The following is a 218,511-nucleotide window of genomic DNA, read 5'->3' on the forward strand; positions in this document are numbered from 1 at the left end:
ACGGTGTGATAACGGGATGACCGACGCGAACGGGCTTTCCGTTCCGCATCACGACGACATCGACGAGCCGGCACTGACGGCGCTGCATTAGATCCTGTGGGCCGTGACGCAACAGGGCAGCGGTCGCCTTGGCGTCGGCTTCCCGCTTCTACGCCGATGCGTGGTCCCAAATCCAAGGCATGCTGTGGAGCTAACAATAGCCGGCTGATTTTCATATGCTGGCGGTTTGCGAGCCGGCGTCTGCTTCGATACGTGAAAGCAATTCATGGCGTTGTGCGATGGCTCGCTTATCGACAAGGAGCCGCGCATGTCCGACACGATTCAGATCCGCCCCGTCACACACCAGGATTTCGATGCCTGGTTGCCGCTATGGGATGCGTACAACGCGTTCTATGGCCGCTCGGGCGACACGGCACTGCCGCGTGAAATCACGCATCTCACGTGGGGCCGGTTTTTCGATTGCTACGAACCGATGCATGCAATGGTCGCTGAACGTCATGGCGAGCTGGTCGGCATCGTGCATTTTCTTTATCACCGTCATACGACGCTGGCGGGACCAATCTGCTATTTGCAAGACCTGTACACGTTGGAGTCCGAGCGCGGCAAGGGCGTGGGCCGCGCGCTGATCGAAGCGGTGTATGCGCGGGCGAAGGCCGATGGTTCGCAACGCGTGTACTGGCAAACGCATGAGACGAATCACACCGCGATGCGGTTGTATGACACAGTGGCCGATAAGTCGGGGTTTGTGGTGTATCGGAAACAGATGTGATGCGTGCAGCGTGGTGACGGAAATGCCGAGTGCACCTGAAAAAACAAAAGGCGCACCACCCAGTGCGCCCTTCGTCCCCTGCAATTGCGGCACTACATCACCGCCCACCGAAAACCCTCTTCAAGCTTCCAACTGCTCAAGCACCTTACCCTTGGTCTCAATGCCGAGAAAATGCACCGCCACCGCCGCAAGAAACGGCACTGCGGCGAGAATATAAAACGCTACCTGCAAATTGCCGCCGATCATCGTCTTCGACACAATGGCCGGTGCAAAAATGGCCGCGACCTTGAGCCACGCGCCGCCGACACCGCAGCCCATTGCACGAATGCTGGTCGGGTACAACTCCGGCGTGTACACGTAAGCGGTGATAAAGCCGCAAGCGAGGAAGCCCAGCGAGAATGCGCAGAACGTCGCCACCACATACACCGACGACTCGTGGAACACGCCTGCCAGCAGCAACGACACGGCGCACGCCACGAACGACAGGTTGATGATCGGCTTGCGGCCCACCTTGTCCACCAGCAACGCGCACGTCAACGACCCGACTACGCCAAGCACCGAAGCGGCCACCGCCAGATTCAGCGCCAATTGCAGCGGCGCGTGATAAATCGTGCGATAGATGGTCGGCAGCCAGGTCGAGAGACCGTACTGAATGAAGCCGCACGTGATCCACAACATCGCAACGGCCAACGTGCGCTTCAGGTACGCGGGACCGAACAGATCGCCCATGCGGCGCTTCGGATGACGATTCGCCATCGCTTCGAACTCGGCCGAGTGCGCGACCGGCGGCAGCGGACCCTTGGCGGCACGCTCGAATGCATGCACCGCTGCATCGGCATCGGCCATACGTTCACGTTCGGCAAGCCAACGCGGCGATTCGGGAACGAGCTTGCGCAGCACGAAGAACAGAATCAACGGCATGCCGCCGATGAAATACATCGCTTGCCAGCCGAAACGCGGCACGATCCACGCGCCCAACGCGTTCGAAGCCAGTAGCCCCACCGGAAAAACGATCTCATACAACAGCACGAAGCGCCCGCGCCCATGCGCCCGGCTGATTTCGTTGATGTAGGTCGCCGCGACTGGCAATTCGCCACCGAGTCCGAGCCCTTGAATCACACGCAGTACGACAAACGCGGCGAACGTCGGCGCAAATCCGCACGCGATACTTGTAATGCCGATAATCCCCGAGCTCAACGCAATTGCACGCACGCGCCCATGACGCTCGGCGTACCACGGAAACACGAACGCACCGATCAATTGGCCGACCGAACCCGAGCCGATCAGAAAGCCGATTTCCCACGGCGTGAGATGCCACTTCGCGATCAGAACCGGCAACGTGGCCGCGATCGCGATCACGTCGAAGCCGTCGAAGAATGTCGCCAGACCGATCAGAATCCGCGCACGGACCTGCATTGCATTCTTCGGCAGCCGCTCGAGTCGCGCGATGATCGAGCCTCTCGTCACGGGCCCGGAGACGCCAGCACCGCTGCGCTCCGCAATTGTGTTGTCGATGGTTCTCATGCCGTTGTGCCGTCCGTAGATGTGGTTAGGCAAGCGCCGTTGAGGCGTCGGTCAATGTCGCAAGGTCGATCGTCCGGCCTTGATTCATCCACTTGCGCGAAAGCTTGAGCTCGCGTGGAGTGTTGATGGCGATCACGCCGCGAATGGCGCCGTCTTCCAGATGGAAAAGCGTCGCGCGCTTCGCCAGCAGATCGCCGCGTACCGCAAGCTGTGCATCGGCGGGAATGTCGCCGAGAATCTGCAGATTGACGTCATACTGATCAGACCAGAACCACGGAATGTCCGCGTACGGTTCGAAGGTGCCGAGTAGCGCTTTCGCCGTGGCAATCGCCTGGTTCTGAGCATTGGCCCACGATTCGAGCCGCACACGGCGCTTGAGCCACGCGCTCGGATGGTTCGCCACATCGCCGCACGCGAAAATGCGCGGGTCGTCAGTCGCGCCAAAATGGTCGACCACGATGCCGTCCTGCACCTTGACGCCCGCCGCTTCGGCCAACGCCGTATGCGGAGTCAGACCGATGCCGGCCACCGCGAAATCGGCGTCTAACGTCGAGCCGTCGGCGAACGTCGCGCGAATGCGCTTGGCGTCGTTCGGATGATCTTCGAGCTTAGTGAGCGCAGCGCTCAAGCGCACATCAACCCCATTCGCGCGATGCAGTTGCAGGAGAAAATCGGACACCATCGGCGGCAACGAGCGCGCGCAAAGACGCGGCGCGCCTTCCACCACGGTTGCATCCACGCCGAGCTTGCGCGCTGTCGCCGCGACTTCCAGGCCGATCCAGCCGCCGCCCACCACTAGCACGCGCTTGCTTGCACGCAGCCGCTCGCCGAGCGCAACGGCTTCGTCGAGTGTGCGCAGATAGGCGATGTGCGATGTACTTACCAGCGAATCGGGCAAGCGCCGCGCCGCGCCGCCTGTCGCGATCACGAGGCGGTCGTATTGCACTTCGCGTCCTGATTGCGTGCGTACAATGCGCTGCTCGCGATCGATCGACGTCGCGCAATCCGGCTGCCATGCTTCGATATTCAGCGCGTCGAAATCGTCGGGCTTCACGAGACGTACTGTGTCGATATCCGCTTCGCCCGAAAGCACGGCCTTTGAAAGCGGCGGGCGTTCGTAGGGCAAATGCACTTCGTCGGCGATCATCACGAGGCGGCCGTCAAAGCCTTCCTTGCGCAACGTCTTCACGACCCAACCAGCCGCCTGGCCGCCGCCGATCACGACAATCGTGCGCGGCGCTTCGAGTTCGGCATGCGCGGCCTGCGCTTTTGCGGTAGCAGCATCAGTCATTTTTGCGCTCCGTCATGAACTTGCCTTCCGGCGCCTTCGCGTTTTTCTGGCGACGCGTATTGCCGTCGATGCCGCCGTCGATCGCCCATTCGGCGAACACGGTCGGGCCGGGTTCGAAGTCGCGCGGCTGCCATTCGGGCGTGAGTTGATCTTCGTCCGCGTAGTACTCGATCAGGCCGCCCGCCGGATTCTGGAAGTACCAGAAGTACGCCGACGAAACCGGATGGCGTCCCGGCCCAAGCTGCGTGTCCCAACCGCAGCGGCTGATATGCATGCCGCCGCCGAAAACTTCATGGATGTCGCGGACGGTGAACGCGACGTGATTCAAACCGCGCTTACCGTTGGGCAGCGCGAGCAGGAAAATGTCGTGATGACCGCCGTGCGGCGCACAGCGCATGAACGCGCCGCGGCCCGGATAACGGTCCGACATTTCGAAGCCGAGCAGTTCCTGATAAAACTTTTCCTGTTCGGCAAGCTTGTTTGTGAAGAACACGACGTGGCCCACTTCAACCGGTTCGGCGCGTTCATAAATTGGCGATGGCTGATCGACGCGCAACGTTTGGCCCCACACGTTCGACGGCGAGCCGTGAATGTCGAGCGCACGTTTGCGGGTCACTTCCACGCGAATCGCCATGCCGTTCGGGTCGATGCAGCCGACCGCGTCGTCGGTTTCAAAATGGCCTGGCTGACCGGCAAAGCGTCCACGCAATTCGTCGAGCTCTTCTTTGCTCGCCACGCCCCACGTCACTTCGCGCAGCGTGGGACCTTCTTCGAATGCAGGAGGCAGCGACGGGTCCTTTGCGTCAACGGCGAGAACCGTGCAGCCGTTGAGCGTCTCGAAGCGCGCATGCGTTTCGTCGTGCGCGACTTCCTTCAAGCCCCAGTCCGCGAAAAAGCGGCGACAGGTAGCGAGATCCGTCACGCCGTAGATAATCTGTTCAATGCCGAGAATCGTCATAACGTGCCTCTTGCCTAGTTTGCCCACGCCAGCGGCGCGTCGTTCAAGCCCCAGTAGAGGCTCTTCTGTTGCATGTATTCGCGGATGCCGAGCCGGCCTTTCTCGCGTCCCATGCCGCTCTCTTTCCAGCCGCTGAACGGCGTCGAGATCGAGAACAGCTTGTAGGTATTGATCCAGATGGTGCCGGCTTCCAGCGCGCGGGCGGTCCGGTAGGCGCGCTTGTAATCGCGCGTCCAGATGCCGGCAGCGAGGCCGAACACGCTGTTGTTCGCTTCCTTCAGCAGGGATGCCTCGTCGTCGAACGGCATTGCCACCAGCACGGGCCCGAAGATTTCTTCCTGGCAGATGCGAGCGTTGTTGGAGAGGCCTTCGAGAATCGTCGGCTGAAAATAGGTGCCTTGTTCACGGCCATCGCCAACCGGGCGTTCGCCGCCGCACAGCAGACGTCCGCCTTCTTCGAGACCGAGCGCCACGTAACGCTCGACGGTTTCGCGGTGGGCTTGCGTAATCAACGGACCCATCTGCGTTTCCGCTCGCGACGGATCGCCCACGCGCAACTTGCGCGCGCCTTCAACGAGACGCTTCATGAACGCGTCGTAGACCGAGCGCTGCACGAAGAGACGCGAGCCCGCAATACAAGCCTCGCCGGACGAACTGAAGATGCCGTACAGCACACCGTTGACCGCATGGTCGAGATCGGCGTCGTCGAAAACGATGGTCGGCGATTTGCCGCCGAGTTCGAGCGAGACCGGCATCAACTTGTCCGCAGCGATCCGCGCAATGCCGCGGCCGACCTCCGTGCCGCCGGTGAACGAGACCTTCTTCACGAGCGGATGACGCACGAGCACGTCGCCGATCACCGAGCCTTTGCCCGGCAACACGCTGATTACGCCTTTCGGCACGCCCGCTTCCTCGCAGATGCGGGCCAACGCCAGTGACACCAGCGGCGTCACCTCAGCGGGCTTCAGCACCACGGCGTTGCCGCCCGCTAATGCCGGCGCAAGTTTCTGCGCGTCAGATGCAATCGGCGAATTCCAGGGCGTGATCGCAGCGATCACGCCGATCGGTTCGTAGACGCTCATGGTCAGATAATCGCCGCGCGAGGGCGTGACTTCTTCGTCGAGCGTTTCGAGGCATGCCGCGAAATAGCGAAACGTGTTCGCGGCGCTAGCCACCAGCACGCGCGTTTCGCCAATTGGCTTGCCGTTATCGCGGCGCTGCAACTGCGCGAGCGCTTCGTGACGCGCCATGATCAGATCAGCGATGCGATACAGAATCAGCGCGCGTTGATGCGGCTTCAACCCCGACCAATCTGCTTTACGCCATGCGATGTCAGCCGCTTCCACGGCTTCGCGGGCGTCGTCTGCGGTGGCTGTTGAAATCTCCATGTTGACCGACTGGTCCGCCGGATACAGGCTTTTATACGGGTTGCCACGCCCCTGCCGCCATTCGCCGCCGATAAAAATATCGCCGGTCGGCACAAGGCTGGTATCGAAGTGAGTCATGTCGGTCATTCCGGTTTGCTCAAGCTGCTGGCTTGAATCGTCTAAATCACTAGATCACGCAGCGGGCCGCGCGATTGCGTAGCGCACGAATCGCGCTGTACGCGGTCAATGCCGACGTCTTGGGGTTGTCGGGCAGCGGCTTGCCGCACATTTCCAGCGACATCTCGCCGAATGCGCCGCGCGCAAGAATGCGGTGCACATTTCGGGTCACGTTCGGATCGGCAATCAGTCGAACTGTCGTGTGGTCGAGGCCGAGCCCGGCCAGAGCGATGGTCGCCGCAACGTTGGCGTTCTTTGGATAGAGCCGCGCCGCTTCTCGTGCGCTGCCTTCGAAGATCACCTTCTCTTCCTTCAACGTGTTCAGATCGCAGACCTGTTCCGCGGGCGTACCGAGCCAGCCCGTGGGTGGCTTGCGGCCCGTGTACAGCACTTCGTCGAGGCCACCGAGCTTCGCCGCGGCCAATGCATCGACTCCGCCGATTGCGCCGGACAACAGCGTCAACGTCGCGTCGCCCTCATCGGCAGCGGCTGACAATGCGTCCAGCAACATCACATCGGACAACGCACCGATCGACGCCACCGCGCAATCCGTGCCGGCTTTCAGCAGCGGCACCACGTGATCGACCAGTGCGCTGTGACCGGCGCATTCCAGAGCGAAATGCGGGCGGCTGCTCAATGCGGACACTGAAGCCACCACGTCCACCGTCGAGCCGACCACTTCGCGCACCGAATTCATATGACGCTCCGGCACGATCACGTGCGACACGCGCACCGTCGGATCGGCGGCGACCGAGCGATACACCGCCTGGCCGATCGCGCCGAAGCCGATCATCGCGACATCGACGGGAGCGTGGTGCCCCGCGTAGCCCGCGTCACGCATGTTCCGGCTCCTCTTCCTTGACCGGCGGCCCCGCGAAAGCGGTCGCGAACGAGCCGACCGACAGCATGTCCACTTCAACCAGCACCGGTCCGGTCTTCGCCATGCCTTCGCGAATGATCGCGTCGGCCTGATCGAGCGACTTGATGCGGTAGTGCGTGAGCTTCAGACTGTCGCAGAACTGCGCGAAGTCCGGCTGATGCAGATCGACGTAGCAGCGACGGCCACCGTATTGCGCATCCTGAATGTTGCGGATCACGCCATAGCATTGGTCGTTCATCAGCACGATCATGACGTTGGCGTTTTCCTGCACAGCCGTTGCGAGTTCGCCGACGTTCACCATCAAGCCGCCATCGCCGACGAGGCACACAGTTTTCGCCGCGCTGTTCGCGAGCGCCGCGCCGATACCCATCTGCATGCCCTGGCCGATGCCACCGCCCAACGCATGCACGCCCGCGCGCGGCGAGAAGATCTTCAGCATGCGGTTGCCCCACGTGCTGTTCGAGATCGTGACGTCGCGCACCCAGTTGTAGTCGCGGCCCACTGCTTCCTGCAACGCGTCGACGAGGCGCTTATACGGACCCAGGCCCTTGCCCACATCGGCGACGGCGCTTTCGCGTGCCGAGGCCAGGTCTTGCGCGAATGCTGGATCGACCTTCACGCGGCCTTCCAGCAACGTGGCGAGTTCTTCGAGCACCGCCGACGCATCGCCGTGAACGAACATCTCGTTGCGATAGCCGCGGTTGTCGGCGAGCGCGTCGGCGTCGATGCGATAGAGCGGCTGCGGCAGTGCGAGCTTGTACTTCAGCGTTTCATTGCCACGCAGACGCGAGCCGACGACGACCAACGCGTCGCACGTCTTGTAGAAACTTTCGACCGCCGGATGCACGTTGAACGCGCCGAGCGTGGCCGGATGATCTTCGGGCAATATGCCGCGGCCCTGCACACTCGTCACCACACCGAAGCCCAGCGCGACGAGGCGTTCCACCGCTTTTGCCGCATGCCGCGCACCGCCGCCCAGCCACAACAGCGGACGCTTTGCGTTCGCCAGTTGATCCGCGAGTCGCGCGACGCGCTGGCTGCAATGCGTGAGCGTGGTGATATGCGGCGCGGCCAGATCGGCGGGCCATTCAATTTCAGCGGCTTGAATATCGATGGGAATCTCGACGCTCACCGGACCGCTCGGCGCGGTTTGCGCGACGCGCACGGCTTCGCGGATCGTCGGCAGCGCGGTCTCGACGGAACGCACGCGGTACGCAGCCTTCGAAATCGACTGGAGCATCGACAACTGGTCAGGCGCTTCGTGAATGTAGGCGAGATCCTTGTCGAGATATTCGGTCTCGATCTGACCGGTCACGTGCAGCAGCGCGGTGCCCGCAGTCAGCGCTTCGACCATTGCGCCCGCTGCGTTGCCCGCTGCGGTGCCCGTGCTGGTGAAGGCCACGCCGAGGCCGCCTGAAACGCGCGCAAGACCGTCGGCCATGTTCACGGCACCGGCTTCACCGCGCGCGCCGACGTAGCGAATCTTGCCGCGGTTGTGGATCGCGTCGAGGATCGGCATGTTGTGAATCGAGATCACGCCGAATGCGGTTTTCACGCCGCATTGCTCGAGAAAAGCGGCGATCAGTTCGCCAACGGTGGTTTTGTTAGACATGTCGTGCAACGCCTCCAGAAACATCGATGTGACTGCCTGTCGTGTATGACGACAGCGTCGTAGCCAGATAAAAGAGCGCTTGAGCGGCTTCTTCGGGCTTGCCGAAGCGGCCTAGCGGAATGTTTTTCTTGCGCGCGAGTTCCGCGGTCCAGTCTTCCCAGCTCTGGTCCGGCTGCGCTTCTTTCGCATAACGGCGGCGCCATTGCCCCGATTCGACGATGCCGATGAGAATCGAATTGACGCGGATGCGCTGCGGCGCGAGTTCCACCGCGAGGGACTTGATGAGGTTTTGCACGCCCGCACGCGCCGACGACGTGGCCACCATGTGCGGCTCCGGTTGCAGCGCGAGCAGCGAATTCACGCAGACCACGGCCGCGTTGGCCGCTCCGCCGTTGGCCGCGTCGCGAAGCATCGGCAGAAACGCGCGGGTTGGGCGGATCACGCTGAAGTACTTGAGGTCGAGTTCTTCGCGCCACGCTTCGTCGCTCGTGTCGGCGAAGGTCGACACGCGGCCTTGGCCCGCGTTGTTGATCAGCATGTCAGCGCGGCCAAAGCGCGCTTGCACCGCTTGCGCAAAAGCGCTGACGTCTTCGGCGTCGAGCACGTCGCAGCGGCGCGCGAGCAGTTGTGCGCCAGGAAACTGCGCGTTCAACGCCGCCTCGGCTTGCGCAAGACGCTCGGTATTGCGGCCACAAATCGCAACCGAAGCGCCGGCTCGCAGGAACAGCTCGGCTGTCGCGAGGCCGATGCCGGACGAGCCGCCCGTCACCACCGCCACCTGCCCGCTCAGATCGATTCGAATCATTTGAGCCCCAATGCCTTCATGTATTTGCTGCCCGCGTTCGATGCATTGCCCGGCCGGTAGTTGAGCCGTTGCGACAGTTCGTCGGCCGCGCGCCGTACCTTGTCGACGAGACCGCTGTCGAGCAGCGATGCGTCTATCTCCTGGCGCGGAATCGTCGTCGTGATCACGGCGACGATGCGCCCGGTGTTATTGCGCACCGGCGCGCTGACCACCGAAATGCCGCGCTCGAACGACGACTCGCTGATTGCGAAACCGCGCCGCGCGTCGTCGCGGACCCGTTCATAGAGGTCCTCCACGGTCGCAGGCGTCTGCCTCGTGAAGCGTTCGAGTTCCGGCTCGGGATAGAGCTTCTTCAACTCGTCGAGCGTCATGTCGCCCATCAGCACCTGGCCGTGCGTCGTTGCATACGCGGGCAAGCGAGTGCCGACGTTCACTTTCACGGAACTGAAAATCGGCGCGTGGCTTTGCGCCTTTGCGACGAATACGACATCGCGTCCGTCGCGAATCACAATGTGCGTCGTGAGGCCCGTTTCGTCGCGCAACGCTTCGATGATCGGCAAGCCGAGGTCGGTCAATTCGAGCGAGCTCAAGTATTCGAAGCCGAGGCGCAGCACCGCGACGCCGAGTCGGTAGTTGCGGTCCTTGTCGGCGCGTTCGAGAAAGCCAAGCGATTCGAGCGTTTGCAGCAGACGGAAGACCGTCGTGCGCGGAATCTTCAAGCGGCGCGACAATTCCGGAGCGCCGAGCACCGGCTCGCGAGGCGAGAACTCCGTGAGGATCTTCAGGCCGCGCTCCAGACCCGGCACCCGGTAGCCCGTGTCGCTGCTGCTGTCGTTGCGGTCGTCTTCCGCGTCACGCTCGTTGATAGTGTCGGGCGTCATTCATTGGCTCCGTTGTCCGGCGCTTGCGCGGCAGAACGTGTCGATGATCGCGGTGTACGCGGCAGATGCTTCGATATAGCCGGCGTGCCCCGCGCGTGGCACGACTTGCAATTGGGTCCCCACGACGAGCGCGAGCCGCTCGCAGGCTGCGGGAGTCGTAATGGTGTCGTCGGCACCGACCGCGACATTGATGCGGCCTTTGAAGCGCACGAGGTCGGCGGCGAGGTCGGCGTTGGCAAGCAGATGCGTAGCCTGCGCGTAACCGCGAACAATCACGCGCGACATGTTCCAGCGCACCCATGCGCGGGCTTCGTCGCTTGCATGCGGGGACAACATGTTGGCGCTGCGCTTGTCGGCGAGGCCATGCGGGCCGAGTTCGTTCAACATGGCGAGGCGCTGATCGCGCTTCGTCTCGCGGACGTCTGCGCAGGCCGCGCCGTAACCGCCTGCCGGCGATAACAGCAAGAGGCCGGACACGCGCTGCGGATGGATCGCAGCAAACGCACCGGCGATGATCGCGCCAAGCGAATGGCCGACCAGCACGCAACGTTCAATGTGAAGTGCGTCGAGCCATTCCGTCAGCACACTTGCGTAGTCGCTGGCGACAGGCGACTCCGGTGCTACCGGCGTGGACATCCCGTAACCAGGCGCGTCCCATGCAAGCACGCGGCGGTTTGCGCCCAGTGCTTCGAGTTGCTGCACCCACGAAGCCGCGCCCGAACCGATGCCGTGCAGCAAGACGAGCGGCAACGCGTCGTTCGCGGCACCGTCCGCTTCGAGATAGCTCAGCACACGTTGATTCGCCAGTTCGATCTGCCGCGCCGGAAAGCGCGCAAGGCGCGCTTCGAGCGTGGCGTTTGCATCGACGGCGGCGGACGGGACTGCGGACATGATTTCCTTCGTGGTATCTGTACAGGGACGACTTAGCGCTTGAGCTTCGCGAGCGGCGAATCCGGCGGATAGGTGGGCGTGATCGGCTTCGGCGAACCGAGCATCACGCACATCAATGCGTCTTCCTCGCCGATGTTGATTTCCGTGCGATACACGCCTGGCGGCACCGAGATCAGATCGCGCTCGCCGAGCACGGCTTCCCACGTTTCGCCATCCTTTTCGCAGACCACTTTCATCTTGCCGCGCAGCACGAAGAAAATTTCTTCGACATCCATATGAATATGACTGGGTCCGATATTGCCGGCCGGAATCACCATCGTCGAAAACGTGAAGCCGCCTGCGGGCACCGTATTCATGTCCTTCGCTACGCCGGTGCCGCCGGTGCCGACATAGCGCATTTGCGCGCGGCGATACTTCGGGTCGTAGTCGGCCTGAAACTTCAGCGCGTCCCAGTCGTAGCGGCGCGTTTCCAGGCGCGCGACGCGGCTGTCCAGCCACTGGGCAAAGCTCGCGTCCGCAGGTTGTTCCCACGACTTGCGTTCGATATCGGCGTCAGCCATCTCTTTCTCCTTTGAATTCGACAAGATCAATTCATCACAAAGCCGCCGTTGACCGGCAGCAACTGGCCGGTCACGAAGCGCGCGGCATCGGACAACAGGAACAGCACGGGCCCGGTGACGTCGTCGGGCACCTGCGCACGCGTCAGCGCGCGGCCTTGCAGGTAATACTCATGACGTTCGGCCGGCACATACGCGGTTGCCTCCACTTCGGTGAGGCCAGGCGCGATTGCGTTGACTGTCACTTGATGCGCGCCGAATTCGCGAGCGAGCGAGCGCGTCATCGAGATCACTGCGCCCTTGCTCGCCACATATGCGAGCAGCTTCGGCGCACCCCACATTGCCGTGTCAGAAGCGATGTTCACAATGCTGCCGCGACCCGAGTCGCGCAGATGCGGCAGCACAGCCGTACTCATCAACCAGGTGCCGCGCACGTTCACATTCATTACGGCGTCCCAGGTATCGACGGATAATTCATCGGCAAACTTGCCGCCCGAATTCGTGATGGCGGCATTGTTGATCAGCGCGTCGATTCCGCCGAGTCGCGCGGCGCCTTGTTCCGCGAATTGCTTGATGCTTTCAGGATCGGCGAGGTCGAGCGGAAGATAGATCGCCGCGTGACCCTGCCCCGCGAGCGACGCAGCGAGCGCGCGCCCTTCTTCGTGCAGCAGGTCGCCGAATACGACCTGAGCGCCGGCTTGCACCAGCGCGCGCACAAACGCCGCGCCGAGGCCGCGCGCGCCGCCTGTCACGAGGACGCGCCGGCCGTTGAGCGTCGCGGACGCGTCGTTATGCATGGCTGTGGCCTGCTGCTTGGGTTTGCGCGGCTTCGGCGCCATGCGCTTCGAGCGCGGCTAAGTCCTGTTGCGCACGCTGGCGCAACATGCGGCGCACTCGCGTCATGCCGACGTCGTGCTGATAGAGGAATTCGTGCTCGCGCGCATTCGGTGCCATGCTTTCGAGCACATAGCGGTCTTGCTCGAGCACGGCCCAGTGCAGGCCTTCCAGGCGATTGCGATACATAAAGCGCCATGCGTCGCGCTGCCAGCCCTGCACCCTGCGGGTACGCCAGAAATAGACCTGGCAGTTGTTTTCGTCGACCGGAACGGCGAAGCCGATGATCCCGAAGTTGCCGCCGGGGCCGAACTTCTTCTTGTACGGAATCGCGAGTCGCATCCACAGGCAACCGGTTTCGCCGAGTTCGACCCAGTCGAAGTTCACGTCGCGCTGGCCGACCTTTTCGAACATCAAGCCCGTTTCGGTTTTGCGCACCCGCATGTCGGCCTGCTTGTCGCCTTCGGCCATCGAATGCGACGTTGCATGCAGATAGGCGCCGTGCATCGGGTCCATGACGTTGTCGATTGCGTACTGGTAATTGCACTTCCAGTTCGACATACAAAGAAAGCTCGCGTACTCCTCGCCGACCAGTTCCTCCGGCAGCCTGAGCGGTGCGGGTTCCTTGTGTGCGTCGTCGCCGAACCACAGGAAGATGGCGCCCGCATGTTCTTCCACCGGATACGACTTCACGCACTTCTGACCTTCTAGCGGACATGCCGACACGGCCGGCACCTTGGTAACCGTGCCGCCACCGTTGATTTCAATTCCGTGATACCAGCACGCGACGCTGCCGCCGAGGTTCCAGCCGAGCGACAGACGCGCACCTCGATGCGGACAGCGGTCTTCGAGCGCGTGGACTTTGCCTTCCTTGTCGCGCCACAGCACGATCTGATCGCCGAGGCGGGTAATGCCGACCGGCGCGTCGCCGACTTGCCAGCTCGGCGCAACGGGATACCAGTAATTGCGCAGACCGCGGTCCAGATACGACTGGACCGGATCGGCCGCGTGTTGACTTGTAGCGGGGGACGTCATGAAGAGACTCCGGATGCGGATGCGAGGAAACGTGTTCGGAAAAGCGCGCTTATTCGGCGAGCAGGCGGAATTCGGCGGCGAGGCGATCGGCGCTCCACGCATTGCCTTCCGGCGTGCGGAAACCAATGCCGTTCAAACCGTCGACGACTTCCTGCAACTCCACCGCGCCCGCTTCAAAGACTTTTTCGAGCGCGTCGCCGAAGTCGTTTTCGTATTGCGTCGGCTCGGCCTTGCGCGTTTGCCAGATGAAGTTTTCTGTCTCGCCCGGCTTTTCGATGACGCCCTTGCCAGCGACGTTGTTCGGCTGCGGCGCAAGCCACGGCTTCAGGAAGGGATTGAAGTTCACGGCTACCTCTCGCATGTCATTCCACCTTGATCTGGATTTCTTCGCCGGCAAGGCGGACCGAATACATCTTCAGGTCGCGGCCGCCGGGCTCCTTCAAGCACTTGCCCGTCGGAATATGGAATACGGCTTCGTGCAGCGGGCATTCGACGGTGTCGCCGTCGACAAACCCCTGCGTCAGCAGCGCGTACGCGTGGGGGCAGACGTTTTCGAGCGCATACAGCGCATCGCCCACCTTGTAGATGCCGATCTCCGTGCCGTCGAGCTTGAACTCGAGCGGCGCATCTTCGGACAGGTCGCCGGCATGGCCGGCGCAGCGCCATTGTTCAGTCATTTCTCGCCTTCTCCTGAAGCACTGTGTTCCACATAAGGAACGTCAGTTCGTGTATGGATAATTATAGGAGCGTCGTTGACGGGAAAAAATAAAAATCTGGAGGGTTAGGGGAAAACACTATGTGTGGCATCCGCAACACATCATTGCGAGCACTGCGAGGACGGAGAGTCCTGCCTGCTGCGGCTTATGGCACGGCACTTTGAGCGCTTTGTGGACGGAGGACGCCAGGCGCAAATCCGGGTTTCTACGGACACCGAAAATTTATTTTGATCGCTTTTGGAGTCACTATACTTTTCCATAGGCGATACAAACGCCCATAGGTGGAACATAAACCGTAGCAGTTTTGGCGCATAAACCCGAGCTGCATCAACCCACAGCAAAGGATCAGGGACGTCGGATTCGTGCGAGCGATTCGGTCGTGTGATCAGGAGAACCAACGGTGAAGCACATCATTGCAGCCGGCTTGACGGCAGTCTGCGCAACCACAGGCGCATTGGCGCAGAGCAGTGTGACGCTATACGGCAGCCTGGATGCCGGGATCGCGTATATCAGCAATGTCGGCGGCCACTCGAAGTGGATCGAGGAGCAGGGCAACATGCAGCCGGACCGCTGGGGCCTGAAGGGCGTGGAGGATCTCGGCGGCGGTCTGAAGACGATCTTTCAGTTGGAGAACGGCTTTTATACGAACACCGGAGCCTTCGCCAAGGCGGGTACGCTATTCAATCGCCAGGCGTTTGTCGGTCTGAGCTCGGACAAGATCGGCACGGTGACACTCGGCCATCAGACGCCGTTCAGCTTCGATGTGCTGGGTCCGCTGAGCACCGCTTATCTCGCCGCCAGCTGGTACGCGTTCCACCCTGGCAATATCGACGAACTCGCGGACACGGGTGTCGTGCCGTTCGACAACTCGGTGAAGTTCCGATCTGCGAGTTTCAACGGCTTTTCAGTCGGCGCGATGATGGGCCTCGGCAACACGACCAACTTCTCGACCGGCAAGACGTTGAGTTTTGCGCTTAGCTATGCGAACGGTCCGTTCAAGGCCGGCGCAACGTATGCGAACGAGCACAATCGAACGCCGTCGATCGTGACGACCGGCATTACGAATTTCCAGGGCGTGGCGGCGGCGAACTACAGCGCCGACAAGGTGCAGAACATGGGCGCGGGCGCGTCATACCAGTTCGGCAAGCTGCTCGTGCATGGCTTGTACACACGCGTCAAGCTGGAGTCGGCCGGACATTCGGACACGTATCAGAGCTACGACGTCGGTGCGAATTATCAGTTCACGCCGTTCAACAGCGTAGCCGGGGGCGCCGCGACCACGACGCTGTCCGGCCACCGCTGGACGCAGTTCGAAATCGGCGACATTTATGCGTTGTCGAAATCGACGCAGTTGTACGTGAATGCTTTGTACGAGCGAGCGGGGTCCAATACCGACGCCGCATTCTTTACGGCGGGTGTGTCGAGTGGCCGGAACCAGACGATCATCCTTACCGGTATCCACCACTCGTTCTGATCCGAACTCGGAACTAGCTCGCCGCGACGGGTTTGCGGCGAGCTTGCATCACCGTCGGTTCGTCGGCGCGTGGACGGTGGCCGAGCCGCTCGGACAACTCGAGCGCGGCCTGGCAAACGGCGGTAACGAGCCGCTCGCGTTCTTCGGTCTCGCCGAGATCGGAACGTGGGATCGTGACGGTCAACGCGGCCGCGATCTTGCCGCTCTGATCGCGCACCGGCGCGCTCACCACGGAGATGCCCCGCTCGAACGACGCCTCGCTCAGCGCATAACCGAGCGCCGCGCTTTCGCGCACTCTTCCATATAACTCTTCGACGGTGGCCGGCGTGCGCTCGGTGTAACGCTCCAGTTGCGGTTCGGGATACAACTGGCGCAGCTCGTCGAAAGTAAGGTCGCCCATCAGCACCTGGCCGTGCACAGTGGCATGCGCCGGCAAACGCGTGCCGACGTGCACTTTCACCGAACTGAACATCGGCTCATGGGTTTGCGCTTTGCCGACGAACACCACGTCTCGTTGATCGCGGATCAGCAGATGCGAACTCAGGCCGGTGGCGTCGCGCAGACGTTCGAGAATCGGCGTGCCGACGTCGGTCAATTCCAAAGAATTCAGATATTCGAAGCCGAGCCGTAGCACAGCGACGCTCAGGCGGAAGTAACGGTCGCCATTGACGCGCTCCAGAAAACCGAGCGCTTCGAGCGTCTGCAATAAGCGGAAGGTAGTGGTGCGCGGAATGCCGATGCGCTTCGACAATTCCGGCGCGCCCAGTACCGGCTCACGTGCACTGAATTCCGAGAGAATGCGCAGCCCGCGCTCCAGGCCCGGCACCAGATAGGTCGAGCCGCCGGCGCTGTCTTCGTCGGCATTTGCGGCGCTGGCGGTGTTGGCGTTAGAACGGATCGAATCAGTCGAATCGGCGCCGCCTTTTTGCGCCGACGACATCTCGTCGTGATGCGAAGCCGGCGCTGCCATAGCGCGTGGCTTTGCCTGCTTGCGTCCCGCTCCTGTCTGCTCTTCTTTTGCCATCTTGGCTGCCGTTTTCTGCTGTTCATCGAGGTCAGATCAGCATCATAGCGTCTTTGCGGTGCTATGCTTTGATGCGGTCCGCTGCGCGAGGCCCCGCTGCCGCGCCTTCGTTCCGCACAAGCGTCCGGAGGCCACGCTCATGTCTGATTCCGTGCAGATTCAGGTTGCCGATTCGCATCTCTATCCTGGGTGTGCGGTGCACATTGCGCACTTACCAGAGTCAGAGCGAGCGGCCGCCGCGGTGGTCGCGGTCGTCGAGTTCGCAGACGGCTCCGGCGCTAATGCCACCTGTCATTTGCGAGCGCACGACGAACTCGAACTGACGGTAGACGGTTATGCGACGCAGAAGCGCCACCCTGTCAACGCGAGACATTGGCTGCTGCTCGCCGTCGATGCAACGCACAACAGTTGGCGCGTCAAACGCCGATTGCCTTAGCTGGAAAAACCGCCGCATCTATTGACGCAGTAGTTCGACTGCACGTCCAGCCGTATCCGCAACGAATCGCAGCTTCCGCCGGCGTTTTGCGCGCCGCCCCGAGCCGCACCTGAGCGCTCGCCACGCACACTTCGGAACCGACCGATGACAGACCACGACTCCTCCCTGCCGCCGAACGCCGGTAGCTCAGACAACGCGTCCAGCACCGCAGACGACCCGCACAATCCTGAACGCCGGCGTGTTCTTACCGGCCTCGCGGCCGTCGGCATCGGGCTTGCACTGACCGGCTGCAAGACCGGCCAGGCTGCGAGCGAAGTAGCACCGCGTACCGCCGCGGACTTACGGCTCGACGCCGCGTTGCGCGACCAGGTCAAGCAGATCGTGGTGATCTACGCGGAGAACCGCAGCTTCGCGAACCTGTATGGCAATTTCCCAGGCATCCAGCATCCGCTCGATGCAGTCACCGCTGAGCGATATCTGCAACTCGACCGCGACGGCAAGACGCCGATGCCGCGCCTGCCTGCCATCTGGGGCGGCCTTGTGCCGCAGGCGCAGGAAGTGGCCGGCAAGCGCTACATGATCGGCCAGAAGGACATCGGCAATCTGCGCAATGGACCCTTCCACCTGACCGACGCGCAAGGCGCGCCGTTGCCCACTGGCGTGATCACGCGCGATCTCGTGCATCGCTTTTATCAGAACCAGATGCAGATCAACGCCGGGCGCAACAACCAGTTCGCCGCGTGGGGCGATTCGGGCGGGCTCGTCATGGGGCATTACCGAAATTCCGCCGATACGCTCAAGCTCTGGAGCCTCGCGCAGCAGTACACGCTGTGCGACAACTTTTTCATGGCTGCGTTTGGCGGCTCGTGGCTGAACCACATCTTTTTGATCTCGGCGCAGGCGCCGTTCTATCCGGACGTGCACAACAGCCCAGCGAAAAAAATGGTCTCCGTGGTCGAGGGCAACGACCTTACCGGGGCCCGGCTGAAGCTCGCGCCGGACTCGCCGGCATCGGCACTCGACGGCCCGCCGAAATTCGTGAACGACGGCGCATTTACCGCCGACGGCTATGCCGTGAATACAATGGCCCCGCCGTACCAGCCGAGCAACGTGCGCCCGGCGGAAGGCGGCAACCCGGCTTTTGCGGATGCGTCGAATCCGCGGGTGCTCCCGCCGCAGAATTACGCGACGATTGGCGACCGTCTTACCGAAAAGGGCGTGGATTGGGCGTGGTACAGCGGGGCCTGGCAATATGCGTTGGAACATCAGGACACAGGCGCCGTGCCCGACTTCCAGTATCACCACCAGCCGTTCAACTATTTCGCCAACTACGCGCCTGGCACGACTGCGCGGCGTAGATATCTGCGCGATGCGGGCCTCGGCAGCGACGCATCGACCAACCGCCTGATTGCCGACATCGACGCGGGACATCTGCCCGCGGTCACCTTCTACAAGCCGCAGGGCGATCTGAACATGCATGCCGGCTACGCGGACGTCGAATCCGGCGACCGGCACATCTCAACCGTGATCGAGCATATTCAGAAGGGTCCGCAATGGGCCAATACGGTCGTGATCGTCACCGTCGACGAAAACGGCGGCTGGTGGGATCCGGTCGCGCCGCCGAATGGCGACCGCTGGGGTCCAGGCTCGCGGATTCCGGCGCTCGTCATTTCACCGCTCGCCAAAAAACGCTATGTCGATCACACCGTGTACGACACGAACTCGATCCTTCGCCTGATCAGCCGCGTGCATGGACTGGCGCCGCTCGACGGCGTCGTGGCGCGCGATCGTGCGTTCGCAAAGAACGGTTTGGCGCCGCTTGGCGATTTGACCGCGCCCCTGGATCTTGCCTGACGATCACGGCGCGGCCGCGTGAAGCCTGGCGATGACGGCATCGGAAATCTGCTGAGCCGTTTTCTTGATCGTCTTCTTCTCGTCGCCGCTTGCCATGACGAACTTCGCTGCGATCACGTACGGATTGAGCTTGATGGCAGCGCCCGGAGCGTGCTTGCTGTCGGCCTCTTCCACGGCTTCATAGAGAGGCGGCAAATTCGCCGATGCAAGACTGTCGCATGACACGGCGACCTGAATGTCAGTCTGACCGGCGCCCAGACCGACCATGGCACGCCGCAGACGGTTGCCGTCGTCGACGCTCAGGAACACACCGCGCACTTGCCAGCCCGCGGCCGGCGAAGTTTGACCTGGCGCGATGCGCCGTGCGTCGACGCCGCCTTCGCGCAGATCGGCCGTGAGCGCCTCCGCCATTTCGTTGACGATGTTCTTTGCGTGCTCCTGCGGATTCGCGTTGTGGTCCAACGGTCCCGGCCCGCTTGGCAATAATCCGCGCAGACGGCGCACGCGTTGGCCGGGGCCACTGTCCGGTGCAACGTTCGCAACGTCCAGTTCGAAATCCGACACGTAGACAATCGGCGCGGGCTCGGCGAACGACGCTTTATCCGCTGCAAAACCAGGCGCCGGCGCCGCGCTTATGCACGCGGCCAGCGCCACAAAACGCAGAAATTGATGCTGCATGACACGTCTCCAGGATCGGTGCAGCGGCAACGAAGAAGCAAGATAGCGCGGTAAAAAACGGAGGCCGGATCGCGACGCGAACATCGTACAGCCGTGTGCATGCAGCGTCTGTATTTTCGTGCACAAGTCTTACCATTTGCCTTGAATAACCGGCGTTGCGACATAGACTGTTAAGGCAATTCTGAGTACTTTGTACGGAACTGATATGCGCCTGACTATTCTCATTAACGGTTCCGATCCCACCGTCAGTCACGACTACGCTGTGCTATGGCTCGACACCGACCAACGCCGGTGGTCGAGAGAAGCGCATCAAGGGATCGATCTGCCCCCGTGGGGCGAATTGCGCGACGAAGGCGGCGTGACGACACTGTGCGCGCCGAGCACGGACGCGCCGTTGTGTACGCTGCGTGGATTGCACGTCGACCGTAAGCAGCGCGTGAGCGCCGCCCAAGGCGACGCAGCGTGGACGGCCGTGCGCAACCGCGCACCGACAAGCGGCTTCTGGCGCTTGCAAGCGGTCGATCGTCAAAACGTGCGCGCCGAAAACAGCGTGTTCGGCAATTAATTCCAACACCGTTTCTACTCGGTCGATGTTCCCGCACGCGCGCCGCAAGGCGCGCGTGCGGAATCCGTTGGCTTACACTCTGCACTGTTTCCTTTCGCCGATTGATGGACCGTTTTCCGCAACGCATGCATTTAAGCCTGCCTTAAGTTTGCGTGCGTAGTGTCGGAAGTCCACGCATTCGGGTCGCCGCAAGGCGGCCCATTTTTTTGCCTGTGCGACGTCGCGTCACGCGCCGGTTCCGGCGGGCGAGCGTCACATTGCCGTTCTTCGCTACGCTCTCCTCCTCGCTTTTACATCGCTCGATCATCGCGCTCAACGCTATACTTTGCGCCCCTCTCTTTTCACCGATTAACCCATGAAGAAGTGGTTCGCCTGTCTGCTCGTTGCAGTCGCCGCTCATGCAACTGCGGCGCCTTCCTGCACCCAGTTCACACCCAATGCGCAATGGCCCGTTCTGACCAATCAGAAGATGGCGCCCAAAACGCGCATGCTTTGCTATAGCGATTTCGCCGTCATGCATTCGGGCATCACACACGGTCCATTGTGGTCCGCCGAACACCTGACGCCCGACCATATTGAAGCCGCGAAAGACATGGTGCGCACCAACAAGTTCTTCGAAGACGCGCGCTTGCCCGACGGCGAAGGCGCAACGCTCGCCGATTACAAACGCAGCGGCTTCGATCGCGGACATATGAGCCCTGCGGGAAATCGCTGGAATGAGCAAGCGATGGCACAATCGTTTTCGCTCGCGAACATCGTGCCGCAAAATCGCGAAAACAATCAACGGCTGTGGGCGCGCATCGAAACGTCGGTGCGCAAAATCGCGATGGCCTATGACGACACGTATGTCGTCACCGGTCCGATGTTCAGCGGTCAGCAACTGCAGACGATCGGTCCCACACGCGTGTTCGTTCCGACGCAGTTGTTCAAGGTCGTCTACGTACCTTCGCGGCAACTCGCGTTCGCGGTAGTGGTCGACAATGTGTCGACGAATCGCTACGAAATCAGAACGATTCACGAACTTGAAGCAGCATCGGGCATTCGCTTTCCGGGCATTCCGGAGAACCTCAAAGATCAGCGACCGGGAGGACTCAAAGGTGTTTAAACCCTATTCGAACGACGACGACGTACTCAACCTTCAGGGCGACGCAATGACCGTGAGCAACGGTACGAAGCGCGTCGTGCTGAACGGCACGCTCGAACTGACACAAGACCAGCGAGGGCTGAAGGCTGCGCTCGCATTGAAGGAAGCGGTAGATGCGATCGTCGCGGCTTTGCAGGCGCATCCGGGGCTGCCCGCTAAAGTGAAAGACGAACCGGATGCGAAACCGGGTGTCGTGGACAATCCATTCAACTAACGTTTGAAGTCTTAAATCGTCGAGAGCAGGAAGACCGGAAGAGTAGTCAGCAACCCGATATGTTTCTGCCGTTACGTTTTGTCACCAGAACATCGTCAACTGCTGTCTTCCGGGCTGCGTTAAACCGGCAGCGCTGAATAAATCCAGCCGCGAAACAGAAACTCGCAGGAATCCACAGGAATCCACCGGTTTAACAAGGAGTCACACCATGAAGACGCTTTTCGCTGCTCTCGCTTCCGCTCTGCTCGTGTCAACCGCTTTCGCTCAGACTGCCGCGCCGGCACCGTCTGAAGCAACGCAGCCCGCGGGCCAGGCGAATCTCAAGGCAAGCACCGCCGTGCAAACCGGCGCGTCGAATGACACCACCACTCACGCAAAAGCACCTTCAGGCACGACCGCGAAGTCGCATGTGAAGACGTCTTCCAAACACACTGTGAAGAAGCACAACGCCGTGAAGAAGACTCCGGCCGACTCCAGCGCAGCGAACAAGAAAACGGACGGCGCGCAAGAGGCCAGCAATGCGCCGGTGAGCGCTGACGGCGCAAAGACCGGCACGACCAAAACGCAATAACACGTGCACGGTTCCGGCACGCACCGGCCAACCAGGCATTAGAAGAATCAAGCTATTAATCGAAGCCGGGCAATGCCGTTCAGGGAGGGCGAGTCGTATGACTCGCCTTTTTTTATGCAAGCTTCCGTGTTGCCGTAGCAGTGGAAACGTGCGGCAATCGCGCGGCGAAACCGCTTTCAAGTCTCAATGTGCACTTGAGCCCAACTGCGCAAGCTCGTGAAGGCGGCCCTTGTCGACTATCTGGATTTCCGCATAACCAAGCTTTACCGCGCCCCGCGTTTCAAACTGCTTGAGCACCTGGTTGATGGTCTGCCGCGACAGTGCGAGCATCATCGCGAGATCTTCCTGTGGCACGTTGATGACGCGCCGCATGGTTTCCCCCTCGCCATATCCACCCGCCATCAGCAACAGCCGTCGCGCTACGCGTTGCGCGGCGGGCAGCAACGCGGATTCCTCTATCGCATCGAAGGCAAGACGCAGTTTTTGCGTGAGCAGCAAGCCGAAGGTGTGCCAATGGGCCGGCGTGCGTTCAAGCAGCGCGACGAGTGCCGCGCGCGTCACATGAAACAGTTCGGTATCGCGTTCGGCATACGCGTCGTGCGTTCGCGGACGATTGTCAAACAGCGCGATCTCGCCGAACCAGTTCACCGGTTCGATCACAGCAAGCAATGCTTCCTTTCCGCTCTCACTCGCTGCGCCGATTCGCACCACGCCACCCAGCACGCAATAGATGCCGTCATCTGCATCGCCGCGCGTGAACAGACGCTGGCCAGCGGCGAGGCGCTCGGTCCGGCCCGCGTCGATCAATTGTGCCTGCAGAGCGGCCGGGGCCGAGCGGAACCATGCACTGCTCGAAAGCAGCGTGGCAAGCTGAGTACGAGGAATATTTGCGGTCATTGAATCGCACTTATACCGATTGTCGGCTACCCGATGGTTTCAGATTCCAGTCGTCGCGATTATGCTGGCTTTGATGAAGGAGCGGCATCCATGAGAACGCTGACGCAACAGCTTACGCAGTATGCGGCTTACCATCGCGACCGGCGCAATATCGCCACGCATTTCGTCGGCATCCCGATGATCGTGCTTGCATTGGCAGTGTTGTTGAGCCGTCCGGCTTTCGCGCTAACCGCGCCGCCGTTGGTCCTATCGCCCGCATGGCTGTTGTTCTCGGCGGCCACGCTCTATTACCTGGTGCTCGACGTGCCTTTGGGTTTGCTGATGACAGCGGTGTCCGCGCTTTGCATCGTGTTCGGCCAATGGATCGCGACGCAGTCCACGCTGGTCTGGCTGGCAACTGGCGTCGGCCTCTTCGCGGTCGGCTGGGTGTTTCAGTTCATCGGCCACATTGCCTACGAGCACCGTAAGCCGGCTTTTGTCGATGACGTGATCGGTCTTCTGATCGGACCGCTGTTCGTGCTGGCCGAAGCATTGTTCTACACCGGCTGGCGGCCTGCGCTTCGTGAAGCGATAGAAAGCCAGTTGAGGCCGTCGCCGACGAAAGACCATCGCGCGGCGGCGCACAAGTGAACGCACAAGTGAGCGCAAAACAGCACGGTCGTCGCAGGCGCTTGAGTCTCACGCAAAGCGCACGATCCGCATGCTGTGCAACGCTGTCAGCACGACCGCGATCCAGATTGGGATGTACGTGGCCAACTGCGCAGCACTCAAGGTTTCGCCGAGCAACGTGATCGACACCAGCACGAGCAAGACCGGCTCGACATAGCCGAGAATGCCGAACAACGCGACGGGCAATAAGCGACTCGCCGTCAGATACGAAGCCAGCGCAAGCGTGCTCAACGCGCCCAGCCCCGGCAGCAGCAGAAGCCACATGTCGAGGCGTCCGGAGATCAGCGTGAGCGACCCGCCGGTCACGATCATCGCCACTGCGACAGGCAGCAGCAAGATCATCTCGACGGTGAACAGCGCGAGCGAATCGTGTTTGATTTTGCGCCGCAACACGAAGTACGGCGGATAGCCGAGCGCAACGAGCAACGTCGGCCACGAGAAAGCGCCCGTCACCCACAGTTCATGACCCACGCCCACAGCCGCGCATATCACGGCTGCCCACTGCAAACCGTCGAGACGCTCGTGATAGTAGAAGCGCCCGACCAGTACCATGACGAGCGGCAACAGGAAATAGCCGAGCGATACTTCAAGCATGCGGCCATGCAACGGCGCCCACAGAAACACCCACAATTGCGCGCCGAGCAACGCCGCGGCGGCGAGCATGGCGGCGCCGAGCGCGGGCTGCGTCATCATCCGGTAAAGAAGTTGCCGCAGAATCGGCATGCGCTTGCGCGACGCGACCAGGAGCAGTGCGCCCGGCACGGTCCAGACGATACGCCACGCGAAGATATCCAGCCCGGTGAGCGGTGCGAGCAGCGTCGCGTAGGCCGACAGCAGCGCGAACATTGCGCAGGCGCTAACCGATAAGGCAATGCCGCGTTTCGGCGAGTATTGATTCATCGTGCGCCCCGCTGTGCGAGAGCTTCGCCTTGCGGCGCGAGCGCATGCGCACGTGGCGCAACATGGCGGCGCACCGCGATTCTCGTTGTCATTGAAAGTGAAGGTCCTGAGCCGCAGCGCGTGTCGCGCGCCGCTTCTTGTAGTTTTATCCGGCGATGCAAGCCGGGCATTCTAGCCGGATTATCGACGCGGCACGGGCACACTACGCGTCGCTTTCATTCTTGCGGCAGCAATTAATCCGTGCAGAACGCGCGTCGATGAACTAGAACATAACTTCACGCGCGCGGGAGTCAGCCGCGCGCGTTCGACAAGCAACTCCGTCGATCAAGCGCGAATCTTGCTTCCAGCTTCTGCTGCAGCGTTTGCAACCAGCGTTTGCGACATCAACGAGCCCGGCCGCACGGCGGCCCGCTTCCTCTGCGGCACGCACCAATCGGCTTCGGTCACGCGTGCCGCCTCCGGCCAACCATCCCGCTCATCGCATGTGACTACTGGAGCCAGCATGACCCAGCCAGCCCTCTCGCACGACGCATCACCCGATCAACGTTCCGCTTTCGCCGCCGACGTCCGCAGCGGCCTCACGCATGCGCCGCAGAAAGAGTTGCCCTCGAAGTATCTGTACGACGAAGTCGGTTCCGCGTTGTTCGAAGTGATCACCGTGCTTCCCGAATACGGCGTGACACGCGCGGAGGAGCGGCTGCTGGCGAAGCACGCGGTGGACATCGTCGAGCATCTTCCGCACGACGTAACCGTCGCCGAACTCGGCAGCGGCAGCGGCCGCAAAACGCGCCGCATTCTCGAAGCGCTGTGTAAAAAGCGCCCTACTTCATACTGCCCGATTGAAATTTCGCGCACCGCGTTGCAGTTGTGCAGGCGCGAACTAGGCGACATCGAAAGGATTTCAATTGTCGGCTATGAGCGCGATTATCTGGCGGGTCTCGCGGAAGTCAGCAAAAAGCGCGCAGCCGACGAACGGCTACTCGTACTTTTTCTCGGCAGTACGATCGGCAATTTCGGCCGACTGGCCGCGACGCGCTTTCTGCGCGACATTCGCAACATGCTGGCGCCCGGCGACGCGTTGCTGCTCGGCACCGACCTCATCAAGCCCACGCCCACGCTGATCGCCGCTTACGACGACGCAATCGGCGTCACCGCGTCGTTCAACCTGAATCTGCTCGCGCGGATCAATCGCGAACTGGGCGGCGATTTTCCGCTCGACGCATTCGAGCACGTCGCGCGTTTCAATCCGGACGCACGCAGTGTCGAGATGCACTTGCGTGCAACGCGTGACGTCACCGCGCATATTGCCGCCTCGAAACTGACGGTGTCGCTCAAGGCAGGCGAAACGATCTGGACCGAGAGCAGCCACAAGTATCGCGCCGACGAAATGCCCGCGATCGCCGACGATGCGGGCTTCGTGTGCAGCCATCAGTGGCTGGAAAACGAGTGGGGATTTGCCGAAAGCCTGTTGGTGGCGCGATAGCGCCGAACGACTAAAGGGCGGCGGGCTCTCGACCCGCCGATGTGGTTACGCGCCGTTCAATGCTGTTCGAAACGCTCGTAGCGTTTTTCGGTCACGCGCTCTTCGCCGGCTACCTCGGTCACGCGCGCGGCCGGCGGCCCGTGCCGCAGCCACGACAGCATCCGGTCGACCTGATTCGCCGTGCCCTGCAACATCGCTTCGACCGAACCGTCGTCGAGATTCGCAACCCATCCCTTGATGCCCAGCGCGTGTGCCTGCCGCACGGTCGCGTGACGAAAGCCGACGCCCTGCACGGTGCCGCGCACGCGCACGTAATACGTTTCGATCCGCTCATCCAGATCTGGGGACATGCCGTTCTCTCCTCGCAATCTTTCAAGCGGGCATTCTAGTCGCGTCGCGACGAGCCTGCTTGCGTAGCGGGGGTCGGGATAGCCGCGTCGACGTCGTGACCGGTCCGTGCTCAAGGCGTCGGCGACGCGGCCCCCGCTCGCCACGTACAATCCCCCGACTGTCACGCAGGGAACGGAAACAGAATGACCGAACAGAATGGCGATCTCGTGCTCGTGACCGGCGCATCCGGCTTTGTCGGCTCGTCGGTGGCGCGCATCGCGCAACAGAAGGGCTTCAAGGTGCGTGTACTGGTGCGCGCCACCAGCCCGCGTCAGAACCTCGAGTCGCTCGACGCGGAAATCGTCGTGGGCGATATGCGCGACGAAGCGTCCATGCGCAACGCGCTGCGCGGCGTGCGCTATCTGCTGCACGTTGCCGCCGATTACCGGCTGTGGGCGCCGGACCCGAGCGAAATCGAACGCTCGAATCTGGAAGGCACCGAGGCGACCATGCGCGCGGCGCTGAAAGAAGGCGTCGAGCGCATCGTGTACACAAGCAGCGTGGCCACGCTCAAGGTGACGAGCGCCGGCAATTCAGCCGACGAAACATCGCCGCTCAAAGCCGATCAGGCCATTGGCGTCTACAAGCGCAGCAAGGTGCTGGCCGAGCGCGCGGTGGAACGCATGATCGCCGAAGACGGCCTGCCGGCGGTGATCGTCAACCCGTCCACGCCCATTGGCCCGCGCGACGTCAAGCCGACGCCGACCGGGCGCATCATCGTGGAAGCGGCCCTCGGCAAGATTCCCGCTTTCGTCGACACGGGGCTGAACCTCGTGCACGTGGACGACGTCGCAGCCGGGCACTTTCTGGCGCTGGAGCGCGGCAAGATCGGCGAACGCTATATTCTCGGCGGCGAAAATTTGCCGCTTCAACAGATGCTTGCGGACATCGCGGCACTCACCGGTCGCAAGGCGCCCACCATCAGCTTGCCGCGCTGGCCGCTTTACCCGCTCGCGATGGGTGCAGAAGCGGTCGCGAAGTTCACGAAGCGCGAACCGTTCGTCACCGTTGACGGATTGAAGATGTCGAAGAACAAGATGTACTTCAGTTCGGCCAAGGCGGAACGCGAACTGGGCTACCGGGCGCGTCCGTATCGCGAGGGCCTGAGCGATGCGCTCGACTGGTTCCGGCATGCGGGCTATCTCAAGCCGTAGCGCGAGCATTTTGTTACAACGTCGCTGTATTTGCGGAAGGTAAAGCCTACGCGCAGCAGTTAAAATCGCGGGTCTTACCAGAGAAATCTCGCATGAACCTTCACGAACAGCTCGGCGCGCTCGAAGTGGGCGTCGATCAGCTCATTCAGGCTGTCGTGGCCCCGCAGGCCCAAAGCATCCCCGAGACACGCAACCAGGCTGACGCGCAGCACGCGCCGGCTGAACAGGCCGTGCCGGACGTCGAATCGGAAACGGTCGAGGTTCAAGCCCAAGCCCAAGCCGACGCCGCGGTCAGCGAAGCCGCTGCGCCCCCGGCTCTGCCCACGCTGGAAATCAACCGCCCGGCGCAGAATGAAATCACCATGACCATCGGCGGCCAGACCGTCGCATTGCGCGCCGAGCAGATCGGCCAGCTCATCGAGGAACTGTCGAACGCGCGCGCCTCGATGACACCCGAACCTCCTCCGGGCATCCCGCCGGGCTGGCGTTTCGTGTCGACGAAAAATCCGGTCATGGCCGTGCAAAAGCAGTCGAACGGCGACCGTTTGCTGGTATTGCGCCATACCGGTCACGGCTGGGTGCCGTTTACGTTTTCACCGGACATGGTGATTCAGCTCTATATGCTGCTTACAAAGGGCTAAAAGAAAAGCGGCGCAATGCGCCGCTTTTTCGTTACTGCTTTGCGTCAACGTTCCTGCATGGGCGCCTGAACCCGCGCCTTCCACTGCCCGCCCTTGCCACGCCAGTAGCGCACCGCCGACGCAAACGTCGCCCCCACGTAAAACAGCGCGATAAGCGGCAGAAACGGCGCCCATAGCGGCGAGCGACGGTAATAGCTCAACATTGGCGCATACGCGCAGCACATGGCCGCCCACGCGAGCCAGGCGGGCCAGCCCGTTGGTCCGAGCACGATAGCGGCGACCGGCGGCATCAGATAGATGATCGTCATGCCGGCAAGCGTGCCCGCCAGCAGCAGCGGCGAATAGCGCAACTGCGTGAACGCGGTGCGCGCAATCATGTTCCAGATGTCGCGCCAGCTATCGTAAGGACGCAACGACACGCTTCGCGCCGCCACGTCGAGCCGGATTGGGTGACGCCCGGTGCCGCGATGCTTGATGCGCGCCGCGAGGCTGCAATCGTCGATTAGCGCGGCCCGGATCGATTCAATGCCGCCGGCTTCCTCCAGCGCGCTGCGACGCACGAGCATGCAGCCGCCTGCCGCAGCCGCGGTGCGATTGCGGGGATTGTTGACCCATGCGAACGGATAAAGCTTCGCGAAGAAGAACACGAAGGCCGGAATAAGCGCTTTCTCCCAGAATGAGTCGCAGCGCAGCCGCACCATCAGGGAGACGAGATCGCGCTTCTCAGCGTCGGCACGGACGACGAGCTGCGTGACGGCCTCCGCGGGATGACCGATATCGGCGTCCGTCAGCAACAAAAAGTCGGCCGGCAAGCCGAGCGTGCGTACCGCCTCGATGCCTTGCGACTGCGCCCACACCTTGCCGGACCACCCCGGCGGCAGCGGCTTCGCGCTCAGCACGGTCAAACGGTCCGGGCATTGCAGCTGCAGCGCGGCTGCGCGGGCAGCGTCGGCGGTGCCGTCGGTGCTGTGGTCGTCGACCACGATCACGTGAAATTCGCCGGGGTAATCCTGCTGAAGCAGCGTCGTAACGGCCTGTGCAATAACATCGACCTCATTGCGGGCAGGCACTACGGCGGCCACGCCGGGCCATGTGCTACGCGCTTCGGGCGTGAGCGGCGCGGCGGGACGCGCGCGCCAGAAGCCGCCGCGGGCGAACAGCAGCACGATCCAGATCAGCAAGGACAAACAGGAAAGGAAAAACAGAATCACCGCCATCAACCCCATTAAGCGTTACCCTCGATTCGCAGCAAGCGTCGGCCATTTTTGTATTGCGAGGCGCGAGCGCTTCACAGGACGACGTAGTTTAAGGGTTCCGCCAGAGCGGTGCAGCGTGCAATTTTTGCCACCTGAGTTGTGCGGGGTGAAGGGCATGTGCCGCGTGCGCCCAACACTGTAGCGGCCCCGGCAAAGCAAAGCTGGCGTGATAGCGTTAGAATGCGCGTTTGGTTTTGCTGTACCGGCACGTCGCCGGGGCTCAAGACGTCAACTAATTAGATGGTCGCGGCGATAAAGTCAGAATTTCCGACTTGCTCGAAACCCGCGTCAGTCGGAGTCCGCCAACTTATGCGAGTCATCCTTGCCCAACCCCGCGGCTTTTGTGCGGGCGTTGTTCGTGCGATCGAGATTGTCGATCGGGCGCTGCAGCAGCACGGCGCGCCTGTGTATGTACGCCACGAAATTGTCCACAATCGTCACGTGGTCGATAATCTGCGCCAGAAAGGCGCGCGTTTCGTCGAAGAACTCGATGAAGTGCCGCAAGGCGCCGTGGCAATCTTCAGCGCTCACGGCGTTGCTCAAACGGTTGAGCGCGACGCGGAAGCCCGCGGTCTCGACGTGCTCGACGCAACGTGCCCGCTCGTCACCAAGGTGCACGTGCAAGGGCGTCAATATGTGAGCGCCGGGCGCACGCTGATTCTGATCGGCCATGCCGGGCATCCGGAAGTGGAAGGCACGATCGGCCAGATCCCGGGCAAGGTGCTGCTGGTGCAGAGCGAAGCCGAAGTCGAGCATCTGCAACTGCCGGTCGATACGCCGCTCGCGTACGTCACGCAGACCACGCTGTCGGTGGACGACACACGTGGCATTATCGACGCCTTGCAGCGCCGCTTCACCGACATCGTCGGCCCCGACACGCGGGACATCTGCTATGCGACGCAAAACCGCCAGGCCGCGGTGCGCGAGTTGAGCAAGCAGGTGGACGTGCTTCTGGTGGTGGGCGCAACAAACAGTTCGAACTCGAACCGGCTGCGGGAAATCGGCAGCGAAAGCGGCGTGGCGAGCTATCTCGTCGCCGACGGTTCAGAAGTGAAGCCGGAATGGTTTGCGAATGCGCAGACCATCGGCATCACGGCCGGCGCTTCGGCGCCGGAAGAAATGGTCAGAAACGTAATCGATGCGCTAAGCGCAATGGGGCCCGTCGATGTCACGACGATGGCGGGCCGTGAAGAGAAGGTTGAATTCAAGTTGCCATCGAAGCTGATGCAACCACTCGCCGCACGCGAAGTTTAAGGAGGACGTCTTGTCTATTCCGCTGCTACAGAAAGTCCGGGTCGGCGCATACATCATGCGTCAGCACCTCTCCGGCAACAAACGCTACCCGCTCGCCCTGATGCTGGAGCCGCTGTTCCGCTGCAATCTCGCCTGCAATGGCTGCGGCAAGATCGACTATCCGGACCCCATCCTGAATCAGCGTCTGTCGCTGGAAGAATGCCTTGGCGCCGTCGACGAATGCGGCGCCCCGGTGGTGTCGATTGCAGGCGGCGAACCGCTCCTGCACAAGGAAATGCCGCAGATCGTGAAGGGCATCATCGCGCGTAAGAAGTTCGTGTACCTGTGTACGAACGCGCTGCTGATGGAAAAGAAGATGGACGACTACGAGCCGAATCCGTACTTCGTGTGGTCGGTTCACCTGGACGGCGATCAGCAGATGCACGACCATTCGGTGTCGCAAGACGGCGTGTACGACAAGGCGGTCGCGGCCATCAAGGAAGCGAAGCGCCGCGGTTTCCGCGTGAACATCAACTGCACGCTGTTTAACGACGCGGTGCCGGAGCGCGTTGCCGCTTTCTTCGACACGGTCGGGCCGATGGGCGTTGACGGCATCACGGTCTCGCCGGGTTATGCCTATGAGCGTGCGCCGGACCAGCAGCACTTCCTGAATCGCGACAAGACCAAACATCTGTTCCGCGAGATCTTCAAGCGCGGCAACAATGGCAAGAACTGGTCGTTCAGCCAGTCGGCCATGTTCCTCGACTTCCTCGCCGGCAATCAGACCTACGAATGCACGCCTTGGGGCAACCCGGCGCGTACAGTGTTCGGCTGGCAAAAGCCGTGCTATCTGGTCGGCGAAGGTTACGTGAAGACCTTCAAGGAATTGATGGAGACCACGGACTGGGATAAGTACGGCACGGGAAACTACGAAAAGTGCGCCGACTGCATGGTCCACTGCGGCTTTGAAGCCACGGCCGTGATGGATACGGTTGCGCATCCGCTGAAGGCATTGAAGGTCAGCCTGCGCGGCCCGAAGACTTCGGGCGCTTTCACCAAAGACATCCCGCTGGACAAGCAGCGCCCGGCTGAATACGTGTTCTCGCGCCATGTCGAGATCAAGCTCGAAGAGATCAAGGTGGCCGGCAAGGGCAACAAGGTGCAGACGGCTACGGCCGCGCACTGAGCGTCGAATCGGGCGGCCCTGCGCCGCTCCTGAATCGCGCCGCATAACCACGCATAAAAAAGCGCGGTGGCTTTTAAGGCCACCGCGCTTTTTCTTTTGCTGGTCTGCTCCTACCTCGCAGGCAATCGGCTTGCCGCTCCGGCTACCCGCCGCTGCGTGCGTTATGCGCGGTGAGGAACTTGATCAGGCCGTCGACTCCACCCTTGGAAAGCTGATCGGCGAACTGTGTCTGGTACACCTGAATCAGCCATGCGCCCATCATATTGATGTCGTAGATCTTCCAGCCGGACGGGCCCTTGGTAAGCCGGTAGTCGATCGCGTCATCGCCGCCATTGCTAATCACGTGCGACTGCACTACGACGTCTTTCGCAGCGCCCGGTGCATTGGCCGGCGCGAACTTGAATTTGACGTCCTGGTCGCGCAACTGCGAAAGCGACGCAGCATAGGTGTGCACGAGAAGCAGCGTGAACTGCTCATAGAGCTGCTTTTGCTGCTCGGGCGTGGCGGTGCTCCATGCCTTGCCGACCGCGATGCGCGTAGTGCGCTGGAAGTCGGTTGCCGGCACGAAGCGCGTCTCGACCAGTTGCGTGATCTTGGCCATATCGCCGCCGCGAGCTTGCGGATCGGCCTTCATCGCGGAGACCGTGCCTTCGACTGCACTTTTTACCACCGCGTCGGGCGCGCTTTGCGCATGGGCAGCCGTTGAGACTACGGCTGCGGCCAGAAAAGCAGACAGATAACGTTTCATACGCTGGACAAGACCCGTAAAGAGTGTGCGCCGCCGACCGGCAAGGTCGGGGCGAAAGCTGGATAGACCAGTATACCGACATTGCGTTCCCGCCCTTTCATGTTGCGCCGGGAGCCGCTTTTGCTACGCGCATTGCTGCCGAATACGATCCGGATTGCTCTGGCTCTGTATACTTGTGCACTTTCGTCAAAATGCCACCCGTGATAAGGCCAAGTTCGCCTACATGCTGAAGTCATCTATTGTTCGCCTCGTCGCCTATTCGGTGCGCCATCCGTTGCGGATCGTCGTGCTGTCGATCGTGCTCGCCGTGTTGAGCGGGATCTATGTCGCGCATCACTTCAAGATCAACACCGACATCAGCCGCCTCATCGAAACCGACAAGGAATGGTCCACGCTCGAGCACGCGATGGACCAGGCCTTCCCTGATCGCGGCCAAACGGTGCTGGTCGTCGTGGAGGCGCGCGCGCCCGAGTTTGCCGACGCCGCAGCGAATGCGCTGACGGCGGCGCTCAAAGCCGAGCCGAAAGAATTCGTCGCGGTCTCGCAACCCGCCGGCGGGCCGTTCTTCGAACATAACGGTCTGCTTTTCCCGTCGACCGAAGAGGTCATGTCGACCACGTCGCAACTCGTGCAGTCGCGTCCGCTCGTGAACACGCTCGCGCACGACCCCAGCCTTACGGGACTTGCAGGCACGCTCACCACGAGCCTGCTGCTGCCGCTGCAGATCGGTCAGGTGAAGCTCTCCGACATGAGCCGCCTGTTGTCGCAAAGCGCCAACACGCTGGACCTCGTACTGGCCGGCAAGCCCGCCGCTTTCTCGTGGCGCGCATTCGTCGACAAAAGCGCGGCGACCAATCCGGCGCGTGCGTTCGTGGTCGTGCAGCCGGTCGTGAACTACGATGCGCTCGAGCCGGGCGCAACCGCGTCGCAGGCGATTCGCGATACGGCGGCCTCGCTGCATCTGGACTCGCGTTATGGCGCCACCGTCCGTCTGACCGGCGAACAACCGCTCGCAGACGAAGAGTTTGCGTCAGTCAAAGACGGCGCGGTGCTCAACGGCATCGGCACGTTCGTCGTCGTGCTGGTCATTCTGTGGCTCGCGTTGCGCTCAGGACGCATGATCGCCGCAGTCTTCATCACGCTGTTCGTTGGACTCGCAATCACCGCCGCGCTCGGCCTCATGATGGTCGGCGCGCTGAACATGATCTCGGTTGCGTTCATGGTGCTGTTCGTCGGGCTGGGCGTCGATTTCGGCGTGCAGTTCGGCGTCAAGTATCGCGAGGAGCGCAATCGCGACGACCGTCTCTCGGCCGCGCTTGCTCATACCGCGCACAGTATCGGCGTGCCGCTTACGCTCGCCGCGGTTGCGGTCGCGTTGAGCTTCTTCTCGTTCCTGCCAACCGCGTACCGCGGCGTGTCGGAGTTGGGTGAGATCGCCGGCGTCGGCATGTTCGTCGCGTATCTGACAAACATGACACTGCTGCCCGCGTTGCTGAAGATCTTCAACCCGCCGGGCGAAGCCGCGTCGCCGGGTTTCAAGCAACTGGCACCCGTCGACGACTTTCTTGCCCATCATCGCAAGCCCGTGTTGATCGGCACGCTGATCGTCGTGATCGGCGCAACGCCGTTGCTCACGCGTTTGCACTTCGACTTCAATCCGCTGCATCTGAAAGACCCGCATACCGAGTCGATGGCCACGCTACTGTCGCTGAAGGATTCGCCCGAGGCCGCGGTGAACAACGTGCATGTGCTCGCGCCCTCGCTTGCCGACGCCGATCGCATGGCCGAGCGGTTGCGCGCGTTGCCCGAAGTGGGCCGCGTCACTACTCTGGACACCTTCGTTCCCGCGCAGCAGCAACAAAAGATGATGCTGATCGCAAGCGCCGCGCAGCAATTGCTGCCCGCGCTGCAACAGCAACCCGCGCCACAGGCCACGGACGCCGTGCGCGTCGCCGCGCTCAAGCGCGCGTCGAATCAACTTTCTCTCGCCGCCGAAGATCATCCGGGTCCAGGCGCCGCCGAAGCGCAACATCTGTCGGTCACGCTGCAAAAGCTCGCCGCGGCCGACGCCGCCACGCGCGACCGCGCGGAACACGCGATGTCGGAGCCTTTGCGCATTGCGCTCAAGCAGTTGGAGAACCTCCTGCAGCCGACCGAGATCACGCGGGACAATCTGCCGAAGGAAATCTCGAAGGGCTGGGTGTCGAAGGACGGCCGCGCCCTCGTCGACATTGCGCCGAAGGTGAAGCCGGGCGCCGATCCGAACGACGACGCCACGCTCGCCCGCTTCGCCCATGCTGTGAAAAAGGCCGAGCCCGGCGCGATTGGCGGCCCGATCTCGATCCTTCATTCCGCGGATACGATCATCAAGGCGTTCTTGCAGGCGGCGGGCTGGGCGCTGCTGTCCATCGCGATCCTGCTGTGGATCGCGCTGCGGCGCGTTGGCGACATGCTGCGAACGCTCGTTCCGCTGCTTGTGTCGGCGCTCGTCACGCTCGAGTTGTGCGTGGTGTTCGGCATGCCGCTGAACTTCGCAAATATCATTGCGTTGCCGCTGATGCTCGGCGTCGGCGTGGCGTTCAAGATTTACTTCGTGATGGCGTGGCGCAACGGGCAGACCGGCCTGTTGCAGTCGAGCCTGACGCACGCGGTGTTGTTCAGCGCGGCGACTACGGCGACGGCGTTCGGCAGCCTCTGGCTATCGCATCATCCGGGCACGTCCAGCATGGGCCGCTTGCTGGCGCTGTCGCTGTTTTGCACGCTCATCGGTGCAGTGGTTTTCCAACCCGTGCTGATGGGCAAGCCGCGCCCACGTCGCGCGAAGCACAAAGGAATATAAGCATGAAACTGCGTACCACTGTGCTGGCGCTAGCTGCCACCGGCCTCATAACCGGCTGCGCAACCGGTCCTGACCGCAAGCCCGGCGACCCGTTCGAGCCGATGAACCGGGCCGTGTTCAATTTCAACGACGGCCTCGACCGCTACGTCGCGGTGCCGGTCGCGAAGGGCTATCAGAAGGTGACGCCGCAGCCGTTGCGCACGGCCGTCAGCAACTTCTTTTCGAACCTGGGCGACTTGACCAACGCCGCGAATGCGCTGCTGCAGTTGAAGATCACCGACGCGACCGAGGATCTCGTCCGTTTCGCGTTCAACTCCACGTTTGGTCTGGGCGGACTGCTCGATTGGGCGACGCCGGCCGGACTGCCCAAGCATCATCAGGATTTCGGCCTGACGCTTGGACACTGGGGCATCCCATCGGGACCGTATCTCGTCTTGCCCCTTTTCGGACCGAGCACCGTGCGAGACAGCATGGGGCTGGTGGTGGACGTGAAGTTCAATCCTTTGAACTACATGGAGCCGGCAGTGCGCAATCCGCTGTACGTGCTGCAGTTCGTGAGCGTTCGCTCCGACCTGCTCGGCGCGACGGATCTTCTGCAGCAAGCGGCGCTGGATAAATACTCGTTCGTGCGGGACGCCTACACGCAGCAACGGCGGGCGCGTCTGCGCGGCACCGGCGACAATGCCGCGCCGCTGCCGGAATACGAGGATCAGGACGACTCGGGCGCTGCGACGACTCCAGCGAAGGGCGCCGCGGCCGGCGCGCCGGCGACGCTTCCGAACTACGCAGACCCGGGCGATACGGCCGACACGCCGGACGCGGCCTCTGGTGCCGCTACGGGCACGCCGGCGGGCGTGCCGGATTACACGGATCCGGGTGAGTCGCCCGCGCCGGCAAGCGGCGCGGCGGGCTCGGTGCCAGCGAGTGAAACGACGGGGGCTAAGTCAGGGACCACCGCGGCGCCGGCAACAGCGCCAGCTGCGGCTTCAGCGCCCAGTACGGGCACGGCTGTCCCGACCACGTCTGCGCCTGCTGGTAATCAGCAACCGGCTTCAGCGCCGGCTGCGCAATGAGATCGGCGTACGCACGCCCAAGGTGTGCGTCGATGCTGCTGAAGCGCTAGGCTAGCTTCAGCAAGGCCTCAGCCGCACCCAGCGCTTGCCGGGCCTGCACCAGTGAAACGCGCGCCGCGCGCGCATCCATCGCCACCTGGATGAGCGCGCCAATCTGTGACGGTTGCCGCATCAGCTCGCGCAGGATCGGCGCAAGCGCGGTGCTGCCGTCATCGCGCAACCCCGCGGTCGCCGCCGACGGCAACGTACGCCACGCAGGATCCACAATTGCACGGCACACGGCGAACGGCAGCCCACGGGCGGCGGCCATCGCGCCAGCCAGATGCGATTCCATATCCACAGCCAATGCACCCGTCGAGCGATGCAGCGCACGCTTGTCGTCGGCGGACATGAGCGGCGCCGCTACCGCGGCCATTGAACCCCGCCGCAAGCGTGACGCGAGCGGTCCGGTCGCCAGCGCGGCGGCAAGCCTGTTCGTCCAGGCCGGATCGGTGGGGATGCGGCCAAACGGACCTTCGACGGCGTCGGCGACAATGAGCGCGCCCGGCTGCAAATCCGGCGCCAGGCCGCCCGCCGTACCGAAGCTGACGATCCCAGAGCAACCGCGCGCGACCGCAGCATTCAGCGCGCGTTCCAGCAGATCGGCGCGCGCCGCATAGACCACTTCGACGCCTTCGCCCCGCGCGATCCGCGCTTCGAACGCCATGCCCGTTACGACGATGACCGGCAAGCTGTTGCCGTCGGCATCGGCGGACGGCGCTGTTGGGCGAAGCATCCGTTACATCCCGACGGCAACGCGCGTGAGCCCGTTGCGCTTCAGGTGACGGAAACGCGCCAGCGCCCAGAGCGGGAAGAACTTGCGATAGCCGTGATAACGCAAATAAAACACGCGCGGGAAACCGGTGGCGGTGAAACGCGTTTCGTCCCACAAGCCGTGCTCGCGTTGTTCACGCTGCAAATAGTCGATGCCGCGCGCAACCGCCTCGTGATTCACTTCGCCCGCCGCCATCAGGCCCATCAACGCCCATGCCGTTTGCGACGCCGTGCTCGGCGCGCGTTCGTAACCGTGGTAGTCGAGCTTGTAGCTCTCGCCGGCTTCCCCCCAACCGCCGTCTTCGTTCTGGATCGACAGCAGCCACTGTGCGGCGCGTTTGATGCGCGGGTCGTCGTGCGAAATGCCGGCCGCGTTCAATGAACACAGCGCGGTCCACGTACCGTAGATGTAGTTCAAACCCCAACGGCCGTACCAGCTGCCGTCGGGCTCCTGTTCCTTCAGCATGTAGTCGAGCGCACGCTGCGCCGGTTCGCTGTTTTGCGGCAACTCGCCGAGTTGCGCGAGCATCGACAGGCAGCGACCCGACACATCCGCGGTCGGCGGATCGAGCAGCGCGCCATGATCGGAGAACGGAATGTTGTTCAGGTAATACTGCGTGTTCTCAGGCTCGAACGCGCCCCAGCCGCCGTCGCTACTCTGCATGCCGACGACCCATTCTCTGGCGCGCGCAATCCCCTCGCGATCGACGCTCGACTGCGTGAGCGCGGCCGAGCGATGCATAGCCATCGCGACCACCGCTGTATCGTCGACGTCCGGGTAATACGCATTGTTGTACTGGAAGGCCCAGCCGCCCGGCCGCACGTTCGGCCGGCGCGAAATCCAGTCGCCGCGCACGTCGAGGATCTGCAGCGGACGCAGCCATGCGAGGCCGCGTTCTGCCGCCTGCTCGGCACGCGCTTCGCCCGTTTCGAGCAACGCGTGCGCGGCAAGCGACGTGTCCCACACCGGCGACAAACAGGGTTGACAATATGCTTCGTCATCCTTGACAACAAGCAGCTTTTCGATCGACTGACGCGCAATTGCGCGGTTCGGATGATCGGCCGGATAACCGAGCACGTCGTACATCATCACCGAATTGGCCATGGCTGGGAAAATCGCGCCCAGGCCGTCTTCGCCGTTCAGCCGCTGATCGGCGAAGGCCACTGCCTCGCGGACCGCTCGCTCGCGCGTGGCTTTCGGAAACAGACCGTCGACCGCGCGCAGCACCGTATCCACAACCCGGAAAAAGCGGAACCAGCCGACATGTTGATGCGGCGCCCGCTGCGGCATGCCGGTGTTCACGGGCGCGCCGCGGAACAATTCGTCGATGCGCACGCGGCGCGGGTTGCGCGCGAGCGGCCGCTTCGCGTTGAGCACGAGCAGCGGCACGATCACGGTCCGCGCCCAGTACGACACCTTCGACAGATGGAACGGAAACCACATGGGCAGCAGCGTGATTTCCACGGGCATCATCGGCACCGCGCGCCACGACACCACGCCGAACAAGGCCAGCAGGATCCGCGTGAAGACGTTTACCGCCTCCGCGCCGCCGTGGGCCAGAATCGCCTCGCGCGCGCGAACCATGTGCTCGGCGTCGACGGGGTCGCCGATCATCTTCAGCGCGAAGTACGCCTTCACGCTCGCGCTGACGTCGAGCGCGCCGTCGGTAAAGAGCGGCCAGCCGCCGTCGGGCAGCTGGATGCGGCGCAAATAGCGCGCGATTTTCTGCTCCAACTCCACGTTCGGCGTTTCGCCAAGGTAATGGACCAGCAGCACATATTCGGCGGGAATCGTCGCATCCGCTTCCAGTTCGTAGACCCAGTGGCCGTCGGGCTTTTGCGCGGCGAGGATCGCGTCGGTTGCGCGCGTGATCGAGGTGTCGAGCGAAGAGGCAAAACCGGCAAATTCTGCAGACGCGGTAGACGCGTGGGGCGCATCGCTCGCAGCAGCTGGCGCGCCTCGCGCTTCGTCGGCGAATTCGGGCATGACGGCACCCAGCATGTGGGCTTGAGATAAATCGTTCATCGGCGTTCCATCGGTTGATTCAGCAACGTATCCGCGGCCTTCTGGCCTGAGCGGATCGCGCCTTCAATCGTCGCGGGCAGGCCGGTAGCCGTCCAGTCCCCCGCGAGCATCAGATTATTCCAGCGAGTGCGCGTGCCGGGACGCAGCGTTTCCTGGTCCGGCGACGCGGCAAAAGTCGCACGTTCGTCGACGACGATCTGCCAGGCCGGCATCGGCGCGGCGGGCAGATTGGCCGCCTGAGCCACCTCGGCCCATAAGCGCGCTGCAAGTTCTTCGCGCGGCGTGTCGACAACATTCCCGACGCCATAAACCGTTGCGGACAGACGTCCGTCGGACGCGAACAGCCATTGCGCGGTGCCGTTCAGGAGACCGGTGACAGGCGGCAAGCCGAACGGCGGTTCGACGGCGAAATACGCGCTGAGCGTCGCGGCAAAGCGGGCTGGCGCCCGCAGGCCAGGGACAAGCGTCTGCGCGATGTCCGGCGGCACCGCCAGAATCACAGCCTGGTTGACGTCCAGCGCGACACTCTGTTCAGCGAAGTCGAGCGCCTCTACGCGGCTCGCGTTCGCCGCAAACCGCATCTTTTCGAGCCGCGAGCCGATCTCGATCGTCGCGCCGCCATGCTGCAATAGTCGCAGCGCCGGATCGACGAAAGCGCTGCTCAAACCGTTCCGCGCGATGAGCGGCCTGCACGCGAGGCCGCCCGCCATCAACGTCTCGCGCACCATTGCCCCAGTCAGCACTGCCGACGCGTCGCGCGGCTCGGCGTTGAGCATTGCGCGAAACAACGGCGCGAGCAGGCGGTCCCACAGCGGGCCATTGCTGCGCATGGTTTGCGCGACGGTGCGACCGGGCTTGGCGAAAAGCAGCGGCACGAGACTCAGATAGTCGCTCGGGCCGGTGTTGGGTACACGCGCGTCCTGATCGAAGATCCACCAGGGCAGCCGTCCCGACGACAGGCGCACGGTCCAGCGCGCGTGAGTGGCCAGGTCCACGAACGGGAATTCGGGCAGAGCCAGTCCCGTCAGTTCGTCCACGGCGCCGATAGCACGCGCGTAATTCAGCGTCGCGGCGTTGCCTGACATCATCAGGTGATTGCCGCTGTCAATCGTTGCGCCTAGCTTGGCGTCGTAGTACGAACGGCACCGGCCGCCCGCCTGTTGCGCCGCTTCGTGAAGCACGACTCGTGCGCCGCGCCGCTGCAACTGCACTGCGGCGGCCAGGCCGGCGAGGCCCGCGCCGACCACATGTACGAGTCTCGGCATCGGCTCAGAAGAGCGCGTAACGCGCGACGATCCACAGCATGCGCAGCTTCGGCTTGCTGACCTTCGTGCGCGGAATGTCGAAGCCGCGTTCGAGTGTGCGTTCCAGCAGCAAGCGGTACACGCCCGACATGATGCGCGGCGCGCGCACCTGGTTGCGCGGCTCGCGGTCCATGATCGCGTCGGACGCGGCGAAGTGCTCTTTCGCGCGTTCAGCGAGCGTTGCGCAGACGCGCGGCAGCGACGGATCGTCGGCGATCTGCGAGGGACTCTTTACCGCGATGCCTTCACGCGCCAGCAACTCATGCGGCAGATAGCAACGGTTGATGCCCGCGTCTTCGTCGATGTCGCGAAGAATGTTCGTCAGCTGAAGCGCACGGCCGAGATGGTGCGCCAGCAAACGGCCCGACTCCTCCTGCATCCCGAATATCCTCACCGATAGACGGCCCGCCGCACTCGCGACCCGGTCGCAGTACAGGTCGAGCGTGGCCTCGTCGGGGGCGCAGATGTCGGCGACCGCATCCATCGCCATGCCGTCGATCATTGCGTGAAAATCCTCGCGCTGCAGATGGAACGTGTGGATGTGCCGCGTCAGCGCGCGCAACGAGGCGCGCGGCGAGCCGGTATAGCACGCGTCGATGTCGGCGCGCCAGCGCTCGAGCGCCGCGGCGCGGTCGGCGCGCGGCATGGCGCTGTCGGCGATGTCGTCGACAGCGCGGCAGAAAGCGTAGACCTGATACATCGCGTCGCGCTGCGCGGCCGGCAGGATGCGCATTGCGAGATAAAACGAACTGCCGGACGTGGCGGCAGCGGCGTCGATTTCAGTATCGTCCACGACAAGATTGGATACAGCCAAGACGATCTCCGCAGGAGGGCGCCCGCTGAAAGGCGTACAGGAATTTTTATGCCTCGCCGCAGGGCGGGCGGCCCGCGCGCGCGGACACGCGCGAAACACACGGCTGGGATGCCGGAAACGGCGAAAAGTATAACAACGTTTGTCCGACGACGCAGTTTCCACAGAGCATTGACCGACACAACCCGCTGCGATCGGCAAACCCGGTGCGACATGCGGCGCACGATGCCGCGGGCAAACCGGCTTTCTAACGCAACCGGGCGCTATGAGCGAACCTCAATCGCCGCCATTCACGTCAACGCGACGCAGCGATTGCGGCCTTGCCGTTTAGCGCTATAGAGCGCCGCATCAGCCTCGTTGATCAGCACGTCATACGCGGGCGAGCCGGCACGCGCGGCCGCGCCGCCCACGCTCGCCGTAACGGGCACGCTCGTGCCCTGCACCTCGACCGGCGTGTCGGCGATCGTGCGGCGGATTTTTTCGGCGACGCGCATGGCGTCCTCCAGCGGCGTGCATGGCAGCAGCAACGCGAACTCTTCGCCGCCGAAACGCCCGAACGTGTCCTGCGCCCGCACGACCCCGGCAACGCGCTGCGCCATCACGCGCAAAACGGTATCGCCGACGCCGTGTCCAAACTGATCGTTGATCTTCTTGAAGTGGTCGAGATCGAACAACAGCACCGACATGTCGCCGCCATAACGCTGCCAGCGCGTGTATTCGTCGAGCAGCCGCGCCTCGAAGAAGCGGCGGTTGGCAATGCCGGTCAGTCCGTCACGGTCGGCGTACTCCTGCAGCTTGGCGACCGCCTCCTCGCGCTCTCTCTGCACGATGCTCACATGGGTCACGTCGGAGATGGTCACGCAAACGGCCACCACCTCCCGATCGCGCGTGAGCGGCATGAACGTGACGTCCTGCTGCATGTAATCGACCCCGCCCGTGATCGGCCGGTCGTGGTCGAACTTGAACAGATACGGGCGCTGTTCCCACGAACTGAACGCGAAGCTACCCAGCTGAAAGACACTTTCGATCTTGCGCGACAGCCACACTCGCGGCAGTTCCGGAAACTGCGTGAACAGCGACTTGCCGACCACCTGCTCCGCCGACAGACCGCTGTGGTCCTGCATGAACCGGTTCCACATCAACACGTTCATATCGCGGTCGAGTACGAAGATGCCGAAGCCCACCCGCTCGACGACCAGATCGCTCAACGACTCCGTAGGCGCGCTCATAGGCTGGACAACAACGCATCGAGCGCGTCGCTCATGTGACGGATGGACTCTTCCGCCATCAGCATCACGAGATGCGCGCGGAAGCTCTGGTCCTCCAGCGCGAAATTGACTTCGACGAGCAACGCGACTTCCCATTGCAGCACGCCGGGCTGAAACACTTCGTCGAGCGTCAAGGCGTCGCCCAGCAGGCCGGGCGCGGAGAATACCGGCGTGCGGCCGAGCTGGTCGAGAATGCACGAGACGCACGCGCCGGTGAGCACGTTCGCCACGTCGAACATCAGTTCTTTTTGGCTCACAGCTTCGTAAGCGGAGCGCGAATACGGGTCGCTGACCAGCGCGCACAAGTCTTCCACGCTGTCGCTGCGGCAAATCACCAGCGCCTCGCCCTTGATGTCGGAGCGAAAGCCCTGGCGTACCGCGCTGACCCGGTCTTCGATACCGGTCATGTCCCGGAGCGCTTGCGCGGCCTCGCTGACGGCCACCACCCTCACGCGCGGCACCGATAATTCGATAAACGAATCGAGCAGCCGCGCGAGACGTGTCGCGGCTTGACCCATCGCCAGATTGGCGACCTCTTGCAGCGCGTCGCGCTGATCTTCGGTGAGGACTGGCTCAGACATACAACCCGTACTCCTTGAGGATGGGCAGTACCGCCTCCGGCGTCACGGGTTTGGCGATGAACGCCGCGGCGCCGAGCGTGCGTACGCGTGCCTGGGCCATCGGCTGGATATCGGCCGAGACGACGATGACGAAGGTGTTCAGATCCTCATGCTGCAGTGCCTCGAGTACCTGATAGCCGTTCATTTCCGGCATGGTCAGGTCGAGGAACATCACCGAGGCTTTCCCTTGACGATACAGAGCGAGGGCTTCGCGCCCGTTCGACGCGTACGACACGTCGACGTCCCAGTCCGGCGGCAATGCCTTGGTGAGCACCTTGCGGGCAAGCAATGAATCATCGGCGATCACGATTGGCAAAGGCATGGCGGGTCGAAAGACGGAATAATCTCGTACGGGTTAACGGCGGATAGTGGAATTCCTTTAGGGCGGAGTCTGGCAAGCCGCGAACTGTGCGTTGCCTCGGTGGAAGGCTGCTTGCGGCCCCGCGGGGAGGTGGCGCGGCGACGCGCGTCTCGCGAAACCATGGCGCGCGCAAGGCTGCGTGCGCTGGACGACGGTTATGACCGGCATGTGAGCCTACCCCGTAGATGAGGCGCGGCTGGTTGGATCGGCTGGTCCCGTGCCGCGCGCGTGTTTTCCGCGAACGCCGGCACTCACGCGTAAACGCGTGATCCGATGCCCTCGCGGCGTATGCGTTCGAACATAGCGGACGCACTTTTTGTCATTGCGTCGATTCTCAAAGCAAACCAGTCGAAATGCAATACGCGGTATTTTCGTCCTGATAACAATATCTTCCTTACACGCACGTTATTTGAAAAAATACGCCCCGCATAATAATAGTTTCAATCCCGTTTATACTTTTGTGTACGTTTGCGCTTCTTGATTCTTCACTGTTTTAAAAGGGCAATGAATAGGTGTCGAAATGTCTGGCGCCCTCAATTACGGTAACTTCTACCGCCATTCTGCGACTATGCTTCTCGTATCCGCCGTGCCTCCCAGCCCCGAAGACCTGAGCGCTTAACAAATGACCCATAACCGGTTCGACCCGCATCGAGCGAGCCGCCTTTCCGCTGATGGGCAGGACGAGGCTGTGTTTCCCGCGGTGCCGGAGCAGAACTTCCAGATCCGGCGAATGACTTTGATCGCGCTGCTGGTCGCCGCGATCGTGCTGCCATGCCTCTACGTCGCAATCATGGCGTTCAGCGACCTGCGAACCCGCGAAGCCGATGCCACCAACATGACGCTGCGCACCGTGCGCGTCGCCGAGGAGCATGCGCTGAAGGTCTTCGACATGAACGAGACGCTCGACACGCGCATCGTCGACCTGACGGAAGGCCTGGACGACGACGGCATTCGCGCGCGCGAGGCAGCCATTCATCGGAAAGTCCGGACAATGGGCGGCGGCTATCCGCAAGTGGCCGCCGTGTCGATTTTCGGCCGCAACGGTGCGCTTCTAGTGAGCAGCCGGGTTTATCCGGCACCGCCGGTTTCCGTTGGCGAGCGCGACGATTTTGTGGGCCTTCGCGATGGCCACGACCTCGAACACGTGTCCAAGGTGATGACGGGGCATGTCGCCGGCGAACAGGTCTTCAACACCGGCGTCGAACGGCGCGCGCCCGACGGCACTTTTGCCGGCGTGGTGTCGGTCGCGCTGCGCCCCAGCTATTTCGACGCGTTCTATCGCGAACTGCTCGGCGGCAACGACGGCGCGCCGATGACCATGATCCTCGTTCGCTCCGACGGCGCGGTCCTCGCACACTATCCGCGTCGCCCGCGCGAACCGGCGGTCGTCGCGGCAGATTCGCCGTTCGCCGACGCCATGAATCAGGGACGGCGCGCCGGGGTCGCGCGCATGCGCTCGAATATCGACGGCGACAACATGATCGTCGCGTTCCGGCACGTCGGCTCTTACCCGGTCTACGTCATGTGCGGGTATCGCGCATCGGCGATGTGGGCCGCCTGGTATCGACACCTGGCCGTGTTGATCCTGTCGATATTCACGCCGTCCGTCGCGCTATGGTGCGTGATCTGGCTGTCACTGCGGAGGCTCAGCGCCGAAGAAGAGGCGTGGGAACGCTGGCAGGCGGAAGCGTCGATGCGCCGTTCGATCGAATCCGCGTACCGGCAGTCGCGCAAGATGGAAGCGCTCGGCACGCTGGTGGGCAGCGTCGCACACGACTTCAACAATCTGCTCATGATTCTTGCCGCCAACGTACAGATCGCACGGCGGCGCGGCGCGCCCGGGCTGGACCGCGAATTGTCGGCCATGGAGCGGGCGCTGAAGAGCGGCCAGTCGCTCACGCGGCAGTTGCTCGGCGTCGCGCGCAAGCAGCCGCTGCGCAATGAAACCGTCGCGCTCGAGCGTTGGCTGCCCGCATGCCGCGACCTGCTGCGCGCGTCGCTCGGAGCCAAGGTTTCGCTGGTGATGGATATCGGCGCCGGCGTCTGGCCGATGCGCGTGGACGTTGCCGAGCTCGAGCTCGCGCTCATCAACATCGCCGTGAACGCACGCGACGCCATGCCCAACGGCGGGCGCTTCACCGTGCGTGCGACCAACATCACGTTCCGTCACGAAGACGGCTTTCCGCTGACAGGCGACTTCGTCCAGGTGTCGCTGGAGGACACCGGTGCGGGGATGGCGCCCGAGGTGCTCGCGCGCGCCTTCGAGCCGCTCTTTACGACCAAGGCAAAGGGCATGGGAACGGGACTCGGCCTGCCGCAGGTGTTTGCCTTCTGCGAGCGCTCGGGCGGGCTTGCGGCAATCGACAGCGCGGTGGGTGCCGGCACTTCGGTGCGGCTGTATCTGCCGCGCGCGCCCGAACAATCAGAGGTCGACGCGCCGGTTGAAACGGACGCAGAGCACCAGGGCGCGCTGCACGGGCTGCGCATCCTGCTCGTCGAGGACAACGAAGAAGTGGCGGCAGGTACCGAAGCGTTGCTGCAGATGATGGGCCACCAGGTCACATGCGTGTTCAATGCGGACATGGCGCTGCGTCTGCTGCGCGACGCTTACGCGCAGCGGGTGCGCACCGGCGACCCGGTGCCGTTCGAACTCGTGCTGTCCGACATTCATATGCCGGGCGCCCTTAACGGCATCGATCTGGCCGAGGCGATCAGAACGCTCGATGTCACGCTGCCCGTCATTCTCGTCACCGGCTATGCGGAAGAACTCGATCGGGCACGGCATGTGAACGTGCGCGTGCTCTCCAAACCCTTCGACATCGCCCTGCTTGAAAGTCTCCTGCAGGGAATCCAGCGCGAACTCGCCCAGACCGGGCTCGATCCGGCCACGCATCACGCGCAATAGGACCGAACACGGTCAGCCGCTTTCAGCCGCTCCCATCCCCGTTTTGCGCAATTTGCGCTGGATTGTAAAAAGCGCGGCGGGCCGGCCGGCGCGTCGTTCACCTCAAGCGCTTCGCGCAGGCCAGCAGGGCCGGGCGTGCGGCGCTTGAACCAGGACTCCGGCATGAACGTTGCGGCAACTCTTGGATAGTCAGGATGGCGCGCGCCGCGCTATCCGTCCTACCCAAAAACGGGAGACAGCCATGCGACATACCGTGATTGGTTTGTTTAACACCTATCCTGAGGCCGAAACCGCTCGGGAGACGCTAGTACAGACCGGTTTCGCACGCGAGACAATCGAGTTGCAGGCCAACGCCGAACCGTCAGTCGGCTCCGCAACCGCCGAAGTCGCGGGTTCGGGAGTGCTCGCGAACATAGAGCGCTTTCTGTCGAGCCTCTTTGCCAGCGGTCCACGGGCGCCGGAGACCGCGCGTTACACCGAAGCCGTGCGGCGGGGGGCCGTGCTCGTCGTAATCGACGCTGCCAGCGAATCGCACGCGGAACTCGCTCGCAACACGCTGACGCGGCTAGGCGCGACCGATATCGGCGAGCGTTCGCCGGACTGGAGCACGCAGTCAACAACAGAGAATGCCCGCGAGCATTCGTTACTCGACGAACTGGGAATCGGCGCGGTCACGCCGGGAACCCCGCGTGGCCCCGAGCCCGGAATGACGACTTCGACGGTCCGGGAAACGCCGGCATCCGTCAGAACCGAGACAGCGACGCCGGGCGGCGTCGGAACACCTGCCTCGCCTGGTTTCAGTGCGAGCAGCGGGCCTGATGCTACGGCGGCTGATCCGCTGTACACGACCTCGCCTCGCAGCACCGACGCGGAGCCGTTCGTCCCGCCGCCGCTCACCGGAAGCCGCGCGACCGATCCGCTGAACGTTCCTCTGTCGGACCCGCTGGCGCCCGACGCGGGACGCAGCGCAATTGCAGCCGGGTCCGCGCCGGGCTCAGGCGCTGTGATGCAGCCGTCCGAAGTGGTTTCCGGGTCGGCTCAACCGACGGCCGGTCTGAGCGGCCAGATTCCGAACGAATATCTCGAGTACGAAGAAGATTTCCGCACGCATTACGACGAGCAGTACGCCGCCGACGACGCGCGCTACGAAGACTACGTTCCGGCCTACCGCTATGGTGCGGAAATCGGCAAGGACGTGCGTTATCGGGACAGGGCGTGGGACGACGTCGAACCGGAAGCTCGGCGCCATTGGGAGACGACGTCTCCTGACAGCACCTGGGAGCGCTTCAAGCTTGCCGTGCGTCACGGCTGGGAGCGCGTGACCGGGCATCACCACGTATAAGAGCAAAAACGCGAATAGCGGAAGCGGCGGCGCGCAAGGAGGCGTGGCGGCGCCACCGCGTTCAGGGCAGTCGGAGCTAGACAGTGTCAGGCAGCGGTATGCCGCTTGACCCACGTAACGTAGCGGTCGACGAAAGTCTGTAGGAACTTGCGCGTCCCATCGTTCAGAATCTCGCCCTTCTCATTGATGACCGCGGGATCGTGCTTGATGAACACCTCAGGCTGACCGAGCACCGGCACGTCGAGATAAGCCAGCACATTGCGCAGATGTTGCTGCGCGAGGGCCGAGCCGGTCGCGCCCACCGAGGTGCCGATCACCGCACCCGGTTTGTTACCCCACGAATTAGTGCCCCACGGACGCGAGCCCCAGTCGAGCGCGTTCTTCAATACGCCCGGAATGGAGCGGTTGTACTCCGGCGTGACGAACAGCAGGCCATCGGCGGCCTCGATCCGCTGCTTGAGTTGCTTGCCCGCTTCGGGATAATCCGCGTCGTAGTCCTGGCTGTAGAGCGGCAGTGAGCCGATGTCGATGAACTCGAACGTGAAGTCGGACGGCGCCAACGAGATGACAGCTTGCGCCAACTGACGGTTGAACGACTCGCGACGCAAACTGCCGACGACAACTGCAATGTGTAAGGCCATGATCGCTTCCTCGAATAAGGCGCTCGACGCGCAAAGGGTACGGACTGTCATCATAGGCAAAAAGCCGGAAGAAGGCCTCCGCCCGCACCGCGATGGACAAAGTGGCGGAAAAGTACGGCGGTTTTACGCTGACGCGGTGGATAACGCCGCAGCCGCAAAAGTTATCCACAGTTTTACTGAATAACCTTGTGGATAAGTGCTACTTTTGCCTTGTCAATCAAGCCTGCCTCCGGCCTACGCTATTTGGAGGCAGCGACAGTTTTTCGGTGATCAGCCGTGAGGGGTGATGGTATGCGGCTTATCGCACGTTCAAGCAGTCGTGGCGTGGAATCGGGCCGCGAACACGCAGGTCAAAACGCGTGGTCGGAGCGCAGGAATGTGCAGGTGGCGTAGGCAGCGGCGCGGATTGGGTAACGGGGCATCTGACCCGTGAGTGGTTTTGTTCTGACGTTGCTACGAAAAAAGGGCGCCCATCTGGGCGCCCTTTTTCGCTTCGGACAGGTCGTCTCAGCGTCTTCCGCAGTCAATGCTGGTGCCTGCATCGATGCAGGCGGCCGGTAGCCGGAGCTTAATTGCCGAAAAACACGTTGCAGTAAGATGCGGGGCCATTGCATTGCGCCGGGGCAGCAGCCTCGGCTGCGCCGGAAGCGGCGGTGAACAAAGCGACGGAAGCGATCAGGGCGGACAGGATGCGTTTCATGGTGCTACTCCTCGTGGTGTTGGCTGGCGATCTGGTGCGATCGATGGCCGAAGAATAGCGATTCAGTGCCTACCTAAAAATGGGCTAGACGGGAAGACTTCTTTTCACTAACTGAAATAATGCAGTCGCAACGAATACCTCGCTTGCCCATCCCTTGACTGGCGTGCCTTTGGTGGGAGAGAAACGCCAGGTGCACGACGCCCGAACCTTATTTTCGTTTTTCGCAATAGTCGATTTCTGTTTGTCACAAGATGCCCGCCCAGCGCGACCAACGCCTACAAATCCCCCGTGTTGGAGACCGCGTATGTCCAATATCCATTCGCTTGCGCCGCAAGCTGCGGCAGAATGGCGCTCGTGCCAGAACCCCGTGCGAGACAACCTCTCCGTTTATGAGCAACAACCATTCAGACGACCGCGCGCACGCTTCGCGGAGCGTGCAGCGGAGCCTACCGTGACGCAGGCGAGCGCCGGGACACTCAGCGACCCTGTTTATCTGGCTCAACTGCGTCGCGACCTCGTGCGCTTCGCCCGTTTGCAATTGCGCGATGCCGCGGCTGCCGAAGATGCTGTCCAGGAAGCGCTCGCCGCAGCCTGGACGCAAGCCGACCGGTTTGTCGGGCAGTCGGAACATAAGACGTGGGTATTCGGCATCCTGCGGCACAAGCTCGTGGATACGCTGCGCGCCCGGCAACGCACGGTGAACCTCTCAGCCCTCGAGTCAGAACTCGACGGCGAAGCGCTACTCGATCGCGAATTGTTCAAGGACAACGGACACTGGTCGCAACAGACCAAGCCGCGCCCGTGGCCGACGCCCGAAACGGCGCTGCGTCAGCAACAATTCTGGGCGCTCTTCGAGGCGTGCCTTGAGCACCTGCCCGAGCATATTGGGCGCGTTTTCATGATGCGCGAATTTCTCGACCTCGACACCGATGCGATCTGCGCGGAACTGCAGCTGACCGCCAACCATTGCAGCGTGCTGATTTATCGCGCGCGCCTGCGCTTGCGCACCTGTCTGAGCGAGAAAGGCCTATCAAGCGAGGATGCAAATGGGGAAATGTAAGCACATCACCCGGCTGCTGTCCGACGCGTTGGACCGTCCGTTGACGACTGGCGAATGGGTTGCCATCCGACTGCATCTGCCGACTTGCAGCGGCTGCCGCAACTATCGCAAGCAGATTCGCTTGCTGCGTGACGCCGCTCGTACCATGAGCGGCATCTCGACGCCGGACGGGATGAACGGCGACGATTGATGCTGAGGTGCCGGTGGACTTGCGGCGCTTGCCGTAATGCTGCTGTCGGCGACGCGTATATACCGAAGCGTCAACGTTCGCCGGGTGGCGTAGTGCGATAGCGCCCGAGAAATTCGGAGTGCGAGGCGTCGTTGATCGCAACGGCGGTTCGCTCGCTACGGGCCGGGTGCTTTGCTAACTGAGCACGCGTGCGTATCGGTCGATGTGCAAAATTTCCGCCGCAGTTAGGGCATACGTTGCGCAGAGTCGTCAGCGCGCACACTTCGCAGAAAGTACATTCGTAGGTGCAGATCATCGCATCGGACGCATTCGGCGGCAGCGACTTTCCGCATCCTTCACAAGATGGGCGTAGTTCAAGCATTCGGACTCCGTTTTGTGTTTGTGAGCCGCACACGCGGGGGTGTGACGCGTCTGTTCCTGTTGCGCTAGCGTAGCTCGTGTCGTGTATCGGGAAGGGACAGGTCTGCGTTAATTACTGCCAGTGCGATGAATTTTTCGGGGCGCGTCGCTGTCTGCGGACGGTTGCGCGACGCACGGCGCGTTGCCCCTGCGTCGGTCGGATCAAGTCGACGCTAGCGCCTGCGACGCGTTGTTGTCACCCAGGGCGTTGGCTTCGTTTCCACCGACGTCGACTCACGGCCTCGATGAGATGTCATTGCATTTGGTTGAGCCGGTGCAACGCATGCGAATGTTCGTCGGTGCAAGCATATCGCCTGAACGAAGCGGATCGCTGACTGGTTGAGATGAGGTGCAAATCATGCCAACACAGTTGCGCAAGAATATGGCGCTGGACGAGGGCGTCTCACCTCCACAGCACATTGCGTAGGGGCCACGCAGTGCACTTCATTGCTGGGCGCTGGTGCGCGGTCCTGGACGAACAAGCTCGCCACCTTCTCGGGTGGACGGCCGATCACAGCACGCCCGTTTCGCACGACGATCGGCCGTTGCAGAAGTGTTGGGTGCGCAGCCAATGCTTCGTATAACTGAGCGTCAGTTAACGTGGACTCAGATAGGCCTAATGACTCGTATTCGGGCTCGGTGTCGCGGATCATTGCGCGCACCGGACAAGCCAGCTGCATGTTCAACTGCTGCAATTGGGCGACGGTGAGCGGATGATCCAAATATTCGATGACCTCAACAATCTCCTCGCCGTCGCTATAAGTGCCGGTAATCAGATCGTAGGTCGCGCGGGATTTGGAGCAACGAGGGTTGTGGTAGATGGTGATCATGACGCGATTGGTGGTTAAGAGGAGAGGCGGGTACGTCGGGGACGTTGTTGTCGGATTTTATCCGCTATCTGCGGATGCTTTGTTGCCCGGTCTGCCTGGTCTCGGTGCCGCCCGCCGCTGCCTCGGTGCATGACTGACGGCGGGGCGCGGTCGCGATGTTGTTTGTGAGGAACGCGTTGTTCTGGGCTTCTGCAAAGCGGCCGGTTGGGGAATGCAAAGGTCTTCGATGCCGACAGCCGCTCGCACGGATCAGAGCTGGTTTGAATGCCAGCTTTATGGGGTAGTCCCGATGCGGCGGCGGCACCGCTCTGCGTGGTCCGCGAACCGATTTGATCTCCGTCGGCCCTATCTACTCGGGGCGCGGGAGATAGCAACTTTATGCGCATAAAGCCGCCGACGTTTGCCCGGCTCATCCTCCCGTGCCTGCGGCGCCGGAATGGGTGGACAGCGGGTTTTGTGCCCGTTCTCAAACCGCCCGTTCTCTTAGCGACCCGCGATGGCCCAGGTCTGTAGTTGCCGCCATGTGGCAGGAGTCTTGATCCACTTGCCACTGTGAAGCAGCGAACGAAAATGAGCTTTCCGGCAACGGCACTTTATGCGCATAAACCCATTACTTGAGGTCCCATAGAGTTGCCGGGTAGCCGCCGCGACGCGATTGGCACTTACGCCAAGCGGACCCGCTCACAAGCGCCGATCACTTACCCAGCTGCGCATGTGGCCACCTATGTCTCCTCTGCGCCTCACTTCGCATCGCATCGCGCCTCGTCATTGCGCCGCGCTACGCCGCAGCCAGGTTTATGCGCATAAACCTGGCTGAACGGCTAATTCCATCGCGATTCAAAAGAAACGATTGAAATACGAATTCTTCCAGGTAGAATCCATCTGCGCTTAAAAAAGAGAGGTGAACATTGGCAGCCGAAATCATCGCGGTAACTCAGCAAAAAGGTGGAGTCGGGAAGAGCACAATCGCGATGCATCTCGGGGCCGCTTTCCACGAGAAAGGAAAGCGAGTCCTGGTCGTGGATGCCGACGGTCAGAACACATTGATCCACTGGGCCAGTGCATCCTCGGACGGTGACACTGGCATCCCGTTCCCCGTCGTCAATCTCTCTGAAGCCGGCAGCCAGATTCACCGTGAGATCAAGAAGTTCGTTGGCGACTACGACATCATCGTCGTCGACTGTCCACCTTCCATTACGGAAAAAGTCTCGGGCGTCGTACTGCTCGCGGCGAGCGTTGCGGTTATCCCGACGTCGTCGTCGCCCGCTGACTATTGGTCGAGCATTGGCTTAGTCAAACTCGTCCAGCAAGCTCAAGTTATGAACGAAGACCTGCGCGCAGTTTTCCTGCTCAACAAGACGGAAGAAAAGCGCATGCTGACGCGCGAGCTCAAGCGCGCGTTAGAAGAGCTCGGATTTCCCCTCCTCAAGACCCAGATTCCTACCCGTGAAGCCTACAAGCAGGCAATGGCATTGGGTCAAACAGTGCTACAGATGAGCGATCGCGGCGCCAAGCTCGCCGCCATCGAAGTACGGGCGTGCGCGAATGAGATCGCCGCCTTGCTCCCGTGAATTTATGCGCATAAAGGACCCTGAATGAAACCCTCCCAATTTGCCAAAGGCTTTCAAGCACGTCCTGATACGACCAGCAGCGAGAAGCGAACGGCGCTAGACCGACTGAACGCCATCGACGGGCTGGTCAAAAACAATGCCTCGAAAGCCCCCGACGGTACCGTGCGACCACTTCCGGGCGTAGTTCCGCAAGCCGATTCGGGCCTCGACACCGTCGATCCCGAAAACGAGTCCGCCGCCTATCGTGCATGGAGAGTTGGACACGGATATCGCCCGGGCCAGGTCATCGAGCTTGCACTGAAGACGATCAAGCCGAGCCCCTTCAATCCGCGGCACTTCTACGTGAAGTCATCGATTGCCGAACTCGCCGTCAATCTGGCGAAGCAAGGACAACAGCAGGCGATCCACGTCATTCCTGACTATGACAATCCCGGCACCTACTTCGTCAGCGACGGCGGTAGACGTGTGCGGGCGTTGAAGGAAGCAAACAAGGAATCAGTGAAGGCGATCGTTATCGATCTGCCAATTGGAATTCAGAGCTACAAGCTCGGCTACGATCTCAACGTCCAGCGAGACTCGCAGACAGTGTTCGACAATGCGGTGGTCTGGAAACGCTTTCTTGACGACCGCCATTTCCAAAGCCAGAAGGAACTGGCTGAGCATCTTGGTTTGGACGAGTCGACGGTGGCTGTGGCGTTGTCGATTGCCAAGTTGCCCGAAGCAGTCATGCATGAGATGGTCGCGCGGCCTGACCGTTTCGGCTCCAACATGGCATATCAGGTCGGCCGATATCACGCGGCTCGCGGTGCCGACGCGACGCTGCGTCTGATCAACAAGATCCTCTCTGACGACCTCAGCACGCGGCAGGTTGCCGACATCGTCAAGGGCAGAGCGACTGCGCAGGAAAGCACCAAGCCGGCAGGTCGCCAGCGCTATGCGCAGCGGCTGGAAGTAAAGCTCGACGGAGTGTCGGTCGGCGACCTGAAGACCTACGGAGAGGACCGCATCGAATTGCGCCTCAAGGGCCTCACACGTGAAAAGCGGGACGACATTCTTCGACAGATCGAAAAGATGTTGAAGTAATAGTCGCTCAATAAGCGGTCTGGCGGCGGCCGCCGTCAGATGCGCCGCCGCGAACCATTATTGTCGGCAGCGTGCCGGCTAATCAGGCAGCGCGCGACTGACTCAGTGTGAAAGCGAGCAGATCGCCGTCGGTCGGCTCGCCCCACGTCTTGCGAGCCAGCCAATCGAAGAACGCCGTCTCGACGATCTTCGAGTCGAGTCCCCGGCGACGCCAGTCGTCGCGCATATGGGCGCCGAGCCCCGGCAACTCTTCTTCCTCGAACGACTGCCGCGCGATGTCCCGTTCGGACTCACCCTGTTCGTCGTAGAGCTCGCGTGCTTCCCTGCGGCGATACGCGGAATACTCGCCCAACAGGCGCGCCTTCAGATCGTCCGCGGGGGCCGCGACGGCAGCCTTAGCGCTACCAGCAGATGCCACGGTCTCGACAGGCGGTGCGTACCCTTTCTTCAGCGCGTCCTTGAACAGCGCCGGCGCACTGCGGACCGGCGGCAACGACGTGCTACGCATGCGTTGCTCGGTCATCTGCAAAGCCGCGCGGATGCGGTTCTCCTCGCTGTCCGCGTAGAGCGTTTGCGCCTCTTTCAGCGGAATGCCGATCTTGACCATCCGATCCACGAGCGTGCTGTCGAACACGTTCGGATGCTCGTCAAGAGCCAGCATAGGCTGCTTGCGCTCGGTTACGCGGAACTGAATTTCGGCGACACGACGGCCCTCGCGGTGCTCGATCAGCTCAACGAAGATATTTGTGACTGCGTTCACCTCGGCGATTGCCGGCCGTAAATAATCGCGCTTGAAGTATTTGTATTCGCGCTTTGCTTCGTCGCCCGCTTCCGTGTCCGGCGTGCCGGAGAGGATAGGGCGCCACCACTCCCACGACTCGCGCATCGTCAGATGGCTGGGATTGGTCAGATAGCGCACGCAGATTTCATACAGCGCTAGGCCCGCGCTGCTGCGCAACTGGCTCTGGAACTGCAGGCTAAGGCGAGCATACTGAACCGGATCGAGCAGTTTCTTCTTGATCTTCGGAGCGAACGAAAATTCAACCCAGACCCGGCGGGTGGTCGGATCCTCAAGAATCTCCGCGTCTGCGATCAGCGTGGAGATGCCCCACTTCCGGCCGGGCTTCTGACTGGACGTGCCAGTGCTCCATTCGACCTGAACCGAAACCATCCGGCGCAGGTGCTCCTTGACGAGAGCGGTGTCGTTGGAATCGAACGCAGAGTTGGCAACGATATCCGACAGTAACGCGCGATAGGTATCACCCGATTCGTCGGCTTGCTGCGCGACCGCGAGCAGCACATTGAACAGCTTGCGAGTCAGCAGCGTGATCTTGCCGCTCTTCGGCTGAATCGCGATCGCCTCGACGGCCTTGCGCAATTCCGCCGAGCTGGGGCTGACTACATCGGTTTTCTTGGCGCGCTTCGTGGCCATGCGTATGGTCAAGGAGGGATTTGGCGAGAGCATACCGACTGTGGTGATACCCGTCTATAGCGTCATTCTCACCATTGCGGGTGAAGCGAGTTTACTCGACGCGACTCACCTCGACAGACTCCCGAAAACCCTCACCTTCCCCTTTCGGCGCCAGGTTCGTCAATCCTTTGAGCGTCGCGGGCTGCGGAAAAATCGCGAGGTTTGCTGCGTCGGCTCGAAGGAGCGCGCGATATCCCGAACCTCCTCACCTCAAAAATTTTTCGCCTTTTTACGTTGGCGTGCATGCCGGTCACAAGGGCTGTGATCCCCTCGCCATATAGAGAGACCAGGGTGTGCGTGGCCATGTGCGTTGCGGCATCTTCGACAAAAGGGCCACGCAGAGGGGCCGAAATAGCGGCGCCAATCGCAACCCGTTGCGCGAGTCCCCCGAAAAAGCTCACCTTAGGATCGGTTCAATGCTCCAAACGGCGCGGGTTCCCTCGTGGCGAAGCGATAAAAGTGCTTCGAAATCGTCCCGAAAAGCCTCACCTTGGAACGCGGCGCCATGTTCGCAAGTCTTCCAGATGCACCTCCTGAAAAGCCTCACCTTTGCGGGAATAGCGATATTTATGCTTTATTTTCAATAGGTTATATCAAACAAAAATGGGTCCAACGTTGACTTTGCCAGCGTCGCGGCTCCCGTAAAATCTCACCTTAAGGCCGAATTGCACTTTCCCTCTATGCGCCATGCTGGCTTGGACGCTCCTGAAAACTCTCACCGTCGGCATTCAAGCGCCACCGCTACACGAACGGACAAGGGCCGTAGGTAGGACCTTTCCAGCCGATGAGCAGCCTGTGGCCCCCGAATTCCCTCACCTTTTCGGTTAAGACCGCCCGACACGCTCCCCGAAAACCCTCACCTTTCACGTCATCTCCGTTGACTTTGGAAAGGATTGGGTGCCTTGGCGACCAACTCCCGAATTTGCTCACCTTTGCAGCGCCGATGCCTGGCAATTTCACTGTGATGCGGGAAAACGTGCGCCGGAAGCGTGAACAGGTCCCGCAAAAGCTCACCTTGGACTCCAAATGCCTAAAATAAAGGCAAAACGGCCAGCTAAGCCCCGTAAAGCCTCACCTTTCATCGGCGTTTTCTCCCGTCTTCACTCACCACGAGGTTTTTCACGGCTCAAACAGGGTCAAAAAGAGGGCGTCGCGACCCTCCCGAAAGTGCTCACCTTGATCCTGACGGCTTTACGAGTCGCTGGCGAGGCCTGCCGGGCGCTCCAGACCGAACCGGTCCCGCAAAAACTCACCTTTCCCTGATGTCTCCTGCAGCGGGGTCCCCTGAACCCGCTCACGATACATCCCGGACCTGCTCACCACGCTTCCCGAACCCCATCACTCCGGATTCCCGCAGAACCTCACCAACTCTCCCGGAAAGCTTCACCTTGCTGCTCGGAAAGCCCCGCCAGGCATGGCTTTGCTTTGGCGTTAACGTTTTTAACTTGGGTTCAAAGGTGTTTACTTTTATTACTCTCTAGCCACAAACCAAGAGAGCTCTCGTATAGAAACAATCGCCAATCGCTTGTAGGATGCGTATCGTGAAACAGTGCGCTATCAAACCGATGCGCACATATCATGTTTGTTTACAATAGGTTATCCGCGGTTCTTAGTTTTGTTTCACGAAGAATCGTCGCATGGGTGACTCTGTATCTGCAAAATACGCCGTCCCCCACTAAGAACAGCCCCTGCACAGATCGAGCTCACAAAAACGTATCGTTTGCTACGTAAATTGTTATTATTCGTCCAGTTAGCACAATAGTGAGCCCAATATGAACGTGGACGACGAACGGCAAGCCATCCGCGAAGAGCTTGACGCGATGCGAACTCGCGGCAGCCGCCGCCAGGAATTGTCGCTGCATGCATGCAAGCGATTATTTTTCGATCTGGGCATACGACCGTCCATGGCTACCGTACGCGATCTCACTCAGACCGGCAGCGCAAGCGACATACCGAAGGACATCGACCACTTCTGGGAACGCATTCGTAATGTGTCGCGCGTCAAAGTCGGCGCGGGTGCCATCCCGAAAGCTCTGGAAGAGCGCGCCGGCGAATTGCTGGGCGCGCTTTTCGAAGAAGCCGTCGCCCATGCGCGCACTACACTGGACGCCGAGCGGGAAGAGTCGCGCTCGCAAATTGCCGCGGCGGAACAACGCGCACGCGAGGCGGAAATCCGTCGCGACGCTTCGGAAGATGCCATCAAGCGCAGTGAACAACGGGCGGAAGCTGCATGGGAACGTGTTCGCGCGCTGGAGGCGGAGTTGTCCACCGTCACTACGCACGGCACCGCCCACCATGAAGGCCTGCAAGCAACGGTGCGCAGGCTCGAACAGGAAAACGAAACACTCCGCCAACGCCTGGACATGGAACAGGCCGCGAACGCGACGTTGCGCGATCGCATCGACGCGCTTCATGTGGAATTGCGCCAAAGCACCGAACACTACGCGCAGCAGATCAAAGATGCCGTCGCCGAGGCCGAGCGCCGGGTGAAGCCGATGCTTGTCGAACTGGATTCGCTGCGCAGCATGGCCGCGACCTATCAGTCCGGCGTGCGCGATGCGAGTCGAAAGGAATTCGAGTTCATTCAGCAACTTGCGGCAGCCAAGGCACGGGGCGACCGGCTCGATGGCCAACTGCGCGAGCAGTCGAACGAGGTCGACGCGCTGACAAAAGAACTTGCGGCTCTGCGCGGCCAGCAGGGCATCGACCCGGGCATCGGCAGTTTGCTGTGCTCGCTGGTTGAAGGCGGCCGGCTCACGAGCGACGAATTACGAACGATTGGAACCGCAGCGGACGGCCACGTGCGCTTGCCGCTGCGCTGCCCCAAGTGCGAGGAAGGTGAGCCCGAACTCTCGCAGGTCGATCACCGGTTCGAACTGCAGTGTCCGGAATGTGAGCACTCTTCCGGGCTCGGCGATTCACGGCTGGAAGCGGTAAGCCGATTTCTATCTAGCAACTCGCTTTCAGCACAGGCGTGAAACGAAGGAGCCGCCTACGTCAAAGGTGAGGAAATTCGGGATGCCAAAAGTGAGAGGTTTCAGGACTCCGCCGCATCCGGCGTCCTCGTGAAACGCCCGTCCATGCGAGGTTCGGGCAACATCGGCGCGGCAGGATCCGGTTCGTGTATGGCGCCTGGATCCTGCTGTTTCGTCCATGTTTGCCAAGCTCGATAGAGACGATTCGCAGACACGGCCTGCACAAATCCGAGCCATTGTCCGACGAGTTCCGCCTCCACTCCGCTTTCGAACAGTTCGGCAGCAAACGTATTGCGCAAGGTTTGCGGACTGGCGCGCGATGTACGCGACGCCGCAATGCCTGCCGCTTCGACGAGTGCATCGACGGCACGAAGCATAGTGGCCTTGTGCATCGGCCTACCCGAAGGCGACGCAGGAAAAATCAGATCGCCGGCAAGGTCCGCCATGCGCCGCTCGGCGAGCCATGCGTCGAGTAACGCCGACGCGAAAGGCGCCAGCCGCGTGCGCCGCATGAGCGTCGGGTTTGTCGAGTCGATTGTTAACCACGGCGAGCCTGGTGCCGCGCAACTAACCGCTAAGGCGGCGGCCTCGCCGGTTTTCAGTCCACCGCCGAGAAACACTGCGATCAATGCGCGGTCGCGCCGTTCTTTCCAGCGCTGCACTTTGGACACGCCCTGTAACGGCGAAAACAGATGCGCTATCAATGCGGCCCGTTCGGCATGATGGAGAAAACCGGTCGGCTCGTTCTCGCTTGCGTTGCGCCACGCGGCTTCCCCATCCTGGGCGATGAAACGAGCCGGATTAGTCGACGATGCTTCGACTTCGCGCACATGATCCAGCACGCGCTCAATCAAACGCAGGTAACGCACACGCTGCGGCTTGCGAATATCCAGGCCAGCGACAAAGTCGGCGATGCTCTGCGTGTCGACAGCGACCAGCGTCTTTTGACGCGTGGCCAACCACTCGAGAAAAAGTCCCCACTGGGCCTGATAAACCTGCGCTGACGAACGCCTGAAATGCTGCTTCGCAAGCCACGCGTCGAACGCGATTTGTGGATCGCGGCGCCAGTCTTCGCGTTGCTGATCGAAAAGATCGGTGGATGGATCCGGGCGCGGAACCGGATCGGATAAATGAGGAGGCGACATGCGCAATCGTTCAGTTAGTTGCGCCCATTGTAGACTCGACTGTCCAGGCTGACGGTCAGTCGCCCCAAGCTCTTGCCCGTTTATGTGCGGCAGGTTGAGATGCGCGTTTCGCAGCGCTGCGAGCCGCCTGCTCATAAGCGGAGACCGCAAATGCGAACACCGCGGGCAGCGCGGTGGACGTGCCGAAGTCCACGCCTTCGTCGGTCTCCGGATAAGGAAGGTCCGACGGACGCTGAAACAGACCGAGCATGAGCGCGTCGTGGCGGCTGGCAAATCCAAGGTCAGCCAGCGCCTCCGCCTCGATCGCGTGCAGCAGGCGCCAGGTAAGCGGCACCTGCTGCGCGATATAGCGCGCGGCGATATTGCGGACGATATATTCGAGATCGCGCGCCGCGGTTTGATAGCGCAGCGCGGCCAGAGCGCGGTCAGTTGTCTCAGTCGTCAGGTCGTTCATTATCGGCTCCAATCGATACCCTGCACTGTACAAATATACAGTGTTCGACGCAACCTTTCACACGCCGCGACTCCGTCGGCGACTGCGAGGACCGTTGAAAAGATTGCTACGGTGAGTCAGCCGCTCAGCCGTGGATCACCACCAGCAGCGCTTTTGCCTCGCCCTTGCCAGCATTGCGGATCGCGTGCGGCTCGTCTGCCACATAGCGCGCAGTGTCCGCAGCTTTCAGGCGCCTGGTGGTGCCGGCTGCCTCAATCTCAATCGATCCTTGCAGCACCGTCAGATGTTCACGTGTGCCGGGCTCGTGCGCATTGGACACCAGCGCCCCGCCCGGTTGAAGCGTCAACTCGTACCACTCGAATTTGCCGGCCAACTCGATCGGCCCCCACACCCGCAGTTGATACTTCGCATCGTGCCCGCTCAGCGTGGGGATTTCATGTGGACCCGCAACGGCGATCGCTTCGGGCGTCTTTTGCGGCGCAAACAGCGAATCGAGGCTCACTCCCAGCGCGTTGGTCAACCGCCACGCCACCGCGATCGTCGGATTTGCCTTGTCGCGTTCAATCTCCGAAAGCATCGACTTCGATACGCCGGCCGCGCGCGACAGATCGTCGAGCGTCATGCGCCGTTCTGCGCGCAAGCGCTGAATTTGTTCCCCGACGCGCGGTGGCGCCGCGATTGCGGGAGCCGCGACTGCATGAGGAGCGGACGCCGCGCCCGCCGCCGCACGACGATTACCCGAGCTTGCCATTTCCAGATCCATCGTTTAGAGTTGTTCGACATACCGGATTCTAGTTCGGAAAAACGAAAAAATCCGATAAAACTGACAGCCGACTATAGCAGGTCGCTTCGTGGCCGCCCATGTCGCGCGTGCCCAAAGCGGTGGAAGTCCCGCACTCGCCTATCACCCATTCAGGAGCCCGGTTCATGCGTGAACAATATCTGGCCCATCTGCGCGGCACTTTGGAGCAGATCCGCGCCGACGGTTTTTACAAGAGCGAGCGCGTGATCGCCAGCCCGCAATCGGCCGACATTCGTCTTGCCAACGGCACAGGCGTGCTGAATTTCTGCGCGAACAATTATCTGGGACTCGCCGACGACGCACGGCTCATCGAGGCGGCGAAGCAAGGCCTGGACAACGACGGTTTCGGCATGGCGTCGGTGCGTTTCATTTGCGGCACCCAGACCGTGCATAAGCAACTCGAAAGCGCGCTCGCCGAATTTTTGCAAACCGACGATTGCATTCTCTATTCGAGCTGTTTCGATGCCAACGGCGGTCTCTTCGAAACGCTGCTCGACGAGAACGACGCCATCATCAGCGACGAGTTGAATCACGCGAGCATCATCGACGGCGTGCGGCTTTCGAAGGCGAAGCGCTTCCGCTACAAGAACAACGATCTCGCCGATCTCGAAGCGAAACTACAAGAGGCAGACGCCGCCGGCGCACGCTACAAGCTGATCGCCACCGACGGCGTGTTTTCAATGGACGGCATCATCGCCGACCTCGCCGGCATATGCGATCTCGCGGATCGTTACGGTGCGCTCGTGATGGTCGACGATTCGCACGCCGTTGGATTTGTCGGCGAACACGGACGCGGCACGCCGGAGCATTGCGGAGTGCTGTCGCGCGTCGACATCATTACCGGCACGCTCGGCAAGGCACTCGGCGGCGCCTCGGGCGGTTATGTCGCCGCGCGCAAGGAAATCGTGGACTTGCTGCGGCAGCGTTCACGCCCCTATCTGTTTTCTAACACGCTGACGCCGAGCATTGCGGCGGCATCGCTGAAAGTGCTCGAACTACTCGCAAGCGACGAAGGTTCGCAGTTACGCGAGCGCGTGCGCGAGAACGGCGCACACTTTCGCGACAAGATGAGCGCGCTCGCATTCACGCTCGTGCCCGGGGAACACCCAATCATTCCAGTGATGCTCGGCGACGCGCAACTCGCTTCGAAAATGGCCGATGCGTTGCTGAACGAAGGCGTCTACGTGATCGGCTTTTCGTTCCCGGTCGTACCGAAGGGCCGCGCGCGCATCCGCACGCAAATGAGCGCCGCGCATACAACAGAACAGATTGACCGCGCGGTGGATGCATTCGCGCGCGTCGGTCGCGAACTTGGTGTCATCTGAAACGGGACGCATATGAAAGCATTGGCAAAACTCGAGCGCGCGCCCGGTCTCACGCTCACTGACGTCAAAGTGCCCGAAGTCGGCCATAACGACGTGATGATCCGTATCAAGCGCACCGCGATTTGCGGCACCGACATTCATATCTGGAAGTGGGACGACTGGGCGCAGAAAACCATTCCTGTGCCGATGCATGTCGGTCATGAGTACGTCGGCGAGATCGTCGAAATGGGCGCGGAAGTGCGCGGCTTTTCGATTGGTGACCGCGTGTCCGGCGAGGGCCACATTACCTGCGGGTTCTGCCGCAACTGTCGCGCCGGGCGTCGGCATCTGTGTCGTAACACGGTGGGCGTCGGCGTAAATCGCGAGGGCGCATTCGCCGAGTATCTGGTGATTCCGGCGTTCAACGCGTTCAAGATTCCGCCCGAGATCTCCGACGACCTCGCGGCGATCTTCGACCCGTTCGGCAATGCCACGCACACCGCGCTATCGTTCAATCTGGTAGGCGAAGACGTGCTGATCACGGGTGCCGGGCCGATCGGCATCATGGCCGTGGCGATTGCGAAGCACGTGGGAGCGCGCAACGTCGTGATTACCGATATCAATGATTATCGGCTCGGCCTCGCCCGCAAGATGGGCGCGACGCGCGCCGTGAACGTCTCTCGTGAATCGTTGCGCGACGTGATGGCCGATTTGCACATGGCCGAAGGTTTCGACGTTGGCCTGGAAATGTCCGGCGTTCCGGGCGCGTTCACCGGCATGCTCGAAGCAATGAACCACGGCGGCAAGATCGCGCTGCTCGGTATTCCGCCCGCTCAAACAGCGATCGACTGGAACCAGGTGATTTTCAAAGGCCTTGAAATCAAGGGCATTTACGGACGCGAGATGTTCGAGACCTGGTACAAGATGGTCGCGATGCTGCAAAGCGGTCTCGACCTGTCGCCGATCCTCACGCACCATTTCAAGGTCGACGACTATCAGCAAGCGTTCGCGACCATGCTCTCCGGCGAAAGCGGCAAGGTCATTCTCGACTGGACTTCGGCATAGCACACATGTGGCGCCATGCGCGCCGCGTCAGACACGCCCGCAGCGTGCTCAAGCGCCTGCGGGCGTTCTGTCGAACTCGGCCTGAATGCGCACGTGAATGTCGTCGCCGACCGCTGGATACCATGTCGCGAGCCCAAACTTCGCGCGGCTGATATGCCCTTCTGCGGAAAAACCCAGCGTGTCTTTTTTCGTTAGCGGGTCGGGTGCAAAACCGTTGAAGGTGACGTCGAGCGTGACGGGTTGCGTTACGCCATGAATGGTCAGATCGCCCGTCAAGGTGCCGCGAGCTTCGCCGGTGCGCTCAAATTTCGTACTCACGAAACGGATTTCCGGATAGCGCTCCACGTCTAGCAGGCTCGGGCTTTTCACCATTTTGTCGAGCAGCGGCACATTCGTGTCAATGCTCGCGGCGTCGATCGTAACGGACACGCTACTCCGCTCCAGCCCGCCTTCTTTCCAGTCCAACTGCCCCGTCTTGCGGTCAAAGCGCATCGTAAAGCGCGAATACTTGAAGTGTTCGACGTCGAATGTGATGCTGCAATGGTCATGGTCGAGATCGTAGCGCCCCACCGGCACGCGCGCCTCATTCTGGCTGACCGAATGCGTGAGCACTTGCAATGGCGTGCAGGCCGTTGCAAAGAGGAAGGTTGTAGCGAACAAAGCGCGCACGACAATGGCGCGAGCGATAGAGGTCTTCATCAATAGCTTCCGGTTGACTCGTCTCGATCAAGATAACAGTTAGCGGTAGCCGCACGCAAAATGCGGGAAAACTTGACGAGGGAGAATGATCGTTCTACCCTTCGCACATGGCTACTCATTCTCGCATTGAAGAAGCGGCGGCGCCCAGCCCACGCGAGCGACTGCTTGACGCCGCGGAAGCGTTGATCTACGCCGGAGGCATACACTCAACCGGCGTGGATGCCATCGTCAAGCAGTCGGGAACCGCGCGTAAAAGCTTCTACACACATTTCGAATCGAAAGACGCACTCGTCGCGGCCGCACTGGAACGGCGCGACGAACGCTGGATGAACTGGTTTATCGCAGGCACGCAGCAGCGCGGCGGCACGACCGCACGCAAACGCCTGCTTGGGATGTTCGATGTATTGCGCGAATGGTTCGCCTCGGAGAACTTTCACGGTTGTGCGTTTCTGAACGCGGCCGGCGAAATCGCTTCGGCAGAAGACCCGATTCGGGTCGTCGCGCGAGAACACAAGGAACGTCTGCTTGCATTTGTGCGAGCGCAATGCGACCAGTTCGTCGCGCAAGCGAACGTGGATGCAAGGCGCGCCGCGCGCTTGTCGCGGCAATGGCTGTTGTTGCTCGATGGTGCGATCGCTGTCGCACTTGTAAGCGGCGAACCTGACGCCGCGCTCGACGCGCGAGCGGTCGCTCAAACTTTGCTCGACGCTGAATCAGGCGGAAAGCCCAAGAAGTCTGCAGACAGCAAGGCCTTACCTCGATCTGCAAGTAAGTCGCCGCCTTCCAGGCGGACCGCAACCTCACCGCAACCTGACCATTAGCGAGGAATTTCATGGCCGATCAAATCGAAAGCCGCCCGCCGCTGCCGCCGTTCACGCGCGAAACCGCGATCCAGAAAGTACGCGCGGCCGAAGACGGCTGGAACACCCGCGATCCCGAACGCGTGTCGCTCGCGTACACGCCGGACAGCGTGTGGCGCAACCGCGCCGAGTTCACGCATGGCCGCGCGGAAATCGTCGGGCTGTTGCGCCGCAAGTGGACGAAGGAGCTCGACTATCGTTTGATCAAGGAATTGTGGGCATTCACCGACAACCGCATTGCCGTGCGCTTTGCCTACGAATGGCATGACGACTCGAACAACTGGTTCCGCTCGTATGGCAACGAGAATTGGGAGTTCGACGAACACGGATTGATGGCGCGCCGTCACGCGAGCATCAATGATCTTCCGATTCGTGAAGCGGACCGGCTGTATCACTGGCCGCTCGGCCGCCGTCCCGACGATCATCCCGGTCTCTCCGATCTCGGGCTCTAGACCTTTCCACCCAACGTGAAGGCGGGCGCGTCGCCTTCACCGCTTTGCCATCAGTCCTCCGTTATGGTTGTGCTGCCGCTTTCCGGCACGTCTTGTGCCCGCAGGCCCGAGTGCGTCTTCAACATCGCATGAGTGGCTTGCGGTACAGTGCGCGACGGGCGGCACGCACAAAAACCAAACAGCATCGCGCCGGCGCTCGACCGGTGATGGAGAGGACATGCATCTTGGGCAGATCAGTAAGGGCATCCGCAAGCACATCAGCCACACATTGTTCGCGCTTGTCGCGGGCCTCGCTGGGACATCGGCAGCGCACGCGGGCAGCTGGTGCGACGGCGGCGTTTGGGTCGACGCCATGCTCGGCTCGTATCACATCAATCCCGACCCGGACACGCATTTCGAGCAGTTCAATCCGGGGCTTGGCGTCGAATGCTGGCTCAACAATCAATGGGCGCTGACGGCGGGCGGCTTCCGCAATTCGCTGCGCCGGCCGTCGTATTACGGCGGCGGCGTCTGGTCACCCGATTTCCTGCATTGGGGAATTGTGCGAATCGCGGCGATGGGCGGCATTATCTCCGGCTACAACTACGGCAACTGGGGACTCGGCCGCGACCATACGATCGGACCAGTGCTCGCCCCGCTCGTCATGGTCGAGTACAAGCGCGTCGGAGCGAACTTCATTGTCATTCCGCCGATTCCTTCCGACGACCTTCCGTTCACTATCGGCTTCCAGGTGAAGGTGAAGTTCTAGCCGCGTCTCGTGCAATGTGAGGCTAGTGGCCGCCTCTCGATGCCGTATCGAAGAACTCGACAAAACGCGTCAGCAAGCCATTCTTGAGAGTCATGACGTGAATCCACTCGCTTTCAACGACTTCACCCGTCGACCGGATCGTACCCTTCACGAAGCCTAGTGTGACGATATCGTCCCCCGCGTCGATATATTCGCGCGGTTCGAATACTGCGATGTCGTCGCTTTCCGCGAGCGACTTGAAGAATGCGGACACCTCGTTCTTGTTGCGGCATTCCCTTGGAAACGGCAGCGAAGCGGGTCCAACGACACGCCATTCAACGTCGTCCGCGATGACCTCGAGTATCGCGGGAATGTCGCCCCGCTGAAACGCCTCGTATGCACCTTTGACGACTGAGAGATTCGTGCTCATTGCTGTCTCCTTCAAAAAATCATATGAGCGGACGCGGCTGTTGTTCAGGGCGATCTGCGCCTGCGCTCAACCGCCGGCGTCGGCGAAGGTTGTGCACTAGCGGTCTCGCATCAGGCGTGCGGAGCTTACGGAAAGTCTGTTTGGAGAGTGCGGCAACTGGTTGCGGATTCGCTGGTGGCTCTATGAAAAATAGGCAAGGTTGTCAGCGAAGTGAAGCGTTATTTGCAAGGTCTTGGTAAGCCTTGTCTTGATTAAATGCACCACACACGCACACCTCCGCGAAGCTGTACCGACGAGCGCTCCTCAGCGTTACCTGAGCGTCACACAGGTAGTACGGGAGATAATTCTTCAGTCGAAATTTTCGCCGTTTCCCAGTGATCACGTCGCCGCCTTTGCCGGCAAACGACAACTGCCGTGATGAGCGCAAGGCCGTGCGCATAGCGGGCAGTTCCTCTGTGTGACAAACGGCGAACATCGAACGACAAGCGGCCCCGGCGGTCTGCTTGCCCACCCTGACGAAAAGCCGCCACGGCTCTCCAGTATGATTGCAACCTTCTCGCCACCCTCACCGCCCTGGAGCTCTTGTGACCGCGCGTCTGTTTCGCTCCGCGAAAGCCGATCGTAACCGTTTCATCGTGCTGTACGTCAGCATGGCCATTGGCTTGCTGGTTGCCGCCGGCCTCTTCGTGTATGAAGCGAGGATCATCGTTGCCGACGGTTGGCGCGACGAAGAAGCGTTTGCGGTGCTCGGCGCAGCCAACCGCGTGCTGCACGATCTGGAGAACGCGGAGACCGGGCAGCGCGGCTATCTGCTGACGGGCGACGAAAGTTACCTCGTACCCTACCGCAAGGGCATTCGCGATCTTGACGACACCGTGCTGCGCCTGCAGCAGGTGGCGGGCAGCGACGAGAGATCTCTCGAACTCGTGCGCCGTGTCGAGCACGCGAAGACAGACAAGGTGACGGAACTTGCGCGCACCATCGAACTGGCTCGCAGCGGCAATCGCACCGCTGCCGTCGCACTCGTGCAGACGAACGAAGGCAAGCTCTACATGGACGGTCTGCGCCAGGACCTCAGTCTCTTGCTGAACGACTGGCGCGAAAGACGAAGGGTGGCGACAGAAGACGCTCACCAGCGCCTCATATTCGGAAGCGCTGCGCTGGTTGCTATCGCTGTACTGGTGTGCTGCCTGATGGGTTATACGGTATATATACAGCGCCGTGCGTTCGCGAGGGTGCATGCGTATTCCAATGCACTCAATCAGCAAGCGGCGCAGGACACTTTGACGGGACTGCCGAACCGGCGCCGGCTGCTTTCCACCATCGACGCACTTTCGAACGATGCGGCCGCCGCGAAGCGCGTCGCGCTGTTGTACCTCGACATAGACGGCTTCAAGAATGTCAATGACGCAATGGGCCACAGCGCCGGCGACGTACTGCTGCGTCGGCTCGCCGAATCGTTGCGCACGGCGACGCGACAAAACGACATGCTCGCTCGCGTTGGCGGCGACGAGTTCGTTCTACTGGCAACGGATTGCGGTGAGGACGCTAAGTTAAGGGAACTCGCCGACCGCCTGCTTTCAAGCGTTCGCGCTGTCGGCGACAGCGAGTATGGCGGTCGTTTTGCGATTGGCGTGAGCATCGGCATCGCCACTTTTCCGGACCGGGTTCAGACCATCGCGGGACTGCTCGACGTCGCGGACGCCGCCATGTATGTGGCCAAGCGCAGTGGCCGTTCCACCTACAGCTTCGGTTCCTCGCCGGGACCGGGGCTTTCCAATGTCGTCAAGCTGACGAGATGACGCGTCGTACGGCGGCATACGGTTTAAGCATACCGACGTCAAAGGTGAGCAATTCCAGGATGGTGAGGAATTCCAGGAGACGGCATCACCTTTGACCTTCTGCACCCAAAGGTGAGACGTTCCAGGAGACGGTGCAACGCGCGCAATGGTGAGTCGTCCCAGGATTTACGCCGCACCGTTGAGCGCTCCACGCGGCGTTGTCATCCGGCGCCACGCGCAAAGGTGAGGAGTTCCAGGAGGTTGGCGCAAAGGTGAGCGATTCCAGGAGGTACCTGACTATCAGACTCGTCTATATCCGAGAGGTGAGATAGGCGAACCGCTGTTCGCACCTTTAGCGATGTGGTGAGGATATTCGGGAGCGCCCCGGACTCGATCCCGCGTCCCGCCTTCCGCCTTCGGGTTTGATAAATGTCGACACGCGATTGCAACGGACGCCACCCAACGGCATAGCCGCCAAAAACTTGAGAAATAAAAATTGCGGCTCCGAATGCGAAGATAAGTCTGTAGTCATCGCTTAGTAACACGGGTCGGCAATACTCGGCAGCGCTGCAAGCAAGATCTCATGTCGCATAAAAACGCGCTGCTCCAAACGAGGGCAGACGCGAAGGCCAGAACCCGGGGTTCACATGACTATCCGTCATCGCATCACGCTATTGGTTGTTTTAATGTTCGTCGCGTTGTCGGCGATCGGCGGTTACGCCGTCTATCAAACGCGCGGCAGCGCAGCCGAAGTGCGCAAGGTTACCGAAGGCGTAGTGCCAAGCGCGCTTGCTTCCGCCGACCTCGTATCGCAGGTCAAGGACGTCCAGCTCGCTACCATGACCCTCGTCTATGCGCCCGACGGCGCCGTTGTCGCGCAGGCGCAGGATGAACTGAAGAGGAAAAGAATCGCGCTCCAACAGGCGCTCGCCTTGCAAGCGAAAGACGCCGCGAGCCACGCGCAAAAGGGTCTCGTTACGCAGGCCAGCGACAGTCTCGACAACTACTTCTCCGCGATTGCCGAGACGGCGAAAATGAAAGCCGATGGCAAGAATGAACTCGCGCAGGCCTATCTGTTTGCGAACGTCGCACAGTATCGGGACGAACTCGAGGGTATTGTCGAAACGCTGCGCGTTGAGAAGAACCGCGAGAAAGACGAAGCGATCACGACGTTGAATGCGACACTGTCGACCACGACGACGGCGATTGCTGTCGTGACCGGCATCGCTATTATCCTGCTGACTTCGATCGGCGCTTTGCTCTATCGTCAGATCACGTGGCCGCTCAGCCGCATGCAGGCCATGATGAGCGAGATCGCTTCCAGCCAGGACTTCACGCGTCGCGTGCCGGTGGGACGGCTTGACGAGATCGGCCATTCGATTGTCGCCTTCAACGGCATGATCGAGAAGATCCAGGAAAGCTCGGCACAGCTCAAACAGAAAACCGCCGACATCCAGGCGATGTTGCAGAACATGCAACAGGGCATTCTGACGGTGATCGACGGCGCCGTGATCCACGCGGAGTACTCGGCGTATCTGGAAGACATCTTCGAGACGAAGGACATTGCCGGGCGCGGACTCATGGACCTCGTATTCGCGGATACCGATCTGGGCGCCGACGCGTTGTCACAAGTCGACGCCGCCGCGCATGCGTGCCTTGGCGAAGACTGCATCAACTTCGCGTTCAATCAGCATTTGCTGGTCGGCGAAATTTCGAAGCGCATGCCCGATGGCCGCGTGAAAATACTCGACCTGAGCTGGTCCGCAATTACCGACGAAGACGACACCATTGTTCGCCTGATGCTTTGTGTGCGCGACGTGACCGAATTGCGCAAGCTCGCTGCGGAAGCCAGCGAACAGCGCCGGCGTCTCGACATGATCGGCGAAATTCTGGCGGTCAGCGAAGAGAAGTTCCATCACTTCATCGAGAGTTCGGCCGGTTTCATTAGCGAGAACGAGCGCATCATCCGCAAGCATTCGGAGGCCGACCACGCCGCGATTGCAGAGCTGTTCCGCAATATGCACACCATCAAGGGCAATGCGCGCACGTATAACCTGCAGCATCTGACCGACGTCGTTCACGAAACGGAGCAGAGCTATCACGAGTTGCGCCAGCCCGACGCGGATCGTCCGTGGGATCAGGAGCATCTGATGCGGGAGCTGACGCGTGTGCGCGAGGCTATCGAAAGTTACGCGACGATCAACGAGCAGAGCCTTGGCCGCAAGGGCAAGGCGCAGCGAAACGACGCGGGCAACGCGGGCCGCTATGTGATGGTCGACAAGGAAGAGATGCAGCGCATCGTGAATCTGCTCGACGGGACCAATGCAAGCGAACTGCACGAGCTTCAGGCGATGCAAAAGACACTGCGCGGCCATTTGCGCGCGCTCGGTAGCGAAAGCGTCCGCGATGCGTTGTCGGGCGTGCTGGGCTCGCTGCCGTCGCTCGCAAGCGAATTGGGCAAGCCTGCGCCGTCCGTGCATATCGCCGACAACGGCTACCGGCTTCGCGGCAAGCCGGCCGGCACGCTGAACAACGTCTTCATGCATTTGCTGCGCAACTCGATGGATCACGGCATTGAATCCGCCGAAGCCCGCGCCGCGAAAGGCAAGACGCCGGCTGGCGCGATCTCGATCGAGGTCGGCGTGGATGGTGGCGCATTGCAGATCACGCTCAGCGACGACGGTCGCGGCCTCGCGCTGGAACGCATTCGCGGCATTGCGATGGAGCGCGGCTGGATCGGTCCCGACGAAACGCCGGGCGACGAAGCGATCGCCGAGCTGATTTTCCGTCCGGGCTTTTCGACCGCGGACACCGTCACCGCAGTGTCGGGCCGCGGCGTCGGCATGGATGCCGTGCGCGATTTCCTGAAGCGCGAAAACGGCAGCATCGAACTGCGCTTCACCGACGATCACAAAGGCGCGGCGTTTCGCCAATTCCAGACGATCGTGTGTCTGCCGGACAGCGCCGCCGTCGACACGCTCGGCACCGGGTCGCGCAACGAAGACGGCGAAGTTCGCATCGACGCAGTGACGCGCTGAGCACTTTTGCGCCGCACGCCGCGGCGTCATTCAAGGAATGGTTGTGATTCAACAGTATCTATTGGCGGCACTGGCGGGCAGCGCCGCGACCGCGTTGCTCGGGGTGGCCGCGCATCGGCTGTACGTTACGCGGCTGACCGCAAAGTTGCGCGCGGACGCACAAGGCCAGATCAATTCGCTCAGAGCCGGGCACGTCGCGCTTGACGCAGCAGCACACGAGCGCGAGCGGGCAGAGCATGAGCTGCAAACGCAGACCGCCCAATTGCGCGCCGAATTAATGGAACGATCGGCAAGCGTCGACGAATTGCGCGCGACGCTCAAGAGCATGACCGAAGACAGGGAACAGTTAGCGCAGCAGGCGCGGCAACTTGCGAGCGAAGCCACGCGCCTTAAAAGCCTGGGGGCTGCGTTCGAGCGTTGGCACGAGCAAATGATCTCGCTGATGACGCAGAACCACGACATGCACGCGAAGAATCATGAGCTCTCGTCCATCGTGCGGCATGTGGTGATCGTGTCGCTGAACGCGTCGATCGAAGCGGCACGCGCGGGCCCGGCCGGTCGCGGCTTTGCGGTGGTGGCGAGCGAAGTGCGCTCGCTCGCCGCGCGTTCCGAGGAATTGTCGAAGAGCTATCGCGACAGCCTGCATCGCAACGACTTGACCACGACTTCCACGTTTCAGGACATTCAGGCCGGCGGCAAGATGATTGCGGCGTCGCTTGCCAGTGTGGAGTCGATGGCCGGTCAGTTTCATTCGAAGCTGGACGAGGTGTCCGCGTGATTACAACCCACGCCAAGGACACCTTCGAGCGCATATTTCGCAAGGCCGCGCAGGCGCGCCTGCCGCTGAGTCCGGAGGACCAGTGCGAGATCGTGCCGATCGCGCAAGCCGACGCGGGCGCGGCACATGGCACACAGGTGGTCGTACTGACCATTTCGTCGATCGTGTTCAGACTGCTGCTGATTCTTCATTTCGACGAAAACGACAGCACGCGTGCGTACTACCTGAAAGAAGCCGACGAGCGGCCGTTTCAGGACGCGTTTCTGGAAATCTGCAATCTGTGTTGCGGGGCGATCAATCAGGAACTGCTGCGCTACTTCCCGGACCTCGGCATGTCGACGCCGTACGTGCTGAGCGCGCATTGCCTGCCGCACCTACATGAGTTGAAGCCGGCGCTGCTGTCTTCGTATTCGGTGATGCTCGGCGGCACCGCGCGGCTTGGAGCGACCCTATGCGTTTGCGCGTATGCGCCTCTCGACTTTATTGCGGACACAAGCGCCATTGAAGAAACCAGCGGCGAGCTGGAGCTGTTTTGATCTCTGACGGATTAATGAAGGGAAAGATATGTCGAAAATTCTGGTAGTGGACGACTCAGGCACGGTGCGCGACGAAGTGGCCGGCTTTCTGAAGAAGAATGGTCTCGATGTGGACACCGCGGTGGACGGCAAAGACGGCCTCGCGAAACTGAAGGCTAGTCCAGGCATCAAGCTCGTGATCAGCGACGTCAACATGCCGAACATGGACGGTCTCACTATGGTCGAGAAGATTCGCGGCGAACTCGCGAACAAGACGGTCAACGTCATCATGCTGACAACGGAAAGCAGCCCGGCGATGAAAGAGCGCGGCAAGGCGGCGGGTGTCAAAGGCTGGATCGTGAAGCCGTTTAAAGGCGACGCGGTTCTCGAGACGTTTCGCAAGCTCGCGAGTTGATGCACGAGCCCGACGGCAAAGGTGAGGCTTTTCGGGAGCGAGTCGGCGGCGGGTCGAAACGCTCGGCTAGCTCCGCTTCTTGCTGAAAAAATGGCAAAAAATCGCTAGAAGTCCAGTCGACGCGGTAATGCAAGCAGGCTCTTCACCACGTGTAGCCCACGCAAAGGTGAGGGAATTCGGGAGTAGTTAGGACGTTGCATCGACCGTGAGCGGCCAGATTCAAACCGCCTCACCGTTGCTGTAGTCGCACGATTCGCTGCCGACGAGTCCTTCTCTATCGAATCGCGTACCCCGGCGTCTTACCTGGGTATCCAGATCGTTCGTGCATCCGAAAGGTGAGAGTTTTCGGGAATCATCTGTTCGCGACAACCGGTGCCCCGCCCAGTATGGCTTTGCAGCCTGTCCCTTACCGCGAAAGGTGAGCGTTTTCGGGAGTTCTGAAAACGCTGGCAGCTGCGAAGCATTGATCGCTTCTTGCTGAAGGTGAGCTTTTCCGGGAGCGCGGGCTTCGCCTCCAAATCGTCGGCAAGCAGCGAAGCAACGGGCAAAAATCCCCGAATAAAGAGCGTGGTTCGCGCGATGATCCCGCCGCGAAGCCACGGTAATCATCGCCACGTGCACGCAAAGGTGAGGTTTTTCGGGAGCTACGATGCTGCTACACCTCAGGCCGACTTCGCGATTTCGCGAATGTCGGCCACCGGCGTTTCACCGAATGCATCGCTTAGTGCGTAGTCGAGCAACTGAGCCGCGCATTGCTCGGGCGTGGAAAGTCGACCGCTGCGCTTGAGGTCCTCGAACTTCTCACGCATGGGGAACTGTTCGACGCCGGTTCCGCGAATCTCTGCCTGCATGTTCGTATCGATCACACCTGGTGCAAGACTGCAGATGCGCAACGCGCGGTTCGCGTCGAGCGAGACAGCGCGCGCATGGTGATCAAGCGCCGCCTTCGTCGCGCAGTAAATGCTCCAGCCGGCGTAAGCGTTGCGCGCCGCGCCGCTCGAAATATGCACGATACGCCGGTCGCTCGCGTGCGGGCTTGCGGCGGCGATTGCGCTCGCGAGCATCAACGGCGTTGCCACGTTGAGGCTGACGGCCGTCGCGATGTCCACCACGTCTTGCCCTTCGATCGGACCGATTGGCTGCACCATGCCCGCGTTGTTGATCAGCAGGACAGTGTCTGCGCCGCTGACGAATGCGCGCAAAGCATCAGTCGCCAGCCATTCAGCAACGCGTGCCGTATCGGCGAGTGCGAGTTCGGCTTCTTCTAGCAGCGTGGGAAAGCGCTGTTTGAGCGATGCATGACGCGAGCGCGATAGACCGAGCACCGCGATATCGCGTGCAAGCAGTTGTTCAGCGAGCGCCGCGCCAAGGCCGCGCGTGTGTCCGGTGACGATCGCGCGAATCGGAGAAGAGGGGGTCATGTCGTTCCTTGAGCGTTGGCTTGAGCAGAGCGTTATCTTCTCACGCATGTTTTGCGCGCGCAGCGGCGCCGCTCATGGACGATATTCAGGTTGCTCGAAAGCGCTCACGATATTGCATCGGCGTTGCGCCGATTCTTTTCATGAAGACGATCCGCATGCGGTCGGCCGTGCCGAAACCGCAATCGTAGGCGATCGTCTTGAGCGCAGCGCCGCTGCTTTCCAGCAGCTTGCGCGCTGCATCCACACGCGCGCGCTCGACGAACTCATGCGGCGTCACGCCCGTTTCCTGCACGAACACGCGCGCGAAATTGCGGGCGCTCATTCCCGCGACGTCGGCGAGTTCTTTGACCGTAAAGCTTTCGTGGATGCGCTCCATGACATGCGCCTGGACTTTTGCGACCGGCGATGTTTCGTCGGCGGGTGCCGTGAGGTACGGGCTGAATTGCGACTGACCGCCTTGCCGCTGCGCGAATACGACAAGCCGCTTCGCCACTGCGAGCGCAATGTGCGAACCATGGTCTTCGGCGACGAGTGCGAGCGACAGATCGATGCCCGCAGTCACGCCCGCCGATGTCACCAGCTGGCCATCGCGCAAATAAATGCGGTCGTAATCGACGCGCGCTTTGGGAAACTGCGCAGCGAGTTGGGCCGCGTGTTGCCAATGTGTCGTGACATTGCGTGCATCGAGCAGGCCCGCATGTCCAAGCGCGAAAGCGCCGGTGCAAATGGAACCATAACGCGCGCATCGAGGCGCGACGTCGGTCAACCAGTCGAGCAACGGTGCAGCGGGCGGCTCGCCGTCGGGCAGTGCAGGGCCGCCCGCGACCAACGCGAGATCGAACGGCTCGCGAGCGTGATCGAACGTGGCGTCGGCGATTAGCGTCATGCCGTTCGACGCGCGCAGCGGAGCTTGGTTCGCGCTGAGCAGTGTGACCTCGTAGCGCTCCTGTGGCGTGACGAAGCGGTTCGCTTCTGAGAACACATCGACAGGCCCGGCGACGTCGAGCGCCTGCACGCCGGGGAAAATCGCTATCGCGACGGTGGGCATCGAATGATTCCTTTGACGATGGGCGAACTGCGAGAGCCTTGGCAGCCGACGCCGTGCGGTTGGCAGCGTTCGACCGGTCGTGGCGCTTATCGCGACAAGCGCTTTGGTGAATAATGAGGCCGATGGAACGACCATGGCGCCCCGCGAAGTGCCCGGCGATCCAGCATACCAAACGCGCTTTAGCACTGCACGGCAAGCGGCTCTGTTGATTCGCACAATCACAGACTCGACTCATGGCCATGAGTGCCCGCTTTGCCGCTGGGCGATCTCAACACGACAACCCAGAGCTCGGGCTGCGCGGCTGCATATGGGATGATTAGCACTGACCGAACTGCCGGCGCCGCGCCATGGTGATCAAGAACCTTCTTCGCAAGCTCGACCTCACGACCCTTCAACTGTTCCTTGCCGTCTACGAGGAAGGCACGCTGACGCGCGCCGCGGAGCGTGAGGCTATTGCCGTTTCGGCGGCGAGCAAGCGCCTGCTCGAATTGGAGCAGGCGGTCGGCGCCACGCTGTTCCAGCGCAACGCGCGCGGCATGACGCTCACGCCGGCCGGCGAAACGCTGTTGCATCACGCACGGCGCGTGATGCGCGACATCGAAAACATCGGCATTGAGCTCGCGGGCCACGCGAGCGGCGTGCGTGGTTACGTGCGAATGATGGCGAATCTGTCGGCGATCGTCGAATTCTTGCCGGAAGATTTACGCGCGTTCCAGCTGGAGCACGAGCGTGTGAAGCTCGATCTGGAAGAGCGGCCGAGCGGTGGTGTGGTCGAAGCAGTGGACGACAGCCTGGCCGATCTCGGCATCTGTTCAGGCGACGCCGACACGCGCGACTTGCACGTCGAGCACTATCGGCACGATTCGCTCGTGCTAGTGATGCGCGACGATCATCCGTTGGCTACGCGCAAAAGCGTCGCGTTCGCCGAAACGCTCGACGGAGATCACGTCGGCCTGCACGCCGCGAGTTCCATCAACGCGCGCACGCATATGGCCGCGCGCCAGGCCGGCAAGCCATTGCGGCTGCGAATCCATGTGCCGGGTTTCGACGCGGTTTGCCGGATGGTACAGGCAGGTATGGGCGTCGGCGTATTGCCGCAAAAGGTTTATCAACTCATGGGCCGCCCGCTTGGACTGGTCGGCGCGCCACTCGAAGACGAGTGGTCGGAACGCAGCCTCGTGCTGGTCGTGCGCGACGTCGACGCGTTGTCCCCGGTGAGCCGTCTGCTGTTCGATCATCTGCGTTCGGTCGAAGCGTCGGACGTTCGGCAAGCTCCGGCGGCATGAATCCGCGCCGCAGGTGAGCGTTCGCCGTTCGCGAACGGTCGTTGGCGAATTGCGGTTGGACGCCGCCGCGGCATGCCTGCAAGCTGTCTCCCAACAGAAAACTGCTTTGGAGACAGCACATGAGTGGACCCCTTCAGGGTATCCGCGTCGTCGAGATCGGAACTCTCATTGCCGCGCCGTTCGCCGCGCGCCTCATGGCCGAGTTCGGCGCCGACGTGGTCAAGATCGAAGCGCCTGAAACGGGCGATCCGCTTCGCAAATGGCGCAAGCTGCACGAGGGCACCTCGCTCTGGTGGTATCTGCAGTCGCGCAACAAAAAATCGGTTTGCGTGAATCTCAAATCGGCAGATGGTGTCGAGATCGTGAAGCGGCTTGCGGCCGAGGCCGATGTCGTCATCGAAAACCTGCGTCCGGGCGCGCTCGAAAAGCTCGGCATCGGCTGGGACGTGCTGCACGCGATCAACCCGAAGCTGACGATGGTCCGTATCTCCGGTTATGGACAGTCGGGTCCGTATCGCGACAGGCCGGGCTTTGGCGCAATCGGCGAAGCGATGGGCGGCATCCGCTACACCACGGGCGAAGTGGACGGCGCGCCGGCGCGCGTCGGCGTGAGTCTCGGCGATTCGCTCGCGTCGCTGCACGGCGTGATCGGCGCGTTGATGTCACTGCTGCGCGTGAAGACAGGGCAGGGCGACGGGCAAGTGGTCGACGTGTCGCTCGTCGAAAGCGTTTTCAATCTGATGGAAAGTCTGGTCCCGGAATACGATCTGCTCGGCCACGTTCGCGAGCGGAGCGGCGGCGCCTTGCCCGGCATTGCGCCGTCCAACACGTATCCCACCGAAGACAACGGTTACGTAGTGATTGCAGGCAACAGCGATCCGATTTTCCGGCGACTCATGCAGGCGATCGGCCGCGCCGATCTCGCCGACGATCCGGCATTGGCTCACAACGACGGCCGCGCCAGGCATTGCGCGATGCTGGACGAGGCCATCGCCGCATGGACCTCGCACCATTCCACCAACGACGTGCTGGCCGCGCTGGAGCGCGCCGAAGTGCCTGCGGGACGCATCTATTCAGTCGCGGACATCGTGTCCGATCCACACTACCAGGCGCGCGACATGTTGTTGCAGGCGCAACTGCCTGGCGGTGCATCGGTGAAGATGCCGGGCATCGTGCCAAAGCTGTCGGATACGCCAGGCGAAGTGCGCTGGCAAGGTCCCACGCTTGGCGAACATACCGGCAGCGTGCTAAGCGAACTCGGATTTGCAACCGAAGAAATCGAGCGGCTACGCCGCGAAGGAGCCGTGCAATGAGCCGCGCATCGAACAGTGTGTTGGACACCGAACCTGCCGACAAGCTGATCGTGCAGGAAGTCGCACCGCGCGACGGCTTGCAGATCGAACCCACATGGGTCGATACCGCCGACAAGATCGCGTTGATCAACGCGCTCTCGACGGCGGGCTTCACGCGGATCGAGGCCGGTTCGTTCGTATCGCCGAAAGCGATCCCGGCGTTGCGTGATGGCGAGGCGGTGTTCCAGCAGATCGAGCGCCATGCGGGCGTGATCTATGTGGCGCTGGTGCCCAACCTCAAGGGCGCCGAGCGCGCGCTGGCTGCGAAGGCGGATGAACTGAACCTCGTGATGTCGGCAAGTCAGACGCACAACCGCGCGAATATGCGCATGAGCTGCGAATCGTCGCTGACGGCGTTTGGCGACATCGTGCGTCACGTGAAGGGCGCGGGCGTGCTGTTGAACGCATCGGTCGCGACCGCGTTCGGCTGTCCGTTCGAAGACACGATCGACGAGGACCGTGTGGTCGGCATTGTCGATACGTATCGCGAGATGGGCATTGAGGGGATCACGCTCGCGGATACGACCGGCATGGCGAATCCGCGCCAGGTGGCGCGGCTCGTGACGCGGGTGCTTGAACGCGTGACACCTTCCGCGCTCACGCTTCACTTCCACAATACGCGCGGACTTGGGCTCGCCAACGTGCTGGCTGCGTATGAAGCCGGCGCACGCCGTTTCGACGCCGCGTTGGGCGGCCTTGGCGGTTGTCCGTTCGCGCCGGGTGCATCCGGCAACATCTGTACGGAAGACCTCGTCAATCTGTGCGATGAGATGGGCATTCCGACCGGCATCGATCTGGAGAAGCTGCTCGCGTTGTCGCGGGCGCTGCCGGATCTGCTCGGGCATGACGTTCCCGGGCAGGTGGCGAAGGCCGGACGCAACAGCGACCTGCATCCCGTGCCGGACTATGTGCTGCAAATCTAACTTTCCTTGATCCACTAAACGACCGGACGGCAGCGCCGAATCCGGCATTGGAGACGAACATGAGTGACCTCGGCGCAATCGCAACAGGCGGCCGCGAGCAAAGCGCGGACGGCGCGGCGGCCATCATCCGCAAAGTGGCATGGCGGCTGATGCCGCTCATCATGATCTGCTATCTGTTTGCGTTTTTCGACCGCATCAACATCAGCTTCGCGAAGTTTCAGTTGCAAAGCGATCTCGGGTTATCCGACACCGCGTATGGTCTTGGCGCGAGCCTGTTCGTGATCGGCTACGTATTGTTCGAAGTGCCAAGCAATCTGTTTCTGTACAAAGTTGGTGCGCGGCGCTGGATTGCACGGATCATGATTTCGTGGGGCCTCGCCACAGCGGCGATGGTTTTCGTCAATACCGAATGGCAGTTTTACGGACTGCGTTTTCTGATCGGGGCAATGGAAGCGGGCTTCGCTCCCGGCGTGCTGTATTACCTCACGCTGTGGTTTCCGCCGAGCTATCGCGGACGCATCACGTCGATGCTGTTTCTCGCGTCGGCGTTTTCGGGACTGGTCGGGGCGCCGCTGGCGGGCCTGGTTATCGGGCATATGAACGGCGTGCTCGGTATGCCCGGATGGCACTGGCTGTTCCTGCTCGGTGGCCTACCGTGCGTGCTGCTCGGTTATCTCGTGCTAAAGCTGTTGAAGGACCGCATTGAGGACGCGAGCTGGCTGTCTCCCGCCGAGAAGTCGTATCTGTCTGAGCAGATCGCGCAGCAAAGCCGTCATCCCGACACCGGGCATTCGCTGCTCGGCGCGATCAGGACGCCAGGCTTTCTCACGCTGGGTCTCGTGTACTTTCTGATTCAGGTTGCGTCGTATGGATTGAATTTCTGGACGCCGCATCTGATCCGCGTGGCCGGCACGCACAATCCGACGCTGATCGGTTTGCTCACGGCGGTGCCCTATGTATGCGGCGCGATCTGCATGGTGGTGGTGGGGCGCCTATCCGATGCAAGCGGCGAGCGGCGCAAGTTCGTTTTCGGGCTGCTCGTGATGTCGGCAATCGGCTTCTTTGCCGCGGGTTTCTTCGATAAACAGACCGGCTTCCTGATCGTCGCGTTGGCCGTAATGGGCGCAGGCGTGGTGGCATCCATCCCGGCATTCTGGGCATTGCCGCCTAAACTGGTGACTGGGGCGGGCGCGGCTGGCGGCATCGCGTTGATCAATACGCTGGGTCAGCTCGGGGGGATCGTGAGTCCGATCATGGTTGGACGCGTGCGGGATCTGACCGGCAGCACGACGCCTGCGTTGTATGTGATCGGCACGATGAGTGTGATTTGCGCGTTGATCGTGCTGCGCGGGTTGCCGGAGTCGCTGCGGCGCAAGGATGGAGTACGGTGAGGGGCTGTTTCCCAGCGATGCCGTCTCCGGCTGACTGTTGCGGAGACGGCGCGGGATTGCAGTGTGCCATCAAGTACTTGGTGTGGGTTTGCTGAGGTTGTCCACAGGGTTTTGAACAAAAACTGGGGATAAGTTTTCGCTTTGGCTGGCACAGCGCGATTGAGCGTAAAACGTCTCCGTCGTAGTTCCACGTGCAGACCCAACGCCGTTGATTGAAGTTGCGACACGCTCTGATCGGTTGAACTGGTGGTAGGTCGCACCCGCAGTTCGCTGAAGCTTGCCGTCCCACTTAGCGTCGAACCTGCGCACCCGTTGGATCGTTGGTCGGTTGCGTCCCATGGTGCGACCCACTGGCAGCAGCGGCGCGATGATGGGCGCTATGTGACGTTCCCGGCTTTTTCCAGATAGTTACTAATGCCCGCCTCGTGCGGGCGTTTTTTCGTGCCTTTCCCTATCTTGCGGACGATCTGGTTCTGTCCAGCGTCAGTCAATCCATTAGGTGGCTATGCGTTAAACCTATCCCGATTTTGTTTTACAAAACTGCGACAGTTTCCATCTGTACGCCGGTCGGGATCGATTTGATAATGCAGAGGCCCGAGCCCTCAATGGAAAAGGGGTGCCTCGTGGAGACATTTAGTAGGATTCCAAAATGTCCGGACAGCCAGCGGCATATGAAACATAACTTTTAGAGGGGGCTAACAATGTCGTGGCTTTTCCAGCCGCGTACGTCGGACACGACCGGCGATGCGCAGACGCAATCGGCGGGCAAGCCGCTTCCCACGGTTCCCCGACCCGCTGAAGCGAGGCAAGCATGACCCGGTGGACGACGCAAACGCGCACCCTCACGTTCAGCGGTGCCGCGCTTCCCGAAATCGTCGGCGTCGATTACCGCAGCCGGCAACGCATCGAAACCCGTGAGCCGATGCTGACGGTCCGCAGTCTCCGAGGACGCGAGGCGGTGGGCGAGCTGTTCGAATACATCGTAGAAACCGAGGTCGAAAACCCGGACTTCCTGCAGGACCCGGCGAGTGCCGCGCAGCTCGACCTGGCGAAGATCGTCGGCACATCGGGCACCGTCGCGATCCAGGTTGCGGGCATCGGCACTTTCCGCGCCGGCGCGACAGGCGATACCGGGCGCGTGAACGTCGGTGCCGATACCCGCCATATCAATGGCGAAATCGTTTCAGCGCGCATCCGGTGCGTTCAGGACCGCGCGGCAGTTTTCGAATTCGTGCTGCGCCCGTTCGTGTGGCGCGCGACGCTGAACTGCGATTCGCGCATCTTCCACGGTACCGTCATCGAGGTGCTTGAACAGGTGCTGCAGCCCTATGAGGGCACCGTCGAGTGGCGCATTGGCGGAATGTGGCCCGGCAGGGGCAAGGCTTATCCGGCGCGCGACATGATCCGGCAGGCGTGGGAATCGGACTGGCAATTTGTCTCCCGTTTAATGGAGGAGTTCGGACTTTTCTACTGGTGGGAACACCGGAACAACTTTCATTCGCTCGTCATCTCCGACCTGCTGGGTGGTTTCCGTCCACATGGACTGGCCTATGAAACGCTTCGCTATCACACCGAAGCCGCATAGACGAGGAACACATCAGTGAACTGTCGATCGCCTACACGCTGACACCAGGTAAGGCGACGGTCAACGACCATAACTACGCACAGCCGCGGCTGGCAAAAAGCCTTGTGCCTAACCGCGAGTCCTACGAGGACGCGCGCGGTACGGCGAGCCAGCGCATCGAGCTGTACGAGCCCGCTGACTTTGCTCAGCCCGAGGCGCGGCGCACGTCTGCCCATCCGAACGACGAGCAGATCGAAGGCCAGTACCTTGCGCGGGTCAAGCTCGAAGCGCGGCGATGCCAGGGTTTGCGCGCAACCGGCACGGGGCACCTCCTGGCCCTTCAGCCGGGCCGCACGTTCACGCTTGCGGGCTATCCGCAGGAGCGCGCGAACTGCGAATACATCGTTCTGCGCTGTGATCTGGACATCACTGAGGTCGGCACGTCATCGGGCGCATGGCGTCAATACACCGTCAACACGGAGTTCGAACTGCAACCGGCGAGCGAGTATTTCCGGTTGCCGCAGCTCACGCCCCGGCCGCGCATCGACGGTTATGAATATGCGGTGGTGGTCGCGCCGCAGGACAAGGAAATGTTCATCGACCACCGGAACCGCCTGCGCATCCAGTTCGACTGGGACCGGCGGGCGAATCTCGATGGCGCAAGCTCGATCTGGGTGCGCGTCATGACGCAATGGCAGGGCGGCGAGCTGGGCGTCGTCGCCCCCGGCCGCGCCGGTCAGATGGTGCTGGTCGCGCATGTGCATGGCGACCCCGACCGGCCTGTAGTCGCGGGATTCGTAGTGGACAGATTCAACATGCCGCCGTGGGAGCTGCCGGCCAATGCGGCACTGAGCGGCATCCGCAGTAAAAGCCTCGAGTATGGTCTGCGCTCCAACCACCTCGCGCTGGACGATACGCCCGGCAGGATGCAGGCGCAGCTTGCGAGCGACCAGGCGAATTCGCGGTTTGTGGCGGGGTTCAACACGCGCATCGACGGCACAAAGGGGCGCACCGAGGCGCGCGGTGAGGGAATCGAGATCGCCACCGATGCGCATGCGGTGATGCGCGCTAACAGAGGCATGTTGCTGACGACGGAAGCGCGCGCGGGTGCGAGCGCGCCGGTGAAGGACATGGGCGAGACGGTGGCGCGGCTCACGCAGGCGCGACAGCTGCACGAGGACCTGTCACGGGTCGCGACCCAGCACAATGCGCAGACCCTGGAGGCGGGTCAAGGCGATGCCACCAGCACGATCAGGACGCAGAACGATGCGATCCGGGGCGGGCAGAAGACGGCGGACAACCCGTCGCCCGAAATGACGCGGCCCGACGTCGTGATTGCGAGTGCGGCGAGTATTGCGACGACCGCGGCCGACAGCACGCACATGGCGAGTGCGAACGATCACGCGATCACAGTGGGACGCGATTACAGCCTGTCCGCGGGGCGCTCGTATCACGTGTCGGTACGCGGGTCGGTGTCGCTGTTCGCCTACCAGGACGGCATGAAGTTCTACGCCGCCAAAGGTGCGGTGCAGTTGCAGGCGCAGAGCGGCGGGATGGCGTTGGCAGCGCTCAGGGACATCACGATCAGCAGCACCGACGGCAGGATCGTCATTAATGCCGCAAAGGAAGTCTGGATTGGCGCGGGCGGCTCGTACATCCAGATCAACGGCAGCGGGATCGTCAACGGGTCGCCGGGGGCGATTCTGGAGAGGGGCGCGTCGTGGGACGTACCGGGGCCGGACGCCCAGCTGAGGAATTTTCCGCCTTTCGGTTCGGGCACGCCTACCGATGACTACCTCCATTCGCTGTGATCTTCCCCTCCTGACAGACTCATGATTACCAGCCCTCCCTTTCTTTCAGCCGCCCATCCGCAGCAGAACGATGCAATGCCCACAGCGGATGCGGGCAACACGGTCGTGCCCGATGGTGACGTATGCACGGCCAGCATGCTGGAATGCGCACCAGGCAATGGCGCCTATCCGATCAGCTTCAACCTCGGCTGGCATGGTGGCGCACACCTGAGAGCACCAACAGAAGGCGGCGATGCACTTCCTGTGCGAGCCATCGCGGACGGCAAGATCGTGTATGTGCGCAAGACCGACACGACCCACAAGCCGACGCTCCAGTACCGCAACGTGCGCACAGACGACGGCTGCGTGGTGATCCGCCACGACACCGAGATCGGTGAAGGCCAGAAGGCGAAAATCACCTATTACTCCGTGTACCTGCACCTGCAGCAGGTAATGCCGACGCTCGCTGTCGGCAACCGGATCTACCGCAAGGACGTAGTCGGCACACCCGGCCAGATATTCGGACAGTACCCGCAGATTCACTTCGAGATCATCTGCAGCGAGGCGAACCTGAAAAACATGATCGGCCGTGCGCCGGCGCCGCTGGGCAACACTCCGGCGCGCAGTGATGCGGTGTACGGCGACATGTGGTTCTTCGTTCCTCGCGGCGCGAAACTCTTTGCCAGTGAGCCGCACCCGTTCCGTGATGATGACAGCGCGCCACCTGTCGCGACATTGCAGCCGCAATCGGCTCTTGTAGCGGCCGGGACCAGTTGCGACCTTGTCATCCGCATGCACTATGAGAAGGACTGCACGCTGACAACCTACCGGCAGAATGCGGACCTGAGCTGGTCTGTCTACGGTGCAATGCCTGCGGAAAGGGACGCCGAATATAATTTGTACAAACGGGCCACAGCCCTGAACGGCCGCTATACCGACAGCAGTCTCGCGAGCTTGGCAGCGGGTATGCCAGTGCCATCGCCGAGTGCCATCTTCGAGATGATCCGTTTCGGGCGCTGCATCAACGACCAACTCCCCGCCGGCGCGCGCTTCAATCATTGGCGGAAAGTGAAGACACCGGACGGTGACGGCTGGATCAACCTGTCGAACGCGGGCGTGCGGGTCTATAGCGATGCTGATTTCCCTGAGTGGGCGGGGTGGACTTTCATTAACGATGACCCCACGCCCGACAGCCTGTGCGATTCGCCTACGGTCAAACGCTGGCTGGACGTCAATCATGCGGGGCACGTGAGCCATGCCGATGCCGTGACTGCGCTGGGCACGGATGCGATCCGGCAGCGCATGGCGCGTGCGATTTGCAAGTTTCCATCGGAGTGGAGTCGCGACGGACTGGGGGCGCGATACAACTGGCTCACGAGTCCACATGAGGCATTGACCAATCCGTTAGCGGACGAGGCTTTTACGAAGCTGATCGATCATGCGCGCGATCTCGCGTTCTGGGAGGATGTCAGTGATCCGGATTTCCCGCCTGCCAATGAGGTCTGGCATTTGCCGCCTACGGCGTTTATCCGGCATTTCAGAGCTTGCGGTTGGCTGAGCGCAGCCGAATTCCGCCGACTTTATCCAGCCGCCAACGCTTCCGCAATTGACAGATATCTCGTCGGAATCAACAGGACCCTTAACAAGTATCGTATTAACGGCGCACTTCGCCAGGCACATTTTCTTGGGCAATCATCGGTCGAGTCTGCCCAGCTCCACTATATGAACGAGTTATATAACGGCGATCCGTTCGCCTATTTCAGACGGTATGAACGCGCAAAGAATTACGCTGGCTGGCTGGGCAACGTCGAATGGAACGACGGCGGGAAATTTAGAGGTCGAGGATTTAAACAGCTTACAGGGAGAGCCAATTATGGAGCATATTTCCAATATCGGGGATGGCTCGGTGGGCAAAGCGTCGCGCAAACGTGGTGGCATGATGCCCGATGGTGGGGATTTACCCCGCCATACTCCTCCGGCCTACACGCAAACTTGCTACCGGTTCAAAACGCGAATTTGGTTGCTCAGCTTACTGCGTCCCTGAAACCGCCGGTTATCGCGAATCCAGAGCTTGTAGCCGACGATCCGATTACTTCGATCGACACGGCCGGTTTTTTCTGGGCAAAGAACAGACTTTTACCTATTGCTGATAGCGACAATGTGATCGAGATGACGAATAAAGTGCGTGGGGACCATGCAAGTTCGCCCGCCGAGTTTCCAGCAGAAGCTCACTTCGATCAGCGTCGCTCAGAAACATCAAGAATCAAGGGGATACTGACTTGAAAAAAATATGGATTGGAATTTTACTCGTCTGTGCGCCTTTGCTGCAGGCTTTTGCGCAGGACATTCCTGGAAGCTCCACAACAGTTGCAATTCAGAGCGCGAAGTTCATTTTTTCCTGTAGCGGGAGCCTTGGCACCCAATTCATTACAGTATCTTTTGCTGATGGGCATCTAGGCGATCTGCGTCAAGTCGCCTCACAGCGACTAGACGAGACAGATGATTGCGCACAAGTAACGTGGACGGTTCAACCGGAAAAATCAGATGCTCAACTGATCATGGCTAACCCTGGAAGGCTAGGACTCGATGCACAAATGCTGGTTTTTTACGCGGACCGAGACGGCGTCGAATTTTCTGGGAATTTACCCGTAGCGGCCGATCCCTTTGGTACAGGTCAGTTTCGGGCGATAGGCGCCGATGCCTATGGGAACTGGGAGCGACTCTATGCTTTCAAGGATCGCAAGCTATATGTTGAGCAAGAATTAATCTTGATGCGATCGGGAAGTGTGTGTTTAGAGCGTAGCGGAACCGTAAAACTGAATCTTCCATGTGCCGGACAGACGACCAACGCCACGTCCCTAAAAAATGTCTGTGTCAGGGCGCGTAATGGCAAAGTAGAAATAATGCCGTTGCGTGCTTGCACGTCGCTAAAAATGCGGCAGTGACGCCAGAGCCATTCGTCAATGGTTACTGAGTACCGCGTTAGGGTGATCCGTGTACCGCCGTTGCCGGTGATGAGAGCGTTTTATGGTCGCGGTCTGATGCGGCCCACCTGGCCGTCACTGTACGACGATTATGGAAAAATTAAGAGTTTTTCCAATAATAATTCACGACACTATTCGGACTCGCGAATTTCGGCAACAACAGCGCGGGCTTTTCTGTGTTTGGGAACACTTTATGAGAAAAGCTAACTTGCTGCGAATTGCGGATGAAGGGATCACTACTGAGACAATCAATGATCGGCCTTATCCGCCTCAATGACGCCACGGACCACCGCGGCGAAGTCGTCACTGTTTCCGACACGATGCACTATGGCGGACGCCGTGTCGCCCGCGATGGCGATCTTTGTAGAATGTCCGCTGCATCCGGTGAAGCCCGCAGTCGCGAACACAGCAGTGTCCTCGCATCCAATTCACGACGTCGACACCCCGCGCACCATCATCACAACAGCCTCCCGAGCAGATCCCGCCAACACCCCTCCCGCCTCAGGGCCTCCCAGCCTGATAGCACGACTGCGCGCCGCTCGTCTGATAGATAAGCCGATAGCCGCTCGTGGCCGTCGCACCCGCTTGCCTGGAGGCCAGCGTCAGCCAGCCTTTCCTGGTCTGCGGCAATGGCTCGATCACATAGGCGGCGAGGTGCGGATCGGTTGTGGCCGCATCGGCCCGACAATGCGCCGCACATGCGACAGGCGCTCCGCATACCAGCCGAGAAACGGACGATATGCGGGACCGGCGTAGTGACTGTCGATGATCATCCACGGATCGTGTCCGGGCTGTCCCAGGTTCGCGGCGGTGTCGGTCGGGCCCAGCAGCGCCAGGAAGTCGCCGCCAAGCCGCGAATCCGGCTGGCCCATCCGGCTCAGGTCGTACTTCGCGCGGTCGGCACCGGCCTGCAGATCGCTGAAGCGCGTACCCGTCCACGTGATGACGTGCGCGAGCTTGTAGTCGGCGGCGAACGTGCCGCTGCCTACCGTGTCTTTTTGCGCCACATCGAGCAGATCGCCGGGCAGCAGGCATTGCTCCATCGACAACTGATCGGTCGCGAGTCCCGCGAAGTTGTAGACCCACGACGTGAAGTTGGAGCAGTCCGCGCCGTTCCACATCAGCGCCGAACCGATGGCGGGCGGCATTTGCGCCGTGGAGGTCTGGACACTCTGCGAACCGTCCGCGCCGCGCCGCGCCGCGCCGCGCGGTGCAGGTCATTTTCGGGGAATGCGGATCGGCCGCGCCGCCGCTGGTGCTGCCCGCCGACGAATCGCGATGTTCGATGCTTGCGGTGTTTTCCCGCGGCGTCCAGCACGGAACGTGATGGTAGAAGTAGTTGAGGTTCTGATCGACCCAATAGTTTTCCCTTGCCATCACGAGTTCGCGCCTGAACGTGTCGATGTCCGTGCAGGCAGGCGGCGCCGAGATCGCGCCATAAATGGCCGCGTGCGGTCCCCACGTGCTCGTGGTCGGATAGGTCGACCAGTTCGTGCTCGTCATGCCCGGCACGAGCGACGCCTGCACACTGTTCTTGCGTCCCTGAAAAGCCACAGGTTTTCATTGAGCAACGCCACGCGGTCGCCGCACGCGCTCGCCGACCCGCTTGCGGTCTGGTGGTCTGAAGCCCGCGTGGCCCCGAGCATCGCGAGCGCGGTTACGCCCGAGTGGTTCAGCGGGTTCGTCGCAAAGTTTTCGGCGCCGGTCGTGACGTAGCAGGCGTCGTCCGCGGGCGCGATGAGCGAGCCGTCCGCTGCGACATTCGACGCAGTGAGCCCGCCCGCCGTCTGCGCATCGACGACCACCGCGCTCGAATACGGCGTGATGACCATCGTCGACGGCTCGGCGAGAAACACCGCGGACAACACGGATTGTCCGACCGGTGCGCGCACGCCGGTCGCTTCCTCGGTGTAGCTGCCGCCGGTCGATTGCGCGAGCAGCGGCCAGCGCGAGGCGCGCGGCAACACGAAGTGGCCGTCGGCGTCGGTGACGACAATCGGGAGCGGTGTCGCTGCCGCATGCCCGTTTGCGTCGACGGCGTAGGCGGGAAACTGTCGCCCCGCAAACTGTCCCGAGACAGACGCTGCCGCTGATCGAAGGCTGCGGGCAGGCAGTACTGCCGCAGCCGGCAAGGGCGACTGGCAGCAGCGGGAGCAGGGTGAGGAGGGTGAGGAGGGCGGTAAAAGCGCCCGAAGCGCGCGGGAAATACATTGTTGTCTCTCAGCTTCTCGTGAATCTGTGTTGGAACGTCATCAAGAGCAACGCAGCTTACAAAGCAACTTGACGCAGAGTGACGAGCGCGGCACACGTTATGCGAACCATCGGAGGAAGCTTTCTCAACCGGCAAGGAGATGAAAATGGCTCAGCATCTGGCTCGTTCGCAGAACCACCGCCATCCGGACCAACCGCGAATGGAAGAGATCACGCGCGCGCTCGAAGGAGCCGCGTTTCCCTCTACGCGTGACAAACTGGTCGATTATGCAGAGCGCAAGGGCGCCGACGGCGAGGTCCTGGCCGTGCTTAGGAGAATGGGCGACCGCCATTTCGACAGCGTCTCGGCTGTCGTTCGCGAGGCATCGAACGTCGAGTAGCGCTGCTGGCATGTCTTTAGAGATCGCGGCGGCTCGTGCAGGCCTTGCGCGCAATGACATGAACAGCCTGACAGCGCTTTGCGATGTCGAAGCCAGCGGCCATCAAGACCCGCGTAAATCGCCAGAATTGAGCACCAGCGCAAGCGTGCCGACCACGATGAAACTAAACGCCCACACGGCGTCAAGGTTGAACCAGCTGCGCGACACGAACTTGAGCCCTAGATAGCGATACACGAGCCACGCGATCAGTCCGCCGGCGAGCACCATGGCCGCGGCATGCACGCCGGATACCAGCAGCGCCATGCCGAGCCGCGCTTCTATCAATGTCTGCGCCGCCTGGTGCGCCCGGTCGGCATCGTCGGCGCGGCAAAGGCCCAGGTAGATCGGCACGAGCATCAACCCGGCACCGTGCGCAATCGCTATGGCGAACGACCACAGCGCAAGCCGCGATGGCGCGATCCGGGCGAGCACACGCGGGTGCCGTCGCCAGAGCAGCAGGACAACGCCGAAGCCGATCACGAGCACGCTCGCGCCAGTCTGGATCTCGCGCTGCCACGCAAACACGACGGCGAGCATGGCAAACGGCATCACCATCAGAAAGATGGCCAGCACATGTCCGGCCGCCAGATAGAAAAGAGCGGTAAAAAGCGCACGCGAGCGCCGTTGCATCAGAGCGTTCGACACCGCAAGCGGCCATCCCATCGCCGGGTTGGCGCCGTGATAGCAACCGCTTGCGACGACCGCGAGCCAGAGGCCGGTCTGCGACCAGCCGCCGCTCAAATGCCCACCGACGGGTAGCAGAACGAATCCGTCGAGCAGTCCCCCCCTTCCAGGCGAATCTGGTGCGCGCGGTAGCCATCGGGAAACTTCACCCAGAAGTCGTCGGCGAGTGTCAGGCCGCCGCCAGGATCGGCATGCGCCATGACTTGCGCCGCGGGCACGCCGTTCGGATAGAACTGGTTGTCCCACGTCGAGTACAGCGAGTTGGTCCAGTACACGCGCTTGCCGTCGCGGCTGATCTCGACCATCTGCGGGCCGCCTGCAAACGCCTCGCCGTTCGGGTGCGGCGTGCGCCGCACGATCCCGCCGAGATGAACCGAACCGGCGAGCTTCGGCTTGCGCGGCTCGGTCACGTCGTACTGCCGCATTTCGCCGGTGCCCCAGCAGGCAACGTAGAGAAATTTGTCGTCGATGGAAAGATCGATGTCGGTGACGAGCGGCGGCACCGCGCCGAAACCCTGCAGCAACGGCGGCAGCGACGCCGCGTCGGCCGGCTCGGGCGGAATGGTCGCCGTCTTCTCGATGTGGAACTGGCCGCCTTCGCGCCACCATGTCCAGATCGAGCCTTCGAGGTTGGTCGTGTCGACCACCACGCCGATAAAGCCATACTCCCGGCTCGGATCGTGGGCGGGACGCACTTCCAGTGCCATTTGATGATTCGCGCCGAGGTCTATCGTCTGGACATTGCGCCGGGCGCGCAGATCCCAGAAGTGGACTGCGTGGCCGTATTTGTTCGACAGAAGATCCTCGGGCACGATGCCGTTCTCGAACTGCGGCGGCAACGCCCATTCGCTCGACACCATGTAGTCGCGCGGCAGATTCCACCAGAAATCGTAATGTTTCTCCTGCGGTCCGCGATCGATTTCCCAGCGGCCGAGCACGTCGAACGTTTCACAGTCCATGATGAAGATGCCCGGCGGCCCGTCTGTGCCATCCGGCCCCGCGCCACCGAGCGTACTGATGTAAATGCCCTCGGGGCCGCAATGAACCGTGTGCGGACGCGAGTAGCCCGTCTTGCGAAAAATTTCCTCGGGCTCGATGATCTTGTGAATCCGCGCCTGCGTCGGATGCGGCTTCGTATCGACGATGTAAATACGCGACGAGCGCATACCCGGAATAATCAGAAAGCGCCGCTCGAGGAACGCGTGGCCGGTCAGCGGCGACAGCGCCGACGAACACGCATTCCAGCCGAAATGATGGAATTCGTCGCCCTTGTTCGGCACCGGCACTGTGTGGACCACCTGGCTGTAGGTCGGCGAGCCGGGCTTGACGTCGATAACGGCGAGCGCGTCGGGCTGCGAAAAATCGGGGCTGAGCAGGAGCGTGTACGCGTATTCTTCCGCGGGCGCATCCATTGCAAGTTTTGGCGACGCGTGGAACGTGGGATCCGGGCGCATACCCATGACGGCTCTCCTCTGTCTGATCGCGCGCGGGCTTGCCGCCGAGCGCGCTCCGGCTTTAGATGTAGTTCACGGCGGCGCCGAGAGCAACCGGAACTTTCATGGAGCTTGCTGGCGCCGATCTTGCCAGCGCCGTGCGTCGCAGCGCCTTAAGCGCTCCGTCGGTCGCCATCGGGCGTCCGCGCTGTCGTCCTTACGCGAGGTTCGGCGGGCCGGCCCTCAGCACGTCGACGTGTTTGGGGATCAATCCAAGGTCAAGAAACGCATCCGCGATTTGCTGCTGCTCGGCGAGAATGGCGCGAGTGATCCGCTCCGTGCCGAACTGCTGACGTGCCACGACGACATCCACGACCGGTTTCGGCAAGCCCCATAGCTGCGCCAGTTCGCTCGACATCTGATCCTTGTTGAGGCTGCCCCATTGATCGACTTTCTCGATCTCTTCGATCACGATCCGTATCACGTCGGGGTTCTTCGCTGCATAACTCTGCGACGAGAAGTAGTAGCCGCGATTGCCCACGACGCCGCTGGCATCCGCCAGTACCCGCGCACCGAGCGACTTTTGCGCGGCGGCAAAGAAGGGGTCCCAGATCACCCATGCGTCGATGGACGCGCGCTCGAACGCAGCGCGTGCGTCGGCGGGAGCGAGAAAGGCGACGTTCACGTCGGCATACTGCAAGCCATGCTGACGCAGCAGCTTGACGAGAAAATAGTGGACGTTGCTGCCGCGATTAAGCGCAATCTTTTTGCCCTTCAAATCAGCTATCGAACGGATTGGCGAACCCGGTGGCACCAGCACGGCTTCGGATTGCGGTCGCGGAACCGTCGCTGCCACATAGGCGAGCGGCGCGCCGGCCGCCTGCGCAAAGATCGGCGGTGCTTCGCCGACATCGCCGAAGTCAATCGAGCCTACGTTTAGCGCTTCCAGTTGCACGGGGCCCGCAGCGAACTCGGTCCAGCTCACCGATACGTTCAGCGGCGCCAGCCTTTTTTCGAGGGTGCCGCGGCCCTTCAGCAGATTCAGATAACCCTTCTGGTTGCCGATTCGCAAAGCGCGTGGCCCGCGCGCTGGTGCCCCTGGCGCCGGCGCTTGCGCAAGAGCGAGCGGTGCGGCCACTGCGGCTGCCGCGGCTACTGCAGCGCCGGTGGAAAGCTGGAGAAATGCGCGGCGATTGGGGCGTGTCTTTGTCGTGGACATGGCGGTCGGGAAGGTTAGGGATGCATCTGGCGAGCCATCCTACCTGCGGGCGCGAAGTTGACGAACAGATCTTTTGCCGTAAGCAAATGACGACAGCTGGAATAGAGGGGAGCGTTGGATTCCGAAGGGAGCAGTTCCCGGTTGCGGTGAGTCAGACGGCCATTGAACCGCCATATGGCCTACCGCACATAACGCGGCAATCGGCCCATGACAAACTGCAAGGAAGAACCTGGCTATTCCCAGGACGAAACCACCATCCACTCTGCGACCACACTGCATGAGGAGCTATGGAAAGTGCCTCGAATCAGGATTTGGACTCCGTATTGAAGCAGGTGACCGACGAAAGGCTCGACGCATTGAGCGAGGAGATGGACACAGTCGGCATAAGCGCACTTCGGGACGTCCTTTCTCCGGCTGAAATTGCAATGGCGGGCAACTACGTTCAGCGCGAACTGGACAAGCATGAACGCCAGCACTTTATTTACGCCGGACGCCCGTGGCTCGATGCCTCACCGCTCGCGACGTTTGGGCAATCGCCGCATCTGCGGCGCATACTCGCGGGGTTGTACCGGCGAGGCACCGGGCGAGCCGCACCCGATATAGACATCGTTGCCGCGCTTCGCGTGCTGTCGGGCGACCTGGGACTCAAGGCATCCAACCTGTTTCACTACGACACCTATGTCGTCACCGCGCTGTTGCCGCTGATCATTCCGAACGCCCCGAACGAGCCGCGCGGCGATCTCGTGATGTATCCGAACCTGCGCCGGGTGCGGTCTTCATCGGTAATTAACCTGGCCGAAAAAGCACTGGTGCAAAATTCACTGACGCGCTCGGTACTCGCGCGAGAAACGGTGCAGCGTGCGCTCGGCGCACGCATCTTGCGGCTGGAGCCGGGCAATCTGTATTTTTTCTGGGGAATGAGATCGCTCCACGCGAACCAGGCGTGCCTGCCGCACAGCGTGAGATCCACGGTCCTGTTTCATTTTGCCAACCCGCACTCGGGAGGCGCGGTGGACAGACTGCGCGAGTGGGCTCATCACAGGAATTCCGCGCCGTCCGAGCGTGCGAAGCTTCCGCTCACCCAAGCTCCCAATAGTTTCGACGATCAGACTCCCCGATAGTCGCAATGAACCTCGGTCGGTCGTGCGACCGTTTTTCTCAGAGTGAGAAAGCGTTACGTTAGAAGCCGGCCCCACTCGAAATCGACGCGATCGGGCCTCATGGGCACCACGCCAGCGCCTGGCGTGAACGTGAGTTCGCCGAAGTACACTGCATTGCCCGGCGCATACAAGTCGACGCGAACATAGTTGAAGTCTTCGGCCAGTACAGCGGCCATGTCCAGTATCGAATTCAGATTCTCCGGAGGCGGTGGCGGCATCGTGCTACGGGCGTACGGGCCAATGCCCACGTCGAGATGATTCCAGTGAACATCGAATACGTCGCCACGCGTGTTACTGCCGAACCGGTCCGAGATGACGACGATATACATCATCGGTCGTCCCGACTTTCCGCCGAAGCAGTGAACCTTGTAGTCAGCGGGAATCTGGCGATGCTCGTCGAGAAGAAGTTCTTCGAAGAAAATCCGTGGCCGAATCTGCCGGTAGTGACGCTCCCTTGCAATCTGGTAGAAGTCCGTAGACATCCAGCGGTTGGCCAAAGTGCGCAACCCGTCGAAAGTGACTTTCGACTTGTCCTGCACGATCTCCACAAAGCTACTGCCATGATTCGCTTTCATCACAAAGGCGTCGGGCAGTGCATCGAAGACCGACTGCGTGAAATCGTCGGGCGACGAAATCAGTGGGACCAGATGTTGTTCGCCAACTTTCGCCTTGACATAGTCTCTCACGGTCAACTTATCGGTCAACGCGGCATATCGCGGGTCTGGCCGTAAGCTGCGCTGCAGGATTTTCTCGTTGAATGTCGTGGGACGAAACAATCTCGGAAAGCGCCCGATGTGCTTGCGATGCAGAAGGCTGAGGAACAGCGCATCGGGAAGCAACTGTTTTGCGTTGTCCTTCATCAACTGAAGGATCGCACTGGACGGCTGCCACATGGTCTATCTCCGAATATAGGGCACGCAGTTATGAACCATCGCGATAGGTCGGTCAGTGGACGCGACCGGTCGCACGCGCGCACCGACTGTTTCGTTGGGGCCGGCCGCGCGCGATATGTCCATTGCTTTGCCAGGTTTCTGACGGTCGGCAATGGATTAGGTGTCCTGGCATCTAATTGTCATACTCAGACGCCCGCCCGCTCGTGCGGTAGCCAAAGCAGCGGGGTGGTTCAGCATAGCCCGGAGAAGGCCGCTCGAAAGCTAGTGGCGCAAATCGTAGAGATATCGGCTATTTTGGTTGTATGGTTCGCGGAAGGCGGCCGGCGGTCTGGCTTCATTGTTCTCCAGCCGAGTGGCGAGAGAGGCGAGGTTAGCCTGCGCAGAGGTCGAAATGCCGCCGTCGTCAACAATCTGTCATATCCGCTTACGGATACCGAGTTTCAGCCGCTATGGCAGGTGGACTGTGCTCAATATATCCGCCGCGCGGCCTGAAGTCCGTCGCCATGGCACCCTCAGACGTTCCTTGGTCTGAACATTGTTGTCTGGCGCACAACACGGTGATCGCCGCGGGGGCTCTACTGACAACCAAAGCTCGAACCTACAATTCGTCTCGACTAAGGCGCTCCGTGCAATGAGTTAATGGTTGGACTGAGCAGCCCGATATACATGGCTCCATAACGACGAATCGCATCTACGCTCGCGGTTTCTATTCATTAGTAGTCCAGTGGAGTACGTCCGTCGCTCGCCTGGTCAGGCTGAGAGATAAATGTACAACAGCGATCCGCTCGCAACCATCGGCTGATCGAAAGCGCTGACCAAACCCTTTACTTGCCTTCTTGATAACGGAGTTGATCATGAAATTGCGTGCCGCTTTGCGAACCACCGTCTGTTTCGCAACCTTGTTGGCGATCGTGCCGGCCTCCGCGTTTGCCGAGCCGTTTTCAGTGAAGGTCGATGATCTGAATCGAGGGCAATTCGCGAACGAACAGGTGTATGGCGGATTCGGCTGCCGCGGTGAGAACGTCTCCCCACACATCTCGTGGTCACATGTTCCGGCGGGGACGAAAAGCATCGTCGTCACTATTCACGACCCAGATGCGCCCACCGGCGGCCTCGGCTGGACGCATTGGGAAGTAGCCAACATTGCGCCGTCGCAGACGTCGATCGAAAAGGGCGCGTCCGGCAATGCAAACCTGCTGCCGGCGGGTTCTGTGGAAACCCTGACTGACTTCGGCGACTCGAAATACGGTGGACCGTGCCCGCCGCAAGGCGAGTCGCATCGATATGTCGTCACGGTTTCCGCGCTCTCAGTGCCGGGCATCGATGTAAAAGCCGCGTCGAGTCCGGCGCTCGTCGCATACCAGATGCATGGAAAGGTCATTGGGCAGGCGCGCTTCGTCGCGCGATATCGCCGTTCGGTGGAGTGACTGTGTCCTTCAGCTGAAGGTCGTAATACGGTCTTCCGCCATGCTTGTGTCAGTGTCACACGGCGCAAGATCAAACGTCTTGTGAGAGTGCGGTCATTCGACCAGACCTTATTTAATCGAACGTCTCACACACGACATGCACCTTGGTAAATCGTATCGCCTCGCCGAATTCCTTCTCTGGACCCGAAGGCAAATCTACGCACTCGTCATTTGTGGCTCGGTGCCCGTCATTCTCTACAAGTACGCGTCGATGACGTGGCTGTCGGTGCCGTTCACTATCGTCGTACTGCTGGGTACGGCGACGTCGTTTATCGTGGGCTTCAAAAACGTGCAGACGTATAACCGTGCAATGGAGGCACAGGACGTCTGGACGGAAATTGTCGGCGCGAGCCGCAAGTGGGGACAACTGTCGTGCGCGTTTCCCTCTGAACGGAATACCAGCCGCGAGCTGATCTGCCGGCATCTTGCGTGGCTAACCGCATTGCGATACGAACTGCGTAGCCCCCGAATCTGGGAAAGCATGACCCGGCGCTTCAATCTCGAGTACCGGCGTCACTATCATGTTCCCGAATGGGAAACAGCGATCGAAGACGTTCTGAAGAACTATCTTTCCAGCACGGAGAGTACGCGCGCGCTCGCCTCACCGTCGGCGACAACGGCCATATTGAGCATGCAAAGCGATTGCCTTAAGTCACTGCACCTCGCTGGGCATCTGAACCTGTCGTTCTATCTCGAACTTCAGCGGGCGACTGGCGATTTCATCGCGCTTCAGGCGAAAGCCGAGCGCTTGAAAAACTTCCCTTACCCTCGCCAATACGCGACGATCAGCGCGTTGTTCGTGCGGTTTTTCTGCTTTCTGTTCCCGTTCGGCCTGCTGCAGGAATTCGACAAACTCAATAGTGGCGCAAGCGGACTCATGCACGGCAACATGATCTGGCTCGTCGTGCCATGCAGCGTCATGGTTTCGTGGATGTACACGTCGCTCGCGCAGGTGGGCGAAAGCACGGAGAACCCCTTCGAAGGAAGCGCGAACGACGTCCCCATTTCCACGCTGTGCGCCGCGATTGAGCGCGATCTGCGCTGGATGCTCGGGGAGCCGGTCGAACATTCGGCACCGCAGGTCATCGCGCTATAGATTGGTGTCTCACGGGCAACACAGTGAGGCGCTTCGCATGGCTTCCGGCCGTCTGCCGCCAGAACTACGATGGTTGAGTACGGCATATCGCCGGCGCCGGTGCGTGGCTCGTGTGCACCGGTTTCATCCTCGCTGGAGCAACCATGACTCAACGCATCAACTACATGCAGCAATCGCCGGAACTGTTCAAGAAGTTCGTGGCGTTCGGCCTCGCGGTGAAAGAGACTGGCATTGAAACGTCGATCTGCGAACTGGTGTCGCTGCGTGCATCGCAAATGAACGGCTGCGGCTTTTGCGTCGACATGCACGTGAAGGAGGCAAAGATTCACGGCGAGCGCGAACTGCGTTTGCATCATGTCGCCATCTGGCGCGAGTCGGCGCTGTTTTCTCCGCGTGAACGCGCGGCGCTCGCATGGACGGAGATCCTGACGAAGTTGCCGGAAGGCGGCGTACCCGATGACATTTTCGAACGCGTTCTCACTCAGTTCACGGACCAGGAACTGTCGAACCTGACATTTCACGTGATGGCGATCAATGGCTGGAACCGCGTCAATGTGGCTTTCAGAACTGTGCCAGGATCGGCAGACGCGGCGTTCGGACTCGGCAAGGCGAACCTCTCCTGAGCGACGAGTCCAGTCGCGCATCTTCAGCAACACGGAGGACATCATGCCTGAATTCAGAAAGTTTGCGATGATCGCCGCGGCGTGTCTCGCGCAAGCGGCTCACGCCGCGCCCGACGCTGTCGTCACGCCCTTGATGGAGAAGCCGCTAGCGGATTATCCGGGCAAGGAAGCGCTGATGATCACCGTTGTGTATCCGCCGGGCGCCGCCGATCCGGTGCACGTGCATCGCGCGCACGGTTTTATTTACGTGCTCGAAGGCACCATCGTGATGGGTGTGAAGGGCGGCAAGGAAGTCACGCTGACGCCCGGCCAGACTTTCTATGAGGGCCCGAACGACGTGCATACGGTGGGCCGCAACGCCAGCGCCACACAACCAGCGAAGTTTCTCGTGCTGCTGTTGAAGGACCAGAACGCGCCGGTGCTCGTGCCCGTGAAGTGACTCATCGATAGTACTCGCGGCGCGCTCAGCAAAGAGCCGCCGCGGGCCGCAATGACATGGCCTTGCAATTCAACGCGCATCAGTAGATGCGTATCCATGCTTTCCACATGACGCTTGCCGACGTCGCGGGCAATCAGACCGACAGCTAAACGAAGGGTCCGGGCATGGCTAATGCAGCGGCACCCACACCGGTTCTGATACAGAAATGGAAAGCCATGTCCACCACGCCCTCCGTTACCAGACGTCCATCGACGATCGCTCCCGCCATCTTCGAACTGTTCAATCCCATACCCTATGGACTGTTCGTCGGCACCTTGATCTTCGACATCATCTACATGGCGACGCGTAATGTGTTCTGGGGCAAGGGCGCCGGCTGGCTCGTGACGGTGGGCCTCATCATCGCGATCGTTCCGCGCCTTCTCAATCTGGGTCACGTATGGGTGCAGCGACGTCGCCGGGTATCGCGCATCGAAAGATTGGACTTCTGGCTCAATCTGCTTGCGATCGTCGCAGCGGTCATCAATGCATTCGTGCATAGCCGCGACGCCTACGCGATGGTTCCGGAAAACGTGATTCTGTCGGTTATCACGGTCGTGCTGCTGAGCATCGCTCACGTTGCAATGGCAATAGACAGACTCCATCGCGCGGAGGCGACTCATGAATAAGCTCGTCACGACCGGCGCGCTGATCGTCGCCATATCGGCGCTGATGAGTGGATGCAACGAACACGCGCAGTACGATGCGTCGCATCAGGCTGGCGCCAATCCGCCGATGCCGGAGGCGCGCAACTTCTTCGCGCCGCCGATGCAGGTCCCCAGGTACGTGGGTTGGCAGAACGGCGCCACGCCCAAGGTCGCTGACGGCCTGAAGATCGAGAAGATCGCGTCGGGACTCGAGCACCCTCGTCAGGTTTATACGCTTCCGAATGGCGACATTCTCGTGGCGGAATCCAATAGCCCGAACGAAGAGGCCGTTACCACGCCGAAGCAGGTCATCGCGGGACTTATCGAAAGCAAGTCGGGGAAGAAGGCGAAAGGTGCGAATCGCATCACGCTGCTGAGAAAGCCTGCCAATAGCAGCGGCGAATGGGAGCGGCACGTGTTTATCGACAATCTGCACTCGCCATTCGGTATGCAGCTGGTTGGCGACACGCTCTACGTTGCCGATACTGATGCAATCCTGAAGTTTCCGTATAAGGCGGGCGCAACCGGCATTAGTGAGCGCGGCGTCGAGCTTGCCGATCTTCCCAATACGGTCAACCACCACTGGACGAAATCGTTGCTGGCCAGTCGCGATGGCAAGAAGCTGTACGTAGGCGTCGGCTCTAACAGTAACGTCGGAGAGAACGGTCTGGAAGTCGAGTACCGGCGCGCAGACGTACTGGAGGTCGATACGGCTACGGGTGCAAGCCGCATTTACGCAGCGGGCATTCGCAATCCCACGGGGCTGCAATGGGAACCGAAGACGGGACAACTATGGGCCATCGCGAACGAGCGTGACGAGATCGGCGCAGACCTGGTGCCGGATTATCTGACGTCGGTGAAAGAGAACGCCTTTTACGGCTGGCCGTACAGCTATTACGGCCAGCACGTCGATCCTCGCGCTCAACCGCAGCGCCCCGACCTCGTCGCCAAGGCGATTGCGCCGGACTTCGCAATCGGCTCCCATGTCGCGCCGCTGGGACTGACGTTCTATACCGGCAACAACTTGCCGGCGCGGTATCGCGGCGGCGCGTTCATCGGCGAGCACGGCAGTTGGGACCGCTCGCCGTTGAGCGGTTACGTGGTGTCGTACGTGGCGTTCGAGAACGGCAAGCCGGTGAGTGCGCCCAAGGATGTCGTGACAGGTTTTACATCCGCCGACCAGAAGCAGTTGTATGGCGCCCCCGTGGGCGTCGCTCAGGATCGGGACGGTGGCCTCCTGATCGCCGACGACGTCGGCAACGCCATCTGGCGTGTAACCGGTGCAGGCGGCTGATGCACATGTAACGTGGCGCGCCTTCATACGGCCGGGGCGCTTGTCATGCTCGAACAAGCCGAAGTGTGCTGCGACGACAGGCATCGGCATATCGTCTCAAGGCGCGAGATCCATCATTCGTACCGGAGCTTCAATGCCCACTCGCAACCGCACTTCGCATTCTGACCAGCCGACGTCCGACGTACCCACGGAGGCGACTGCGCCTTCAGAAACCGCGCGACGCCTCTTTCTCAGGCGAGGAGGCGCGAGCCTCGCAGCCGCACTCACGGTTGGCTCGACCAGTAGCGTGTTGGCCGCAGGTCCAAACGGTGCCGATACGAATCACGTGAAACTGCCGCTCATTCAGGACCAGGACACCGAGCAAAAGGAAGAAACGCCAGACGCGAACTTGCCGCCTGATGAGCGTGTGGGATATGCCATTGTCGGACTCGGCCGGCTGTCGCTGGACCAGATCCTGCCTGCGCTTGCGCAGTGCAAGTACTCGAAGGTCGCCGCGCTGGTTTCCGGCGACAGGACCAAGGCACTTCGCGTCGCACGCCAGTACGGCGTGCGGGAAGCGGACATTTACGACTATCAGAACTTCGAGCGCCTTGCCGACAACCCGCGCGTACAGGTCGTGTATATCGTGCTGCCGAACGGCATGCATAAAGAGTTCACGCTGCGCTCCGCGAATATCGGCAAGCATGTGTTGTGCGAAAAGCCGATGGCAAACAGCGCGGCGGACTGCGAGGCGATGGTCCGGGCGATGAAACGCGCCAACCGCAAACTCATGATCGCGTATCGCAGCCAGTACGAGCCGATGGATCGCATGATCGTGAAAATGGTGAAGGAAAAGCAGTTGGGGCCATTGCGTGAGTTCGTCGCCGGAAATTCGCAAAACGTCGGCGACCCGGGGCAATGGCGGTTGAAGAAATCACTCGCGGGCGGCGGCGCCATGCCCGACATCGGACTGTACTGCCTCAACGCGGCGCGCTTTCTGTCCAGCGAGGAACCGCTCGAGGTGTTTGCGTCGGTGCACCGGCCGGAAAACGATCCACGCTTCGTCGAAGTGGAGGAATCGGTGCACTTCATTCTGCGCTTTCCGAGCGGATTCACAGCAACGTGCATGTCGAGCTACGCGAGTCACGAGTCGCGTTTGTTCAGGCTACAAGGCTCGAAAGGCTGGGTCGAAATGGATCCGGCATTTGGCTACAACGGCCTGCGGCTGCGCCACGGCATGCTGGTGGAGGGCAAGTCCGCGACAACGGAGTTGCAGATCGATCCGCAGAACCAGTTCGCGCGGGAGATCGATCACATGTCGGTGTGCGTCAAGGACGACATCCAGCCGCATACGCCAGGCGAGGAGGGCTTGCAAGATCAGCGCATCATCGACGCAATCTACGAATCCGCCCGCACCGGGCGCGCGGTCAAGCTTGCGCAACCGTCCGCGCCGACGCGTGGCCCCGAGCCGCAGCAGGAGACGTTCTGACGCGCGCGCGAGTAGAACGGGCTTGCCGCACGCACACCGATATTCGACTCCCGCACGACCTAGAAGCGGTAGTTGAGAGACGCCAGCGTATTCAGTTCGCTGCGGCGCTCAGTGATCGGGCTTGCTGCCGCATAGTGCTGCAGCCGCCCAACGGTGACCGCGACGGAGCCTACCCAGTGCTTCGAGAAGTCGTAGCTGAAGTAGCCGTTCAGATGAATATCCCGAACGCCAGAACCGGTTTTATAGACCGGCAGTCCCGATGCCGCGCTCTGCTGGCTGGATACGCCGAAGAACGTCCGCGTGTAGAGCGCATCGGCCCACGTAAAGCCCGGGCCAATAGAAAAAAGGCCGCTTCCAACAGGCACCGACGCAAGCAGGTCCACCGGAACGGTTTTGCCCTGGCCGTGCCCTGCAATGTCCTGATACAGGGCGACAGAGCCCGTGAACATCCATAGCGTGTAGTCGGCGAACAGCTTGAGTTTCGGGCCGCCATGCACGTTGCCCAGACCGTGCAGGTGCGGATCGTCCTTCTCGTTGCGTGACTGAAAATCGAAACTCAGCGCCGCGCCGACGTGATAGTTCGTACTGCGCAGCGCATTGACGCCCAGCACGTCCGGCCCCTGCGAGAAGACCCGGTCATCGTAGGAAATATCGAGCGAAGGGAATGGGAACACCGTGGTATGCCGCGAGCCGGGCGACTCCGGCGTCACGACGACACCCGGCCCGATCGCCACTTTCCATTTGCTGTCAACCGGGGCCGCTGTTGCGTCGGCCGCGCGTGCGGTCGAAGCGGGCAGGATACCCGCCAGAGTCATTGCGAACGCCGCCGCACCCACGTTTCGATGCGTGAACGTCCGCGCTTTCATGCGTCGTCCTTGCCGATGGCAGCAAGCTGGCGCAAGCGGCGCGCGAGCGCTTTGGATACAACGGGGCTACGCGGTTCGCCAGATCCCGAAGCCGCTTCGCTCTCGCGCAGAAACGATGCCGTTTCGCGCGCAACGATCTCGCGTTCGTTGTCCGATGTGATCATGTGGTACGAATCGTCGAGATAGATGGTGCGCAGAAAACTCGAACCAAGCGCCAACGCCGCGGATTGGGCGGTACGCGGACTCGACGTTTCGTCGTCGATCGCGTGGATGACGAGGCAGTCGTTGCGGATACCACGAATCTGCGAGCGGACGAAGGATGCAAGGCGGCTCGCTTCGTGCAATGCGGGCAGTGCAATCGTCGACGGACCGACTTCGCTGAAATTCGAGCGCTGCATCGAGCGCGCGATCTTTGCACGCAGCGCTTCGTTGCGCAGGCCGTACGGTTCCGACTCGCGATACTGCCAGCGCGAACGCAAGGGCGTGTAGTAAGCCCAGCCGAGGAGAAAGCGGTACCAGGGAATAGCCCAGCCGTTGTAGGCGAGTGTGAGCGACAGCAGCACGACCGCCTGGGCCTGCGGGCGTCGATGGGCGAGTGCGAGCGCGAGCGCCGCGCCCATCGACAGGCCACAGATAGACACCCGGTCGAATCGAGCGGCGAGCGCATCGAATTCGCTTGTTGCGGCGTCGAGCCAGTGTTCCATTGCCTCGCCGCCCATGCCGGCGCTATAGCCGTTGAGCACCGGGGCACACACCGTGAAACCCTCGTCGCGAAGGAACCGCCCGAGGTAGCGCATTTCGAGCGGCGAGCTCGACAGGCCGTGCAGCAATAGCACCGCGTGTCCGCCGCCTTCGAGAAAGATGGACTGCGTTAATGATTTCATGTGTCGGTCGCCACGCGCAGCACGAGGAAATCGCCCGCGTGAGTCGTAAATTGTTCGCAGATGCAGTCGACGACGCGCGCAGTGCCTCCGGCAAGGTTCGAACCGGCGGCGAATCGCACGCGATGTGAACCGGCCGAGAGCCCATTCGAGAGCCGTCGGATATCGTCCGGATCGACTTCGGAGAGGCGGGGCCCCGGCGCGAGATCCGCAGGCAATCCGGCGAAAGTGTGCGATGCGACGGCCAGCGCGGACGCTGTGCCGGCGCCGTTGCGCCGCAGCGGCTCACGTTCGAGTGCCTGAATCAGAATGAATGTCTTGTGATGGTGCGATAGATGCCTGAGGAGCCGGTGCGTTTCGTCAATGGCACGGCGGGCGATCGCGCGCTCGTTGTCATGGCGAAGCAGCATTTCATAGCGCGATTGCGCCACTGCAGCGATCAGTTCGGCGCGAAACTGCACACGCCGCAGTTTTTCGAGCAACGTGATCAGCACGAGCGTGACGACTGGATACGACACGAGCAATAGCAGATCCGCCCGGTCGAAGACTGCGATGGTCACGTAGGGCGGCACGAACAGATAGTCGGCGAGGCCCAATCCCGCCAACATTACGGTCAGCGCCGGAGCAAGGCCGAAGCGGTATTGAACGAGCACCGCCGCAATGCAGAACGCGGTGCCAGGCATGACAGGCCCGAGCAACGGATGAAGCAACATGCGTACTGCGCTCGCGATGGCGAGCGCGGCAGCAGCGGCGAGCCACCGCCGCTTCCCTTGGGGTGCCCAGCAACGGGCGTTACGGACTTTCATATGCTATTAGGGGCCGCGTCGGCTGCGCTGTTGATGTAACGGTGTTTCTGTGCAGCGGGCTGTGTCTCGCCAAAGCCTGCACCATTAGCAGTGCAGGGGATTCGCGTTTCCCGCTGGATTGGTTCGAGGTGTTTCAGACGCTGCTCCCGGTTTCGATCCGTTGGAGCGCATTAGCTAACGGCATCAAGCTTGTCATGCAGAAAATCGAGTTTGTTTCCTGGGCGAAGTCCAAACTGGCGCTTTTGAGTGCGCTTACTCATGTACGGTCCGGAATTCCGGTAAAGCTGCATCTTTGTCAGCCGCTGCGTCTATTCCTGCACCCCAATGGGTTTACGGCTTCGGGCGCAAAAAGTTGAGCTGTGGATAATGCCCGGATGATGTGCAGAAGCTCGCTCTGGCTATTGAGAGGGTTAACCCAAGCGACCATATGGGCAACCCGGCTTGTTCGAACTACTTCAAAAGCAAACGCCCGAGAATCAGGAATTCTTCGAATTGAGTGACCAGCTCAAAACATAAAGCAAATAGGAGCGTATAAGCTGGCCTGGGAGATTTTTGTAGCCATCGCAGTATTGGAACTGCAAAACGGGTTCTAACTGCGTCCCGCGTCATTGTCCAGGTGGTGGCCGCTCCAAAGGCTGCGCCCGCCAGTATGTCCGTTGGATAGTGCCAGCCGAGATAGACGCGCGGCAGGCATATGACGATCGCCGTGTGCAGTAGCGCAAGTACACCGACGGGGCGCCAGACGAGAAAGATGCCGGTGGCGACCGACATCCACAGCATGGCGTGATCACTCGGAAACGAACTCCAGGTCGGTAAAACGGCAGCACCCAGATCATCCGATGGAAATTGCAGGTGCAGCTCCGGGTTATAAACCGGCCGCACCCGGAACGGTAAGAAGTGAGCGACGATTCTGAACGTTGCGAGCGCAAGCAGCGCGCTCAGGATCGTCGCGACGACCATTTCTCGTTCCCATTCTGCCCGCTGACCGGGCTTGAACCAGATCCACCATAACACCGCCACGAGCGCCAAACCTTTGAACGTGTATAGAGCCGCAAGGACTCTGATCGGGTGGTTCAGTATGGGCAGATCTGCAGCAACGCCGGTCAGGAAAGTCTGGATTGCGGTATCGAAGACATTCATCGGCAATCCTCGTAGCCTGTTTGTTATAACCAAAGTTAATTTTGCGCCGGTGGCCGTGCCGTCATGGCCGAAGGGAAGACGTAGCCCCCGCAGTTACGTCCACGATTTATAGGCCTTGTTCTCAATCCGGTATGTGGGAAGAACCACCTACGTTTTCGCACTTGACCTCGCGAGGCACGTTTGTATTGGGCGTGGCGGGCCGCATTACGTGGCAAATGCCCAATGTTCACCGGGAATTTCGGAGCATTGGCTGGGAATTTGCCAGTCCCGTTCAGAAACGAAAACGATGTAACCGTGAAGCCAGCGCGGCCAGGCCCGCCTCGGGCGTTGGCCGCCGCCGGCAGACGTGGACGACCTGCGCACGTTCAGAAACAGACGCACCGGCAGGTCGCGAAAACCGTATTTGCATGCCAGATCCCAATAAGCGCGTGGGAGTCTTAATCATCGCCTTGTTAAAAGCATGCATGCGGAGTCAAGCAGCGGACGCATCGAGCGCCCCGTCATCCGGCGCTCGCGTGGCGAACCTGGATGCCGCATCAATGCGTCGTTGCTTTCCAGGCCTTCGTTTCCTAATCTGGTCGGGAGGCTCCGGTCGGACAGGTCGGTGAGCCGTCACGCGTTTTCCTGGAGGTCCGAAGTGTCCTTTGATCGTACGGAGACAGCCGTAGTATTCATCGACCCGCAAGTCGATGTCCTGAGCAAGTCGGGCAAGAATTGGGGCGCGGTGGGAGCAAGCGTGACGGAGAACAGGACGGTCGAAAACATGCTGCGAATCTTCAAGGCGGCAAAGACCGCGAGATTCCCCGTCTTTATATCGCCACATTACTTTTTCCCGACCGATCGCCTGTGGAAATTCAACGGGCCGTTGGAGTCCGACGAATTCGCTACCGGCACGTTTGCGCGTAGCGGTCAGTTGAATCTCGAAGGTTTCGAGGGATCAGGCGCTGACTGGCTCGACGAATTCAAGCCTTACATCAACGACGGCGAGACGGTTGTTGTGAGCCCGCATAAGGTCTTCGGACCGCAAACCAACGATCTCGTCCTTCAACTGCGCAAGCGTGGCGTGAGCAAGGTGGTACTGGGAGGCATGCTCGCGAATATGTGCGTGGAATCGCATCTGCGCGACCTGCTCGAACAGGGATTCGAGGTTCACGTCGTGAGCGATGCGACTGCGGGACCACGTCACCCCGTTTGGGGCGATGGATATAAAGCGGCAATGGTCAACTACGCGTTTCTCGCGCACGGCGTGGTGACGACCGACGAAGTTGTCGCTTCAATGCAATGACGCACACGTAACCAGCATTTTCCGAACGAACTGCCGTTCGCCTGCTGCCTCATCAATGCGCCGCTTCCGACTCGGCGATATGCCGCGCGATCGTCGCATTGACCTGGTCGGCGTGCGTGAGTGGCCCCATGTGTCCCGCGCCCTCCACGATTGCAAGGCGTGCGGCAGGCAGCAGCATGGGCAGCCGCTCGGCGATCGCCCGTGTCGGAACGGGCGCATGTTCGCCGCGCATGATGAGCGCCGGCACACGCAGGCTCGTGTAAGCGCTGGCGGGCGTGCGTTCGTCGAGAAGTGCGCGAAAGTCGAGCGGCGCCTTCGGCGCCCAGCGCGTGAGCGCGGCCTGCACCGAGGGCCGCAGCGCTTCCCATGCGCCGCGGCCACTCCAGTAGTCGACGAACGAAGCCGCCGCACCGCGATAGTCGCCGCAGCTGACTCCGTCGGTGGTGCGCTTCGAGATCGCGACGATTTCCGACAGCGCTTCGACTCCGTAGGTGCCCATCGCCTTCAGCAGGTGAAAAGCCGACGGTTCGTACAGCGTCAGGCTCGCAATGCGCTCGGGCCGCTCGACGGCCGCGCGCAACGCCACGCCACCGCCATACGAGTGGCCAACGAGATGCACCTTGCCACAGGCGGCGTCGATGATGCCTATCGTCCTCGCCGCCTCGTCGGCAAGCGTGAACGCGCGCTCGCCGCTCCACGGGCCGGTGCTGTCGCAGCCGTAGTGCTCCGGCGCGACGAACGCATGGTGCGAGCCGAGCGCCTCGCCGAGCTTGCGCCATTGCGTCGCTCCGGAGCCGGAGCAATGCAGAGCGATGACGGTCGTTGGAGATGAGCAGACTTGCGATGCGATGGCGTTATTCATGTCGTTCCTGGGAGTCGGGTAGCCGAGGAGTCGGGAGCACGGACGCCGTGCCGGGGAGTCTCTACTATCGGTGCGCCGCCGCCGCCTGGCTATGCTCGAGACGCCGGAAGATTTGCTCTGCCATCCGAACTGATTGCCAGGCAGCGCGCCCGTTGAGCAACTTCAACCGTCGATGTCGAGCGACTGCATGCGACGTTCAAGCTCGCACATGTCCACGGCAGAAGCGAGGTACGCGTCTCGACGGCTGTGTTCAGCGCGGTCAAGCAGTTCTTGCAGCAAGAGAAACAGATAGATGAACATGATGTCCTCCGGTCGACGACCTGGTCGATTAAGTACCAGCGCGAACGGGGCGCGACGCAACGGCATCCGGTTGGATGTACGGTGGCTTGCGCTACGGCTGGACGCTGTGTATTGCAGAGTCCATGCCATCTCGCTGCAAGCCTTGTATAGCGGCGATTCGGACAATGCCGGGCGCGGCGAATTCGATAAACTGTCGTAGCGTCGCCAACACGGTTCACGCGGAAGTCGGCATGACACGAACACCCGTTTGTTATGGCCGGAAATGTGAGGAGCGCAGCTTGAGAACACCGGGCGTGCGAATTGCTCGTGGTTTCTGTCGCCTCCGTGAGGCGGCGTTATCGCACAACAACGCAGCCGGCGAAGCTATTAAAACTTCAAGCTCCGGCAGAATAACGGAATCATCACTCGAAAGATGAACAACCCAAGTAGACGCGCCAGCCGCGTCGGCATGGCGTCGCCGCTGACACGCTTGCACCGAAGGACACGCACCATGAGCAGACTGCTGACAAACTGGTCGACGCTTTTCGCCGTGGCGATGCTGGTCGCCGGTTGCGTGGCGCCCGTCATGCCCTACACCGGGCCGCACCTCACCCCGACGGAGTGCCGCGACCTCGCGGCACTGAGAACAAACGCGCCGCCGACCATGGCGCAACACCAGAGCGAACTCGGTGCCCTGAGAAAAGCGGGCTACGACCCGTCTCCATGGTATGACCCGTACTATCCGGACGACCTCCAGGCGGCGCAGCGCCTGGTCGACTACTGGTTCCAGACCGAGTGCCAGCGGCCTCAGTCCGGCTGATCGTCATTCAACAGCGGTCGATGCGAGCACGGCAACGCCGTCAGCCGCTCGAACGCCCAGGCCGGCTGGCAGCACGAAAAGCGGATTGATCTCTGCTTCGACAATACGCTCGCCAAGCCGTAACGCCATTCGGGCAAAAGCGACCATCGCGCTCACGAGCGCATCGACATCGGCGCGCGGCCGCCCACGATACCCGTTGAGCAGCGGCCACGTTTTCAATTCATGAATCATCTCCAGTGCGTCATCGCGCGAGAACGGGGCGTCGGCGCAGAGGAGTCGCATTGTCGTGTCCTTGAACAATTCCGCCGTGACTCCGCCCATGCCGAGCAGCAACGCTGTACCCAACGGGTCTCGATGAAGGCCGAGAATAAGTTCCGTTCCGCCGCTCACCATTTCCTGAACGAGAAACGCATTCGCAGGTACACCGGTCGCGGTTTCAACATCGTCGCGCATACGGTTCAGACGCGCCCCGATGCTGTCAGCGGTGAGCCCAACGGCTACGCCGCCAACATCGCTCTTGTGCGTGATGGCGTTCGACAGCAGCTTGAGCACGACTTTCCCGCCCAGCTCGCGAGCGGCGCTCGCGGCTTCATCCGTGTCTGTGACGACACGCTCGCGTACCACGGGCACTCCGAAGCGGGCAAAGAGCGCTTTCGCCTGCGCTTCGTTTAAAGACCCAGCAGGCAGATCGCTTAGGTCGATCTCCGCTTCGGCGTGGCGGTCGCCCACATTCACCGTGGGTTGCCTGAATTTGCCGTGCTGCCACATTGCAGCGAGTGCGCTCGTCACGCTTTCGGGCGACGGGAACGCCGGCACTCCCTGCTCGTTGAGCAACCGCGTGATCTCCGGCGCGTGCGGACTCACGAAAGCCATGACGGGCTTGTCGCTTCCGGGCAGCGAATCGCGGATCGCGCCGGCCATCAGGTCAGGCATAGCAAGACCGGACGATCCAACGATCACCGCGACCGCGTCGTAAGTCGGACTGTCGAGCAGCGTGCCGATCGCACCACGCAGCAGCGCCGGCTGCAGGCCCGCAAGCGTCACGTCGATCGGGTTGCGGTCGAGCACCGCGTGATCGCCGGTCTGCAGCGCGCGCAGCTTCGCAGCGGTCGCTCCGTCGGGAGGCGGGGTCTCGAAGCTGGCCATGCCAAGACTATCGGTAACGAGCGTGCCCGCACCGCCGGTCGAGGTCAGAATCGCGATTCTCCGCCCGGCGAGCTTGCGACGCGTGGCGAGCGCATGTGGAACGTCGAGCAGATCGGAAAACGTCTGGGCGCGAATCACGCCGATCTGGCTGAAGAGCGCGTCATACATCCGGTCCGAGCCGGCTAGCGCTCCCGTGTGCGAGACCGCCGACCGTGCGCCCGATTCGGAGCGCCCGATCTTGAACACCACGACCGGCTTGCCTGCTGCCGCAGCCCGTAAGGCCGCGCGCCTGAACCGCTCCGGATGACGAAGCCCTTCCATGTAGAGTGCGATCACCGAAGTCGAATCATCGTCGACGAGATAGTCGACAAAGTCGGCCATGTCGAGATCGGCCTCGTTGCTCGTGGACACGAGCTTCGACAAACCAATACCGCGTGCCGCCGCTCGCGACAGCAGCGAGCCAAGAATCCCTCCGCTTTGCGACACCACGCCGATTCCGCCGACGGTGAACGCGTCGGTCTCGAGCGCTCCGCTTGCTGAGAGCGTGATGCGGTCGGTGAGGTTGACGAGCCCGATCGTATTCGGACCGAGCACGCGCATGGAGCCTGCCGCCTCGATCAATTGCGCCTGACGCTTTGCGCCTTCCTCGCCGATTTCCGCATAGCCACTGGCCAGCACGATCGCGGCGGCCGTCCCGCGGCTTGAAAGATCGCGGATCGCAAGGTGGGCGCGCTCGGCGCCGAGCAGCACGATGCCGACATCGGGCGCCTGCGGCAGCGACGCTACGTCGGGATAGCAGGCCAGGCCGTCGATCGACTCATAACGCGGATTGACAGGGTAGATGTCGCCGTCGAAGCCGTGCTTCCTGAGGTAAGCCACCGGGCGGCCCGAGGTCTTGGCGGTGTCCGCCGATGCGCCGATCACGGCGACGCTCGCCGGGCGCATCAATTTTGAAATTGGGTTCATGTCGATTTCCTTCGCGCTCACCTGGCTTTGTTCAGGAACGCGAGCACCGAGTCGCGATGTTCACTGCTTGTATAGCAAACCGCCTGTGCCTGGCTGCCTTGTGCAAACACCTGATGCGCGGACAATTCGTAGCTCTGGTTGAGGATGGTCTTGCCGAGCGCGAGCGCCGTGGCCGAACCCCGGCTCAATTCGACGGCCCACGCATGAGCGTCGGCGATGAGCGAATCCGGCGCGCTCAGGCGATCCGCGATGCCGATGTCCAGCGCTTCCTTTGCATCCACCTTGCGCCCGCTGAAGATCAGGTCCTTTGCCCGCGCGAGGCCGACCCGTCGCGGCAGGAAGTACATGCCGCCGCCGTCGGGAATCAGCCCTCGCTTGATATAGCTCCACGTGAAGCTCGCTTCGTGCGACGCGAGGATAAAGTCACACGAGAGCGCCATATCGGCGCCCAGACCCGCCGCTGCGCCGTTCACTGCCGCAATGGTCGGTTTGGGCATCGAATAAAGCAGATTGACCGTGTGATGAACGATTTGCTGACGCGACCAGCCATTGAACGCAACCTCGCCGGCAGGTGCTTCCATGCGTTGCGCCATGCCGCCGACGTCGCCGCCCGCGCAGAATCCGTTGCCGTTGCCGGTCAACACCACAGCGCGCACGTTACGGTCGCGCGACACGGACTCCAGCACCGCGATCAGTTCGGCACGCATTTCGTTGGTGATGGCGTTACGCTTTTCGGGGCGATTGAGCGCGATCGTGGCGACCTGCGACTCGATAGTGACTTGAATAGTGGATGTGCTCATGCGTGTCTCGACGATTGAATTGGAGCCGACCGATCAGGTCAGTCTGCCAATGCAGCTTAGCCTCACCCGCCGCGTGAGGCACCCCATCAATTCCACTCTGTGGAACGGCATGTGCTTTTCGGTGGAGCACGCCAATTCCACTGCATGGAATTGGCAGATTGTCATCGCGCGCTCGGCGTCGATAATGAATTCCAACGCAGGACACTTGCCATGACGATCCTGCGGCCCATACAAGCCTGGAGACATGATGCACGCAGCCCGTTCCAATCCCATCGACGTAAGCGCCGTCGCCCCGCCGCAGACAGAGGCTGTCTACCGCAAGGTCACCTCGCGGCTGCTGCCGTTCCTGTTTGTTTGCTACGTCTTTGCGTACCTGGATCGCGCAAACATCGGCTTTGCGCATTTGCAGTTCTCGCGCGACATTGGTCTTTCCGACGCCGCATTCGGTCTGGGCGTGGGGCTCTTCTACGTGGGCTACATGCTCTTCGAGGTGCCGAGCAACCTGTGGCTTGCGCGCGTCGGCGTGAGAAAAACGCTCATGCGGATCATGGCGCTGTGGGGCATCGTCTCGGCGGGCACCGCGTTCGTACAGACGCCCACGCAGTTCTACATCGCGCGCGTGTTGTTGGGCGCAGCCGAAGCAGGGTTCTTTCCGGGCGTCATTCTGTACTTCACCTACTGGTTTCCGGCTGCTCGCCGCGCGCGCGTCACGTCGATCTTCATGACGGCAATCTGCGTATCCGGCATTGTCAGTGGGCCCGTGTCGGGATGGATTCTCAACAGCATGTCAGGCTTACTCGGCTACAACGGCTGGCAATGGCTGTTCCTTCTCGAAGGACTTCCGTCCGTGATCGCCGGTGTCTTTGCGTATGTTTATCTGACGGACCGCCCCGAGCAGGCGACCTGGCTCACCGACGACGAAAAGGCTCTGCTGCTGGCAGAACTCAGTCGCGACGCGCAAACGAAGGCCGCACGCGCTCATGGTTCGATCTGGATCGCGCTGAAGGAACCAAAATTCTATTTCTTGACCTTCGCCTATTTCAGCGTGCCGTGGGCAAGCATCGTCGTGCACATCTGGGCACCGAGCGTGATCCAGAAAAGCGGCGTAGCGAACTACTGGCACATTGGACTTCTTTCCGCGATTCCGTATGTGGTCGGCGCAATCGCGATGTATCTGCTCGGCCGGAACTCGGATCGTATGCTGGAGCGGCGCTGGCATTTCATGGCAAGTGCATTGATGGCCGCACTGGGTGTCGCGCTCCTGCCGGCGGCGGCGAATCACGCAGGCATTCTGGTGGCACTGCTTTGCGTCGCGACCGCGGGTTATCTCGGCATGCTGTCGCTCTTCTGGACCATCCCGCCCGCGTACCTGTCGAGCACCGCCGCCGCGAGCGGTATCGGACTCATTAGCAGCCTCGGCCAGTTCGGCGGGATTTCGGCGCCCTCGGTGATCGGCTATGCATCGACGCACTTCGGCAGCAGCACTATGGGTCTCTATGCGGTCGCGGTCGTCTCGATTCTCGGCGGCCTTGCAGTGGTGCTGGGTATTCCAGCGCGCGCGATCAGTGAGCGCCGCGAATGAAATCGATGCTTGCGGTTTTCAATCTTCGAGGCGCGCGCATGCGGTTGTTATCTCGTCGCGCAGACGCAGTAGGGGCGTAGCTAATTCGCTCACCACGCTGTCGCTCGACGCGGCCGTGCGGACGCTGAAGTTGAGGACCAGCAACCGGTGTCCGGGAATGGCGAGCGGGGTTGCGAGGGCGATCACTTCTGGCTGCCAGCTTGCGACGCAACAGCCGTTGGTGTGCACATCGTGCACGGCCTGTGCGATCTCTTTTGCGAGGCGCTCCCAGCCGCTCCGCCCGCGTCGTTTGAATGCATCCATCAGACGGGCGAATTCGGCCTGCGGCTGCATCGCGAGATAGGCGCGGCCGAGCGACGTCAGCTCCATCGGCACCCGTTGTCCCGAGACGATGGTACGTAATGACGCTCGCTGGTTATAGCGAATGGACTCGAGGTAGACCATCTCTTCACGGTCGGCGCCCGCGATTCCGACATTGATATGCCTGGTCTGGGCAGTGTCGCGGATGAGCGGCCCAGCGGCATTGAGAACCGTAGATCCGCTGCGCAGCGCCTGCGCGAGACTGAGCACCGGCAGCCCCAGTCTGTATGCCCTGCGCGCGGAGTCGTGTTCGAGATAACCGGCTTCCACGAGCGTTCGCGTGAGGCGGCTCACTGTCGCCTTCGGCAAGCCCGTGCGTTCCGCAAGATCGCCGTTGCCCAGAAGCGTCGCACCCGGACCGAACGCGCGCAGCAACTCGAGCCCGCGTTCGAGCGATCGATTCGATGGAGACGCGCCCCGTTCCGGTTGTTGATTCTTGTTCGCCATAGACAGAGAGGTGTCGTGCTGAATGTTAAGAGGCTGAATATCGATGCACGCATCAGCGTGTATCAAAGCACATGAAGTACATCGTAGCGCCGCGGCCCGGTCTGCGGATCATTGTGGGCGCCTGGCGTCTGGAACGGAAGCAGGGCGGCGAGACTGACTAAAAGAGGGTAGTCCGATGATCATCAACAATGCAAACCTCCTGCGTGCAGCACTGTCTGCGGCACTCTTCAGCGGTGCACTGATATCAACCGCAGTTCATGCCGCTGACGTTCATGTCCTTGCAACCGGAGCGCTATCCGCAGCGTTCAGGGAACTCGGACCGGGCTATGAACGGCAGACGGGCAATCACCTCATCATATCGTGGGGGCCTTCATACGGTACGTCCGCTGACGCTTTGCCCACGCGCATCCGAAATGGCGAAGCAATGGACGTCTGCCTGATGATTCGCCCTGCGCTAGACGAACAGATCAGCGAGGGAAAGTTTTTTCCGGACACTCGCACGGACCTCGTTGCTTCGCGAATCGGTGTCGCGGTGCAGGCCGGCATGCCGAAGCCGGATGTGAGCACCGTTGACAAACTGCGTAATGCACTGCTCGCAGCAAAGTCAGTGGCTTTCTCCGAGGGAGCGAGCGGCACCTATATCACCGGGACGTTGTTTCCCAGGCTCGGCATCGCGTATCAAATGAAAGCCAGGAGTGTGCAGATCAAAGGGAAGGAGCTGGTCGGAACGGCCATCAAGCGAGGAGACGCCGAACTCGGATTGCAACAGATCAGCGAGCTTCGCGCCATTCAGGGGATTCAGTACGTCGGGCCGCTGCCCGAGGAAGTCCAGAAGGCGAGCGTCGTATCCGCCGCGGTGTCGACAAGCGCGCAGGAGCGGGAAGGGGCCGCGGCGCTCATTTCTTATCTGAAAACGCCGGCAGCGTCGGCGGTGTTCGAAAAGACCGGTCTCGATCCAATCGGTCCGGGACAGTGAGTTGCATTGTGTCCGGGCGCGGGCAGATCGAGCAAGTAACGCGCGAGCCCGTCAGATTCAACGGACTCGCGCAGTCCGCGCCCAGGCGCTGGTCGCCCGTTAAGCCTCCCTTGCCGGAACCTTCGATAGAAGCGGGCCCAAACCTTCGGCGAACGTCAGATGCGAGATGACAGCATCGCGCAGTTTCGGGTACGGAAGCTCTGCGATCATTGCCGTCTGCACCGAAGCCATGACCTCGCCCGCCTCCGGTCCGATCATCGAGAATCCCAGGATACGATCGTCTTTGGCGCCGACGAGAACCTTCATGAATCCCTGAGTTTCGTCGGTCGCTTCAGTTCGCAGCACATTGCTCATTGGGAGTGTCGCGACGCGAACCGCAATGCCGGCCCGAAGCGCATCGCGTTCGTTCAAACCCGCACGTGCGAGCGGTGGATCAGTGAATAACGTGTACGGAACCAGGCGGCCGGTTGTCGTTCGATCTCCGCCCGCGAGGTTGTCGCGCACTATCCTGAAGTCGTCTACCGAAACATGCGTGAACTGCGGACTGCCCGCGACTTCGCCGATTGCCCACACGCCGGGTGCCGATGCCTGCAACCTGTCGTTGACGCGAATGTATCCGCGTTCGTCGAGTTCGACGCCTGCCTGCTCCAGCCCGATATCGGCCGTATTGGGAACCCGTCCGGCCGCAACGAGGATGTCACTGCCTTCAATCACCCGTTCCCCCGAAGCGGTCCTCAGCACGACGCGAATCTGCGTACCGGAGCGGCCTTCGACACGGACCGTTTCAGCACTCGTCACGATATCGATTCCTTCGTTGCTCAGAATTCCACGCATCTCTTCGCTGATGTCCACGTCTTCGCGAGCCATCAGGCGGGCGCCGCGCTCGACGATTGTCACGCGACTTCCGAAGCGGCGATAAGCCTGTGCCATCTCGATGCCGATATAACCGCCGCCCAACACGACCAGATGCGCTGGAGCGTAGTCGAGATCGAGCGCGCCGATATGCGTCAGCGGACCGGCGGCCAGCAATCCGGGCACATCGGGAATTGCAGCGTGCGTGCCGACATTCACGACCACCTGATCGCCGACGAGCGTGCGCGTGCCGCCGTCGTTCAGTTGCACCGCGATCGTCTTCGGTCCGATGAAACGGCCGGAGCCCATGATCAACTCGGCGCCGCTCGACGCGTATGCCTGCACGTGAAACGCCGCCTCTCTTTCGATCATGCCGCGCTTGCGTTCGCGCACCTTCGCCATGTCGACGGCGATTGGACCGGTCGTCGTGCCAAAGTCGCCGGCATGCCGCGCCAGATGCGCGACACGCGCGCTCCATATTTCATTCTTGCTCGGCAGGCAAGCCACGGCGGGGCATGACCCACCGACCCACTGTCGCTCGACTACGGCGACCCGTTGTCCCGATCGCCCCAGATGCCACGCCAGAAGCTTGCCGCCCTGGCCGCTGCCGAGAATCAACGTATCGAAATGTTCAACTTGAGACATGAAATCCTCCAGTACACCTGCGAGTGAGTTGGCCAGTGCGGCAGCGATCCGGCTTTCCGCCAGAGCGCAACGATGCGGCGAGCGGCACGTCACTGGGTGACGAGTCCGCCCGACTACGCACGTGTTACTTGACCGGCGGGAAATCGACGTCAGTGTCGTTAATGCGATTGAATGTATTGGTGAAGATCGTCATCGCGATCGCCAGCGAAATCTCAGCCAGTTGCGTGTCGCTGTAACCGGCGGCGCGAATGGCTGTGAACTCGCTTTCATCAATCGTGCCGCGCGTGCTCTGCAGGGTCAGCACGAAGTGGACGAGCGCGTCGCGCTTCGCGTCGCCCGCCGCCTTGCCCGCGCGAATCTGACGGAGCACCTCGGGCGAGAGGCCTGTCATCTTTCCCAACATCACGTGAGCGGCCACGCAGTAATCACAACCCGTCTGCTCGCTGACAAGTAGCTTGATGGTTTCCAGATCCTGTTTGCTGAGACTGCTGGACGCGAGCGCGCCTTCCGCATCCAGCACGGCGTTCAATGTCGCGGGTGCGACGTGACCAACCGCCGCGAACAGGTTCGGCACGCTGCCGCCTGCGATTTTCCGTACCCGTGCATAGACTTCGGCGGTGGCGCCCGTGGCGTTCGAAACTGCGGGGATTGCAATGCGACTCATGATCGACCTCATGCGTTGGTGGTTAGGAGCCTCCACTTTAGGGTCGCGAAATGATCTTGTTGAGCCTCCGGATTGCCAATATCATGCTCAAAAGTATCAAACGAGGTAGGTATGTCACTCACGCTCGATTGGCTGAGCCGTCTGCTCGGCATGATGACGGTGCGCGGGCAGCTCGAACTCCGATGCTCGTACGGCGCTCCCTGGCAAGTGATCTACGACGATTCCGCTGCCGGGGAAATGCCGTATCACATCGTGCTTGGCGGGGCCGCCATTCTGGAGACGCCCGGCGAGGGCAAACCGCAAGATCTGGGCGCCGGCGACATCGTGATGTTGACGCACGGTTCGGCCCATATTCTTCACGACGGCAGCGGTGCGCGCCCGAAGCCTGCGCGCCAGCGCCAGACGTTGAATCTGACCGTTAGCGAAAATAAAGGCAGTGGTCAGCGCCTTGAAATGCTCTGCGGTCGAATCGTGCTGGCGCCGCCGCACGACCGCTTGATCAGGGCATATCTGCCTCCTCGGCTCGTTGTCCGGACATCGGCCGCAAGGGCTTCGTCCAGCGCCGAGACGCTCGCGCAATTAAAAGGTCTGATGGCGCTCATGCAGGCGGAATCGAGTGCAGACAGGCTGGGCGGCTATGCAATGCTGAACGCGCTGTCTACGGCGCTGTTCGCGCTCGCGCTGCGTATGTCCGGCGAGTCTGACGAGGCGCCGACCGGGTTGCTGGCTCTCGCTGGACATCCGCGCCTCGCCCCGGCGCTTGCAGCGATATTCAACGAGCCGGCCTATCCGTGGACCCTGTCTGAACTGTCCGAACTTTGCAGCATGTCGCGCGCGACTTTGCTTCGCCACTTTCAGGACAAGGTGGGACGCTCGCCTAATGAACTCCTGACAGACGTCCGGATGGCATTGGCCGCCAATGAGTTGAAAAAACCAGGCGTTTCCACCGAGGTCGTAGCCGAGACGGTCGGCTATCAATCCGTCGCGGCGTTCCGCCGTGCCTTCACCCAACATCTGGGCATGACGCCCGCCGACTGGCGTCGTTCCGAGGACAAGCAGCACGGACTGTCGTGACTTGCACCCGTTCCGGCCCGTCGCAGCGGAGATTGTCGCTGCGAGGCTCATAAATATTCAAAGCGTTCGACGGATTTTTCCCGCTGCCGCGTTTAAGAAGAAACGGAGCCGTGCCGCGCTTCGACACTGAATGAATGGGAGAAACCGACATGACATCGAAAGCGCCATTTCACTTTGGACGCAACGTGCTCGCCGTCGCGGCGACCTGCGCCGCCGTGCTGAGCGCGGCACCTGCCATCGCCCAGGCAGTGATCATCGCGCCTGTCGCGCCACCGCCGCCCCGCGTCGAAGTCATGCCCGCGCCCCGAGCGGGCTATGTGTGGGACCAGGGCCGCTGGCGTTGGCACCACGGTCGTTACGAGTGGGCGCCGGGCCATTGGCAGCCGATCCGCGCCGGTTATCGCTGGGTGCCGGGACATTGGGTGCAGCGCGGACCGAACTGGCGCTGGGTCGAAGGTCATTGGGCGTGAAGGGCTCACATGGCTCGAGGAGGCAAGCTGCCATGAAAACACTGATGATATTGCTGCTAGTCGTATCGCTCGGCGGTTGTGTGGTCTACCCGGCGCGGTCGGTCTACTATCGTCCGGCAGTCGTCGTGTATTGAACAACGGCGTGAATGACCGCTTGAAAAATCGCTTGAAAAACCGCGCCCGGATAATGCACGCGCGAGGAACCTACGAGGATAGAGACGACGTGAAGCGCATCGCACGTGTGTCGAAGGGCGCGGCCTCTTGAGCGAACGCGATCCCGACGCGGAATTGCTGGAGCAGGTCGGCCGGCACGATCCGGCCGCCGTGCGCACGCTGGTCGCGCGCAAGCTGCCGCGTCTGCTCGCGGTCGCCACGCGCATGCTGGGCGACCGCATGGAAGCGGAAGACGTCGCGCAGGAAGTGTTCGTGCGGATCTGGAAACAGGCCACGCGCTGGCGAGAAGGCGAGGCGAAATTCGACACGTGGATTCATCGGGTCGCACTGAACCTTTGCTATGACCGCCTGCGCGGCCGGCGCGAAGATCCTCGCGACGACCTGCCCGACGAGGTCGATCCCGCCGGGCCGCCGGATGCACGGCTGGAAGCGCGCGCCCGCGACGCGCGTGTTCGCGAAGCACTCGCCGCCTTGCCCGCGCGACAACGCGAGGCACTGGTGCTCACTTATTACCAGGAGATGTCGAACACCGACGCCGCAGCACTGATGGGCGTCACCGTCGATGCGCTGGAAAGTCTGCTGGCCCGCGCGCGCCGCAATCTGCGCGCTCAACTGGCCGACAGCGGCCTTAGCAAGGACAAGTCATGACGCCGGAAAGATTCCACCAGATCGTCGAAGCCTATGGCGCCGATCCGCGCCGCTGGCCGCAACAGGAGCGGGCAGCGGCGCAGGCCTGGGCGAACGCGCATCGCGCGCAAGCGGATGCGTACCTGGCTGTTGCCGCCGAACTCGACACGTGGCTCGCTGCCGACCATGTTGCGCCGCCGGACGCGGCGCTGCAGCAGCGCATTATCGGCAGCGCACCGCGGCGGCGGCCTGCCGCGCAGCGACGCGCATGGTGGTGGTCAGGCGCGGCGGTCGCGGGCGTCGGCTTGCTCGGCGGCGCGGCCGGCGCTTTGGCCGTGTCGTTTTTCGTATTGACCGAAACGGTTCCGCCGATGCACGAGTCGTCATATCTAACGTCGAGTTTCGGTGGTTCATCCGCCGACTGGAGCGGCGAATGAACAGCCGGTCATGGAAAATCGTTCTGGTGGCCTCGCTGGTGCTCAATGTGTTCCTGCTGGGCGCGATTGCCGGTGGTGCGTATCAGTGGTTTGCGGCGCGCGGCGCCGCGACACCGCTCGTCGCGCAACAGCGCGCGTTGCGCTTTGCCGCGCAGACGCTTTCAACCGAGCGGCAAAAAGAGTTTGCCGACAGCCTGAAGAACGGGCGCCGCGAGGCGCGACAGTTCGCGCGCGAGGCACGCGAAGGGCGGCGCGAGGTGTTGCGTCTGCTGGCCGCTCCGCAGCTCGATCGCCCGGCACTCGATGCCGCCCTCGCTCGCACGCGTGCTGCCGACAGCAATCTGCGCGCGCAAGTGGAAAGCAGTGTGGCGGACTTCGCGGCGGGTTTGTCGTCTGAAGAGCGGGTCAAGTTTGCCGACAGCCTCCGCTTGCGCGGACAGTGGCGCGAGCCGCAGTCCGGCGCCAGTGTCGCGAGGCCGACTAGTCCGGCATCTTCGGGCGATTAAAAATCAGACCGGCGCGACGGATATCTATCGCACCGCACGTTTAAGCTTTATCTACCGCCGAAGAGGATCGCATGGCTGCGCAACCGAACCTCACCGCCGCTGCAATTGCGCTGAACCGCTTCGGCCTGGGCGCCCGCGCCGACGATACGCCGCCCGCCGATCCGAAGGCCTGGCTACTCGCACAGTTCGATCAGTACCAGCCGAAGCCGGCTGCGTGGGCGAGCCAGCCGGATTCGCTGGCAATATCGGGCGAACTCGAACAGCAGCGCATGCAGTTGCGTATGAAGACTCAGCGCAATCCGGGCGGCGCGAGCATGCCCGCACAAACGAATGCCCAGACAGGTGAGCAAGCGGCATCGCAAAGCGACACGCGCAAAGATAAGGAAGCCGAACGAAAGGCGATTCGTGCGGAAATACGCGACAACTATCGATCGTCCGTGAATGCGCGGGTGGTGAGCGCACTGACCACACAGACGCCCTTTGTCGAGCGGCTGGTTCATTTCTGGGCCAACCACTTTGCGGTGTCGACGGAAAAACCCGCTGTGGCGGCGCTCGCCGGCTCATTCGAAGCCGAAGCGATCCGCCCACATGTGCTGGGCCGCTTCGAGGACATGCTGGTTGCGGTGGAACGTCATCCGGCCATGCAACTGTTTCTCGATCAGACGCGCTCGGTAGGGCCGGACAGCGTCGCGGCGATGCGGGCGGCGCAGCGCAATCCCGAGCGCAAGCGCGGCCTTAACGAAAATCTCGCGCGCGAAATCATGGAGCTGCATACGCTAGGTGTGCGCAGTGGCTATAACCAGGACGACGTGACCGAATTCGCCCGCGCGCTGACCGGTTGGAGTCTCGCTGCGGGACCGCGTAATCCCGGGAATATCGCCAACGCTGGCAGTTCAGCCAGTGTAGGCATGCAGGCAAGCCGTCCGATGCAAGAGGCCTCGGCGCCGGGCAGCTTCGTGTTTCGCGACGCGTTGCATGAGCCGGGCTCACGAACCATCATGGGCCGCCGCTACGATCAGCCCGGCGAACAGCAGGCGCTTGCAATCTTGCATGATCTCGCAAGCGCGCCCGCGACAGCGCAGCACATCGGCTCGAAACTGGCCCGTCATTTCATTGCCGACAATCCGCCGGCAGGCGTCAGCGAGCGGCTTGCGGGCGTGTTCGAGCGCAGCGGCGGCGATCTGCCGTCCGTCTACCGTGCATTGGTCGACATGCCACAAGCGTGGTCGCCCGTCGCTGTCAAGTTCAAGACGCCGTGGGAATGGGCGATCTCGTCGATGCGCGGGCTCGGCTGGCAAGACCTCGGCAATCAGCAGGCTGCGCCCATCCTGGCGCAGCTCGGTCAACCCGTGTGGCGGCCAGGCTCGCCTGCCGGTTACGACGATATTGCTGCAAGCTGGGCCGCGCCCGATGCGCTGGCGCGCCGCGTCGAAGTGGCGCAGCGGCTGGCCGCGCGCGTCGGCGACCGGCTCGACGCGCGTTCGCTGGGGCAAGTCCTGCTTGCGGGATCGCTCAGCGCGCCGAGTGCAGCGGCCGTCGCACGTGCCGAAAGCGCATCCACCGCCATCGCACTTTTGCTGGTCTCGCCCGATTTTCAACGGAGATAGCCCATGTCTTCACGCCGTCAATTTCTGCAAATTGCTGCTGCCGGAGCGGGCGCAATTCTCGTATCGCCGCGCATTGCTTTCGCGAGCGTCGCCACGGATCGGCGTTTCGTGTTCGTGATTCAGCGGGGCGCCGCCGATGGCCTGAACATCGTCGTGCCCTACGCGGAGCCTGCCTATGCAACGTTGCGCGGCGCGCTTGCGATCGATGCGTCGAGTGCGCGCCGTCTGGACGGCACCTTTGCGCTGCATCCCGCACTTGTGCAGATCGGCGCCATGTACGCGGACCGTCAGGCGCTGTTCGCGCACGCGGTGGCATCGCCATATCGTGACCGCTCGCATTTCGACGGACAAAACGTGCTCGAGACGGGCAGCGCGTCGCCATATCGGGTGAAGGACGGCTGGCTAAACCGGCTCGTCGCGCAATTGCCGAGCGCACGCGAAAACGCGATTGCGTTCGCGCCGACTGTCCCCATGGCGCTGCGCGGCGATGCGGAGGTGACTTCTTACGCACCTTCGGCATTGCCGCAAGCGCCGGACGATCTGCTCATGCGCGTCTCCCAGCTATACGACCAGGACGCGCAGTTGCGCCCGCTGTGGGAATCGGCAATGACGGCTCGCGGCCTTGCGGGCGACGCCGGCGCGCGCCAGGACCCCGCGAGCCTCGGCAAACTGGCCGCCAGTTTTCTGTCACGCGATGAAGGCCCGCGTATCGCAATGATCGAAACCGGCGGGTGGGACACGCACAGTGCGCAGAGCACGCGCCTTGCCAACCAGTTGAAAGCGCTCGACACGATGCTCGCGGCGCTGCGCGACAACATGGGCCCGGCCTGGAGCAAAACCACCGTACTTGTCGCGACTGAGTTTGGCAGAACCGCGGCCGCGAACGGCACTGGCGGCACCGATCACGGTACGGGTTCGGTGGCGATGGTATTGGGCGGAGCGGTCGCGGGCGGGCGAGTCATCGCGGATTGGCCCGGTCTCGCGTCTCGCGACCTTTACGAAGCACGCGACCTCAAGCCGACCACATCGCTCGACTCGCTGATTGCCGGCGTCGCGAGCGAAGGCCTCGGCCTCGACCCTCAGCGCACGGCTCGCGCGCTATTCAGTCCGACCGTCGCGACGAAGCCGCTCACAGGTATCGTGCGTGCATAGCGCGGCGCGCGCTAACCTCGGCTGACTCCCACGTCCACATGCTCCGGCGACTCGATCGCTTCCATCAGCAATCCAATGAACGCGGTCACTGCCTGTGGAAGCGTGCGGCCCGCCATCGTCTGAATCTGCAGTGTGCGCTGGTGCAGTTCGGGGTTGGAAATCGGCACCATTGCAAGTGAGTCGGACACGAGGCGGCTGTGTACCGTCAGATAGCCAGTCAACGTTATCGCGTCGGTGTAGCGCACGAAGTTTTGCAACGCCACGTGATAGTTGCTGGCGACTACCGGCTCGAAGATCAGCCCTTCCAGACTGCATGCGATATCGAACAGTTGCCGTATCGTCAGGGTCTGGCTCGGCATGGCGAGCGGCCACGGCAGCATGTCCGCCAGCGAGACGCTGGCGCGCGCAGCGAGCGGATGGCTCTGCCGCATCAGCGCGTACACCGGTGCGCGCTGTGCGTAATGCACTTGCACGTCCCGCTCCGGCACCATGTTGAAACATACCGCCACGTCGTGCGTGCCTTCGCGCACGCGCTGCGTCGCTATCGACGGCGCGGACACGTCGAGCTGGAAATGCGCTCCGGGATGCATCTTCAGGAACTGTGCAAACACGAGCGGCAGGAAGTCCGGTGCAACGCCTTCCGAACTCGCAATGCGGATCGTCGCGCGTTCACCGGCCGAAAGGCCGCGGATCTCCCCGGTAACACGCTCGTCCTCCAGCTGACTGCGGCGGGCGTGGTTGGCGAGGAGCCGCCCGGCATCGGTGAGTACCATGCCGCGCGGACGGCGCTCGAAGAGCGGGGTTCCCAGTTGCTCCTCGAGCCTCGCGATTTGCCGGCTCAAAGCCGAAACGGCCACGAAAAGCCGCTCGGACGCCTTGCTGAGCGATCCACTGCGCGCGACTTCGAGGAAATAGCGCAAGGCTGTCTGGTCCATTGGATGCGTTAATCCCGGTGACGACCTTTGCCGTTCCGGCAAAGGTGGGTGAGAAATATTGTAATTGTGCAGAAATATCGGCCACCACAGCATGGGTGTTGACCCGCTGCCGCACGCGCCGCGCACTCTGACGCAGCGGCGCGACGCAGTTTCCAGCGCACCCGACGGAGACCGAGTTGACCCGACATACCGCCATTGAGCTAGCCGCCGGAGGCTACCGATCCGGCCAGTTTCTCGCCGACCTGCAACGCCGCGTCGCGCTGCGTACTGAAAGCCAGGAGCCGGAGCGCAACTCGCTTCTGCGCGCCTATCTCACCGACGAACTGACGCCGCGCCTTGAAGCATGGGGCTTCGTGTGCCGCATCGCGGAGAATCCGCACGAAGGCGCGGGCCCGTTTCTGATCGCGCATCGTCATGAAGGCGACGATCTGCCAACCGTGCTCAGCTACGGTCACGGCGACGTGGTGCGCGGCTACGACGCGCAATGGGCCGAGGGCCGCTCGCCGTGGCAGGTGAGCGTTGACGGCGAGCGCTGGTATGGCCGCGGCACCGCCGACAACAAAGGCCAGCACAGCATCAACCTGGCCGCGCTGAAAGCCGTGATGGATGCGCGCGGCGGCAAGCTCGGCTTCAACCTGAAGCTGTTGTTCGAAACTGGCGAAGAGGTCGGGTCGCCCGGTTTGCACGCACTCTGCACCAGCTTGCGCGACGAGCTTGCCGCCGATGTATTGATCGCCTCCGACGGGCCGCGTCTCGCCGCCAGCCGCCCGACGCTCTTTCTCGGCTCGCGCGGCGTAATCAATTTCCGGCTCGATGTGAACCTGCGCGACGGCGCGCATCACTCGGGTAACTGGGGCGGCTTGCTGCGCAATCCAGGCATCGTGCTCGCCAACGCCATTGCTTCGATGGTCGATGCCAACGGCCGGATCGCGATCGAAGGGCTTCGTCCGCCGCCGGTGCCGGACGCGGTGCGCCGCGCGCTGGCCGACATCACCGTGGGCGGCAACCCCGGCGAGCCGGCAGTCGATACCGAGTACGGCGAGCCGGGCCTGACGCCCGCCGAGCGCGTGTTCGGCTGGAACAATCTGGAAGTGCTCGCGTTTCGCACCGGCAACCCCGAAAAGCCCGTGAATGCCATTCCGCCGTTCGCGTTTGCGCACATGCAGCTGCGCTTCGTGGTGGGCACCGACTGGTCCGATATCGCCGGCATTGTGCGCCGCCATCTCGACGCGCATGGTTTCCAGATGGTCGAAGTGAGCGTCGAGCGCGGCGCGCCCGCGACGCGCGTCGATCCGGAGAACCCCTGGGTACGGTGGGCGTTGCGCTCGCTTACGCAAACCACCGGCGCGCAGCCGGTGCTGCTGCCGAACCTCGGCGGAACGCTGCCGAACGATGTGTTCGCCGACGTGCTCGGCATGCCCACGCTGTGGGTGCCGCATTCGTACCCCGGCTGTTCGCAGCACGCGCCGGACGAGCATCTGCTCGCGCCGGTAGTCGAAGAAGGTCTGCGCATCATGGCAGGCCTCTTCTGGGATCTCGGTACGCGCGAGGGCGACGCCCCCGACGCGAATCCGGCCGCCAATCTGCCCCGTCAACCGTATCGAGGACAGCGCAATGAGTACTGACACCGCCGCCATGCAAGAATCGCTCGACGCCGCGCAGTCGCACAACATTACGCGCCTGATCGTGGCGACATCGATAGGGAACGCGCTCGAGTTCTACGATCTCGTCGTGTACGGCTACTTCGCCTCCACGCTGTCGCGGCTGTTTTTTCCGACGCACGACCGGACCGTTTCGCTGTTACTTACGCTCGGCACGTTCGCGCTGTCGTATCTCGCGCGTCCGGTCGGCGCGCTGGTTCTCGGTTCATATAGCGACAGACACGGCAGAAAAGCCTCGCTCACACTCTCGATTGGGTTGATGACGCTCGGCACAGGACTCGTCGCCGTCATGCCTCCGTATGCGACGATCGGCATCGCCGCGCCGATCCTGATCTTCCTGTCGCGCCTGTTGCAGGGCTTTTCCGCTGGCGGCGAATTCGGCAGTTCGACGGCGTTTCTCGTTGAACATGCGCCGGCGCGCAGCGGCTTCATGTCGAGCTGGCAGTTCTCGAGCCAAGGCGCGAGCACCTTGCTCGCCTCGTTGTTCGGCGCCTTGCTGACCGGTCTGCTGACGCCGCCGCAACTGGAAGGGTGGGGCTGGCGTATCCCATTCCTGTTCGGCATGCTGATCGGCCCCATCGGCCTTTACATTCGCCGGCGCATGGACGAAACACCGGAATTCGCTCGCGCCGAAAAGCTCGCGTCGCCGGTGCGCACGGTGCTTGCGACACAGAAGGAACTGGTGCTCGTTTCGATCGGTTCGCTCGTGCTCACCACGACCGCGAACTACATGCTGCTGTATATGCCGACTTACGCGACGCATCAGCTCAAGCTCTCGCCGTCGTCGGGATTCATTGCGACGCTCGTGGCGGGTTTCATCGTGATGGCGCTGGTGCCGCTGGTGGGACATCTGTCGGACAAGTTCGGGCGCATACGCATCATGCTGCCGGTCGGTGTGCTGTTTCTGTTGACGGTGTATCCGGCCTTCATGCTGATGAACGCCTATCCGTCGTTGCCCATGCTGCTTGCCTGTGTGATCTGGGTCGCGCTGCTGAAAGCAACGTACTTCGCGCCGATTCCCGCGTTGATGGCCGATCTTTTCCCTGTTGAAACGCGCACAACCGGCATGGCGTTCGCCTACAACATCGGCACGACGATTTTCGGCGGCTTCACGCCGGTGGTGGTCGCGGCGCTGATCGCTTTCACACATAACAATCTGGCGCCCGGTTTGTACCTGATGATCGCCGCCGTAATCAGCCTCTTCACGCTGATGTGGGCGCGCCGCCGTCTGCATGTGCGGTGAGGAGGCAGGGTTCATCGCGGCTCATCACCTTTGCACGCACAACGACTTTCCAGAAAAGCTCACAGGAAATACGCATGAACGAAGCATTGCAGCAGGCCATCCAGTTTTCCATCGAGCATGAATCGACGTGGGATCGCCAGGTCGATGCCAACTGGGGCGTGCATGTGAAAGACCCGGCGCCGTGGAACCGGCTGCTTGGGCCAGTGCACGACCGGGGGCCGGTCTCGGGCGCAATCGCGCTCGACGGAAGCAAGCTCGCGACTTGGGGCGAGCCGGACCGCGCGGACCTTACGTTCAGCATTGCAAAGACGTATCTCGCGCTGCTCGCGGGCTTGGCCCACGACCGCGGCCTGCTGTCCAGTCTCGATGAGCCCGTGCGCGTGAGCGTGCCGGGGATCGGCTTCGACGACGATCACAACGCAAGCATCACGTGGGCGCAATTGCTGCAACAGACGAGCGAATGGCAGGGCACCTGCTTCGGTTTGCCCGATCAGGCGGATCACTATCGCGCGGTCACGTTCGGTGAGCCGCCGAACGGCAAGAAGGGCGATCTGCGTCCGCTACAGCAGCCGGGCACGTATTGGGAGTACAACGACGTGCGCATCAACCAGCTTTCGCTTGCGCTGCTGCATCTGTTCGGCGAGCCGCTGCCGGACGTGTTCCGCGAGGCGATTGCGCGGCCTTCGGGAGCAAGCGACGCATGGGATTGGGTCGGCTACGACCACGCGTGGGTGGAGGTGGGTGGGCGCCGCATGCAGTCGGTGCCGGGCGGCACGCACTGGGGCGGCGGCATGTCGATCAGCGCGAACGATCAGTTGAAGATCGCGCAGATGCTCCTCGACGAAGGCGTCGCATCCGGGCGCCGTGTGCTGTCGAAGGAGTGGATCGAGCGTATGCAAACGCCTTGCGCGATCGCGCCGTTCTACGGCTATCTCGTCTGGCTCAACACCGGGCAGAAGATGTTCCCGAGCGTGCCGGCATCGAGCTACTTCGGCGTGGGTGCGGGTAGTTCGTTCATGTGGATCGAGCCGACCCGGAGGCTCGCCGTCATAGTGCGCTGGCTCGATCCCGAGCATGCGGACCAGTTCTTTGGTCTCGTGTTCGATGCAGTCGCGCAGTTGCGGTGACGGCCACTCGGGTAAGCACGGCAAACGCTTTTCGACAAGTTCACCGAAAGCATGATCAAACCAATGCACAGCCAATGCTGTTTCATCCCGAGGAATCCGCCGCGCCGCTTATCTTGCTGGACGCGCGCGACTGCACGCTCGACAGATGTTCGCGCATGCATCGCGCCGCCGTTTCACCGTCACGGGCTTTCATCGCGTTGACGATTGCCTGATGCTGCTGGGCAAAATAGTGCCGCGTCTCCTGGCTGACGGTTTTCTTTCGAACCTCCGGCTTGACGCGCATGCCGTTGATCACTTCCATGAGGGCAATGAGCGCCGGATTGCGGGTGGCCTGGCTGATCAATAAGTGAAAGCGGTGATCCCATTGCTGCCACTCCTCGTCGCTGTTCGCGGCGGCGTTTTTACGCGCGCACTTCTCCAGTTCCAGCAGATCGTCCCAACTGGCCTTCGTCGCGGCGAGTTCCGCCAGCGCGGGCTCGAAAAGTAGCCTCATCTCTGCGATATCCGCTGGACTCGTGCCCGCGCGCAAGCCGCGCAGCGTGGGACCGAACTTGAGCGGCCGCGCTCCCAGATAGGTACCGCGCCCAACCCCGCGCCATACTCGTCCCGACGCCTCCAGCGAGGCGAGCACCGAGCGCAATTCCCTTCGACTGACGCCAAGCTCCTCAGCCAGCTTCCTTTCGGGCGGTAACGCGTCGCCGTCTTTGAGCTGGTGACTGGCGATGTAGCCGAGCAGGCCGTTCAATGCGGTCTCTTCCATTCCATTTTCCGAACCAATGAATATTGGTATCAAAGATAACAGATCGGCGGCGCACCGGCGCTGTGAAGTTCATACAATGCTTTTTTTGGCTGACACTCCCCAAATTTATATTCCAGGTTAGCATCGAGGAATCGATGACATCATTCAATACTGACTGATCGAATCCGCACCTTTAATTATTGGTTCAGCGGCCCGTCGCAGCTATCACAAGAGGAGTAGGGCATGTCGTTCACAACTCGTCCCGAACTGATTGGCACGTTCGGAATGGTGGCGTCGACGCATTGGCTCGCCAGCGCGTCCGCCATGGCCGCGCTGGAAAAAGGCGGCAATGCCTTCGACGCCGCTGCAGCCGCGGGGTTTGTACTCCAGATCGTCGAGCCGCACCTGAACGGTCCCGGCGGTGAACTGCCGGTGGTGTTCTACAGCGCCCGCGAAGACCGGGTTCGAGTGCTTTGCGGCCAGGGCGTGACGCCCGCAAGCATGACTATCGAGCGTATGCGCGAGTTGGGGCTGGAAGTGGTGCCGGGCACCGGACTTTTGCCGGCAGTGGTACCTGGGGCATTCGGCGCGTGGATGGCCATGCTGCGCGACTATGGCCAGTTGCCGCTCGAAGACGTGTTGAGCTATGCGATCGGCTATGCGGAGAACGGCTACCCGGTGCTGCCGCGCATGGCTTCGTCGATTCTCGCGATCAAGGATTTTTTCCTCACCGAATGGCCTACTTCGGCCGAACAATGGCTGCGAAATGGCGACGCGCCGACGCCGAATCACCTCTTCGCCAATCCGGCGATCGCCACCACCTACAAGCGCATTCTGCGAGAAGCGACTAGCCGCAGCGACCGCGCCGAGCAGTGCGAACGGGCTCGAGAAGTGTTCTATCGCGGGTTCGTGGCAGACGCCATCGACCAGTACTTTCGGTCCACAGCCGTTCTCGATACGTCCGGCCAGCGCAATCGCGGCTTGCTCTCGGCCGACGATCTCGCTCGCTGGGAGCCGTCCTATGAAGACTCAGTGTCCTACGACTACGGCGACCTTCGGCTCCACAAGACGGGTCCGTGGGGGCAGGGGCCGATGTTCCTGCAGCAACTTGCGCTGCTCAAGGGTTTCGATCTCGCGGCGATGGATCCGCTGGGACCGGATTTCGTCCACACGGTTATCGAGTGCTCGAAGCTCGCGTTCGCCGACCGCGAGGTCTTCTACGGCGACCCGGCATTTGCCCATGTGCCGCTAGATGTGCTGCTCAGCGACGCCTATAACGACGAACGTCGCAGGCTCATCGACCCGCAGCGTGCGTCGCTCGAATTTTGTCCGGGAACGCTGGGCGACAGCGGGCGCCGCGCCGCGCGCATCATGGCGCTCGCCGGAAAGGAACAGTTTGGTGGCTTCGGGCAGGGAGAGCCGACCTTCGCGCCGTTGCCTGAACTGCGGGGCGACACCGTGCACCTCGATATCGTCGACCGGTGGGGCAACATGGTGTCTGCTACGCCGTCGGGCGGCTGGTTGCAGGCGTCGCCAGCGGTGCCCGGACTCGGTTTCAACGTCACCACGCGCGCGCAGATGTTCTGGATGGAAGAGGGCCTGCCATCATCACTGGGTCCTGGGCGACGTCCTCGCACAACGCTGTCGCCCACGCTCGTTACCCGCGCGGGCAAGCCCTACGCGGCCTTCGGCACGCCCGGCGGCGACCAGCAGGATCAGTGGTCGCTCCAGCTATTCCTGAAACATGTGCACGCCGGCATGAACTTCCAGGCCGCCGCCGATTCGCCGTCGTTCCAGACCGCTCACTTCCCCGGCTCGTTTTACCCGCGCGCGATGCAGTTGGGCAAGATGTCTGCCGAAGCCCGTTTTCCGGAAAGTACGCTCGCCGAATTGCGCGCGCGTGGACACGATCTGACCGTGGCGGAGCCTTGGGCATTGGGGCGGGTCTGCGCGGTCGGCATCAGAAATGGCCTGATGCGCGGCGCGGCGACGCCTCGCCAGATGCAGGCATATGCGATCGGGCGATGAACTTCGAGCCTGCGATCAACGCGCTCATTCCTTCATGGAGAAACTTGCCATGTCTGCTGTAGCTGCTCGTCTTGAACGGCTCCCGTTATCGGGATTTCATCGCAAACTTCTGCTGATCGGCGGGCTGGGGTACCTGTTCGACGGGCTCGATTCGTCGTCGCTTGCGTTCCTGTTACCGGTCGTCAGCAAGCTGTGGCATTTGACGAGCGCCGAGACTGGCCTCGTTGCCAGCAGTACCTATATCGGGTATTTTTTCGGCGCTTTCCTGTCGGGGGTATTCGCCGATCTCATCGGCCGCCGCCGCATCATGATGTCGGCGCTGGCGATCTACTGTGTCGCGTCGCTCGCGAGTGCGGCGGCGACCGACTGGCACACGTTCTTCGCATTACGCATCGTCGCGGGTTTTGGCTCCGGCGCGGAGACAGTGGTGATCGCGCCATTCCTCGCCGAATTCGTGCCGCGGCGCTACAGGGGAATGTTTTGCGGCGCACTGGTCGGCTTCATGTCGTTCGGCTATCTGAGCTCGTCGATTCTCGGCTTCGTCGTGGTCAGAAACTTTGCCGATGGCTGGCGGTATCTCGCCGTGGTCACGTCGTTGCCGGTCGTCATGCTCCTCTGGTGGCGAAGGACGCTGCCGGAGTCGCCGCGATGGCTCGAAAGCCAGGGCCGGACGGAAGAAGCGAATCGCATCGTTAGCACGATCGAATCATGGTTTACCGGCCGAGGTATTCATCTTGCGCCGGTCGCTTCCGTCCGCATGACGCCGGCGTCGGCACCGGCCAAGGGTCGCGCATTGCAGAACGTGTTGACGTTGTGGTCGCCGCGGCTCGCGCGCACCACGGCGGTGAGCTGGCTCATGTGGTTCTCGGTCGCGTTCGCGTACTACTCGTTCTTCTCGTGGATTCCGAGTCTGCTCCTCAAGGAGGGGCTCACCATGACCAAGAGCTTCGGTTATTCCATCGCGATCTATGGGGCGCAGATCCCCGGTTATTTCTCGGCCGCATGGCTCAATGAACGCATCGGACGCAAAGCGGTAGTCGCGTCGTACATGCTGTTGGGCGGCGTCGCGGCGATCGCGCTTGCGTTCTCTCACACGGGAATCGGCATCATGCTTGCGGGCATCTGCCTGTCGTTCTTCATGAACGGCGCGTTCGCGGGCGTCTATGCGTACACCCCGGAAGTGTTTCCCACTGCAGTTCGCACGACGGGTACGGGATCGTCGTCATCGTTTGGCCGCATCGGCTCGGTGAGCGCGCCGATTCTGGTCGGCCTCGTCTATCCCGCGTTCGGATTTCTGGGCGTATTCGCGATGACCACGACAGTTCTGCTCGTCGGGGCATGCGTGGTTTTCTGCCTGGGTATCGAGACCCGCAACCGCTCGCTCGAAGATATCGAGGCCGAGGAGCTCGGGCGTGCACAGGACCTTCGAGGTCCGCTCAGTTCCACGGAATTAGGCGGCTGAACGCCGCGATGTGCCAACTCTTCGTTTATAGACCATGCAAGCCAACAGGATCGTGACTACGCCGCCCGTGCCGCAAATGCTGGACACTTCCCATCTGGAACATCTCGCGAGGGCCATGCGGCTCAACGGTCAGCCGGCGGCGCTTTTCCGTGCGGTTCATGAGGTGGCGGCAAGCGTAATCGGCTTCCGCCTGCTCACGATCATGTCTTATAACGCCGGGCGCGAGGATGTCGAGCGCGTTTATACGAACATGCCAGACGTGTATCCAGTGGGCGGGCGCAAGAAAAAACGCGGGACCGCGTGGGCCAGACAGGTTCTGCACGACCTTGAGCCATTTCGCGCGGAAACGCCGCAAGGCATTCTCGAAGCGTTCGACGACCACACGGTGATGACCGGCATGGGCCTCGGGTCGATACTGAACATTCCGATCGCGTACAACGGCGTGTGCATCGGCACAATGAATCTGACACACCGGGAAGGGTGGTACACCGAGCGGCACGAAGCGCTCGGCTTGCTTATCGGTTCGTTCCTCGCACCCGCTCTGATCGCGGGCAATACGGTATCCGCCGGCAGTTCGGGTTCTCTCTGACATGACTACAACTCCCCGTGCTACGACAGCGTCGCCGGCGACTGCGACGGCGACGCAAAGTGCCGAATCGCAAGGCCGCTGGCTGCTGGTCTTCGTCCTTTCCTATCTTGCGCTAATGGCCGATGGCGCCGACGTGATGATGTACGGCTTGACCCTCACGCGAATCAAGGACGATTTCGGGCTGAGCAATGTGCAGGCAGGAGCGTTGGGAAGCTTGACGTTGTTAGGCATGGCCGCGGGCGGGATACTGGGCGGCTGGCTAAGCGATCGTGTGGGCCGGGTGAGGGTGGTCGTGTGGGCGCTGACGCTATTCTCGCTAGGCGCGGGACTGCTCGGGCTCACGCACAGCTTTTTGCAGTTCGCGATTGTTCGCTTCATCGGTTCGTTGGGAATCGGCTGCATGGTGCTGGTCACCACGCTGGTTGCCGAATACGTGCCAACCGAACGACGTTCGTTGATCCTCGGCGCGTTGCAAACCGCTATTTCGGCCGGCTATATCGTGGTGATCGCGCTAAGCAGCTGGATCTTGCCGCACTATGGCTGGCGCACGCTGTATTACGTGTCGGCCGTTCCCGTGGTCTTTGCGCTCGCGATCAGGTTTGCCGTACCCGAGCCGGCCAGCTGGCGGGCAAGCCGTGCAGCCGACCGCAAAAGCGAGAACGAAAGCGGCACTCAAGGCCACAGTGGAGCGCGATTGCGCGATGGCCGCTACGCCCTGATTTTCCGCACCCGGCAGACGCGCACGCTGTTCATCCTGTGGACTCTCGCCTCTGTTTTTATTCTTTCCGGCTTTTATGGCTTGAACAACTGGCTACCCACGTACCTCGAAAGAGAACTGCATATCAAGTTCAGCTCGCTCACTGGCTACATGATCGGCACCTACGTGGTCGCCTTCATCGGCAAGATCTTCGCCGGCTGGCTGGGCGACCGGTGGAGCCGGCGTGGCGTATACGTGCTGGGTTGCGCGGGCGCCGCGCTCTTTTTGCCGGTGATCATCTTCTGGCATACGCGGGAGAACATTGCTGCGCTGATGCTTTTCTTCGGCTTTCTGTATGGTGTTCCGCTTGGCACGATCGGCACTTTCATGTCCGAGAGCTTCGCCACTTCTATTCGCGGCACTGCTGTTGGCGGTTCTTATAACGTTGGCCGTTTCTGCGCGGGCGCAGCGCCTATTGTTATCGGCTATCTCGCCACGCAGTTCTCCATTGGTTTTGGCTTTCTTGTCGTAGGTGCGGTTTTCTTTCTGAGCGGCGTCACGGCGCTGTTTATCCCGGACCGCCTGTACGACACCGAGCGGCCATCCACGCCATGACGCTTGGGGTTTCGCCGCAAAGCATTCACGCTGCGGTGGATCGTCGTCTTCCGCGCAGAGGCAAGAGGATCGTCCTATCAGCGAAGCGATGGAAGATAGGAGAATCGTAGCCACTTTCTGCGGATGGTGAACCGGTGATGCGCGCTCTTGTACGCATTCCCGAACTTCGCCACTGCAGTTTCATCAGGAAGCGGCAACCGGCGGCTGTGAAATGTTAAGGATCGACGAAGTCACGAGTAGCGAAAATTTCCCCGAGCGATGCGATGTCGCGGTGATAGGCGGCGGCATTGTTGGCGTCAGCACCGCGTATGAACTGGCGCGGCGCGGTGTCCAGGTGGTGTTGCTCGAAAAGGGCGTTATCGGCTGCGAGCAGTCGGGGCGCAATTGGGGTTGGGTGCGTCAGCAAAACCGCGACCTCTATGAGTTGCCGCTCGCCATGCAAAGCCTCAGACGCTGGGAGGAATTGAGCGGAGAACTCGGCGAGGACATTGGCTTTCGCAAGGCGGGCATCCTGTATGGCACGGAGCTTCAATCGGACGTCGCGCAATGGGAGTCGTGGATTGCGCGCGCACGGGAAATCGGTTTCAACAGTGAGATCCTCAGTGCGCGCGAACTGGCAGCGCGCATTCCGTCCGGACGTGCAAGGTGGGCTGGCGGTCTATGGTCGGTCACGGACGGCCGCGCCGAGCCGTCGAAAGCCGCGCCTGCAATTGCACGCGGGGCGCAACGGCTTGGCGCCACGGTCTACCAGAACTGCGCGGTACGCAGTCTGGACATGAGTGCGGGACGCGTCGCCGGCATCTGGACGGAGCGCGGCCGGCTCGCAGCCGACACCGTCGTGCTTGCCGGAGGCGCCTGGAGCGCGTTGTTCTGCCAGCATCATGGCGTCGATCTGCCCGCCATCAACGTAATAGGTACGGCGTTGCGTACCGCTGAGGCACCGGCGGTCGTCGAAGGCTGTTTCTCCGGGCCTGACTTCGCGTTGAGGCGGAGGTTGGACGGCGGCTACACCATCGCGGTCCCCGGCTATGGACGGGTCGAACTCGCGCCGCAAAACCTGCGGCATTCGGTGAAGTTCCGCACCATGTTCCGCAGCAAGCTCAAGAAGAAACTGAAGGTTCGCGTCGGTGCCAGCTTCTTCCACGGACCAGAGGCGAGCGCGACGTGGCGCGACGATGACATCTCGCCATTTGAACAGACACGGGTACTTGACCCGCGTGTCGATAGCGAATGGCTCGAACGCGGACTGCGCAATGTGGCCCGCGTGTTTCCCGAGTTGTCGGGCTTGCGGATCGCTCACGCATGGGCGGGCGCAATCGACACGACGCCGGATCTTGTCCCGATCATCTCGAAGGTCGATGCGAAACCGGGTCTTGTGATCGCCTCCGGCTTTAGCGGTCACGGCTTCGGGCTAGGGCCAGGCGCGGGCTTACTGGTGAGCCGGCTGATAATGGACGAGGCGCCGCAGTTCGACATGGGTCCCTACAGACTGACGCGCTTTTCCGACGGAACGAAACTGAGCAGCCCCGAAATGATGTGAGTTGAATTACGGGGACTAGCTCTCACGCAACAGCGATGCGCGCTGAACGGGGTGCGCCTGTGCAATTAAACGCGACGTGCTACGATTGCCATCGTCAAGTTCCTGGCTGTCGCATGTCCATGCACAAACTGGCTTACCTGCTTGTTCCTTTGACGCTCGCCACACCGTTATCAGCCTTCGCGCTTGGCAGTGAGAATGTGGAATACGATCAATGCATCTTGAACTCTTTAGCGAATAGCCAGAGCAGCTACGCGGCACGTGTCATCAGAAATTCGTGCCAGGCACTGTACGTAAACAGTGCACTGCTTTTGCCGCGCGAGAAGTCTTATCACGTGTGTATCTTGCAGAATGTCCAGAACGTGAGAGGGGCATTTTCAGTCAACGAAATATTGCACGCCTGCCGCCGCCAGAATCCGATGTGAGTTGAGCGCGTCACGATTCGATATCGGCAAGCGCGAGCCGGTACGTTGAATGCCGCTACCCGGTTGGCGGTTCACCGACCGCGCGGATAGAAAATGCCGACGTGACGTAGCTCGCTCAAACAGGCAGGGTGTGCCTGCCTGTTTTCTTTTGTTTAGCCGACGTGCGCGAAGGCGCGGGTCGTGCGAGCCTTGGGCGGCCGGTCCCGCAGCAGCAGTGGCATCAAACGCCGGTTGGCTGTCCGCGCCGCCCACTCGCAATATTCGGCGCTGCCGAGCACCCAGCCATTTAGCGTGGACTGCATCAGCTTTTGGACCTCGAGTTGATCGGGGGACTGTGCGCCCAGATCCCGATAAGCCTCGTGACGTTCGAACGGCGTATTGCCGAGCGCGCGATAAAGTGGGTGGTCTTTGATAAACCTATCGACACGCAGCCCGATGTGGTGCGAGTAGCTCGACCACCGATATTTTCCCGGCTCGTCTACAAGGTTGCTGCGCACCGGCGCATGATCGATGATCTGGCTCGCCAGCAGAAAATATCGGTCGGGCTCGATCACTGTTGCCCGATACCCGCCACGCCACATCGTACCGCGCCGTCCATGGCGTCGATTGAATGTCTCGACATAGCGGCGGCCCACCGCCTGCATCGCCATGGCCACGCTCGACTCATATGACGGCGTGACGAGAAATTGCACCGCACCTGGCATCAGAACCCAGGCATGGACTGCCAGGTCGGCGACGCGCGCTGCGTCTGCCAGGCAGGCGAGGAAGTACAGGTAATCTCCTTCATCCAGGAATGCGGGCCCCGTGAGCCCCTGCAAAATAACGTGCTGCGGTTGTTCTGGAACGTAATGACGTGCGAGCCGTGTCATGCTGAATTAACCGGAGATCCGATGTGAGAAAGCGTTCCGACAGGTAACGAATGTGTGACGGTGCGTGAAGCAGGTATGAGACGGATTCTAGTGGTGATGTGCGCGAGTTTTCATCGCGAATAGGCCTTTGTTCTAGCCTCATTTCGCTGAATTGGCGTGCGCTGCCATCGCCGGTTTTATGCCAACGCTGAATTCCAGCGGCGTGCTAACGCAAGTGGTCGGTCTGATGGTGTCGATGCGGAAGAGGTGGATCGTTCGTGCTCTGCGCACGGGATGATGCGGATGAACTGGGGATCGGTGGGATGGCGGATGCGAGGCAGCGATCAAGCGCAATCACGTGCCTCTGGGAGACCTCGGCGGTCGGTCAGGTTTTCGGCTTCTTTGCCAAGTATGCCTGATGTCGTCATCAGGCACACTTGGCGCCTCGTGAGACTGTGAGTCGCCTACGACTGTCCGGACACCTGCTCGCGCCACCGGTAAGCCTGCTTCCACCCAAGCAAACGCTTGAGCTTTTCATTACTCAGCAAGGTCTCGAATTCACCGAGCGGTTTTTTTACCGGCACATTCGGGTAGTAAGTCTTCAGCAATTCCGCGACCGGCCGGTCGGAGGAGACGTCGTCAGCGGCTACGTTCATCACCGTGAAGCCCAGACCATCCTTTTCGATGCCCAGACGGCAGGCCGTTGCCAGGTCGCGGCCGTCGATATAACTCCATGCAATGCGCTTTCTCAAGGCGGGGTCCTTGAGCCAGGTCGGGAATTTCTGGTAGTCCACGGGGTCGAGTACATTGCCGATGCGCAAGCAGTAAATATCGGCGCCCGTGCGCGCATGAAACGCCTTTGCTGTCACTTCATTAATGACTTTCGAGGTGGCGTAGCTGTCCATCGGGTCGACGGGATACTCTTCATCGAGCGGAAAGTAGGCCGGGTCGCGATGCCGGTGCGCGAACACCACGCCGTAGGTCGTCTCGCTCGAAGCGACGATGACCTTCCTGATGCCGAGCTTTGCAGCCGCGTCCAGCACGTTGTAGGTGCCCATCACATTGATGCGGAACACCTCGTTATCCGTGGTGACGAGAATGCGTGGAATGGCGGCGAAATGCACAACGGCGTCGATCGGCTTGGGCTCGATGTCGTCGTCGAATTCTCTCGCCGTGGTCGTGGACGAAAGTGCATTGAACACCTGTCCCGCATCGGTGATGTCGGTGATCAGAGTCCGCGCAGTGCCTTTGGCCATTGGCACGCGGTCCAGATTGAGTACTTCGTAGCCGTGCGCCACCAGATCTTCTACTACCCATTTGCCGGCAAGTCCGCTGCCGCCCGTCACAATCACTCGTTTGGTCATGCCTTGTCTCCTTTGCAGTTCATAAAGCCACCCGACGGCAATGCGCCGCTGACGACACCAGACGCATCGTAACGCCGCGCCCTGCGCGATGCTGTGACGCCCGTCATAGGCATGTGGGCATTCATCGCGCTATCCGCAGACAATCTACGGGTCAATCCCGATACGGATCTATGACGCGCGTCACAGATTTCCGCATGTCCGGGCTCCTATGATCTGTTCCGAGCCTGCAAAGGAGGAGCGATCGGTGACTGCAATATCGTCGAAGAAGGAACCCCAGTCCGGGCGTGCCGCTGACTGGATCAAGGCGTGCCTGCGCATACGCGAGCTGAACGTGCTCTCGGTGCTGCTGCTCGTCGGACTGCTGATCAGCGTTTTCTCACCGTACTTCCTCACGACCAACAACCTGATGGGCGTGTTCCGCTCGTTTTCGTTGATCGCGCTCATGTCGATCGGCATGATGCTCGTGATCATTACGGGCGGCATCGACCTCTCGGTTGGATCGGTCATGGGCCTGTCGTCGCTCGTTACCGCGCTCGTCTTCCAGCATGGTTACAACGCGCCCGCGGCCATTGGCGCGGGGCTCGCCGTGGGAATCGCGGTCGGCGCATTCAATGGCTTCATGATCACGTGGATACAGTTGCCGCCTTTCATTGCGACGCTTGGCACGCTGTCGATCGGGCGCGGCCTCATGTACATCATTACCAAAGGCGTGCCCGTCACACCGGACGTACCCGACAGCTTCACATTCATCGGCCAGGGCTACATTGGATTCGTGCCCTTTCCGGTCGTCATTCTTCTGGCTATGACGGCCGTCTTCTCCGTCGTCATGCGACAGACGCGCTTTGGCCGTTACGTGTATGCGACTGGCGGCAATGAAGTGGCCGCGCGCTTATCCGGCGTGCGCACCGCGCGCGTGAAATTCACGGTCTATGTGCTATCCGGCCTGATCGCATCGATGGCAGGCGTCATTGCGTTCTCGCGCTTCGTGTCGGCCGAGCCGGCTTCTGGCTTCGGCGCGGAACTCGATGTCATCGCGGCGGCGGCCATCGGCGGCGCGAGTCTGTCGGGCGGGGCGGGCAGCGTGGAGGGCGCGATCATCGGCGCGGCCCTCGCGGGAATCATTACGAATGGCGTCGTGCTGCTCAACATCGATACCTATGCGCAGCAGGCCATCACCGGCTGCGTGATTCTCATTGCCGTCAGTATCGACATCTGGCGCGTGCGTCGCAAGGAACGCTAGGAACACTGAACGCTGCAACCATAACATCAGGAGACATGCATGAAACTCACGCAACGATTCACCGCGAGCGCCCTGGTCGCACTAGCCGCATCAGTTGGCGCACCGGCTCACGCCAAAGACGCAAAAGATATTTCCGTCGCCGTTATTCCCAAGGTCGCGGTGCCGTTCTTCGACGACTGCAATAAAGGGGCAAAGACGGCGGCCGACAAAGCCGGCGTGAAATACCAATGGGTAGTGCCGCAAAACACCCAGGGTTCCACGCAGGTACAGATTATCGAGGACCTGATCTCGAGGCATGTGGATGGCATTGCGATATCGGTCAACGAGCCGAAGTCGGTGGAAAGCGTGATGAAGCGCGCAGAGCAAAGCGGCATCAAGGTGCTGACGTACGACTCGGATTCGCCCAGAAGCGGACGCTCCATGTATATCGGCACCAACAACGAACAGGCGGGCGCGACCATGGCGGAGACGATGGGCAAGGCGCTCAATGGTCAGGGCGAAGTGGCGATCATTACGGGCCAACTGGGCGCGGTCAATCTGAACGAACGTATTGCCGGCATCAAGAAAGGGCTGGCGAAATATCCGGGCATCAAGATTGTCGAAACGCAAGGCACCGACGACGATCTGGCGCGCGGCGTCTCCGTGGTCGAAACCACGCTGCGTGCGCATCCGCAACTCAAAGGTATCTTCGGCGTGAGCCAGGTGGGCGGCCCGGCGGTCGCGAAGGTGCTCAATACGAAGGAATTCGGCACGATGAAAGGCAAGCTCGAAGTGCTTGCCTTCGACGATCTTCCCGACACGGTGAAGGGGCTGAAGGATGGCTATATCCAGGGCATCATGGTTCAGCGTCCGGTGACAATGGGCTCGCTCGCTGTCGAGCACCTTGTCGCGCAGATCCAGGGCCAGGAAGCGCAGCCAAAAGACATCGACACCGGCGTGACCGTTGTCACGAAAGACAACATGACCAGCTACACGAAGTGATGAGCCACGTGACAGGCGTGCCTTTTCTGGAGATGCGTAACATCTCCAGAACTTTCCCTGGCGTCAAGGCGCTCGACCGCGTGAATCTGGAAATACGCGCGGGCGAAGTGCTCGCGCTTGCCGGAGAGAACGGAGCGGGCAAAAGTACGCTGATGAAGATACTCACCGGCATTTATGCGCCCGATCCCGGCGGCACTATTCTTGTCGAAGGGAAGGAAGTTGCACTCGCCGACAGCCATCATGCTCGCGCGCTTGGCGTGAACATCATTTATCAGGAGCTTGCGGTTGTCGGCAATCTCACTGTCGGCGAGAACATTTTTCTGGCGAGGGAACCGCGCACACGGCTCGGACTGATCGACCGTCCGCGCATGTATCGCGAAGCGCGCGAGGTGCTGGCTACCATCGACATGGATATCGATCCCGCTACGCGCGTGAGCGAATTGAGTGTCGGCCAGCAGCAGATGATCGAGATTGCCAAGGCCCTCTGCGCGCGGTCCAAGGCCATCATCATGGACGAGCCAACAGCATCGCTCAGTCATCACGAAACGAGCGTTTTGCTAGGCATCGTCAAGCGCTTACGCGAAAGAAATATTGCGGTGGTCTATATCTCGCATCGGCTCGAAGAGATTTTCGAACTGGCAGATCGCGTGACGGTACTGCGCGACGGGCGCACGGTCGGCACCGCGCCCATTGCTGACATGACGCGCGAGACGCTCGTGCGCCTGATGGTGGCGCGCGAGTTGAGCGAACTCTATGGCGAGCCCGAGTCTCATGCGAGCCGCGATCCCGTGCTCGAAGTGCACGGGCTATCGCTCAAGCCGGTCAGGAAGGCGGAGCCTCGTATCCGCGATATAAGCTTTACGCTGCATCGTGGCGAAGTGCTCGGGATCGCCGGGCTTGTCGGTTCGGGCCGCACCGAAATAATGGAGATGATCTTCGGAATGCGCGCGTGCACGGGTTCGGTCAAGGTAGAAGGCAAGCCGGTGGCGATCCGCAATCCGCACGATGCAATCAGGTCGGGCATAGGTTTCGTTACGGAAGACCGCAAGGCGCAAGGGCTCATACTCGGCATGAGCGTGCGCGAGAATTTCAGCCTTACTCATCTGGAGCGCTATTCGCCGTTCCAGTTCGTGCAGCATGCGCGAGAACGCGAGAGCTGTCGACGGTTTGTCCGAATGCTGGGCATCAAAACGCCGGGCGTCGAGCAGAAGGTCGTCAACCTGAGCGGCGGCAATCAGCAAAAGATCGTGATCGCCAAGTGGGTCGCGCGCAGCCCGAAAGTGCTTATCGTCGATGAACCGACACGCGGCATCGACGTAGGCGCGAAAGCGGAGGTGCATGCGCTCATTGCGCGGCTCGCGGCAGAGGGCATTGGCGTGATCGTTATCTCTTCCGATCTTCTCGAAGTGCTCGCCGTCAGCGATCGCATCTTGACTGTGCGGGAAGGACGCATCAGCGGGGAATTGAGCAGGGCTCAAGCTTCGCAGGAGAAAGTGATGGCGCTCGCCACCGCTTGATAACCATCAAACGAAGTAATGGATACGAATATGACCACCATCGTCGTTATACATACCGGCCCAGTCACGGTCGACCCCCTCAAGGCGCAATTCGCCGAGCAGTTCGCCGATGCGCGTGTCGTGAATATCGTCGACGACAGTCTGCTCACCGATGTGCGTTCGGCGGGCCGCCTGACGCCCGAAGTCACGCGCCGACTATATAGCTATATGGCAAACGCCGAAGCTCTCGGCGCGGACATCATTCTCAATGCGTGCTCGTCGGTGGGCGAGGCAACCGACCTCTTGCGCAGCATGATCCGCACGCCAATCGTCAAGGTTGACGAAGCGATGGCAGAAGAGGCCTGCGCGCTTGGACCGCGGATCGGCGTTGTCGCGACTGTGTCCACGACGCTCGAGCCGACGGTGCGCCTCATCCGCAGAAAAGCCGCCGAGCGCCGCACTGAGATTCAGGTGACGGAATGCATCGCGCCAGGCGCATTCGAAGCGCTGCTTGCGGGCGACGCCGCAAAGCACGACGAGATCCTCAAGCGCACGATTACCGAGCTCGCCGATCAGGTGGATGTGATCGTGCTCGCGCAAGTCTCGATGGCGCGCCTCGTGCCGTCGCTCGGCTCGCTCTCAGTGCCGGTGCTGTCGAGTCCTCAAAGCGGCGTAGCGTCGGTCAAGCGCGCATTAGCGGCGCTCTGAACTCGCGTGGAGCCGGGGTCGCGGGCAGCGCCGCAAAGGCCGGCGCTTTAGTGATGTGCCGCGTGACGAAGGCCGGTGTCAGCACGATTTTGCGCTCGTGCATGTCGACGAAGCCTTCGGACTTGAGGTCGCTAAAGTGCCGGTTGACGGATTCGCGCGACGTGCCGATGAATTCCGCGAGCTTGTCCTGTGCGATCGGCAAGTCGATGAGAACAGTATCGCCGTGCTCCGGATGATCGAAGGGCGTGCCCACTTGCCCCGAGAACATGACGAGTATGTTGACGAGCCGCTTTCTCACGTCGTGTAACGAGAGATTCTCAATTAATTGCTGTGCTTCCTGCCAGCGCAGATAGTGGTTGCGCAGCACGAACTGATTGATGACGTCGTAGCGTGCAAGCAGTTCCTTGAAATCCGCTTTACGGATATAGCAGACCATGCTCGGCGTGAGCGCCTGTGCGTGATGGGAGTAGTTGTCCTCATTGAGAACATCGCCATCGCCGAAAATCATGCCCGCCTTGACGAAGGCAAGTGTGATTTCCTGACCGTCTTCGGTGAGGCGATAAAGCCTTACGCTGCCGCTCTTGAGCAGGTACACATGCTCGCTCGATTCATCCGGTCGATAGATAACGGTGTTCTTGCGTAAGGTGCGATGGTCGCTGAAGGCGGGCATGACCTCGTCGAGGCAATGACACTGGATCAAAGAGAGCAATTCGCTCTTGCCGACAAACCACATTGCCGTCTCCTTAAAGTTGCCTTGCGAACTTTGGCGCCTTCTCAGGCGTTTGTAATAACGCTGCTTTGGTCCGATTCATTCTACACACGGAGCCTCGGAACGCGCTGAGGACAACGCGCCAGCAATGTTCGCGAGAGCTGGCTCCGGCACATCGCTTTGGCGCAACGCAGCGTGTCGCAAAGCCAGCGTCGACAAGGCTGAGGGCACTGGCATGTTGCGCGAGCGACGCGCGACGCTACCCGCGAACCGCGCTCGGCGCGAAACGAAACCAAGGGAAATTCCCTAGAAAAACATCAGATGTCTGATGTATATTCGGTGCAGTGACGAGCGAGAGAGCAACATGCGCCTAAGCGTAGAGCGATCGATGAGCGACAAGATCCAGGAGTCGCTCTTGACCATGATTCGTGAGCGCAAGCTCAAGCCTGGTGATCAGATTCCCACGGAATTGGAGCTCTGCGAGCTGCTTGGCGTTGGCCGTTCGAGCTTGCGCGAGGCCGTGGCGCAGATGATCTCGCACGGGCTCCTCTCACGCGTGCAGGGACGCGGCACCTTCATCAGACAAATTTCGCTTAAGCTGCAAGGCGGTCTGGATGATCTGATGTCTGTGACCGACATGATAAGGAGCGTTGGCGCGGTGCCTTCCACGAGCCGTATTCAGATGGACAGCATTGCGGCGTCGGAGAGTCTTGCGGAAAAGCTTGGGATCGCGCCCGGCGAAACTTGCATCCGCATCGAACGGGTGAGGCGTGCCGACGATGCAATTGCCGCTTACTGCATCGACACGATCCCGAAAACGCTTTTCGATGAAGCTCAAGGTGAATTGGGCGAATCGCTCTTTGGCATGTTCGCGCGCACAGGGCGGCGCTTGTCGCATACGCACACGTCGATACAGCCGACCATCCTCACGCCGCGCGATCTGCCGGAACTGGGCGACGGATTCGGCATGTTTCTCCTGCTGGACGAAGTAGATTTCGATCAGAGCGGCGAGCCGCTTTGCTATAGCAACGACTACTACAACACGAGCATCTTCAAGTTCGATCTGGTGCGCAAGCGTCGCTAAAGACGTCTTCAGGTCGATGGGCGCCGGAAGCAACATCGGAGGAGGCACCGATGGAGTTTGAAGCCTTTACCGCAGGTGAGCTGGCAGCGTATCTCGGCGCCATTCCCAAGGTGCGCGCGCTGCTTGGCGAGCCTGACGATCTGCACGTCGCCGAAGTGGGCGACGGCAATCTGAATTACGTGTACTTCGTAACGAATGCGAAGGCGCCGCAGCGCAGCGTCGTGGTCAAACAGGCGCCGCCTTTTTTGCGGCTCGTCGGCAAGACGTGGCCTCTGTCGTGCCAGCGCATGGAGCACGAAGTCGCAGCCCTGCGCCGCTTCGGCGCGCTCTGCCCACAGCACGTGCCGAAGGTGTATCACGCCGACAGCAAGCGTTTCCTGATGGTCATGCAAAGGCTTGCCTCGCATTGCATCCTGCGGCAAGGCCTCATTAACGGCATGACCTATCCGAAGCTCGCTGCGCATCTGTCCACTTATCTTGCGCATACGCTTTTTTACGGCTCCGATCTCTTTCTGGCGCCGGACATCAAGAAGCAGGCTGTGAGCGCGGCCATTAATGTCGAGTTGTGCCGGATTACCGAAGATCTCGTATTCACTTTTCCATTCGAAGACCATCCGTCCAATGTGTATAGCCCGGCACTGCCGCTATCCGTGCTCGAGCGCCTGAGAACGAACGAAGCATTGCGTATTGCCGCAGGCGACATGAAATGGGCATTCATGAATCGCGCGGAGACTTTGCTGCATGGCGATCTGCATACCGGCTCCATCATGGTGAACGAGGAAGAAACGTTTGTCATCGATCCGGAGTTCGCGTTCTACGGGCCGATGAGCTTCGACATCGGCGCCTTGCTGGCCAATCTGCTGCTGGCCTATTTTTCCCGCGACTGGCATGGCCGTACCGATGGGCGAGACCCGGCGCCTTACGAGGAATGGCTGCTCGCGCAGGCGATCGGTATATGGAATGGCTTTAGCGAGCAGTTCATCGCACTCTGGCGCGATCACGAAAGCCGCAGTGAGCGCCGCTTCATTGGCGGACAGACCGACTCGCGCGCAGTCGAAGGCTATCGCGCGCATTTCATGCGCCGCCTGCTTGCCGACACTCTCGGCTTTGCGGGCTGCAAGATGATTCGACGCATCGTGGGCATGGCGAAAGTCGCGGAAATCACACGCATACCGGATGCGCAGGCACGGGCGCGGATCGAAGCGCGGTGTCTCCGTTGTGCCGAGGCGTTGCTCGTGGAACGCGACGCGCTGACCGACATCGAGCAGGTCGCCACGCTTGCGCGCGAGATTCGGCGCGAGGCGCACACACACGTTTAACGCACACGGAGCTTTCATGGTTGCGCAGTCCCTGTTCCCCGCGCTGGCCCCTACGATCGAATGGCGCGACGACGCTCTTCTGCTGCTCGATCAGACCCGCCTGCCGCATGAGGTCGTGGTGGAGCATGTCGTCGATGCAGCCGCCGTATGGCGGGCCATTCACGAATTGCGCGTGCGTGGCGCGCCCGCCATCGGGGTAGCAGCGGCGTATGGCTTATGTGTTGCCGTTCAGGATGCGCGTGCGTTGCCGCTCGCCCAATTCCGGGCGGAACTCGAACGGCTGGCCCGTTGGCTCAATACGGCACGTCCCACTGCTGTGAATCTGAGCTGGAGCCTCGGACGCATGCTGCAACGTGCGCACACTTGTGGCGCGAGCGATTCGACTGCGCTTTACGAGGCGCTCGTCGAAGAGGCCCGGCAAATTCATGCGGAAGACCAGACGCTGTGCGAGGGCATCGGTCGCCATGGCATGCCGCTCATCAGGCAGGGCGGCGGCGTGCTCACACATTGCAACGCCGGCGCGCTTGCGACCACTGGCCTTGGCACCGCCACAGCACCGATTTACGCAGCGCATCGCGAGGGCATAGCGTTCAAGGTATTTGCGGACGAAACGCGGCCGCTGCTGCAAGGCGCGCGGCTGACTGCATTCGAATTGCAGCATGCAGGCGTCGACGTGACGCTGATCATGGACAGCGCAGCCGCTTCGATCATGTCCCAGGGACTCGTCGATGTAGTGATCGTCGGCACCGATCGCGTGGCGGCCAACGGGGACTTCGCCAACAAGATCGGCACGCTCGGGGTTGCCATTGCAGCGAAGCATTACGGCATACCGTTCTACGTGGCCTGCCCGTCGTCGACACTCGATTTTCGCACGCCGACCGGCGCGCAGATCGAGATCGAGGAGCGGTGCGACGAAGAGGTCACGCATTTCGCGGGGCAGCGCACGGCGCCGCACGGCATCAAGGCTCGCAATCCCGCATTCGATGTAACGCCGCACGAACTCGTCACCGGTTTCATCACCGAACGCGGCATCGCGAACGCGCCGTTCGAACGATCGCTCGGCCAGTTCTTTCCGGCGGCGGGGAACGCGGCATGAAGGCGGCGCAGGAACGCGCGCTGCGCCGGGGCATCGTCGAGACCGCGCTCGAGATGGAGCGGCTCGGCATCAATCAGGGCACCTCCGGGAACGTGAGCGCGCGCTTGGGCGATGGTTTTCTGATCACGCCGAGCGGCGTGCCGGCGCGCGAGCTGCGCGAAGAAGGCATCGTGTGGTTACCGCTCGACGTGGACGGCGACGCCCAGGTGCTGCGCGTCAAGCGCCCGTCGTCTGAATGGCGCATTCATCGCGACATTCTTCGTGCGCGGCAGGAGATGCATGCGGTCGTGCATACGCATTCGACCGCGGCCACTGCTATGGCAATTCATGGACGCGATATTCCGGCGCTGCATTACATGGTGGCGGCAGCGGGCGGCGATTCGATTCGCTGCGCGCCCTATGCGCTCTTTGGCACGCAGTTGCTCTCCGATCATGCGCTCAAGGCGTTGCAGGACCGGCGTGCGTGCCTGCTTGCGCATCATGGCGTAGTCGCGCTGGGTGACGATCTCGCGCGCGCCGTGTGGCTCGCGCATGAAGTGGAAGTGCTGGCAAGGCAATACCTGCTCGCCTGTCAACTGGGTCCGCCGCCGCTTCTGTCGGACGTGCAAATGGAAGAGGTTCTGGAAAGGTTCAAGACGTATGGCAGACCGAGGCATGCCGAGCGTTAGTGCGCTTGCTTCAAGGGAAATTATCGTTAGCACCGCAGTGAATAATCTACAACGGAGACGACTATGGCCTGGAGTTCAGCAAGATTCGACGGATGGGACGTATTGGGTAAGCCGACCTGTGCGGTGCTGCTGTGTGCGGCAGCCGCGCTCGCCGGTTGTTCCAGAAGCGACAACAGCTCGACCAGCACCACGTCGGGCCAGGCCGCGAGCGCGCCGGCCAGCGCGCCCGTAGCCAACGCGTCGGGTGGCAAGACAAAAGTTGGATTCTCGGTTTCGACGCTCAATAACGCATTCTTTGTCGGCCTCAAGGCGGGCGTGGAAAAGGGCGCTAAAGAGCAGGGCTTCGACCTCGTGCAAACCAATGCGAATGGCGACGCGCAGCAGCAGGTGAACGACGCGATCAATCTTCTGAGCCAGGGCGTGACAGCGCTCGTGCTCAATCCAATCGATTCCAAGGCCATCATTCCCGCCGTCGAAAAAGCCAATTCGATGAACATTCCGGTGTTCATGCTGGATCGCGGTTCGGACGGCGGCAAGGTCACGTCTTTCGTTGCATCGGATAACGTCGCGCTGGGGCAGACGGCGGCCAAATGGATTGCCGACCAGTTGACGAAGCGCTACGGCTCCGCCAAAGGCAACGTGGTCGATCTGATTGGGCTGGTCGGCACGACGGCCGCCACCGATCGCGAGAAAGGCTTTAGCGACGAGATCGCCAAATATCCCGACATCAAGGTGGTCGCTCGTCAGGAAGGCGCGTTCGATCAGGAGAAGTCCCTCAACGCGATGACCAATATCCTGCAGAAGTATCCTCAGATCGACGCGGTCTTCGGCGCCAACGACGACAACACAGTCGGCGCGGAAAAAGCTATCGACAACGCGGGCCGCTATAAGCCGCTCGGCGACAAGCAGCACATTCTTGTCATCGGTGCGGACGGTACCGCGCAGGCGTTGTCGGCAATTCGTGCCGGCAAGCAGGACGCGACCATCTCGCAGAACCCGATTCAGATGGCGGCCAAGTCGCTGCAATTCGTCGCCGACTACAGCGCGAAGAAAGAGGTGCCGGCGAACTATGCGTGGCCGACCCTGCTGATCGACAAGTCGAATATCGATTCGGATGCGACGAAGAAGTACGGGCTGTGGTCTGAGGAAGTCAAACAGTAAGACGGGCCGCGGGCTGCGTTGCATCGGACAGCGCGCAGCCCGCAAACGGAAAGAGGCGACATGACAGTGCAAGCCGAAGAACGGGAGCGCGCGCCCATGAATACATCCGTGCCGCTGCTGCGCATGCAGGGCATCGTCAAGAGTTTTCCGGGCGTGAAGGCCTTGCGCGGCGTGAGCCTCGAATTGCGGGCGGGGCACGTCATGGCGATCGTCGGCGAGAACGGCGCTGGCAAGTCGTCGCTCGTCAAGACGCTGTCCGGCGCCTACGAGCCAGACGAAGGCACGATCGAAATCGACGGCGTGCCGCTTGCGCGCGGCACCAACGCGGCCATCGATGCCGGCGTCGCCGTCATCTATCAGGAACTTTCGCTGATTAACGACATGACGGTGGCGGAGAACCTGTTTCTCGGCCGCATGCCTGCGCGCAAGGGTTTTATCATGCAGCGCGAGGCGAACCAGCTCGCACGGGAAGCGCTTGCGCGTGTGGGCCTCGACTCCGTGCCGCCGTGGATGCGCCTCGGCGATCTGCCGCTCAACAAGCGCCAACTGGTCGAAGTGGCGAAAGCGATTGCGCGCGATGCGCGCATCCTCGTCATGGATGAACCGACCGCGGCGCTGCAAAGTCAGGACATCGTCAATCTGTATGCCGTGGTGCGCAGGCTGCGAGCGGCGGGCATGGGCATCATCTTCATTTCACATCATCTTGAAGAAGTGTTCGAACTGGCCGATTCGGCGGTCGTGATGCGCGACGGCGCCACTGTCGGTGCGCGTCCCATGTCGGAATGGACCGAAGCCGCACTCGTGCAGGCGATGGTCGCTCGCAATCTGGAATCGTTCTACCCGTGGGAGCCGCGCGAATACGGCGATGTCGTGCTCGAAGTCCGTAATCTCGTCAGCGCGCCGCTGCTGCGCAATGCGAGCTTCAAAGTGCGGGCGGGAGAGATTGTCGGTATCGCGGGAATTGCGGGTGCAGGGCGCACCGAACTGCTCAAGACGATCTTCGGCGCGCTGCCGGCGACGGGTGGCGAAATACTCATCAAAGGCAAAAAGATCGCGAATCATTCGCCGACTGAAGGCGTGCGTCACGGGCTCGTGTACACGTCAGAGGATCGCAAGCTCGAGGGGCTCGTGCTCGATGCCAACATCGAAGAAAACATTGCACTGTCCAGTCTTAAAGCGCTGGCGAACGTCGGATTTGTTAGCGGTGCCAGAAAGCGCAAGCTTGCGCGAGATGCCAGCACGCGCTTCGGCGTGCGGGCGTCTTCGGTCCTGCAGGTCACGCGCACACTCTCGGGCGGCAACCAGCAAAAAGTGATTCTCGGGCGCGCCACCGCAACCCGACCCGTCGTCATCATGCTCGACGAGCCGACGCGCGGCATTGACGTAGGGGCGAAGACGGAAATCTACGCCCATATGGTGGCCATGGCGCGGGCAGGCGGTGCGGTCGTCATGGTGAGCTCCGAATTGCCGGAGTTGCTCGGCATGTCGGATCGCGTGCTCGTGATGTATCGCGGAAGCATCGTGACGGAGATTCCGCGCGAAAAAGCGCATTCGGAAGCTGTCATTCAATGGGCTACAACAGGAGCAGGCGCATGACCTCCACGGCAGCCAACCGCGCGGATACGGAGGCGCTGTCGCGCCGCGTGATCCGCCAATTGAGGAGCGGGATCGGGCCACTGTTCGCCGCGCTCGTCATAATCTGTATTGCTTTGTCGATTGCATCGCCCGAGTTTCTGACGACCAGTACGCTGACCAACATCATGGTGCAGGTGTCGGTGGTCGGCATTGCGGCGGTGGGCGGGACCTTCGTCATCATTACGTCGGGAATCGATCTCTCGGTCGGTTCGCTCGTCGCGTTGACGGGCATGGTCGCTGCGACTGTCATGGCTGGGTCCAGTCCGGGGGCGATCGGCCTCGGCATTGCGGGGCTTTGCGCGGCGCTCGCGGTTGGCGCGGCGGCAGGCGCATTGAACGGTCTCGCGGTTGCGTGGCTGCGGCTCGTGCCCTTCATCGTCACACTGGCGATGATGGCCATGGCGCGCGGCTTGACCCTCGCCATTTCGGATGGCCGCACCAAGTTCGATTTCCCGAATGCCTTCACGGCGTTCGGCGCGAAAACGGTCGCCGGCTTGCCGATGCCGATGATAGTCATGCTCGTGATCTTCGTCATAGGTCATGTGTTGTTGCGCAAGACCACGTTCGGTCATCAGGTGTTCGCGGTGGGCGGCAATCAGGAAGCCGCGCGTCTCGCGGGTATCCCGGTGCATCGCGTCGTGTTCCTCACTTATATGCTGGCCGGTGTCACGGCCGCAATTGCCGGGATCGTTCTAGCGGGGCGGCTCAATTCCGCGTTGCCTTCGGCAGCGAACGGGCTGGAGTTGCAGGTGATCGCCGCTGTCGTGATTGGCGGGACGTCGCTTGCGGGAGGACGCGGGTCGATTGTGGGAACGTTCATCGGCGTCGTGCTCATCGGCGTGATCAATGTGGGATTGTCGCTGCTCGGCGTCAATCCCTTCTGGACGCAGTTCATACAGGGCGGGGTGATATTCGCGGCTGTCCTGCTGGATGCGCTCAGTCAGCGACGCAAGCAGTGAGCGTCTTTTTGCATTCTGTGAAAGCACCCCGAACCGGAGGAGCACGACATGAAAAAAATCATCAACGAACCCGATGCCTTTGTCGATGAGATCATCGAAGGCCTATTGATCGCCCATCCGGCATGGATCAAAAGCGCAACTGCGGACAAGCGGGCGCTGGTACGCAAGGATGCGCCGAAAGCGGGGCGTGTCGGCATCGTGACGGGCGGCGGCTCGGGTCATCTGCCCGGCTTTCTCGGCTACGTGGGCGAGGGTTTGTGCAGCGGCGTCGCGGTGGGCAACGTTTTTTCATCGCCGTCCTCCGAGCAGATACTGGAAGCGACGAAGGCTGTGAATGGCGGCGCCGGTGTGCTCTACGTGTATGGGAACTACGGCGGCGACGTGCTCAACTTCGATCTCGCGGCCGACCTCGCCGAGCCGGACGGCATCCAGATCCAGACGGTCGTGCTGACCGACGACGTGGCCTCCGCTCCCAAGGAACGCGCCGCGGACCGTCGCGGCGTGGCGGGCATGCTGTTCGCCTTCAAATGCGCAGGCGCCGCAGCGGAGCGCGGCGACTCACTGGAGGAAGTGGCGCGTGTCTGCGGCAAGGCCAATGCCAATTGCCGCACCATGGGCGTCGGCCTGTCGCCGACGATCCTGCCCGCTGCCGGCAAACCGACCTTCACCTTGCCCGAAGGCGAGATGGAAATCGGCATTGGTATTCATGGCGAGCCAGGCACGCACCGCGGCAACCTCGAATCCGCGGATGCAATTGCTGAACGCATCACGCGTGAGATTCTCGACGATCTGGATGCGCAGCAAGGCTCACGCGTCGCGTTACTGGTCAACGGACTCGGCGCGACGCCGTTGGAAGAGCTCTATCTGCTTTATCGACGTTCGGCGCGACTTATCGCGGATCGCGGATTGAAGGTGGCGCGCTCGTATGTGGGCGAATATGTGACGAGTCTCGAGATGGCGGGCGCATCCATCACTGTGATGCTGCTCGACGACGAACTTCAGGCGCTGCTCGAAGCACCGGCTAGTTCGCCGTTCTTCCGCGACGGCACGGCATCCTGACGAGGCATGCGATGAGTGTATCCAACAACGAACTGCGCGAGCTTCTGACGCGCGCATTGAATGCGCTTCCCGCTCACGCCGACGAACTGCGCGACCTCGATGCCGCCTTGGGCGATGGCGATCTCGGCATTACGGTTCGGGCGGGATCGGCAGCGGTCGTGAATGCGCTTGCCGCATTGCCCGACGACGCATCGCTCAGCGATGTGCTGCTGGCCGCGGGCAAGGCTTTCTCGGCCGCCAACCCGTCGACGTTCGCGGCGCTCGTGGGCGGCGGTCTGCTTGCTGCTGCCAAGGCGGTGCCCGGAGTACAAGGGGTGGGGCGCGCCGAAGCCCTGGCGATTGGGCGCGCGGTGGCGGGCCGCATCGTCGAACGCGGCAAGAGTCAGCTCGGCGACAAGACGGTGCTCGATGCGCTGCTGCCGAGCCTCGATACGCTGGAGGCATCGCAAGGAAGCGCCGTCGTGCTGCTCGACGCGATGATCGCGACGGCGCAGGAAGGCGTCGCCGCCACGGCCTCCATTCAATCGAGAAAAGGCCGTGCCGCGTGGGTGCAGGAACGAAGCATCGGCCATGCGGACCCCGGAGCAACGGCATACGTGCGCTTCTTACAGGCGTTGCGCGAGGCGTTTGCTGGATAGCGCGATTCAAGGTGCGGCCGCTTTGCTTGCTCGTGTAAGAAAACCACGCTGATGGGGCGCCGGCCTTTCTACATCCAAAGCTCTGTATCGCGCGCAATCCCGCAATCGGACTGTTGAGCGTCATGCTGCTCCCGGTGGCACTGTGTCCGGTGCCAGTCGGGACCGCTTGCGCCGTATGGACCTGTCGCTTCTTCATTAGTGCAGGCTGCGTTCGAACTCGAAGCCAGACAACTGCGTCTGGTCGAGAAGACTTCCTGTCTACGCGAAATGTCTCTGAAGGACACTGGCTGTCCGGAAAAGACCTTACGTGGTGAACTGCATCCACACTACTATCAATCGCACAAGAGTCGTCGGATTGCGATCTGCAATCGTTCATAGGCATGACGCGGCGCACCAATGTCGCGCGCAGGGCCGTGCGTTCGGCATAAGCGCACGAGATTATATTTAGATATGCGAAGTAAATATTCGACGCCGTCACATTGTCGAATCTGGCGTGAGTGGAGCCCCGGCGGCGGCAACGCGATCTGAACCTGACTGCGGTGAAAGCGTTGTCATGCGTGTGGCGAGGCGAGCGCCCAGGCGGCGAGTATGGCGTTCTCATAACGGAGACAGCATGATTTCACTTGATACTCGTATCCTGAAGATAGCGGCCGTGGGTGCGTTCTGGCTGACATCGGCGGCCTCGGCAGCCACCAGCGCGGCGAAGCCGCCAGCGGGCCCCGTAGCCGCCTGCGAACGTCTCCAGGGCTATGTCGTCCCTCCGTCCGAAATCGGCTTGTCCACCTCCGGCGCGACCGTGGTTTCCGTCAAGCCGGTTGCTGCGAGCGGGACTGGCGCGAAAGCTTTACCGGATTACTGCGAGGTCACAGGCAAGATATCTCCGCTCGACCGATCCGCGCCCGACATCCAGTTCAAGGTCGGACTGCCTGCGCAATGGAACGGCAAGATCGTCATGTTCGGCGGTGGTGGTTTCGACGGCACGATTCCCGACGTAACGGGAAATGTACCGAATGGCCCGGTCGATGAACTGGTGCCGCTTGGCCGCGGCTACGCGACCTTTGCGAGCGACTCCGGCCATCAGGCCAACGCGCTCGGCTCACAGGACGGACGCTTCGGCTTGAACGACGAGGCGGTGAGAAATTTTGGCGGTGACGCGTTGAAGAAAACGCATGACGCAGCGCTCGCCATCATCAAGGCGCGGTATGGGCATTGGCCGCATAAGGCTTATTTCGCTGGCGGATCGACGGGCGGCCGCGAAGCCGTGACAGCGATTCAGCGCTGGCCGTCCGATTGGGACGGTGCGATTGCATGGTATCCCGCATGGGACGATGCTGCAGCGCTGCTCGGCGGTCAACGCATGAACCGCGCGCTCGCTAAACCCGGTGCCTACCTTTCCGTTGGCAAGCGCAAAGCGTTGTACGACGCGGCGATGCAGACATGCGACTCGCTCGACGGCGTTGCCGACGGGCTTATCAGCGACCAGCAGCAGTGCAACGCCCGGTTCGATCCGGTCACCGCTACGTTGAACGGCGCTGCGCTGCGTTGCCGGAACGGCGCGGACACCGGCGACAATTGCCTTTCGGACCCACAAATCGAGGCTTTGAAAACGATAAACTCCGCAACGCATTTTCGCTTCCGGCTCGTGAGCGGTGAAACTCAATACCCCGGATACAACGTCTGGGGAGCCGATCTGGGCATCACCACACGTAGTTCGCCGGTCGAGCCCGTGGTCACGTTTCTCGCTTTCGGAACGTCCCAGCCGGCAAACCCGATGCCTGCAACGGCGCCATACATTAGCGTTCTAACGGACCAGTGGTTCAAGTATGCCGTGACGCGCGACCCTGACTTCAATTCACTCTCGATCGACCCCGAGCAGCCCGGCGTGTGGGCGAACCGCATTAGCGAACTGAGTTCGCAGCTCGATGCAAGCACGGACATCTCGGCTTTCAGGAGGCACGGCGGGAAGTTGCTGCTGGTGCATGGACTGGCCGACATTCTGGTCAGTACGCGCGCGACCGAGGAATACTATCGACGGCTACAAGAGCAGTTCGGCATCCGTCAGGTCGATTCCTTCGTACGCTTCTATGAGATTCCAGGAATGGGCCATGCGGTGAGCAGTACCTTCAACGCCACCTGGGATTCACTGTCCGCGCTCGAGCAGTGGGCCGAGAGAGGCAAGGCCCCTGTCGCGCAGGTAACGACCGATACCGCTGGCGTACCGGGCCGCACGCGGCCGCTGTGCGATTACCCGGACTGGCCGCGGTACGTAGGTGGCGACGTCAATCGGGCCGAATCGTTCCAATGTTCGCGATGAGCGATAGTACCGAAGGGCGGCGCTGGTGAGAGTTGACGTACTTCCACTTGTGGCGGACATGATCGAGGCAAACTTCGGGTTCCGGGTCTGCGCTTCACGGCTCGCTACAACAAGGCTATACCTTGGTGAGTGCGAGTGGACCAACAGGGTGGGGTGTCCGGCTTTCGACCCGCGACGCCCCTTGCTGCTTTCACGCGTGTAGACAAGCCCCTCAAGGGCCCAGGTAGAAATCAAACGGAATTAGCTCGACGGCCCATCCGCCTTCTTCGCCCAGTGTGGCGGCCGGGTGCATGGACGCGATGCGCAAGGCCTCGTCACGGCTATCCGCCTCGATGATGAACAGACCGCCCACGACTTCCTTCGACTCCGTGTAGGGCCCGTCCGTGACGTGCGTCTTGCCACTGCGCGGGCGAAGCGTGCTCCATTTGTCCAGATCGCCCAGCGACGCGGAGATCAGAACCTTGCCGGTAGCCCGCATCTTCTCGTCTAATGCGGGGCATTGGCTCACCAGAGCCTTGACGGCTTCTGGTGTCATGGCGGCGAATTTTTCGGGGGTGAAGTAGGCCAAGCCGAGGTATTTCATGGGAGTTCCTTTGGGTGGGACATACACCTACGACGAAGCAGATGATCGAAAATCGACAAACTCCGAAGAGAATTTGTAGCGGGTCTTGCCAGTCTGTCCGCCTTGGTTGACTGCCGGAGTCCGTGCCGCAAAAGTGCGCCCGGACACCACGGGCTTCGATCACCGGCCAGTTCTGGAGCGCCAGACGTGGCTTTCGTCGATTTGCGTCGCTCAGTCTGCCAGCAACCCGTCTTCCCGCAGCACGCGCTGGACGGCCGGTCTATCCCTGATTCGCTGATACCACGCCTGCAGCTGGCGATACGGACCGAGGTCGATATTCGCGTGGTACACCGATTTCATCGACGAGAAACCGCTGACCGTTTAATTGACGGTCGATCCAGCCGAAACTGCTTTCGAGCTTCGGCCTTGCGGTATCTACCCACTTTCCTGCAGCAACCGCATAAAGCAGCGGAATGAAGCCCCTATGGATTTCGGTGCTCAGGAAGTTGAGCCATTCGAGCAGCCTGTAGCGTCCAATCGAACCATGAGCGGGCGCGAGTTTCGATTCAGGTGACTGGCTCACCAATGACGAACCCCGACGCCGCATTGAGTTTAGACGACGACGCGAGCACGACTGTTTCTGCCGCGCGCGCGGCAAGCGCGCTTGATCGCAGCTTCCTCGAAATCGCCGGTGCTCAGGCCCGCCTGTGGATGAACGCCGGTCACTCCCATGAAGTCCCCAATCTGCATGGATGCGCGAGATGCCCTCAATCGCGGCGGCGCCAACGGCAACGATCGAGTGCTTGTACAGCCGCCCGCCGATCAGGATGACCTCGACGCAAGGATGCTCAGCGAGCACCGTCGCGACGCTCGGACTGTGCGTGACAATCGTCGCGTGCAAATCAGCGGGCAAGTGACTTGACCAGCAGCCATGAGCACAACCAGAGACCGGGTTCGCATCGTCGAGTCAATCACACTCTCCTACGATTGGTACACGCTGAAAAAGGTAACCTTCGATTTTCTCCGCCGCGACGGTACGTGGCACCATTCGCGAACAATATATTTTTCAGCATAATGTAGGTGTGTGAATCAGAGGATGATGAGATGAGGAGGAAGTCCGCCCCAATCGACTTTTCCGCAATGCAGGCCTCGGCAGAGAAAGCCTGCGCGCTGCTGAAGGTGCTGGCTAATCCGGACAGGTTGCTGTTGATGTGCCAGTTGTCCCAAGGCGAGCTGTGCGTAAGCGACCTCGAAGAGCAACTGGGTATACGCCAACCTACGCTTTCCCAACAACTCGGCGTACTTCGCGACAACGAACTCGTCGAAACACGTCGGGAGGGGAAAAGCATCTTCTATTCCATCGCGAGCAAGGAGGCGATTGCGGTCATGAACGTGCTCTACGACCAGTTTTGCGCCCCGTGAAGATGAGGACTGACCATGTCGATTGATACTGCGAGTTTTACGCCCGGCCTGTCCCTGACGGGAGGCCTGATGATTGGCGTCGCAGCGGCGATGCTGGTTCTCTTCAACGGGCGCATTGCCGGCATCAGCGGCATTCTCGGCGGCCTGCTTAGTGGGTCACACAAGATGCTGGGATGGCGCATCGCTTTTCTTGCAGGGTTGATCGGCGCGCCTGCGCTGGCGAACCTGCTCGGGGACCCGATAGCGCCTGATATCGAGGCGGGATGGGCCCACATACTTCTCGCGGGTTTTATGGTTGGCATCGGCACGCGCTACGCCAGCGGTTGCACGAGCGGCCACGGTGTCTGCGGCATCTCACGGGGCTCTGTCCGTTCGCTTGTCGCGACGGCAATATTCATGGCAACCGGTTTTCTGACCGTATTCGTGTCCAGACATCTGCTGGGAGGCTGAGATGAGTTTGCTCGTGGCCATGTTTTCCGGCCTGCTGTTTGGAGTGGGTCTGATGGTGTCTGGCATGGCCAATCCTGCGAAGGTGCTGGGATTTCTCGACCTCGCGGGACGATGGGACCCTTCACTTGCATTGGTGATGGCAGGAGCGATAGCTGTCGGCGCTATAGCGTTCCTGTATGCAAAGCGTCGCAAGAAGTCTCTGCTGGGTCTGCCCATGCAGATTCCCGCCAACGCGAACGTGACGTTGAGACTTGTACTGGGAAGCGCGGTGTTCGGCGTTGGCTGGGGGCTTGCAGGGTTTTGTCCCGGACCGGCACTGGTCGCCCTGGGTGCTGGCCTCCCAAAGGCGTGGGGGTTCGTGGCCGCGATGCTCGCCGGCATGGCCGTGTTCGAGTTGGTCGAGCGAGCGAGCCAACGTCGGCAGGATGGTGCGCTCTGATTGGTGGTACAAGCGCGCGACGAAAGGGCATCGCGCGGATGCCCCGGTTCAGATTGCAGGCCGTGCCTGATCGTTCTTCGCTTTGGCCGAACGGTTAGCTGGACCGTTTCAACAACACCTCTTTGAATACGGGCATCGCTGAAAAAACGTTCGGCCAACCTGCGTAGAACGCGAGCTGTGTCAGCACTTCAGACGCTTCAGCGCTGGTCAGGCCGTTGTCCAAAGCGCGATTCAGATGATACGGAATCTGCGCCACCTGACCATTGGCAACGAGAGCGCTTACGGTCACGAGGCTTCGGTCGCGAGGGGCGAGTCCTGGACGCAGCCAAAGATCGCGAAACAGCGCATCCGTCGTGTACTGAACGACGCCGGGAGCAACCGCGCCGAAGTTCTCCTGGACCATCTCCGCACGCTGTTTCTCGGCCGCTTCGTTCAACGGCAGAGGTTCAACATCGGCCGGGGAGAGTTGGCCGAGACTAATGCCACGTTCATCAAAGACGCGTTTGACAATCGCGGAAGCAGCTGTTGCATTGGCCCACCCGGAATAGAAAGCCAGATGCGCGATCATTTCTGATATCTCTGCGGGCGTCACGCCGTTATCGAGCGCTAGACCGAAGTGAAAAGGCATCTCAATGGTCTGGTTGCGGGCGATGAGCACGGACAGGGTCACAATGCTCCGGTCGCGTGCGCAAAGCTGCGGCCGTTTCCACAATCCATCGAGCAATGTTTGCTTCGTGTATCGCTCGAACGCCGGAGAAGCAGACTTCAAATCAACGGTTGTCAGCGAATCTTGCATGTTTCTCGTCCTTTCCATATTCGTACAGGCGGCCAGCAGAACGGCCACGCTAGCTACCGCGACCAGGCGCAATATGAGGCGTGCTTGCGGATTACGGTTTGCGATATTGCTCATCGGTGACTTTCTCTAGCCATTCGACGTTCTTGCCGTCGAGTGCTTCCTGAATCGCGATGTGAGTCATCGCCGTGGTCGAAGTCGCGCCATGCCAGTGTTTGTGGCCCGGCGGGCACCAGATCACGTCGCCTGCGCGGATCTCGACGCGCTCTTCGCCTTCGCATTGAGTCCAGCCGCATCCGGCGGTGACGAGGAGCGTTTGACCGAGCGGATGCGTGTGCCACGCCGTGCGCGCGCCAGGCTCAAACGTCACGGCGGCGCAAGACACTCGCGCGGGCGGCGGCGGGGCGTTGAGCGGGTCGATCCGGACGGTCCCGGTGAACCATTGTTCGGGACCTTTCATTGATGGCTGTGAGCCAGCGCGTTTCAGTTCCATGATTTTCTCGCCGATGTCCGATTAACGTAATGCACGTGTCCACAATGTAAGCCTTGTCCGGGTAATGGACTAGATGGCAAAATCGGGATGCCCTTATGCGCTGGAGCATTAATGAACGAAGACTTCAACGATCTCGCCGGTTTCATCACCGTTGCCCGGGAGCGCAATTTCACTCGCGCGGCGGCGCAACTGGGTGTTTCGCAGTCGGCGCTGAGCCGGACCGTGGCGGGACTCGAGCGACGCATTGGTCTGCAACTCCTGACGCGAACGACCCGCAGCGTTTCGCTAACTGAGGCAGGAGAGCGGCTACTGTGTGCGATCAGGCCACGCTTCGAGGAAATCGAGGCTGAAGTTGCTTCGTTACGAGGGATGACAAATCGGCCGAGCGGCACCGTCCGGATTACCACCACGGATTACGCCGCAAACACCTTTGTCTGGCCGCGGTTGCAGCCTTTGCTTCGTCGATATCCCGACCTCAAGGTCGAGCTGGTGAATGACTACGGGCTAGCCGACATCGTTGCCGATCGCTTCGACATTGGCGTGAGGTTGGGCGATCAGATAGAGAAAGACATGGTCGCAGTGCGTATCGCGCCTGACATGACGATGTGCATCGTGGGTTCGCCGAAATACCTGCAGTCGAGGCCGCACGCAAAAAGGCCGCAAGATCTCACTCTTCATAGCTGCATTAATCTGCGGCTACCGACGCGGGACTCTTTACTGCCTTGGGAGTTGTCTAAAGGCCGGCGCGAGTTGCAGGTGCGAGTCGAAGGACAACTTACGTTTAACAACGTGTATCAGATGGTCGATGCAGCCTTAGCCGGATTTGGCCTTGCATACGTGCCAAAGGATCTGGTCGAGCAATACGTCCGCGCTGGGAAGCTTGCATGGGTGCTTGAAGATTGGTATCCGACTTTCGTCGGACATCACGCCTACTATTCGACCGGAAGAAAGTCTTCGCGGGCGGTCCAGCTTGTAGTCGATGCGCTGAAGGCGGGCTGTCAAGGCGTGCGGTAAATACTGACTCGAAAGATAGTCAGTACATCGCCATGTGTGAAGAGTCCAACGGCAGAGCGCAAGCCCGGGCCGAAAGGACTGACGGTCCAAGTACTAGCACTGTGTCGATTTGCTGGCTGTAAGCCGCCGGCTTTGGCCCGGTTACCTGCCGAGGGAACGGCGGCTGCACACAGCTCAGCCGTGCGGCGGAACAGCGTTGGGATCCATCCACATCACTTCCCAGATATGACCGTCCGGATCCTCGAAGCTGCGGCCATACATGAAGCCGAAGTCCTGCACAGGCGTGGGGTCGGCCCTGCCGCCGGCACCGCTCGCCTTATCGACCAGGCTGGAAACTTCCTCCCGACTATCGGCCGAAAGACACAACAGCACCTGTGCGTCCGCGTGTGCGTCGACGATTCGCTTGCTGGTGAACTGGCGCCACTTGTCGTGCGTGAGGAGCATCGCGGAAATCGTATCGGAGAACACCATGCACGCTGCGGTGTCGTCACTGAATGCGGGATTGTTGACGGCGCCAACTGCCGTGTAGAACGCCTTCGATCGCTTCAGGTCTGTCACTGGCAGGTTAACGAAGATCAGCTTGCTCATTATCTGTCCTTTGGATGTAACCGCGGCAGGATTACCGCGGCACCCATATCGACGAACGGGGAGGGCAAGAATCGACAAAAGCTGTCATGTTTTTTCAGTGAGCAACTTGCGTTGAAGCTCGAATGTAAGCTTCGCGATCTCATCGGTTATGCCGGCGTTGGTTTGATAACCATCACGCCTTGAACCCAGACTCCGGGTGGCGCGCGAGAAAGACCGGCAGGTCGGTGGTTGGAGGTTTCGCGGGTACGTCGAAGAACATTTCGCACACCCAGCCCCGGTGATACGAAGCGTGGTTCACGAGATGCATGAACATGGCGCTGCGCGACATGACCGAACGCTCGCCCGAGATGAACGCGAACGAAAGCTCTTCGTCTAGCGAGGTGTCGGTCTGAGCATCGGCCCAGCGTTCGAACCATGCGTTGAGTTGCTGTTGCGCGACGCGCAAGCTCTCCAAGTCGGCGTGCACGATCACGTTGCGCGAGGTGAAGCCGTGTTCCTTGCGTTCGAGATGCGCCTTCCAGATCAGATCGACCACGTAGTTGTGGTTAAGCGTGCCGATCATTGTCTTGAACAGCGTCTGCCGGATCTTGACGACTTCATCTGACGGCAATGCGGCGGTGGCGTCGAACAGTACGGTGTCGGCCCACGTTTTATAACGGGAAAGAATGCGAGCGGTTTGGGTATTGAGCATGCCGGGTTCCTCGATGATTCGTTTGCCTCGTTCAACACATCCAGTGCCGCGCGACACGCGCCGCATCGACATCTCTCCGTCGTCCGAATACGCTGTATACATATTATACACCGCGATGCTGCAAGCCGCATTTAGTGACCACAACAGTCCCGCTCACCGTACCGCATGCGAAAAACGGATCAAGTCAACCGGAAGACCGCCACTGCGTCGCGCAACAGCCTGGCCTGATCGTCGAGCGAGGTGGCCGCGGCCGCTGCCTCTTCAACCAGAGCGGCGTTCTGCTGCGAGACCTCGTCGACCTGCGATACGGCCAGGCTCACCTGTTCGATGCCATCCCGCTGCTCGTCGGACGCGCTCGCGATCTCCCGCATGATTGTGGTGACGCGCGTGATCGAGTCGCTGATCTCGTGCATCGTCTCGCCGGCGACGCTGACGAGCTGCGAGCCCGACGCCACACGTTCGACCGATTCGTCGATCAAGGTCTTGATTTCCTTGGCGGCTGCGCCGGCGCGTTGCGCGAGCGAACGCACCTCCGACGCGACCACGGTGAAGCCCCGTCCCTGGTCGCCGGCGCGGGCGGCTTCCACCGCGGCGTTGAGCGCGAGGATATTGGTCTGAAATGCGATGCCTTCGATCACGCCAGTGATGTCGGCGATCTTTTGCGAGCTGCGGTGGATTTCCGTCATAGTCGCCACGACATTGCCGACGACGTGTGAACCGCGCGTCGTGACGCTATGCGCCGACTCAGTCAGGATTTGTGCGGTACGCGCGTTGTCCGCATTCTGCCGCACTGCCGCGGTTAGTTGCTCCATGCTAGCCGCGGTCTCCTGCAGCGAGGCCGCCTGTTCCTCAGTGCGCTGCGAGAGGTCGTTGTTGCCGGCGGCAATCTGCCGCGTAGTGCTGGCAATGGATTCGGAGCTGCGCGTCACTTGCCGTACCACTTTATCCAGACCGCCCTGCATCTGTTGGAGTCCGTCGACGAGCTGTCCCATTTCATCGCTCGTGCGTGCGCGAAGCGACCCAGTCAGATCGCCCTGCGCAATGCGCTGTAGTGCCGCAAGCAGGCTGGAGAGGGGCATTACGATCGCCCGGCGCAACCCGTACGCGCAGACCGCGCAAATGGCGAGCCCTAGTGCGATCAGCACCGCGCCCACGATGCGCAGCCTTGCGTTGAAACGCTCGGCCGAGGCAAACGCCTGTTTGCCATACGCGCTCTTCCAGCGATCGAGCGCCTCGCTGCTATTCGAGAGCACGGTCGAGAGCGGCGAGATCGCCTTCGATGCAATGCGGTCCGCCGTGTCGTGATCGCCTTTTTTGAGTGCATCGGCGAGCGGTACGATGCCACGCTGAACGAGTGCAGTGCGCGCCTCATCCACGCGATCCGCGAGCGCCTGCTCCTCTGGCGGAAGCCCGAGTGAACGGTAGGCGTGCCACGCGCGGTCGGAGTCCGACAGGTGGCCGAGCGCTTTCGTGACGGCCTCCGGCACGTTGGCACCCTCGGGATGCATCAGCGCGAGATTCAGCACCGCGCGCGCGATCTCCAGCTTCAGATTGGCTCGCCCCACGGCAATCGATGCGGCCAGCTGGTTGGAGTAAGCGTAGTCGAGCGCGTCGTTCGAACGTTGTATCGCGAGCTGCCCGAGCATACCCACCGTGACGATGACCACGCCCAGCACGGCCATCACTGCTGAGAGCCGGACGGAGATTGAAAGACGACGAAACATTTTTGTCCCCGATTAATATTTGATCTGAATCAGTTTGAGTCTCTGCCCGAACCGCTTCGCTGTTCCCATTCGCGAGGCGGTGCGTGATCTGCATCGCGCCGCAATGGCCGCGCATATGCTGCTGTTGTCCGAATCAGTGACGCGCGGTAGTAGCGCAGTTCGTCTGCTCATTCACCGCAACGTCCAGCCTCGTTTTTGTATCCTCAATCCGGAACTCGCCCGGTAAGGCGACACCGTTCCTGACCGCTGTGACCTCGGCCAGAATCGATACCGCGATTTGCGGTGGCGTACGGCTGCCTATGTAGATGCCAATGGGCCTGCGCAGGCGGCTAAGTTGATCTTCGGTGAGATTGAAATGCGTTTCGAGCCGTTCGCGCCGCGCGGCATTGTTGCGGCGCGAACCCAGCGCGCCGACATAGAACGCCGGCGTTCTGACCGCTTCCATCAACGCGAGATCGTCGAGCTTCGGGTCGTGCGTGAGCGCGATCACGGCGCAACGCTCGTCGAGTTTCATGTCGAGAACGGTGTCGTCAGGCATCTTGCGCACGAGCGTCGTGCACGGCAGATGCCACACGTCGGTATATTCCTCGCGCGGATCGCACGCGGTCGATCAGATCGTCCTCGATGCAGCCGCCCGAAACCGAACCCGCCACCGAGCCGTCCATCCAGAATGGCGAGCATCGCGCCTTCAGGCCGCGGCGACGAACCCCACGTCCTCACAACGGTCACGAGCAGCACGCGCCGGCCGCTTTCGATCCAGCGTGCGCTCGCCTTCAGTACTTCGAGATTGACGCTATCCATAAACACATCGTGTGGTTGCCCGGCCTGAGCCGGGGTTCGGCGAAGTCGCGTTAAACCCGCGTTAATGCCGCGATAGCGCCGAGCGCAACGACATCTCGCGCGCAGCCTCCGGCGTGATGGTCCGGTTGAGCATGAAGCAGGCGACACCCGCCGCGAGCAACGGCAATGCGCCGAGCAGAAAGATCGTGCCGATCGGCGTGCCGGCGGCGATCAGCAAACCCGCCAGCAGCGGGCCGATGATCGCGCCGATACGCGCCACGGCGAACGAGGCGCCGGTGGCGGTCGATCGGATGAAGGTCGGATAGATCATGCTGGAAATCGCATTGAGGCCGATATTGCCGCCCAGCACCAGCAGACCGGAGATCAACGCCATCGCCATGGTGAGACTCGCGCCTGTGCCGACCGCTACGCCGAGTGCCGCTACCGGGATGGCGCCGAGGATCATCGTCAGCGTCATGACCGATACGCCCTTACGGTCGATCATCCAGCCGAAGAACCAGCTGAAGCCGGCTCCGAGCTGGAACAGCGCCTGGCTGCGCGCTGCGTTGGCGTAGCCGATTTCGTCGGTCAGGAGCGTCGTCATCCATTGCGACAGGAAGAAGTGCGTGACGAACGAAAGACCGAGCCCGAGCCACAGGAAGGCGGTCATCGCCGACCGGCCCTCGGTAAAGAGGTGCCTCACCGGCACACCCGTGCGGATCTGCTCCGGAATCGTGAAGCGCGTGTCGTCGGCGAAATGCGCGCTCGGCTTGAGCTTGCGCGCGTAGTGGAGAATGCGTTCGCTGCCAGGCTTGCGCAGCGTCAGGTAGCGGATCGATTCAGGCAGCCCGATGAGCAGGATGATGCCCGCCACTACCGCGCCTGCGCCGCCCACGTAGAAGACCGAGCGCCAGCCATACGCCGGGATGATCTCCGCTGCGAGCAGACCGCCGCCGGAGGAGCCGGCGGTATAGCCGAGATAGAGCAGGGTGATGATGAGCCCGCGCTTGCCTGAGCGCGCGTAGTCGGTGATCAGCGAGACCGCCATAGGCATGCCGCCGCCGATGCCGAGCGCGGCGCAAAAGCGCAGCACCGACAGTTCGACCAGGTTGTGCGCGAACGGCACGGCGAACGTGAAGACGCCGAACAGCGAGGTCGCGAGCAGGATCGCGCGGCGCCGGCCGATCCGGTCGGCCAGCATGGCGAACACCACGGAACCCGCCATCCACCCGACGATGCTGATGTTGAACACGGGCGTCATCAGCGCCCGGTTGATGCTCCATTCCTTGATGATGCCGGGGGCGGCGTAATTCAAAGCCTGATTGTCGAAGCCGTCCGCCAGCATGACGAGCGCGCACAGAATGAAAAGGCTCACAGTGAACCAGCTTCGCTCCTGCGTCTCGATGACGTGGGCTATATCGACGGTATTGTTTTGAGTCATGGCTGTCTCCGGATGCCTCTGCTCCACGGGTTGTTCGGTGCGGCGTGCAAGCGTGCGCTTATTCGCCGTGGCCACCCGAGGCCTCCCGCACCGGAGTTTCTGGCTTCACACCGCCTCGCCGGTTGGCCCACGTACGCTCACCCGTTTCGCGCCAGCCGCCGGAGGTCGCCGCTTCTGCGTACTCGTCCCAGCGCTTGTCCCAGTCGCCGAGGTGATAGCCATGCCATGGCGGCTGCGGCGTCAGGCTCGGCAGATTCAACTCTTCCCAGATCTTGCGTGCCGCGCTCATGTATTGCTCCTTCGGCAACGCGAGCGGCGGCATCGCATGCTTGAGCGTCGCGTCGATCAGCAACGTGCTTTCCAGCGGCGCGCGGCCGGACTTGGGGCCGTGACCGCTCGCGCGGTAAGGCGTCACGTGCAGGTCGTGGGTGAAGTCGGAGCGATAGGCGAGTGACCAGAAAATCGCATCGGCGTTTTCCGGGTCGATGTCTTCGGAAACGGCAATCACAAGCTTGCCGCACTGCGCCTGCAGCGTCGCGGCGCCTTGCAGACCGCGCCAGACTTCCGCCTGCTGCGTGCCGCGCGCGAACTGAAGGAAGATCACCTTGCGCAGGTTCGTGAGCGGCTCGTGCATCACCACGCGCTTGATGCCGCGCACGCCCATCACCTTGCTTAAGTGTTCGAGGTACAAAGGCTCGTAGGCGACTTTCTTCAGCACGGAGCTTTCGCTCGGTGTCACCTGGCTGATGATGGAGACGAAGACAGGCTTCTTCTTCATCGTGATCGCGGTGACGTGCATCGACATGTTGTAGTCTTCGAGCGCGATGTGGCCGTGGCTTTCGCCGAACGGGCCTTCGGGCTCCAGCGCGTCGGTGTCGATCAGACCTTCGATCACGATTTCGGCGTCGGCGGGAACGACCAGATCGATGGTCTTGCAGCGCACCACCTCGACGGGGGCGCGCATCAGGCCGCCGGCGACGGCCATCTCATCCTGATCGATCTGCAGTTTCTGCGGACCGGTGAACAGCACGGCGGGCGCGCAGCCCAGCACGATCGCGCACGGCATCTTCTCGCCTTTCTCGCGATATTTTTCCCAGTGCAGATAACCGCCCGCACCCGACAGACGGCTTGCCATGCGTACGCCCAGCCGGTCTTCCGATTTCAGCGCGGCGCGGTAAGTGCCCATGTTCTGCACGCCGCTCTCCGGATCTCTGGTGACGCAAAGCGTAGCGGTGAGATAGGGCGCGGCGTCAAAGCCGGGCGTAGAGACGGGCACCGGCAGACGCGACAGGCCTTTTTCCTTCAGCGCATCTCCGCTGATCACCACTTCCTGACAGGGCGCCTCATACACCATGACCGGCGGTACCGGCTCGGCAATCGCTTCCGTCCATGCCTTGCCGATCTGCTCGACCGGAAGACCGAGGCCGGTGGCGTAAATCTCCGGCGAGGCGGCGAGTCCGCCGACTAGAACCGGGATGTCATAAGTGTGTCCGTCGCCGTCCACTACGTTGGTAAAGAGGAAAGCGCGACGCTGATCTTCGTGCAGGCCGCCCTGGAACTGCCAGCGCGCGAGCGGGTGCAACTCGGTGTCCTTGTTGATCGGCCGGTCGATGCGCGTCAGGAGGCCCTTGGCCTCGAGCCGGGCGATATGGTCCTGCAAGTCGCGCGGCGCGCCGCCGGTTGCCGTTTGCGAGTGGTCTTGGGGCAATGGTGACATTCCGTTCCCTAAATAGCTAAAACAGTAAGATTGTATGATTGCATGTCAATAACATGGCTGTCAACGCGACGCTGCGCCCACAGCCCGCTCGCGGGCTCGCGGGCTCGCGGCGCGGCGTCGGTCAGAGACCGCCCATGCACAGATATTTGATCTCGAGGTAGTCCTCGATGCCGTACTTCGAGCCTTCGCGGCCGAGTCCGGACTGCTTGACGCCGCCGAACGGCGCGACCTCGTTGGAGATCAGGCCGGTATTGATGCCGACCATGCCGTACTCGAGCGCCTCGGCCACGCGCCAGATCCGGCCGATGTCGCGGCTGTAGAAGTAGGCGGCGAGTCCGAACTCGGTGGCATTCGCCGCCGCGATGGCCTCTCTTTCATTCGTGAAGCGGAAGAGCGGGGCGACGGGGCCGAACGTCTCCTCCGTCGCAAAACGCATCCGGGCGGTCACGTCGCCCACCACGGTCGGTTCGAAGAACAGTTTGCCCGCCGCATGGCGTTTGCCGCCTGTCAGCACGCGCGCGCCGTGCGCGACAGCGTCGGCGATATGCGCCTCGACCTTTTCCACCGCCGCTTCGTTGATGAGCGGCCCTTGCGTCACACCGCTCTCGAATCCGTTGCCGACCATGATGCGGCCGACCGCCGCCGCGAATTTTTCCGCGAACGCGTCGTACACGCCGTCCTGGACGTAGAGGCGGTTCGTGCAAACGCAGGTTTGGCCCGCGTTGCGGTACTTCGAAGCGAGCGCGCCTTCCACGGCGGCGTCGAGATCCGCGTCGTCGAATACGATGAAGGGCGCGTTGCCGCCGAGTTCGAGCGAGAGCTTCTTCACGGTCGGCGCGCACTGACTCATCAGCATGCGGCCCACTGGCGTGGAACCGGTGAACGAGAGCTTGCGCACGATCGGATTGCCCGTCATCTCGGCGCCGATCGAACGCGGGTCGCCGACCACCACGCTGAACACGCCGGCCGGCACGCCCGCGCGATGCGCGAGTTCGGCGAGCGCGAGCGCCGACAGCGGCGTGGCTTCCGCGGGCTTCAGGATCATCGCGCAGCCGGCGGCAAGTGCGGGCGCGACTTTGCGCGTGATCATCGCGGCGGGGAAATTCCACGGCGTGATCGCGGCGCATACGCCGATCGGTTCCTTCGTCACCAGCAGGCGTTTGTCGGCGGCGGGCGAGGCGAGTACGTCGCCGTCCACGCGCTTTGCCTGCTCCGCGAACCATTCGATGAACGACGCTGCATAAGCGATCTCGCCTTTCGCTTCCGCAAGCGGCTTGCCCTGTTCGGCCGACATGATGATCGCGAGGTCGTCCGTGTTCGCGATCATCAGCGCGTGCCAGCGCTTGAGGATCGTCGATCGCTGCGCTGCGGTGAGCTTGCGCCAGCCGCGCTGCGCGTAGTCGCCGGCTTCGATCGCGCGACGCGTTTCGGCGCCGGTCATGAGCGGCACGTCGGCGATCTTCTCGCCGGTTGCGGGATCGTCGACGGCGAACGTGCGTGCATCGTCGGCGCCGCACCATTGGCCGTCGATGTAAGCGAGCGTGCGCAACAGGCTCGGGTCTGCGAGCCGGGAAAGCGGGTTGGATTCAGTCATGGTGATCGCGAAGAAAGCCCGCCGGCACGCGTCGCGCGACGGGTCTGGAAGTAGGGGAAAGGCGCGGGCGGTGCGCCCGTCACGACTCGTGTTGCTGCTCTTTCCAGCGTTTGATCACGCCCGTCTCGATGTCGAACAGATCGAGCATGCGGCCGACCGTGTGATCAACGATATCGGCGATCGTCTGCGGCCTGGAATAGAACGCCGGGACGACCGGCGCGATGATCGCGCCCATGTCCGAGAGTTGCACGAGCGTGCGCAAATGGCCTCCGTGCAGCGGCGTTTCGCGCACGCCGAGCACGAGGCGCCGGCGCTCCTTCAGCACGACGTCGGCCGCGCGGCTGATCAGAGAACTCGTGATGCCGGTGGCGATCTCGCTCATCGAGCGCACCGAGCACGGCGCGACCAGCATGCCTCTGGTTTTGAACGAACCCGACGAAATAGCGGCGCCGATGTCGCCCGGCGAGTACCAGTGCGACGCTCGCGCGCGAAGGTCGGCGGCGCGGATGTCGGTCTCATAGGTCATCGTCAGTTCGGCGGCCTTGCTGATCACGAGATGCGTCTCGATGCCCGCCTCGGCGAGCAGTTCGAGCGCGCGGATGCCGTAGACCACGCCGGACGCGCCGGTGATGCCGACGATAATGCGCTCCGGAGTCCTGTTATTCGCGCCCACGATTGCCCTCGACGCTGCGCACGGGCGAATTCGGCTCGACGCCGCTCTGGCGGCGCGCGTGATACGACGCGTCGCGCTGCATCCACTCGCCGCGAGTTGCCTGCTCTGCGTTGCGGTCCCACTCCGCCGTCCAGTCGCCGAGCGAGTAGCCGTACCACGGCGACTCCGGCTTGAGCTTCGGCAGACCGAGGCGCTCCCACAGCGCCTTCGCCTTTTCCATGTATTCCTTCTTCGGCAGCGCGAGCGGCGGCATCGGCGTCTTCATCGTCGCGTCGATCAGCATCGCCGAATCGAGCCCCGTATCGTGGTCGGAGCGCGGACCATGGCCGTGCTCGCGGTACGAAATCAGCTTCACGTCCTCAACCGGATTGCAGCGATAGCCCATCGCCCAGAACACGGCGTCGGCGTTGTTCGGGTCAATGTCGTCGTCGATCGCGATGACGAACTTGCCGATGGCGGCCTGCAACGACATCGTGCCGTACAGCGCGCGCCAGATTTCGGTCTTCTTCGAACCGCGCTCGAACTGCAGGAACACGAAGCGGCGCAGATTCGTGAGCGGCTCGTGCAGCGACACTTTCTTGATGCCGCGAATGCCCAGGTGATCGCGCAGATGGCGCAGGAACATCGGCTCATACGCGAGACGTTTGATGACGCTCGATTCGGACGGCGTGACCTGCGAGATGATCGAGGTCAGCACCGCGTCCTTGCGGCGAGTGATCGCCGTGACTTCGATGGAGAGGTTGTAGTCTTCGAGGGCGACATAACCGTGGCTCTCGCCGAACGGGCCTTCCGGTTCCAGATATTGCGGATCGACATAACCTTCGACGACCACTTCCGCTTCGGCCGGCACCAGCAGATCGACCGTGCGGCCTTTGACGACGCGGATCGGCGCGCCGGCGAGACCGCCCGCAACGCTCAGTTCGTCGGTGTTCGGGCGCAGCTTCTGCGGACCCTGGAACGCCACGACGGGCGGCGCGCCGAGCACGATGGCGACCGGCATCTTCTCGCCTTTCGCGGCGTACTTGCGCCAATGATCGAGACCGCCCGCACGCAGGTTCACGAGCATCATCATGCCAAGGCGCGTGGCGGATTTCAGATGGCCGCGATACGTGCCCATGTTCTGCACGCCGGTGTCCGGGTCGCGCGAGATCACGCCCGTCATCGTCATGTACGGGGCGGCGTCGAAGCCCGGCGTCGAGATCGGCAGCGGCAGCGATTCGAGGCCGTTGCCCGGACCTTCGAGATCCTTTCCTTCGATCACGATGTCGTGCACCGGGCCGCTTTCCACCACGACTGGCGGCACCGGATTGTCGATCGCGCGATTCCACGCGTCGCCGATGTCGTCGAGCGACGGCACGTTCATGCCGATCCGGTAGATCTCCGGATTCGCCGCGATGCCGCCGACGATTACCGGAATGTCGTACTTGCGGCCCTTGCTGTCGACGATATTCGTGAAGAGGAACGCACGGCGGTCCGCTTCGGGAATCCCGCCGCGGAACTGCCAGCGCACGAGCGGATGCATTTCAGTGTCTTTGTTGACCGGCTCGTCAATGCGGTACAGCAAACCTGCCGCTTCGAGACGCGCGATGTGGTCGTGCAAGTCCGCGTAACCGGCGTTCGCGGAAGTGTTGGGAGTAGTGTCTTGATCTGCCATGGCTGGGGGTCCCGTAAAGCGCCGCGTTGCGCGGCGCCTTTATTGCCTGAAGTGTTGCCCGGTGCGCGAGGCGCGTCGGTAGTATTGCGGCGAGTAATGAAGGCGTATTAGCGGCGCATCGATGTCATCGCGTTGGCGAGCGACGCACCCGCCATTTCGCTCGCGAGCGAGAAGTCGGGAATCGTGATCTCGCGGAAATACGTCTTCAGCGTGGCAATCGCGATCCGGTCGCGCGTGCAGATCGAGGCGACCATTGCGTCCGCACGCTCGGCGAGCTTCGCGGCCGCGACGACTTCTGCGACGATGCCCCACTCGCGTGCGTTCGCGGCGTCGATCGTCTCGGTCAGATAGACCATGTGCGCAGACGCTTTCGGCGGCACCTTGTGGCGCAGCACGGACAGCACAAGCGTCGGCGGCAGATTCTTCTGCAGCTCCGGCAGGCTGAAGCGCGCGCTATCGGCAGCGACGGCCAGGTCGCACGCGGTGACGAGTGCGCAGCCGAAACCCTCGGCGTCGCCTTGTACCTCGGCCAGAACCGGCACTTCGCTTTCATGCATCGCGCGGTAGACGTCGAGAATCGGATCAGCCACGTTACGGCGGAACTGCGCGGCCGTCGGCGGCGTGGCCGGCGGAGCGCCGACCGCGCGGCCGCGGCAGAACGCAGGACCGGACGCGCGAATGCGGATGATCTTGACGTTGTTGTCGCGGCCCGCCTTGCGGATTTCCGCGGCGAGCGCGCGCATGGCTTCGAGCGTGAGCATGTTGCCGAGCTCGGGCTGGCCGAGAGTGATCCGGTATTCGGATTGGTGGAGCGCTGCGGTGAATTCGGTCGTCATGGAGTAAAAGTCCAAACAATGAAAACAGGGAAGGGAGCCCGCGCTTCGCGCATGGGAGCGGGGCCTGCGCAGGTCAGCGCGCGTAGGCGCCGGCCTCCTTGAGCTTCTGGAACACGCGCTGCGGAACGAGCGGTGCTTCAGTGAATTCGACGCCGTATTCCGACAGCGCGTCCTCGATCGCAGCGACGATTGCTGCCGCCGCCGGGATCGTGCCGCCTTCGCCCGCACCCTTCACGCCGAGCGGATTCAGCGGCGACGGCGTTTCGAGGTGCACGATGTCGATATTCGGGACGTCGGTTGCCATCGGCAGCAGGTATTCGCCGAAGTTCGTCGTGGTGGGCTGTGCGTTCTCGTCGTATTGCATCCATTCGAGCGTCGCGTTGCCGATGCCGTGCGCAACCGAGCCGATCACCTGGCCGTCGACGATCATCGGGTTGATGAGCTTGCCGGAATCGTGCGCCATCACGTAGTTGAGGATCGTGATGTGGCCCGTCTCGCGGTCCACTTCGAGTTCGACGACAGCGGTGCCATTGCAATACGTCGACTGCGCGGGCGAAAAGTATTTGGTCTCTTCGAGACCGGCGGTGAGGCCCTCGGGCATCGTGAAGCCGGGCATGCCCTGCGAGATTTTCGCGAGTTGCCCGTAGCTCATGCGCTGCTCAATGCCGGCGCGGCGCGCAACGTGACCTTCGATCAGCAATAGTTCTTCGGGCTTGCACTTCCACAGGTGCGCGGCGAGCGTGAGCATCTTTTCGCCCACGGCCTGCGCGGCGATATAGACGGAGTTGCCGGCATTCACCGTCACGCGACTCGCGAACGTGCCGACGCCCATCGAGATGCCGCCCGTGTCGCCCGTGATGACGTCGATCGTTTCGAGCGGCACGTTCAGCTGTTCCGCGCAGATCTGCGCGAAGGTCGTCTTGTGGCCCTGGCCTTGCGGCGATGCGCCCGTGATCACGGCGATGCGGCCGTTCGCCTGCACGCGTACCGTCGCGCCTTCGAACGGACCCATGCCAGTGCCTTCGACGAAGCTCGCCATGCCGATGCCGATGAAGCGTCCTTCACGGCGCGCCTCGGCCTTGCGTTGCGCGAAGCTCGAATACTTCGCGCGCTCTAGCGCAGCTTTCTGGCAGGCCGGATAGTCGCCGCTGTCGTAACGCAGCGGGCTGCCGTCGCGATAAATGAAGCCCGCATCGTACGGCATCTGCTCGGGCTGGATCAGGTTGCGCCAGCGCAACTCTGCGCGGTCCATGCCGAGTGCGCGCGCGGCCTTGTCAAGTATCCGCTCCATCGCGAACACCGCCTGTGGGCGGCCCGCGCCGCGCACAGGCGAGGTCGCGCATTTGTTCGTGTAGACGACGTCGAGCTTCGCGCCCATCGCCGGAATCACGTAAGGGCCGGGCGTTGTCGTGATCGAGATGTACGGCGTGATGATGCCCCACGGCAGGAACGCGCCGTTGTCGTGCACCATCTCCAGTTTCACGCCTCGAATCTTGCCGTCGTTTTCGAGCGCGATTTTCACGGTCCACCACTGGTCGCGTTCCTGCGTGACCGCGAGGAAGTGTTCGCGCCGGTCTTCGATCCATTTGACGGGGCGCTTGAGCGCAACCGCCGCAATCGCGACGAGCGCTTCTTCCGGATAGAACGGCAGCTTCGGGCCGAAGCCGCCGCCGACGTCGTTCATCAGCACGCGCAGTTTTTCCGTGTCCCATTCGAGCAGTTCGACGAGGTTCTTCTTCTCGTGGTGCGGCGCCTGGCCCGACGACCAGACGGTCAGTTCGCCGTTGGCGGCGTGAAATTCGGCGAGATAACCGCGGGTTTCCATCGGATGCGCGGAGCCGCGGTTCTGCCAGTAGGTTTCCTCGACGACGTGCGGCGCGCTGTTGAAGGCCGCGTCGATGTCGCCAAAACCCATTTCGATATGCGCGACGACATTGTCTTTCGCGTCGGTGTGGCAAAGCGGCGACTCGGGGCGCAGGCCGTCGCGGCAATCGGCCACGGCGGGCAGTGTGTCGTACTCGACTTCGATCAGGCCGCACGCGTCTTCGGCGATATAGCGGTTGTCCGCGACCACGAAGGCCACCGCTTCGCCCGCGAACGTCACTTCCGTCGAGGCGAGCAATTCCTGCGTGCGCTCGAAACGGATTGCCGGATTTGGCAGCATCGAAGGCGCGCGGCCCCGTGCGCGGCCGCTCAGGTCCGCGTGTGTGTAGACGGCGTGCACGCCCTTCAGTTCGCGCGCAGCGGTGCAGTCGATCGAGACGATTTTCGCGTGCGCATGCGGGCTGCGCAGCACGGCGGCTTGCAGCATGTTCGGCAGATGCACGTCGTCCACGTAGGAACCCTGACCTTGCAGCAGCTTCTTGTCTTCCGTGCGCATCACGCGCTTGCCGATGTAGCGCTGGTCGGTGGGCGCACCCTTCAGATCGGAAATTTCCATCGTGTTACTCCGTAGCATGTGCCGCAGGCGTCGCCGACGCTGCGGCACGCTGATCGCGGATGCGTTGTGCGGCAAGCAGCGCAGCGGCCACGATCGGCTGATAGCCCGTACAGCGGCACAGATTGCCTGTGATCGCTTCGCGAATTTCGGATTCGCTCGGCGAATCCGTTTCGTTCAGCAATTCGGTGAGCGTCATCAGCATGCCGGGCGTGCAGAAGCCGCATTGCAGCGCGTGCGTTTCGGTGAAGGCTTTCTGCAGCTCGTTGAGCGTGCCGTCTGCGTGAGCCAGGCCTTCTACGGTGGTCAGCGAACGGCCGTTGACCTGGGCAGCAAGCGTCAGACAGGCGCGCGCGGTGCGGCCTTCGATCAGCACGGTGCAGGCGCCGCATACGCCGTGCTCGCAACCGTAGTGCGTCCCGGTGAGTTCGAGGTCGTGACGCAGGAAGTCACCGAGCATGCGCCGCGATTCGACTTCGCGCTCATAAGCGGTGCCGTTGACGACGACTCTGACAGTACGAGTCTCCATGTCCATCTCCTTAGTCACTCTACGATTGTCTTGCGACACGCGAGAACGCCCGTTTCAGCGCTCTTTCGGTCAGGACGCCGGCAAGATGCTGGCGGTAGTCGGTACTGACGTGGGCGTCGGTCATGACGTCGAGCCCGCTGGCCGCGTCGCTCGCCATGCGCACCGCGGTGTCGTCCATCGGGCGACCGCGCAGTGCGGTCTCCACGTCGTGCATGCGAACGGGACCGGGCGCGACGCCGCAGATCGTGAGCGACACGCGGTCGAGATTGCCGTGCGCGTCGGCGGTGCAGAGCGCCGCGACGCCGACGATGGCGTAGTCGCCATGACGTCGCGCGAATTCTTCGAATGCATAGCCATGGCCCGCGGGCCAGATGTCGAGCGAAATGCCTGCGAGCAGTTCGCCTTCTTCGAGCGCGGGCGTCATGTACATCACGGCCCAGTCGGACATCGGCAATTCGCGGTGCGTGAGCGCGCCGTCTTCATAGCGTGCAATGGTCAATACGCCGTCGAGCGCGGCGGTGAAGCACGGCTGTTCCGACGAAGGATCGAGCTGGCACAGACTGCCGCCGAGCGTGCCGCGGTTGCGGATCTGCTTGTGGCTCACGAGCTGATACGCCTCCCGGATCAGCGGCGCGCGTTGAATGACGAGCGGCGACAATTCGATGTCGCGCTGCCGCGCCATCGCGCCAATGTGGAGGCGATCGCCGCGCTGCTCGATCCGGGTCAGTGCTTCGACGCCGTTCAGGTCGATCAGATGACTCGTCATCAGATACCGGAAGTTCATCATCGGCATCAGCGACTGACCGCCCGCGAGCACTCTCGCGTCCTCGAGCGTGCCGAGCAGTTGCACGGCTTCGTCGAGAGTGGTCGGCGCGTGGTACAGAAATTCACTGGGTTTCATGCGTGCTCCGATAGTGCAGCGGTGGCTTCTTCAATGTTGCTGTTTAGCGCCGAAGAGCCGCGCGAAGAAATTCCGGACCGACTGCCACATGGCTTTGCGCATTAGCGCGCCCGCGTCGAGCGGAACAACCGGCGCCGGTGCGGGCGGCGGGCGGCGCGTTTCGGCCGCCGGACGGGAGGCATCCGTCGTGGCGGTCTGCGTCGCCTCGTTGATCCGATTAGTTTGATCGCCGGGAGCCGATGCGGCGCCGGCGCCGGCAGGCGTCGCGTGCGAAGCTTGCGCCGACGTGGCGGTTTCAGCGGCATACACGGCGTCGGACTCGATCAGCGCGGTCAGATTCTTCGCGAACTGGTTCAGCAACTGCTGCGAGAGCGCTTCGATCATTCCGGCGCCGCGCCCATACTGCGCGACGGTGCCCGACAGATTCACGTCCGAGACGACGTCGACTTTGGTCTTGCCGCTGCCGGCGTCGGTCACGGCCGCGTTGATCTGCGCATCTGCGCCGCCGCGTCCCTTCGTGTCGGTGCCGCTTGCGGACACCACGACCTTGCGGTCCACGTCGTTCTGTTCAGCGATCTTGAATTTGCCCGCAAATTTCAGCGTAAGCGGGCCGAGCTTCACGGTGAAGCCACCTTTGTAGCTGCCGTCGGGCTGCTGTTCCTTCAGTTCCGCGCCCGGGAAACACGGCGCGGACCGTTCGATGTCGATCATGGTCTTCCAGACGTCGGACGGCGGTGCATCGACGGTGAAAGACGAGCGGATTGTGATTGCCATACTGCCTCCTCGGGACGATTGGCCGTGGCGGCCGCCGCTCCATTTATTCGGTCACTGCTGGGCCGCGCGGCGTGCGAAGAGGTGTTCGCGTGCGCACGGCCAGCGTTTCATTTCATTGAGCAAGGCTCGACAGAAAATCGTCGAACACTGTTGCGAAGACTTCACGCATGTCGAATGCGCCGAAATGCGCGGCGCCCGGCACCACGACAAAACGGCTGTGCGGCAGCGCGTCTGCGATCTTCTGCGATACCGCCGGCGCGATGCTCGCGTCGGCCTCGCCCGCGACGACGAGTGCCGGCGCTTTCACGCGGGGCAGCTCGCCGAGGTTATCCAGCTGCGAGATGGCCTGCCAGTTCGCGCTCCAGCTATACCAGTCGTCGGCGGCAAGACGTGCGCGGCATTTTTCGACGAGATCCGGGCGCGGGGTGTCGGCGGTGAACCAGCGTGCGATCGTGTCGTCCGTGACTTCGGACATCGAGCCTTGGCGGCTCATGTCGCCGCGCGCAAGGATGCGCGGACGAACTTCGGCGGGGAAGCCGCCCGCCGTGCCGCACAGAATCAGCGCGCCGGCGAGTTCGGGGAACTGGATCGCAACGCGCTGCGCAATCATGCCGCCCATCGAGACGCCAATCAGCGTGGCGCCGCTCAGGTGCTCCTTGCGCAGCACGGCGGCGACGTCGGCCGCATGATCGGCGAGCGTGACGGGCGACGTGATGACGCTCGACTCGCCGTGGCCGCGAAGGTCGGTTGCGACGACGTCATAGGACGCCGCCCAATGCTCGACATATTCGTCCCACCAGCTCCGGTCGACGCCGATCGGATGAAGCAGGACCAGCGGCCGGCCCGCGCCGCGACGGGAGTAGGCAATGCGGCCGGCGGGGATTTCGCAGAAAGTTGACTGAGACATGACTTGTACAGGTAACGCGTCGGTGACAGGTGTTTCGCGCCCGGCCGCCGGATGGGCAGCTCGCGGCGCGCAACGCCTTGAACTCCCGGAACCGCCACGCGGACGTGCCCGAGATGAATTGCGACGACGGATCGCAATGTGCCGCGGTCTTGACGGATCGCCGCTGGATTCAGGCCGTTGCCGCGGCTTTTGCCTTCAGATCGAGCACGACCGCTTTTGCCCGGCGCAACCCTTCGGCGGCGACGGGAATGCCCGCGTAGACGCCTGCCTGCAGAACAACTTCGGCAATTTCCTCTTCCGTCACACCGTTGTTGACCGCGCCGCGCGTATGAACTTCGAATTCGTGCCAGCGGCCGAGCGACGCCAGCATCGCGAGGTTCAGCATGCTGCGCGTGGCTCGCGTGAGGCCGTCCCGGTTCCACACGTTGCCCCAGCATACGTCTTCCGTGTACTCAAGGAACACGGTGTCGAAAAGATGAGGGTTCGCGTTGTTCTGCGTGTGGCTCGCGCCCAGTACTTCCTTGCGGATCTTTGCGCCGATGGCACGACGTTCGGATAGCGTGATGTCTTCCATGAGTATCCTTCGAGTTTGTCCAGCGGTTGTAGGATTGTATAATGAGAGCGAGTATCGGAGCTTCGCCGTCGAATGTCAATATGATTGTATTACGAAGTATGGCGGCTCCTATTTTTCTACGGCAAAGGGAAGGGATGAATACCAATAGACTGGTTGTGCGGCCGGTGGCCACGCTGCGGCAGCAGGTGATAGATGGTCTGCGTGCGTGTATTAGCGATCTGACGTTCAAACCGGGCGACCGGCTGATCGAGCGCGAGCTGTGCGAAATGCTCGGCGTCAGCCGCACGCTTGTTCGTGAGGCGCTGAGCCAGCTGGTGGCGGAAGGGCTCGTACAGATCATTCCGCACAAAGGTCCGATCGTCGCCGTCATGACGGGCGACGAGGCGCGCGGTCTGTACGAAGTGCGCGCCGTGCTGGAGGCGCTCGCGGGCCGCCAGTTCACCGAGCGGGCAACCGAAGAACAGCGTACTGCGCTGAAGAATGCGTTGAGCGAACTCGCGTCGATGCGCGACATGCAAGGTCAGGAGGGCACCATGCGCTTCCTGAAGCAGAAGGCGCAGTTCTACGACGTGATCCTCGAGGGCGCGGGAAATCCGGTGCTCACGGAGATGCTGCGCCTCGTCCATACGCGCGTGATGATGCTGCGTGCCACTACGCTCTCCCAGGAAGGGCGCCTGGTGCAGAGCTACGACGAGATCGCCGCGATTGTCGACGCGGTGATGCGCAACGACGCCGACGCTGCTGCGGCGGCGTGCAAACACCATGTCGAGCAGGCGGAAAGGCTGGCGGTCCAGGTTCTGGCCGTCGCAGCCGACTAGTAACGGGCATCGCAACGGCGGCCTATGCCCGCCGCTTGCTTGACCTGATTCATCCCGCATAAGGTTGGGCTCGCGAAGAGCGAGCGCGCCGTCCGTCTCGGTGTCTTGCCGTAATACAATAATCTGTATTGCAATCTAATTGCATTACGATATACTGCGCCCATTGACGAAAGCGGGCCTATGACCCGTACCAATCACACCGCTCGCCCTCACGGCGGAAGATCAGGAGACGGCAACCATGGGCACATCGCAGGGCGCCAAGACGGCGCCGGTGGCTTCGGTCGACGCGCAGGGATACAGACTGTCGCGTTACCAGTGGCTGGCGCTGATTTCAGCGTTCCTCGGCTGGATGTTCGATTCGATGGACCTGAATCTCTTCACGCTCGTGCTCGTGCCCAGCGTGAGCCAGCTGCTGCATAGCACCGACGCAACGGAAATCAGCAAGATCGGCAGCTACATCATTGCGGGCAAGCTGCTCACGTGGGGGATCGGCGGCGTGCTGTTCGGCGTAGCGGCGGACCGGTTCGGCCGCTCGCGTGTCATGGGCCTCACCATCCTGATCTATGCGGCTTTCACGCTCTTGAGCGCGTTCGCAAAAACGTGGCCGCAGCTTGCCGTCGCGCAGGCAATGGCCGGTTTTGGTATTGGCGGCGAATGGGCGGCAGGCGCCGCGCTCGTCGCCGAGTCATGGCCGGGGCGGCAACGCAATCGCGCCATGCAGATCATGCAAATGGCGTTCGCGTTCGGCTTTCTTGCCGCGGCGCTCGACAATCTGCTGCTCGGCCGATTCGGCTGGCGCGTCGTGCTCGGTGTGGGCGCGGCGCCGGCACTCGTCACCATTCTCGTGCGCCGCTTCGTGCCCGAGCCGCAGCGCTGGGTGCAAGTGCGCGAGAGCGTCGTCGCAGAATCGGCGATGCAAACCTTCACCGCCATTTTCGCGCGAGGACTTCGGCGCAAGACGATCATCGGCGTGATCGTTTCGTCGGCGGCCATGCTCGGCTGCTGGGGCGGTCTCACGTTCCTGCCGAGCTGGATTCATCAGCTTTCGGCTGCCGCTGCCGATCAGCGCAACATCGGCACCACGGTCAGCTACGCCTTCATTCTGATGATGTTCGGCGCGACGCTCGGTTATCTGACACTGATCTGGATGCTCGACGCCTTCGGCCGACGCATGTCGTATTTCATATTTTCATCAGGATCGCTGATCGTGTCGCTCGTGCTGTTCATGACGGTGCACGACGTCGGCGGTGTGCTCTGGCTCATGCCTGTGTACGGCTATTTCGTGATCGGCGCGTTCGGCACGTTCGCCGCCTATCTGCCCGAACTTTTCCCGACCCGTGTGCGGGCAACCGGCCAAGGCTTCTGCTGGAACATGGCGCGTGCGTTGACTAGCATCGGTCCGATTGCAGGTAACGCGGTGGTGAGCAAGTTCGGCTCGTTTCCGGCGGCGTCGGCTGCAGTGTCGCTGCTCTTTATCGTCGGCATGGTGTCGATCTGGTTCGGTCCGGAGACGAAGGGCGTTCCGCTCGACAACTGAAGTTCGCCGCAGTTGACGCGCGTCGCCAGACAGGCTTTCCTTTTGGTTCAATGGAACAAACCTTGAATACACACATGCCGAAACCCGGCGCATCGACCCGAGACGCCACCGCGGACATTGCGCCGGCGGGCGTGTTCGACATCGGGATCAACGGGCGTTTGCCGCTGCCGCAACTGGCCGTGCTCGCGCTGCAGAACGTATTCGGCATGACCGGTATGTTCGTCTTTCCGGGAATTCTCGGGCGCGCCTTTCATCTGGCCGATGAGCAGATCGCCTACCTGTACGGAATGACGTTCGTCGCGTGCGGGATCATCACGATCCTGCAATCGGTGCTGCTGTTGCGTCTGCCGATCGTGCAGGGCCCTTATGCAGGCAGTTTCGGTGCGCTCCTGACGGTGGGTCACTTGCAGTCGGGCGGGCTCGGCACGGCATTCGGATCGTTCTTCGCCGCTTCGCTGATCTGGTGCGTGCTCACGGTGCCGATCCGCGGACGCAGCGTTGCAGGCGTATTCGCGAAGCATCTGCGCCTGCCGATCATCTCCGGAATGATGGTGATGCTGATCGTCGTGCAGATCGCAAGCGTTGCTTTGCCGACGTGGATCGGCAGCACTAAAAGCCCCGGTTTTCCAGTCGTGAATCTGCTTTCGGGCACGGTGGCGGTGGCGGGCATTGTGTTCGCGATGCTGTGGGGCGGACAGCGTATGCGTCGCGTGGCGATCCTGGTGGGCCTCGCGCTCGGCACGTTGGCCTATACGCTGTTTCAGCCTGTGTCGTTCACCGCGGTTGCTGCCGCGCCGTTCCTCGTCGAGCCGCGCATCTTTCCGTTCGGCTTCGGCGTGCGGCCGGATCTCGTCGCCGTGTTTCTGCTCGTGTTGATTCCGGCCGGCATGGGATCGATGGCGCTCTATCAGGCTGTTGCCGAATGGGGCGATGAGACTCTGAGCCCCGGCCGGATGTCAGAGGGCCTGTTCGGCGTCGCACTCGGCTCGGTGGTCGCGGCAGTCTGGGGCGGCTTCAGCACCATTGCGTATCCGGACAACATCGGCATTCTGCGCGCCACGCGCGTGGGCTCCCGTTTCGTTACGCTCGCCGCCGGCTTCCTGCTGATCGTGCTAGGCGGCTGCGTGAAGTTCGACATGTTGCTGGTCGTCGTGCCGGTTCCGGTGATCTCGGCTGCTGCGACGCTGCTGTTCGGCATCGTCTTCATGCACGGCGTGCATATTCTCGCGCAAGTGGAATGGGACGATCGGCAGCTGATCGTATCGGGGCTCGCGTTTCTCACTGGCCTTGGTGGTCTCTTCATCTCGCCCGAAGTGATTCATGCAATGCCCCTGATGCTCCAACTCGTCGTTCAGCAGCCTGTGATTTCGGGCGGTCTCACTCTCGTTATATTGCACTCGCTACTTTGCTCGAAACAGAAGGCGCCGAACATGCCTTCGGCTGCGCCGTCGCGCACACAGAATCGGACATAAGCAGAGTCGCAGAACGGGTCCGGGCGGACATCCCTGCGCATCGTTTTCAGGTGACGCGCGGACGTATAAAAAGTAGAGATTACAGAATATATATTTTGCAGTACGTAACAATTCCGACCACATAAACGTGACCGAACATATTCTGGCATGTCCGTCGCGTGCCGGCTCGCATGCGCACGTCCAGGATGGAGAAGCAGGGGACTCAGATGCAAATAAGACTGAAAGTAATGGCGCTCATTATTGGCGCTGCGTTTTCTGCCGAAGCCGCTCACGCGCAATCGAGCGTGCAGCTTTATGGACTTCTCGATGCGTTTGTCGGCTACAAGAAGCCGATGAACGGTCGGGCGAGCGTCATCGCCGGTAACGGCGGCATGACCGCGCCGTACTTCGGCTTGCGCGGCACGGAAGATCTCGGGGGCGGCACCAAGGTCGTCTTCGATCTCGAAGGCTACTTCAACATTCAGACCGGCGCGATGGGCCGCACCGGCTTTCCGCAGGACGGACTGTTCTCGCGCAACGCGTATGTCGGCTTGACCGGCCGTTACGGCACGGTAACGGCTGGCCTGATTCCGCCGTTGCTCTGGTTCTCGACGATCACTTTCAACCCGTTCTTCAACTCGTTCGTGTTTTCGCCGATCGTGCTGCAGAACTACGTCGGCGTGAATGGACAGGGTGTATTCGGCAATGCGGGCGAATGGTGGAACTCGGTGTACTACGCGTCACCTTCGTACAACGGGCTCGTAGGACGCGCGATGTATTCATTCGGCAACGAAGCGGGCCATCCCGGCCAGAACAAGTGGAGCGGCCAGGTCTCGTACAACAACGGCGGTTTCGCGACCTCAGTCGTGTATCAGCAGATCAAGTACAGCCTTAACGCCGGCGATCTCGGCACGCTGATTCCGGGGCTGACCACGCAGTCAGTAGTGAACCTCGGCGCTTCGTACACCATGAACTTCGTGAAGCTCTACGGACAGTATCAGCACGTATGGGATTCGATCTCGAACGGCGATGTCGGCATCGACACCGCCCAGATTGGTTTCGCCATTCCCGTGGGCGTAGGCCGGATTCTTGGTTCGGATGCCTATTCGAAGAGTTCCGGTCACGCGTCCGTCTATCGCAACACGTGGGCGCTTTCGTACGACTACCCGCTGTCCAAACGCACCGATGTCTATGCCGCGGTGCTGTCCGACCGCGCGAGCAGGATGGCGACCGGCACCACAGTCGGCGGCGGTCTGCGCACGCAATTCTGATTGATGGCCACTGCGCCGAGTGCGCGGATTTCTCGGGCAATCCACGAAAGATGGCGAAGGGATGGGCAGCGCATGGCATGCCCTCTCGCCTCACAGATTAACGATTTCAATGGAGGAGATATGTTTGAAACTGGAGTAAGAGCGCGCGGCACGCGCAGGATCGGCATGCGGCGCTCGCTGGCGGCAATGACACTGGTGGGATTGTCGAGTGGTGCAGTGCACGCACAAAGCAGCGTTACGTTGTATGGCTCGCTGGACGGCGGGCTGCGTAATCTCGTGAACGGCACCAAGGCAGGCGGTGCAGCGCTGTCCATGGCCTCGAACGGCGTCTACAAATCGAATCGCTGGGGCTTTCTGGGGATCGAGGACCTTGGCGGCGGTTACTATGTACGCTTCAATCTCGAAGCGGGCTATATTCTGTCGACTGGCGCGAACAGCGCCTCGAACAACACGCTGTTTTCGCGCACGTCGACGGTTGGGATCGGTGGCCCGTTCGGTCAGGTAGACATGGGTCATCAGTTCACACTGCAGCACCGCCTGATCAAAGACTTCGAGCCATTCGATCTGCGGTATCTGGGCATTACTGAGGCGGCGGCGATTTCGGGCGGCACGAGCGGCCGCGACGACAACGCGATCCACTACCACGGAGACTTCGGTCCGTGGACGCCTCGTGCGGTCTATGCACCGGGCGGCATCGCGGGCAGCTTGTCTAGCGGCTCCATGATCGCGGGCGGCCTGAATTACCACACCAGGATGTTCAAGTTCGGCGCCGGCTATACGCACCGTTCGAATCCGCTTTCGACTACAGCGACCACCACTCCGTATTTCGCCAACAATCAATACACCGCTGGCGGTGCCGTGACGATCGGTCCGGTCGATTTGATGGCGGGCTATTCGCTCACTACACAGTCCGTTCCTTCGACGGTGCACGGCGAGACTCGCAACCAATACCTGTGGGGCGGTTTCCGCTATAAGGTGTCGTCGTTCTTCAACGTGACGGGCGCGTATTACGACAACAAAAACTCGACGGCCGGCGTGGACGGCAGGAAGGACGTTTCTATTCTCGGCGTCACCTATTCGCTGTCGAAAAGCACACAGTTCTATGCTGACGTCGACTACACGCATTTCACTGGCGGCTATGTCACCAACGCAACGCTGAACCCATCCGGGCATGCGAAGCAAACCGGCGTCTCATTCGGTATGAACCATAATTTCTAGTACAGCGAGATAGATGCCTTCGACGCAAGAGTCAGCGCTTCGCGTAACCTGGCGCATTGAGAACTGCCAGCGGCTCCGAACCTGAATAGATACGCGGCCTACAGGCTCTGACTTACTTCGGTAGCGACTTCAGCGAACGCGCGCGCAGCGGCAGTTCGATACGCACCTTTGCGCCGCAACAGCGCGGCGGTTCGCTGCGGTAACGAAGGCTCGAGCTTGAGAAGCACCAGATCACCGTTTTGCCGCGCGATGGCCGCGGGCAGTATGGTCGCGAGCTGACTGCAGCCGACAATCCCGATGACAGCACTAATTGAGCTGGCCTCAACTGCTATGCGCGGTGCCACACCGTGCTCGCGGCAGTAATGATCGATGTAATGGCGCGTGGCGAACGTTTCGTTTAGCAATACCCAAGCTTCCCGTTCGAAGTCGCGGGGCGTTAGCGCGCCGCGCTTCCTCGCTCGGGGATGCGAGTTTGCTACCACAACAGCAAGCGCCTCGACCAGCAGCGCCTCAGTTTCGATATCGGGTGAACGCGTGTCTGAGAACGCGATACCCATGTCCAGCTCGTCTTCGTTCAAAAGTACTTCCATCCGTTCCTGCGACATCTCCTCGAGATTCAGGATGATGCCGGGATAACGCTGGTTGAACCTGTCGACAAGTGGTCCGACGAGATAGGCGGTAAAAGTCGGTGTCATGCCGAGACGCAATGAACCGCGGCTCAGGTCCTGCACGTCGTGAATAGCCCGTCTGCCGGCGTCCAGATCCTGAAGCGCTCGTTGAGCATAGAGCAGCCACGCCGCGCCGGCGTCGGTCAACTGGATTGTCCGGCCACTTCGATCGAGCAATTGCACGCATAACGTGTCCTCGAGCTGCCTGATCTGCTGCGACAGGGTGGGCTGCGAGACATGCAGTGCTTCTGCCGCTCGCGTGAAATTGCGATGCTCGGCCACGGCGAGGAAGTAGCGGATATGTCGGAGCAGCATGGTCCCTCACTATAGGCATTTCTTATAGAAACCATAATAAACCGGTCTTGGACGCTATGGTTGAACGGATTCATGCTTCGACCATCGGTTCGCAACTTGCCGGAGGGGCAACGAGATGAAAGACATCATTGACGGTTTCCTGAAGTTCCAGCGCGACGCCTTTCCCCGACGCTCCGAGTTGTTCAAGCGGCTGGCCACGAGCCAGAATCCGCGCACTTTATTTATCTCGTGTTCGGACAGCCGGCTTGTCCCCGAACTCGTTACGCAGCGTGAGCCGGGTGATCTGTTCGTGATACGCAACGCCGGCAACATCGTGCCGTCGTACGGTCCCGAACCCGGTGGCGTCTCGGCAACGGTCGAATACGCTGTTTCGGCGCTCGGTGTCACCGACGTCGTGATCTGCGGCCACTCGGACTGCGGCGCGATGACCGCGATCGCTGCCTGCAAATGTTTGGACCACATGCCCGCCGTGCGCAACTGGTTGCGCTATGCGGATTCCGCGAGAGTCGTCAACGAGGCGCGCGTGCACGGCAGCGAGCGTGAACGCGTCGACTCGATGGTCCGCGAAAACGTGATCGCTCAGCTGGCGAACATCAAGACGCACCCATCCGTGAGACTCGCGCTCGAACAGGGGCATCTCGCGCTGCACGGCTGGGTCTACAACATCGAAACCGGTTCTATTGATGCGCTCGACGGCGCGACGGACCGCTTTGTTTCTCTCTCCGAGCATCCGCATGTCTGTGCAACACCTGCACGACTTTCCCGCGCTGCCTGAATCCTGTTCATCAACTGAAGGAACCATCATGACCCAGTCGCAATTCAGCCAAACCACTCGCCAGAATCTCGCGGATGTGATCATCGACGCGAAGATCCGCAAGAACCTCACCTTTGAGCAGATCAACGAAGGTACCGGTCTCAGCCTCGCATTCGTCACGGCTGCGCTGCTCGGCCAGCATCCGCTGCCTGCCGACGCTGCCAAGGTCGTCGCCGACAAGCTCGATCTCGATGAAGGCGCTATACGCCTGTTGCAGAGCATTCCGGTGCGCGGCAGTATCCCGGGAGGCGTGCCGACCGATCCGACGATCTATCGGTTCTATGAAATGGTGCAGATCTACGGCTCGACCCTCAAGGCGCTCGTGCACGAGAAGTTTGGCGACGGCATTATCAGCGCGATCAATTTCAAGCTGGACATCAAGAAAGTGGACGATCCAGAGGGTGGCTCGCGAGCCGTGATCACGCTCGACGGAAAGTATCTGCCGACCAAGCCGTTCTGAGTCGGTAGTGAACCATGCGGGGCGATGTGACTTATGCCTGCTAACACGAATCACGTTGGAGTTCCGCGAACAACGCGGTTCGCTCCATGAAAAGGGAGCTATGAAAGTGAAAGTACCTGTCATACCCGGAACGATTGCGAAAGAAGCCGTATTAGCCAGGCTCGTGTTCGTACTGGTTTCCATCGCTGCGAGTTCTTTGCTAGTTTCCACGCCAGCTTTGGCCGATCCCGTGAGCCCGTCCTCGACGAGCACGAGTGCGACGCCGGACGACTATTTTCATACCGGTGCAGGTGCACGATATCTGCGCCGTGCCGATGAGGACATCGTCGTCAATCCTCAACGCGGAAATATCACGGTGCTGATGGGGTCCGGTGGCAACATCACGGTTCTGTCAGGCAGCGAGGGTAAATTCCTGGTCGACGCGGGCATCAGCAAGTCGCAGAAAAAAGTCCGGTCGGCGCTGGACAGCATGGGTCCCTCGCCGCTGAAATACGTGGTCAATACTCATTGGCACTGGGACCATACCGACGGCAACGCGTGGATGCATGAGGCGGGTGCGACTATCGTCGCCCAAAGGAATACCGCAAAGCATTTGACTGAAACGACGCATGTCAATGCGTGGAACTGGACCTTCGATCCGGTGCCGGCACATGCGCGCCCGACACTCCTGATCGATCACAAAAAGACTTTTAATTTTTCTGGCACCAGCGTCGAAGTGGAAAATTTCGGCGGTGGCCATACCGATGGCGATCTGTGGGTGTACTTCAAGAAAGCCGATGTACTTGCTCTCGGCGACACGTTCTGGAACGGCATTTATCCATACATCGACAACGAGGACGGCGGCAGTATCGACGGTGCAATCAATTGGGCCAACAAAGCTGTTGCGCGCACCACTGACCACACGATCGTTGTCCCCGGTCATGGCCCCGTTGGTACACGAACTCAATTGATCGAGTTCCGGGACATGCTTGTCACAGTACGCAATAACGTGATGACGCTGAAGCAGCAAGGTAAGTCACTTGACGAAATCATTGCCGCAAAGCCGACCGCCGCCTTCGATGCGAAATGGGGAAACTTCGTGTTCAACGGCGATCAATTCACGAAGATGGTCTACGCCGGTCTGCAGTCGAGAAATTGAATATCGCCGCGTGCGATCGTAGCAGTCAGCTGATTTGCCCCAGGCTGAGCCGTGGGGCAGCGAGTGCACGCAATCTTATTGCGTGCCAGATGGCGAACAGCGGGCCCTGACGGTGGCTTCATCGCCGCCGATGGTCAACGAAATTGCTTCTACTTACCCGATGCCGGCGACTTCACACTTGGCGTCGCCAAGGTGTTGTTGCCGCCCACCGGTGCGGTGGCGCCGGAAGTCGAATCGCTGTTGACGCTGCTCGGCAGACCCGAATTGGGACGGCCGGACATGCCGCTGTCCGAATTGGTGGTGCCCGGTGTGCCGTAGCCGCCCGTTGCACTATTCACCTCGTTTGCCGGGCTAGCCGTGCTGCCTGCCGACCCGTTCCCGCTGGAGCCACCGGCGGCCTGTGCATAGGCGCCGCCCGACAGCGTGAGTGCGGCGACAGCCGCGAGTAACGCGCTCGTTGCCTTGCTCATGATTTCTGCCTCCTCGATCAGAGAGAATAGGGACGCAGCCGTTTGCCGCATCCGTACTACCTGTCCAGCAATCAATGTGCCGGACCTCGAGCGGAGGCAAAAAAGATGCATATCGAATGTCGAGCAGGAGAGCGAGCCATTCCTCGGGTCGATTGTCGACATGCACGTGCGGCCAAAGTTGAATCAACCATCGGCCGCTATTGCTGCGTGAGCATCAGATTCAGGTTCTGAACCGCAGCGCCGGATGCGCCTTTGCCAAGGTTATCGAAAACTGCGGAGAGCAGGACGTGCCCGTGATCCGCAGCAGGAAATACGCTTAAGCGCATGTCGTTGGTACCGTTCAGCACTTGCGGGTCCAGGTGCTTTGCAGCGCACGATTCATGTAGCGGCACGACACGTACGTGGGCCGCCTCGGCATAGTGGCGTGCGAGGCATGCGTGTAGCGTCTCGCCATCCACGCCGGGTGCCAGCAGCCGCAATTGCAAGGGTACCGTCAGCACGATGCCTTGGCGGAACGCCCCATACGCAGGCACGAAGATCGGACGCTGCGCGAGCCGGGCGTGCTGCTGGATCTCCGGCGTGTGCTTGTGCGCGAGTTCCAGACCATATATCTGGAATGAAGGCGCGTTGATGGCATCGCGACCTTCATGCTCCTCCACTCCGGCACGCCCGCGGCCAGAGTAACCGGACACCGCATGAATGTTGATAGGGTAGTTGTCTGGTATCAGCCCGGCCTGCAACAGGGGACGCAGCAAGCCAATCGCACCCGTCGGATAGCAACCGGGATTGGTGACCCGACGTGCGCTCGCAATACGCTCGGCCTGTCCTGGCGTCATTTCCGGAAAGCCGTATGTCCAGCCCGGCTGCGTGCGATGGGCCGAACTTGCGTCGATGACCCTGACGGCAGGATTAACGATGGCGTCCACCGCCTCGCGCGCGGCGGCATCGGGCAAACAGAGAATGGCGATGTCGCAGGCGTTGATGGCTTCTGCGCGAAGGCGGGCATCTTTGCGTTCCGCGGCGGCAAGCGTGAACACCGTGATGTCTGTCCGATTGTGCAGCCGTTCATGGATCTGCAGTCCGGTAGTGCCTTGGTCGCCATCGATGAAAACAACGGGAGCGCTCATACGCGGAAACTCCAAGTGGTGGTAATGGGCAGAACGAGTTCCCATGTTCACCGAACCGCTAGAATAGGAAAAGTTGAATTTTATAACCTTGCAGTTCAGTTTTTCTGAAGTGGGATGTCGACATGCGAGAGATCAGTCTGGACCGCCTGCGTACTCTGATTGCGATTACCGAGCGTGGCTCATTTGCCGATGCAGCGCGCGCGTTGAATCTGGCGCCTCCGACGGTCAGCCTGCATATCGCGGAACTCGAAAGTCGCATTGGGGCGCCGCTCCTGTCGCGAAAGCGCGGTCAGGTAAGGCCGTCGGCAATAGGAGAGGTGCTGGTAGAACGCGCGCGTCGACTCCTGGCCGATGCGGAGCAGGCGTTGGACGATATTCAACGCCAGGTGCAGGGGATAGAAGGGCGCGTGCGGCTCGGTGCGTCGACCGGCGTGATCGCGTACCTGTTGCCGCAAGCGCTCGAGGTGCTGCGCCAGCACAACCCTGCAATCGATATTCAGCTTGCGGTGCTCACGTCGCATGAAACGCTGTCGCGATTGGCGGATGGGACGCTGGATATCGGGCTCGTCGCGCTGCCGCAGCCCCGCGTAGCTGGGCTCCTGATAAAGCCCTGGCGCCGGGACCCTGTGATGGCCTTCGTCCCTGCGCATTGGCGGTGCCCCGCCCGGGTAACGCCTGAATGGCTCGCCGATCAACCTCTCATTCTCAATGACGCGACTACACGTCTCTCCCGCCTGACGGCCGAGTGGTTTGCTACCGCGGGGCATCATCCTGCGCCGCGCATCCAGCTCAACTACAACGACGCGATCAAGAGTCTGGTAGCGGCAGGGTACGGCGCAGCGCTGCTACCCCATGAGGCCACCACGCCAGTACCGGATCGGCGGATTGTCATGCGTCCGCTGCGCCCGGCGTTGTGGCGTCGGCTCGGCATTGCACATCGGGCAGGGTACGTTGAGCGTTCCACTCAACATGTACTCGATGTGTTGTGGGACCTACGATTAGCGTAGGCGTTGTCTGGTCATCAAATCCGACACCGGGTTTCATTGACAGCGTGTCACCGTGCCCTCGTGTTAAGCGTTTTCTGCCACCTGCCGACTCGCGTGTTTCCTCGCTTTTTTGTACCTTATTCAATAGATTTAATCCGGTGTGCGAATTACGGAATCACGTACTCTCTCTGGAGCGTGCCGCGCAAAGTGCGGAGGCCGTCACCGTTGCCGCGCCTGGGCATTCAACCATCCGTCCTCAGACTGATGCCCGCGAGCAACGTCGCCAGGTGTTCGATGACGATCGGTTTCACCAGATGGTGATGGAAACCGGCGTGCGCACTGCGGTGACGGTCCTGGTCCTGCCCGTAGCCGGTGACTGCGATCAGCGTCGCGTCAGCCATCTCAGGGGACGCACGCAGATGCCGCGCCAGTTCGTTGCCGTCCATACCCGGCAGGCCGATGTCCAGCAGGCACGCATCAGGGCGCTCCCGCAGCGCGCGCTCGAGCGCGCGCTGCGATTCATGTTCGATGATCACCTCATGCCCGCACGATGCGAGCAGCATGCCGAGCGCTTCCGCGGCGTCGACATTGTCGTCGACGACCAGCAGCCTGAGACGCCGGCTCGGCGCCGAATCGGCGTTCTCCGCTTGCCGTTCTGAAGCCGCGGGCTGCGCCTGCATCAATGGCAACCTGACCACGAAGGTGCTGCCGGTGCCGGGTCCCGCGCTGAAGCAGTGCACTGAGCCGCCGTGCAATTCGACCAGATGCCTCACCAGAGCAAGACCGAGCCCAAGGCCGCCCAGCGAGCGATCAGCCGAGCGCTCTGCCTGTACGAAGAGGTCGAACGCGCGCGCGGCCAGTTCGCGTTCCATGCCGATGCCCTCGTCACGCACGGTGATCACCAGTTCGTCGCCCTCGGCGTCGGCGCATATCTCGATGCGGCGCCCATCGGGCGTGTACTTGGTCGCATTGTGAAGCAGGTTGGCGGCAACCTGGATCAGCCGCGCCTTGTCGCCCAGCACGATCGCCTCCTGCGATGGCATGTGCACCGACAGTTGCTGGCCGCGCACCTGCGTCAGTGGGCGGACCTGCTCGATCGCTTCCGCGATGACGGTTTGCGTATCGACCGGCGCCCTCGCCAGCGTTACAAGCCCGCTCGTGACCCGCGACACATCGAGCAGGTCGTTCACGAGTCTGGTCATGTGGGCGACCTGACGCGAGATGATTGCGCTGCTGTGGCGCACCTGCGCTTCGTCGAGCCTGCTGATCTTCAGCAGTTCAGCGGCGGCGGAAATGGGCGCCAGTGGGTTGCGCAACTCGTGCGCAAGCATCGCGAGGAATTCGTCCTTGCGCTGGTCGGCCGCCTTGAGCTTCTGTTCCGCGACCTTGCGGTCGGTGATGTCGCGCAAAAACGACGCAATTCCGCCTTCGCCGGTCGGGTAGGCGCGCACTTCAACCCAGATCGCATCGTCACCGGGACAGCTGTGACAGTACTCCGACACGCCGGCATCGCCGCCTTCCATCACCTGTCGATACATGTGCGCGCAATCGGAGTCGATCGCTTCAGGCCACAGTTTCCAGTAGCTGCGCCCGATCACCTGTTCCTTCGTGCGGCGCGTGATGCGCAGGCCCTCCGCGTTCATGTAAGTGACGTTCCAGTCGCGGTCCATCAGCATGAAGCCTTCGCCGATCGTGTCGAAGATATATCGACTGCTGTCGCGTTCGGCGCGCAATTCCGCCTGCGCACGTGCTGCCTCCACCGCCGACCAGGTGCGCTCGGCCATCTCGCGCGCGAGCCGGATATCGCTCGCGGTCCAGTGGTACGGTTCGGCGCGGTGCAGGCCGAGGAAGGCGACCAGACGCCCGGCCTTGATCAGCGGCACCGCAAGGAAGGCGCGGATACCGGTCAGGGTGTATGAGCTTGCGAAGTCTGCGGTGCGTGGATCGGTCGCGCTGTCGTTTGCGGTCACAATCTGGCCGGCGCGCAACGGTTTGATGATGGCCGGGCCGAAGTCGTCCAGTGCGAATCTCTTGCCGGCGAGACTCGGCAACGGTGGCGCAGCCCAGTCGCGCGGCACGAAAAAAGTGTCGCTGGTTTCCCCGCATTCGCCGTAGATCACGCGTGCGAGTTGCAATTGCTCGCCGAGCAGCGCGCTCGCTCGGGTCACGACGTCCTCGGCAGAGGTCAGCGGGCGCAGTGCCTCTGACACCTTCAGATCGAAGGCCGCGCGCCGTTCTGCCAGCACGCGTTCGGTCGTCTCTATGACCGTGCAGTACATGCCGCCGATGCGTCCGGAGTTTTCGTGCAGCGGCGAATACGAGAAGGTGAAGAAGCTTTGCTCGGGGTAGCCGCGGCGGATCACCGTGAGCGGCAGGTCCTCGAAGTAAGTCGACCGGTTCGACATCGCGCCGTCGATAATGGGCGCGATGTCAGGCCAGATTTCCGCCCAGATTTGCTCGAAACGGCCACCGAACGCGGTCGGATGCTTGTCGCCCAGGATTGCCGCGTATGCGTCGTTGTAGAGAAAGCCCAGCTCGGGCCCCCACGCGACGAACATCGGAAAGGCCGAACTGAGCACCATGCCGACTGCAGTGGTCAACGGCGCCGGCCATTCCGAGGGATGCCCGAGCGGCGATGTGCTCCAGTCGAGTTCGCTTAGCAACGCGCGAACTTCGCCGCCGCCTTCGAATGCCGTGCGCCAAAAAAAATCGGGCATTTGTACTGCTCCAAGATCGTTTTGTACGCGCTTGCCGTGATTTGGAACCACTGCTTCGCGTGGTTTTTTGTCCGGTCGAGCTTTCCCGTTTCGATGCTTGAATGCGACGAACCGGTAGCGGAACGGGGTAATGGACGAAGGCGACGAACTGCGAATGCCACCTGTCGCGAGGCTCAGTTGGGCCAACAGGGGCAAGCTCCAGCCGCGCGAGCAACTCGCGAAAGCGAACACACTCTCAATTCCAGCGCTTCACTATTGACCGCTGTAAAGCCGGACGTCTCGGGCCGCGAGATCGCAAGCGTTGTGCTAGCGCCTGCTAATCCTCGTCATCTCCTCTCCGCCATATGCCCGAAAAAGCGGTCGCCGGATTTATGAATACGCTGGCGTCCATGTTCCTGTTTGACGGCGATCTCCGTGTGCCGTGGTTCGCGTCAGTCGACGGGCGGCACCGCACCTTCGAGCAAGGTCTTGATGAGCCGGGCGCGCCGCTTCTCGAGGTCCGCGATCTGGCGATCGATGGCTTCGAGCCTTGCCCGCTGAACGTCGGTGATCTGGTCGCAAGAGCGGGCGCGTTCGATTAGAAGCATGCAGTCGGGAAAGCCGCGAATATCGTCGATGGTGAAACCGGTCGCGATCATGCGCTGAACCTGCTTGACCTGCGTGACTGCTCTCTCGGGGAACATGCGATAGCCATTGCTCGCACGTACCGAGGCGAGCAGACCGTGTTCGTCGTAATGCCGGATCGATCGCACGCTCGCGCCGGTGAGTTGCGAGAGTTGTCCGATCGTCAGCAGTTCCTCTGAAGGTGTGCCTTTCATGAAGAGCATGACTAGCACAATTCGCTTGACTCTCACATCAGTGTGAGGGTTGAGACTGGCGCACTGACACTCTCTCAGGAAAGACAATGAGCTTACGGACGTTTCCTCGCTTCTTGATCTCCGCGTTCTGCGCGGCGACACTGTTCGCGTCCGCACCCGACGCGATCGCGGCGCCCACGAGCTATACGGTTACATCGACCGATGGGGTGAAGCTGGCGGTTCAGGAAAGCGGTGATCCGAACGGTCCGCCAATCATTCTGGTGCATGGGCTGCTCGGCAGCCGCCTGAACTGGGACGCTCAGGTGCAAAGTCCCGAATTGCGCCAATACCGGATCATTACGATCTGCGTGGCCACGGTCTGTCGGATAAGCCGTCCGGCCCGGAGCCATATCACGACGGAAACCGTTGGGGGACGACCTCGCCGCGGTGATCCAGGGCTCACACGCGCGCAGGCCCGTCCTGGTTGGCTGGTCGCTCGGCGGTGTGGTGATATCGAACTACCTCGCAAAGTATGGCGACCGCGCGGTCGCGGGTGCTGTTTTTGTCGACGGCGTGGTCGAGCTCGCGCCGGTAGGTAAGTGCCCTTGGCGGTGCGTGTGCGAGCCAGGGTGACGAGTTCGGACAGGTTGCCGTACCCGTCGCGGTTCTGCGCGATAGCGGTGAACGCGAGCGCCGGCGAGCCGTCCGCATTGGTCAAGCGGAAGTGCGCGCCGACCAGCAGCTTCACGCCTGCTTCCTTGGCCGCGACGTGCGCCCGTACTATCCCCGCGAGCGAACACTCGTCGGTAATGGCGATCGCCTCGTAACCGAGTTGCGCGGCGCGCGCGGCCAGTTCCTCTGCGTGTGAGGCACCCTGCAGGAACGTGAAGTTGGAGGCGCACTGCAACTCGGCATAGCCGGGCAGGCCGAAGGAACCCGGCGCCATAACTTATCCGAACAGTCCGTGCAGATACCAGCGCGGCTCGTCGTCATCGACGGCGCCGATCCGCTCCCGGAAGATCCAGTAGCAGATATGGTCGTCGGCTTCCGCGACGAAGTAATCACGCGTCACGGGCTCGCCCTGAAACCAGCCCGCCTCGACGCGCTCACCGGAGGAGACGGTTCGCAGTGGCGTGCCGTAGAAAGGGCGTTCACCGCGCATGAGGAGCTTGATCGGGGCTTCCAGCAGCCACGTCGGTCGCGGCGTGTCGCTCGCCGGCGCGACGTACTTCGTCTTGGCAGTGACCGACACCCAGCGCGCGGCGACCTCCGGCCGATGGTCGGCAACGGGTGCGGGCCGAAGCACGTTTTCTGCACCCAGGCGCGCGACCAGCAGTTCAAGCAGCCGCGCGTGGTCGGACGCCGTGCCGCCTGGTTCGGGGAAAAGCGAGTCCGACGCGGCCTCGGCCTCCTGAACCTCCTGCACCACCAGTTGCAGCGCAATGACGGCGGCCGCCAGTTCAACCCGCGTGAGCCGTTCTTTCAGCAGCCGCACGAGGTGGTCCTCGCGCCACGTTGGCTCGGCGAGCGAGACTTCGATCGCAGTCGGCGCGATCGCGTCCCGGCCACGTTCATGCTCGAGCAGCAGGACAATGCGCGTCACGGCAAGCTGCTTCTGCGACAGCCAGCCGGTCAGCTGCACAACGAGCCTGCGCGCCGCAAAGAGACAGGCTTCGGCGTGCTCGATCCGGTCGGGCAGTTCCGCGCGGCCTGGAAGGTCGGCGGCGTCTCAAACCATTCATACACTTCGGGTGCATCTCCACTGGCGCGGTCGAGCAGATCGAGTAATGCCGTTCCGCAGCGTTTTTTCAGGCCTGCGCGCCGCAGGCGCATCAGTTGACCGACGGTCTCGCAGCCAATACCGGTCAGCCAGTCCAGATGGCGACGCGCGGGCGGCGGCAGACTGATCGGCAGGCTTGCCACCGAACGAGAAAGGGAGTCATGGCTCAAGGCAGCGCCGCCGCGACAGCGCGCGAGCAGCCATGCCGCCTGTCCCGTTGGCGCGACGCTGATCGTGGCGGTCACGCCGATCGCGTCGGCGACGCGGCGCGCCATGCAACGTAACGACCGAATGCCGCCAAAGAGCCGCAGACTGGCGGACACGGCGACCAGCACTGTGCTTTCTTCCGCGATCACCACCTAGGGTGACAGGTTCAGCAGACCGGTCGCCACCTCACGCACGGCCGTGACTTCCGCTGCGCCATCGCGTTCGTGCATGACCGTCGCCGGGGCGAGCGTAAGAACGCCGCCGCGACGCATGCCGCTGCAGACACCGGCTGCGCGCGCAGTCGTATCCGAGGCAATGACGCGCTCCTTTTCAAGCACGGCAAGGCCTTGGGCAGCGCCGGGTGCATCGTGCGTATCACGCGACCACTTCGGCCGGAACACTTCGAGGCACAACAGCGGGAGATGGACGCCTATCCACAGTTGCATTGCGTTTTACGTTCAGGATCGGGGAGGGTGTCAATGCCACGAACAGCGGCTCGTCGCGCACGGGGCCACGGCGTTTCAGGAACTGGATATCGACACCGTCTTTCGCGGCGCGGATGGCGAGCGGTAATGGCGCGGGCGACGCGTCGCGCGTCGTCGCAAGTGGCCTCACCATGAAAAACAGCGACTCCGACGACTGCGCGTCAAGGTGCAGGGGGCGCAGCGACTCGGGCCACACATGGTTCTGCCAGAAAAGCAGCGCACCACAGGTGCCAGCCCGCAGGATCTGCTCTGCCGCCCACAGCGCGTCGGCCGTCCTCGGCGCCTTCACCGTCATCAGATTCGCCGCGTCAAGACCCCACCAGGCGAAGGCGGTCGGCTGAAGATCGTATGGCGGCTGCAGCATAACGACGGGCTTGGCTGTCAGCTGCTCTAGTGCAGGACGAAGGAGACGCAGTTCTCCGCAGCCGGTCTGCTGCACGAGCAGATCCGTCAGCGCGCCACGTGGCCAGCCGCCGCCCGGCAGTTCCTCGGCGAGAGTTGCGTTGCCACATTCAACGACCCGCAGCCGGGCGCGGGCAAGCTGATTGCCGCGCCACAGGCCAGGATGGATCGTTTCGGGCAGCATAACCGCGCTCATGGCTTCCCTCATCTGAAACACTGTATAAAAAAACAGTATAGCCGATAAGTCCCCGGTCATCGCAGCCCGGTATAGGAGGGCGGAACCACCGCCGTCCGAGTGCGCCCGTTTTTGGTGGCAACGGCTCGGTACATGCTGCGTCGGGTCCACCGCTGACAGCGGCCACCGTGTCCATCCGGCATTCCCCGGTTATCGCTTCGAATGATTCTTTAATTCATGCGGTCTTTAATCTCCGCGATTTTTCATCGTTTTACATACTGTGCCAAGCGAGAAGATTGAAGTCGTGGATTTATTCAGCGATGAACTCGGCGGCTAATTCTGCGAGCAAAATCTGATTGCGATTTAAATCCATTTGTGTGGGATGACTGTTTTGGTAGTATTCGCTCGTCGGAACGGAAAACGTGAGTGCCTTATGCCTGTCGCATGCACATTTAGCCTGAATTCTCAAACCACATCGGTATTATCTTGCCCTGGCGTTGGGCTGTTCAGTGCATTTTCAGGTACGTCCGCCGGACGGGATAATCCGCGGGCTGTAGCGCAGGCGGACATTGGACCGTTACCGCCGGGACGCTACTATCTCGTAGATCGCAAAAGCGGCGGCCGTCTGGGTTGGCTTTATGACTTCGCGAGGACGTACGCCTATGGGACAGACCGAAGCCAGTGGTTCATGCTGTGGCGCGAAGGCTCGGGCGATACGACGGTGATCAACGGCGTCAGGCGGGGCTCTTTCCGTCTTCACCCAATGGGGCCGCGCCGGCTGTCAGAAGGTTGTATAACAGTCGTGAATCAGGATCAGTTCAGAATACTGGCCGATTATCTGCACAAGCAGGGCGCGACGTTGCCCATCCCGGGCACTACGCTGAAGGCATACGGCTACGTGGACGTACAGTAATGAAAATCGCCCGCTATATCGCAAACGTCGCGGTCACATTGGTGCTGGGGGACCTGCTCGCGCGCCAGGTGGCAACAGCACTGTATGCAAGTCCTGACGCGGTCGAGTCGATAAGACGGTTTCTGATGTCGGTCGGCGCATTAAAGCCCGACAGTTCGTACGACATCGACGGTCCCTTGCTGATCGCAATCCTCGCGATGTCGATTGCGATAGTCGGCCTGGCTGTTTGGGCCATCAACATCGGTGCACGACGCTACCGGCAGGCTGCGCACCACTGAGGCCGGGGATGCGCAGTTAATCGAGCCGCGCGGTTGTCGATGCCGACGTATTGCTCCTCAATAATCGCACTTATCGTAATCGAATGGCGAAACGACCCACGACACGAAAACCACCTCGACCTTCCTCGATGGGAACACCGTCATCGACCAAGGCGGATGCACAGGAGAAGCTACCTGACGAAGTCAAGGATCGGTTGAGGCATGCAGAGATCGTCCGGCTCGACGGCGAGGTGACCGGGTTGGAGTGCGGCACGATGTGGGTGAAAACTGAGGGGTCCCCGTATGGGGTTACCAAAGGATTGCTGCGTTCGTTTCGATTTCAGGTGAATGGAACCCCCGTTGTCCTTTATTCGCCGGAAAGTGCCATTCCCTTCTACACAAAAGTAGAGTTGCCGCTTGCGAATGGCGACAATGTCTGTCTCGCAATTGCGTCCGAAGTGCTGGACGGACAGCACCTTGTATACGGGTTTCGCCGTCCGGCGGACCCACGCGTTTTTGTTGCATTCGCTGCAGGCTCCCTCGAGTTCCAGCCGGACAGACAGATGTACTACCTGCCGCGCCTCCCGCGCTTCTGGGGAAAAAGCAGATGGCGGCAGGCGTTCAGGTTCGGCGTCGCAGCCGTCATGGCCTTTTGCCTTTTCAGATACCTCGCACGTGGCGAGCGAGTCGAGGATGGGTTCTCGGCATACGTGGTGATGAATTCGATCGTCGCATTCGCCCTGGCAGCCTACTTACTGACTATCGCTTATGGGTCGTTGCGTTGGCGATTGCATCTGCCGACGCAACGTCAGCGCAATCTTCTTGCAGTACTGCGGGTGCTTGGGGTGTTCGACACGAGCACAATATGCGCGGTGTAATTTCCCCCCGTCTCGCGATGGCCTCTCCGGTTCTTCTAGTCGGTTACCAACACAGGCTCGTGATGTTCCTTTTTCAGCATTCCAGGCAGGCTGACCATCACCAGTAGATGCCGATAAGCAGCCTGGCAAGCCAGAGCGATAGCGGCATGCTCAACGCTGCCGAAACGAGCAGCACGCCGTTCGCCCCAAAATTTAAAGACAGAAGAGGGGAAACCTGCAGTTCACCGGCGGGCTTTCTTCGTCACTTCCCAAACCGCGTCTTTCTGTCCGGTCGACGGCCTCGTCGTCGATCGGAATCGTTGCATTTGCGCCCATCCTCCGAGCTGATGGCATCGCCGACGGCATGCGGCGACTGCTGCCAGCAAAAGCAATCCGGGGAGCGGCTGATCGAAGTCCAGTGCGCATACAACAATGTAGTTGCCCCTGCAATTCAGGACACGCGGACACCATTAGGTTGATGAGGCCGCAGCCCGTCTAAACTCGCGAGGCGAGCGGTATTTCAGAGCTTTGTGCGGGTGGCGCTCGTTATACTGCTCGAAGGCAGCGGCCAGATGCGCGAGCGCCGTGGGCACATCGGGCTTGTCCATGAAGGCGACGTAATCGTGCTTCATCGTTTTCACGAACCGCTCGGCCATGCCATTACTCTGCGGCGAACGAACCGGGGTCGTCAATGGCTTTAGACCCAACTCGCGAGCGAAGCTACGCGTGCGATGGTCGATATAGGCAGAACCGTTGTCCGAGAGCCATTCAATGGTTGAGCTTGCCTGCGCCGTGCCGAAGCGTTGCTCAACAGCTGCGAGCATCACATCACGCACGACGTCGCCGCTATGGCCGCCAGTCGTCGCTGCCCAACTGATGGCCTCTCGGTCATGGCAATCCAGTGCAAATGCCACGCGCAACGGCGAGCCATCGTCACAACGGAACTCAAAGCCGTCTGAGCACCAGCGGACATCGCTTTGCTCAACCGAAATTCGTCCATCATGGCGGCGGGTGTCACGTCGTTGACCGGGACGTCGCAGCAGCAACTGGTGGTCGCGCATGACACGATAGACCCGCTTGACGTTCACGCACGGCGCGCCAGCCATTTCCTGGCTACGTCGCAGTAGCGCCCAGATTCTGCGGTACCCATATGTGGGCAAGACGGCCACATGCTCGTGGATTGCAGCAACCAAGTCCGTGTCGTCGATATACCGAGCGCGACGGCCATCCTTCCAGTCCGAAGGGCGGGCTTTCCTAACTGCCAAAGCAGAGCGCGCCACGCCGAGAACATCGCAGACCGTTTTCATTGGTCGTCCCCGGGCAGTAAGGGCGAGCGCGCAATCCAGTTTTTTGAGCGGCCATATTCGACTGCTTCCTTCAGTATCTCTGCCTCTTGCCTCTTCTTGCCAAGCAGACGCTGCAGTTCTCTGATTTCCTTCATTGCTGCGGCCAATTGCGAAGCCGGTACCACGGCTTCCCCAGCTTTCACCGCTGCCAGGCTCCCGTCCTGATATTGCTTGCGCCACGCAAATACCTGATTTGGGTTCACCCCGTGTCGCCGGGCAACCGCTGAGACCGTTGCGCCCGGTTCCATGGTCTCTTGGACGATGGAGACCCTCTCCTGCACCGAGCGCCGCCGACGACGCTCTGGTTCGCTCAAAACTTCAATGCTTTCCACTATTTGCCTAGGCTTAAAACTAGTCACAAGACTCCCTCTTATTTTAAGAGGTGCCGCGTGTCCTGTGAATCAAGGGGCTACTCCACAGCCTTCGACGAATGGAAGGCTGTTCCGGTCTTGCAATCTCGCTTGCCTCTCAACGCTGTGCAGCCATTCTTCACTTCCCGGATCGGGGCCGTGTCCTTCGCCGTCCGATATGTCGAAATATCGCTCGCTCACATAGGCGACCCACTCGGGGCTGCCCGGCTCGGCACTTGGCGCGCGCGGTATGTCGGTAGAGATCAAAAGCCAGCCAGCTATGAGAAACAGGAGGCAACCACCTACTGCGTGTGTCATGAACTTGATTGCCTGCTTCATCGTTGGTCGTGTTTCCGTTTATCACGCTCGTGGGCCCGCGGTGGACCCGCCGGTTAAGCATGTCCACGGGCAATCGCGCGGGTGAATATTCGGATTTTCGGCCGCAGACATTATCTGTTCATTGGAGGGCGAACGCGCGTCAGCTTGCGCCCCGAGAACGCGAACCACTGGCCATCGACGCTTATGACAACCGAGCCAGGAGTCCAGCGAAGGTCGTCGATAGCAAGCTTGTCACTGACTGGCAATGCGACCGGTGGTTGCTTCCGGAGGTCATACAGGACTACCAACGGTGCGTCCGAGAACCCGCCAACGAAGTCTTCAACGACGATGCGGGAGGCAAGCTTGCTTTCCGCCGTCGAGTCGGTGTAGTAGACGTAGTGAGAACCGTAAAGCCGGTCGAACACCGTGGCATTTCCACCCGATCGGATTGATCGGCAATTTCAATTATGCGACGAGCGGACTGGACGAGCTTATCAAGAAAATAGGCGACGCCATTTCCGGCGGCGAGGGTGGTTACGAATCGTACAATACGGGAACCAAGAACGTTCCCGGGGGAGGCGTTGGCCATTCATATATGCATCCTCCAGCAGGAACGGTTACCTCAAAAACAATCGATGAAATCTTGGCGACAGACCCACTCTCGGGTACTGATCCCAACCGGATGTTTGCGACAGGGAAATATCAAACAACTTTAAGCACACTTAGGTCTGGCAAGGCGGCTTTGGGATTGACCGGGAGTGAAAAATACGATGCAGATATACAAGAACGTTTCTTCAGGGACTTTCTCTTCAAGAAGGCCGGCGGCGGCGCATTGGCTGATTTTGTAAAAAACGGGAAGGGAACTGTAAATCAGGCCCAGTATGCAGCGGCGCAGGAGTGGGCTTCGATCTCCGTCCCCCAAGGTCTTCCTATTCAAGACGGTAGAATATCGAACGGCCACATGTCGTATTATCAAAGTGCGGCGAACACGAATAATGATGGGTCCACCGGAAAATTGGTGGCAATTCTCAAACAAATTGAAGGAATGAGGTGACAAGCGTGAGGATTAATTTTTCTTTGAAATATAATTTTTGTGCGTTGCTGCTCGTTTTCTCCGGCTGCGTCCTTGCTGATTCAAGTGTTGACGCGCTGAATGTTCCTGCCATAAAAATAGAGACGCCCTACGGCAAGGTCCGTGAAATCATGTTGGCGCATGGATGGAGTCCCTATCACGGTGCCAATGCGCTACCGTGTGCTCCTGAAGACGAAAGGTGCAAAGGGCGTCCCGAAATGCAGGCTTGCTCCGACGTCGGAGTCGGTCAATGCTCCTGGTTTTGGAAGAAGAAAGGGAATATCCTTCTTATTAAAACACAAGACGACGACTTGTTTTATGGCGTCACCAGGTACTATGGGCATTGAAACGGATCGGACGCGCGGATGGTTGATTGATTGAAATGATGTGTAAGGTTGAATCGCCAATCATGTCAATGAGCAATCTATGGACATCAAACTCAATCCGTATTGGCTTTTCGCGTTAGCTGCCCTAATGTTTTCGCAGGGCAGTTTCGCTCTGGTCGGGTCATGCCAAACCGAATTGAGGGAATTGATTGTTCCTTCGCTTCAGCATGTCTTCATGAAAAAGCAAGATATCCGCGTCGAAATGGAGGACCGCGCTCGTGGCGTCTACAGTGTGAGGTTATTCGTCCCAGCCGATAGCCTAGGCAATCTTGATAAACAGGTTTCCATTGGATGGGTAAATCTGGATACGAATACAATGCAGGCACTGGACGTGACGAGAGACCCTGATCATCCTGATGTATTGAAGGTGGACGGAGATAAATATAAGAACTTCGTCTCAATGTGCCTCGCCGATGTGCCAAAAACTGGCGCTCGCTGCGAACAACTTAATGCTACTGCATCAAAGAATGGAAGCCAGATTGCCGGCGGCGCGTCTGGAAGGACTGTGGTGGGGAAAGGACGGCTTCAGTTTTACTCCGCCCCGGATCTGTCTTGCAAGATGAGCGGTATATTCATTGTAGAAGCTGACTCAGTTGACGCCTATACCGACTATGGGAAATTCACTTCCGTTACTTATCGGAATTCGAAGTCCCAAAAAATAGTAAATGGGTGGGTCGAATCTGATCGATTGAAAGCCAACGGTTCGGGAATTGCGCCCCGTCAACCGTAATTCCAACATAGAGCGACGTTGCATGATAATGATGAACCTGATCCGCGTTGACGATGATACCGACCATGGCGGCAAGGTGATAACCGGCTCGCGAACGATGCAGTTCGAAGGGCGCTTCGTCGCGCGTAAGGGTGATCGCGTTTCGTGCCCGCAGCATCCTGACGTGTCGCCGAACGTGATCGAGGAAGGGGACGCCTCAATGACCGATGACGGCATCCCGATCGCGCGACACGGCCATCGTGCTACATGTGACTGCCACCTTATTTCGAGCTTGAACTGACTGCGATTAATGGAGGACGTCCAGATGGACGACAATCGGCGCGCCGGAACAGAGCGGCGACGTTGAATTGAAGGCCGCAGTTTTTCGATAAAGCAAATCATAGTGTTCGCGCCCTGTCATGCGCGACTGAGGGGCGATGCGATGCCGACAACCGGATGCTTTCAGTTAAAGGCCTGCGATTGTTAGTCAAGGAAGGATACCGGCCGCTGTCGCTTCAGAGGAGCTACTTCGTCCATCGTCTGTCGAAGCTCCGAATGGAATACCCGTCCGCGTCGGATGCTCTTTTGATCGAACTGACAAGTCGCTATGCCGCTCCCCCTGAAGTGGCCGCCCATCCGACGGGCGCGGCCGTCGACTTGACGCTTGCGACGCGCGAGGGTGTCGAGCTCGATATGGGAAGCGTGTTGAACGCCACCGATGAAGAGTCATCGGGTGCGTGTTACACAGCCTGTCAGTTCATTAGCCGGCAGGCGCAGGGTAACCGTCAGTTGTTGGCGACGGCTATGATCGCCGCGGGTTTCGTCAACTATCCCTCGGAATGGTGGCACTGGTCCTACGGCGACCGATACTGGGCGGTAATTTCTGATGAGCCACGTGCCATCTACGGCCCAGTAGAGGAAGAGCGTCTGGAAGGAGCACGCGGATGACTAAAGGGTATCGCAACGGGCAAGCAACCAACGGATTCACGCCCATCTGGATGGATATCGCCTTCAAGGAACGAGGCGTCAAGCGTTACGGCGCGGGTGAATGCAACCCGCGGATTGCCGAGTATAACGAAACCACTCAATTGGCAGGTTACGACGACAAGATCGCATGGTGTTCGTCATTCCTCAACTGGTGCATGAAGCAATCGGGCATTGCAGGAACGCGCTCGGCCCTGGCGCGCTCCTGGCTAACTTGGGGAAACGAGCTCGCCGCACCTATCTACGGCTGCGTGGCGGTATTGACTGCCGACGATGCCGTTGAATGGAAGGGGCATGTAGGATTCTTTCTGAGATCAGACGTCAAGAACCTTTACTTGTTCGGAGGCAATCAGCTTGAAGAGGTGCGTGAGCTAGCTTATCCGCTCGACCGCGTGTTGGCATATCGCTGGCCGTAAGTGAAGGCACATTCGCCGCGTTACTTGAACGAGAACGGCAACGCCACTAACGGCCAGGAACGGACCTTCGACAACTGGGGTGAATCGTTGACCATCCAGACTGAATGTGGGCTATATGGACGCTAGAGGCTTACTCGTATCTGTCGGGTTCTTACTAAAGTATTCGAAAGCATTGACGATAAGCAGATGATGGCGCTGTCCAGAGCTGCGCGCCACGCTCCCTCGCGAACAACAAGAACGCATTGAGCCATGACCACGCTATCGTCCCTGAACCTTGCCGCGACCCTTGCCCCCACGCCCCTCACCGATTCCGTGAATCCCGCGGTGGCGGTTGACGGCGATGCGCGACGCATGGTGGCGCTCTCGCCGTCGGCCATCGTCACGATCCCTTCCACAAGCAGCATCACGGTGCTCCAAACCTATACGCCGAAAGGCACGCTAAGCGCCGCCATGCCGACGGTGAGCTGGGCCAGCGACAACCGCGACGCGGTAACGCTCAGGATGGCAGGGAACTACGCCGCGCAGACGATGGCGGGGCGCTTCGCCGGCCTCGGCAGCGCGCTGCTCGATCGCTTCAAGGCCATGGGCAGCGATTATTCGCAATCGGTCAGCGTTGGGTCCGCAGGCGTGGGCGGCATTGGACGGTCTTCTCAACAACCCGCCGGCCAGATCGGTTTGACGGTGCGAACGGCGAGCGGTGTGACGGTCGAAATCGCGCTGGGCAGCGAGGACGGCGGCCTTTCGGTCAGCATCAAGAGCAGCGGCGCGCTCAGCGAGAGCGAACGCAATGCGCTGGCAAAGCTTTCAGAGGGTTTCCAACAGGCCATCGACGGTCTGGGCGCCGTGCCACCGAAACTCGACCTGAGCGGCCTGACGCAGTCCGACACCTCGGTGCTCGCTTCCGTGAGCTTTCAATACAACACGACGGGCGCCGGCAATGCGGACATCTCGGCACGCTATTCGCAGGACAGCGCGGCGCGAAGCCTGAGCGTCACGAGCGCGGCGGGCGCCATGAGCGTGAAGGTCGATACGAGCGATTCGGCACTTTGGGGAACGGGCTCACAACGCGCTGCTTCTGTGGCGAGCTATCTTCGGCAGTTCGATCACGCCAATTCACGTGGGCACGGCAACGCAACGCTGATGTCGATGTTCGAGGACGGATTCGCGCAGATGAACGAGAGCTACGGGACGCCTTCGGCCGAGGCGCTGCCGGGAACGGCCTACGCCCCGCGGCTGCAGCAGTCGGTTCACGCGATGTTGACGGGACTCGCTGACTTCAGCGCATCGATCACGGACGCGTCGGCGTCGCCGAATCCGATGCGTCCGGGCGAGGTCGACGCATTCTCGTATCAGGTCTCGCAAACGACGCAGCTCGAAGGCTCGCGCTCCGAAGGCAAGATTTCGCAAAACCAGCAATCGCACCTGATCGCCAGCTACCATCAGGCGCTCACGGACGGCGGCAAACCGGTCCTTACCTCGTCGAAGTCCTCGCAGAACTATGATTATGTGCTGATTGACGACTCCGCCGAAAGCGCCGTCCAGTTGGCTACGGAACGTGGCGCGCTGGTACACGCCTCGCTGCGTCAGACTTCAGACCGGAGCACACGTCATTTGAAGTACGAACGAGGGGTGCTGACTTCCGACCTCACCACACCGGAAGACACATCTCGCTCAACGGACCTGCTCTCGTTGCTCGAACCGCTTATTGACAAGGGCGACGCCGCACGCAATAGCGCCGGATGGCAGCAGGCGCTTTCCCGCGTTCATCGAATGATCTTGCTGAACGCGTCGAAGTAAGGCTGCTCGTTCGCGCGCCGGGCCGCCTTGCGCATTGAAAATGCGACCGGCCCTTGTAGACCGAAATATGCATGCCGCATCAGGCGGTCATCGGCCAGTTTGGGTCGTCCGACCAAGCCGCATAGATCCGCGACAATTTCGCCGGTGTCGACGTTTCTGGCGTCTCGTAGAGCGACTAGAGTATCTTTTTCATCGACGGTGCAGCATGAAGCACATAGTTCTGACGCTCATAGAACGGAACGGCCTCCGGTCTGGCGTCGAGAAACACCGCACTCATGTCACGAGCACGTGCGTCGACTTCGGCATATTGCATCAAGGCTTGACCAGCACCGCTTCCTCGAGCTTCCGTAGTAACGACAATATCATCGACGTGCAAATATTCTCCGCGCGCTAGCGTATGGACCGGCCTTATCCCCATGATGCCGATAAGCTTGCTGCCCTTGAACGCTCCTACGAGCTCGTAACCAGAATATGATTGCCGGCGCACTCGCCTCAAGAACTCCGCTTCGTCCAGAGAGCGTAACTGGGAGATAACCGGAAAAGCTTGTGCCCATTCGGTTGGGGCAAGCCGTCGAATGTTTTCATCGGTGCGGCGACTCTCAGTCATTGCTTTAACCCGTCCTTAAAGAGTGCCGATTCTTGCATATAAACGCGACTTCTTTTCGCTCAATGTCCGCTATCGAGAAAGGCGAAGGGCTCTTGAGGGGGTCGGTTAGAGCCGACCGCATCAGGCAGCGGTCGGCCACAAGCGGTCGGTTGAGGTCGCCATCCAATTTGAATGTCCAAGGTCTCGTCCGCCGTCGCTCAGTGGCCGGTTTCCGGCGAGCAAATTGACAGTGGTATTGCCTCAAGGCGGCCATGAGCGGTCGTTCGACACAGGGCCCGAAATCGCCGACAATCCGTGGACATTTTGGGAAGTCCTCAACGCTTCGCCCGTACCCATTAGAAATGGCGCAATCAGACGACAAGGCTCGCATTTTCCGGCGCTACACGAAAGCCTATCTTTCGGCTGTCGGTGTCGCGGGTGCCTTCGTACTAGTGTCGGAGATGCGCGGGGCCGGGTGGAGACCCGCCTTGGCGGGGACGCCGTTGTACGCCACGTTGTTCCTTGGAATTACTTATCAACTGGTGAAGGACGTTCGCCAGTACAAACGGAAGCGCTAGCCTGTAGCGCCCGCTTCGGACGGCTGCAGAGACTCTTGAGAGACTGAAACGGGTCGTGCTATAGCTTTTGCGTCGAATGCACAGCGGAAGCGACCGTCGCGCTCGGTCGTCGGGCTTCTGGCCGGCCATGAGCGGACGGTCGACGCGACGGGCTGCATCGTCGACAATGTGTACGGGAACAGGAATTCGAGGAAACAATGCGCCTTTGGGCCAAGGCTAACTCACGGGAGTGGCCAAACATAGATTCGGTTTTGATCCTTGGGCTGACCGATGGTGTCCTACTCATCCGTTATTTCTCGTTTTCAACTCGCGACGTTGAAGGGGATCATTGGTATCCCACTTTGGACGAGGCGCAGCAAGATGCTGACCAAGAATATGGTGTCGAGCCGACTGCATGGCAGGCCATGCCGGACGAGAAAGATGAACTTTACCAACTTAGCGTGATGCCGATCACCGGACACTCCTACGACCGGGATAATGCAAAATGGGTCGCATCCAATAGCACCGATTACTCTCCAGAATCGGGGCACTAAGTTAGGCGGCGATCGGCCAAAACCAGTCACTCGGGCTCACCTTGTCACAACGGTCCAGATGCCTTAGGGAGGCGGAACCTTGGAACGCGGGATTTCGGCGACTGCCGTCACCCCAATGACCAGTTCACCGGACTGTTGACCCTCCGCGCATTTGCGCATCTCCTTTGTTGCGCGATCCGCGTTTGTCCGCGTCTGGCCACGCGGACATCGCAACGTCGATGATGCTGTCAAGCGCTTCGCCCGATGCGCCCGCCTGTGGAAGATTCAAAATGGCCTGCAAGACGCCGAGATAGTACCAGGCGAAGGCGTTAACGTCGGTACCTGGTGCAACTTCGCCGCTCGCCACGCCATCCCGCAGCAGATCCGCGAAGATCTCGCGCTGCCGTGCGACACCAGCAAGTGCTGTCGTCTTTCCTGCCGCTGCAAGATCCAGTAGTTCGGCAGTACTTCGCGACAACAGGCAGCCTGCCGGCCGCCGCGATGCGGCCGGCGTAGGCAAGAAATCCCGCAATATTGCTGCCACGCTTCCCCGTGCAGAGTCCACGCGGGCTGACCTCATCCGACGTAGCACGCGCTCTGTGTAGACGGCCAGCGCATCGCGGAACAGGCCGTCCTTGTCGCCGAACCGCTGGTAGAGGCTCGAGCGCGATAGGCCGGTGGCTTCCGTGAGCTCATTGATGGACGCCGTCGCATAGCCGTGACGCCAGAAAACGTCGATCGCAGCAGCGATGACGGCGGCCTCGTCGTATTGCGGTTTCCCACTCATAAATCTTCCCGTTGACAAGCTGGAACGATTGTTCCATCATATGTGGACCGATCGTTCCATCATACCTCAAGGAGGCGACATGCTCAATCAGACAGCCCACGCATCGCGCCCTATGCGCATAGCCGTCGCGGGCGCGACCGGCCGCGTTGGCAATACGCTAATCGATCGATTGGGCATGGATCCCGTCGATGTCGTCGCCCTCACTCGCCAAAGCGCTACAACGCAGTTTGCGCCGAATGTCACTGTGGCAACGGTGGACTTCGACCGACCGGCCACGCTCGCCGACGCACTTGTCGGCATCGACAAGGTCTTCGTCGCGCACGGCACATCCGCCCGGCAGGTGGCGAATGAAATCGCGCTCATCGATGCTGCAGTCGCCGCCGGGGTGCGCCACATTGTCAAGCTGTCCGTCATGGGGCCGGCAACGCAGCTCAATCCATTCGCCTGGCACATGCGGATCGAAGCACATCTGGCTCGCCAGCCGGTGGCGTCGACCGCGCTCAGGCCGACCACGTTCGCCGACGTGCTCAAGCGCGCCGGCGCGCCGGTTGCTGCTGGTAATTGGGCCGGTGCGGCGGGCAACGGAGCCGTCAACTTCGTCGATACGCGAGATGTTGCCGAAGCAGCGCGCATTGCGTTGCTCGAAGACGTTCCCGACAGATCGCAGCGGGCGTACCACCTGAGCGGGCCGCGGAACTGGACGATGCAACAGATTGCTGAAGAGTTGTCTCGACTGCTCGGACGCCGTGTCGTCTACAACGACCGGTCGCCCACGGAGCATCGCGGGGCATTGCTCGCGAGTGGCCAGCCGCCGCTGGTGGTAGACCTGCTTCTTGGCCTGGATAGGCTTTTTCGTGAATCTGCCCTCGCGGAGACCACGGCGACTTTCGAAAAGTTGACGGGCAAGCCCCCGCGGTCATTGTCTGAGTGGCTGCGTGAAAACATCACGCTCTTCCAGTGACACGTATCAGCGCTCACACCGGGATGCGTTCTAGCGGTGAGAATGCGGCGGTTTGTAGTCGGGTTGCAATGGCTGGAGGTTCCCGTCGTCTGGCCGTGCTCCATCGCAAATACGGGGATATGAGACTAACCATGACTAATCGATCATTGCATATGCGGCGCGGCCTGCCGGTTGTTCTGTTGTTTTCGTTGCTGACGGGAGCAGGCTGCGCGCAAGCAGCCGGTGTGACGCCCGCCGATACTCAGGCGGTTCGCGCGCTGTTTCTGCAGCAGACGACGGCCGAGACTGCGCATGATCTCGACGCGCTGAGCGGCATGTTCGCTTCTACGGCACCGGGACAGCCAGATGCCGTGTCGTTTGTGGCTCGCGCATATCGCTTTTGGGGCAGGGACGAGGTGCTTGAGCATTTCAGGCAGACTTTCGCCGGGACATGGCGGGTCGAGCCGGATCCGAGCGCGCTGCGCATCATTCCGCTGAACCGGGATACGGTACAGGTGTACGCGCCTACCAAGGTGACCATCGGCGCGCCGGGCCAACCAGAGAAGACCGCGACGTTTCTGATCAACGAGTTTATGATCCGCAGCGCGTCCGGCTGGAAGGTTGCAGCGGTGATTCCGGTGCCGGCGCAATAACGGGAGACGCACATGAGCCGACAAAAAGTGCTGGCTTGCTGCGTCGCGGTTGCGGTGATGAGCGCCGCGCATGCTGAAGCGCCGCATCGATTTACCGATGAAGACCGGCAAGCGGTCGAAGCGGTTTTCATCCGGCAGGCGGAGGCTGCGACCGCGCATGACATCGATGCGTTCGCCGGCGTGCTCGCCTCGGCGCCGGCCGGCGAACCCGACCCGGTCGTGCTCCTCGCCCGTTCGTATCAGTTTTGGGGCAAGCCGGCGCTGATCGAGCATTTCAAGGACACCTTCAGGGCGTGTGGAAGTTCGAGCCCAATGTCGCGAAGATCCGCGTTGTTCCGCTGAGTGCTGACGTCGCGCAGCTGTACGCGCCCACTCGGGTCACGGCAGGCGCTTCCGAAGCCACGGCGAAAACCGCGTCGTTTCTCGTCTATGAAACGGCAGTGCGAACGGCCGACGGCTGGCGCATCGCATCGATTGTCCCGGTCCCCGCGCAATAGCAGCGCGTATTGCCTCATATTGCTCTCGTCAGCCAGGCCCGCTGTACCACAGCTGATGGGAGGGCAAACAGCATGAGCGATTTCGAGCTACCGGGACGATCGCTGGTGATCTGGAAGTAAAAGGCATGGCGTCGACCTCGCATTCCGCTCGCTTGTCGCCGGGGCGACGCGCGCGCCTTGTGCGAAAAGCCGCGATCGCCATGGTTTATCGAACGGCTACCGTAACCGCCTAGCACGCATGCGGTTGTGTCATTGTCGCTCAGGAACCCGGCGAGCATTCCGCCAGCGATCCGGGACATCCGCTTCAAACGGCTGCTTTGGGAATCGGCCACTGTCCCTTGTGGGTCGGAAGTACGCGCTGACGCGAGTGTCCGCTCCCGGGCCGCGAGATTCCACTGGCCGCTTTCCGGCGATGAAATTGGAGAGCGGGCTGACGCAGCCCGACCCGGTGCGGTCGCTCGTAGAGCAGTGGCCGTAGCGTCTGCTTCCGGCGGCTCACCCGACATCCGCCCAGGTCCGACCGACTTTCACCGTTTGGTCTTTGATAACGTCTCGAAAGAAGCGCCGGTACGGCGTTTGCCTATAGCCGACACAACTGCGAAGCATCGTATAGAAGCCGATAATTTGACAGTCGTCGCTGAAAGTGGCTTCACGACCGCCAAGGCGGCGACGATAAAGGCGCTGAAAACAATTCTTCTCGATTGACGCCATGCAAGGCAGACAGAAAGAGAACAAGGATAAGTTTGATCGTCAGCCATAGGTAGGGAACGCAGCCGCCGGACACAGACAGGAATAGGCCGAATACCCACGTGAGAAGGGCAGGAGCAGTCAATCGTCGATTCCAGCGCGAAAGCTGTCTGGCGCCGACTGCAGTCGATGTCCCCAGAGGCGGCAACAAAGCGGACGTGACTTCAGTGGCAAGCAGCCCGCCGATAAACGTAGCACCGCCGCGACATGGCAGGCCTTGATCCACACATAGAAAGCCGGGCTGCTCATTTAGCGCTGTGCGTGCAACCTACCAACATTGCGGGCAATAAATCGCCTGCATGGCGGTGATCAAAGCGCCTGCTTGTGCGGCCTTGGTGGAGTTGTGCGTCACGCGAAAGGCTCAGCTTTCGAAAGGTGCCCCAAGGAGCAGGTCGCAAACGTTGGGAATTTCCAGACCAGGCACAAGGCGACGTCCAACGTCGGCCAGACCTGTTCCGATGGCAGTGTGTGGCTTCCGTCTCGCGACCTCGGCTAGCGCCTCCGTGAACGCCCTCTTGAAGCCCAACCGCGGATAGAGCGCGAGCGTGTCGTCGATCAGTTGTGGTGAGATCTCGCCCATTCTAAGCCCCAGGACGTCGACGTGAGCGCCGAAGTGGACGAGCGCGACTTCCGGCTCCCTGCGATCGGCGATTTCGGCGGACGAGTGAAGGGCGATGGCATCCCAGACGATGTCGACCTTTGTCTTCGGATAGTCGTGCACATGCAGAAATCTGCTCGCGGCGTCGGCGCCATCCACTTCGAAGCGCTTGTCCGCAATGTGATCTTTCGACAGACCCAGGTCGTGAAGCAGCGACGCAAGATAAACCAGCTCGCGGTCGTACTTCATTTGCCGCTTTTTGCCGATGAACTCAGCGAACCACCATGTCCGGTGAACATGATTGAGAAACGGCTTCGAATGGGCTTGCTCGACGAGAGCGGCCGCTTTGCGGACGAGCTCCGAGTCCGGCGCAGTTACGCCGCCGATGATGACAGGGGTTTTCATTTACTTTCCTCAAAAGCCTGATTCGAAAAAATAGTTCACCCTGTCTTTGGCGGCAATGACAAACAGCCCTCGTCCTGGGACATTCGTTCGCTCGGACGGAAAAAGCATCTCTGCCGGGTTGCGCGTCAAGACTTCGGCTGTCCGAAGCGGCTGCGATAGTCCTGCGGAGACACGCCATAAACCTTTGAGAATGCCCGGCGCATCCGTTCGTCATCTCCAAAACCGGTCCGACGCGCGATGACCTGAATAGGATCGCGCGCGGATTCGAGCAGGCGTCTGGCCGCTTCTATGCGGATCTTCTCGACGGCCCTCGCAGGGCTTTCCCCGGTTTCGCGAAGATAGACACGAGCGAAGTTGCGTGGGCTCATCCGCGCTGCGTCCGCGAGTGCCGGAATGGATAAGTCGGCTTCGAGATGGGTTCGAATCCAATCGTGAAGGTCGTCGAATCGGCCGCGCGCGTCGCGCATCTGCTGACGCAGTTCCATGCTGAACTGCGATTGACCGCCGGGTCGCTTGAGAAAAAGAACCATGCCGCGCGCCACATTGAGCGCCGCCAGGTGGTCCAGATCGTCCTCGATCATTGCCAGCGCCATGTCAATCCCAGCCGAGACACCGGCCGATGTCCAGATATGATCGGAGGTGACAAAAATCGCGTCCGGCTTGACGTTGATGCTCGGGTGCTGGTCCTCGAGCCGGCTGCACGCAGCCCAATGTGTCGTCGCATCGCGGCGATCCAGAACGCCCAACTGGGCGAGGACGAATGCGCCCGTGCAGACGGAGCCGAGCCGACGAGGCCGATCGAGGTAACCCACGAGCCTCGCCCGAAGCGATGCAGTCGCGGCAGCGGGCATGATCAGGTCGGCGCCGGCTACGAGCAGCGTGTCGACAGAGTCGATCACTGCGTCGTCGAGCCGTACGGTTTCCACCCTGACGCGAGTATCGGTGGAGACCGGGCCGCCCGCCTCGGAGGCAAGAACGACCTGATAGGCGGGACGACCGTCTTCAAAGCAGGCGTCGCTGAATGCCTGCAGCGGACCAGATATGTCCATCAGCTTGGCACCGTCGTAAGCGACGATGACAACCTTGCGAGGTGCTTGCCCGTCCGAATTGTCGGTCTTAGCCATTTGCCTGAGGCATCGAGGTGTCGCGAGTTGCCCGGATTACAGATCCAGCCAGCAATCTTCGAGGTCCGCCGGCATGCACGACGACAGGGCCACCGGGAGCAACTGGCGGCGCATCCTGGCGACAGATTATAGGCATTTGGTATGCGGCAGCAATGACAATCACCCCTCTTTTTCTGCCGCTGTTGTGATAGGCCGGCCTGACTGGGCGTCTCGAGGGCGGATGGTTCGACGTGGGCTCACGCAATTCGCACTGAATGCGGGCAGGACGGGCACACACTACCATTCGGCAGGAAACGAGGTGCGAATGTCAATTGCGGAATGGTTCGTGATCCTATACTCGGCTGACCATATTGGCAGTCAGCTGCACAGGACATTCTCGTGATCTCAGATATCAAGGTACCGGACAGCAGCATTGTCCGCGAGGCTGAGGAGCTTGCACGCTCGGTCTCCAATGACACGCTCTTCAACCACGTGATGCGATGCTACTGGTTCGGCGAGCTGTTCGCGCAACAAGAAGGAACGAAGGTGGATAGCGAGCTGATGTTCCTGTCAGCCGTGCTGCACGATCTGGGACTTACCGATCATGCCCCCGGTCCTCACCGTTTCGAGATCGAAGGCGCGAGTGCAGCGCGGATGTTCCTTGTTGAGCGGGGAGTATTGGAGGATCGTGCGCAGAAGGTTTGGGACAACATCGCGTTACATACGTGGGATATGAATCATTTCAGGGGGGACACCAGCCGCCTGATGCAGCTAGGCCTGGCGTATGACGTCGCTGGCGTGACCGGCGCACGGCTCGACCCAGCGGACGTCGCCGAAGTGCTACGACGATACCCCCGCCGGAACTTCAAGCGCGCTTTCAACGAAATGCTCAATCACGAGGTCGACTGCAAGCAGCCGTACCCGCACTGGTTTCACATTTGCTCCCGCGTTGCGCACAATCGGTCGCCGCTCACAATCGTGGATGCACCGGTTGTGCTGGACTGGGCGCCGTTCGACGAATGAGCGGTGCTTCGAGCGCTTGTGCTGCTGGCAGAAATCGAGGGGTCAACGTCATTTGTGCGGCAGTTCGGCAAATCTATACTCGGTAGCAATAGCAGCATCCGAACGCTGCCTTCCTTTAAGCCCAGACCGTAGAAGTGGAGCAAGCCAAATGACCAGATACAGCGAATTCGAATTCAGGACGCAACCGTGGTTTGACCCGGCGTGGTTCGATCGGTCCGCCTTCCAGGGATTCAATCAGTTCATCCCTATGAAGACCATCGTGATCCACTGCTTTGATCCGCGGGCGTCCGAAATACCGCAGGCTGTCGCCGACTATTTCGGGGACGAAGTCTATCCGGGCGAAAACATTCTCGACGAAGCCGGCAACCGGATCGGCAACACGCGGACGCTGTTCGCCGTGTCGAACGCGGGTGGCCGTGCCTTTTCGGCTCTCCAATCGGTCGCTACGATGGACTATCTTTTCAAAGTACAAAACGTCGTGGTGGTGCATCACTCATTCTGCGGCGCGACGGCTTTCACGCCGGAGACTCTTGTCGACGAGTTCCATGATCACCACCACGCCGATATCTCAACAATGTTCGATCAGGATAGCCTCGCCATTTCACATTTCGAGGAGTCGATCAAACATGATGTCGAACTGCTTCGTGCCAGCCCGGCTGTACCAAAGGAGGTCAAGCTCTACGGCTTCTTCTATGAGATGAATTCTAGCGAGTTAACGGAAGTGGTGCGGGACATTCCAGCATAGCGGCGTCGCTGCTGGGCGAAGTATGGCAACAGACCGCAGCAATCAAGGCAGAAAGGGAGACATCGAACGACGCCTTCGTTCGCCTCGAAATGTGCATATACACACAATCACACGACGCGAAAATCAGCTCGCGTCGTGCCTCGGAACGCAATACCCCTGAACGTATGCAATGGAGAATCATCATGCAACAACGCAAGTACCTCATTACCGGCGCCACGGGCAAGACCGGCGTCCATACTGTCAACAACCTGCTCGAAGCCGGGCACGCGGTGCGCGCCATGGTACGCACCGAAGACGCGCGCAGCGCGGCGCTGCGTGCCGCCGGCGCCGAAGTAGTAGTAGGCGATCTGCTCAATCACGACGACCTGATTCGCGCCACCTCGGGCGTCACGGGGGCGTACCTCTGCTATCCGGTGCGCCCGGGCTTCATCCAGGGCACCGCCTATTTCGCCGATGCTGCGCGCCGCGCCGGCCTGGAAGTCGTGGTGGAAATGTCGCAAATATCCGCGCGCGAAAACGCGAAGAGTCATGCCGCGCGCGATCACTGGATCGCGGAGCGCGTACTGGACTGGTCGGGCGTGCCCACCATTCATATCCGCCCGACATTCTTTTCGGAATGGCTGATCTTCCCGTGGGTGCTCGACACCATCGTCAAGGCAGGACAGATCGCACTCCCGTACGGCGAAGGGCGCCATGCACCTATCGCAGCGGAAGACCAGGCCCGTTTCATCGCTACCGTACTCGCGCAGCCGCAGGAGCACGTCGGCAAGGCGTATGAGTTGTGCGGTCCCGTCGAAATGGATCACGGCGACATCGCGAACGAAATCAGCAAGGTCATCGACAGGAAGATCGTCTATCGCCCGGCCACGCTCGACGAATACCGCGCGCATTTGCAGAAGTACGATCTTCCCGAGTTTGCGATCCAGCACTTCATTGAAGTCGCCGTCGATTACCAGAACGGCGTGTTCAAAGGCTCCGACCACGTGATCGAACAGGTTACCGGGAAGGCACCACAAACGGTTGGGGAGTTCGTTCGCGCCAGGCGTTCGCTTTTCCGGCCGTGATTCGTTACGCCATACTCACCAAGGAGATTGAGATGAAGATCGAGAACTCCGTTGTATTTGTGACCGGCGCCAGCCGCGGACTGGGCCTCGCATTCGCGCGCGAGGCGCTTGCCCGCGGCGCGGCGAAGGTGTACGCGGGGGCGTACGCAATCCGGCGGCCTTCAGCGAGCCCGGAATGGTGCCCATCGCACTCGACGTGACGGACCCCGCTTCGGTCGAGTCGGCCGCGAAAGCCGCGCCGGATGTCACCATACTCATCAATAACGCAGGAATCGCGGAAATCACCGGGTCGCCATTTGCCGACAGCGCGGAAGATCACGCTCGCCGCATCTTCGAAACGAACTACTACGGCGTCATGCGAGTGACCCGCGCTTTCGAGCCCCGGCTTCCCGGCGACGGCAGCGGCACTATCGTTAACGTGCTTTCCGACGTCACCTGGCGTGCGGTGCCGATTCTTGCGCCGTATGCGGCGTCGAAAGCTGCGGCCTGGAGCCTCACCAACAACGTGCGAGCCCATCTGAAGGAAAGAAACATCCGCGTGGTGGGCTTGCACGTCGGCTTCGTGGATACCGATCTCACAAAGGACTTCGACGTTCCAAAGGCGAATCCCATCGATGTCGTCCGGCAGACGTTCGACGCGCTCGAAGCGGGCGAGAGCGAAGTGCTGGCGGATGCTGGTGCCCGGGCGTTGAAAGCGACGCTTTCTCTGGCAGCCCCGGGCTACATCGATCCCGATATCCTCGAAGGGAAGTGAGCGGGAAGAAGCGCCGCGGGTTCGCGGGGTGACGCGTAATACGGCGCTCGCTGGACAAGGCGTGATCGACCATCGCGCCTTTCTGACTCGAACGTCAGCAATACAGGGGCGCATTC

The 218,511-nt window shown here is 61.4% G+C and carries 207 protein-coding genes and 10 pseudogenes; 120 read left to right on the forward strand and 97 right to left on the reverse strand.

Annotated features, from left to right (window positions below; all coding sequences use genetic code 11):
• The first annotated feature begins 307 nt into the window (after positions 1 to 307).
• Positions 308 to 769: a GNAT family N-acetyltransferase gene (locus BCA01S_RS23310; RefSeq protein ID WP_027778987.1), complete on the forward strand. Its 462-nt coding sequence runs from the start codon at positions 308 to 310 to the stop codon at positions 767 to 769.
• A 120-nt stretch (positions 770 to 889) separates the two neighbouring features.
• On the opposite strand, the gene BCA01S_RS23315 is transcribed toward BCA01S_RS23310, so the two are convergent.
• From BCA01S_RS23315 to BCA01S_RS23380, 14 genes are read right to left on the reverse strand one after another with little or no spacing between them, the layout of a single operon-like run.
• On the reverse strand, positions 890 to 2,293 hold the full coding sequence (locus BCA01S_RS23315; RefSeq protein WP_027778988.1) for an MFS transporter: 1,404 nt from the start codon (positions 2,291 to 2,293) through the stop codon (positions 890 to 892).
• Between the two features lie 25 nt (positions 2,294 to 2,318).
• Positions 2,319 to 3,584: an NAD(P)/FAD-dependent oxidoreductase gene (locus BCA01S_RS23320; protein WP_027778989.1), complete on the reverse strand. Its 1,266-nt coding sequence runs from the start codon at positions 3,582 to 3,584 to the stop codon at positions 2,319 to 2,321.
• Complete coding sequence (locus tag BCA01S_RS23325) at positions 3,577 to 4,542, reverse strand: VOC family protein (protein ID WP_027778990.1); 966 nt, start codon at positions 4,540 to 4,542, stop codon at positions 3,577 to 3,579. The genes BCA01S_RS23320 and BCA01S_RS23325 overlap by 8 nt, the downstream gene beginning before the upstream one ends.
• A gap of 14 nt (positions 4,543 to 4,556) precedes the next feature.
• Positions 4,557 to 6,047 (reverse strand): aldehyde dehydrogenase, encoded by a 1,491-nt coding sequence (locus tag BCA01S_RS23330; protein ID WP_027778991.1) that lies wholly within the window; start codon positions 6,045 to 6,047, stop codon positions 4,557 to 4,559.
• A 49-nt stretch (positions 6,048 to 6,096) separates the two neighbouring features.
• The gene (locus tag BCA01S_RS23335) at positions 6,097 to 6,927 is read right to left on the reverse strand and encodes an aspartate dehydrogenase (protein WP_027778992.1); all 831 of its coding nucleotides are present in this window, start codon (positions 6,925 to 6,927) and stop codon (positions 6,097 to 6,099) included.
• Complete coding sequence (locus BCA01S_RS23340; RefSeq protein ID WP_027778993.1) at positions 6,920 to 8,578, reverse strand: thiamine pyrophosphate-binding protein; 1,659 nt, start codon at positions 8,576 to 8,578, stop codon at positions 6,920 to 6,922. The genes BCA01S_RS23335 and BCA01S_RS23340 overlap by 8 nt, the downstream gene beginning before the upstream one ends.
• Positions 8,571 to 9,383, reverse strand: coding sequence for an SDR family oxidoreductase (locus BCA01S_RS23345; RefSeq protein ID WP_027778994.1), 813 nt, complete (start codon positions 9,381 to 9,383; stop codon positions 8,571 to 8,573). Before BCA01S_RS23345 ends, BCA01S_RS23340 begins: the two co-directional genes overlap by 8 nt.
• Positions 9,380 to 10,264, reverse strand: coding sequence for an IclR family transcriptional regulator (locus BCA01S_RS23350; protein WP_027778995.1), 885 nt, complete (start codon positions 10,262 to 10,264; stop codon positions 9,380 to 9,382). The genes BCA01S_RS23345 and BCA01S_RS23350 overlap by 4 nt, the downstream gene beginning before the upstream one ends.
• The gene (locus BCA01S_RS23355; RefSeq protein ID WP_027778996.1) at positions 10,265 to 11,155 is read right to left on the reverse strand and encodes an alpha/beta fold hydrolase; all 891 of its coding nucleotides are present in this window, start codon (positions 11,153 to 11,155) and stop codon (positions 10,265 to 10,267) included. It lies immediately after the preceding gene.
• Positions 11,156 to 11,187: 32 nt separating this feature from the next.
• Complete coding sequence (locus tag BCA01S_RS23360; protein WP_027778997.1) at positions 11,188 to 11,715, reverse strand: cupin domain-containing protein; 528 nt, start codon at positions 11,713 to 11,715, stop codon at positions 11,188 to 11,190.
• A gap of 26 nt (positions 11,716 to 11,741) precedes the next feature.
• A complete protein-coding gene (locus BCA01S_RS23365; protein WP_027778998.1) occupies positions 11,742 to 12,509 on the reverse strand; it encodes an SDR family oxidoreductase in 768 nt (255 codons plus the stop codon).
• Positions 12,502 to 13,581 (reverse strand): aromatic ring-hydroxylating dioxygenase subunit alpha, encoded by a 1,080-nt coding sequence (locus BCA01S_RS23370; protein ID WP_027778999.1) that lies wholly within the window; start codon positions 13,579 to 13,581, stop codon positions 12,502 to 12,504. Before BCA01S_RS23370 ends, BCA01S_RS23365 begins: the two co-directional genes overlap by 8 nt.
• Positions 13,582 to 13,630: 49 nt before the next feature.
• Positions 13,631 to 13,942, reverse strand: coding sequence for a recombinase-like helix-turn-helix domain-containing protein (locus BCA01S_RS23375; protein ID WP_020068684.1), 312 nt, complete (start codon positions 13,940 to 13,942; stop codon positions 13,631 to 13,633).
• 1 nt (position 13,943) lies between these two features.
• Positions 13,944 to 14,258 (reverse strand): non-heme iron oxygenase ferredoxin subunit, encoded by a 315-nt coding sequence (locus tag BCA01S_RS23380; protein ID WP_020068683.1) that lies wholly within the window; start codon positions 14,256 to 14,258, stop codon positions 13,944 to 13,946.
• Positions 14,259 to 14,697: 439 nt separating this feature from the next.
• On the opposite strand from BCA01S_RS23380, the gene BCA01S_RS23385 reads away from it, so the two are divergent.
• Entirely contained in the window at positions 14,698 to 15,771 is a 1,074-nt protein-coding gene (locus BCA01S_RS23385; protein WP_027779000.1) for a porin, read from the forward strand.
• 13 nt (positions 15,772 to 15,784) lie between these two features.
• Here the strand turns inward: BCA01S_RS23385 and BCA01S_RS23390 are convergent, their stop codons facing one another.
• Positions 15,785 to 16,795 (reverse strand): IclR family transcriptional regulator, encoded by a 1,011-nt coding sequence (locus BCA01S_RS23390; protein WP_027779001.1) that lies wholly within the window; start codon positions 16,793 to 16,795, stop codon positions 15,785 to 15,787.
• Positions 16,796 to 16,934: 139 nt separating this feature from the next.
• Between BCA01S_RS23390 and BCA01S_RS23395 the strand changes: the two genes are divergently transcribed.
• On the forward strand, positions 16,935 to 17,231 hold the full coding sequence (locus BCA01S_RS23395) for a hypothetical protein (protein ID WP_027779002.1): 297 nt from the start codon (positions 16,935 to 16,937) through the stop codon (positions 17,229 to 17,231).
• Between the two features lie 144 nt (positions 17,232 to 17,375).
• Positions 17,376 to 19,085, forward strand: a complete 1,710-nt coding sequence (locus tag BCA01S_RS23400; protein WP_027779003.1) for an acid phosphatase — start codon at positions 17,376 to 17,378, stop codon at positions 19,083 to 19,085.
• Between the two features lie 3 nt (positions 19,086 to 19,088).
• On the opposite strand, the gene BCA01S_RS23405 is transcribed toward BCA01S_RS23400, so the two are convergent.
• Positions 19,089 to 19,763: a DUF4410 domain-containing protein gene (locus tag BCA01S_RS23405; protein ID WP_027779004.1), complete on the reverse strand. Its 675-nt coding sequence runs from the start codon at positions 19,761 to 19,763 to the stop codon at positions 19,089 to 19,091.
• 205 nt (positions 19,764 to 19,968) lie between these two features.
• On the opposite strand from BCA01S_RS23405, the gene BCA01S_RS23410 reads away from it, so the two are divergent.
• From BCA01S_RS23410 to BCA01S_RS23425, 4 genes are all read left to right on the forward strand, one after another.
• Positions 19,969 to 20,328 (forward strand): DUF3564 domain-containing protein, encoded by a 360-nt coding sequence (locus BCA01S_RS23410; protein ID WP_020068677.1) that lies wholly within the window; start codon positions 19,969 to 19,971, stop codon positions 20,326 to 20,328.
• Between the two features lie 355 nt (positions 20,329 to 20,683).
• Positions 20,684 to 21,433, forward strand: coding sequence for a DNA/RNA non-specific endonuclease (locus BCA01S_RS23415; RefSeq protein ID WP_027779005.1), 750 nt, complete (start codon positions 20,684 to 20,686; stop codon positions 21,431 to 21,433).
• On the forward strand, positions 21,426 to 21,686 hold the full coding sequence (locus tag BCA01S_RS23420; protein WP_027779006.1) for a hypothetical protein: 261 nt from the start codon (positions 21,426 to 21,428) through the stop codon (positions 21,684 to 21,686). The genes BCA01S_RS23415 and BCA01S_RS23420 overlap by 8 nt, the downstream gene beginning before the upstream one ends.
• Before the next feature lie 208 nt (positions 21,687 to 21,894).
• On the forward strand, positions 21,895 to 22,257 hold the full coding sequence (locus BCA01S_RS23425) for a hypothetical protein (RefSeq protein WP_020068674.1): 363 nt from the start codon (positions 21,895 to 21,897) through the stop codon (positions 22,255 to 22,257).
• Between the two features lie 183 nt (positions 22,258 to 22,440).
• On the opposite strand, the gene BCA01S_RS23430 is transcribed toward BCA01S_RS23425, so the two are convergent.
• On the reverse strand, positions 22,441 to 23,154 hold the full coding sequence (locus tag BCA01S_RS23430) for a Crp/Fnr family transcriptional regulator (RefSeq protein ID WP_027779007.1): 714 nt from the start codon (positions 23,152 to 23,154) through the stop codon (positions 22,441 to 22,443).
• Positions 23,155 to 23,244: 90 nt separating this feature from the next.
• Here BCA01S_RS23430 and BCA01S_RS23435 point away from each other — a divergent pair, with 90 nt between their 5' ends.
• The gene (locus BCA01S_RS23435) at positions 23,245 to 23,784 is read left to right on the forward strand and encodes an Mpo1 family 2-hydroxy fatty acid dioxygenase (RefSeq protein WP_027779008.1); all 540 of its coding nucleotides are present in this window, start codon (positions 23,245 to 23,247) and stop codon (positions 23,782 to 23,784) included.
• A 48-nt stretch (positions 23,785 to 23,832) separates the two neighbouring features.
• On the opposite strand, the gene rarD is transcribed toward BCA01S_RS23435, so the two are convergent.
• Positions 23,833 to 24,723, reverse strand: a complete 891-nt coding sequence (rarD, locus tag BCA01S_RS23440; RefSeq protein WP_027779009.1) for an EamA family transporter RarD — start codon at positions 24,721 to 24,723, stop codon at positions 23,833 to 23,835.
• Positions 24,724 to 25,225: 502 nt separating this feature from the next.
• On the opposite strand from rarD, the gene egtD reads away from it, so the two are divergent.
• Positions 25,226 to 26,206 carry an L-histidine N(alpha)-methyltransferase gene (gene egtD / locus BCA01S_RS23445; RefSeq protein WP_027779010.1) on the forward strand — a complete coding sequence of 327 codons (981 nt, stop codon included), beginning with the start codon at positions 25,226 to 25,228 and terminating at the stop codon, positions 26,204 to 26,206.
• A 56-nt stretch (positions 26,207 to 26,262) separates the two neighbouring features.
• Here egtD and BCA01S_RS23450 read toward each other — a convergent pair whose 3' ends face one another.
• Positions 26,263 to 26,556, reverse strand: a complete 294-nt coding sequence (locus BCA01S_RS23450; protein WP_020068669.1) for an acylphosphatase — start codon at positions 26,554 to 26,556, stop codon at positions 26,263 to 26,265.
• 183 nt (positions 26,557 to 26,739) lie between these two features.
• Here BCA01S_RS23450 and hpnA point away from each other — a divergent pair, with 183 nt between their 5' ends.
• Together hpnA and BCA01S_RS23460 are read left to right on the forward strand one after the other, a co-directional pair.
• Positions 26,740 to 27,750: a hopanoid-associated sugar epimerase gene (hpnA, locus tag BCA01S_RS23455; protein WP_027779011.1), complete on the forward strand. Its 1,011-nt coding sequence runs from the start codon at positions 26,740 to 26,742 to the stop codon at positions 27,748 to 27,750.
• A 92-nt stretch (positions 27,751 to 27,842) separates the two neighbouring features.
• Positions 27,843 to 28,391, forward strand: a complete 549-nt coding sequence (locus BCA01S_RS23460; protein WP_027779012.1) for a hypothetical protein — start codon at positions 27,843 to 27,845, stop codon at positions 28,389 to 28,391.
• A gap of 44 nt (positions 28,392 to 28,435) precedes the next feature.
• On the opposite strand, the gene BCA01S_RS23465 is transcribed toward BCA01S_RS23460, so the two are convergent.
• Entirely contained in the window at positions 28,436 to 29,608 is a 1,173-nt protein-coding gene (locus BCA01S_RS23465) for a glycosyltransferase (protein ID WP_042319215.1), read from the reverse strand.
• Between the two features lie 348 nt (positions 29,609 to 29,956).
• Here BCA01S_RS23465 and ispH point away from each other — a divergent pair, with 348 nt between their 5' ends.
• On the forward strand, positions 29,957 to 30,901 hold the full coding sequence (gene ispH, locus BCA01S_RS23470) for a 4-hydroxy-3-methylbut-2-enyl diphosphate reductase (RefSeq protein ID WP_027779014.1): 945 nt from the start codon (positions 29,957 to 29,959) through the stop codon (positions 30,899 to 30,901).
• Between the two features lie 10 nt (positions 30,902 to 30,911).
• Positions 30,912 to 32,066 (forward strand): adenosyl-hopene transferase HpnH, encoded by a 1,155-nt coding sequence (gene hpnH / locus BCA01S_RS23475; RefSeq protein WP_027779015.1) that lies wholly within the window; start codon positions 30,912 to 30,914, stop codon positions 32,064 to 32,066.
• Between the two features lie 142 nt (positions 32,067 to 32,208).
• Here the strand turns inward: hpnH and BCA01S_RS23480 are convergent, their stop codons facing one another.
• On the reverse strand, positions 32,209 to 32,814 hold the full coding sequence (locus BCA01S_RS23480) for an MlaC/ttg2D family ABC transporter substrate-binding protein (RefSeq protein ID WP_027779016.1): 606 nt from the start codon (positions 32,812 to 32,814) through the stop codon (positions 32,209 to 32,211).
• A 223-nt stretch (positions 32,815 to 33,037) separates the two neighbouring features.
• On the opposite strand from BCA01S_RS23480, the gene hpnN reads away from it, so the two are divergent.
• Both hpnN and BCA01S_RS23490 read left to right on the forward strand, forming a co-directional pair.
• Positions 33,038 to 35,653, forward strand: a complete 2,616-nt coding sequence (hpnN, locus tag BCA01S_RS23485) for a hopanoid transporter HpnN (protein ID WP_027779017.1) — start codon at positions 33,038 to 33,040, stop codon at positions 35,651 to 35,653.
• A gap of 2 nt (positions 35,654 to 35,655) precedes the next feature.
• The gene (locus BCA01S_RS23490; RefSeq protein ID WP_027779018.1) at positions 35,656 to 36,726 is read left to right on the forward strand and encodes an MlaA family lipoprotein; all 1,071 of its coding nucleotides are present in this window, start codon (positions 35,656 to 35,658) and stop codon (positions 36,724 to 36,726) included.
• Positions 36,727 to 36,772: 46 nt separating this feature from the next.
• Here the strand turns inward: BCA01S_RS23490 and BCA01S_RS23495 are convergent, their stop codons facing one another.
• The 7 genes from BCA01S_RS23495 to BCA01S_RS23525 all read right to left on the reverse strand — a co-directional run bounded on the left by BCA01S_RS23495 (position 36,773) and on the right by BCA01S_RS23525 (position 43,890).
• Positions 36,773 to 37,501: a phosphorylase gene (locus BCA01S_RS23495; protein WP_027779019.1), complete on the reverse strand. Its 729-nt coding sequence runs from the start codon at positions 37,499 to 37,501 to the stop codon at positions 36,773 to 36,775.
• A 3-nt stretch (positions 37,502 to 37,504) separates the two neighbouring features.
• Positions 37,505 to 39,565 carry a squalene--hopene cyclase gene (gene shc / locus BCA01S_RS23500; RefSeq protein ID WP_027779020.1) on the reverse strand — a complete coding sequence of 687 codons (2,061 nt, stop codon included), beginning with the start codon at positions 39,563 to 39,565 and terminating at the stop codon, positions 37,505 to 37,507.
• The gene (gene hpnE, locus BCA01S_RS23505) at positions 39,562 to 40,830 is read right to left on the reverse strand and encodes a hydroxysqualene dehydroxylase HpnE (protein WP_027779021.1); all 1,269 of its coding nucleotides are present in this window, start codon (positions 40,828 to 40,830) and stop codon (positions 39,562 to 39,564) included. The genes shc and hpnE overlap by 4 nt, the downstream gene beginning before the upstream one ends.
• A gap of 4 nt (positions 40,831 to 40,834) precedes the next feature.
• Entirely contained in the window at positions 40,835 to 41,683 is an 849-nt protein-coding gene (gene hpnD / locus BCA01S_RS23510) for a presqualene diphosphate synthase HpnD (protein ID WP_027779022.1), read from the reverse strand.
• 287 nt (positions 41,684 to 41,970) lie between these two features.
• Complete coding sequence (locus BCA01S_RS23515; RefSeq protein ID WP_027779023.1) at positions 41,971 to 42,909, reverse strand: GGDEF domain-containing protein; 939 nt, start codon at positions 42,907 to 42,909, stop codon at positions 41,971 to 41,973.
• A complete protein-coding gene (locus BCA01S_RS23520) occupies positions 42,906 to 43,529 on the reverse strand; it encodes a chemotaxis protein CheC (protein WP_027779024.1) in 624 nt (207 codons plus the stop codon). The genes BCA01S_RS23515 and BCA01S_RS23520 overlap by 4 nt, the downstream gene beginning before the upstream one ends.
• Positions 43,522 to 43,890, reverse strand: coding sequence for a response regulator (locus tag BCA01S_RS23525; protein ID WP_027779025.1), 369 nt, complete (start codon positions 43,888 to 43,890; stop codon positions 43,522 to 43,524). The genes BCA01S_RS23520 and BCA01S_RS23525 overlap by 8 nt, the downstream gene beginning before the upstream one ends.
• Before the next feature lie 661 nt (positions 43,891 to 44,551).
• On the opposite strand from BCA01S_RS23525, the gene BCA01S_RS23530 reads away from it, so the two are divergent.
• Both BCA01S_RS23530 and BCA01S_RS23535 read left to right on the forward strand, forming a co-directional pair.
• Positions 44,552 to 46,834, forward strand: a complete 2,283-nt coding sequence (locus tag BCA01S_RS23530) for a hybrid sensor histidine kinase/response regulator family protein (RefSeq protein ID WP_027779026.1) — start codon at positions 44,552 to 44,554, stop codon at positions 46,832 to 46,834.
• 241 nt (positions 46,835 to 47,075) lie between these two features.
• Complete coding sequence (locus tag BCA01S_RS23535; RefSeq protein ID WP_027779027.1) at positions 47,076 to 48,176, forward strand: hypothetical protein; 1,101 nt, start codon at positions 47,076 to 47,078, stop codon at positions 48,174 to 48,176.
• Positions 48,177 to 48,262: 86 nt separating this feature from the next.
• Here BCA01S_RS23535 and BCA01S_RS23540 read toward each other — a convergent pair whose 3' ends face one another.
• Positions 48,263 to 48,817: an NADPH-dependent FMN reductase gene (locus BCA01S_RS23540; RefSeq protein WP_027779028.1), complete on the reverse strand. Its 555-nt coding sequence runs from the start codon at positions 48,815 to 48,817 to the stop codon at positions 48,263 to 48,265.
• Between BCA01S_RS23540 and BCA01S_RS38800 the strand changes: the two genes are divergently transcribed.
• Entirely contained in the window at positions 48,816 to 49,001 is a 186-nt protein-coding gene (locus tag BCA01S_RS38800) for a hypothetical protein (RefSeq protein WP_217999531.1), read from the forward strand. The genes BCA01S_RS23540 and BCA01S_RS38800 overlap by 2 nt on opposite strands.
• A gap of 384 nt (positions 49,002 to 49,385) precedes the next feature.
• On the opposite strand, the gene BCA01S_RS39125 is transcribed toward BCA01S_RS38800, so the two are convergent.
• Positions 49,386 to 49,517, reverse strand: coding sequence for a hypothetical protein (locus BCA01S_RS39125; RefSeq protein ID WP_255218479.1), 132 nt, complete (start codon positions 49,515 to 49,517; stop codon positions 49,386 to 49,388).
• A gap of 304 nt (positions 49,518 to 49,821) precedes the next feature.
• Between BCA01S_RS39125 and BCA01S_RS23550 the strand changes: the two genes are divergently transcribed.
• Positions 49,822 to 50,577 carry an RNA polymerase factor sigma-70 gene (locus BCA01S_RS23550; RefSeq protein ID WP_244146054.1) on the forward strand — a complete coding sequence of 252 codons (756 nt, stop codon included), beginning with the start codon at positions 49,822 to 49,824 and terminating at the stop codon, positions 50,575 to 50,577.
• Positions 50,558 to 50,767, forward strand: a complete 210-nt coding sequence (locus tag BCA01S_RS35125) for a zf-HC2 domain-containing protein (RefSeq protein WP_174447078.1) — start codon at positions 50,558 to 50,560, stop codon at positions 50,765 to 50,767. The genes BCA01S_RS23550 and BCA01S_RS35125 overlap by 20 nt, the downstream gene beginning before the upstream one ends.
• 70 nt (positions 50,768 to 50,837) lie before the next feature.
• On the opposite strand, the gene BCA01S_RS37285 is transcribed toward BCA01S_RS35125, so the two are convergent.
• Entirely contained in the window at positions 50,838 to 51,128 is a 291-nt protein-coding gene (locus BCA01S_RS37285) for a DUF1272 domain-containing protein (protein ID WP_084166908.1), read from the reverse strand.
• A 514-nt stretch (positions 51,129 to 51,642) separates the two neighbouring features.
• Positions 51,643 to 51,996: pseudogene (arsC, locus tag BCA01S_RS35130) on the reverse strand (arsenate reductase (glutaredoxin)); the annotation flags it as partial.
• Between the two features lie 908 nt (positions 51,997 to 52,904).
• Between arsC and parA the strand changes: the two are divergent.
• Complete coding sequence (gene parA / locus BCA01S_RS23565; protein ID WP_027779030.1) at positions 52,905 to 53,567, forward strand: ParA family partition ATPase; 663 nt, start codon at positions 52,905 to 52,907, stop codon at positions 53,565 to 53,567.
• A 24-nt stretch (positions 53,568 to 53,591) separates the two neighbouring features.
• On the forward strand, positions 53,592 to 54,650 hold the full coding sequence (locus tag BCA01S_RS23570; RefSeq protein WP_027779031.1) for a ParB/RepB/Spo0J family partition protein: 1,059 nt from the start codon (positions 53,592 to 53,594) through the stop codon (positions 54,648 to 54,650).
• Between the two features lie 82 nt (positions 54,651 to 54,732).
• Here BCA01S_RS23570 and BCA01S_RS23575 read toward each other — a convergent pair whose 3' ends face one another.
• Positions 54,733 to 56,082, reverse strand: a complete 1,350-nt coding sequence (locus BCA01S_RS23575; RefSeq protein ID WP_027779032.1) for a replication initiation protein — start codon at positions 56,080 to 56,082, stop codon at positions 54,733 to 54,735.
• A 1,811-nt stretch (positions 56,083 to 57,893) separates the two neighbouring features.
• On the opposite strand from BCA01S_RS23575, the gene BCA01S_RS23580 reads away from it, so the two are divergent.
• Entirely contained in the window at positions 57,894 to 59,099 is a 1,206-nt protein-coding gene (locus BCA01S_RS23580) for a DNA-binding protein (protein WP_027779033.1), read from the forward strand.
• Positions 59,100 to 59,158: 59 nt separating this feature from the next.
• Here the strand turns inward: BCA01S_RS23580 and BCA01S_RS23585 are convergent, their stop codons facing one another.
• The 3 genes from BCA01S_RS23585 to BCA01S_RS23595 form a co-directional block, all read right to left on the reverse strand.
• Entirely contained in the window at positions 59,159 to 60,241 is a 1,083-nt protein-coding gene (locus BCA01S_RS23585; RefSeq protein ID WP_027779034.1) for a tyrosine-type recombinase/integrase, read from the reverse strand.
• 55 nt (positions 60,242 to 60,296) lie between these two features.
• The gene (locus tag BCA01S_RS23590) at positions 60,297 to 60,695 is read right to left on the reverse strand and encodes a DUF2471 family protein (RefSeq protein WP_027779035.1); all 399 of its coding nucleotides are present in this window, start codon (positions 60,693 to 60,695) and stop codon (positions 60,297 to 60,299) included.
• A gap of 124 nt (positions 60,696 to 60,819) precedes the next feature.
• Positions 60,820 to 61,458 carry a helix-turn-helix domain-containing protein gene (locus BCA01S_RS23595; protein ID WP_027779036.1) on the reverse strand — a complete coding sequence of 213 codons (639 nt, stop codon included), beginning with the start codon at positions 61,456 to 61,458 and terminating at the stop codon, positions 60,820 to 60,822.
• 164 nt (positions 61,459 to 61,622) lie between these two features.
• Here BCA01S_RS23595 and BCA01S_RS23600 point away from each other — a divergent pair, with 164 nt between their 5' ends.
• Positions 61,623 to 62,822 carry a glycine C-acetyltransferase gene (locus tag BCA01S_RS23600; RefSeq protein ID WP_027779037.1) on the forward strand — a complete coding sequence of 400 codons (1,200 nt, stop codon included), beginning with the start codon at positions 61,623 to 61,625 and terminating at the stop codon, positions 62,820 to 62,822.
• A gap of 12 nt (positions 62,823 to 62,834) precedes the next feature.
• The gene (gene tdh / locus BCA01S_RS23605; protein WP_020068636.1) at positions 62,835 to 63,866 is read left to right on the forward strand and encodes an L-threonine 3-dehydrogenase; all 1,032 of its coding nucleotides are present in this window, start codon (positions 62,835 to 62,837) and stop codon (positions 63,864 to 63,866) included.
• A 48-nt stretch (positions 63,867 to 63,914) separates the two neighbouring features.
• On the opposite strand, the gene BCA01S_RS23610 is transcribed toward tdh, so the two are convergent.
• Positions 63,915 to 64,565, reverse strand: a complete 651-nt coding sequence (locus BCA01S_RS23610) for a YceI family protein (RefSeq protein WP_027779038.1) — start codon at positions 64,563 to 64,565, stop codon at positions 63,915 to 63,917.
• 107 nt (positions 64,566 to 64,672) lie between these two features.
• On the opposite strand from BCA01S_RS23610, the gene BCA01S_RS23615 reads away from it, so the two are divergent.
• From BCA01S_RS23615 to BCA01S_RS23625, 3 genes are all read left to right on the forward strand, one after another.
• Complete coding sequence (locus BCA01S_RS23615; RefSeq protein ID WP_027779039.1) at positions 64,673 to 65,386, forward strand: TetR/AcrR family transcriptional regulator; 714 nt, start codon at positions 64,673 to 64,675, stop codon at positions 65,384 to 65,386.
• Positions 65,387 to 65,397: 11 nt separating this feature from the next.
• On the forward strand, positions 65,398 to 65,877 hold the full coding sequence (locus BCA01S_RS23620; RefSeq protein WP_027779040.1) for a nuclear transport factor 2 family protein: 480 nt from the start codon (positions 65,398 to 65,400) through the stop codon (positions 65,875 to 65,877).
• A 217-nt stretch (positions 65,878 to 66,094) separates the two neighbouring features.
• On the forward strand, positions 66,095 to 66,625 hold the full coding sequence (locus BCA01S_RS23625) for a hypothetical protein (protein WP_027779041.1): 531 nt from the start codon (positions 66,095 to 66,097) through the stop codon (positions 66,623 to 66,625).
• Between the two features lie 22 nt (positions 66,626 to 66,647).
• Here the strand turns inward: BCA01S_RS23625 and BCA01S_RS23630 are convergent, their stop codons facing one another.
• Positions 66,648 to 67,034, reverse strand: coding sequence for a nuclear transport factor 2 family protein (locus BCA01S_RS23630; RefSeq protein ID WP_027779042.1), 387 nt, complete (start codon positions 67,032 to 67,034; stop codon positions 66,648 to 66,650).
• Between the two features lie 584 nt (positions 67,035 to 67,618).
• On the opposite strand from BCA01S_RS23630, the gene BCA01S_RS23635 reads away from it, so the two are divergent.
• The 5 genes from BCA01S_RS23635 to BCA01S_RS23655 all read left to right on the forward strand — a co-directional run bounded on the left by BCA01S_RS23635 (position 67,619) and on the right by BCA01S_RS23655 (position 73,561).
• Complete coding sequence (locus BCA01S_RS23635; protein WP_027779043.1) at positions 67,619 to 68,836, forward strand: diguanylate cyclase domain-containing protein; 1,218 nt, start codon at positions 67,619 to 67,621, stop codon at positions 68,834 to 68,836.
• A gap of 626 nt (positions 68,837 to 69,462) precedes the next feature.
• A complete protein-coding gene (locus BCA01S_RS23640; protein ID WP_027779044.1) occupies positions 69,463 to 71,853 on the forward strand; it encodes an ATP-binding protein in 2,391 nt (796 codons plus the stop codon).
• Positions 71,854 to 71,896: 43 nt separating this feature from the next.
• Positions 71,897 to 72,631 (forward strand): methyl-accepting chemotaxis protein, encoded by a 735-nt coding sequence (locus BCA01S_RS23645; protein ID WP_027779045.1) that lies wholly within the window; start codon positions 71,897 to 71,899, stop codon positions 72,629 to 72,631.
• Positions 72,628 to 73,167: a hypothetical protein gene (locus tag BCA01S_RS23650; RefSeq protein WP_027779046.1), complete on the forward strand. Its 540-nt coding sequence runs from the start codon at positions 72,628 to 72,630 to the stop codon at positions 73,165 to 73,167. Before BCA01S_RS23645 ends, BCA01S_RS23650 begins: the two co-directional genes overlap by 4 nt.
• Positions 73,168 to 73,195: 28 nt before the next feature.
• Positions 73,196 to 73,561: a response regulator gene (locus BCA01S_RS23655; RefSeq protein WP_020068625.1), complete on the forward strand. Its 366-nt coding sequence runs from the start codon at positions 73,196 to 73,198 to the stop codon at positions 73,559 to 73,561.
• Positions 73,562 to 74,223: 662 nt separating this feature from the next.
• On the opposite strand, the gene BCA01S_RS23660 is transcribed toward BCA01S_RS23655, so the two are convergent.
• Together BCA01S_RS23660 and BCA01S_RS23665 are read right to left on the reverse strand one after the other, a co-directional pair.
• Positions 74,224 to 74,982: an SDR family oxidoreductase gene (locus tag BCA01S_RS23660; RefSeq protein ID WP_027779047.1), complete on the reverse strand. Its 759-nt coding sequence runs from the start codon at positions 74,980 to 74,982 to the stop codon at positions 74,224 to 74,226.
• An 85-nt stretch (positions 74,983 to 75,067) separates the two neighbouring features.
• Positions 75,068 to 76,030, reverse strand: a complete 963-nt coding sequence (locus tag BCA01S_RS23665; RefSeq protein WP_027779048.1) for a GlxA family transcriptional regulator — start codon at positions 76,028 to 76,030, stop codon at positions 75,068 to 75,070.
• A 347-nt stretch (positions 76,031 to 76,377) separates the two neighbouring features.
• Here BCA01S_RS23665 and BCA01S_RS23675 point away from each other — a divergent pair, with 347 nt between their 5' ends.
• The 9 genes and pseudogenes from BCA01S_RS23675 to BCA01S_RS39745 all read left to right on the forward strand — a co-directional run bounded on the left by BCA01S_RS23675 (position 76,378) and on the right by BCA01S_RS39745 (position 87,874).
• Complete coding sequence (locus tag BCA01S_RS23675; RefSeq protein ID WP_027779049.1) at positions 76,378 to 77,316, forward strand: LysR family transcriptional regulator; 939 nt, start codon at positions 76,378 to 76,380, stop codon at positions 77,314 to 77,316.
• A gap of 119 nt (positions 77,317 to 77,435) precedes the next feature.
• Positions 77,436 to 78,629: a CaiB/BaiF CoA transferase family protein gene (locus BCA01S_RS23680; protein ID WP_027779050.1), complete on the forward strand. Its 1,194-nt coding sequence runs from the start codon at positions 77,436 to 77,438 to the stop codon at positions 78,627 to 78,629.
• On the forward strand, positions 78,626 to 79,591 hold the full coding sequence (locus tag BCA01S_RS23685; RefSeq protein ID WP_027779051.1) for a hydroxymethylglutaryl-CoA lyase: 966 nt from the start codon (positions 78,626 to 78,628) through the stop codon (positions 79,589 to 79,591). The genes BCA01S_RS23680 and BCA01S_RS23685 overlap by 4 nt, the downstream gene beginning before the upstream one ends.
• Before the next feature lie 59 nt (positions 79,592 to 79,650).
• A complete protein-coding gene (locus BCA01S_RS23690; protein ID WP_027779052.1) occupies positions 79,651 to 80,982 on the forward strand; it encodes an MFS transporter in 1,332 nt (443 codons plus the stop codon).
• A 922-nt stretch (positions 80,983 to 81,904) separates the two neighbouring features.
• Positions 81,905 to 83,682, forward strand: a pseudogene (locus BCA01S_RS37290) (type VI secretion system Vgr family protein); the annotation flags it as partial.
• Positions 83,677 to 84,357, forward strand: coding sequence for a DUF2345 domain-containing protein (locus tag BCA01S_RS39130; protein ID WP_341807749.1), 681 nt, complete (start codon positions 83,677 to 83,679; stop codon positions 84,355 to 84,357). The pseudogene BCA01S_RS37290 and the gene BCA01S_RS39130, both read left to right, overlap by 6 nt.
• 21 nt (positions 84,358 to 84,378) lie before the next feature.
• The gene (locus BCA01S_RS36535) at positions 84,379 to 86,619 is read left to right on the forward strand and encodes a M23 family metallopeptidase (protein WP_084166909.1); all 2,241 of its coding nucleotides are present in this window, start codon (positions 84,379 to 84,381) and stop codon (positions 86,617 to 86,619) included.
• Entirely contained in the window at positions 86,616 to 87,281 is a 666-nt protein-coding gene (locus BCA01S_RS38070) for a hypothetical protein (protein ID WP_156955078.1), read from the forward strand. The genes BCA01S_RS36535 and BCA01S_RS38070 overlap by 4 nt, the downstream gene beginning before the upstream one ends.
• 290 nt (positions 87,282 to 87,571) lie before the next feature.
• Positions 87,572 to 87,874, forward strand: coding sequence for a PAAR domain-containing protein (locus BCA01S_RS39745; RefSeq protein WP_482052042.1), 303 nt, complete (start codon positions 87,572 to 87,574; stop codon positions 87,872 to 87,874).
• 84 nt (positions 87,875 to 87,958) lie between these two features.
• Here BCA01S_RS39745 and BCA01S_RS39140 read toward each other — a convergent pair whose 3' ends face one another.
• Together BCA01S_RS39140 and BCA01S_RS39145 are read right to left on the reverse strand one after the other, a co-directional pair.
• Positions 87,959 to 88,468 (reverse strand): hypothetical protein, encoded by a 510-nt coding sequence (locus BCA01S_RS39140; protein WP_027779054.1) that lies wholly within the window; start codon positions 88,466 to 88,468, stop codon positions 87,959 to 87,961.
• A 351-nt stretch (positions 88,469 to 88,819) separates the two neighbouring features.
• Positions 88,820 to 89,452 (reverse strand): hypothetical protein, encoded by a 633-nt coding sequence (locus tag BCA01S_RS39145; RefSeq protein ID WP_027779055.1) that lies wholly within the window; start codon positions 89,450 to 89,452, stop codon positions 88,820 to 88,822.
• A 225-nt stretch (positions 89,453 to 89,677) separates the two neighbouring features.
• Between BCA01S_RS39145 and BCA01S_RS23725 the strand changes: the two genes are divergently transcribed.
• On the forward strand, positions 89,678 to 89,911 hold the full coding sequence (locus tag BCA01S_RS23725) for a DUF2795 domain-containing protein (protein WP_027779056.1): 234 nt from the start codon (positions 89,678 to 89,680) through the stop codon (positions 89,909 to 89,911).
• A 102-nt stretch (positions 89,912 to 90,013) separates the two neighbouring features.
• Here BCA01S_RS23725 and BCA01S_RS23735 read toward each other — a convergent pair whose 3' ends face one another.
• The 3 genes from BCA01S_RS23735 to BCA01S_RS23750 form a co-directional block, all read right to left on the reverse strand.
• Positions 90,014 to 90,691, reverse strand: coding sequence for a hypothetical protein (locus tag BCA01S_RS23735; RefSeq protein ID WP_027779057.1), 678 nt, complete (start codon positions 90,689 to 90,691; stop codon positions 90,014 to 90,016).
• A complete protein-coding gene (locus tag BCA01S_RS23740) occupies positions 90,688 to 92,094 on the reverse strand; it encodes a selenium-binding protein SBP56-related protein (RefSeq protein WP_027779058.1) in 1,407 nt (468 codons plus the stop codon). Before BCA01S_RS23740 ends, BCA01S_RS23735 begins: the two co-directional genes overlap by 4 nt.
• A gap of 190 nt (positions 92,095 to 92,284) precedes the next feature.
• Entirely contained in the window at positions 92,285 to 93,286 is a 1,002-nt protein-coding gene (locus BCA01S_RS23750; RefSeq protein ID WP_027779059.1) for a sulfonate ABC transporter substrate-binding protein, read from the reverse strand.
• Positions 93,287 to 93,597: 311 nt separating this feature from the next.
• On the opposite strand from BCA01S_RS23750, the gene BCA01S_RS23755 reads away from it, so the two are divergent.
• Positions 93,598 to 94,407, forward strand: coding sequence for a hypothetical protein (locus tag BCA01S_RS23755; RefSeq protein WP_244146031.1), 810 nt, complete (start codon positions 93,598 to 93,600; stop codon positions 94,405 to 94,407).
• A gap of 53 nt (positions 94,408 to 94,460) precedes the next feature.
• Here the strand turns inward: BCA01S_RS23755 and BCA01S_RS23760 are convergent, their stop codons facing one another.
• Complete coding sequence (locus tag BCA01S_RS23760; RefSeq protein ID WP_027779061.1) at positions 94,461 to 95,339, reverse strand: ATP-grasp fold amidoligase family protein; 879 nt, start codon at positions 95,337 to 95,339, stop codon at positions 94,461 to 94,463.
• An 854-nt stretch (positions 95,340 to 96,193) separates the two neighbouring features.
• Here BCA01S_RS23760 and BCA01S_RS23765 point away from each other — a divergent pair.
• The 7 genes from BCA01S_RS23765 (at position 96,194) to BCA01S_RS23795 (ending at position 102,408) form a co-directional block, all read left to right on the forward strand.
• Positions 96,194 to 96,766, forward strand: coding sequence for a YbhB/YbcL family Raf kinase inhibitor-like protein (locus tag BCA01S_RS23765; protein WP_027779062.1), 573 nt, complete (start codon positions 96,194 to 96,196; stop codon positions 96,764 to 96,766).
• Between the two features lie 136 nt (positions 96,767 to 96,902).
• A complete protein-coding gene (locus tag BCA01S_RS23770) occupies positions 96,903 to 97,901 on the forward strand; it encodes a bestrophin family protein (protein WP_027779063.1) in 999 nt (332 codons plus the stop codon).
• Positions 97,902 to 98,044: 143 nt separating this feature from the next.
• Positions 98,045 to 98,524, forward strand: a complete 480-nt coding sequence (locus tag BCA01S_RS23775) for a carboxymuconolactone decarboxylase family protein (RefSeq protein WP_027779064.1) — start codon at positions 98,045 to 98,047, stop codon at positions 98,522 to 98,524.
• 43 nt (positions 98,525 to 98,567) lie between these two features.
• Positions 98,568 to 98,963, forward strand: a complete 396-nt coding sequence (locus BCA01S_RS23780; RefSeq protein ID WP_042319229.1) for a cupin domain-containing protein — start codon at positions 98,568 to 98,570, stop codon at positions 98,961 to 98,963.
• 215 nt (positions 98,964 to 99,178) lie between these two features.
• Entirely contained in the window at positions 99,179 to 99,628 is a 450-nt protein-coding gene (locus BCA01S_RS23785; protein ID WP_027779066.1) for a DUF2231 domain-containing protein, read from the forward strand.
• On the forward strand, positions 99,621 to 100,940 hold the full coding sequence (locus BCA01S_RS23790; protein WP_027779067.1) for a PQQ-dependent sugar dehydrogenase: 1,320 nt from the start codon (positions 99,621 to 99,623) through the stop codon (positions 100,938 to 100,940). Before BCA01S_RS23785 ends, BCA01S_RS23790 begins: the two co-directional genes overlap by 8 nt.
• A 133-nt stretch (positions 100,941 to 101,073) precedes the next feature.
• Positions 101,074 to 102,408: a Gfo/Idh/MocA family protein gene (locus BCA01S_RS23795; RefSeq protein ID WP_027779068.1), complete on the forward strand. Its 1,335-nt coding sequence runs from the start codon at positions 101,074 to 101,076 to the stop codon at positions 102,406 to 102,408.
• A gap of 59 nt (positions 102,409 to 102,467) precedes the next feature.
• Here the strand turns inward: BCA01S_RS23795 and BCA01S_RS23800 are convergent, their stop codons facing one another.
• The 3 genes from BCA01S_RS23800 to BCA01S_RS23810 are packed head-to-tail and all read right to left on the reverse strand — an operon-like array spanning position 102,468 to position 104,961.
• Entirely contained in the window at positions 102,468 to 103,274 is an 807-nt protein-coding gene (locus BCA01S_RS23800) for a MipA/OmpV family protein (RefSeq protein WP_027779069.1), read from the reverse strand.
• Positions 103,271 to 104,158, reverse strand: a complete 888-nt coding sequence (locus tag BCA01S_RS23805; RefSeq protein WP_027779070.1) for an alpha/beta hydrolase — start codon at positions 104,156 to 104,158, stop codon at positions 103,271 to 103,273. The genes BCA01S_RS23800 and BCA01S_RS23805 overlap by 4 nt, the downstream gene beginning before the upstream one ends.
• Positions 104,155 to 104,961, reverse strand: a complete 807-nt coding sequence (locus BCA01S_RS23810; RefSeq protein ID WP_027779071.1) for a DUF4118 domain-containing protein — start codon at positions 104,959 to 104,961, stop codon at positions 104,155 to 104,157. Before BCA01S_RS23810 ends, BCA01S_RS23805 begins: the two co-directional genes overlap by 4 nt.
• A gap of 41 nt (positions 104,962 to 105,002) precedes the next feature.
• Between BCA01S_RS23810 and BCA01S_RS38075 the strand changes: the two genes are divergently transcribed.
• Positions 105,003 to 105,317: a hypothetical protein gene (locus tag BCA01S_RS38075; RefSeq protein ID WP_146221155.1), complete on the forward strand. Its 315-nt coding sequence runs from the start codon at positions 105,003 to 105,005 to the stop codon at positions 105,315 to 105,317.
• 94 nt (positions 105,318 to 105,411) lie between these two features.
• Here the strand turns inward: BCA01S_RS38075 and BCA01S_RS23815 are convergent, their stop codons facing one another.
• The gene (locus BCA01S_RS23815; protein ID WP_027779072.1) at positions 105,412 to 106,101 is read right to left on the reverse strand and encodes a phosphatase PAP2 family protein; all 690 of its coding nucleotides are present in this window, start codon (positions 106,099 to 106,101) and stop codon (positions 105,412 to 105,414) included.
• A 637-nt stretch (positions 106,102 to 106,738) separates the two neighbouring features.
• Here BCA01S_RS23815 and BCA01S_RS23820 point away from each other — a divergent pair.
• A complete protein-coding gene (locus tag BCA01S_RS23820; protein WP_027779073.1) occupies positions 106,739 to 107,386 on the forward strand; it encodes a cysteine hydrolase family protein in 648 nt (215 codons plus the stop codon).
• Between the two features lie 52 nt (positions 107,387 to 107,438).
• Here BCA01S_RS23820 and BCA01S_RS23825 read toward each other — a convergent pair whose 3' ends face one another.
• Together BCA01S_RS23825 and BCA01S_RS37295 are read right to left on the reverse strand one after the other, a co-directional pair.
• Positions 107,439 to 108,248: an alpha/beta fold hydrolase gene (locus BCA01S_RS23825; protein ID WP_027779074.1), complete on the reverse strand. Its 810-nt coding sequence runs from the start codon at positions 108,246 to 108,248 to the stop codon at positions 107,439 to 107,441.
• A gap of 162 nt (positions 108,249 to 108,410) precedes the next feature.
• On the reverse strand, positions 108,411 to 108,548 hold the full coding sequence (locus tag BCA01S_RS37295; protein WP_020067775.1) for a DUF3563 family protein: 138 nt from the start codon (positions 108,546 to 108,548) through the stop codon (positions 108,411 to 108,413).
• Positions 108,549 to 109,038: 490 nt separating this feature from the next.
• On the opposite strand from BCA01S_RS37295, the gene BCA01S_RS23840 reads away from it, so the two are divergent.
• Entirely contained in the window at positions 109,039 to 109,347 is a 309-nt protein-coding gene (locus BCA01S_RS23840; RefSeq protein WP_027779075.1) for a DUF4148 domain-containing protein, read from the forward strand.
• Between the two features lie 3 nt (positions 109,348 to 109,350).
• Here BCA01S_RS23840 and BCA01S_RS23845 read toward each other — a convergent pair whose 3' ends face one another.
• Together BCA01S_RS23845 and BCA01S_RS23850 are read right to left on the reverse strand one after the other, a co-directional pair.
• On the reverse strand, positions 109,351 to 111,459 hold the full coding sequence (locus BCA01S_RS23845; RefSeq protein WP_027779076.1) for an acetate--CoA ligase family protein: 2,109 nt from the start codon (positions 111,457 to 111,459) through the stop codon (positions 109,351 to 109,353).
• Positions 111,460 to 111,476: 17 nt separating this feature from the next.
• Positions 111,477 to 112,259 carry an enoyl-CoA hydratase/isomerase family protein gene (locus BCA01S_RS23850; protein WP_027779077.1) on the reverse strand — a complete coding sequence of 261 codons (783 nt, stop codon included), beginning with the start codon at positions 112,257 to 112,259 and terminating at the stop codon, positions 111,477 to 111,479.
• Positions 112,260 to 112,506: 247 nt separating this feature from the next.
• On the opposite strand from BCA01S_RS23850, the gene BCA01S_RS23860 reads away from it, so the two are divergent.
• Positions 112,507 to 113,841 (forward strand): MFS transporter, encoded by a 1,335-nt coding sequence (locus tag BCA01S_RS23860; protein ID WP_156955079.1) that lies wholly within the window; start codon positions 112,507 to 112,509, stop codon positions 113,839 to 113,841.
• A gap of 18 nt (positions 113,842 to 113,859) precedes the next feature.
• Here BCA01S_RS23860 and BCA01S_RS23865 read toward each other — a convergent pair whose 3' ends face one another.
• Positions 113,860 to 114,648, reverse strand: a complete 789-nt coding sequence (locus BCA01S_RS23865) for an IclR family transcriptional regulator (protein ID WP_027779080.1) — start codon at positions 114,646 to 114,648, stop codon at positions 113,860 to 113,862.
• A 175-nt stretch (positions 114,649 to 114,823) separates the two neighbouring features.
• Between BCA01S_RS23865 and BCA01S_RS23875 the strand changes: the two genes are divergently transcribed.
• Positions 114,824 to 115,624, forward strand: a complete 801-nt coding sequence (locus tag BCA01S_RS23875; RefSeq protein ID WP_027779081.1) for a substrate-binding domain-containing protein — start codon at positions 114,824 to 114,826, stop codon at positions 115,622 to 115,624.
• 99 nt (positions 115,625 to 115,723) lie between these two features.
• Here the strand turns inward: BCA01S_RS23875 and BCA01S_RS23880 are convergent, their stop codons facing one another.
• Together BCA01S_RS23880 and BCA01S_RS23885 are read right to left on the reverse strand one after the other, a co-directional pair.
• On the reverse strand, positions 115,724 to 117,121 hold the full coding sequence (locus BCA01S_RS23880) for a mercuric reductase (RefSeq protein ID WP_027779082.1): 1,398 nt from the start codon (positions 117,119 to 117,121) through the stop codon (positions 115,724 to 115,726).
• Positions 117,122 to 117,245: 124 nt separating this feature from the next.
• Entirely contained in the window at positions 117,246 to 117,785 is a 540-nt protein-coding gene (locus tag BCA01S_RS23885; protein ID WP_027779083.1) for a carboxymuconolactone decarboxylase family protein, read from the reverse strand.
• Positions 117,786 to 117,896: 111 nt separating this feature from the next.
• On the opposite strand from BCA01S_RS23885, the gene BCA01S_RS23890 reads away from it, so the two are divergent.
• The 7 genes from BCA01S_RS23890 (at position 117,897) to BCA01S_RS23925 (ending at position 123,832) form a co-directional block, all read left to right on the forward strand.
• Positions 117,897 to 118,859, forward strand: coding sequence for a cupin domain-containing protein (locus BCA01S_RS23890; RefSeq protein WP_027779084.1), 963 nt, complete (start codon positions 117,897 to 117,899; stop codon positions 118,857 to 118,859).
• A 149-nt stretch (positions 118,860 to 119,008) separates the two neighbouring features.
• Complete coding sequence (locus BCA01S_RS23895; RefSeq protein WP_027779085.1) at positions 119,009 to 119,329, forward strand: YXWGXW repeat-containing protein; 321 nt, start codon at positions 119,009 to 119,011, stop codon at positions 119,327 to 119,329.
• 261 nt (positions 119,330 to 119,590) lie between these two features.
• Complete coding sequence (locus tag BCA01S_RS23905) at positions 119,591 to 120,151, forward strand: RNA polymerase sigma factor (protein WP_027779087.1); 561 nt, start codon at positions 119,591 to 119,593, stop codon at positions 120,149 to 120,151.
• On the forward strand, positions 120,148 to 120,567 hold the full coding sequence (locus BCA01S_RS23910; RefSeq protein ID WP_027779088.1) for a hypothetical protein: 420 nt from the start codon (positions 120,148 to 120,150) through the stop codon (positions 120,565 to 120,567). Before BCA01S_RS23905 ends, BCA01S_RS23910 begins: the two co-directional genes overlap by 4 nt.
• The gene (locus BCA01S_RS23915) at positions 120,564 to 121,073 is read left to right on the forward strand and encodes a periplasmic heavy metal sensor (RefSeq protein ID WP_027779089.1); all 510 of its coding nucleotides are present in this window, start codon (positions 120,564 to 120,566) and stop codon (positions 121,071 to 121,073) included. Before BCA01S_RS23910 ends, BCA01S_RS23915 begins: the two co-directional genes overlap by 4 nt.
• 71 nt (positions 121,074 to 121,144) lie before the next feature.
• The gene (locus tag BCA01S_RS23920) at positions 121,145 to 122,680 is read left to right on the forward strand and encodes a DUF1800 domain-containing protein (protein ID WP_027779090.1); all 1,536 of its coding nucleotides are present in this window, start codon (positions 121,145 to 121,147) and stop codon (positions 122,678 to 122,680) included.
• A gap of 3 nt (positions 122,681 to 122,683) precedes the next feature.
• Positions 122,684 to 123,832, forward strand: coding sequence for a DUF1501 domain-containing protein (locus BCA01S_RS23925; RefSeq protein ID WP_027779091.1), 1,149 nt, complete (start codon positions 122,684 to 122,686; stop codon positions 123,830 to 123,832).
• A gap of 11 nt (positions 123,833 to 123,843) precedes the next feature.
• Here BCA01S_RS23925 and BCA01S_RS23930 read toward each other — a convergent pair whose 3' ends face one another.
• On the reverse strand, positions 123,844 to 124,767 hold the full coding sequence (locus tag BCA01S_RS23930; protein WP_027779092.1) for a LysR family transcriptional regulator: 924 nt from the start codon (positions 124,765 to 124,767) through the stop codon (positions 123,844 to 123,846).
• Between the two features lie 176 nt (positions 124,768 to 124,943).
• Between BCA01S_RS23930 and BCA01S_RS35150 the strand changes: the two genes are divergently transcribed.
• The 3 genes from BCA01S_RS35150 to BCA01S_RS23945 all read left to right on the forward strand — a co-directional run bounded on the left by BCA01S_RS35150 (position 124,944) and on the right by BCA01S_RS23945 (position 128,798).
• Positions 124,944 to 126,392 (forward strand): M20 family metallopeptidase, encoded by a 1,449-nt coding sequence (locus BCA01S_RS35150; RefSeq protein WP_042319234.1) that lies wholly within the window; start codon positions 124,944 to 124,946, stop codon positions 126,390 to 126,392.
• The gene (locus BCA01S_RS23940) at positions 126,382 to 127,671 is read left to right on the forward strand and encodes an MFS transporter (RefSeq protein WP_027779093.1); all 1,290 of its coding nucleotides are present in this window, start codon (positions 126,382 to 126,384) and stop codon (positions 127,669 to 127,671) included. The genes BCA01S_RS35150 and BCA01S_RS23940 overlap by 11 nt, the downstream gene beginning before the upstream one ends.
• A gap of 74 nt (positions 127,672 to 127,745) precedes the next feature.
• A complete protein-coding gene (locus BCA01S_RS23945) occupies positions 127,746 to 128,798 on the forward strand; it encodes a serine hydrolase domain-containing protein (RefSeq protein ID WP_027779094.1) in 1,053 nt (350 codons plus the stop codon).
• 82 nt (positions 128,799 to 128,880) lie between these two features.
• On the opposite strand, the gene BCA01S_RS23950 is transcribed toward BCA01S_RS23945, so the two are convergent.
• Positions 128,881 to 129,558: a FadR/GntR family transcriptional regulator gene (locus BCA01S_RS23950; RefSeq protein ID WP_027779095.1), complete on the reverse strand. Its 678-nt coding sequence runs from the start codon at positions 129,556 to 129,558 to the stop codon at positions 128,881 to 128,883.
• 222 nt (positions 129,559 to 129,780) lie between these two features.
• Between BCA01S_RS23950 and BCA01S_RS23955 the strand changes: the two genes are divergently transcribed.
• From BCA01S_RS23955 to BCA01S_RS39465, 6 genes are all read left to right on the forward strand, one after another.
• Complete coding sequence (locus tag BCA01S_RS23955) at positions 129,781 to 131,565, forward strand: gamma-glutamyltransferase family protein (RefSeq protein ID WP_027779096.1); 1,785 nt, start codon at positions 129,781 to 129,783, stop codon at positions 131,563 to 131,565.
• Positions 131,566 to 131,614: 49 nt separating this feature from the next.
• Entirely contained in the window at positions 131,615 to 133,027 is a 1,413-nt protein-coding gene (locus BCA01S_RS23960) for an MFS transporter (protein WP_027779097.1), read from the forward strand.
• A 34-nt stretch (positions 133,028 to 133,061) separates the two neighbouring features.
• Entirely contained in the window at positions 133,062 to 133,616 is a 555-nt protein-coding gene (locus BCA01S_RS23965) for a GAF domain-containing protein (protein ID WP_042319237.1), read from the forward strand.
• Between the two features lies 1 nt (position 133,617).
• Positions 133,618 to 134,928 carry an MFS transporter gene (locus BCA01S_RS23970; RefSeq protein ID WP_027779099.1) on the forward strand — a complete coding sequence of 437 codons (1,311 nt, stop codon included), beginning with the start codon at positions 133,618 to 133,620 and terminating at the stop codon, positions 134,926 to 134,928.
• 211 nt (positions 134,929 to 135,139) lie between these two features.
• Positions 135,140 to 136,468, forward strand: a complete 1,329-nt coding sequence (locus BCA01S_RS23975) for an NAD(P)/FAD-dependent oxidoreductase (RefSeq protein ID WP_027779100.1) — start codon at positions 135,140 to 135,142, stop codon at positions 136,466 to 136,468.
• A 119-nt stretch (positions 136,469 to 136,587) separates the two neighbouring features.
• Positions 136,588 to 136,890: a VF_A0006 family four-cysteine protein gene (locus BCA01S_RS39465; protein ID WP_027779101.1), complete on the forward strand. Its 303-nt coding sequence runs from the start codon at positions 136,588 to 136,590 to the stop codon at positions 136,888 to 136,890.
• A 152-nt stretch (positions 136,891 to 137,042) separates the two neighbouring features.
• On the opposite strand, the gene BCA01S_RS23985 is transcribed toward BCA01S_RS39465, so the two are convergent.
• Entirely contained in the window at positions 137,043 to 137,759 is a 717-nt protein-coding gene (locus BCA01S_RS23985) for a transposase (protein ID WP_027779102.1), read from the reverse strand.
• Between the two features lie 443 nt (positions 137,760 to 138,202).
• Complete coding sequence (locus BCA01S_RS23990) at positions 138,203 to 139,102, reverse strand: NAD-dependent epimerase/dehydratase family protein (RefSeq protein WP_027779103.1); 900 nt, start codon at positions 139,100 to 139,102, stop codon at positions 138,203 to 138,205.
• A 244-nt stretch (positions 139,103 to 139,346) separates the two neighbouring features.
• Between BCA01S_RS23990 and BCA01S_RS23995 the strand changes: the two genes are divergently transcribed.
• From BCA01S_RS23995 to BCA01S_RS24010, 4 genes are read left to right on the forward strand one after another with little or no spacing between them, the layout of a single operon-like run.
• Entirely contained in the window at positions 139,347 to 140,342 is a 996-nt protein-coding gene (locus tag BCA01S_RS23995; RefSeq protein ID WP_027779104.1) for an ABC transporter permease, read from the forward strand.
• 39 nt (positions 140,343 to 140,381) lie between these two features.
• Entirely contained in the window at positions 140,382 to 141,323 is a 942-nt protein-coding gene (locus BCA01S_RS24000) for a sugar-binding protein (RefSeq protein ID WP_027779105.1), read from the forward strand.
• Positions 141,323 to 142,840: a sugar ABC transporter ATP-binding protein gene (locus tag BCA01S_RS24005; RefSeq protein WP_027779106.1), complete on the forward strand. Its 1,518-nt coding sequence runs from the start codon at positions 141,323 to 141,325 to the stop codon at positions 142,838 to 142,840. Before BCA01S_RS24000 ends, BCA01S_RS24005 begins: the two co-directional genes overlap by 1 nt.
• 30 nt (positions 142,841 to 142,870) lie before the next feature.
• Positions 142,871 to 143,527 (forward strand): aspartate/glutamate racemase family protein, encoded by a 657-nt coding sequence (locus BCA01S_RS24010; protein ID WP_027779107.1) that lies wholly within the window; start codon positions 142,871 to 142,873, stop codon positions 143,525 to 143,527.
• Here BCA01S_RS24010 and BCA01S_RS24015 read toward each other — a convergent pair.
• Complete coding sequence (locus BCA01S_RS24015) at positions 143,502 to 144,260, reverse strand: Crp/Fnr family transcriptional regulator (protein WP_027779108.1); 759 nt, start codon at positions 144,258 to 144,260, stop codon at positions 143,502 to 143,504. The two genes, BCA01S_RS24010 and BCA01S_RS24015, sit on opposite strands and share 26 nt — an antisense overlap.
• A gap of 364 nt (positions 144,261 to 144,624) precedes the next feature.
• On the opposite strand from BCA01S_RS24015, the gene BCA01S_RS24020 reads away from it, so the two are divergent.
• The 10 genes from BCA01S_RS24020 (at position 144,625) to BCA01S_RS24065 (ending at position 156,169) form a co-directional block, all read left to right on the forward strand.
• Positions 144,625 to 145,320, forward strand: coding sequence for a GntR family transcriptional regulator (locus BCA01S_RS24020; protein WP_227471287.1), 696 nt, complete (start codon positions 144,625 to 144,627; stop codon positions 145,318 to 145,320).
• Positions 145,321 to 145,370: 50 nt separating this feature from the next.
• Complete coding sequence (mtnK, locus tag BCA01S_RS24025; protein WP_027779109.1) at positions 145,371 to 146,639, forward strand: S-methyl-5-thioribose kinase; 1,269 nt, start codon at positions 145,371 to 145,373, stop codon at positions 146,637 to 146,639.
• 16 nt (positions 146,640 to 146,655) lie between these two features.
• Positions 146,656 to 147,735 carry an S-methyl-5-thioribose-1-phosphate isomerase gene (mtnA, locus tag BCA01S_RS24030; protein ID WP_027779110.1) on the forward strand — a complete coding sequence of 360 codons (1,080 nt, stop codon included), beginning with the start codon at positions 146,656 to 146,658 and terminating at the stop codon, positions 147,733 to 147,735.
• Positions 147,732 to 148,403, forward strand: coding sequence for a class II aldolase/adducin family protein (locus BCA01S_RS24035; RefSeq protein WP_027779111.1), 672 nt, complete (start codon positions 147,732 to 147,734; stop codon positions 148,401 to 148,403). Before mtnA ends, BCA01S_RS24035 begins: the two co-directional genes overlap by 4 nt.
• A gap of 63 nt (positions 148,404 to 148,466) precedes the next feature.
• Positions 148,467 to 149,564 (forward strand): sugar ABC transporter substrate-binding protein, encoded by a 1,098-nt coding sequence (locus tag BCA01S_RS24040; protein ID WP_027779112.1) that lies wholly within the window; start codon positions 148,467 to 148,469, stop codon positions 149,562 to 149,564.
• A 60-nt stretch (positions 149,565 to 149,624) separates the two neighbouring features.
• Positions 149,625 to 151,160, forward strand: coding sequence for an ATP-binding cassette domain-containing protein (locus tag BCA01S_RS24045; RefSeq protein ID WP_027779113.1), 1,536 nt, complete (start codon positions 149,625 to 149,627; stop codon positions 151,158 to 151,160).
• Positions 151,157 to 152,158 carry an ABC transporter permease gene (locus BCA01S_RS24050; RefSeq protein ID WP_020067733.1) on the forward strand — a complete coding sequence of 334 codons (1,002 nt, stop codon included), beginning with the start codon at positions 151,157 to 151,159 and terminating at the stop codon, positions 152,156 to 152,158. Before BCA01S_RS24045 ends, BCA01S_RS24050 begins: the two co-directional genes overlap by 4 nt.
• A 48-nt stretch (positions 152,159 to 152,206) precedes the next feature.
• The gene (locus BCA01S_RS24055; RefSeq protein WP_027779114.1) at positions 152,207 to 153,217 is read left to right on the forward strand and encodes a dihydroxyacetone kinase subunit DhaK; all 1,011 of its coding nucleotides are present in this window, start codon (positions 152,207 to 152,209) and stop codon (positions 153,215 to 153,217) included.
• A gap of 11 nt (positions 153,218 to 153,228) precedes the next feature.
• Positions 153,229 to 153,855 (forward strand): DAK2 domain-containing protein, encoded by a 627-nt coding sequence (locus BCA01S_RS24060; protein WP_027779115.1) that lies wholly within the window; start codon positions 153,229 to 153,231, stop codon positions 153,853 to 153,855.
• Between the two features lie 613 nt (positions 153,856 to 154,468).
• Positions 154,469 to 156,169, forward strand: a complete 1,701-nt coding sequence (locus BCA01S_RS24065) for a tannase/feruloyl esterase family alpha/beta hydrolase (RefSeq protein ID WP_027779116.1) — start codon at positions 154,469 to 154,471, stop codon at positions 156,167 to 156,169.
• Between the two features lie 211 nt (positions 156,170 to 156,380).
• Here the strand turns inward: BCA01S_RS24065 and BCA01S_RS24070 are convergent, their stop codons facing one another.
• From BCA01S_RS24070 to BCA01S_RS35160, 3 genes and pseudogenes are all read right to left on the reverse strand, one after another.
• On the reverse strand, positions 156,381 to 156,752 hold the full coding sequence (locus BCA01S_RS24070; protein ID WP_027779117.1) for a YciI family protein: 372 nt from the start codon (positions 156,750 to 156,752) through the stop codon (positions 156,381 to 156,383).
• 210 nt (positions 156,753 to 156,962) lie between these two features.
• A pseudogene (locus tag BCA01S_RS37305) lies at positions 156,963 to 157,317 on the reverse strand (glutathione S-transferase family protein); the annotation flags it as partial.
• Positions 157,310 to 157,647, reverse strand: a pseudogene (locus tag BCA01S_RS35160) (DeoR/GlpR family DNA-binding transcription regulator); the annotation flags it as partial. The pseudogenes BCA01S_RS37305 and BCA01S_RS35160, both read right to left, overlap by 8 nt.
• A gap of 15 nt (positions 157,648 to 157,662) precedes the next feature.
• On the opposite strand from BCA01S_RS35160, the pseudogene BCA01S_RS39150 reads away from it, so the two are divergent.
• The 4 genes and pseudogenes from BCA01S_RS39150 to BCA01S_RS24100 form a co-directional block, all read left to right on the forward strand.
• Positions 157,663 to 157,794 (forward strand): annotated as a pseudogene (locus BCA01S_RS39150) (GDP-mannose pyrophosphatase); the annotation flags it as partial.
• 41 nt (positions 157,795 to 157,835) lie between these two features.
• Positions 157,836 to 158,153 (forward strand): ArsR/SmtB family transcription factor, encoded by a 318-nt coding sequence (locus tag BCA01S_RS24090; RefSeq protein ID WP_027779118.1) that lies wholly within the window; start codon positions 157,836 to 157,838, stop codon positions 158,151 to 158,153.
• Positions 158,154 to 158,168: 15 nt separating this feature from the next.
• The gene (locus tag BCA01S_RS24095) at positions 158,169 to 158,603 is read left to right on the forward strand and encodes a YeeE/YedE family protein (RefSeq protein WP_027779119.1); all 435 of its coding nucleotides are present in this window, start codon (positions 158,169 to 158,171) and stop codon (positions 158,601 to 158,603) included.
• Position 158,604: 1 nt separating this feature from the next.
• Positions 158,605 to 159,042: a DUF6691 family protein gene (locus tag BCA01S_RS24100; protein WP_027779120.1), complete on the forward strand. Its 438-nt coding sequence runs from the start codon at positions 158,605 to 158,607 to the stop codon at positions 159,040 to 159,042.
• A 94-nt stretch (positions 159,043 to 159,136) separates the two neighbouring features.
• On the opposite strand, the gene BCA01S_RS24105 is transcribed toward BCA01S_RS24100, so the two are convergent.
• Together BCA01S_RS24105 and BCA01S_RS24110 are read right to left on the reverse strand one after the other, a co-directional pair.
• On the reverse strand, positions 159,137 to 159,952 hold the full coding sequence (locus BCA01S_RS24105; RefSeq protein WP_027779121.1) for a carboxymuconolactone decarboxylase family protein: 816 nt from the start codon (positions 159,950 to 159,952) through the stop codon (positions 159,137 to 159,139).
• Positions 159,930 to 160,328 carry a (R)-mandelonitrile lyase gene (locus tag BCA01S_RS24110; RefSeq protein ID WP_027779122.1) on the reverse strand — a complete coding sequence of 133 codons (399 nt, stop codon included), beginning with the start codon at positions 160,326 to 160,328 and terminating at the stop codon, positions 159,930 to 159,932. The genes BCA01S_RS24105 and BCA01S_RS24110 overlap by 23 nt, the downstream gene beginning before the upstream one ends.
• A 111-nt stretch (positions 160,329 to 160,439) precedes the next feature.
• Between BCA01S_RS24110 and BCA01S_RS24115 the strand changes: the two genes are divergently transcribed.
• Complete coding sequence (locus tag BCA01S_RS24115) at positions 160,440 to 161,342, forward strand: LysR family transcriptional regulator (protein ID WP_027779123.1); 903 nt, start codon at positions 160,440 to 160,442, stop codon at positions 161,340 to 161,342.
• A 174-nt stretch (positions 161,343 to 161,516) separates the two neighbouring features.
• Here the strand turns inward: BCA01S_RS24115 and BCA01S_RS24120 are convergent, their stop codons facing one another.
• The 16 genes and pseudogenes from BCA01S_RS24120 to BCA01S_RS24195 form a co-directional block, all read right to left on the reverse strand.
• Positions 161,517 to 161,930: a VOC family protein gene (locus BCA01S_RS24120; RefSeq protein WP_027779124.1), complete on the reverse strand. Its 414-nt coding sequence runs from the start codon at positions 161,928 to 161,930 to the stop codon at positions 161,517 to 161,519.
• 172 nt (positions 161,931 to 162,102) lie between these two features.
• Positions 162,103 to 162,621, reverse strand: a complete 519-nt coding sequence (locus BCA01S_RS24125) for a DinB family protein (protein ID WP_027779125.1) — start codon at positions 162,619 to 162,621, stop codon at positions 162,103 to 162,105.
• A 179-nt stretch (positions 162,622 to 162,800) separates the two neighbouring features.
• A complete protein-coding gene (locus tag BCA01S_RS24130; RefSeq protein WP_027779126.1) occupies positions 162,801 to 164,345 on the reverse strand; it encodes a methyl-accepting chemotaxis protein in 1,545 nt (514 codons plus the stop codon).
• A 133-nt stretch (positions 164,346 to 164,478) separates the two neighbouring features.
• A pseudogene (locus BCA01S_RS35165) lies at positions 164,479 to 165,146 on the reverse strand (XdhC family protein).
• 61 nt (positions 165,147 to 165,207) lie between these two features.
• On the reverse strand, positions 165,208 to 166,566 hold the full coding sequence (locus tag BCA01S_RS24140) for an MFS transporter (RefSeq protein WP_027779127.1): 1,359 nt from the start codon (positions 166,564 to 166,566) through the stop codon (positions 165,208 to 165,210).
• A 58-nt stretch (positions 166,567 to 166,624) separates the two neighbouring features.
• Complete coding sequence (locus BCA01S_RS24145) at positions 166,625 to 168,283, reverse strand: UbiD family decarboxylase (RefSeq protein WP_027779128.1); 1,659 nt, start codon at positions 168,281 to 168,283, stop codon at positions 166,625 to 166,627.
• A 121-nt stretch (positions 168,284 to 168,404) separates the two neighbouring features.
• Positions 168,405 to 169,877, reverse strand: a complete 1,473-nt coding sequence (locus BCA01S_RS24150) for an NAD-dependent succinate-semialdehyde dehydrogenase (protein ID WP_027779129.1) — start codon at positions 169,875 to 169,877, stop codon at positions 168,405 to 168,407.
• 79 nt (positions 169,878 to 169,956) lie between these two features.
• The gene (locus BCA01S_RS24155; RefSeq protein WP_027779130.1) at positions 169,957 to 170,550 is read right to left on the reverse strand and encodes a UbiX family flavin prenyltransferase; all 594 of its coding nucleotides are present in this window, start codon (positions 170,548 to 170,550) and stop codon (positions 169,957 to 169,959) included.
• A complete protein-coding gene (locus BCA01S_RS24160) occupies positions 170,537 to 172,204 on the reverse strand; it encodes a UbiD family decarboxylase (protein ID WP_027779131.1) in 1,668 nt (555 codons plus the stop codon). The genes BCA01S_RS24155 and BCA01S_RS24160 overlap by 14 nt, the downstream gene beginning before the upstream one ends.
• 107 nt (positions 172,205 to 172,311) lie before the next feature.
• Positions 172,312 to 173,040, reverse strand: a complete 729-nt coding sequence (locus tag BCA01S_RS24165) for an enoyl-CoA hydratase/isomerase family protein (RefSeq protein ID WP_027779132.1) — start codon at positions 173,038 to 173,040, stop codon at positions 172,312 to 172,314.
• A gap of 73 nt (positions 173,041 to 173,113) precedes the next feature.
• Positions 173,114 to 175,480 (reverse strand): xanthine dehydrogenase family protein molybdopterin-binding subunit, encoded by a 2,367-nt coding sequence (locus tag BCA01S_RS24170; RefSeq protein ID WP_042319245.1) that lies wholly within the window; start codon positions 175,478 to 175,480, stop codon positions 173,114 to 173,116.
• Positions 175,481 to 175,484: 4 nt separating this feature from the next.
• The gene (locus BCA01S_RS24175) at positions 175,485 to 176,006 is read right to left on the reverse strand and encodes a (2Fe-2S)-binding protein (RefSeq protein ID WP_052369490.1); all 522 of its coding nucleotides are present in this window, start codon (positions 176,004 to 176,006) and stop codon (positions 175,485 to 175,487) included.
• Positions 176,007 to 176,025: 19 nt separating this feature from the next.
• Positions 176,026 to 176,907: an FAD binding domain-containing protein gene (locus BCA01S_RS24180; RefSeq protein WP_027779135.1), complete on the reverse strand. Its 882-nt coding sequence runs from the start codon at positions 176,905 to 176,907 to the stop codon at positions 176,026 to 176,028.
• Between the two features lie 30 nt (positions 176,908 to 176,937).
• Positions 176,938 to 177,681 (reverse strand): SRPBCC family protein, encoded by a 744-nt coding sequence (locus BCA01S_RS24185; RefSeq protein ID WP_027779136.1) that lies wholly within the window; start codon positions 177,679 to 177,681, stop codon positions 176,938 to 176,940.
• A gap of 112 nt (positions 177,682 to 177,793) precedes the next feature.
• On the reverse strand, positions 177,794 to 178,588 hold the full coding sequence (locus BCA01S_RS24190) for an alpha/beta fold hydrolase (RefSeq protein WP_027779137.1): 795 nt from the start codon (positions 178,586 to 178,588) through the stop codon (positions 177,794 to 177,796).
• Positions 178,589 to 178,757: 169 nt separating this feature from the next.
• Positions 178,758 to 179,162, reverse strand: coding sequence for a carboxymuconolactone decarboxylase family protein (locus BCA01S_RS24195; protein WP_042319247.1), 405 nt, complete (start codon positions 179,160 to 179,162; stop codon positions 178,758 to 178,760).
• Positions 179,163 to 179,296: 134 nt separating this feature from the next.
• Here BCA01S_RS24195 and BCA01S_RS24200 point away from each other — a divergent pair, with 134 nt between their 5' ends.
• From BCA01S_RS24200 to BCA01S_RS24220, 5 genes are all read left to right on the forward strand, one after another.
• Positions 179,297 to 179,980 (forward strand): GntR family transcriptional regulator, encoded by a 684-nt coding sequence (locus BCA01S_RS24200; RefSeq protein ID WP_027779139.1) that lies wholly within the window; start codon positions 179,297 to 179,299, stop codon positions 179,978 to 179,980.
• Between the two features lie 238 nt (positions 179,981 to 180,218).
• On the forward strand, positions 180,219 to 181,517 hold the full coding sequence (locus BCA01S_RS24205) for an MFS transporter (RefSeq protein ID WP_027779140.1): 1,299 nt from the start codon (positions 180,219 to 180,221) through the stop codon (positions 181,515 to 181,517).
• Positions 181,518 to 181,579: 62 nt separating this feature from the next.
• Entirely contained in the window at positions 181,580 to 182,989 is a 1,410-nt protein-coding gene (locus tag BCA01S_RS24210) for a uracil-xanthine permease family protein (RefSeq protein ID WP_244146035.1), read from the forward strand.
• Positions 182,990 to 183,195: 206 nt separating this feature from the next.
• Positions 183,196 to 184,239, forward strand: a complete 1,044-nt coding sequence (locus BCA01S_RS24215) for a porin (RefSeq protein ID WP_027779142.1) — start codon at positions 183,196 to 183,198, stop codon at positions 184,237 to 184,239.
• Positions 184,240 to 184,359: 120 nt separating this feature from the next.
• Positions 184,360 to 185,457, forward strand: coding sequence for a porin (locus BCA01S_RS24220; protein ID WP_042319250.1), 1,098 nt, complete (start codon positions 184,360 to 184,362; stop codon positions 185,455 to 185,457).
• 98 nt (positions 185,458 to 185,555) lie between these two features.
• Here BCA01S_RS24220 and cynR read toward each other — a convergent pair whose 3' ends face one another.
• Entirely contained in the window at positions 185,556 to 186,440 is an 885-nt protein-coding gene (cynR, locus tag BCA01S_RS24225; RefSeq protein WP_027779144.1) for a transcriptional regulator CynR, read from the reverse strand.
• Positions 186,441 to 186,555: 115 nt separating this feature from the next.
• On the opposite strand from cynR, the gene BCA01S_RS24230 reads away from it, so the two are divergent.
• The 3 genes from BCA01S_RS24230 (at position 186,556) to BCA01S_RS24240 (ending at position 188,852) form a co-directional block, all read left to right on the forward strand.
• Entirely contained in the window at positions 186,556 to 187,215 is a 660-nt protein-coding gene (locus BCA01S_RS24230) for a carbonic anhydrase (protein WP_027779145.1), read from the forward strand.
• Between the two features lie 28 nt (positions 187,216 to 187,243).
• Positions 187,244 to 187,714: a cyanase gene (cynS, locus tag BCA01S_RS24235; protein WP_027779146.1), complete on the forward strand. Its 471-nt coding sequence runs from the start codon at positions 187,244 to 187,246 to the stop codon at positions 187,712 to 187,714.
• A gap of 100 nt (positions 187,715 to 187,814) precedes the next feature.
• The gene (locus BCA01S_RS24240) at positions 187,815 to 188,852 is read left to right on the forward strand and encodes an MBL fold metallo-hydrolase (protein WP_027779147.1); all 1,038 of its coding nucleotides are present in this window, start codon (positions 187,815 to 187,817) and stop codon (positions 188,850 to 188,852) included.
• Positions 188,853 to 189,001: 149 nt separating this feature from the next.
• On the opposite strand, the gene BCA01S_RS24245 is transcribed toward BCA01S_RS24240, so the two are convergent.
• A complete protein-coding gene (locus tag BCA01S_RS24245) occupies positions 189,002 to 189,322 on the reverse strand; it encodes a hypothetical protein (protein ID WP_027779148.1) in 321 nt (106 codons plus the stop codon).
• A gap of 197 nt (positions 189,323 to 189,519) precedes the next feature.
• On the reverse strand, positions 189,520 to 190,449 hold the full coding sequence (gene argC, locus BCA01S_RS24250) for an N-acetyl-gamma-glutamyl-phosphate reductase (protein ID WP_027779149.1): 930 nt from the start codon (positions 190,447 to 190,449) through the stop codon (positions 189,520 to 189,522).
• A gap of 122 nt (positions 190,450 to 190,571) precedes the next feature.
• Between argC and BCA01S_RS24255 the strand changes: the two genes are divergently transcribed.
• Positions 190,572 to 191,456, forward strand: coding sequence for a LysR family transcriptional regulator (locus BCA01S_RS24255; RefSeq protein WP_027779150.1), 885 nt, complete (start codon positions 190,572 to 190,574; stop codon positions 191,454 to 191,456).
• A gap of 221 nt (positions 191,457 to 191,677) precedes the next feature.
• On the opposite strand, the gene BCA01S_RS35170 is transcribed toward BCA01S_RS24255, so the two are convergent.
• Both BCA01S_RS35170 and BCA01S_RS24270 read right to left on the reverse strand, forming a co-directional pair.
• On the reverse strand, positions 191,678 to 194,152 hold the full coding sequence (locus BCA01S_RS35170; protein WP_042319253.1) for a hybrid sensor histidine kinase/response regulator: 2,475 nt from the start codon (positions 194,150 to 194,152) through the stop codon (positions 191,678 to 191,680).
• A 431-nt stretch (positions 194,153 to 194,583) separates the two neighbouring features.
• Positions 194,584 to 194,970, reverse strand: a complete 387-nt coding sequence (locus BCA01S_RS24270; protein WP_027779151.1) for a MerR family transcriptional regulator — start codon at positions 194,968 to 194,970, stop codon at positions 194,584 to 194,586.
• 86 nt (positions 194,971 to 195,056) lie between these two features.
• On the opposite strand from BCA01S_RS24270, the pseudogene BCA01S_RS39160 reads away from it, so the two are divergent.
• A pseudogene (locus tag BCA01S_RS39160) lies at positions 195,057 to 195,540 on the forward strand (alpha/beta fold hydrolase); the annotation flags it as partial.
• Position 195,541: 1 nt separating this feature from the next.
• Here the strand turns inward: BCA01S_RS39160 and BCA01S_RS37315 are convergent.
• The 3 genes and pseudogenes from BCA01S_RS37315 to imuA form a co-directional block, all read right to left on the reverse strand.
• Positions 195,542 to 195,895 (reverse strand): annotated as a pseudogene (locus tag BCA01S_RS37315) (PHP domain-containing protein); the annotation flags it as partial.
• A 3-nt stretch (positions 195,896 to 195,898) separates the two neighbouring features.
• Positions 195,899 to 197,382 (reverse strand): annotated as a pseudogene (locus BCA01S_RS35180) (Y-family DNA polymerase).
• Positions 197,312 to 198,019, reverse strand: a complete 708-nt coding sequence (imuA, locus tag BCA01S_RS24285) for a translesion DNA synthesis-associated protein ImuA (protein ID WP_027779153.1) — start codon at positions 198,017 to 198,019, stop codon at positions 197,312 to 197,314. The pseudogene BCA01S_RS35180 and the gene imuA overlap by 71 nt, the downstream one beginning before the upstream one ends.
• A 412-nt stretch (positions 198,020 to 198,431) precedes the next feature.
• Between imuA and BCA01S_RS24290 the strand changes: the two genes are divergently transcribed.
• The 3 genes from BCA01S_RS24290 (at position 198,432) to BCA01S_RS24300 (ending at position 200,046) form a co-directional block, all read left to right on the forward strand.
• Positions 198,432 to 198,911, forward strand: coding sequence for a DUF2778 domain-containing protein (locus BCA01S_RS24290; RefSeq protein ID WP_027779154.1), 480 nt, complete (start codon positions 198,432 to 198,434; stop codon positions 198,909 to 198,911).
• Complete coding sequence (locus BCA01S_RS24295) at positions 198,911 to 199,189, forward strand: hypothetical protein (protein WP_027779155.1); 279 nt, start codon at positions 198,911 to 198,913, stop codon at positions 199,187 to 199,189. The genes BCA01S_RS24290 and BCA01S_RS24295 overlap by 1 nt, the downstream gene beginning before the upstream one ends.
• A gap of 128 nt (positions 199,190 to 199,317) precedes the next feature.
• Positions 199,318 to 200,046, forward strand: a complete 729-nt coding sequence (locus BCA01S_RS24300; protein WP_027779156.1) for a hypothetical protein — start codon at positions 199,318 to 199,320, stop codon at positions 200,044 to 200,046.
• 449 nt (positions 200,047 to 200,495) lie between these two features.
• Here the strand turns inward: BCA01S_RS24300 and BCA01S_RS24305 are convergent.
• Positions 200,496 to 201,694, reverse strand: a protein-coding gene (locus tag BCA01S_RS24305; protein WP_156955081.1) for an IS3 family transposase whose coding sequence is annotated in 2 segments (ribosomal slippage) — positions 200,496 to 201,379 and positions 201,379 to 201,694 — 1,200 coding nt in all. Because the reading frame shifts where the segments join, the coding sequence is not laid out codon by codon here.
• A 476-nt stretch (positions 201,695 to 202,170) separates the two neighbouring features.
• On the reverse strand, positions 202,171 to 202,464 hold the full coding sequence (locus BCA01S_RS38605; protein ID WP_052369494.1) for a hypothetical protein: 294 nt from the start codon (positions 202,462 to 202,464) through the stop codon (positions 202,171 to 202,173).
• A gap of 23 nt (positions 202,465 to 202,487) precedes the next feature.
• Here BCA01S_RS38605 and BCA01S_RS37325 point away from each other — a divergent pair, with 23 nt between their 5' ends.
• From BCA01S_RS37325 to BCA01S_RS24350, 7 genes are all read left to right on the forward strand, one after another.
• Positions 202,488 to 203,093, forward strand: a complete 606-nt coding sequence (locus BCA01S_RS37325) for a hypothetical protein (RefSeq protein WP_174447079.1) — start codon at positions 202,488 to 202,490, stop codon at positions 203,091 to 203,093.
• A 5-nt stretch (positions 203,094 to 203,098) separates the two neighbouring features.
• Positions 203,099 to 203,458 (forward strand): hypothetical protein, encoded by a 360-nt coding sequence (locus BCA01S_RS38080; protein WP_156955080.1) that lies wholly within the window; start codon positions 203,099 to 203,101, stop codon positions 203,456 to 203,458.
• Positions 203,459 to 203,537: 79 nt separating this feature from the next.
• Positions 203,538 to 204,227, forward strand: a complete 690-nt coding sequence (locus tag BCA01S_RS24330) for a hypothetical protein (protein ID WP_244146036.1) — start codon at positions 203,538 to 203,540, stop codon at positions 204,225 to 204,227.
• A 28-nt stretch (positions 204,228 to 204,255) separates the two neighbouring features.
• Positions 204,256 to 204,507, forward strand: coding sequence for a PAAR domain-containing protein (locus BCA01S_RS24335; RefSeq protein ID WP_027779161.1), 252 nt, complete (start codon positions 204,256 to 204,258; stop codon positions 204,505 to 204,507).
• A gap of 155 nt (positions 204,508 to 204,662) precedes the next feature.
• Positions 204,663 to 205,154, forward strand: coding sequence for a M15 family metallopeptidase (locus BCA01S_RS35195; RefSeq protein ID WP_042319259.1), 492 nt, complete (start codon positions 204,663 to 204,665; stop codon positions 205,152 to 205,154).
• Positions 205,151 to 205,606 carry a TIGR02594 family protein gene (locus tag BCA01S_RS24345; protein ID WP_027779162.1) on the forward strand — a complete coding sequence of 152 codons (456 nt, stop codon included), beginning with the start codon at positions 205,151 to 205,153 and terminating at the stop codon, positions 205,604 to 205,606. Before BCA01S_RS35195 ends, BCA01S_RS24345 begins: the two co-directional genes overlap by 4 nt.
• A gap of 249 nt (positions 205,607 to 205,855) precedes the next feature.
• A complete protein-coding gene (locus BCA01S_RS24350) occupies positions 205,856 to 207,403 on the forward strand; it encodes a hypothetical protein (RefSeq protein WP_027779163.1) in 1,548 nt (515 codons plus the stop codon).
• 175 nt (positions 207,404 to 207,578) lie between these two features.
• Here BCA01S_RS24350 and BCA01S_RS24355 read toward each other — a convergent pair whose 3' ends face one another.
• A complete protein-coding gene (locus BCA01S_RS24355; protein WP_027779164.1) occupies positions 207,579 to 208,010 on the reverse strand; it encodes a GNAT family N-acetyltransferase in 432 nt (143 codons plus the stop codon).
• Between the two features lie 754 nt (positions 208,011 to 208,764).
• On the opposite strand from BCA01S_RS24355, the gene BCA01S_RS24365 reads away from it, so the two are divergent.
• Positions 208,765 to 209,100, forward strand: coding sequence for a hypothetical protein (locus BCA01S_RS24365; RefSeq protein WP_027779166.1), 336 nt, complete (start codon positions 208,765 to 208,767; stop codon positions 209,098 to 209,100).
• A gap of 124 nt (positions 209,101 to 209,224) precedes the next feature.
• On the opposite strand, the gene BCA01S_RS24370 is transcribed toward BCA01S_RS24365, so the two are convergent.
• Positions 209,225 to 209,866 (reverse strand): TetR/AcrR family transcriptional regulator, encoded by a 642-nt coding sequence (locus BCA01S_RS24370; protein WP_027779167.1) that lies wholly within the window; start codon positions 209,864 to 209,866, stop codon positions 209,225 to 209,227.
• A 79-nt stretch (positions 209,867 to 209,945) separates the two neighbouring features.
• Here BCA01S_RS24370 and BCA01S_RS24375 point away from each other — a divergent pair, with 79 nt between their 5' ends.
• The 3 genes from BCA01S_RS24375 (at position 209,946) to BCA01S_RS35200 (ending at position 211,801) form a co-directional block, all read left to right on the forward strand.
• Positions 209,946 to 210,827: an NmrA family NAD(P)-binding protein gene (locus BCA01S_RS24375; RefSeq protein ID WP_027779168.1), complete on the forward strand. Its 882-nt coding sequence runs from the start codon at positions 209,946 to 209,948 to the stop codon at positions 210,825 to 210,827.
• A 152-nt stretch (positions 210,828 to 210,979) separates the two neighbouring features.
• Positions 210,980 to 211,459 carry a YybH family protein gene (locus BCA01S_RS24380; RefSeq protein WP_255218480.1) on the forward strand — a complete coding sequence of 160 codons (480 nt, stop codon included), beginning with the start codon at positions 210,980 to 210,982 and terminating at the stop codon, positions 211,457 to 211,459.
• A gap of 12 nt (positions 211,460 to 211,471) precedes the next feature.
• Positions 211,472 to 211,801 carry a hypothetical protein gene (locus BCA01S_RS35200; protein ID WP_244146038.1) on the forward strand — a complete coding sequence of 110 codons (330 nt, stop codon included), beginning with the start codon at positions 211,472 to 211,474 and terminating at the stop codon, positions 211,799 to 211,801.
• Between the two features lie 1,263 nt (positions 211,802 to 213,064).
• Here BCA01S_RS35200 and BCA01S_RS24390 read toward each other — a convergent pair.
• Both BCA01S_RS24390 and BCA01S_RS24395 read right to left on the reverse strand, forming a co-directional pair.
• A complete protein-coding gene (locus BCA01S_RS24390; RefSeq protein ID WP_027779170.1) occupies positions 213,065 to 213,706 on the reverse strand; it encodes an HD domain-containing protein in 642 nt (213 codons plus the stop codon).
• Between the two features lie 125 nt (positions 213,707 to 213,831).
• Positions 213,832 to 214,830, reverse strand: a complete 999-nt coding sequence (locus tag BCA01S_RS24395; RefSeq protein WP_027779171.1) for a GlxA family transcriptional regulator — start codon at positions 214,828 to 214,830, stop codon at positions 213,832 to 213,834.
• Between the two features lie 378 nt (positions 214,831 to 215,208).
• Here BCA01S_RS24395 and BCA01S_RS24400 point away from each other — a divergent pair, with 378 nt between their 5' ends.
• The 4 genes and pseudogenes from BCA01S_RS24400 to BCA01S_RS35205 all read left to right on the forward strand — a co-directional run bounded on the left by BCA01S_RS24400 (position 215,209) and on the right by BCA01S_RS35205 (position 218,395).
• Positions 215,209 to 215,832, forward strand: a complete 624-nt coding sequence (locus BCA01S_RS24400; RefSeq protein ID WP_027779172.1) for an HD domain-containing protein — start codon at positions 215,209 to 215,211, stop codon at positions 215,830 to 215,832.
• 148 nt (positions 215,833 to 215,980) lie between these two features.
• Complete coding sequence (locus BCA01S_RS24405; protein WP_027779173.1) at positions 215,981 to 216,577, forward strand: carbonic anhydrase; 597 nt, start codon at positions 215,981 to 215,983, stop codon at positions 216,575 to 216,577.
• Positions 216,578 to 216,759: 182 nt separating this feature from the next.
• Positions 216,760 to 217,641, forward strand: coding sequence for an NAD(P)H-binding protein (locus BCA01S_RS24410; RefSeq protein WP_027779174.1), 882 nt, complete (start codon positions 216,760 to 216,762; stop codon positions 217,639 to 217,641).
• A gap of 32 nt (positions 217,642 to 217,673) precedes the next feature.
• Positions 217,674 to 218,395: pseudogene (locus BCA01S_RS35205) on the forward strand (SDR family oxidoreductase).
• Positions 218,396 to 218,511: the final 116 nt, after the last annotated feature.

Origin of the sequence: Paraburkholderia caledonica NBRC 102488 (assembly GCF_000685095.1) — a bacterium.
In the GTDB taxonomy this organism is placed as follows: Bacteria; Pseudomonadota; Gammaproteobacteria; order Burkholderiales; family Burkholderiaceae; genus Paraburkholderia; species Paraburkholderia caledonica.

What these genes read in the sequence shown, in the direction of transcription:
- BCA01S_RS23310 (WP_027778987.1), top strand. Translation starts at nt 308, where the DNA reads ATGTCCGACACGATTCAGATCCGCCCCGTCACACACCAGGATTTCGAT.
- BCA01S_RS23315 (WP_027778988.1), bottom strand. Translation starts at nt 2,293, where the DNA reads ATGAGAACCATCGACAACACAATTGCGGAGCGCAGCGGTGCTGGCGTC.
- BCA01S_RS23320 (WP_027778989.1), bottom strand. Translation starts at nt 3,584, where the DNA reads ATGACTGATGCTGCTACCGCAAAAGCGCAGGCCGCGCATGCCGAACTC.
- BCA01S_RS23325 (WP_027778990.1), bottom strand. Translation starts at nt 4,542, where the DNA reads ATGACGATTCTCGGCATTGAACAGATTATCTACGGCGTGACGGATCTC.
- BCA01S_RS23330 (WP_027778991.1), bottom strand. Translation starts at nt 6,047, where the DNA reads ATGACTCACTTCGATACCAGCCTTGTGCCGACCGGCGATATTTTTATC.
- BCA01S_RS23335 (WP_027778992.1), bottom strand. Translation starts at nt 6,927, where the DNA reads ATGCGTGACGCGGGCTACGCGGGGCACCACGCTCCCGTCGATGTCGCG.
- BCA01S_RS23340 (WP_027778993.1), bottom strand. Translation starts at nt 8,578, where the DNA reads ATGTCTAACAAAACCACCGTTGGCGAACTGATCGCCGCTTTTCTCGAG.
- BCA01S_RS23345 (WP_027778994.1), bottom strand. Translation starts at nt 9,383, where the DNA reads ATGATTCGAATCGATCTGAGCGGGCAGGTGGCGGTGGTGACGGGCGGC.
- BCA01S_RS23350 (WP_027778995.1), bottom strand. Translation starts at nt 10,264, where the DNA reads ATGACGCCCGACACTATCAACGAGCGTGACGCGGAAGACGACCGCAAC.
- BCA01S_RS23355 (WP_027778996.1), bottom strand. Translation starts at nt 11,155, where the DNA reads ATGTCCGCAGTCCCGTCCGCCGCCGTCGATGCAAACGCCACGCTCGAA.
- BCA01S_RS23360 (WP_027778997.1), bottom strand. Translation starts at nt 11,715, where the DNA reads ATGGCTGACGCCGATATCGAACGCAAGTCGTGGGAACAACCTGCGGAC.
- BCA01S_RS23365 (WP_027778998.1), bottom strand. Translation starts at nt 12,509, where the DNA reads ATGCATAACGACGCGTCCGCGACGCTCAACGGCCGGCGCGTCCTCGTG.
- BCA01S_RS23370 (WP_027778999.1), bottom strand. Translation starts at nt 13,581, where the DNA reads ATGACGTCCCCCGCTACAAGTCAACACGCGGCCGATCCGGTCCAGTCG.
- BCA01S_RS23375 (WP_020068684.1), bottom strand. Translation starts at nt 13,942, where the DNA reads ATGCGAGAGGTAGCCGTGAACTTCAATCCCTTCCTGAAGCCGTGGCTT.
- BCA01S_RS23380 (WP_020068683.1), bottom strand. Translation starts at nt 14,258, where the DNA reads ATGACTGAACAATGGCGCTGCGCCGGCCATGCCGGCGACCTGTCCGAA.
- BCA01S_RS23390 (WP_027779001.1), bottom strand. Translation starts at nt 16,795, where the DNA reads ATGGCAAAAGAAGAGCAGACAGGAGCGGGACGCAAGCAGGCAAAGCCA.
- BCA01S_RS23395 (WP_027779002.1), top strand. Translation starts at nt 16,935, where the DNA reads ATGTCTGATTCCGTGCAGATTCAGGTTGCCGATTCGCATCTCTATCCT.
- BCA01S_RS23400 (WP_027779003.1), top strand. Translation starts at nt 17,376, where the DNA reads ATGACAGACCACGACTCCTCCCTGCCGCCGAACGCCGGTAGCTCAGAC.
- BCA01S_RS23405 (WP_027779004.1), bottom strand. Translation starts at nt 19,763, where the DNA reads ATGCAGCATCAATTTCTGCGTTTTGTGGCGCTGGCCGCGTGCATAAGC.
- BCA01S_RS23410 (WP_020068677.1), top strand. Translation starts at nt 19,969, where the DNA reads ATGCGCCTGACTATTCTCATTAACGGTTCCGATCCCACCGTCAGTCAC.
- BCA01S_RS23415 (WP_027779005.1), top strand. Translation starts at nt 20,684, where the DNA reads ATGAAGAAGTGGTTCGCCTGTCTGCTCGTTGCAGTCGCCGCTCATGCA.
- BCA01S_RS23425 (WP_020068674.1), top strand. Translation starts at nt 21,895, where the DNA reads ATGAAGACGCTTTTCGCTGCTCTCGCTTCCGCTCTGCTCGTGTCAACC.
- BCA01S_RS23430 (WP_027779007.1), bottom strand. Translation starts at nt 23,154, where the DNA reads ATGACCGCAAATATTCCTCGTACTCAGCTTGCCACGCTGCTTTCGAGC.
- BCA01S_RS23435 (WP_027779008.1), top strand. Translation starts at nt 23,245, where the DNA reads ATGAGAACGCTGACGCAACAGCTTACGCAGTATGCGGCTTACCATCGC.
- rarD (WP_027779009.1), bottom strand. Translation starts at nt 24,723, where the DNA reads ATGAATCAATACTCGCCGAAACGCGGCATTGCCTTATCGGTTAGCGCC.
- egtD (WP_027779010.1), top strand. Translation starts at nt 25,226, where the DNA reads ATGACCCAGCCAGCCCTCTCGCACGACGCATCACCCGATCAACGTTCC.
- BCA01S_RS23450 (WP_020068669.1), bottom strand. Translation starts at nt 26,556, where the DNA reads ATGTCCCCAGATCTGGATGAGCGGATCGAAACGTATTACGTGCGCGTG.
- hpnA (WP_027779011.1), top strand. Translation starts at nt 26,740, where the DNA reads ATGACCGAACAGAATGGCGATCTCGTGCTCGTGACCGGCGCATCCGGC.
- BCA01S_RS23460 (WP_027779012.1), top strand. Translation starts at nt 27,843, where the DNA reads ATGAACCTTCACGAACAGCTCGGCGCGCTCGAAGTGGGCGTCGATCAG.
- BCA01S_RS23465 (WP_042319215.1), bottom strand. Translation starts at nt 29,608, where the DNA reads ATGGCGGTGATTCTGTTTTTCCTTTCCTGTTTGTCCTTGCTGATCTGG.
- ispH (WP_027779014.1), top strand. Translation starts at nt 29,957, where the DNA reads ATGCGAGTCATCCTTGCCCAACCCCGCGGCTTTTGTGCGGGCGTTGTT.
- BCA01S_RS23480 (WP_027779016.1), bottom strand. Translation starts at nt 32,814, where the DNA reads ATGAAACGTTATCTGTCTGCTTTTCTGGCCGCAGCCGTAGTCTCAACG.
- hpnN (WP_027779017.1), top strand. Translation starts at nt 33,038, where the DNA reads ATGCTGAAGTCATCTATTGTTCGCCTCGTCGCCTATTCGGTGCGCCAT.
- BCA01S_RS23490 (WP_027779018.1), top strand. Translation starts at nt 35,656, where the DNA reads ATGAAACTGCGTACCACTGTGCTGGCGCTAGCTGCCACCGGCCTCATA.
- BCA01S_RS23495 (WP_027779019.1), bottom strand. Translation starts at nt 37,501, where the DNA reads ATGCTTCGCCCAACAGCGCCGTCCGCCGATGCCGACGGCAACAGCTTG.
- shc (WP_027779020.1), bottom strand. Translation starts at nt 39,565, where the DNA reads ATGAACGATTTATCTCAAGCCCACATGCTGGGTGCCGTCATGCCCGAA.
- hpnE (WP_027779021.1), bottom strand. Translation starts at nt 40,830, where the DNA reads ATGCCGAGACTCGTACATGTGGTCGGCGCGGGCCTCGCCGGCCTGGCC.
- BCA01S_RS23515 (WP_027779023.1), bottom strand. Translation starts at nt 42,909, where the DNA reads ATGAGCGCGCCTACGGAGTCGTTGAGCGATCTGGTCGTCGAGCGGGTG.
- BCA01S_RS23520 (WP_027779024.1), bottom strand. Translation starts at nt 43,529, where the DNA reads ATGTCTGAGCCAGTCCTCACCGAAGATCAGCGCGACGCGCTGCAAGAG.
- BCA01S_RS23525 (WP_027779025.1), bottom strand. Translation starts at nt 43,890, where the DNA reads ATGCCTTTGCCAATCGTGATCGCCGATGATTCATTGCTTGCCCGCAAG.
- BCA01S_RS23530 (WP_027779026.1), top strand. Translation starts at nt 44,552, where the DNA reads ATGACCCATAACCGGTTCGACCCGCATCGAGCGAGCCGCCTTTCCGCT.
- BCA01S_RS23535 (WP_027779027.1), top strand. Translation starts at nt 47,076, where the DNA reads ATGCGACATACCGTGATTGGTTTGTTTAACACCTATCCTGAGGCCGAA.
- BCA01S_RS38800 (WP_217999531.1), top strand. Translation starts at nt 48,816, where the DNA reads ATGATCGCTTCCTCGAATAAGGCGCTCGACGCGCAAAGGGTACGGACT.
- BCA01S_RS23540 (WP_027779028.1), bottom strand. Translation starts at nt 48,817, where the DNA reads ATGGCCTTACACATTGCAGTTGTCGTCGGCAGTTTGCGTCGCGAGTCG.
- BCA01S_RS39125 (WP_255218479.1), bottom strand. Translation starts at nt 49,517, where the DNA reads ATGAAACGCATCCTGTCCGCCCTGATCGCTTCCGTCGCTTTGTTCACC.
- BCA01S_RS23550 (WP_244146054.1), top strand. Translation starts at nt 49,822, where the DNA reads ATGTCCAATATCCATTCGCTTGCGCCGCAAGCTGCGGCAGAATGGCGC.
- BCA01S_RS35125 (WP_174447078.1), top strand. Translation starts at nt 50,558, where the DNA reads ATGCAAATGGGGAAATGTAAGCACATCACCCGGCTGCTGTCCGACGCG.
- BCA01S_RS37285 (WP_084166908.1), bottom strand. Translation starts at nt 51,128, where the DNA reads ATGCTTGAACTACGCCCATCTTGTGAAGGATGCGGAAAGTCGCTGCCG.
- BCA01S_RS23570 (WP_027779031.1), top strand. Translation starts at nt 53,592, where the DNA reads ATGAAACCCTCCCAATTTGCCAAAGGCTTTCAAGCACGTCCTGATACG.
- BCA01S_RS23575 (WP_027779032.1), bottom strand. Translation starts at nt 56,082, where the DNA reads ATGGCCACGAAGCGCGCCAAGAAAACCGATGTAGTCAGCCCCAGCTCG.
- BCA01S_RS23580 (WP_027779033.1), top strand. Translation starts at nt 57,894, where the DNA reads ATGAACGTGGACGACGAACGGCAAGCCATCCGCGAAGAGCTTGACGCG.
- BCA01S_RS23585 (WP_027779034.1), bottom strand. Translation starts at nt 60,241, where the DNA reads ATGTCGCCTCCTCATTTATCCGATCCGGTTCCGCGCCCGGATCCATCC.
- BCA01S_RS23590 (WP_027779035.1), bottom strand. Translation starts at nt 60,695, where the DNA reads ATGAACGACCTGACGACTGAGACAACTGACCGCGCTCTGGCCGCGCTG.
- BCA01S_RS23595 (WP_027779036.1), bottom strand. Translation starts at nt 61,458, where the DNA reads ATGGATCTGGAAATGGCAAGCTCGGGTAATCGTCGTGCGGCGGCGGGC.
- BCA01S_RS23600 (WP_027779037.1), top strand. Translation starts at nt 61,623, where the DNA reads ATGCGTGAACAATATCTGGCCCATCTGCGCGGCACTTTGGAGCAGATC.
- tdh (WP_020068636.1), top strand. Translation starts at nt 62,835, where the DNA reads ATGAAAGCATTGGCAAAACTCGAGCGCGCGCCCGGTCTCACGCTCACT.
- BCA01S_RS23610 (WP_027779038.1), bottom strand. Translation starts at nt 64,565, where the DNA reads ATGAAGACCTCTATCGCTCGCGCCATTGTCGTGCGCGCTTTGTTCGCT.
- BCA01S_RS23615 (WP_027779039.1), top strand. Translation starts at nt 64,673, where the DNA reads ATGGCTACTCATTCTCGCATTGAAGAAGCGGCGGCGCCCAGCCCACGC.
- BCA01S_RS23620 (WP_027779040.1), top strand. Translation starts at nt 65,398, where the DNA reads ATGGCCGATCAAATCGAAAGCCGCCCGCCGCTGCCGCCGTTCACGCGC.
- BCA01S_RS23625 (WP_027779041.1), top strand. Translation starts at nt 66,095, where the DNA reads ATGCATCTTGGGCAGATCAGTAAGGGCATCCGCAAGCACATCAGCCAC.
- BCA01S_RS23630 (WP_027779042.1), bottom strand. Translation starts at nt 67,034, where the DNA reads ATGAGCACGAATCTCTCAGTCGTCAAAGGTGCATACGAGGCGTTTCAG.
- BCA01S_RS23640 (WP_027779044.1), top strand. Translation starts at nt 69,463, where the DNA reads ATGACTATCCGTCATCGCATCACGCTATTGGTTGTTTTAATGTTCGTC.
- BCA01S_RS23655 (WP_020068625.1), top strand. Translation starts at nt 73,196, where the DNA reads ATGTCGAAAATTCTGGTAGTGGACGACTCAGGCACGGTGCGCGACGAA.
- BCA01S_RS23660 (WP_027779047.1), bottom strand. Translation starts at nt 74,982, where the DNA reads ATGACCCCCTCTTCTCCGATTCGCGCGATCGTCACCGGACACACGCGC.
- BCA01S_RS23665 (WP_027779048.1), bottom strand. Translation starts at nt 76,030, where the DNA reads ATGCCCACCGTCGCGATAGCGATTTTCCCCGGCGTGCAGGCGCTCGAC.
- BCA01S_RS23675 (WP_027779049.1), top strand. Translation starts at nt 76,378, where the DNA reads ATGGTGATCAAGAACCTTCTTCGCAAGCTCGACCTCACGACCCTTCAA.
- BCA01S_RS23680 (WP_027779050.1), top strand. Translation starts at nt 77,436, where the DNA reads ATGAGTGGACCCCTTCAGGGTATCCGCGTCGTCGAGATCGGAACTCTC.
- BCA01S_RS23685 (WP_027779051.1), top strand. Translation starts at nt 78,626, where the DNA reads ATGAGCCGCGCATCGAACAGTGTGTTGGACACCGAACCTGCCGACAAG.
- BCA01S_RS23690 (WP_027779052.1), top strand. Translation starts at nt 79,651, where the DNA reads ATGAGTGACCTCGGCGCAATCGCAACAGGCGGCCGCGAGCAAAGCGCG.
- BCA01S_RS39130 (WP_341807749.1), top strand. Translation starts at nt 83,677, where the DNA reads ATGGGCGAGACGGTGGCGCGGCTCACGCAGGCGCGACAGCTGCACGAG.
- BCA01S_RS36535 (WP_084166909.1), top strand. Translation starts at nt 84,379, where the DNA reads ATGATTACCAGCCCTCCCTTTCTTTCAGCCGCCCATCCGCAGCAGAAC.
- BCA01S_RS39745 (WP_482052042.1), top strand. Translation starts at nt 87,572, where the DNA reads ATGATCGGCCTTATCCGCCTCAATGACGCCACGGACCACCGCGGCGAA.
- BCA01S_RS39140 (WP_027779054.1), bottom strand. Translation starts at nt 88,468, where the DNA reads ATGCCGCCCGCCATCGGTTCGGCGCTGATGTGGAACGGCGCGGACTGC.
- BCA01S_RS23725 (WP_027779056.1), top strand. Translation starts at nt 89,678, where the DNA reads ATGGCTCAGCATCTGGCTCGTTCGCAGAACCACCGCCATCCGGACCAA.
- BCA01S_RS23740 (WP_027779058.1), bottom strand. Translation starts at nt 92,094, where the DNA reads ATGGGTATGCGCCCGGATCCCACGTTCCACGCGTCGCCAAAACTTGCA.
- BCA01S_RS23750 (WP_027779059.1), bottom strand. Translation starts at nt 93,286, where the DNA reads ATGTCCACGACAAAGACACGCCCCAATCGCCGCGCATTTCTCCAGCTT.
- BCA01S_RS23760 (WP_027779061.1), bottom strand. Translation starts at nt 95,339, where the DNA reads ATGTGGCAGCCGTCCAGTGCGATCCTTCAGTTGATGAAGGACAACGCA.
- BCA01S_RS23765 (WP_027779062.1), top strand. Translation starts at nt 96,194, where the DNA reads ATGAAATTGCGTGCCGCTTTGCGAACCACCGTCTGTTTCGCAACCTTG.
- BCA01S_RS23770 (WP_027779063.1), top strand. Translation starts at nt 96,903, where the DNA reads ATGCACCTTGGTAAATCGTATCGCCTCGCCGAATTCCTTCTCTGGACC.
- BCA01S_RS23775 (WP_027779064.1), top strand. Translation starts at nt 98,045, where the DNA reads ATGACTCAACGCATCAACTACATGCAGCAATCGCCGGAACTGTTCAAG.
- BCA01S_RS23780 (WP_042319229.1), top strand. Translation starts at nt 98,568, where the DNA reads ATGCCTGAATTCAGAAAGTTTGCGATGATCGCCGCGGCGTGTCTCGCG.
- BCA01S_RS23785 (WP_027779066.1), top strand. Translation starts at nt 99,179, where the DNA reads ATGTCCACCACGCCCTCCGTTACCAGACGTCCATCGACGATCGCTCCC.
- BCA01S_RS23790 (WP_027779067.1), top strand. Translation starts at nt 99,621, where the DNA reads ATGAATAAGCTCGTCACGACCGGCGCGCTGATCGTCGCCATATCGGCG.
- BCA01S_RS23795 (WP_027779068.1), top strand. Translation starts at nt 101,074, where the DNA reads ATGCCCACTCGCAACCGCACTTCGCATTCTGACCAGCCGACGTCCGAC.
- BCA01S_RS23800 (WP_027779069.1), bottom strand. Translation starts at nt 103,274, where the DNA reads ATGAAAGCGCGGACGTTCACGCATCGAAACGTGGGTGCGGCGGCGTTC.
- BCA01S_RS23805 (WP_027779070.1), bottom strand. Translation starts at nt 104,158, where the DNA reads ATGAAATCATTAACGCAGTCCATCTTTCTCGAAGGCGGCGGACACGCG.
- BCA01S_RS23810 (WP_027779071.1), bottom strand. Translation starts at nt 104,961, where the DNA reads ATGAAAGTCCGTAACGCCCGTTGCTGGGCACCCCAAGGGAAGCGGCGG.
- BCA01S_RS23815 (WP_027779072.1), bottom strand. Translation starts at nt 106,101, where the DNA reads ATGAATGTCTTCGATACCGCAATCCAGACTTTCCTGACCGGCGTTGCT.
- BCA01S_RS23825 (WP_027779074.1), bottom strand. Translation starts at nt 108,248, where the DNA reads ATGAATAACGCCATCGCATCGCAAGTCTGCTCATCTCCAACGACCGTC.
- BCA01S_RS37295 (WP_020067775.1), bottom strand. Translation starts at nt 108,548, where the DNA reads ATGTTCATCTATCTGTTTCTCTTGCTGCAAGAACTGCTTGACCGCGCT.
- BCA01S_RS23840 (WP_027779075.1), top strand. Translation starts at nt 109,039, where the DNA reads ATGAGCAGACTGCTGACAAACTGGTCGACGCTTTTCGCCGTGGCGATG.
- BCA01S_RS23845 (WP_027779076.1), bottom strand. Translation starts at nt 111,459, where the DNA reads ATGAACCCAATTTCAAAATTGATGCGCCCGGCGAGCGTCGCCGTGATC.
- BCA01S_RS23850 (WP_027779077.1), bottom strand. Translation starts at nt 112,259, where the DNA reads ATGAGCACATCCACTATTCAAGTCACTATCGAGTCGCAGGTCGCCACG.
- BCA01S_RS23860 (WP_156955079.1), top strand. Translation starts at nt 112,507, where the DNA reads ATGCACGCAGCCCGTTCCAATCCCATCGACGTAAGCGCCGTCGCCCCG.
- BCA01S_RS23865 (WP_027779080.1), bottom strand. Translation starts at nt 114,648, where the DNA reads ATGGCGAACAAGAATCAACAACCGGAACGGGGCGCGTCTCCATCGAAT.
- BCA01S_RS23875 (WP_027779081.1), top strand. Translation starts at nt 114,824, where the DNA reads ATGATCATCAACAATGCAAACCTCCTGCGTGCAGCACTGTCTGCGGCA.
- BCA01S_RS23880 (WP_027779082.1), bottom strand. Translation starts at nt 117,121, where the DNA reads ATGTCTCAAGTTGAACATTTCGATACGTTGATTCTCGGCAGCGGCCAG.
- BCA01S_RS23885 (WP_027779083.1), bottom strand. Translation starts at nt 117,785, where the DNA reads ATGAGTCGCATTGCAATCCCCGCAGTTTCGAACGCCACGGGCGCCACC.
- BCA01S_RS23890 (WP_027779084.1), top strand. Translation starts at nt 117,897, where the DNA reads ATGTCACTCACGCTCGATTGGCTGAGCCGTCTGCTCGGCATGATGACG.
- BCA01S_RS23895 (WP_027779085.1), top strand. Translation starts at nt 119,009, where the DNA reads ATGACATCGAAAGCGCCATTTCACTTTGGACGCAACGTGCTCGCCGTC.
- BCA01S_RS23910 (WP_027779088.1), top strand. Translation starts at nt 120,148, where the DNA reads ATGACGCCGGAAAGATTCCACCAGATCGTCGAAGCCTATGGCGCCGAT.
- BCA01S_RS23915 (WP_027779089.1), top strand. Translation starts at nt 120,564, where the DNA reads ATGAACAGCCGGTCATGGAAAATCGTTCTGGTGGCCTCGCTGGTGCTC.
- BCA01S_RS23920 (WP_027779090.1), top strand. Translation starts at nt 121,145, where the DNA reads ATGGCTGCGCAACCGAACCTCACCGCCGCTGCAATTGCGCTGAACCGC.
- BCA01S_RS23925 (WP_027779091.1), top strand. Translation starts at nt 122,684, where the DNA reads ATGTCTTCACGCCGTCAATTTCTGCAAATTGCTGCTGCCGGAGCGGGC.
- BCA01S_RS23930 (WP_027779092.1), bottom strand. Translation starts at nt 124,767, where the DNA reads ATGGACCAGACAGCCTTGCGCTATTTCCTCGAAGTCGCGCGCAGTGGA.
- BCA01S_RS23940 (WP_027779093.1), top strand. Translation starts at nt 126,382, where the DNA reads ATGAGTACTGACACCGCCGCCATGCAAGAATCGCTCGACGCCGCGCAG.
- BCA01S_RS23945 (WP_027779094.1), top strand. Translation starts at nt 127,746, where the DNA reads ATGAACGAAGCATTGCAGCAGGCCATCCAGTTTTCCATCGAGCATGAA.
- BCA01S_RS23950 (WP_027779095.1), bottom strand. Translation starts at nt 129,558, where the DNA reads ATGGAAGAGACCGCATTGAACGGCCTGCTCGGCTACATCGCCAGTCAC.
- BCA01S_RS23955 (WP_027779096.1), top strand. Translation starts at nt 129,781, where the DNA reads ATGTCGTTCACAACTCGTCCCGAACTGATTGGCACGTTCGGAATGGTG.
- BCA01S_RS23960 (WP_027779097.1), top strand. Translation starts at nt 131,615, where the DNA reads ATGTCTGCTGTAGCTGCTCGTCTTGAACGGCTCCCGTTATCGGGATTT.
- BCA01S_RS23965 (WP_042319237.1), top strand. Translation starts at nt 133,062, where the DNA reads ATGCAAGCCAACAGGATCGTGACTACGCCGCCCGTGCCGCAAATGCTG.
- BCA01S_RS23970 (WP_027779099.1), top strand. Translation starts at nt 133,618, where the DNA reads ATGACTACAACTCCCCGTGCTACGACAGCGTCGCCGGCGACTGCGACG.
- BCA01S_RS23975 (WP_027779100.1), top strand. Translation starts at nt 135,140, where the DNA reads ATGTTAAGGATCGACGAAGTCACGAGTAGCGAAAATTTCCCCGAGCGA.
- BCA01S_RS39465 (WP_027779101.1), top strand. Translation starts at nt 136,588, where the DNA reads ATGCACAAACTGGCTTACCTGCTTGTTCCTTTGACGCTCGCCACACCG.
- BCA01S_RS23985 (WP_027779102.1), bottom strand. Translation starts at nt 137,759, where the DNA reads ATGACACGGCTCGCACGTCATTACGTTCCAGAACAACCGCAGCACGTT.
- BCA01S_RS23990 (WP_027779103.1), bottom strand. Translation starts at nt 139,102, where the DNA reads ATGACCAAACGAGTGATTGTGACGGGCGGCAGCGGACTTGCCGGCAAA.
- BCA01S_RS24000 (WP_027779105.1), top strand. Translation starts at nt 140,382, where the DNA reads ATGAAACTCACGCAACGATTCACCGCGAGCGCCCTGGTCGCACTAGCC.
- BCA01S_RS24005 (WP_027779106.1), top strand. Translation starts at nt 141,323, where the DNA reads ATGAGCCACGTGACAGGCGTGCCTTTTCTGGAGATGCGTAACATCTCC.
- BCA01S_RS24010 (WP_027779107.1), top strand. Translation starts at nt 142,871, where the DNA reads ATGACCACCATCGTCGTTATACATACCGGCCCAGTCACGGTCGACCCC.
- BCA01S_RS24015 (WP_027779108.1), bottom strand. Translation starts at nt 144,260, where the DNA reads ATGTGGTTTGTCGGCAAGAGCGAATTGCTCTCTTTGATCCAGTGTCAT.
- BCA01S_RS24020 (WP_227471287.1), top strand. Translation starts at nt 144,625, where the DNA reads ATGAGCGACAAGATCCAGGAGTCGCTCTTGACCATGATTCGTGAGCGC.
- mtnK (WP_027779109.1), top strand. Translation starts at nt 145,371, where the DNA reads ATGGAGTTTGAAGCCTTTACCGCAGGTGAGCTGGCAGCGTATCTCGGC.
- mtnA (WP_027779110.1), top strand. Translation starts at nt 146,656, where the DNA reads ATGGTTGCGCAGTCCCTGTTCCCCGCGCTGGCCCCTACGATCGAATGG.
- BCA01S_RS24035 (WP_027779111.1), top strand. Translation starts at nt 147,732, where the DNA reads ATGAAGGCGGCGCAGGAACGCGCGCTGCGCCGGGGCATCGTCGAGACC.
- BCA01S_RS24040 (WP_027779112.1), top strand. Translation starts at nt 148,467, where the DNA reads ATGGCCTGGAGTTCAGCAAGATTCGACGGATGGGACGTATTGGGTAAG.
- BCA01S_RS24045 (WP_027779113.1), top strand. Translation starts at nt 149,625, where the DNA reads ATGACAGTGCAAGCCGAAGAACGGGAGCGCGCGCCCATGAATACATCC.
- BCA01S_RS24050 (WP_020067733.1), top strand. Translation starts at nt 151,157, where the DNA reads ATGACCTCCACGGCAGCCAACCGCGCGGATACGGAGGCGCTGTCGCGC.
- BCA01S_RS24055 (WP_027779114.1), top strand. Translation starts at nt 152,207, where the DNA reads ATGAAAAAAATCATCAACGAACCCGATGCCTTTGTCGATGAGATCATC.
- BCA01S_RS24060 (WP_027779115.1), top strand. Translation starts at nt 153,229, where the DNA reads ATGAGTGTATCCAACAACGAACTGCGCGAGCTTCTGACGCGCGCATTG.
- BCA01S_RS24065 (WP_027779116.1), top strand. Translation starts at nt 154,469, where the DNA reads ATGATTTCACTTGATACTCGTATCCTGAAGATAGCGGCCGTGGGTGCG.
- BCA01S_RS24070 (WP_027779117.1), bottom strand. Translation starts at nt 156,752, where the DNA reads ATGAAATACCTCGGCTTGGCCTACTTCACCCCCGAAAAATTCGCCGCC.
- BCA01S_RS24090 (WP_027779118.1), top strand. Translation starts at nt 157,836, where the DNA reads ATGAGGAGGAAGTCCGCCCCAATCGACTTTTCCGCAATGCAGGCCTCG.
- BCA01S_RS24095 (WP_027779119.1), top strand. Translation starts at nt 158,169, where the DNA reads ATGTCGATTGATACTGCGAGTTTTACGCCCGGCCTGTCCCTGACGGGA.
- BCA01S_RS24100 (WP_027779120.1), top strand. Translation starts at nt 158,605, where the DNA reads ATGAGTTTGCTCGTGGCCATGTTTTCCGGCCTGCTGTTTGGAGTGGGT.
- BCA01S_RS24105 (WP_027779121.1), bottom strand. Translation starts at nt 159,952, where the DNA reads ATGAGCAATATCGCAAACCGTAATCCGCAAGCACGCCTCATATTGCGC.
- BCA01S_RS24110 (WP_027779122.1), bottom strand. Translation starts at nt 160,328, where the DNA reads ATGGAACTGAAACGCGCTGGCTCACAGCCATCAATGAAAGGTCCCGAA.
- BCA01S_RS24115 (WP_027779123.1), top strand. Translation starts at nt 160,440, where the DNA reads ATGAACGAAGACTTCAACGATCTCGCCGGTTTCATCACCGTTGCCCGG.
- BCA01S_RS24120 (WP_027779124.1), bottom strand. Translation starts at nt 161,930, where the DNA reads ATGAGCAAGCTGATCTTCGTTAACCTGCCAGTGACAGACCTGAAGCGA.
- BCA01S_RS24125 (WP_027779125.1), bottom strand. Translation starts at nt 162,621, where the DNA reads ATGCTCAATACCCAAACCGCTCGCATTCTTTCCCGTTATAAAACGTGG.
- BCA01S_RS24130 (WP_027779126.1), bottom strand. Translation starts at nt 164,345, where the DNA reads ATGTTTCGTCGTCTTTCAATCTCCGTCCGGCTCTCAGCAGTGATGGCC.
- BCA01S_RS24140 (WP_027779127.1), bottom strand. Translation starts at nt 166,566, where the DNA reads ATGACTCAAAACAATACCGTCGATATAGCCCACGTCATCGAGACGCAG.
- BCA01S_RS24145 (WP_027779128.1), bottom strand. Translation starts at nt 168,283, where the DNA reads ATGTCACCATTGCCCCAAGACCACTCGCAAACGGCAACCGGCGGCGCG.
- BCA01S_RS24150 (WP_027779129.1), bottom strand. Translation starts at nt 169,877, where the DNA reads ATGACTGAATCCAACCCGCTTTCCCGGCTCGCAGACCCGAGCCTGTTG.
- BCA01S_RS24160 (WP_027779131.1), bottom strand. Translation starts at nt 172,204, where the DNA reads ATGGCAGATCAAGACACTACTCCCAACACTTCCGCGAACGCCGGTTAC.
- BCA01S_RS24165 (WP_027779132.1), bottom strand. Translation starts at nt 173,040, where the DNA reads ATGACGACCGAATTCACCGCAGCGCTCCACCAATCCGAATACCGGATC.
- BCA01S_RS24170 (WP_042319245.1), bottom strand. Translation starts at nt 175,480, where the DNA reads ATGGAAATTTCCGATCTGAAGGGTGCGCCCACCGACCAGCGCTACATC.
- BCA01S_RS24175 (WP_052369490.1), bottom strand. Translation starts at nt 176,006, where the DNA reads ATGGAGACTCGTACTGTCAGAGTCGTCGTCAACGGCACCGCTTATGAG.
- BCA01S_RS24180 (WP_027779135.1), bottom strand. Translation starts at nt 176,907, where the DNA reads ATGAAACCCAGTGAATTTCTGTACCACGCGCCGACCACTCTCGACGAA.
- BCA01S_RS24185 (WP_027779136.1), bottom strand. Translation starts at nt 177,681, where the DNA reads ATGGCAATCACAATCCGCTCGTCTTTCACCGTCGATGCACCGCCGTCC.
- BCA01S_RS24190 (WP_027779137.1), bottom strand. Translation starts at nt 178,588, where the DNA reads ATGTCTCAGTCAACTTTCTGCGAAATCCCCGCCGGCCGCATTGCCTAC.
- BCA01S_RS24195 (WP_042319247.1), bottom strand. Translation starts at nt 179,162, where the DNA reads ATGGAAGACATCACGCTATCCGAACGTCGTGCCATCGGCGCAAAGATC.
- BCA01S_RS24200 (WP_027779139.1), top strand. Translation starts at nt 179,297, where the DNA reads ATGAATACCAATAGACTGGTTGTGCGGCCGGTGGCCACGCTGCGGCAG.
- BCA01S_RS24205 (WP_027779140.1), top strand. Translation starts at nt 180,219, where the DNA reads ATGGGCACATCGCAGGGCGCCAAGACGGCGCCGGTGGCTTCGGTCGAC.
- BCA01S_RS24215 (WP_027779142.1), top strand. Translation starts at nt 183,196, where the DNA reads ATGCAAATAAGACTGAAAGTAATGGCGCTCATTATTGGCGCTGCGTTT.
- BCA01S_RS24220 (WP_042319250.1), top strand. Translation starts at nt 184,360, where the DNA reads ATGTTTGAAACTGGAGTAAGAGCGCGCGGCACGCGCAGGATCGGCATG.
- cynR (WP_027779144.1), bottom strand. Translation starts at nt 186,440, where the DNA reads ATGCTGCTCCGACATATCCGCTACTTCCTCGCCGTGGCCGAGCATCGC.
- BCA01S_RS24230 (WP_027779145.1), top strand. Translation starts at nt 186,556, where the DNA reads ATGAAAGACATCATTGACGGTTTCCTGAAGTTCCAGCGCGACGCCTTT.
- cynS (WP_027779146.1), top strand. Translation starts at nt 187,244, where the DNA reads ATGACCCAGTCGCAATTCAGCCAAACCACTCGCCAGAATCTCGCGGAT.
- BCA01S_RS24240 (WP_027779147.1), top strand. Translation starts at nt 187,815, where the DNA reads ATGAAAGTGAAAGTACCTGTCATACCCGGAACGATTGCGAAAGAAGCC.
- BCA01S_RS24245 (WP_027779148.1), bottom strand. Translation starts at nt 189,322, where the DNA reads ATGAGCAAGGCAACGAGCGCGTTACTCGCGGCTGTCGCCGCACTCACG.
- argC (WP_027779149.1), bottom strand. Translation starts at nt 190,449, where the DNA reads ATGAGCGCTCCCGTTGTTTTCATCGATGGCGACCAAGGCACTACCGGA.
- BCA01S_RS24255 (WP_027779150.1), top strand. Translation starts at nt 190,572, where the DNA reads ATGCGAGAGATCAGTCTGGACCGCCTGCGTACTCTGATTGCGATTACC.
- BCA01S_RS35170 (WP_042319253.1), bottom strand. Translation starts at nt 194,152, where the DNA reads ATGCCCGATTTTTTTTGGCGCACGGCATTCGAAGGCGGCGGCGAAGTT.
- BCA01S_RS24270 (WP_027779151.1), bottom strand. Translation starts at nt 194,970, where the DNA reads ATGAAAGGCACACCTTCAGAGGAACTGCTGACGATCGGACAACTCTCG.
- imuA (WP_027779153.1), bottom strand. Translation starts at nt 198,019, where the DNA reads ATGAGCGCGGTTATGCTGCCCGAAACGATCCATCCTGGCCTGTGGCGC.
- BCA01S_RS24290 (WP_027779154.1), top strand. Translation starts at nt 198,432, where the DNA reads ATGCCTGTCGCATGCACATTTAGCCTGAATTCTCAAACCACATCGGTA.
- BCA01S_RS24295 (WP_027779155.1), top strand. Translation starts at nt 198,911, where the DNA reads ATGAAAATCGCCCGCTATATCGCAAACGTCGCGGTCACATTGGTGCTG.
- BCA01S_RS24300 (WP_027779156.1), top strand. Translation starts at nt 199,318, where the DNA reads ATGGGAACACCGTCATCGACCAAGGCGGATGCACAGGAGAAGCTACCT.
- BCA01S_RS24330 (WP_244146036.1), top strand. Translation starts at nt 203,538, where the DNA reads ATGGACATCAAACTCAATCCGTATTGGCTTTTCGCGTTAGCTGCCCTA.
- BCA01S_RS24335 (WP_027779161.1), top strand. Translation starts at nt 204,256, where the DNA reads ATGATGAACCTGATCCGCGTTGACGATGATACCGACCATGGCGGCAAG.
- BCA01S_RS35195 (WP_042319259.1), top strand. Translation starts at nt 204,663, where the DNA reads ATGCTTTCAGTTAAAGGCCTGCGATTGTTAGTCAAGGAAGGATACCGG.
- BCA01S_RS24345 (WP_027779162.1), top strand. Translation starts at nt 205,151, where the DNA reads ATGACTAAAGGGTATCGCAACGGGCAAGCAACCAACGGATTCACGCCC.
- BCA01S_RS24350 (WP_027779163.1), top strand. Translation starts at nt 205,856, where the DNA reads ATGACCACGCTATCGTCCCTGAACCTTGCCGCGACCCTTGCCCCCACG.
- BCA01S_RS24355 (WP_027779164.1), bottom strand. Translation starts at nt 208,010, where the DNA reads ATGACTGAGAGTCGCCGCACCGATGAAAACATTCGACGGCTTGCCCCA.
- BCA01S_RS24365 (WP_027779166.1), top strand. Translation starts at nt 208,765, where the DNA reads ATGCGCCTTTGGGCCAAGGCTAACTCACGGGAGTGGCCAAACATAGAT.
- BCA01S_RS24370 (WP_027779167.1), bottom strand. Translation starts at nt 209,866, where the DNA reads ATGAGTGGGAAACCGCAATACGACGAGGCCGCCGTCATCGCTGCTGCG.
- BCA01S_RS24375 (WP_027779168.1), top strand. Translation starts at nt 209,946, where the DNA reads ATGCTCAATCAGACAGCCCACGCATCGCGCCCTATGCGCATAGCCGTC.
- BCA01S_RS24380 (WP_255218480.1), top strand. Translation starts at nt 210,980, where the DNA reads ATGCGGCGCGGCCTGCCGGTTGTTCTGTTGTTTTCGTTGCTGACGGGA.
- BCA01S_RS35200 (WP_244146038.1), top strand. Translation starts at nt 211,472, where the DNA reads ATGAGCCGACAAAAAGTGCTGGCTTGCTGCGTCGCGGTTGCGGTGATG.
- BCA01S_RS24390 (WP_027779170.1), bottom strand. Translation starts at nt 213,706, where the DNA reads ATGAAAACCCCTGTCATCATCGGCGGCGTAACTGCGCCGGACTCGGAG.
- BCA01S_RS24395 (WP_027779171.1), bottom strand. Translation starts at nt 214,830, where the DNA reads ATGGCTAAGACCGACAATTCGGACGGGCAAGCACCTCGCAAGGTTGTC.
- BCA01S_RS24405 (WP_027779173.1), top strand. Translation starts at nt 215,981, where the DNA reads ATGACCAGATACAGCGAATTCGAATTCAGGACGCAACCGTGGTTTGAC.
- BCA01S_RS24410 (WP_027779174.1), top strand. Translation starts at nt 216,760, where the DNA reads ATGCAACAACGCAAGTACCTCATTACCGGCGCCACGGGCAAGACCGGC.